Annotated in this window: 203 protein-coding genes, 2 tRNA genes and 5 pseudogenes (2 of these 210 only partly in view); 117 read left to right on the top strand and 93 right to left on the bottom strand. The window is 62.0% G+C overall.

From position 1 onward, the window contains the following. On the top strand, positions 1–740 hold the 3' portion of the coding sequence (locus AC07PQ_RS13445) for a formimidoylglutamate deiminase (RefSeq protein WP_493185692.1). The gene continues 625 nt to the left of window position 1, outside the view; only the last 740 of its 1,365 coding nucleotides appear in the window; its start codon lies off the left edge, out of view; it ends in the stop codon at positions 738–740. Between the two features lie 43 nt (positions 741–783). On the opposite strand, the gene AC07PQ_RS13440 is transcribed toward AC07PQ_RS13445, so the two are convergent. Together AC07PQ_RS13440 and AC07PQ_RS13435 are read right to left on the bottom strand one after the other, a co-directional pair. Next, complete coding sequence (locus AC07PQ_RS13440) at positions 784–1,353, bottom strand: lipocalin family protein (RefSeq protein ID WP_007925922.1); 570 nt, start codon at positions 1,351–1,353, stop codon at positions 784–786. A gap of 36 nt (positions 1,354–1,389) precedes the next feature. After that, positions 1,390–1,644: a hypothetical protein gene (locus tag AC07PQ_RS13435; RefSeq protein WP_007925924.1), complete on the bottom strand. Its 255-nt coding sequence runs from the start codon at positions 1,642–1,644 to the stop codon at positions 1,390–1,392. A 283-nt stretch (positions 1,645–1,927) separates the two neighbouring features. Between AC07PQ_RS13435 and AC07PQ_RS13430 the strand changes: the two genes are divergently transcribed. The 3 genes from AC07PQ_RS13430 (at position 1,928) to AC07PQ_RS13420 (ending at position 4,512) form a co-directional block, all read left to right on the top strand. Then, positions 1,928–3,820 carry a methyl-accepting chemotaxis protein gene (locus AC07PQ_RS13430; protein ID WP_493185691.1) on the top strand — a complete coding sequence of 631 codons (1,893 nt, stop codon included), beginning with the start codon at positions 1,928–1,930 and terminating at the stop codon, positions 3,818–3,820. 90 nt (positions 3,821–3,910) lie between these two features. After that, positions 3,911–4,183, top strand: coding sequence for a type II toxin-antitoxin system Phd/YefM family antitoxin (locus tag AC07PQ_RS13425; protein WP_007925927.1), 273 nt, complete (start codon positions 3,911–3,913; stop codon positions 4,181–4,183). Then, positions 4,180–4,512 (top strand): type II toxin-antitoxin system RelE/ParE family toxin, encoded by a 333-nt coding sequence (locus AC07PQ_RS13420; RefSeq protein WP_493185690.1) that lies wholly within the window; start codon positions 4,180–4,182, stop codon positions 4,510–4,512. Before AC07PQ_RS13425 ends, AC07PQ_RS13420 begins: the two co-directional genes overlap by 4 nt. A 125-nt stretch (positions 4,513–4,637) precedes the next feature. On the opposite strand, the gene AC07PQ_RS13415 is transcribed toward AC07PQ_RS13420, so the two are convergent. From AC07PQ_RS13415 to AC07PQ_RS13405, 3 genes are all read right to left on the bottom strand, one after another. Then, on the bottom strand, positions 4,638–5,240 hold the full coding sequence (locus AC07PQ_RS13415) for a DUF924 family protein (protein WP_493185689.1): 603 nt from the start codon (positions 5,238–5,240) through the stop codon (positions 4,638–4,640). Between the two features lie 3 nt (positions 5,241–5,243). Next, on the bottom strand, positions 5,244–6,254 hold the full coding sequence (locus AC07PQ_RS13410) for a class 1 fructose-bisphosphatase (RefSeq protein WP_007925933.1): 1,011 nt from the start codon (positions 6,252–6,254) through the stop codon (positions 5,244–5,246). Positions 6,255–6,450: 196 nt separating this feature from the next. Continuing rightward, on the bottom strand, positions 6,451–8,901 hold the full coding sequence (locus tag AC07PQ_RS13405) for a glycogen/starch/alpha-glucan phosphorylase (RefSeq protein ID WP_101336603.1): 2,451 nt from the start codon (positions 8,899–8,901) through the stop codon (positions 6,451–6,453). A gap of 265 nt (positions 8,902–9,166) precedes the next feature. Between AC07PQ_RS13405 and AC07PQ_RS13400 the strand changes: the two genes are divergently transcribed. Beyond that, positions 9,167–9,610, top strand: a complete 444-nt coding sequence (locus AC07PQ_RS13400; protein WP_023970087.1) for a YkgJ family cysteine cluster protein — start codon at positions 9,167–9,169, stop codon at positions 9,608–9,610. A gap of 269 nt (positions 9,611–9,879) precedes the next feature. On the opposite strand, the gene typA is transcribed toward AC07PQ_RS13400, so the two are convergent. Both typA and thiI read right to left on the bottom strand, forming a co-directional pair. After that, complete coding sequence (gene typA / locus AC07PQ_RS13395) at positions 9,880–11,700, bottom strand: translational GTPase TypA (protein WP_009041779.1); 1,821 nt, start codon at positions 11,698–11,700, stop codon at positions 9,880–9,882. A gap of 139 nt (positions 11,701–11,839) precedes the next feature. After that, positions 11,840–13,294 carry a tRNA uracil 4-sulfurtransferase ThiI gene (thiI, locus tag AC07PQ_RS13390; protein WP_007929954.1) on the bottom strand — a complete coding sequence of 485 codons (1,455 nt, stop codon included), beginning with the start codon at positions 13,292–13,294 and terminating at the stop codon, positions 11,840–11,842. 330 nt (positions 13,295–13,624) lie between these two features. Here thiI and glnA point away from each other — a divergent pair, with 330 nt between their 5' ends. The 4 genes from glnA (at position 13,625) to AC07PQ_RS13370 (ending at position 18,473) form a co-directional block, all read left to right on the top strand. Next, positions 13,625–15,031 carry a glutamate--ammonia ligase gene (gene glnA, locus AC07PQ_RS13385; protein ID WP_007929953.1) on the top strand — a complete coding sequence of 469 codons (1,407 nt, stop codon included), beginning with the start codon at positions 13,625–13,627 and terminating at the stop codon, positions 15,029–15,031. A 175-nt stretch (positions 15,032–15,206) separates the two neighbouring features. Continuing rightward, the gene (locus AC07PQ_RS13380) at positions 15,207–17,240 is read left to right on the top strand and encodes a toxin-antitoxin system YwqK family antitoxin (protein WP_493185688.1); all 2,034 of its coding nucleotides are present in this window, start codon (positions 15,207–15,209) and stop codon (positions 17,238–17,240) included. A gap of 86 nt (positions 17,241–17,326) precedes the next feature. Continuing rightward, entirely contained in the window at positions 17,327–17,869 is a 543-nt protein-coding gene (locus tag AC07PQ_RS13375) for a chorismate mutase (RefSeq protein WP_493185687.1), read from the top strand. An 88-nt stretch (positions 17,870–17,957) separates the two neighbouring features. After that, positions 17,958–18,473, top strand: a complete 516-nt coding sequence (locus tag AC07PQ_RS13370; protein ID WP_493185686.1) for a DUF4124 domain-containing protein — start codon at positions 17,958–17,960, stop codon at positions 18,471–18,473. Here the strand turns inward: AC07PQ_RS13370 and AC07PQ_RS13365 are convergent. From AC07PQ_RS13365 to AC07PQ_RS13340, 6 genes and pseudogenes are all read right to left on the bottom strand, one after another. Then, a pseudogene (locus AC07PQ_RS13365) lies at positions 18,445–18,702 on the bottom strand (methylated-DNA--[protein]-cysteine S-methyltransferase); the annotation flags it as partial. The gene AC07PQ_RS13370 and the pseudogene AC07PQ_RS13365 sit on opposite strands and share 29 nt — an antisense overlap. A gap of 27 nt (positions 18,703–18,729) precedes the next feature. Further along, positions 18,730–19,932 (bottom strand): 3-oxoadipyl-CoA thiolase, encoded by a 1,203-nt coding sequence (locus AC07PQ_RS13360; protein ID WP_493185685.1) that lies wholly within the window; start codon positions 19,930–19,932, stop codon positions 18,730–18,732. Between the two features lie 35 nt (positions 19,933–19,967). After that, positions 19,968–21,494 (bottom strand): 3-hydroxyacyl-CoA dehydrogenase, encoded by a 1,527-nt coding sequence (locus tag AC07PQ_RS13355; RefSeq protein ID WP_493185684.1) that lies wholly within the window; start codon positions 21,492–21,494, stop codon positions 19,968–19,970. Continuing rightward, positions 21,491–22,285, bottom strand: a complete 795-nt coding sequence (locus AC07PQ_RS13350) for an enoyl-CoA hydratase (protein ID WP_493185683.1) — start codon at positions 22,283–22,285, stop codon at positions 21,491–21,493. Before AC07PQ_RS13350 ends, AC07PQ_RS13355 begins: the two co-directional genes overlap by 4 nt. A 71-nt stretch (positions 22,286–22,356) precedes the next feature. After that, positions 22,357–23,544, bottom strand: a complete 1,188-nt coding sequence (locus tag AC07PQ_RS13345; RefSeq protein ID WP_493185682.1) for a CaiB/BaiF CoA transferase family protein — start codon at positions 23,542–23,544, stop codon at positions 22,357–22,359. A 32-nt stretch (positions 23,545–23,576) separates the two neighbouring features. Then, complete coding sequence (locus tag AC07PQ_RS13340) at positions 23,577–25,298, bottom strand: acyl-CoA dehydrogenase family protein (RefSeq protein WP_493185681.1); 1,722 nt, start codon at positions 25,296–25,298, stop codon at positions 23,577–23,579. A 112-nt stretch (positions 25,299–25,410) separates the two neighbouring features. Here AC07PQ_RS13340 and AC07PQ_RS13335 point away from each other — a divergent pair, with 112 nt between their 5' ends. The 4 genes from AC07PQ_RS13335 (at position 25,411) to ntrC (ending at position 30,795) form a co-directional block, all read left to right on the top strand. Then, a complete protein-coding gene (locus tag AC07PQ_RS13335) occupies positions 25,411–26,310 on the top strand; it encodes a LysR substrate-binding domain-containing protein (protein WP_493185680.1) in 900 nt (299 codons plus the stop codon). A 195-nt stretch (positions 26,311–26,505) separates the two neighbouring features. Then, a complete protein-coding gene (locus tag AC07PQ_RS13330) occupies positions 26,506–27,918 on the top strand; it encodes an MFS transporter (RefSeq protein ID WP_007929943.1) in 1,413 nt (470 codons plus the stop codon). Between the two features lie 358 nt (positions 27,919–28,276). Further along, the gene (glnL, locus tag AC07PQ_RS13325) at positions 28,277–29,362 is read left to right on the top strand and encodes a nitrogen regulation protein NR(II) (protein WP_007929942.1); all 1,086 of its coding nucleotides are present in this window, start codon (positions 28,277–28,279) and stop codon (positions 29,360–29,362) included. Continuing rightward, on the top strand, positions 29,359–30,795 hold the full coding sequence (gene ntrC / locus AC07PQ_RS13320; protein WP_007929941.1) for a nitrogen regulation protein NR(I): 1,437 nt from the start codon (positions 29,359–29,361) through the stop codon (positions 30,793–30,795). Before glnL ends, ntrC begins: the two co-directional genes overlap by 4 nt. An 810-nt stretch (positions 30,796–31,605) precedes the next feature. Here ntrC and AC07PQ_RS13315 read toward each other — a convergent pair. Next, the gene (locus AC07PQ_RS13315) at positions 31,606–32,046 is read right to left on the bottom strand and encodes a hypothetical protein (RefSeq protein WP_493185679.1); all 441 of its coding nucleotides are present in this window, start codon (positions 32,044–32,046) and stop codon (positions 31,606–31,608) included. On the opposite strand from AC07PQ_RS13315, the gene trmL reads away from it, so the two are divergent. Beyond that, positions 32,045–32,500, top strand: coding sequence for a tRNA (uridine(34)/cytosine(34)/5-carboxymethylaminomethyluridine(34)-2'-O)-methyltransferase TrmL (gene trmL / locus AC07PQ_RS13310; RefSeq protein WP_007930832.1), 456 nt, complete (start codon positions 32,045–32,047; stop codon positions 32,498–32,500). The genes AC07PQ_RS13315 and trmL overlap by 2 nt on opposite strands. A 219-nt stretch (positions 32,501–32,719) precedes the next feature. Here trmL and secB read toward each other — a convergent pair whose 3' ends face one another. Genes secB through AC07PQ_RS13295 form a run of 3 tightly spaced genes read right to left on the bottom strand, consistent with a single transcriptional unit; the run spans position 32,720 to position 33,928 of the window. After that, the gene (gene secB, locus AC07PQ_RS13305; RefSeq protein WP_007930826.1) at positions 32,720–33,202 is read right to left on the bottom strand and encodes a protein-export chaperone SecB; all 483 of its coding nucleotides are present in this window, start codon (positions 33,200–33,202) and stop codon (positions 32,720–32,722) included. Between the two features lie 56 nt (positions 33,203–33,258). Next, entirely contained in the window at positions 33,259–33,513 is a 255-nt protein-coding gene (grxC, locus tag AC07PQ_RS13300) for a glutaredoxin 3 (RefSeq protein ID WP_007930824.1), read from the bottom strand. A gap of 1 nt (position 33,514) precedes the next feature. Then, entirely contained in the window at positions 33,515–33,928 is a 414-nt protein-coding gene (locus AC07PQ_RS13295) for a rhodanese-like domain-containing protein (protein WP_007930821.1), read from the bottom strand. A 151-nt stretch (positions 33,929–34,079) separates the two neighbouring features. On the opposite strand from AC07PQ_RS13295, the gene gpmI reads away from it, so the two are divergent. The 4 genes from gpmI (at position 34,080) to AC07PQ_RS13275 (ending at position 39,299) form a co-directional block, all read left to right on the top strand. Further along, the gene (gene gpmI / locus AC07PQ_RS13290) at positions 34,080–35,609 is read left to right on the top strand and encodes a 2,3-bisphosphoglycerate-independent phosphoglycerate mutase (RefSeq protein ID WP_007930819.1); all 1,530 of its coding nucleotides are present in this window, start codon (positions 34,080–34,082) and stop codon (positions 35,607–35,609) included. Positions 35,610–35,745: 136 nt separating this feature from the next. After that, positions 35,746–37,032, top strand: a complete 1,287-nt coding sequence (locus AC07PQ_RS13285; RefSeq protein ID WP_493185678.1) for a murein hydrolase activator EnvC family protein — start codon at positions 35,746–35,748, stop codon at positions 37,030–37,032. A 31-nt stretch (positions 37,033–37,063) separates the two neighbouring features. Beyond that, positions 37,064–38,374 (top strand): S41 family peptidase, encoded by a 1,311-nt coding sequence (locus tag AC07PQ_RS13280; protein WP_007930816.1) that lies wholly within the window; start codon positions 37,064–37,066, stop codon positions 38,372–38,374. A 166-nt stretch (positions 38,375–38,540) separates the two neighbouring features. Then, on the top strand, positions 38,541–39,299 hold the full coding sequence (locus tag AC07PQ_RS13275; RefSeq protein ID WP_493185677.1) for a divergent polysaccharide deacetylase family protein: 759 nt from the start codon (positions 38,541–38,543) through the stop codon (positions 39,297–39,299). Between the two features lie 152 nt (positions 39,300–39,451). On the opposite strand, the gene AC07PQ_RS13270 is transcribed toward AC07PQ_RS13275, so the two are convergent. The 7 genes from AC07PQ_RS13270 to AC07PQ_RS13240 form a co-directional block, all read right to left on the bottom strand. Beyond that, positions 39,452–40,207, bottom strand: coding sequence for a substrate-binding periplasmic protein (locus tag AC07PQ_RS13270; RefSeq protein ID WP_037033848.1), 756 nt, complete (start codon positions 40,205–40,207; stop codon positions 39,452–39,454). Positions 40,208–40,270: 63 nt separating this feature from the next. Continuing rightward, positions 40,271–41,041, bottom strand: coding sequence for an imidazole glycerol phosphate synthase subunit HisF (gene hisF, locus AC07PQ_RS13265; protein WP_007921812.1), 771 nt, complete (start codon positions 41,039–41,041; stop codon positions 40,271–40,273). 9 nt (positions 41,042–41,050) lie between these two features. Continuing rightward, on the bottom strand, positions 41,051–41,788 hold the full coding sequence (hisA, locus tag AC07PQ_RS13260) for a 1-(5-phosphoribosyl)-5-[(5-phosphoribosylamino)methylideneamino]imidazole-4-carboxamide isomerase (protein ID WP_007921811.1): 738 nt from the start codon (positions 41,786–41,788) through the stop codon (positions 41,051–41,053). 42 nt (positions 41,789–41,830) lie between these two features. After that, complete coding sequence (locus tag AC07PQ_RS13255; protein WP_007921810.1) at positions 41,831–42,088, bottom strand: DUF2164 domain-containing protein; 258 nt, start codon at positions 42,086–42,088, stop codon at positions 41,831–41,833. Beyond that, the gene (hisH, locus tag AC07PQ_RS13250; RefSeq protein WP_053259308.1) at positions 42,089–42,727 is read right to left on the bottom strand and encodes an imidazole glycerol phosphate synthase subunit HisH; all 639 of its coding nucleotides are present in this window, start codon (positions 42,725–42,727) and stop codon (positions 42,089–42,091) included. Beyond that, positions 42,727–43,320: an imidazoleglycerol-phosphate dehydratase HisB gene (gene hisB / locus AC07PQ_RS13245; protein ID WP_007921806.1), complete on the bottom strand. Its 594-nt coding sequence runs from the start codon at positions 43,318–43,320 to the stop codon at positions 42,727–42,729. The genes hisH and hisB overlap by 1 nt, the downstream gene beginning before the upstream one ends. A 333-nt stretch (positions 43,321–43,653) precedes the next feature. Continuing rightward, a complete protein-coding gene (locus tag AC07PQ_RS13240) occupies positions 43,654–45,315 on the bottom strand; it encodes an OFA family MFS transporter (RefSeq protein ID WP_087089685.1) in 1,662 nt (553 codons plus the stop codon). Between the two features lie 378 nt (positions 45,316–45,693). On the opposite strand from AC07PQ_RS13240, the gene AC07PQ_RS13235 reads away from it, so the two are divergent. The 5 genes from AC07PQ_RS13235 to AC07PQ_RS13215 all read left to right on the top strand — a co-directional run bounded on the left by AC07PQ_RS13235 (position 45,694) and on the right by AC07PQ_RS13215 (position 49,913). Continuing rightward, positions 45,694–46,104: an acetyl-CoA sensor PanZ family protein gene (locus tag AC07PQ_RS13235; protein WP_493185676.1), complete on the top strand. Its 411-nt coding sequence runs from the start codon at positions 45,694–45,696 to the stop codon at positions 46,102–46,104. A gap of 68 nt (positions 46,105–46,172) precedes the next feature. Next, a complete protein-coding gene (locus AC07PQ_RS13230; protein ID WP_493185675.1) occupies positions 46,173–48,401 on the top strand; it encodes an AsmA family protein in 2,229 nt (742 codons plus the stop codon). Next, the gene (mutY, locus tag AC07PQ_RS13225) at positions 48,398–49,465 is read left to right on the top strand and encodes an A/G-specific adenine glycosylase (RefSeq protein WP_101336586.1); all 1,068 of its coding nucleotides are present in this window, start codon (positions 48,398–48,400) and stop codon (positions 49,463–49,465) included. Before AC07PQ_RS13230 ends, mutY begins: the two co-directional genes overlap by 4 nt. Then, positions 49,462–49,734 (top strand): oxidative damage protection protein, encoded by a 273-nt coding sequence (locus AC07PQ_RS13220; protein WP_007921798.1) that lies wholly within the window; start codon positions 49,462–49,464, stop codon positions 49,732–49,734. Before mutY ends, AC07PQ_RS13220 begins: the two co-directional genes overlap by 4 nt. A gap of 103 nt (positions 49,735–49,837) precedes the next feature. After that, a tRNA-Phe gene (locus AC07PQ_RS13215) sits at positions 49,838–49,913 on the top strand. 88 nt (positions 49,914–50,001) lie between these two features. Here the strand turns inward: AC07PQ_RS13215 and AC07PQ_RS13210 are convergent. Beyond that, the gene (locus AC07PQ_RS13210) at positions 50,002–50,460 is read right to left on the bottom strand and encodes a hypothetical protein (protein WP_007921797.1); all 459 of its coding nucleotides are present in this window, start codon (positions 50,458–50,460) and stop codon (positions 50,002–50,004) included. A gap of 365 nt (positions 50,461–50,825) precedes the next feature. On the opposite strand from AC07PQ_RS13210, the gene AC07PQ_RS13205 reads away from it, so the two are divergent. Then, positions 50,826–51,794, top strand: a complete 969-nt coding sequence (locus AC07PQ_RS13205; protein ID WP_493185674.1) for an alpha/beta hydrolase family protein — start codon at positions 50,826–50,828, stop codon at positions 51,792–51,794. A 103-nt stretch (positions 51,795–51,897) separates the two neighbouring features. Further along, complete coding sequence (locus AC07PQ_RS13200) at positions 51,898–52,296, top strand: hypothetical protein (protein WP_007921795.1); 399 nt, start codon at positions 51,898–51,900, stop codon at positions 52,294–52,296. Between the two features lie 223 nt (positions 52,297–52,519). Here the strand turns inward: AC07PQ_RS13200 and gabP are convergent, their stop codons facing one another. Beyond that, entirely contained in the window at positions 52,520–53,917 is a 1,398-nt protein-coding gene (gene gabP / locus AC07PQ_RS13195) for a GABA permease (RefSeq protein WP_102680694.1), read from the bottom strand. A 554-nt stretch (positions 53,918–54,471) separates the two neighbouring features. Between gabP and AC07PQ_RS13190 the strand changes: the two genes are divergently transcribed. The 12 genes and pseudogenes from AC07PQ_RS13190 to AC07PQ_RS13135 all read left to right on the top strand — a co-directional run bounded on the left by AC07PQ_RS13190 (position 54,472) and on the right by AC07PQ_RS13135 (position 67,186). Further along, a complete protein-coding gene (locus tag AC07PQ_RS13190; protein WP_007922616.1) occupies positions 54,472–55,245 on the top strand; it encodes an ABC transporter ATP-binding protein in 774 nt (257 codons plus the stop codon). A 13-nt stretch (positions 55,246–55,258) separates the two neighbouring features. Continuing rightward, on the top strand, positions 55,259–56,014 hold the full coding sequence (locus AC07PQ_RS13185; protein ID WP_087089668.1) for an ABC transporter substrate-binding protein: 756 nt from the start codon (positions 55,259–55,261) through the stop codon (positions 56,012–56,014). Between the two features lie 78 nt (positions 56,015–56,092). Beyond that, a complete protein-coding gene (locus AC07PQ_RS13180) occupies positions 56,093–56,788 on the top strand; it encodes an ABC transporter permease (protein WP_007922609.1) in 696 nt (231 codons plus the stop codon). Beyond that, positions 56,785–57,474 carry an ABC transporter permease gene (locus AC07PQ_RS13175; protein WP_007922607.1) on the top strand — a complete coding sequence of 230 codons (690 nt, stop codon included), beginning with the start codon at positions 56,785–56,787 and terminating at the stop codon, positions 57,472–57,474. Before AC07PQ_RS13180 ends, AC07PQ_RS13175 begins: the two co-directional genes overlap by 4 nt. 121 nt (positions 57,475–57,595) lie before the next feature. Beyond that, positions 57,596–58,807, top strand: coding sequence for a methyltransferase (locus AC07PQ_RS13170; RefSeq protein ID WP_493185673.1), 1,212 nt, complete (start codon positions 57,596–57,598; stop codon positions 58,805–58,807). Between the two features lie 354 nt (positions 58,808–59,161). Further along, positions 59,162–59,983: an FkbM family methyltransferase gene (locus tag AC07PQ_RS13165; protein ID WP_493185672.1), complete on the top strand. Its 822-nt coding sequence runs from the start codon at positions 59,162–59,164 to the stop codon at positions 59,981–59,983. Between the two features lie 77 nt (positions 59,984–60,060). Next, positions 60,061–60,136 (top strand) — tRNA-Thr (locus AC07PQ_RS13160). A 179-nt stretch (positions 60,137–60,315) separates the two neighbouring features. Next, positions 60,316–61,623, top strand: a pseudogene (locus AC07PQ_RS13155) (tyrosine-type recombinase/integrase); the annotation flags it as partial. 77 nt (positions 61,624–61,700) lie between these two features. Then, positions 61,701–64,139: an AAA family ATPase gene (locus tag AC07PQ_RS13150; protein ID WP_493185671.1), complete on the top strand. Its 2,439-nt coding sequence runs from the start codon at positions 61,701–61,703 to the stop codon at positions 64,137–64,139. Beyond that, positions 64,132–64,899 carry an HNH endonuclease gene (locus tag AC07PQ_RS13145; RefSeq protein WP_493185670.1) on the top strand — a complete coding sequence of 256 codons (768 nt, stop codon included), beginning with the start codon at positions 64,132–64,134 and terminating at the stop codon, positions 64,897–64,899. The genes AC07PQ_RS13150 and AC07PQ_RS13145 overlap by 8 nt, the downstream gene beginning before the upstream one ends. Before the next feature lie 995 nt (positions 64,900–65,894). Then, complete coding sequence (locus AC07PQ_RS13140) at positions 65,895–66,875, top strand: site-specific integrase (RefSeq protein WP_493185669.1); 981 nt, start codon at positions 65,895–65,897, stop codon at positions 66,873–66,875. Next, positions 66,872–67,186 (top strand): hypothetical protein, encoded by a 315-nt coding sequence (locus tag AC07PQ_RS13135; RefSeq protein WP_217881174.1) that lies wholly within the window; start codon positions 66,872–66,874, stop codon positions 67,184–67,186. The genes AC07PQ_RS13140 and AC07PQ_RS13135 overlap by 4 nt, the downstream gene beginning before the upstream one ends. Before the next feature lie 23 nt (positions 67,187–67,209). Here AC07PQ_RS13135 and AC07PQ_RS13130 read toward each other — a convergent pair whose 3' ends face one another. Continuing rightward, a complete protein-coding gene (locus AC07PQ_RS13130; RefSeq protein ID WP_493185668.1) occupies positions 67,210–69,414 on the bottom strand; it encodes an ATP-binding cassette domain-containing protein in 2,205 nt (734 codons plus the stop codon). A 350-nt stretch (positions 69,415–69,764) separates the two neighbouring features. On the opposite strand from AC07PQ_RS13130, the gene AC07PQ_RS13125 reads away from it, so the two are divergent. From AC07PQ_RS13125 to AC07PQ_RS13065, 13 genes are all read left to right on the top strand, one after another. Beyond that, positions 69,765–70,877, top strand: a complete 1,113-nt coding sequence (locus tag AC07PQ_RS13125; protein ID WP_493185667.1) for a ThiF family adenylyltransferase — start codon at positions 69,765–69,767, stop codon at positions 70,875–70,877. Then, a complete protein-coding gene (locus AC07PQ_RS13120; RefSeq protein WP_493185666.1) occupies positions 70,861–71,943 on the top strand; it encodes a HesA/MoeB/ThiF family protein in 1,083 nt (360 codons plus the stop codon). Before AC07PQ_RS13125 ends, AC07PQ_RS13120 begins: the two co-directional genes overlap by 17 nt. 530 nt (positions 71,944–72,473) lie before the next feature. Further along, positions 72,474–73,457 (top strand): helix-turn-helix domain-containing protein, encoded by a 984-nt coding sequence (locus AC07PQ_RS13115; protein WP_493185665.1) that lies wholly within the window; start codon positions 72,474–72,476, stop codon positions 73,455–73,457. Positions 73,458–73,823: 366 nt separating this feature from the next. Then, the gene (locus tag AC07PQ_RS13110) at positions 73,824–74,858 is read left to right on the top strand and encodes a DUF1254 domain-containing protein (RefSeq protein ID WP_493185664.1); all 1,035 of its coding nucleotides are present in this window, start codon (positions 73,824–73,826) and stop codon (positions 74,856–74,858) included. A 79-nt stretch (positions 74,859–74,937) separates the two neighbouring features. Next, a complete protein-coding gene (locus tag AC07PQ_RS13105) occupies positions 74,938–75,489 on the top strand; it encodes a hypothetical protein (RefSeq protein WP_493185663.1) in 552 nt (183 codons plus the stop codon). A 30-nt stretch (positions 75,490–75,519) separates the two neighbouring features. Then, on the top strand, positions 75,520–76,056 hold the full coding sequence (locus AC07PQ_RS13100; protein ID WP_493185662.1) for a hypothetical protein: 537 nt from the start codon (positions 75,520–75,522) through the stop codon (positions 76,054–76,056). A 393-nt stretch (positions 76,057–76,449) separates the two neighbouring features. After that, positions 76,450–77,301: a MipA/OmpV family protein gene (locus tag AC07PQ_RS13095; RefSeq protein ID WP_493185661.1), complete on the top strand. Its 852-nt coding sequence runs from the start codon at positions 76,450–76,452 to the stop codon at positions 77,299–77,301. 53 nt (positions 77,302–77,354) lie between these two features. Beyond that, positions 77,355–78,182, top strand: a complete 828-nt coding sequence (locus AC07PQ_RS13090; RefSeq protein WP_493185660.1) for an acid phosphatase — start codon at positions 77,355–77,357, stop codon at positions 78,180–78,182. A gap of 13 nt (positions 78,183–78,195) precedes the next feature. Continuing rightward, positions 78,196–78,990, top strand: coding sequence for a hypothetical protein (locus AC07PQ_RS13085; protein WP_493185659.1), 795 nt, complete (start codon positions 78,196–78,198; stop codon positions 78,988–78,990). A gap of 263 nt (positions 78,991–79,253) precedes the next feature. Continuing rightward, positions 79,254–79,853 (top strand): NAD(P)H:quinone oxidoreductase, encoded by a 600-nt coding sequence (wrbA, locus tag AC07PQ_RS13080; protein ID WP_493185658.1) that lies wholly within the window; start codon positions 79,254–79,256, stop codon positions 79,851–79,853. 652 nt (positions 79,854–80,505) lie between these two features. Continuing rightward, positions 80,506–81,231, top strand: a complete 726-nt coding sequence (locus AC07PQ_RS13075) for a fimbrial biogenesis chaperone (RefSeq protein WP_493185657.1) — start codon at positions 80,506–80,508, stop codon at positions 81,229–81,231. Positions 81,232–81,249: 18 nt separating this feature from the next. Beyond that, on the top strand, positions 81,250–82,251 hold the full coding sequence (locus AC07PQ_RS13070; protein WP_493185656.1) for a fimbrial protein: 1,002 nt from the start codon (positions 81,250–81,252) through the stop codon (positions 82,249–82,251). Positions 82,252–82,602: 351 nt separating this feature from the next. After that, complete coding sequence (locus tag AC07PQ_RS13065; protein WP_007922567.1) at positions 82,603–83,157, top strand: hypothetical protein; 555 nt, start codon at positions 82,603–82,605, stop codon at positions 83,155–83,157. Positions 83,158–83,194: 37 nt separating this feature from the next. Here AC07PQ_RS13065 and AC07PQ_RS13060 read toward each other — a convergent pair whose 3' ends face one another. The 5 genes from AC07PQ_RS13060 to AC07PQ_RS13040 are packed head-to-tail and all read right to left on the bottom strand — an operon-like array spanning position 83,195 to position 88,220. Continuing rightward, positions 83,195–83,512 (bottom strand): cytochrome C oxidase subunit IV family protein, encoded by a 318-nt coding sequence (locus tag AC07PQ_RS13060; protein ID WP_007922565.1) that lies wholly within the window; start codon positions 83,510–83,512, stop codon positions 83,195–83,197. 21 nt (positions 83,513–83,533) lie between these two features. Continuing rightward, positions 83,534–84,244, bottom strand: coding sequence for a heme-copper oxidase subunit III family protein (locus AC07PQ_RS13055; RefSeq protein ID WP_007922563.1), 711 nt, complete (start codon positions 84,242–84,244; stop codon positions 83,534–83,536). 4 nt (positions 84,245–84,248) lie between these two features. Next, positions 84,249–84,941, bottom strand: a complete 693-nt coding sequence (locus tag AC07PQ_RS13050; protein ID WP_009041737.1) for a cytochrome c oxidase subunit 3 — start codon at positions 84,939–84,941, stop codon at positions 84,249–84,251. After that, positions 84,938–86,713 (bottom strand): cytochrome c oxidase subunit I, encoded by a 1,776-nt coding sequence (gene ctaD, locus AC07PQ_RS13045; protein WP_493185655.1) that lies wholly within the window; start codon positions 86,711–86,713, stop codon positions 84,938–84,940. The genes AC07PQ_RS13050 and ctaD overlap by 4 nt, the downstream gene beginning before the upstream one ends. A 40-nt stretch (positions 86,714–86,753) precedes the next feature. Further along, entirely contained in the window at positions 86,754–88,220 is a 1,467-nt protein-coding gene (locus tag AC07PQ_RS13040) for a c-type cytochrome (protein ID WP_493185654.1), read from the bottom strand. A gap of 310 nt (positions 88,221–88,530) precedes the next feature. Here AC07PQ_RS13040 and AC07PQ_RS13035 point away from each other — a divergent pair, with 310 nt between their 5' ends. After that, positions 88,531–88,926, top strand: coding sequence for a c-type cytochrome (locus AC07PQ_RS13035; protein ID WP_007922553.1), 396 nt, complete (start codon positions 88,531–88,533; stop codon positions 88,924–88,926). A gap of 186 nt (positions 88,927–89,112) precedes the next feature. On the opposite strand, the gene AC07PQ_RS13030 is transcribed toward AC07PQ_RS13035, so the two are convergent. The 4 genes from AC07PQ_RS13030 to AC07PQ_RS13015 all read right to left on the bottom strand — a co-directional run bounded on the left by AC07PQ_RS13030 (position 89,113) and on the right by AC07PQ_RS13015 (position 92,028). Beyond that, positions 89,113–90,417 (bottom strand): OprD family porin, encoded by a 1,305-nt coding sequence (locus tag AC07PQ_RS13030; RefSeq protein WP_007922539.1) that lies wholly within the window; start codon positions 90,415–90,417, stop codon positions 89,113–89,115. A gap of 236 nt (positions 90,418–90,653) precedes the next feature. Next, on the bottom strand, positions 90,654–91,049 hold the full coding sequence (locus tag AC07PQ_RS13025; RefSeq protein ID WP_493185653.1) for a nuclear transport factor 2 family protein: 396 nt from the start codon (positions 91,047–91,049) through the stop codon (positions 90,654–90,656). A gap of 27 nt (positions 91,050–91,076) precedes the next feature. After that, positions 91,077–91,772 (bottom strand): DsbA family protein, encoded by a 696-nt coding sequence (locus AC07PQ_RS13020; protein ID WP_493185652.1) that lies wholly within the window; start codon positions 91,770–91,772, stop codon positions 91,077–91,079. A 43-nt stretch (positions 91,773–91,815) separates the two neighbouring features. Further along, positions 91,816–92,028, bottom strand: a complete 213-nt coding sequence (locus tag AC07PQ_RS13015; RefSeq protein ID WP_157173137.1) for a hypothetical protein — start codon at positions 92,026–92,028, stop codon at positions 91,816–91,818. Between AC07PQ_RS13015 and AC07PQ_RS13010 the strand changes: the two genes are divergently transcribed. Next, positions 92,027–94,120 (top strand): TonB-dependent receptor, encoded by a 2,094-nt coding sequence (locus AC07PQ_RS13010; protein WP_493185651.1) that lies wholly within the window; start codon positions 92,027–92,029, stop codon positions 94,118–94,120. The genes AC07PQ_RS13015 and AC07PQ_RS13010 overlap by 2 nt on opposite strands. Positions 94,121–94,326: 206 nt before the next feature. Here AC07PQ_RS13010 and AC07PQ_RS13005 read toward each other — a convergent pair whose 3' ends face one another. The 3 genes from AC07PQ_RS13005 to aguB all read right to left on the bottom strand — a co-directional run bounded on the left by AC07PQ_RS13005 (position 94,327) and on the right by aguB (position 96,754). Next, positions 94,327–94,518 carry a hypothetical protein gene (locus tag AC07PQ_RS13005; RefSeq protein ID WP_009041729.1) on the bottom strand — a complete coding sequence of 64 codons (192 nt, stop codon included), beginning with the start codon at positions 94,516–94,518 and terminating at the stop codon, positions 94,327–94,329. Between the two features lie 246 nt (positions 94,519–94,764). Further along, positions 94,765–95,871 (bottom strand): agmatine deiminase, encoded by a 1,107-nt coding sequence (gene aguA, locus AC07PQ_RS13000; protein ID WP_150048480.1) that lies wholly within the window; start codon positions 95,869–95,871, stop codon positions 94,765–94,767. A gap of 4 nt (positions 95,872–95,875) precedes the next feature. Beyond that, positions 95,876–96,754, bottom strand: a complete 879-nt coding sequence (aguB, locus tag AC07PQ_RS12995) for an N-carbamoylputrescine amidase (RefSeq protein WP_087089627.1) — start codon at positions 96,752–96,754, stop codon at positions 95,876–95,878. On the opposite strand from aguB, the gene AC07PQ_RS12990 reads away from it, so the two are divergent. Next, positions 96,753–97,019 carry a hypothetical protein gene (locus AC07PQ_RS12990; RefSeq protein ID WP_493185650.1) on the top strand — a complete coding sequence of 89 codons (267 nt, stop codon included), beginning with the start codon at positions 96,753–96,755 and terminating at the stop codon, positions 97,017–97,019. The two genes, aguB and AC07PQ_RS12990, sit on opposite strands and share 2 nt — an antisense overlap. A gap of 45 nt (positions 97,020–97,064) precedes the next feature. Here the strand turns inward: AC07PQ_RS12990 and AC07PQ_RS12985 are convergent, their stop codons facing one another. Further along, complete coding sequence (locus tag AC07PQ_RS12985; protein WP_493185649.1) at positions 97,065–99,977, bottom strand: aminotransferase; 2,913 nt, start codon at positions 99,975–99,977, stop codon at positions 97,065–97,067. A 224-nt stretch (positions 99,978–100,201) separates the two neighbouring features. Between AC07PQ_RS12985 and rfbB the strand changes: the two genes are divergently transcribed. Genes rfbB through AC07PQ_RS12950 form a run of 7 tightly spaced genes read left to right on the top strand, consistent with a single transcriptional unit; the run spans position 100,202 to position 107,327 of the window. Further along, entirely contained in the window at positions 100,202–101,284 is a 1,083-nt protein-coding gene (gene rfbB / locus AC07PQ_RS12980) for a dTDP-glucose 4,6-dehydratase (RefSeq protein WP_493185648.1), read from the top strand. Beyond that, positions 101,281–102,156, top strand: a complete 876-nt coding sequence (gene rfbA, locus AC07PQ_RS12975) for a glucose-1-phosphate thymidylyltransferase RfbA (RefSeq protein ID WP_053259280.1) — start codon at positions 101,281–101,283, stop codon at positions 102,154–102,156. Before rfbB ends, rfbA begins: the two co-directional genes overlap by 4 nt. Continuing rightward, a complete protein-coding gene (gene rfbC, locus AC07PQ_RS12970) occupies positions 102,153–102,698 on the top strand; it encodes a dTDP-4-dehydrorhamnose 3,5-epimerase (RefSeq protein ID WP_493185647.1) in 546 nt (181 codons plus the stop codon). Before rfbA ends, rfbC begins: the two co-directional genes overlap by 4 nt. Continuing rightward, a complete protein-coding gene (gene rfbD, locus AC07PQ_RS12965) occupies positions 102,695–103,576 on the top strand; it encodes a dTDP-4-dehydrorhamnose reductase (RefSeq protein WP_493185646.1) in 882 nt (293 codons plus the stop codon). Before rfbC ends, rfbD begins: the two co-directional genes overlap by 4 nt. A gap of 36 nt (positions 103,577–103,612) precedes the next feature. Next, the gene (locus tag AC07PQ_RS12960; RefSeq protein WP_007931700.1) at positions 103,613–105,421 is read left to right on the top strand and encodes a sensor histidine kinase; all 1,809 of its coding nucleotides are present in this window, start codon (positions 103,613–103,615) and stop codon (positions 105,419–105,421) included. Next, on the top strand, positions 105,418–106,821 hold the full coding sequence (locus AC07PQ_RS12955; protein ID WP_087089617.1) for a sigma-54-dependent transcriptional regulator: 1,404 nt from the start codon (positions 105,418–105,420) through the stop codon (positions 106,819–106,821). The genes AC07PQ_RS12960 and AC07PQ_RS12955 overlap by 4 nt, the downstream gene beginning before the upstream one ends. 50 nt (positions 106,822–106,871) lie before the next feature. Beyond that, positions 106,872–107,327 (top strand): YiiD C-terminal domain-containing protein, encoded by a 456-nt coding sequence (locus tag AC07PQ_RS12950; protein WP_007931705.1) that lies wholly within the window; start codon positions 106,872–106,874, stop codon positions 107,325–107,327. A 152-nt stretch (positions 107,328–107,479) separates the two neighbouring features. On the opposite strand, the gene cysQ is transcribed toward AC07PQ_RS12950, so the two are convergent. Together cysQ and nudE are read right to left on the bottom strand one after the other, a co-directional pair. Continuing rightward, the gene (cysQ, locus tag AC07PQ_RS12945; protein ID WP_101336520.1) at positions 107,480–108,307 is read right to left on the bottom strand and encodes a 3'(2'),5'-bisphosphate nucleotidase CysQ; all 828 of its coding nucleotides are present in this window, start codon (positions 108,305–108,307) and stop codon (positions 107,480–107,482) included. 11 nt (positions 108,308–108,318) lie between these two features. Further along, a complete protein-coding gene (gene nudE / locus AC07PQ_RS12940) occupies positions 108,319–108,885 on the bottom strand; it encodes an ADP compounds hydrolase NudE (RefSeq protein WP_007931715.1) in 567 nt (188 codons plus the stop codon). Positions 108,886–108,974: 89 nt separating this feature from the next. Between nudE and yrfG the strand changes: the two genes are divergently transcribed. Next, on the top strand, positions 108,975–109,637 hold the full coding sequence (gene yrfG, locus AC07PQ_RS12935; RefSeq protein WP_493185645.1) for a GMP/IMP nucleotidase: 663 nt from the start codon (positions 108,975–108,977) through the stop codon (positions 109,635–109,637). Positions 109,638–109,756: 119 nt separating this feature from the next. Here the strand turns inward: yrfG and lysM are convergent, their stop codons facing one another. Beyond that, a complete protein-coding gene (lysM, locus tag AC07PQ_RS12930) occupies positions 109,757–110,197 on the bottom strand; it encodes a peptidoglycan-binding protein LysM (protein ID WP_007931719.1) in 441 nt (146 codons plus the stop codon). Positions 110,198–110,337: 140 nt separating this feature from the next. On the opposite strand from lysM, the gene AC07PQ_RS12925 reads away from it, so the two are divergent. From AC07PQ_RS12925 to AC07PQ_RS12910, 4 genes are all read left to right on the top strand, one after another. Continuing rightward, positions 110,338–111,225 carry a LysR family transcriptional regulator gene (locus tag AC07PQ_RS12925; protein WP_007931721.1) on the top strand — a complete coding sequence of 296 codons (888 nt, stop codon included), beginning with the start codon at positions 110,338–110,340 and terminating at the stop codon, positions 111,223–111,225. Positions 111,226–111,319: 94 nt separating this feature from the next. Then, complete coding sequence (gene fdhD / locus AC07PQ_RS12920) at positions 111,320–112,159, top strand: formate dehydrogenase accessory sulfurtransferase FdhD (protein ID WP_007931723.1); 840 nt, start codon at positions 111,320–111,322, stop codon at positions 112,157–112,159. Beyond that, complete coding sequence (locus AC07PQ_RS12915) at positions 112,156–114,504, top strand: FdhF/YdeP family oxidoreductase (RefSeq protein WP_493185644.1); 2,349 nt, start codon at positions 112,156–112,158, stop codon at positions 114,502–114,504. Before fdhD ends, AC07PQ_RS12915 begins: the two co-directional genes overlap by 4 nt. A 346-nt stretch (positions 114,505–114,850) precedes the next feature. Then, on the top strand, positions 114,851–115,333 hold the full coding sequence (locus tag AC07PQ_RS12910) for a glycine zipper domain-containing protein (RefSeq protein ID WP_007931726.1): 483 nt from the start codon (positions 114,851–114,853) through the stop codon (positions 115,331–115,333). A gap of 124 nt (positions 115,334–115,457) precedes the next feature. Here AC07PQ_RS12910 and AC07PQ_RS12905 read toward each other — a convergent pair whose 3' ends face one another. The 10 genes and pseudogenes from AC07PQ_RS12905 to hslO all read right to left on the bottom strand — a co-directional run bounded on the left by AC07PQ_RS12905 (position 115,458) and on the right by hslO (position 126,488). Next, a complete protein-coding gene (locus AC07PQ_RS12905) occupies positions 115,458–115,889 on the bottom strand; it encodes an acyl-CoA thioesterase (RefSeq protein WP_493185643.1) in 432 nt (143 codons plus the stop codon). A 67-nt stretch (positions 115,890–115,956) separates the two neighbouring features. Then, a complete protein-coding gene (locus tag AC07PQ_RS12900; RefSeq protein WP_493185642.1) occupies positions 115,957–117,189 on the bottom strand; it encodes a 3-hydroxyacyl-CoA dehydrogenase in 1,233 nt (410 codons plus the stop codon). A 112-nt stretch (positions 117,190–117,301) separates the two neighbouring features. Next, positions 117,302–119,236 (bottom strand): RecQ family ATP-dependent DNA helicase, encoded by a 1,935-nt coding sequence (locus tag AC07PQ_RS12895; RefSeq protein ID WP_493185641.1) that lies wholly within the window; start codon positions 119,234–119,236, stop codon positions 117,302–117,304. A gap of 210 nt (positions 119,237–119,446) precedes the next feature. Further along, entirely contained in the window at positions 119,447–120,571 is a 1,125-nt protein-coding gene (locus tag AC07PQ_RS12890) for a polysaccharide deacetylase family protein (protein WP_493185640.1), read from the bottom strand. A gap of 69 nt (positions 120,572–120,640) precedes the next feature. Next, on the bottom strand, positions 120,641–121,816 hold the full coding sequence (locus tag AC07PQ_RS12885; protein WP_007931735.1) for a tetratricopeptide repeat protein: 1,176 nt from the start codon (positions 121,814–121,816) through the stop codon (positions 120,641–120,643). A gap of 164 nt (positions 121,817–121,980) precedes the next feature. Continuing rightward, a pseudogene (locus AC07PQ_RS12880) lies at positions 121,981–122,157 on the bottom strand (bacteriocin immunity protein); the annotation flags it as partial. Positions 122,158–122,171: 14 nt separating this feature from the next. Beyond that, positions 122,172–122,402 (bottom strand): DUF7683 domain-containing protein, encoded by a 231-nt coding sequence (locus tag AC07PQ_RS12875; RefSeq protein WP_087089602.1) that lies wholly within the window; start codon positions 122,400–122,402, stop codon positions 122,172–122,174. Next, positions 122,399–123,562 (bottom strand): colicin E3/pyocin S6 family cytotoxin, encoded by a 1,164-nt coding sequence (locus AC07PQ_RS12870; protein WP_493185639.1) that lies wholly within the window; start codon positions 123,560–123,562, stop codon positions 122,399–122,401. The genes AC07PQ_RS12875 and AC07PQ_RS12870 overlap by 4 nt, the downstream gene beginning before the upstream one ends. 302 nt (positions 123,563–123,864) lie before the next feature. Then, the gene (locus AC07PQ_RS12865; RefSeq protein WP_087089600.1) at positions 123,865–125,406 is read right to left on the bottom strand and encodes a phosphoenolpyruvate carboxykinase; all 1,542 of its coding nucleotides are present in this window, start codon (positions 125,404–125,406) and stop codon (positions 123,865–123,867) included. A gap of 179 nt (positions 125,407–125,585) precedes the next feature. Continuing rightward, a complete protein-coding gene (gene hslO / locus AC07PQ_RS12860; RefSeq protein ID WP_007931739.1) occupies positions 125,586–126,488 on the bottom strand; it encodes an Hsp33 family molecular chaperone HslO in 903 nt (300 codons plus the stop codon). A gap of 101 nt (positions 126,489–126,589) precedes the next feature. Between hslO and AC07PQ_RS12855 the strand changes: the two genes are divergently transcribed. Further along, the gene (locus tag AC07PQ_RS12855) at positions 126,590–127,390 is read left to right on the top strand and encodes a phosphatase PAP2 family protein (RefSeq protein ID WP_493185638.1); all 801 of its coding nucleotides are present in this window, start codon (positions 126,590–126,592) and stop codon (positions 127,388–127,390) included. 121 nt (positions 127,391–127,511) lie between these two features. Here the strand turns inward: AC07PQ_RS12855 and AC07PQ_RS12850 are convergent, their stop codons facing one another. Continuing rightward, positions 127,512–127,910 carry an RNA-binding S4 domain-containing protein gene (locus AC07PQ_RS12850; RefSeq protein ID WP_274305244.1) on the bottom strand — a complete coding sequence of 133 codons (399 nt, stop codon included), beginning with the start codon at positions 127,908–127,910 and terminating at the stop codon, positions 127,512–127,514. Between the two features lie 219 nt (positions 127,911–128,129). Here AC07PQ_RS12850 and rimB point away from each other — a divergent pair, with 219 nt between their 5' ends. Both rimB and rimK read left to right on the top strand, forming a co-directional pair. Beyond that, entirely contained in the window at positions 128,130–128,612 is a 483-nt protein-coding gene (rimB, locus tag AC07PQ_RS12845; RefSeq protein WP_007931742.1) for a retropepsin-like aspartic endopeptidase RimB, read from the top strand. Then, entirely contained in the window at positions 128,609–129,514 is a 906-nt protein-coding gene (gene rimK, locus AC07PQ_RS12840) for a 30S ribosomal protein S6--L-glutamate ligase (protein WP_007931744.1), read from the top strand. The genes rimB and rimK overlap by 4 nt, the downstream gene beginning before the upstream one ends. Positions 129,515–129,635: 121 nt before the next feature. On the opposite strand, the gene AC07PQ_RS12835 is transcribed toward rimK, so the two are convergent. Both AC07PQ_RS12835 and ompR read right to left on the bottom strand, forming a co-directional pair. Next, on the bottom strand, positions 129,636–130,949 hold the full coding sequence (locus AC07PQ_RS12835; RefSeq protein ID WP_009041700.1) for an ATP-binding protein: 1,314 nt from the start codon (positions 130,947–130,949) through the stop codon (positions 129,636–129,638). Positions 130,950–131,056: 107 nt separating this feature from the next. Next, positions 131,057–131,797, bottom strand: coding sequence for an osmolarity response regulator transcription factor OmpR (gene ompR, locus AC07PQ_RS12830; protein ID WP_007925257.1), 741 nt, complete (start codon positions 131,795–131,797; stop codon positions 131,057–131,059). A gap of 360 nt (positions 131,798–132,157) precedes the next feature. Between ompR and AC07PQ_RS12825 the strand changes: the two genes are divergently transcribed. The 9 genes from AC07PQ_RS12825 to AC07PQ_RS12785 all read left to right on the top strand — a co-directional run bounded on the left by AC07PQ_RS12825 (position 132,158) and on the right by AC07PQ_RS12785 (position 141,277). Continuing rightward, complete coding sequence (locus tag AC07PQ_RS12825) at positions 132,158–134,482, top strand: Tex family protein (RefSeq protein ID WP_101336509.1); 2,325 nt, start codon at positions 132,158–132,160, stop codon at positions 134,480–134,482. Beyond that, entirely contained in the window at positions 134,482–134,865 is a 384-nt protein-coding gene (locus AC07PQ_RS12820) for a PaaI family thioesterase (protein WP_016702565.1), read from the top strand. Before AC07PQ_RS12825 ends, AC07PQ_RS12820 begins: the two co-directional genes overlap by 1 nt. Before the next feature lie 215 nt (positions 134,866–135,080). Then, positions 135,081–136,664: a glutamate--cysteine ligase gene (gene gshA / locus AC07PQ_RS12815; RefSeq protein ID WP_493185637.1), complete on the top strand. Its 1,584-nt coding sequence runs from the start codon at positions 135,081–135,083 to the stop codon at positions 136,662–136,664. Between the two features lie 224 nt (positions 136,665–136,888). Then, complete coding sequence (gene tauA, locus AC07PQ_RS12810; protein ID WP_007925265.1) at positions 136,889–137,866, top strand: taurine ABC transporter substrate-binding protein; 978 nt, start codon at positions 136,889–136,891, stop codon at positions 137,864–137,866. A 95-nt stretch (positions 137,867–137,961) separates the two neighbouring features. Continuing rightward, on the top strand, positions 137,962–138,756 hold the full coding sequence (gene tauB / locus AC07PQ_RS12805) for a taurine ABC transporter ATP-binding subunit (RefSeq protein ID WP_053259265.1): 795 nt from the start codon (positions 137,962–137,964) through the stop codon (positions 138,754–138,756). Continuing rightward, complete coding sequence (tauC, locus tag AC07PQ_RS12800) at positions 138,753–139,592, top strand: taurine ABC transporter permease TauC (protein ID WP_007925274.1); 840 nt, start codon at positions 138,753–138,755, stop codon at positions 139,590–139,592. The genes tauB and tauC overlap by 4 nt, the downstream gene beginning before the upstream one ends. A gap of 47 nt (positions 139,593–139,639) precedes the next feature. Continuing rightward, positions 139,640–140,479: a taurine dioxygenase gene (gene tauD, locus AC07PQ_RS12795; protein WP_007925276.1), complete on the top strand. Its 840-nt coding sequence runs from the start codon at positions 139,640–139,642 to the stop codon at positions 140,477–140,479. 127 nt (positions 140,480–140,606) lie between these two features. Further along, on the top strand, positions 140,607–140,852 hold the full coding sequence (locus AC07PQ_RS12790; RefSeq protein WP_062823999.1) for a FitA-like ribbon-helix-helix domain-containing protein: 246 nt from the start codon (positions 140,607–140,609) through the stop codon (positions 140,850–140,852). Beyond that, on the top strand, positions 140,849–141,277 hold the full coding sequence (locus tag AC07PQ_RS12785; protein ID WP_062824000.1) for a type II toxin-antitoxin system VapC family toxin: 429 nt from the start codon (positions 140,849–140,851) through the stop codon (positions 141,275–141,277). Before AC07PQ_RS12790 ends, AC07PQ_RS12785 begins: the two co-directional genes overlap by 4 nt. Positions 141,278–141,402: 125 nt before the next feature. Here AC07PQ_RS12785 and mgrA read toward each other — a convergent pair whose 3' ends face one another. From mgrA to AC07PQ_RS12765, 4 genes are all read right to left on the bottom strand, one after another. After that, a complete protein-coding gene (gene mgrA / locus AC07PQ_RS12780) occupies positions 141,403–142,440 on the bottom strand; it encodes an L-glyceraldehyde 3-phosphate reductase (protein ID WP_493185636.1) in 1,038 nt (345 codons plus the stop codon). A gap of 584 nt (positions 142,441–143,024) precedes the next feature. Then, positions 143,025–143,426 (bottom strand): type II toxin-antitoxin system HicB family antitoxin, encoded by a 402-nt coding sequence (locus tag AC07PQ_RS12775; protein ID WP_009041686.1) that lies wholly within the window; start codon positions 143,424–143,426, stop codon positions 143,025–143,027. A 29-nt stretch (positions 143,427–143,455) separates the two neighbouring features. Further along, positions 143,456–143,638, bottom strand: a complete 183-nt coding sequence (locus tag AC07PQ_RS12770) for a type II toxin-antitoxin system HicA family toxin (protein WP_493185635.1) — start codon at positions 143,636–143,638, stop codon at positions 143,456–143,458. Between the two features lie 118 nt (positions 143,639–143,756). Beyond that, positions 143,757–144,647, bottom strand: coding sequence for a LysR family transcriptional regulator (locus AC07PQ_RS12765; protein WP_493185634.1), 891 nt, complete (start codon positions 144,645–144,647; stop codon positions 143,757–143,759). 138 nt (positions 144,648–144,785) lie between these two features. On the opposite strand from AC07PQ_RS12765, the gene AC07PQ_RS12760 reads away from it, so the two are divergent. The 3 genes from AC07PQ_RS12760 to AC07PQ_RS12750 all read left to right on the top strand — a co-directional run bounded on the left by AC07PQ_RS12760 (position 144,786) and on the right by AC07PQ_RS12750 (position 147,039). Further along, positions 144,786–145,526 (top strand): SDR family oxidoreductase, encoded by a 741-nt coding sequence (locus AC07PQ_RS12760; protein WP_493185633.1) that lies wholly within the window; start codon positions 144,786–144,788, stop codon positions 145,524–145,526. Between the two features lie 119 nt (positions 145,527–145,645). After that, positions 145,646–146,542 carry an SDR family oxidoreductase gene (locus AC07PQ_RS12755; RefSeq protein WP_493185632.1) on the top strand — a complete coding sequence of 299 codons (897 nt, stop codon included), beginning with the start codon at positions 145,646–145,648 and terminating at the stop codon, positions 146,540–146,542. Between the two features lie 239 nt (positions 146,543–146,781). After that, positions 146,782–147,039 (top strand): hypothetical protein, encoded by a 258-nt coding sequence (locus tag AC07PQ_RS12750; protein ID WP_007925299.1) that lies wholly within the window; start codon positions 146,782–146,784, stop codon positions 147,037–147,039. Between the two features lie 103 nt (positions 147,040–147,142). Here the strand turns inward: AC07PQ_RS12750 and betT are convergent, their stop codons facing one another. Further along, a complete protein-coding gene (gene betT / locus AC07PQ_RS12745; protein WP_493185799.1) occupies positions 147,143–149,107 on the bottom strand; it encodes a choline transporter BetT in 1,965 nt (654 codons plus the stop codon). A 395-nt stretch (positions 149,108–149,502) separates the two neighbouring features. Further along, entirely contained in the window at positions 149,503–150,429 is a 927-nt protein-coding gene (gene epsC / locus AC07PQ_RS12740) for a serine O-acetyltransferase EpsC (RefSeq protein WP_007925302.1), read from the bottom strand. Positions 150,430–150,620: 191 nt separating this feature from the next. Between epsC and AC07PQ_RS12735 the strand changes: the two genes are divergently transcribed. From AC07PQ_RS12735 to AC07PQ_RS12685, 11 genes are all read left to right on the top strand, one after another. Next, on the top strand, positions 150,621–151,616 hold the full coding sequence (locus tag AC07PQ_RS12735; RefSeq protein ID WP_493185631.1) for a D-cysteine desulfhydrase: 996 nt from the start codon (positions 150,621–150,623) through the stop codon (positions 151,614–151,616). A gap of 357 nt (positions 151,617–151,973) precedes the next feature. Beyond that, entirely contained in the window at positions 151,974–152,771 is a 798-nt protein-coding gene (gene tcyJ / locus AC07PQ_RS12730; protein WP_007925306.1) for a cystine ABC transporter substrate-binding protein, read from the top strand. A 50-nt stretch (positions 152,772–152,821) separates the two neighbouring features. Next, the gene (gene tcyL, locus AC07PQ_RS12725; protein WP_037005081.1) at positions 152,822–153,487 is read left to right on the top strand and encodes a cystine ABC transporter permease; all 666 of its coding nucleotides are present in this window, start codon (positions 152,822–152,824) and stop codon (positions 153,485–153,487) included. A 4-nt stretch (positions 153,488–153,491) separates the two neighbouring features. Continuing rightward, entirely contained in the window at positions 153,492–154,253 is a 762-nt protein-coding gene (gene tcyN / locus AC07PQ_RS12720) for an L-cystine ABC transporter ATP-binding protein TcyN (protein WP_007925310.1), read from the top strand. A 395-nt stretch (positions 154,254–154,648) separates the two neighbouring features. Then, positions 154,649–155,890 (top strand): SfnB family sulfur acquisition oxidoreductase, encoded by a 1,242-nt coding sequence (locus tag AC07PQ_RS12715; RefSeq protein ID WP_007925312.1) that lies wholly within the window; start codon positions 154,649–154,651, stop codon positions 155,888–155,890. Between the two features lie 24 nt (positions 155,891–155,914). Next, positions 155,915–157,120 (top strand): SfnB family sulfur acquisition oxidoreductase, encoded by a 1,206-nt coding sequence (locus AC07PQ_RS12710; RefSeq protein WP_007925314.1) that lies wholly within the window; start codon positions 155,915–155,917, stop codon positions 157,118–157,120. Beyond that, positions 157,120–158,514, top strand: coding sequence for an LLM class flavin-dependent oxidoreductase (locus AC07PQ_RS12705; protein ID WP_493185630.1), 1,395 nt, complete (start codon positions 157,120–157,122; stop codon positions 158,512–158,514). The genes AC07PQ_RS12710 and AC07PQ_RS12705 overlap by 1 nt, the downstream gene beginning before the upstream one ends. A gap of 85 nt (positions 158,515–158,599) precedes the next feature. After that, a complete protein-coding gene (locus AC07PQ_RS12700) occupies positions 158,600–159,409 on the top strand; it encodes a MetQ/NlpA family ABC transporter substrate-binding protein (protein ID WP_102679900.1) in 810 nt (269 codons plus the stop codon). Position 159,410: 1 nt separating this feature from the next. Continuing rightward, a complete protein-coding gene (locus AC07PQ_RS12695; protein WP_493185629.1) occupies positions 159,411–160,559 on the top strand; it encodes a methionine ABC transporter ATP-binding protein in 1,149 nt (382 codons plus the stop codon). Beyond that, the gene (locus AC07PQ_RS12690; protein ID WP_007925318.1) at positions 160,549–161,193 is read left to right on the top strand and encodes a methionine ABC transporter permease; all 645 of its coding nucleotides are present in this window, start codon (positions 160,549–160,551) and stop codon (positions 161,191–161,193) included. The genes AC07PQ_RS12695 and AC07PQ_RS12690 overlap by 11 nt, the downstream gene beginning before the upstream one ends. A gap of 173 nt (positions 161,194–161,366) precedes the next feature. Next, entirely contained in the window at positions 161,367–161,993 is a 627-nt protein-coding gene (locus AC07PQ_RS12685; RefSeq protein WP_493185628.1) for a class I SAM-dependent methyltransferase, read from the top strand. A 116-nt stretch (positions 161,994–162,109) separates the two neighbouring features. Here AC07PQ_RS12685 and AC07PQ_RS12680 read toward each other — a convergent pair whose 3' ends face one another. From AC07PQ_RS12680 to AC07PQ_RS12670, 3 genes are read right to left on the bottom strand one after another with little or no spacing between them, the layout of a single operon-like run. Next, positions 162,110–165,175: an efflux RND transporter permease subunit gene (locus AC07PQ_RS12680; RefSeq protein WP_493185627.1), complete on the bottom strand. Its 3,066-nt coding sequence runs from the start codon at positions 165,173–165,175 to the stop codon at positions 162,110–162,112. Continuing rightward, complete coding sequence (locus AC07PQ_RS12675; protein WP_493185626.1) at positions 165,172–166,242, bottom strand: efflux RND transporter periplasmic adaptor subunit; 1,071 nt, start codon at positions 166,240–166,242, stop codon at positions 165,172–165,174. The genes AC07PQ_RS12680 and AC07PQ_RS12675 overlap by 4 nt, the downstream gene beginning before the upstream one ends. Further along, the gene (locus AC07PQ_RS12670; RefSeq protein WP_493185625.1) at positions 166,239–167,333 is read right to left on the bottom strand and encodes an efflux RND transporter periplasmic adaptor subunit; all 1,095 of its coding nucleotides are present in this window, start codon (positions 167,331–167,333) and stop codon (positions 166,239–166,241) included. The genes AC07PQ_RS12675 and AC07PQ_RS12670 overlap by 4 nt, the downstream gene beginning before the upstream one ends. Positions 167,334–167,592: 259 nt before the next feature. On the opposite strand from AC07PQ_RS12670, the gene AC07PQ_RS12665 reads away from it, so the two are divergent. Then, positions 167,593–168,762, top strand: coding sequence for an AAA family ATPase (locus tag AC07PQ_RS12665; protein ID WP_493185624.1), 1,170 nt, complete (start codon positions 167,593–167,595; stop codon positions 168,760–168,762). A gap of 222 nt (positions 168,763–168,984) precedes the next feature. Here AC07PQ_RS12665 and AC07PQ_RS12660 read toward each other — a convergent pair whose 3' ends face one another. The 11 genes from AC07PQ_RS12660 to AC07PQ_RS12610 form a co-directional block, all read right to left on the bottom strand. Further along, on the bottom strand, positions 168,985–169,866 hold the full coding sequence (locus AC07PQ_RS12660; RefSeq protein WP_101336487.1) for a transporter substrate-binding domain-containing protein: 882 nt from the start codon (positions 169,864–169,866) through the stop codon (positions 168,985–168,987). Then, positions 169,863–170,645, bottom strand: coding sequence for an amino acid ABC transporter ATP-binding protein (locus AC07PQ_RS12655; RefSeq protein ID WP_009041663.1), 783 nt, complete (start codon positions 170,643–170,645; stop codon positions 169,863–169,865). The genes AC07PQ_RS12660 and AC07PQ_RS12655 overlap by 4 nt, the downstream gene beginning before the upstream one ends. Continuing rightward, entirely contained in the window at positions 170,642–171,301 is a 660-nt protein-coding gene (locus AC07PQ_RS12650) for an amino acid ABC transporter permease (RefSeq protein WP_085533338.1), read from the bottom strand. Before AC07PQ_RS12650 ends, AC07PQ_RS12655 begins: the two co-directional genes overlap by 4 nt. Further along, on the bottom strand, positions 171,282–171,947 hold the full coding sequence (locus AC07PQ_RS12645) for an amino acid ABC transporter permease (protein WP_007925334.1): 666 nt from the start codon (positions 171,945–171,947) through the stop codon (positions 171,282–171,284). Before AC07PQ_RS12645 ends, AC07PQ_RS12650 begins: the two co-directional genes overlap by 20 nt. Before the next feature lie 558 nt (positions 171,948–172,505). After that, positions 172,506–173,288: a MetQ/NlpA family ABC transporter substrate-binding protein gene (locus tag AC07PQ_RS12640; protein ID WP_007925335.1), complete on the bottom strand. Its 783-nt coding sequence runs from the start codon at positions 173,286–173,288 to the stop codon at positions 172,506–172,508. A 310-nt stretch (positions 173,289–173,598) separates the two neighbouring features. Further along, positions 173,599–174,531 (bottom strand): sigma 54-interacting transcriptional regulator, encoded by a 933-nt coding sequence (locus tag AC07PQ_RS12635; RefSeq protein WP_493185623.1) that lies wholly within the window; start codon positions 174,529–174,531, stop codon positions 173,599–173,601. A gap of 56 nt (positions 174,532–174,587) precedes the next feature. After that, positions 174,588–175,169, bottom strand: a complete 582-nt coding sequence (locus tag AC07PQ_RS12630; protein ID WP_101336483.1) for an alpha/beta hydrolase — start codon at positions 175,167–175,169, stop codon at positions 174,588–174,590. Between the two features lie 337 nt (positions 175,170–175,506). Next, the gene (locus tag AC07PQ_RS12625) at positions 175,507–175,908 is read right to left on the bottom strand and encodes an ExbD/TolR family protein (protein ID WP_007923324.1); all 402 of its coding nucleotides are present in this window, start codon (positions 175,906–175,908) and stop codon (positions 175,507–175,509) included. Position 175,909: 1 nt separating this feature from the next. Continuing rightward, positions 175,910–176,635, bottom strand: a complete 726-nt coding sequence (locus tag AC07PQ_RS12620) for a MotA/TolQ/ExbB proton channel family protein (protein WP_493185622.1) — start codon at positions 176,633–176,635, stop codon at positions 175,910–175,912. Between the two features lie 80 nt (positions 176,636–176,715). Continuing rightward, positions 176,716–177,531, bottom strand: a complete 816-nt coding sequence (locus AC07PQ_RS12615) for an energy transducer TonB (RefSeq protein ID WP_493185621.1) — start codon at positions 177,529–177,531, stop codon at positions 176,716–176,718. Positions 177,532–177,905: 374 nt separating this feature from the next. Further along, on the bottom strand, positions 177,906–178,763 hold the full coding sequence (locus AC07PQ_RS12610; RefSeq protein ID WP_492571716.1) for a LysR family transcriptional regulator: 858 nt from the start codon (positions 178,761–178,763) through the stop codon (positions 177,906–177,908). A 109-nt stretch (positions 178,764–178,872) separates the two neighbouring features. On the opposite strand from AC07PQ_RS12610, the gene AC07PQ_RS12605 reads away from it, so the two are divergent. From AC07PQ_RS12605 to AC07PQ_RS12535, 15 genes and pseudogenes are all read left to right on the top strand, one after another. Beyond that, positions 178,873–179,532: an ankyrin repeat domain-containing protein gene (locus AC07PQ_RS12605; protein ID WP_493185620.1), complete on the top strand. Its 660-nt coding sequence runs from the start codon at positions 178,873–178,875 to the stop codon at positions 179,530–179,532. Positions 179,533–179,554: 22 nt separating this feature from the next. Further along, positions 179,555–180,016 carry a nucleoside deaminase gene (locus tag AC07PQ_RS12600; RefSeq protein WP_284171772.1) on the top strand — a complete coding sequence of 154 codons (462 nt, stop codon included), beginning with the start codon at positions 179,555–179,557 and terminating at the stop codon, positions 180,014–180,016. Next, on the top strand, positions 180,003–181,217 hold the full coding sequence (locus AC07PQ_RS12595; RefSeq protein ID WP_493185619.1) for a CynX/NimT family MFS transporter: 1,215 nt from the start codon (positions 180,003–180,005) through the stop codon (positions 181,215–181,217). Before AC07PQ_RS12600 ends, AC07PQ_RS12595 begins: the two co-directional genes overlap by 14 nt. Positions 181,218–181,532: 315 nt before the next feature. Then, entirely contained in the window at positions 181,533–182,051 is a 519-nt protein-coding gene (locus AC07PQ_RS12590) for an Hcp family type VI secretion system effector (RefSeq protein ID WP_009041653.1), read from the top strand. 134 nt (positions 182,052–182,185) lie between these two features. Beyond that, positions 182,186–184,228, top strand: coding sequence for a type VI secretion system Vgr family protein (locus AC07PQ_RS12585; protein ID WP_493185618.1), 2,043 nt, complete (start codon positions 182,186–182,188; stop codon positions 184,226–184,228). Further along, positions 184,218–184,958: a DUF4123 domain-containing protein gene (locus AC07PQ_RS12580; RefSeq protein WP_492571719.1), complete on the top strand. Its 741-nt coding sequence runs from the start codon at positions 184,218–184,220 to the stop codon at positions 184,956–184,958. Before AC07PQ_RS12585 ends, AC07PQ_RS12580 begins: the two co-directional genes overlap by 11 nt. After that, positions 184,955–189,901: an RHS repeat-associated core domain-containing protein gene (locus AC07PQ_RS12575; RefSeq protein ID WP_493185617.1), complete on the top strand. Its 4,947-nt coding sequence runs from the start codon at positions 184,955–184,957 to the stop codon at positions 189,899–189,901. The genes AC07PQ_RS12580 and AC07PQ_RS12575 overlap by 4 nt, the downstream gene beginning before the upstream one ends. A 1-nt stretch (position 189,902) precedes the next feature. After that, positions 189,903–190,256, top strand: a complete 354-nt coding sequence (locus tag AC07PQ_RS12570; RefSeq protein ID WP_493185616.1) for a hypothetical protein — start codon at positions 189,903–189,905, stop codon at positions 190,254–190,256. Between the two features lie 500 nt (positions 190,257–190,756). Then, positions 190,757–191,068 (top strand): annotated as a pseudogene (locus AC07PQ_RS12565) (RHS repeat-associated core domain-containing protein); the annotation flags it as partial. A gap of 425 nt (positions 191,069–191,493) precedes the next feature. Further along, positions 191,494–191,838, top strand: a complete 345-nt coding sequence (locus AC07PQ_RS12560; RefSeq protein ID WP_493185615.1) for a hypothetical protein — start codon at positions 191,494–191,496, stop codon at positions 191,836–191,838. 412 nt (positions 191,839–192,250) lie between these two features. After that, a complete protein-coding gene (locus AC07PQ_RS12555; RefSeq protein WP_493185614.1) occupies positions 192,251–192,526 on the top strand; it encodes a hypothetical protein in 276 nt (91 codons plus the stop codon). A 69-nt stretch (positions 192,527–192,595) separates the two neighbouring features. Beyond that, positions 192,596–192,790: pseudogene (locus tag AC07PQ_RS12550) on the top strand (hypothetical protein); the annotation flags it as partial. Between the two features lie 263 nt (positions 192,791–193,053). After that, positions 193,054–193,440, top strand: coding sequence for a hypothetical protein (locus AC07PQ_RS12545; RefSeq protein WP_493185613.1), 387 nt, complete (start codon positions 193,054–193,056; stop codon positions 193,438–193,440). Positions 193,441–193,444: 4 nt separating this feature from the next. Beyond that, complete coding sequence (locus AC07PQ_RS12540; protein ID WP_493185612.1) at positions 193,445–193,774, top strand: hypothetical protein; 330 nt, start codon at positions 193,445–193,447, stop codon at positions 193,772–193,774. Positions 193,775–194,320: 546 nt separating this feature from the next. Continuing rightward, the gene (locus AC07PQ_RS12535; protein ID WP_007928953.1) at positions 194,321–194,992 is read left to right on the top strand and encodes a hypothetical protein; all 672 of its coding nucleotides are present in this window, start codon (positions 194,321–194,323) and stop codon (positions 194,990–194,992) included. 88 nt (positions 194,993–195,080) lie between these two features. Here AC07PQ_RS12535 and AC07PQ_RS12530 read toward each other — a convergent pair whose 3' ends face one another. Then, positions 195,081–196,415 carry an aryl-sulfate sulfotransferase gene (locus AC07PQ_RS12530; protein ID WP_493185611.1) on the bottom strand — a complete coding sequence of 445 codons (1,335 nt, stop codon included), beginning with the start codon at positions 196,413–196,415 and terminating at the stop codon, positions 195,081–195,083. Between the two features lie 64 nt (positions 196,416–196,479). Continuing rightward, the gene (locus tag AC07PQ_RS12525; RefSeq protein ID WP_493185610.1) at positions 196,480–198,849 is read right to left on the bottom strand and encodes a TonB-dependent receptor; all 2,370 of its coding nucleotides are present in this window, start codon (positions 198,847–198,849) and stop codon (positions 196,480–196,482) included. A 153-nt stretch (positions 198,850–199,002) separates the two neighbouring features. Here AC07PQ_RS12525 and AC07PQ_RS12520 point away from each other — a divergent pair, with 153 nt between their 5' ends. Both AC07PQ_RS12520 and AC07PQ_RS12515 read left to right on the top strand, forming a co-directional pair. Continuing rightward, on the top strand, positions 199,003–199,947 hold the full coding sequence (locus AC07PQ_RS12520; protein ID WP_009041643.1) for a LysR family transcriptional regulator: 945 nt from the start codon (positions 199,003–199,005) through the stop codon (positions 199,945–199,947). A gap of 222 nt (positions 199,948–200,169) precedes the next feature. Beyond that, positions 200,170–201,786, top strand: coding sequence for an alkaline phosphatase family protein (locus AC07PQ_RS12515; protein ID WP_007923815.1), 1,617 nt, complete (start codon positions 200,170–200,172; stop codon positions 201,784–201,786). A 228-nt stretch (positions 201,787–202,014) separates the two neighbouring features. Here AC07PQ_RS12515 and AC07PQ_RS12510 read toward each other — a convergent pair whose 3' ends face one another. Beyond that, positions 202,015–202,920, bottom strand: a complete 906-nt coding sequence (locus tag AC07PQ_RS12510) for a TauD/TfdA dioxygenase family protein (protein WP_495072390.1) — start codon at positions 202,918–202,920, stop codon at positions 202,015–202,017. A 183-nt stretch (positions 202,921–203,103) separates the two neighbouring features. On the opposite strand from AC07PQ_RS12510, the gene AC07PQ_RS12505 reads away from it, so the two are divergent. After that, positions 203,104–204,024 (top strand): LysR family transcriptional regulator, encoded by a 921-nt coding sequence (locus AC07PQ_RS12505; protein ID WP_007932927.1) that lies wholly within the window; start codon positions 203,104–203,106, stop codon positions 204,022–204,024. Positions 204,025–204,244: 220 nt separating this feature from the next. On the opposite strand, the gene AC07PQ_RS12500 is transcribed toward AC07PQ_RS12505, so the two are convergent. Then, a complete protein-coding gene (locus AC07PQ_RS12500; RefSeq protein ID WP_007932510.1) occupies positions 204,245–205,267 on the bottom strand; it encodes an ABC transporter substrate-binding protein in 1,023 nt (340 codons plus the stop codon). Positions 205,268–205,656: 389 nt separating this feature from the next. Here AC07PQ_RS12500 and AC07PQ_RS12495 point away from each other — a divergent pair, with 389 nt between their 5' ends. Genes AC07PQ_RS12495 through AC07PQ_RS12485 form a run of 3 tightly spaced genes read left to right on the top strand, consistent with a single transcriptional unit; the run spans position 205,657 to position 209,701 of the window. Then, positions 205,657–207,252 carry an ABC transporter permease gene (locus AC07PQ_RS12495; protein WP_493185608.1) on the top strand — a complete coding sequence of 532 codons (1,596 nt, stop codon included), beginning with the start codon at positions 205,657–205,659 and terminating at the stop codon, positions 207,250–207,252. Continuing rightward, positions 207,249–208,076, top strand: coding sequence for an ABC transporter ATP-binding protein (locus AC07PQ_RS12490; protein WP_493185607.1), 828 nt, complete (start codon positions 207,249–207,251; stop codon positions 208,074–208,076). Before AC07PQ_RS12495 ends, AC07PQ_RS12490 begins: the two co-directional genes overlap by 4 nt. Positions 208,077–208,090: 14 nt before the next feature. Further along, complete coding sequence (locus tag AC07PQ_RS12485) at positions 208,091–209,701, top strand: arylsulfatase (protein WP_493185606.1); 1,611 nt, start codon at positions 208,091–208,093, stop codon at positions 209,699–209,701. A 229-nt stretch (positions 209,702–209,930) separates the two neighbouring features. On the opposite strand, the gene AC07PQ_RS12480 is transcribed toward AC07PQ_RS12485, so the two are convergent. Beyond that, positions 209,931–211,004: a fatty acid desaturase gene (locus AC07PQ_RS12480; RefSeq protein WP_493185605.1), complete on the bottom strand. Its 1,074-nt coding sequence runs from the start codon at positions 211,002–211,004 to the stop codon at positions 209,931–209,933. A gap of 100 nt (positions 211,005–211,104) precedes the next feature. Between AC07PQ_RS12480 and AC07PQ_RS12475 the strand changes: the two genes are divergently transcribed. Then, on the top strand, positions 211,105–212,109 hold the full coding sequence (locus AC07PQ_RS12475; RefSeq protein ID WP_009041634.1) for an AraC family transcriptional regulator: 1,005 nt from the start codon (positions 211,105–211,107) through the stop codon (positions 212,107–212,109). Positions 212,110–212,255: 146 nt separating this feature from the next. Here the strand turns inward: AC07PQ_RS12475 and AC07PQ_RS12470 are convergent, their stop codons facing one another. After that, positions 212,256–212,942, bottom strand: coding sequence for a Crp/Fnr family transcriptional regulator (locus AC07PQ_RS12470; RefSeq protein ID WP_493185604.1), 687 nt, complete (start codon positions 212,940–212,942; stop codon positions 212,256–212,258). Between the two features lie 102 nt (positions 212,943–213,044). Between AC07PQ_RS12470 and AC07PQ_RS12465 the strand changes: the two genes are divergently transcribed. Then, positions 213,045–213,569 carry an Mpo1 family 2-hydroxy fatty acid dioxygenase gene (locus AC07PQ_RS12465; protein ID WP_101336456.1) on the top strand — a complete coding sequence of 175 codons (525 nt, stop codon included), beginning with the start codon at positions 213,045–213,047 and terminating at the stop codon, positions 213,567–213,569. Positions 213,570–213,679: 110 nt separating this feature from the next. On the opposite strand, the gene AC07PQ_RS12460 is transcribed toward AC07PQ_RS12465, so the two are convergent. The 6 genes from AC07PQ_RS12460 to dibA form a co-directional block, all read right to left on the bottom strand. After that, on the bottom strand, positions 213,680–214,669 hold the full coding sequence (locus AC07PQ_RS12460; protein WP_007921524.1) for a sulfate/molybdate ABC transporter ATP-binding protein: 990 nt from the start codon (positions 214,667–214,669) through the stop codon (positions 213,680–213,682). A gap of 3 nt (positions 214,670–214,672) precedes the next feature. Continuing rightward, the gene (cysW, locus tag AC07PQ_RS12455) at positions 214,673–215,545 is read right to left on the bottom strand and encodes a sulfate ABC transporter permease subunit CysW (RefSeq protein WP_007921522.1); all 873 of its coding nucleotides are present in this window, start codon (positions 215,543–215,545) and stop codon (positions 214,673–214,675) included. Between the two features lie 13 nt (positions 215,546–215,558). After that, entirely contained in the window at positions 215,559–216,377 is an 819-nt protein-coding gene (gene cysT, locus AC07PQ_RS12450) for a sulfate ABC transporter permease subunit CysT (protein WP_007921521.1), read from the bottom strand. Positions 216,378–216,518: 141 nt separating this feature from the next. Beyond that, positions 216,519–217,529 (bottom strand): sulfate ABC transporter substrate-binding protein, encoded by a 1,011-nt coding sequence (locus tag AC07PQ_RS12445; protein WP_007921518.1) that lies wholly within the window; start codon positions 217,527–217,529, stop codon positions 216,519–216,521. 155 nt (positions 217,530–217,684) lie between these two features. Beyond that, the gene (oscA, locus tag AC07PQ_RS12440) at positions 217,685–217,867 is read right to left on the bottom strand and encodes a sulfur starvation response protein OscA (protein ID WP_007921516.1); all 183 of its coding nucleotides are present in this window, start codon (positions 217,865–217,867) and stop codon (positions 217,685–217,687) included. 299 nt (positions 217,868–218,166) lie between these two features. Next, positions 218,167–220,086 carry a phosphodiesterase DibA gene (dibA, locus tag AC07PQ_RS12435; RefSeq protein ID WP_007921514.1) on the bottom strand — a complete coding sequence of 640 codons (1,920 nt, stop codon included), beginning with the start codon at positions 220,084–220,086 and terminating at the stop codon, positions 218,167–218,169. A gap of 145 nt (positions 220,087–220,231) precedes the next feature. On the opposite strand from dibA, the gene desA reads away from it, so the two are divergent. Both desA and AC07PQ_RS12425 read left to right on the top strand, forming a co-directional pair. Then, entirely contained in the window at positions 220,232–221,416 is a 1,185-nt protein-coding gene (gene desA, locus AC07PQ_RS12430; protein ID WP_007921512.1) for a delta-9 fatty acid desaturase DesA, read from the top strand. A 248-nt stretch (positions 221,417–221,664) separates the two neighbouring features. After that, positions 221,665–222,657, top strand: a complete 993-nt coding sequence (locus AC07PQ_RS12425; protein ID WP_007921510.1) for a GGDEF domain-containing protein — start codon at positions 221,665–221,667, stop codon at positions 222,655–222,657. A gap of 181 nt (positions 222,658–222,838) precedes the next feature. Here AC07PQ_RS12425 and AC07PQ_RS12420 read toward each other — a convergent pair whose 3' ends face one another. The 5 genes from AC07PQ_RS12420 to AC07PQ_RS12400 form a co-directional block, all read right to left on the bottom strand. Beyond that, complete coding sequence (locus AC07PQ_RS12420) at positions 222,839–224,068, bottom strand: HDOD domain-containing protein (protein ID WP_007930338.1); 1,230 nt, start codon at positions 224,066–224,068, stop codon at positions 222,839–222,841. A gap of 139 nt (positions 224,069–224,207) precedes the next feature. Further along, on the bottom strand, positions 224,208–225,485 hold the full coding sequence (gene gabT, locus AC07PQ_RS12415; protein WP_007930337.1) for a 4-aminobutyrate--2-oxoglutarate transaminase: 1,278 nt from the start codon (positions 225,483–225,485) through the stop codon (positions 224,208–224,210). Between the two features lie 187 nt (positions 225,486–225,672). Beyond that, positions 225,673–227,115 (bottom strand): NADP-dependent succinate-semialdehyde dehydrogenase, encoded by a 1,443-nt coding sequence (gene gabD / locus AC07PQ_RS12410; RefSeq protein WP_493185603.1) that lies wholly within the window; start codon positions 227,113–227,115, stop codon positions 225,673–225,675. Between the two features lie 348 nt (positions 227,116–227,463). Continuing rightward, positions 227,464–227,715, bottom strand: coding sequence for a RebB family R body protein (locus AC07PQ_RS12405; protein WP_493185602.1), 252 nt, complete (start codon positions 227,713–227,715; stop codon positions 227,464–227,466). 84 nt (positions 227,716–227,799) lie between these two features. Further along, positions 227,800–228,171, bottom strand: the 3' portion of a protein-coding gene (locus AC07PQ_RS12400) for a hypothetical protein (protein WP_493185601.1). The gene runs 111 nt beyond the window's last position; the window shows 372 of its 483 coding nt (coding positions 112–483); its start codon lies off the right edge, out of view; the stop codon is at positions 227,800–227,802.

Raw genomic sequence — 228,171 nt, 5'->3', positions numbered from 1 at the left:
TGCGCGCGGTCACCCCGCAGCAGATCAGCGAAGTGCTGGCCGCCAGCGACAAGCAGTGCCCGGTGCATATCCACATTGCCGAACAGCAGAAGGAAGTCGACGACTGCCTGACCTGGAGCGGGCGCCGGCCGCTGCAATGGCTGTATGAAAACACCGCGGTCGATCAGCGCTGGTGCCTGGTCCATGCCACCCACGCGAATGCCGAAGAGGTCAGCCTCATGGCGCAAAGCCGAGCGATTGCCGGCCTGTGCCTGACCACCGAAGCCAACCTCGGCGACGGGATTTTCCCAGCGGTGGATTTTCTCGCCCAGGGCGGCCGCATGGGCATCGGTTCCGACAGCCATGTGTCGCTGAGCGTGGTGGAAGAATTGCGCTGGGCGGAATACGGCCAGCGCCTGCGCGATCAACGCCGCAACCGCCTGTATCGCAACGACCAGCCGATGGTTGGCCGGACCCTGTACGACGCCGCTCTGGACGGCGGTGCCCAGGCCCTGGGACAGCCGATCGGCGCCCTGGAAGTGGGCAAGCGTGCCGACTGGCTGGTGCTTGACGGCAGCGATCCTTACCTGGCCACCGCCGAGGGCGACGGCATTCTCAACCGCTGGCTGTTCGCCGGCGGCGATCGCCAGGTGCGCGATGTGCTGGTCAACGGTCAGTGGGTCGTGCGCGACGGACGTCACGCAGGCGAAGAAGAAAGTAATCGGGCCTTTACCCAGGTGCTGCGCGACCTGCTCGGCTGAAGCCCGTCACCGCGGGAGCCAGCACGCTGGCTCCCGCATGGATTCACTTCGAGGTCTTGGCCATCGCCTTGTCCGACACTCGCCAGATCAGGCGGGTGGTGTCATAACCCTGCTGGCGCGCCCTGCTCAGCAGGTCCTCACGAACCGCCTCGCTAACATTCGGCCGGCGCGACAACAGCCACAGGTATCGACGATCCGGGTTGCCGACAATGGCGGTCTTGTAGTCGTCGCTCACATACAGCACCCAGTAGTCGCCCTTGGCCAGGCCCGGTATCAACCGGGAAAACCAGGTATCGAATTCGACCCACAGCTTGTCGGTTTTATCCGGCGCCTGCGGCGTTGCCGTGCCCCGCACCTCTTCCCATTGCCAGTTGGCGGTCAGGCAGCGGTTGAGCACCGCCATATTGCCTTCGGGCAGCAAGGTGTAGCGGGCTTCGGATTGCGCGCAGTTACGTTGGAAATACATCGGCAAACGCGCCAGCTCGTACCAGGTCCCTTGGTAACGCTTGAGATCGACGTGATTCGCGGTCTTGGGCGCCAGTGAATCGTCCCGGGAAGTGGCGCAGCCGGCCAACAACAGGCCGGCCAGAAGAGTGACTAGCAAACGCATCATTATTTTTCTCCCGTGGGCACGTGGCCCCGGTTTTTTTTACTTCAGGCCTTGCCCGGAAAACATCAGCACTTTGTCACCGGCGTACTGCACGCTGATAAAGCTGTTCTTGTCACCCCAGGTGCAGCTGGACATGCCCAGCGCGCCGGAACAATCGGTTGGTTTGCCCAGCAGTTTTTCAACTTCGGCCTTGGGCATGCCGGCCGACAGCTTGGAATAGTTTTCCTGATTGATCTTGCCGCATGCAGCCAACAGCACGCAGAACGACAACAGAGCGAGAGAACGCAGGGACATGGTGAAACTCCTGGGCGAACGGGGGGATGGCATGCTGCCAACCAGAAGCTTAGAAGAGAAAAGCCCCATCTGGTTCCCCAGCCAGACGCCTATTTATTGTGACGCAGCACCCAGCATTTCCTCCGGAATCAACCACTTTGCGGGGGCAAAACGCATTTCGTCGGGCAGACGTCGGCGTGCCTCATTTTTCATGATGGCCAGTCGACATAAAAGCAGCGCAAAAGCTGCCGTTATGGCAAATTGACGCCCCCTCGCTGACCACCCTTTCGCGGTAGTTCACCTAATGACCAGAAACATGAAATTCAGCCATAAGATCCTGCTTGCCGCCGCTCTTGTGGTCGCCGTTGCGTTCGCCTGTTTTATCCTGTTCAACGACTATCGACAGCGCGAGGCCCTGCGCAGCAGCAACGAGTCCTCCATGCAGGAACTCGGCAGCCTGACCAGCAGCAACATCCAGACCTGGCTGGAAAGCCGCATCCAGTTGCTGCACACCCTGGCCCAGCAGATCGCCGTGGACGGCAGCGGCGCCGACGACCTGAAACGCAGCGTCGACCTCCCCGCCTACGCCAGCAACTTCCAGCTCAGCTACTTCGGCGGCCAGGACGGCGCGATGTTCTCGGTCCCGGCGGGCAACCGCGCGCCCGACTACGACCCGCGAGCCCGTGGCTGGTACAAGGCGGCCAACTCGGCCCAGCAGACCATCGTCACCGAACCCTACATCGCCGCCTCTTCCGGCAAGCTGGTGATCACCGTCGCCACCCCGGTGCAGCACCAGGGCAGCTTCATCGGCGTCGCCGGGGCCGATATCGACCTGTCCAACGTCAGCGCCATCATCAACTCGCTGAATTTCGGCGGCCATGGCCAGGCGTTCATCGTCAGCGCCGGCGGCAAGATCCTGATCCACCCGGACAGCAAGCTGGTGCTCAAGAACCTCAGCGACGCCTACCCCAATGGCGCCCCGCAGGTCGGCCCGGGCCTGAAGGAAGTCGAGCTGGGCGGCAAGACCCAGCTCATCTCCTTCACCCGCGTCAACGGCGTGCCGGCGGCGGACTGGTACGTGGCGCTGGTGCTGGACAAGGGCACCGCGTTCTCGATGCTCAGCGAGTTCCGCACCTCGGCGATCATCGCCATGCTGATTGCCGTAGTGATCATCATCAGCCTGCTGGGCATGCTGATCCGCGTGCTGATGCAGCCGCTGCACCTGATGGGCCGCGCCATGCACGACATCGCCGAGGGCGAAGGCGACCTGACCAAGCGCCTGACCATCCATGGCCACGACGAGTTCGGCACCCTGGGCGTGTCGTTCAACCGTTTCGTCGAACGGGTTCACGGTTCGATCCGCGAAGTCGCCTCGGCCACCGGCCAGGTCAACGAAGTCGCCCTGCGGGTGGTCAGCGCCTCGAACTCGTCGATGTTCAACTCCGGCCAGCAGGCCTCGCGCACCAGCAGCGTCGCTGCGGCCATCAACCAGCTCGGCGCCGCCGCCCAGGAAATCGCCCAGAACGCCGCCCTGGCGTCGCAGCACTCCAGCGATGCGCGCAACCTGGCCAGCGAAGGCCAGGCCGTGGTCGACCAGACCATCGCCGCCATGCAGCAGCTGTCGGCGAAGATCAGCGACTCCTGCGGCCATATCGAAACGCTGAACAGCAACACGGTGAACATCGGGCAGATCCTCGAAGTCATCACCAGCATCTCCCAGCAGACCAACCTGCTGGCCCTCAACGCCGCCATCGAAGCCGCCCGCGCCGGTGAGGCCGGCCGTGGTTTCGCGGTGGTCGCCGATGAGGTGCGCAACCTCGCCCACCGCACCCAGGACTCGGCGCAGCAAGTGCAGAAGATGATCGAGGAACTGCAGGTCGGCGCCCGCCAGGCGGTGGACACCATGACCGAAAGCCAGCGCGAGAGCGCAAGCAGCGTCGGCATCGCCAACCAGGCCGGCCAGCGCCTGGGCAGCGTGACCCAGCGCATCGGCGAGATCGACGGCATGAACCAGTCCGTGGCCACCGCCACCGAGGAGCAGACCGCCGTGGTGGAGTCGATCAACGTCGACATCACCGAGATCAACACCCTCAACCAGGAAGGCGTGGAAAACCTGCAGGCGACCCTGCGCGCCTGCGCCGACCTGGAGCAGCAAGCGGCGCGGTTGCAGCAGTTGGTGGGTAGCTTCAGGATTTAACGATCAGCAACACTCAACTCGTCTGGCGCGGCGCACATAGGACTGAATAAAGACTAAACTCAGTCCTGCTTCCCCAGACGAGATGCTCCCATGAAGCTTTCTTCTCAGATCAAACCGATCAGTTACCTGAAAAGCCATACCGCCGAGATCGTCAAAACCATCACCGAAAGCCGTGAGCCCATGGTCATTACCCAGAACGGCGAGGCAAAACTGGTGGTCATGGATGTGAAAAGCTTCGAGCAGCAGGAAGAAACCATGGCGCTGCTGAAGATCCTCGCCCTCGGTAATCGTGAGATCGATGAAGGCCAATTCCGCGATGCCCAGGACGTGTTCGACGAACTGGACCAGGCCGACCAACCGTGACATTCAAGGTAGTGCTTCTGCATTCGGCGGAAACCGACCTCATCGAGTTGCGTACCTACCTCACCCAGCGGCTCTCCACCGCTACCTGGCACAACAGCTACAGCAGCCTGAAACAAGCCATTCGCCAACTGGCCACCCTGCCCTACGCCGGGGCGATTCCCGAAGAACTCGAACAACTGCATGTCGGCCACTACCGACAGATACTCTCGGGGATGAATCGAATCATCTATGAAGTACGAGACGCTACCGTCTACATCCATGTCATCGCCGATACCCGCCAAGACCTGCAAACCTTGCTGATGAAGCGGTTACTGCACGCCAGGCGCTAAGTATTCATGGGTCTTGAAGCCCTATCGCGGGCAATCGAGCGTCGACCAGCCGCTCCTACAGAAGAACCCAAGCATCCGTAGGAGCGAGGCTTGCCCGCGATAGCTTTTGATGCCACGCAGCAGATTTAGAAGCTGGAACCCGGCTCGCGCAGGAATGCCAGTTCCTCCGGCGTCGATTCACGCCCGAGAATCTGGTTGCGATGAGGGAAGCGCCCGAAGCGGGCGATGATTTTCTGATGCCGTTCGGCGTAGTCCAGCAGATCGGCGAACACCGGTTGGTCGGCCAGCGGCTGCTCGTCGTGCAAGGCGGCGAACCTGGAGATCGCTTCGTTCTGCACCGCCAGGTTTTCGCAATGCTCGAACACCAGGTAGACGAAGCTGCGCTGCATCGGTGACAGTTGCCGGTCGAAATCCGCGGCAATGCCCTGGGCCACCAGCGCCTGGGCGCGCAGATCGCCGGCAAAGCTCTTGGGGGTTTCGCGATACAGCATGCGCGGCAGCTGGTCGAGCAGCAGCACCAGAGCCAGCCAACCTTGCGGGCGTTGCGCCCACTCGGTCAATCCGCCGGCCAAGGCCTGTTCCACCAGATCCCCGAAACGCTCGCGCGCCTCGAGGTCCTGGCTGTCGCGCTTACCAAACCACAGCCTGCCCTTTTCAGCCTTGATATCCGCGGGTTTCTCGGCCGAACCGAACCACCAGTCGAGCAAGGGCTGCCAGGGCGCGGCCATGGGTTATTCCTTGTGGTAGGCGGTGACGCGGGCGACTTCTTCCTTCGAGCCGAGGAACACCGCTACGCGCTGGTGCAGGCCTTCAGGCTGGATGTCGAGAATGCGCTGGTGACCGTCGGTGGAAGCGCCGCCCGCCTGTTCCACCAGGAACGACATCGGGTTGGCTTCGTACATCAGGCGCAGCTTGCCCGGCTTGGATGGCTCGCGGCTGTCGCGCGGGTACATGAACAGGCCACCGCGGGTCAGGATGCGGTGCACGTCGGCGACCATGGCGGCCACCCAGCGCATGTTGTAGTTCTTGTTCAGCGGGCCTTCTTCGCCTGCCAGCAATTCGCTCACGTAACGCTGCACCGGCGCTTCCCAGTGACGCTGGTTGGACATGTTGATGGCGAATTCCTGGGTGCTTTCAGGAATGGTGATGTCTTCGTGGGTCAGCACGAAGCTGCCCATTTCACGATCCAGGGTGAAGCCCTTGACGCCGTCGCCCAGGGTCAGCACCAGCATGGTCTGCGGGCCGTAGATGGCGTAACCGGCGGCAACCTGCTGAGTGCCTGGCTGCAGGAAGGCCTTTTCATTGAGCGGTTCGTTCTGGCTCAGGTATTCGTTCGGGCAACGCAATACCGAGAAGATCGTGCCGACCGGGGCGTTGATGTCGATGTTCGACGAGCCGTCCAGCGGGTCGAATACCAGCAGGTACGCGCCTTTCGGGTATTTGCCCGGGATTTGGTAGGCATTGTCCATTTCCTCGGACGCCATGCCGGCCAGGTGACCGCCCCATTCGTTGGCTTCGAGCAGGATCTCGTTGGAGAGCACGTCGAGCTTCTTCTGCACTTCGCCTTGGACGTTTTCAGTGCCCATGCTGCCCAGAACACCGCCCAGGGCGCCTTTGGACACGGCATGGCTGATCTCCTTGCAGGCACGCGCCACCACTTCGATCAGGAAGCGCAGATCGGCAGGAGTGTTGTTGCTGCGGGTCTGCTCAATCAAATAGCGACTCAGGGTAACGCGGGACATGGACGGCTCCGGAGGAATGGGGGGCTAAAAACCCGCGCAGTTTAACGCGAGTCGGGGTGCATTTCCTCCTATGAGACGAGATCCGCCACAGAGAGTTCATGCATGGGGTTGAGCGTAGCCCGAAATCCGATCCGTAGCCGTTGGCGCAGGCTGCGATAGCCTGCGCCCTTTCGACGCTACGGGACCGCCGAGCGGCCTATTCCAGAGCCTTCCAGATCTGTGTGGCGTACTCGCGAATGGTCCGGTCCGAAGAGAACCAGCCCATGCGCGCGCTGTTGAGCACCGCCGAACGCCACCATTGATTGCTGTCGCGCCAGCGCTCTTCGACATGCAACTGGGCATTCCAGTAGGAGTCGAAATCGGCGCACACATGGAAGCGGTCATAGTCGACCAGCGAATCGATCAGCCCGGAGTAACGGGCCGGATCGTCCGGCGAAAATACCCCGCCACGAATCGCCTGCAGCACATCGTTGAGACGATGGGAGGCGGCGATGTCCGGCACCGCGCTGAATTCGCCATTGCGTTTACGTGCCTCCACCTGCTGGGCGCTGAGGCCGAAGATGAACATGTGCTCGGCGCCGACCCGCTCGCACATCTCGACGTTGGCGCCGTCCAGGGTGCCGATGGTCAGCGCGCCATTGAGGCCGAACTTCATGTTGCTGGTGCCCGAGGCCTCGAAACCGGCGGTGGAAATCTGCTCCGACAGGTCCGCCGCCGGGATGATGCTTTCGGCCAGGCTGACGTTGTAATTGGGCAAGAACACCACCTTGAGCAGGCCGCGCACGGTCGGGTCGTTGTTCACCGTGCGGGCGATGTCGTTGCTCAGCTTGATGATCAGTTTGGCCTGGTGGTAACTGGCCGCGGCCTTGCCGGCGAAGATCTTCACCCGCGGCACCCAGTCGATTTCCGGCTCGGCGCGGATCGCCTGGTACAGCGCCACCGTGTGCATCAGGTTGAGCAGTTGGCGCTTGTACTCATGGATCCGTTTGACCTGGACGTCGAACAGCGCCGCCGGATTGACCGCGATGCCCAGACGCTCATGGATGATCGCCGCCAGCGCGCGCTTGCTGTGCAGGCGCTGTTCGGCGAACTGCTTGCGAAAGGCCGGCTTCTCGGCGAAGGGTTCGAGCTTGAGCAACAGCTCCTCGGGGTTGTCCAGCAGCTCCGGGCCCACGGCTTCGACCAGCATCGCCGTCAGCTTGGGGTTGGCCTGGTACAGCCAGCGGCGGAAGGTGATGCCGTTGGTCTTGTTGTTGATCCGCTCCGGATACAGCTTGTGCAGCTCGGAAAACACCGTGCTGCGCATCAGTTGGGTGTGCAGACCAGACACGCCGTTGACGCTATGGGAACCGAGAAACGCCAGGTTGCCCATGCGCACCCGGCGGCCGTTGTCTTCTTCAATCAGCGACACCGCGCGCAGCACGTCGAAGTCGTGGATGCCCTTGGCCCGCAGCGAATCGATGTGCTGGGCGTTGATCAGGTAAATGATCTGCATGTGCCGCGGCAGCATGCGTTCCATCAGGCCCACCGGCCAGGTTTCCAGGGCTTCGGGCAGTAGCGTGTGGTTGGTGTAGGCCAGGGTTTCGACGGTGATCTGCCAGGCCGCGTCCCAGGCGATGCCGTGCAGGTCCACCAGCTGGCGCATCAACTCGGCCACGGCGATCGACGGGTGCGTGTCGTTGAGCTGGATCGCCGCATGCTCACCGAGGCTGAGCACCGAGTCGTGCATGTTCTTGTGCCGGCGCAGCAGGTCCTGCAGGGACGCGGAGACGAAGAAGTATTCCTGGCGCAGGCGCAGTTCCTGGCCGGCTTCGGTGCTGTCCGCCGGGTAGAGCACCCGGGAGATGCTCTCGGCCCGGGCCACCTCGGCCACCGCGCCCAGGTGGTCGCCGGCGTTGAAGCGTTCCAGGTGCAGGTCTTCCATGGCCCGGGCGCGCCACAGGCGCAAGGTGTTGACGCTGGCGCCGCGCCAGCCGACCACCGGGGTGTCGTAGGCCACCGCGCGCACGGTTTCCGCCGGCCACCAGACCTGCCGGGCGTGGCCGGCCTCGTCGGTGACGGTCTCGACGCTGCCGCCGAAGCCGATCGAATAGATCACTTCGGGGCGCTCGAACTCCCAGGGGTTGCCGAAGTCCAGCCAGTGCTCGGTCTGCTCCTGCTGCCAGCCATCGACGATGGCCTGGCGGAACAAACCGTGTTCATAACGAATGCCGTAGCCGTGGCCAGCGATGCCCAGGGTCGACATGCTTTCCATGAAGCACGCCGCCAGCCGGCCGAGGCCACCGTTGCCCAGCGCCGCATCCGGCTCCAGCAGGCGGATGCGTTCCATATCGACGCCCAGGTCGTTCAGCGCATCGCGCGCTACGTCCAGCAGCCCGAGGTTGCTCAGGCTGTCGTAGAGCAGGCGACCGATGAGGAACTCCAGGGACAGGTAGTAAACGCGTTTCTGGCCCTTGCGGTAGATCTGCCGCGTATGGTCCATCCAGTGCTCGACCATGTGATCGCGCGCCGCCAGGGCGATGGCTTCGAACCAGTCATGGTCGAAGGCGTGGTCCGGGTCTTTGCCCACCGCGTAGGTGAGTTTGGTCAGGACGGCGTCGCGAAAAGCGGCCACCTCAGCGTCACGAACTTGCAGTTCCTGAGTCATGAATACGACCTCGAGCGAGATAGACAGTGAGCATGGAATTGTCTGAGCCTAGTCGGTCTGACAGGAGCCAAAGACTCTGGTTCGGTGCGTCTTGCGATTGCCCGAGCAGAGGCGGCGTCTCCCGCGGCAGCTGGCAAAAATGATGCAGATGCCGTGCCGACCCTCGCACTCCCCTTGGGCAGGCGCAAATTCCGTTAAATGGTTGTTCAAAAATCCACCAGTACCGGTATGATCGCGCGCCCTGATACACACGCTGGAAACAAGCCTGATGAAGTCCAACCTGATCGCCGCCGCGGAAATCGACCGACTCGATACCTGGGCCAAGTATTCCGCGCCCATGTGCGGCTCCTGCATGTCCAGCTGCTGCACCCTGCCGGTGGAGGTCAAGATCAAGGATCTGATCCGCATCGGCATCGTCGACGAATTCGAGCGCGGCGAGCCGGCGAAGAACATCGCCAAGCGCCTGCAGAAGGAAGGCATCGTCGAGCGCTACAACCAGAAGTCCGAGATCTTCACCCTGCAGCGCATGAGTAACAACGACTGCCTGTATCTGGATCGTAAGAGCCGCCTGTGCACCATTTATGACAAGCGCCCGGACACCTGCCGCAACCACCCGAAGATCGGCCCGCGCCCAGGCTATTGCGCGTACAAGCCCAAGCCGGTGGAGCGCCCGACCAACACCAGCAGCCGGACCCTGGAACGCTTCTGAGCCTCGACCTGCGCCTGCAACCCCGTTCCCCGCGTAACCCTGCCGCCCTGTAGCCGCTGCCGAGCCTTGGCGAGGCTGCGATCGGCTGCAAAGCAGCCGCAATCCGGGCCACCGCAGAGTTTCAGATCTACCGCTTGACGACCGCTACGCGGCCGATCGCAGCCTCGCAGGCTCGGCAGCGGCTACAGGACCCGAGCTTTTTCACAGACCAAAAAAAACGCCCCCGGCCTTTCGACCGGGGGCGTTTTCATTCAGCCTGAACTAAAGGATCAGTTCTTGGCTTTCTTGGCAGCGCGGGTACGCTCGCCTTCGTCCAGGATCTTCTTGCGAAGACGGATGGACTTAGGAGTCACTTCGCACAGCTCGTCGTCCTGGATGAATTCCAGAGCCTGTTCCAGGGTGAAACGAACCGGCGGAACCAGGGCGATGGTTTCGTCCTTGCCCGAAGCACGCATGTTGTCGAGCTTCTTGCCTTTGGTTGGGTTCACACCCAGGTCGTTGTCACGGCTGTTCAGACCAACGATCTGACCGTTGTAGATTTCCTGGCCGTGCTCGACGAACAGCTTGCCGCGCGCCTGCAGGGTTTCCAGGGAGTAGGTCAGGGCCTTGCCAGTCTCGACCGAAACCAGTACGCCGTTCTGACGACCGGACATGTGGCCGGACTTCATCGGAGCGTAGCGATCGAAGATCGAGGTCAGGATGCCTGCACCGTTGGTCAGGGTCAGGAACTGGTTACGGAAACCGATCAGACCACGGGCTGGAATGTTGTATTCCAGGCGTACACGGCCCTTGCCATCCGGAACCATGTTGCTCAGGTCGCCCTTACGCAGACCCATTTCTTCCATGACCTTGCCCTGGGATTCTTCAGGGATGTCGATGGTGACGTTTTCGAACGGTTCCTGCTTCACGCCGTCGACTTCACGGATGATCACTTCAGGACGGCCAACGCCCATTTCGAAACCTTCGCGACGCATGGTTTCGATCAGTACCGACAGGTGCAGCTCACCACGGCCGGAAACCTTGAACTTGTCGGCCGAGTCGCCTTCTTCAACGCGCAGTGCAACGTTGTACAGCAGCTCTTTGTCCAGACGTTCCTTGATGTTGCGGCTGGTCACGAACTTGCCTTCTTTACCGCAGAATGGCGAGTCGTTGACCTGGAAGGTCATGGAAACGGTCGGCTCGTCGACGGTCAGCGGCTTCATCGCTTCGACAGCGGTCGGATCACACAGGGTGTCGGAGATGAACAGCTCGTCGAAACCGCTGATGCAGACGATGTCGCCGGCAGCGGCTTCTTCAACGTCCACACGGTGCAGACCGTGGTGACCCATCAGCTTCAGGATACGGCCGTTGCGCTTCTTGCCGTCGACGTCGATAGCGACGACCGGGGTGTTCGGCTTGACGCGACCGCGAGCGATACGGCCAACGCCGATCACACCCAGGAAGCTGTTGTAGTCCAGAGCGGAGATCTGCATCTGGAACGGACCGTCACGGTCAACGGCCGGAGCCGGAACGTTGTCGACGATCGACTGGTACAGCGGGGTCATGTCTTCGGCCATGTCGGTGTGGTCCAGACCGGCAATGCCGTTCAGGGCCGAGGCGTAGACGACTTTGAAGTCCAGCTGTTCTTCGGTGGCGCCCAGGTTGTCGAACAGGTCGAAGATCTGGTCCAGAACCCAGTCAGGACGCGCGCCTGGACGGTCGACCTTGTTGATGACCACGATCGGACGCAGGCCGGCTTCGAACGCCTTCTTGGTCACGAAACGGGTTTGCGGCATAGGGCCGTCTTGAGCGTCGACCAGCAGCAGAACGGAGTCGACCATCGACATTACGCGTTCAACTTCGCCGCCGAAGTCGGCGTGGCCCGGGGTGTCCACGATGTTGATGTGGTAGCCGTTCCAGTTGATGGCGGTGTTTTTCGCCAGGATGGTAATACCGCGCTCTTTTTCCTGGTCGTTGGAGTCCATCACGCGCTCGTCGTTGAGCTCGTTGCGCTCCAGGGTGCCGGATTGACGCAGGAGTTTGTCTACCAGGGTGGTTTTACCGTGGTCAACGTGAGCAATGATGGCGATGTTGCGTAGATTTTCGATCACTTGTGTATCTCGATCAGAGGATTCGGTGTGCTGACAACTGCTGGCAGCGATTAACAATAGAGTCCGGCAAGGCCGTTACAGCTTGACGGTGGCGTCGGGGGGCCGGTGACGCAAGCCACAGGCAAACAGCCCCGGGCACTTAGCTCGGTCTATAAACGCGCACATTGGCATGTCCCTCACTGAGCAGATGGTGAGCATGCAGGCGACTCATGACGCCTTTGTCGCAATACAGCAGGTACTGGCGAGTAGGGTCCAGTTCCTTGAAGCGTGCATTCAATGCATAGAACGGCAGCGCTTTTATCTCGATGCCAGAAAGTGTCAGCGGGTCGTCTTCCTGAGCATCCGGATGACGGATGTCGATCACGATCTGGCCCGCCAGCGCCTCGCTGACTTCTTCGATCTGCAAATCCTGGCCCAGTTCGTCGATCACCCGATCGATCGGCACCAGTTTGGCCCGCTCGATCGCACGCTCGAGCACCGCCATGTCGAATTCTTTCTCTTCATGCTCCACGCGATGGCGCTTGGCATGGGTCTTGGGGTTCACCGAGATGACCCCGCAGTACTCCGGCATGTGCTTGGCGAAGTCGGCGGTGCCGATTTCGTTGGCCAGGTCGATGATGTCCTGCTTGTGGCTGGCGATCAGTGGGCGCAGTACCAGCTTGTCGGTCACGCAGTCGATGACCGAGAGGTTCGGCAGGGTCTGGCTCGACACCTGGGAAATCGCCTCGCCGGTGACCAGCGCGTCGATGTGCAAGCGGTCGGCGATGCTCGACGCGGCACGCAACATCATACGCTTCAAAATGACGCCCATATGACTGTTGTCGACTTTGCCGAGGATTTCGCCGAGCACTTCCTCGAACGGCACGCTGACAAACAGCACGCGCTGGGAGCTGCCGTACTTCTTCCAGATATAGTGCGCGACTTCCATCACGCCCAATTCGTGGGCACGCCCGCCCAGGTTGAAGAAGCAGAAGTGGCTCATCAGGCCGCGACGCATGATCTGGTAGGCCGCCACCGTGGAATCGAAACCGCCGGACATCAAAACCAGGGTCTGCTCCAGGGCGCCCAGCGGGTAACCGCCGATGCTGTTGTGCTGGCTGTGGATCACGAACAACCGTTGGTCGCGAATTTCCATCCGCACTTCGATTTCCGGCTCTTTCAGGGAAATCCCGGCGGCGCCGCACTGTCGGCGCAGCTGGCTGCCGACGTATTTCTCCACGTCCATGGAGCTGAATTCATGCTTGCCGGCACGCTTGCAGCGCACGGCGAAAACTTTCCCCGACAGCGCCTCGCCAAAGTGCTGCTTGCACTTGGCGACGATGTCGTCGAAGTCGCCCAACGGGTACTCATCGACCTGCAGGAAATGCGCGATGCCCGGCATGCAGCTCAGGCGCTCGGTCATCTCCTTCAAGGCTTTCGGCTCGCTGACGGCGGTTTCCAGCTCGAGGTTGTCCCACACACCATTGACCACCACAGCCGGGTCCAGATCGCGGAGCACGGCACGGATGTTCTTGGCCAGCTGACGGATGAAACGCGTCCGTACCGGGCGGCTCTTGATGGTGATTTCCGGGAAAACTTTAACGATTAGTTTCATGAAAACAGCGCGCGCTGGGCCAGCCGAAAAAGGGGGGCGCGGATTATAGCGGAAATTGCTCAAGGTTTAACCAATTAATGTGCACTCGGTTTTTCGTGCACCAAAACAGGTCATGACCAGATAAAAACGCAACATTGCGGTGCGCCGGTTTGCCAATCTGGCCCAAATAGCGCCCGGAATGCGTGAGTTTGGGGCATAAAACCCAACTCGGGGCACTGGCATGCAATTTGCTCCCTTGTGAGGCAGGTTGCCATGGCAGAGTATCTGCGCCGGCATCACCCACATTCTAAGGGCACACCAACACTCGCCCGAAGCCACCCGGAGGACACTATGTCGAAGTCGGTTCAACTCATCAAAGATCATGACGTCAAATGGATTGATCTGCGCTTCACTGACACCAAAGGCACTCAGCACCACGTGACCATGCCGGCCCGTGATGCGCTGGATGACGATTTCTTCGAAATCGGCAAAATGTTCGACGGTTCCTCCATCGCTGGCTGGAAAGGCATCGAAGCCTCCGACATGATCCTGATGCCGGTTGACGAAACCGCCGTCCTGGACCCGTTCACCGAAGAGCCGACCCTGATCCTGGTCTGCGACATCATCGAACCTTCGACCATGCAGGGCTACGATCGCGACCCACGCGCCATCGCCAAGCGTGCCGAGGAGTACCTGAAGTCCACCGGTATCGGCGACACCGTATTCGTAGGTCCAGAGCCTGAGTTCTTCATCTTCGACGAAGTGAAGTTCAAGTCCGACATCTCCGGCTCCATGTTCAAGATCTTCTCCGAGCAAGGCTCGTGGATGTCCGACCAGGACGTGGAAGGCGGCAACAAAGGCCACCGTCCAGGCGTCAAGGGCGGCTACTTCCCGGTTCCTCCGTTCGACCACGACCACGAAATCCGTACCTCCATGTGTAATGCCATGGAAGAAATGGGCCTGGTCATCGAAGTTCACCACCACGAAGTGGCGACTGCCGGCCAGAACGAAATCGGCGTGAAGTTCAACACCCTGGTCAACAAGGGCGACGAAGTTCAGACCCTCAAGTACTGCGTACACAATGTGGCCGACGCCTACGGCCGCACCGCGACCTTCATGCCTAAGCCTCTGTACGGCGACAACGGCTCGGGTATGCACGTGCACATGTCCATCTCCAAAGATGGCAAGAACACCTTCGCTGGCGAAGGTTATGCCGGCCTGTCCGACACCGCCCTGTACTTCATCGGCGGCATCATCAAGCACGGTAAGGCCCTGAACGGTTTCACCAACCCTTCGACCAACTCCTACAAGCGTCTGGTCCCAGGCTTCGAAGCTCCGGTCATGCTGGCCTACTCGGCTCGCAACCGTTCCGCTTCGATCCGTATCCCTTACGTGTCGAGCCCTAAAGCCCGCCGTATCGAAGCGCGCTTCCCGGATCCGGCTGCCAACCCATACCTGGCCTTCGCTGCCCTGCTGATGGCCGGCCTGGACGGTATCCAGAACAAGATCCACCCTGGCGACGCGGCTGACAAAAACCTGTACGACCTGCCGCCTGAAGAGGCGAAAGAGATCCCACAAGTTTGCGGCAGCCTGAAAGAAGCCCTGGAAGAGCTGGACAAAGGTCGTGCGTTCCTGACCAAAGGCGGCGTTTTCAGCGACGACTTCATCGACGCTTACATCGCCCTGAAAAGCGAAGAAGAAATCAAGGTCCGTACCTTCGTACACCCACTGGAATACGAGCTGTACTACAGCTGCTGATCCGGTAGCGCCGCCCCACGCGGCGTGACATGCTACGTAACAAGAAAAAAGGCCTCCCTCGGGAGGCCTTTTTTATTGCCCGCCCATCGCCCCGGAGCATTCCACCGGGCTATTCATCCATGGATAATCCGCGCCTCTGGCGCCCTCTGTCCGGCGCCTCGACGAAGGGATTCGTATGCAGTGGACTCGTTCTCTCGGCCTGATCGCCTGCCTGGCGTTCGGCAGCACCCAGGCGGCGCCTTTCTATGCCGACAAATCCCTGGCCCACCCGCTGATCACCGGCCTGGCGGAAAGCTCGGCGACCCTGGCCTTTATCAAGCAGGGCGGCGGCGTCAAAGGTTATTACTCGGTCGACCCGGACGAGAGCCAGCCGCAGCTGCTCGACGACTTCGGCGATGCAACCATCGAGTCGGTGTTCAACATCGCCCTGGACGATGAGTCCCTGACCCGCCTGGTGCTGTTCAAACAGCGCGGCCAATACCGCGTGCATGCCTATCGCTATAACGAAAGCGACCACCTCTACCAGCGCCTGGAAAAACTGCAACCCGCCCTGGAGCGCATCGCCAAAGACCGCAAGAAACTCGATGCCCCGACGGTGAAACAGGCCCTGCACCAACTGACACCGCTGAACTACAGCTACTTCTACGAAGACTCGGGTATCGAGGAATTCGACCGGCTCGACCATTCGGCCGGCACCCTGGTGGGTTACTTCGACCAGAACGGGCAGCCCATCACCGCCCATCCGCCCGGAGCTGAGCAGTACAGCTACAAAAAGACCTTCGCCGAAAAGGACGGACGCTTTCTCACCGCCACCTACTGGCGCGGCGAAACGCCTGCGCTGGAGGACGAGCCCCTGCTGTACAACTACCGGGCCAGCCGCATCGCCTGGGAAACCGAACCGCAGCGTTTCACTGACAGCGAGGACGGGGCCTGCGTGGAATACTCCGACTCCGGCGGTGCCGTCGCCGCCCAGGGTGCCTATGCCCACGGCCAACGCACCGGCGAATGGAGTTTTTCCAGCCCGGACGAAGGCTGGAGCCATGGCCGTTTTGTCGATGGCAAGCGCCAGGGGCAGTGGACCGAAACCTACCGCTGGCAATCCGCAACCGGCGAGTATCGGGACGATTTGCGCGAGGGACGCTGGGTGCTGTCCTACGACGAAGGAGGCGAATCCGCTGTCACTGGCTTCCAGACCTATGTCCATGGCGTGCTCAACGGTCCGAGCGAAGAGAAGCTGGACGGCTTCACCGAAAGCGGCAGCTACCGCAACGACAAACGCGAAGGGCCATGGGTTACCCAGGCAGGTCGCGGCAACTTCAAGAACGACCTGAAAAACGGACCCTGGATACTCAAGACGGACAAGGGCCATAGCCAGAGCGTGAACTTCGTCGCCGATAAAAAAGAGGGCGAGTTGCGCGAAACCGACGCCAACGGCGTGCTGGTCCTGATCGAGCATTACCAGGCAGATGTGCTGTCCGGTACCCGCGAAGGCTATAGCCCCAGCGGCAACCTGCAGTACTCGCAGCAATATGAGAATGGCAAACGGGAAGGTCGCTCACTGGGTTACAGCGAAGACGGCAAGCTGATCAGCGATATTTCCTGGCACAACGATCGGTACGAAGGCCCTCACCTGACCTTCCTGCGCGACGGGACGCCGGCCACGGTCGGGCGCTTCGAGGGAGGGCGCTTTGTCGGCCTGATGAAACAATACGATCAGGACGAAGTGCTTTATGAAGAAGCCAACTGGTGCCGCTTCGACAAGCTCGGCTCAACCGTCGAACGCTGCGGAAAACAACGGCGGTTCACCCACGGAAAGCTGTCCTGGGAAACGGACTTTCTCTTTGGCAGCCCCCAAGGCTCCATCGAGTACAACTATGAAACAGGCCAAAAGATCCGCGAGAAGATCATCGGCGACAATGACCAGATCACTCAGCGCACCTACTACGACAATGGGCAGGTCGAGTGCCAGAAAAACTCGGTGGGTTTCACCTGGATGACCATCAACCAGCAACAGGTGAAAAGTCATGAGTCCAACGGCCAACTGGTCGGCGAACAGCTGTGCTATCACCGCAACGGCGCGGTCAAGAGCCGCGAACTGATCGACAACGGCTTGAGCGCCTGCCGGATCGTCTATGACGAAAGCAGCCAGCGACTGTCTTCCAGCCCAACCGGTTGCGGGGCGCCCGCGACTGCCGTGGCCGGCCAATGACCCACCTTGCACCCGGCGCTTGCCAGGCACTGCGGTTTTGCGTGCATCATGGCCGCCGACTTGTCCCCAAGAAGCCGAGACTGCCCATGACTTCGCGATTCTGCCTTGCCCTGTTGACCCTGTTGCTGGCCGGTAATGCCTGCGCCGCCCCCGCCACCCTCGGCCCTCTGCTGGCCACCCTCGAAGAACGCCTGGCCATTGCCGACCAAGTGGCCCTGAGCAAATGGGACAGCCACAAACCGGTGGAAGACCGCCCGCGCGAGCGTGAGGTGATTGCCGGCGCGGTGGCCCAGGCGCCGGCCTACAAACTCGACGGCGCGGCGGTGGAACAGTTCTTCGCCGCGCAGATCGAGGCCAACAAGCTGGTGCAGTACGCCCATCTGTCCGAATGGACCTTGCAAGGCCAGGCGCCGGACACGCTGCGCCCGGACCTGGTGGGGCAGATCCGCCCGCAACTCGACCGGTTACAAAAACGCCTGCTGCAGCAACTGGCGGATTTCAGCCCCTACCGCAACGACCCGCAGTGCCCGCAATGGCTGGCCCAGGCCACCCACGGCGGCGACCGCCCGGCGCTGCGCCAACTGGCGCTGGTCCGCGCCACCGCCGAGCTTTGTGTGTCCAAAGGTTGAAGTGACGAACCTGGGCCCGGTTCGCGGTTCTATGCTGGAGGCAGTTTCATCTTTGCAGCCGCCGACCCAAGCGCCCAGGAAAGCCGCCATGCGTGTGCACTGTCTCTACCTGCTGTTGCTGACCGCCCTGCCGGTCGCCGCGCAGATCTACCGCTACACCGACGCCCGCGGCAATACCGCCTACAGCGATCAGCCGCCGGCCGGCGTGCCCGGTCAGGCCGTCGAGCTGGCGCCGCTGAATCGCATTGAGGCACCCCGGCCGACCACACCGCCCGGCGTCGAGCCAGTGCAAACACCTCCCTCCAGCGCACTGGCCTACACCACCCTGGAGCTGAGCGGCGTACCGAACGGCGGAGTGATCCGCGCCAACAACGGCTCCTTCAACGTCGAGGTCCGCCTGCAACCGTCCCTGCACAACGAACATCGCCTGCGCCTGCTGCTGGACGACCAACCCTATGGCCAGCCCGGCAACCTGCCGAGCCTGCAACTGGTGAACATCGACCGCGGCGAGCACCGCCTGGCGGTGCAGGTGCTCGATGGCGAGCGGGTGGTGCAGCAAAGTCCGACGCTGACCTTCACCCTGCAACGGGTTCATCGGCCCTGAGGTTTTGGCGCGCCGAAATCTGCGGGTACAGGCGCCGCTCATGCTCAAGTAACCAACGTTTGCGCCAGAGCCCGCCGCCATAACCGGTGAGCGAACCGTCGGAACCTATCACCCGGTGACAGGCAATCACGATGGCGATCTGATTGGCGCCATTGGCCCGGGCCACGGCCCGCACGGCGGAGGCCGAACCGATGCTGCTCGCCACCTCGGCATAACTATGGCTAGTGCCCGGAGTGAAACAACGCCGAGCGGTAGATCAGGCGCGCTCGATCACCATGGCTACACCCTGGCCCACGCCCACGCACAGGCTGACCACGGCGTAACGCTGGTGGTTGCGTTGCAGGGTACGGCAGGCGCTCAACACCAGCCGGGCCCCGGACGCGCCCAGTGGGTGGCCGATGGCGATGGCGCCGCCATTGGGGTTGACCCGCGGATCGTCGAAATCCAGGTCCAGGGCCTTGAGGCAAGCCAGCACCTGTGGCGCGAATGCCTCGTTGATCTCGATCAGGTCGAGCTGCTCCAGGCCGATGCGGGCCCGCTGCAACGCCAGCAGAATCGCCCTGTGCGGGCCGATACCCATGAACTGCGGCTCCACGCCGACCGACGCCGACGAGAGGATGCGCGCCATGGGCGCGACCCCATGTTCCCTCCCGATCTCACGGCTGCCGAGCAGCAACACCGCCGCGCCATCGTTGATCCCCGAAGCGTTGCCGGCGGTCACCACGCCCTCCGCGAACAGCGTCGGCAAGCGCGACAGGGCCGCCAGGTCGGAGCGAGGGCGCGGATGTTCGTCATCGCAGACGGTCAAGGCCGGGCCCTTGCGCCCGGCCGCCACCTCGACGGCCATGATCTCTCCGTCCAGCACTCCGGCCTGCAAGGCCGCCTGGTAGCGCGCCTGGGAAGCGGCGGCGAAGCGATCGGCGTCCTCGCGGCTGATGGCATAGAGTCGGGCCAGGTTATCGCCGGTCTCGGGCATGCTGTGGTTGCCGTAGCGTTCGACCAGCCGCGGGTTGGCGAAGCGTGCGCCAATGGTGCTGTCGGCCACCTCCTGGGTCCGGCTGTAGGCACTCTCGGCCTTGGCCATGATGAAGGGCGCCCGGGACATGCTCTCGACCCCGCCGGCCAGGTACAGTCGGCCCTCGCCGCAGGTGATCGCCCGGGCCGCGTCGATCACCGCCGACAGGCCGCTGGCACACAGGCGGTTGACCGTCTGCCCGGGCACGCGCCAAGGCAGCCCGGCGCTGAGCAAGGCATTGCGCGCCAGGTTGCGGCTATCCTCGCCGGCCTGGTTGGTACACCCGAGGATCACCTCTTCCAGCACCTCGGCCGGTAGCCCCGAGGTTTCCAGCAAACGCGCCAGCAAAGGCCCCACCAGGTCGTCCGGGCGCACGCTGGCGAGGCTGCCGCCATGCCGGCCGAAGGGGGTTCGCAAGCCGCTGTAGATATAGGCATCAAGCATGAAAGGACTCTCGCAGCAGTAGGGATCGGCAGGCCTCAGGCCGGCAGCGGGTTTTCCGGCTGGCGCAGGGACAGGCCCAGCAGGGCCCGACGGCGCAACCAGCCGCTGGGGCGATAACGCGCGTCGCCCGTGAGGGCGTGCAGGCGCTCGAGGATCTGCAGCAGGCGCTCGGGGCCCAGTTGGTCGCCCCACTCCAGCGGCCCCAGCGGATAGCCGAGACCCAGGCGTACCGCGGCGTCGATATCGGCCACCGAGGCGATGCCCTGCTGGGCGATGTCGCAGGCCAGGTTGACGATGGACGCCAGGGTGCGCTGGACGATGAAGCCGCAGCTGTCGCGGATCAGCGTCACCGTGCCGCCGTCGGCGCTGAATAGTGCGTGGGCGGCGTGCTGCATGTCTTCACGGGTCGCCGGGTTGAGCATCAGGCAGCGCTGGCTGTCGAGCGCGGTCAGGGTGTCGATCGCCACGGTGCGCGACGGATCCATGGCATGACGCAGGGCCGCTTCGCTGGCGTCATCGCCCAGAGGCGCCACCAGGCACAAGGCCGAGGTGGAAGGTCGCAGGCCGTTCTCGATCCGGGCCCCCAGGCGTTCGAGCAGGTCCAGCAGACGCAGCCGGCCGACCTCGTCGTCGGCGGCGATCCACACCGGCGGCAGCACCGCGCAAGAGGGCACGGCCTGTGGCGGGCGCCGCGTATCGCCTGGCTCGTCGTAGAGGTAGAAGCCCTGCCCGCTCTTGCGCCCCAGGTGCCCACCCGCCAGCATCAGCCGCAGCACGGGGTGAGGCCGATAACGCGGCTCCTCATAGAACTGCCGGTAGACCGACTCCATCACCGGCACGCTGACATCCAGGCCGATCAGGTCGAGCAGCTCGAACGGCCCCATGGCGAAACCGGCGCTGTCGCGCAGCAGCGCATCGATCCGCCATGCAGGGGCCACGCCCTCGCTGAGGATGCGCAACGCCTCGGTGCCAAAGGCCCGCCCGGCATGATTGACGATAAAGCCGGGAGAATCCTTGGCCCGCGCCGGGTAGTAGCCGATGGCGCGGACCAGCTCCTGCAAGCGCGCGCCGACGCGGGTGGCAAGGCCGTCGATCACCTCGACAATGCGCATCCGCGGCACCGGATTAAAGAAGTGCAGCCCGGCGACGCGTTCCGGATAGCGGCACACCGAGGCAATCGCGGTGATCGACAGCGACGAGGTATTGCTCGCCAGGATCGCATCCGGTGCCAGCACCTCCTCCAGTTGCCGAAACAGCTGCTGCTTGGCCGCCAGGTCCTCGACTATCGCCTCGATCACCAGTTGGCAGTCACGCAGCGCTTGCAGGCTGTCGACCACTTCCAGATTGAGCATGGCCGCCGCGGCGTCCTGCGGGGTGATGCGGGCCTTCTCGATCTGCTGGGCAAAGATCGTCGCCAGTTGCTCCCGGGCCATGCCCGCGGCACCCGGGCGCGCATCGAACAAAAATACCTTGAGCCCGGCCATGGCCATGACCTGGGCGATGCCCCGGCCCATCGCGCCGGTGCCAACCAGGCCGATGCGTTGCAATGGTTGTGTGGTCATTTCCCCTGGTACTCCGGTTTGCGTTTCTCAAGAAAGGCCTGCATGCCTTCGCGTTGGTCATGGGAGCCGAACAGCAGCTGGAAAGCCTTGCGCTCCAGCACCAACGCCTGCTCCAACGGCAGGTCCATGCCGGCCAGCACCACCTCCTTGATCTGCGCCACGGCCAGCGGCGGCATGCCGGCGATGCTGGCGGCCAGGGCCAGGGCCCGCGGCAGGGTCTCGCTGTCCGCCACCACCTCGCTGACCAGGCCCAGGCGCAGCGCCTCGTCGGCCGGGACCTGGCAACCGGTAAGCAGCAGGCGCAGCGCCTGGAACTTGCCGATGGCGCGCAGCAGGCGCTGGGTGCCGCCCGCCCCGGGCATCACCCCGACCTTGATTTCCGGCTGGGCAAAACGCGCCGAGTGGCCGGCGACGATCAGGTCGCAATGCATCGCCAACTCACAGCCACCGCCCAGGGCGTAGCCATTCACCGCGGCGATGACCGGCTTGCGGCACGCCGAGATGGCTTGCCAGTGGCGCTCGGCATGCCGGGCATAGAGCTGCAGCGCGCTGGCGTTCACCAGCTCGCTGAGGTCGGCGCCGGCGGCAAACACCGTATCGCCGCCAGTGAGTACCACGACCCGGGTATCCGGGCAGGTGTCCAGACGGCGAAAGTGCTCGGCCAGCTCCTCGCGCAGCGCCATGTTCAGCGCGTTGAGCGCCTGCGGGCGGTTCAGCCGCAGCAGCGCCACGCCCGGTGCGGGGCGCTCCAGCAGGACCAGGGGTTGGGGGCTAACGGACTCGGGATTCATGGAGTCTCCTGATGCAGATAGGAACCTGAGAAGCGCGCCAGAGGCCCGGTCGGGACTCTGGGCGCAGCCCTTCACTCGCGGACGATGCCGTGCTCGAACAGGTTTTCGATCGTCTGGTTGTCGAGGCCCAGGCCTTCGAGAACCTCGCGGGTATTCGCGCCCAATGCCGGCGGAGCACTGCGATAGCTGGCCGGGGTCCGCGACAGCTTCACCGGCGAGCCGACGCCGCGGTAGTCGCCGATCTCCACCAACAGGCCGCGATGCCGGGTATGCGGGTGCGCGACCACCTTGTCGATCGAGGCAATCGAGCCGCAGGGCACGCCCAGGCGGATCAGCCGTTGCGCCAGGGCCGTGCCGTCGTGCTCGGCCAGGCGCGCCTCCAGCGCCTGCTTCAGCGCCTCGCGGTTGACCGAGCGACAGCCGTTGTCGGCGAAGCGCGGGTCGTCCAGCAAGGCGCCGGCGTCCAGCTGTTCGCACAACTTGGCGAACTGCCGGTCATTGCCGACCGCCAGGAAGATCGGCTCGGTGCCGGTGCGGTAACTGTCGTAGGGCGCGATATTCGGATGGGCGTTGCCGGTGCGCTGCGGGGTCTTGCCAGCGGCGAAATAGTTGGCCAGATGCGGGTGCAGCAGGGACACGCCGCAGTCGTACAGGGTGATGTCGAGGGACTGCCCCAGGCCGCTGCGGTGGCGTTCGTTGAGCGCCAGGAGAATCCCCGCCAGGGCATTCAGCCCGGTGACCATATCGACGATCGGCAGGCCGATGCGCAGCGGGCCGCTGTCGGCTTCGCCGTTCACGCTCATCAGCCCCGCCATCGCCTGGATCACCGCGTCGTAGCCGGGCAACCCGCCCAGCGGGCCGTCACCGCCAAAACCGGAAACCGCGCAGTGGATCAGGGTCGGGAAACGCTGGCTCAGCACCTCGGCATAACCGATGCCCCAACGCTCCAGGGTGCCGGGCTTGAAGTTCTCCATCAGCACGTCGGCGTCTTCCAGCAGGCGCATCAGCAGCTGGATGCCCGCGGGTCGGGACAGGTCCACGGCGATCCCCTGTTTGTTGCGGTTCACGCCCCTGAAATACGAAGCGTCGGCGCCCTCGAAAGGCGGGCCCCAGCCGCGGGTCTCGTCACCGCTCAGGGGCTCCAGCTTGATCACTTCGGCGCCGTGGTCGGCCAAGGCCTGGGAGCAGTAGGGTCCACCCAGCACGCGGCTGAGGTCGATGACTTTAAGGCCGGCCAGGGCCCCTTTTGAATGGTTCATGGCAGTTCTCTGACAAAAATGGGCAAGGCCGTTCAGGCCGGCAACAGCTGCATCGCATCGGCTTTCGACAGCGCGCTCTCATTGGCCAGGAGCGTCAGCAGCTCAGGCTCAATCGATGCCTCCGGACGCAGCGGATCGCGGGGCAGCAGCTTGTGCTGGAGCAGCAGATGGGCCAGGGCCAGGCGCCGGTAATCGGGGGCCTGGCGGCTCGCTTCCCAGGCCATGAAGATCGCCGTGGCAGTGTGATAAAGGGCACTGCCGGCCAGGCGCACCTGGTCGTCGCGGCGCTCTTGCGCGACCTTTTCGATGGCCGCGACCGCACGTTGCAGGACCGTCTCGAACAGGCGCTGGCTGGCCGCCGGCAGGTCGGCCTCGGCGAGCAGGCCGGCGAGGTAGTGCCGCAGCGGCTCCAGGGCCTGCTCGCGGGTCACGGCGCGGGCGATGTCCAGCGCGACGATGTTGCTGGTGCCTTCCCAGATCGAGCCCAGGTGGGCATCGCGCACCAGCCGCGCATCGCTCCACTCCTCGATGTAGCCAACCCCGCCGCGTACTTCCATGGCGTCCCCGGTGACCCGGCGCGCATCGCGACAGGCGCGGAACTTGATCAGCGGGGTGAGGATGCGCACGCACTTGCGCGCCGCCTCGTCGCCGGCATCGGCCTTGGGCAGCAGCGTGGCGATCTGCATGAACATCGAACGGGCCTGCTCGGCGGGCAGCATCATTTTCAGCAGTTGGCGCTGCATCAGCGGCATCTCGATCAGATGGCGGCCGAAGGCCCGGCGCTGGCGGGCGACATACAGCGCCTCGTTGACCCCGCGACGCATCAGCCCGGCGGCCCGCACCCCGTTGGACAGGCGCGACATGTTGATCATGTCGGCCATCTGCTGGAAGCCGCGGCCGACCTCACCGATCAGGTAGGCGGTGGCGCCGTCCAGGCTGATTTCGCCGCTGGCCATGGAGCGGCTGCCCAGCTTGTCCTTCAGGCGCAGGATCCGGTAGGCGTTGCGCGAGCCATCGGGGCGGACCTTCGGCAGCAGGAACAGGCTGACCCCCTTCAGGCCTTCCGGTGCGTCTTCCGGACGGGCCAGGACCATGGCCAGGTCGGCGTCCGGGTTGGAGCAGAACCACTTGTCGCCGAACAGCCGCCACTCGCCGCTCTCCAGGCGCGCGCGGGTTTCGGTGCGCGACACGTCGGAGCCGGCCGCCTGTTCGGTCATGAACATCGCGCCCTGGAACAAGCGGTCGAAATCCCGCGAGGCCAGGGACGGCAGATAGCGCGCCACCAGCTCCGGCGAGCCGAACTTGCGCAGGGTGCGGGTCAGCGAGTCGGTCATGCTCACCGGGCAGCACAGGCCGAACTCGGCCTGCACGAAAAGGAAGGTCAGGGCGTACTTGACCAGCGGCAGCACCGGCTCGGCGCAATGACTCATGGAGGCCAGGCCCAGCTCGGCATAGGCGGCGCGCTCCAGGGCGATGAAATCCGGGTGCTTGTAAATGCTCTGCAGGTCTTCGCCACGGCGGGTGCGCGGCCGCAGTTGCGGCGGGTTCTTGTCCGCCGAGAGTGCCAGCACATCCAGCTCGCCACCGGCCCGCGCACCGAGCTGGCGCAGGCTCGGCAACCACTGGGCGTACAGTTGCGGCGCCAGGTAGACCTTGAGCAGGGCCGCCAGCCCGGCGTCGCAATCGAACAGGTTCAGGCCTCGGCTATCGGGGATATTCAGGGTGTCTTGGGCAGGTTCAGGCAGGGCAGTCATGGCGTCTCTCCAGGCTCTTGTGCCCCGAGACTAGAGTCGCCATCGATAAGTATCTAATACAAAATCAATCCACTACGATAAGAAAACCAGATCGTAAAGCGAGGACGCCAGCATGGATCTCAAACAGCTTCGTTACTTCGTCGCGGTCGCCGAAGAGCTGCATTTCGGCCGGGCCGCCGCTCGCCTGTTCATCTCTCAGCCGGCCCTGAGCTTCGACATCAAGAAGCTCGAGAGCCAGCTGGACGTGCAGTTGCTGAGCCGCAACAACAAGTCGGTGAGCCTGACCAACGCCGGCCAGGTGCTGCTCGACGAAGCCCGCTACCTGCTGCTGCGGGCCGAGCAGGCGCGGCGCCTGACCCTGCGTTCGGCCCAGGGTTTCGTCGGTCGGCTGAGCATCGGTTTCGTCAACTCGATCCTGCATCGCGGCCTGCCGCAGGCGGTGAGGACCTTCGAGCAGGATCATCCGGACACCGAGATCGTGCTGATGGAGATGAACAGCGCCGAGCAGGCCCAGGCGCTGCAGCGCGGGCAGATCGATATCGGCTTCGTGCACTGGAGCCACTTTCCCGAGAGCATCCGCGGCGAGCCAGTCCTCGCCGAGCCCTTCCTCTGCTGCCTGCCCCAGGGCCACCGGCTGGCGGGCGAGTCGCGCATCGATCTGGCGGAGCTGGCCAACGACGACTTCATCCTGTTCCCACGCAATGTCTCGCCGCACTACCACGACCTGATCATCGCGCGCTGCGTGGCGGCCGGGTTCAGCCCGCGTATCCGCCACGAAACCCGGCTGTGGCAAACGGTGGTGGCGATGGTGGCGTATGAAATGGGCGTGGCCCTGGTCCCGCAGACCCTGGCCGGCACCTGGAAAGAGGGTGTGCATTACTGCGAAATCAGCGGCGACGGGGCGTTGTCCGAGGTCCACGCTATCCGCCATGCCGACAAACCGTCGGCCGCCGCGGAGAGTTTCCTGAGTGTCCTCAAGGCCCTGCAAAAGCCCGTGGCGCCGGGACTTTGAGGGCTGTCGACCATACGAAATCCCATATCACACAATAAGATTTAATCATTATTTTTTTCATTCCTGCCTGTATAGGCTCCGTGCCGTCGGACCTTGCAAGTACGTGATGCGCCCATTCGTGCAATGAGTATCCGGAGCCGTCGTCAGACGAACCTCCGCGGCGCAAATAACAATAACAACATGCAGGAATTGAATATGAATGCCGCCCAGCACGCTGCCGCGCACAAGAAAGCCCGCAAGGCAGGAATCGCTTCGTTCATCGGCACGACCATCGAATGGTATGACTTCTACGCCTACGGAATCGCCGCCGCGCTGGTCTTCGGCAAGGTGTTCTTCCCCGCCGACTTGCCTGCGGGCACCGCCACCCTGCTGTCGTTTTTGACCCTCTGGGCCGGCTTCATCGCCCGCCCCATCGGCGGCATCATCTTCGGCCACCTGGGCGACAAGATCGGGCGCAAGACCACCCTAGTGATCACCCTGATCATGATGGGCGTGGCCACCACCTGCATCGGCCTGCTGCCGACCTACCTGCAGATCGGTATCTGGGCGCCGATTGCCCTGGTGGTGCTGCGCATCATCCAGGGCATCGCGGTGGGCGGCGAATGGGGCGGCGCCATCCTCATCGCCAGCGAAAGCGCGCCCAAGGGCAAAGGCATTCTGTATGCGGCCTTTGCCCAGCAGGGCTCGCCGGCTGGCAACCTGCTGGCAACCCTGGTGTTCTTCGGCCTCAGCGCCCTGCCCGCGCCGGACTTTTTGCTGTGGGGCTGGCGCATTCCGTTCCTGCTCTCGGCGGCACTGGTCCTGGTGGGCATGGTGATTCGCCTCAAGCTCGAAGAATCGGACGACATGAAGCGCCTGATCCAGCAGAAAAAGACCGTCAAGCTGCCGATCCTGGAGGTCCTGCGCAAACACTGGCAGATCGTGCTGCTGGGGGCCGGCGTACTGCCGATCATCCATGTCACCTACTTCAAGAGCACCTTTGCCCTGTCCTGGGCCACCAAGGAGCTGGGCTACAGCCAGAGCACCTTTCTCAGCGTGATCGTCATCGCCCTGGTGGTGCAGTTCATCACCCAGCCCCTGGGCGCGGTGCTGGTTTCCAGGATGGACATGCGCAAGGCCGTGGTGCTGATGCTGCTGCCGGAGTTCTTCCTGATGCCGGCGATGTTCTTCGCCGTGGAAACCGGCGTCTACTGGATCGCCGTGCTCGGCATGTGCCTGGCCACCGTGCCGCACTCGATGTTCTATGGCGCCGTCGGCGGCATCCTGGCCCGCGCCTTCCCGACCAGGGTGCGCTATAGCGGCCTGTCGATTTCCTACCAGCTCTGTTCCTTGCTGGTGGGCGGCGCCACGCCGGTCCTGGCCCAGGGCATTCTCAACAACACCGGGAGCATTCTCGGCGTGGCCATCGCCTCCGCTGGCTATGCCCTGGTGTCCCTGGTGTGCATGCTCCTGCTGCTCAAGCGCATCGGCCACAACGCCGCCGACCTGTCCACCGCCGAGCAGGCGGACGCCGACGAACTGGCCCGGGAACCCCGCGCCGCACCGCTGACCGAGGCACCCGCCACGCTACCACCGGGCATCGACAAGGACGCCCAGCCCGCCCACTGATCAGCCATCCGCCGCACACTTCCAGGCCCGCCAGCACGCGGGCCTTTTTGCGTGCGCGGCGAATTCTGGACCGGCGCGCGGCTAGCCATTCTTTAGCGCAGCCTCGGATAAATCGCACTATATTGGTGCATCAAGCTGCACCTGCACCCATCCGCAGCCCATTTTGGTTCGAAAGTACCCAGCGCAGCCGGCAAAGCGCTGCGAAACAGAACTTTAAACGTCTGTTTCAGGGCTCGAGCGCTTCTTTTCGGAGCCTTGGTTTGGTTTTTGCATTTTCTCGATACCAGCGCCTTGTTCGCGCGCGCAATCCTGGGCCGGCCCGGGATTGCCTTGTTTCAAAAGAGGTCAACATTTACCCATGACCATCAGCGATCAACTGCACCGCTTGCTACTCGACAACCTGACCACCGCGACCATCCTGCTCAACGCCGACCTGCGCCTTGAGTACATGAACCCGGCGGCGGAGATGTTGCTGGCCATCAGTGGCCAGCGCAGCCATGGGCAATTCATCAGCGAACTGTTCACCGAGTCGGCCGAAGCCCTGAGCTCCCTGCGCCAGGCGGTGGAACAGGCGCACCCGTTCACCAAGCGCGAAGCCATGCTCACCGCGCTGACCGGCCAGACCCTGACCGTGGACTACGCGGTGACGCCGATCCTGAGCAATGGCGACACCCTGCTGTTGCTGGAAGTCCACCCCCGTGACCGCCTGCTGCGGATCACCAAGGAAGAGGCCCAGCTGTCCAAGCAGGAAACCAGCAAGATGCTGGTGCGCGGCCTGGCCCACGAGATCAAGAACCCCCTCGGTGGGATTCGCGGCGCCGCCCAGTTGCTGGCCCGCGAACTGCCGGACGAGAACCTCAAGGACTACACCAACGTCATCATCGAAGAGGCCGACCGCCTGCGGAATCTGGTGGACCGCATGCTCGGTTCCAACAAGCTGCCGTCGCTGGCCCTGTGCAACGTGCACGAAGTGCTGGAGCGCGTGAGCAGCCTGGTGGAAGCCGAAAGCCAGGGCTGCATCACCCTGGTGCGCGACTACGACCCGAGCATTCCCGATGTGTTGATCGACCGCGAACAGATGATCCAGGCGGTGCTCAACATCGTGCGCAACGCCATGCAGGCCATCAGCAGCCAGAACGAGCTGCGCCTGGGCCGCATCAGCCTGCGCACCCGCACCATGCGCCAGTTCACCATCGGCCACGTGCGCCACCGCCTGGTGACCAAGATCGAGATCATCGACAACGGCCCGGGGATCCCCGCGGAACTCCAGGAAACCATCTTCTTCCCCATGGTCAGCGGCCGTCCGGACGGTACCGGGCTGGGCCTGGCCATTACCCAGAACATCATCAGCCAGCACCAGGGCCTGATCGAGTGTGACAGCCATCCCGGCCACACCACGTTCTCGATCTTTCTGCCACTGGAACAAGGAGCCCCATCGACATGAGCCGTAGTGAAACCGTGTGGATCGTCGATGACGACCGTTCTATCCGTTGGGTTCTGGAGAAAGCCTTGCAACAGGAAGGCATGACCACCCAGAGCTTCGATAGCGCCGATGGTGTGATGAGTCGCCTGGCCCGCCAGCAACCGGACGTGATCATTTCCGACATCCGCATGCCCGGCGCCAGTGGCCTGGACCTGCTGGCGCGGATCCGCGAGCAGCACCCGCGCCTGCCGGTGATCATCATGACCGCGCACTCCGACCTGGACAGCGCTGTCGCCTCCTATCAGGGCGGCGCCTTCGAGTACCTGCCCAAGCCGTTCGATGTCGACGAAGCGGTGTCCCTGGTCAAGCGCGCCAACCAGCACGCCCAGGAGCAGCAGGGCCTGGAAGTGATCCCCGCGCTGGCCCGCACCCCGGAAATCATCGGTGAAGCGCCGGCGATGCAGGAGGTGTTCCGCGCCATCGGTCGCCTCAGCCACTCCAACATCACCGTGCTGATCAACGGTGAGTCCGGTACCGGTAAAGAGCTGGTGGCCCATGCCCTGCACCGCCACAGCCCGCGGGCGGCTTCGCCGTTCATCGCGCTGAACATGGCGGCGATCCCCAAGGACCTGATGGAATCCGAGCTGTTCGGCCATGAAAAAGGCGCCTTCACCGGCGCGGCCAACCTGCGGCGCGGGCGCTTCGAACAGGCCGACGGCGGCACCCTGTTCCTCGACGAGATCGGCGACATGCCGGCCGACACCCAGACCCGCCTGCTGCGGGTGCTGGCCGACGGCGAGTTCTACCGGGTTGGCGGGCATACGCCGGTCAAGGTCGATGTGCGCATCATCGCCGCGACCCACCAGAACCTGGAAACCCTGGTGCACGCCGGCAAGTTCCGCGAGGACCTGTTCCACCGCCTGAACGTGATCCGCATCCATATCCCGCGCCTGTCGGACCGTCGCGAAGACATCCCGACCCTGGCCAAGCACTTCCTCAGCCGCGCCGCCCAGGAGCTGGCCGTCGAGCCCAAGCTGCTGAAAAGCGAGACCGAGGAATACCTGAAGAACCTGCCGTGGCCCGGCAACGTGCGCCAGCTGGAGAACACCTGCCGTTGGATCACCGTGATGGCTTCGGGTCGCGAGGTGCATATCAGCGACCTGCCGCCGGAACTGCTGAGCCTGCCCCAGGATTCGGCGCCGGTGACCAACTGGGAGCAGGCCCTGCGCCAGTGGGCCGACCAGGCCCTGGCACGCGGCCAGTCGAGCCTGCTGGACAGCGCGGTGCCGAGCTTCGAGCGGATCATGATCGAGACCGCCCTCAAGCACACCGCCGGCCGCCGCCGCGACGCCGCCGTTCTGCTGGGCTGGGGCCGCAACACCCTGACGCGCAAGATCAAGGAGTTGGGGATGAAGGTCGACGGCGGGGATGACGACGACAGCGACGAGGGCTGAGCCGCGTAACCCCCTGTAGCCGCTGCCGCAGGCTGCGATAAGGCCGAAGGCCTTCAGCGATCTTGAGATCCTGCGCGCCCTTCGGTCGCGATCGCAGCCTTCGGCAGCGGCTACAGTGCAAGGCATTCGGGCTGTGCCGAATGACAGATCCAATCGCGGGCAAGCCTCGCTCCTACAGATGAAGGGGTTCTGTAGGAGCGAGGCTTGCCCGCGAAGCTTTTTGTGCACCGCAATGGTGAGCCTGCACTGCCCGAATGCGCGGCTGGACGTGGGATTTCCCGGTGGGCGATCTCGATTTTTCTCGCAAAAACATCTCCACACAACGGCGAAAGCCCCGTAAACCGGGGCTTTCAGATTTTCTTGAAAATTCGCTTAACCGTTTAAGCCGAAATTGGCACGCCCCCTGCAAAGACAAGATCATGAGTGCAGTCACTCACCCGTTTTGGGGACCTTGGTACAGGCAGGCCGAGAATCCCCTTCTTTACACCCGGAACCCATACCGCTCGCAGCGACGGGTTCCACCCGGTTTGGGGAACCCTGGTACAGGCAGGCCAGGGATTCCCTCTTTAACACCCGGGCTCATTACGCTCACAGCGACGAGCCCCACCCGTTTCGGGAACCTTGGTACAGGCAGGCCGGGGATTCCCTCTTTACACCGGGCCCAGCGCAATCAGCGCGGCCCTCACGCTTTTGGGAACCTTGGTACAGGCAGGCCGGGGCTTCCCCTCTTTACACCGGGCCCGGCGCAATCAGCGCCCAGCCCTCACGCTTTTGGGGACCTTGGTACAGGCAGGCCGGGAATCCCCTCTTTTATTCCTCGCGCAGCCGGATCTCCAGGCGCCAGCGCCCGTCGACCTCGCTGCCCGACCACTCGGCGTGCAGCGCTCTTGCTGCGACCACGTTCAGCAGCAACCCTTCCTCAGCCGCCCGCACCCGCCAGTTGGCATCCTTGTCGTTGATCTTCAACTGGCCCTTTTGCACCCGCCCCTCGGCCTCGAACAACAGCGCCACGGCCCCGTCGATGTGCTCGCCATGGACCTTGGGCTCGTTGTTGAACCACACCACCAGGGCATTGGGCTGGACCTGCACTTCCTGCAACTCGGTGGGGTCCGGGGTGGTGAGGCGACCGATCATCAATCCGACCATCACGCCAAAGATCGCCAGCGAGCCGAATACCCGCAGCATTAGCTTCGGCCGGACGTCCGCTTCAGGCGTAGAATGCGGCCTGTCTTTTTCTTCGGAGCCGTGCATGTTTCACGTCATCCTTTTTCAACCAGAAATTCCGCCGAATACCGGCAACGTAATCAGGCTGTGCGCCAATAGCGGCTGCCACCTGCATTTGATCGAACCGCTGGGTTTCGAAATGGACGACAAGCGCCTGCGCCGGGCCGGCCTCGACTACCACGAGTACGCCACCCTGCAGCGCCATGCCGACCTCGCCAGCTGTCTTGAAAGCCTAGGCCATCCGCGCCTGTTCGCCTTCACCACCAAGGGCTCGCGACCTTTCCACGACGCCAGCTTCGCCGAGGGCGATGCCTTCCTGTTCGGCCCGGAAAGCCGTGGCCTGCCCGCCGAGGTACTGGACGCCCTGCCCGCCGAACAACGCCTGCGCCTGCCCATGCGTGAAGGCTGCCGCAGCCTGAACCTGTCCAACACCGTGGCGGTGGCCGTCTACGAAGCCTGGCGCCAGTTGGGGTTCAAATAAGCCCCCCACCTCTGCACGACTCCTTGTAGCCGCTGCCGCAGGCTGCGATAAGGCCGAAGGCCTTCAGCGTGCTCAAGACCTGGCGCCCCCTTCGGAGGCGATCGCAGCCTTCGGCAGCGGCTACAGGTTTGGCGCCGCTCTCGGCGTCAACCTCGAAACCTTGGGCCCGAACATGAAAAAAGCGCCTGAAACGGCGCTTTTTTCATGGAACCCGGCAGCTTATTGAACGGTGCCTTCACCGGCCGCCTGCAGGCGTTGCAGCTCTTGCGCGTACAGCGCGTCGAAGTTCACCGGAGCCAGCATCAGGGCCGGGAACGAACCGCGGGTCACCAGGCTGTCCAGCGCTTCGCGAGCGTACGGGAACAGGATGTTCGGGCAGAACGCACCCAGGGTGTGGCTCATCGAAGCGTCGTCCAGGTTCTTGATCAGGAAGATACCGGCCTGTTGCACTTCGGCGATGAACGCCACTTCGTCGCCGTTCTTCACGGTGACCGACAGGGTCAGCACGACTTCGTGGAAACCCTCTTCCAGCGCCTTCTGACGGGTGTTCAGGTCCAGGCCGACGCTCGGCTCCCACTGCTGGCGGAAGATAGCCGGGCTTTTCGGAGCTTCGAAAGACAGGTCACGCACATAGATACGCTGCAGCGAGAATTGCGGTGCGGATTCGTCTTCGGTCGCAGCGGTGTTCTGTTGGTCAGTCATCTCAGATCCTTCTTGATCTCGGGGTCATGTAGGGTTTGCTGAACTTGGGTGGTCAGTCAGGCCGCGAGCAGCGCGTCGAGCTTGCCGGCGCGCTCCAGGGCGAACAGATCGTCACAACCGCCCACATGGGTGCTGCCGATCCAGATCTGCGGCACGGACGTACGCCCGGCCTTCTGGGCCATTTCGGCGCGAACCTGCGGCTTGCCGTCGACCTTGATCTCTTCGAAGGCTACGCCTTTGTTCTCGAGCAGGTACTTGGCCCGCGAGCAGTAGGGGCAGTAATCGCTGGAATAGACGACGACGGCAGCCATATCACTTCACCAGCGGCAGGTTGTCGGCTTTCCAGCTGCCAACGCCGCCGGACAGCTTGGCGGCGGTGAAGCCGGACTTCATCAGCTCGCGAGCGTGGGTGCCGGCGTGCTGACCCAGGGCATCGACCAGAATGATGGTCTTGGCCTTGTGCTTTTCCAGCTCGCCCACGCGGGCGGCCAGTTTGTCTTGAGGGATGTTCAACGCGCCGACGATATGGCCCGCGGCGAAGTCCTTGGTCGGACGGATATCGATCACCACGCCCTGCTCGCTGTTCACCAGCGCGGTCAGTTCACGGGTGCTGAGGCTACGGCCGCCGCGGCTCAACTCGTGAGCGATCAACAGAGCCAGCAAGATGACGAAGGCGCCGACGAGCAAGTAGTGTTCAGTGGCGAATTGAATCAGGTGAGCAACCATCAAGGAGGTTCCAGGGCGTTAAAATGTCGGCCAGTATACACAGCCCTCCGGGTCGGCCAAACCCCGCCCGGCGGTGACGCCACCGGAACTTCGCTTTAAACTGCCACTCCCTTTTTCCAACATTCTCCCAATCCAGCCACGAGTGGAATCTATGACTACCACGCCTAAACCTTTGGTCCTGATGATTCTGGATGGCTTCGGTCACAGCGAGAGCCACGAATCCAACGCTATCTATGCAGCCAAGAAGCCGGTCCTCGACCGCCTGTGCGCCAGCGTGCCGAACGGCCTGATCTCGGGTTCGGGCATGGATGTCGGCCTGCCGGACGGCCAGATGGGCAACTCCGAAGTCGGCCACATGAACCTCGGTGCCGGCCGCGTGGTGTACCAGGATTTCACCCGTGTCACCAAAGCCATCCGCGATGGCGAGTTCTTCGAGAATCCGACCATTTGCGCCGCCGTGGATAAAGCCGTGGCCGCCGGCAAGGCCGTGCATATCCTCGGCCTGCTGTCCGATGGCGGCGTGCACAGCCACCAGGACCACCTGGTGGCCATGGCCGAACTGGCCTTCAAGCGTGGCGCCGAGAAGATCTACCTGCACGCCTTCCTCGACGGCCGCGACACCCCGCCGAAAAGCGCCACTTCGTCGATCGAACTGCTGGATGAAACCTTCAAGACCCTGGGCAAGGGCCGCATCGCCAGCCTGATCGGCCGCTACTTCGCCATGGACCGCGACAACCGCTGGGACCGCGTGGCCCAGGCCTACAACCTGATCGTCGACGGCAAGGGCGAATTCAACGCCGCCACCGCCCAGGAAGGTCTGCAGGCCGCCTACGAGCGTGGTGAGAGCGACGAATTCGTCAAGGCCACCACCCTCGGCGAGCCGGTGAAAGTCGAGGACGGCGACGCTGTGGTGTTCATGAACTTCCGCGCCGACCGCGCCCGCGAGCTGAGCCGGGTGTTCGTCGAGGACGGTTTCAAGGAATTCGAGCGCGCCCGCCAGCCGAAACTGGCCGGTTTCGTCATGCTGACCCAATACGCGGCAAGCATTCCGGCCCCTTCGGCCTTTGCCCCGGGCAGCCTGGAAAACGTGCTGGGCGATTACCTGGCGAAAAACGGCAAGACCCAGCTGCGCATCGCCGAAACCGAAAAATACGCCCACGTGACCTTCTTCTTCTCCGGTGGCCGCGAAGAGCCGTTCCCGGGCGAAGAACGCATCCTGATTCCGTCGCCGAAAGTCGCCACCTATGACCTGCAGCCGGAGATGAGCGCGCCGGAAGTCACCGACCGGATCGTCGACGCCATCGAAAACCAGCGCTACGACGTGATCGTGGTCAACTACGCCAACGGCGACATGGTCGGCCACAGCGGCGTGTTCGACGCCGCGGTCAAGGCCGTCGAATGCCTGGACCTGTGCGTCGGCCGCATCGTCGATGCCCTGGAAAAGGTCGGCGGCGAAGCCCTGATCACCGCCGACCACGGCAACGTCGAGCAGATGTCCGACGCCTCCACCGGCCAGGCCCACACCGCCCACACCAGCGAGCCGGTGCCGTTCATCTATGTAGGCAAGCGCGACCTGAAAGTCCGTGAAGGCGGAGTCCTGGCCGACGTGGCGCCGACCATGCTCAAGTTGCTGGGCCTGCCGCAGCCCGCGGAAATGACTGGCACTTCGATACTGGTCTGATATCAAAAAGACCGAATAATGGGCCGCAAACGGCTTTTTATGACGAACGCCTCAAAGCAGTTGGCTTTGAGGCGTTTTTTTTGCAGCGAGGGGCGGGCATACTAGGCCGTCCCTTTCCCTGGTGTCGCCCGCCTCTATGCTTCGCGCCCTGATTACCCTTGCTCTGATCTGCCTGCTCCAACCGGCCTTCGCCGACGAGCGCGCGCAAACCCAACAGCAGTTGGACGCCACGCGTCAGGATATTGCCGAGCTGAAAAAGCTGCTGGGCAAGCTGCAGGAAGAAAAATCCGGCGTGCAGAAAGACCTGCGCGGCACCGAAACCGAGATGGGCAAGCTGGAAAAGCAGGTCGATGCCCTGCAGAAAGAGCTGAAGAAAAGCGAATCCGAGCTGCTGCGACTCGATGAGGAGAAAAAAAAACTCCAGAGCGCGCGCATTGAACAGCAACGACTGATCGCCATCCAGGCCCGCGCGGCCTACCAGAATGGTCGCCAGGAGTACCTCAAGCTGCTGCTCAACCAGCAGAACCCGGAAAAATTCGCCCGCACCCTGACTTATTACGATTACCTGAGCCAGGCCCGCCTGGAGCAGCTGAAGAATTTCAACGAGACCCTGCGCCAGCTGGCCAATGTCGAAAAGGAAATCTCCCTGCAGCAAGCCCAGCTGCTGGTGCAGAAAAGCAGCCTCGACACCCAGCGTGAAGAACTCGACAAGGTCCGCAAGGAACGCCAGGTGGCCCTGGCCAAGCTCAATGACGACGTGAAGGCCCGTGGCGACAAGCTCAAGGCCCGCGAACAGGACCAGGCCGATCTGGGCAAGGTCCTGAAAACCATCGAGGAAACCCTGGCCCGCCAGGCCCGCGAGGCAGAGGAAGCGCGACAGAAAGCGCTGATCGCCCAGCAGGAAGCCGAAAAAAAGCGTTTGCGTGAGGCCCAGGCCAATGCCGACGAGAGCCCGAGCAAGCCGCCCCGAGCGACGCCCGGCCCCTTGGTTTCCAGCGCAGGCGCCTCCTATGGAGGCCCTTTTGCTTCATCCCGGGGAAAACTTCCATGGCCGGTTGATGGTCGACTGCTGGCGCGCTTCGGCGAAAGCCGCGGCGACGATGCCCGGACCAAGTGGGACGGGGTGATGATCAGCGCCTCGGCCGGCAGCCAGGTGCATGCCGTCCATGGCGGCCGTGTAGTGTTCGCCGACTGGTTGCGCGGCGCCGGCCTGCTGGTGATCCTCGACCATGGCAACGGCTACTTGAGCCTCTACGGACACAACCAGACGCTGCTTAAAGAAGCGGGCGATGTGGTCAAGGCCGGCGAGTCCATCTCCACTGTGGGTAGCAGTGGCGGACAGGGCGCGCCTGCACTGTACTTCGCTATTCGCCAGCAGGGTCGCCCAAGCGACCCGGCACAATGGTGCCGCGCGCAAGGATAAGCGCGCCATCTCATTCAGGAGTTCGTTCGACATGCTGCATTTGTCCCGCCTCACCTCGCTGGCCCTGACGATCGCTCTGGCGATCGGTGCGCCCCTGGCGTTCGCCGCCGAAACCGCTCAGTCGGCAGCCGCCACGACCACCAAGGCGCCATTGCCGCTCGAAGAGCTGCGCACCTTCGCCGAGGTCATGGACCGGATCAAGGCCGCCTATGTCGAACCCGTCGACGACAAGACCCTGCTGGAAAACGCCATCAAGGGCATGCTCAGCAACCTCGACCCGCATTCGGCCTACCTGGGCCCTGAAGACTTCGCCGAGCTGCAGGAAAGCACCAGCGGCGAGTTCGGCGGCCTGGGCATCGAAGTCGGCGCCGAGGACGGCATCATCAAGGTGGTGTCGCCGATCGACGACACCCCGGCGTCCAAGGCCGGCATCCAGGCCGGCGACCTGATCGTCAAGATCAACGGCCAGCCGACCCGCGGCCAGAGCATGACCGAAGCCGTGGACAAGATGCGCGGCAAGATCGGCCAGAAGATCACCCTGACCCTGGTCCGCGACGGCGGTGCGCCGTTCGACGTGACCCTGGCCCGCGCCACCATCCAGGTGAAGAGCGTGAAGAGCCAGCTGCTGGAGTCGGGCTACGGCTACATCCGCATCACCCAGTTCCAGGTCAAGACCGGCGAGGAAGTGTCCAAGGCCCTGGCCAAGCTGCGCAAGGACAACGGCAAGAAGCTCAACGGCATCATCCTCGACCTGCGCAACAACCCGGGCGGCGTGCTGCAATCGGCGGTGGAAGTGGTCGACCACTTCATCACCAAGGGCCTGATCGTCTACACCAAGGGCCGCATCGCCAACTCCGAGCTGCGCTTCTCCGCCACCGGCAAGGACGAAAGCGAAGCGGTGCCGATGGTGGTACTGATCAACGGTGGCAGCGCCTCGGCTTCGGAGATCGTCGCCGGCGCCCTGCAGGACCAGAAACGCGCGGTGCTGATGGGCACCACCAGCTTCGGCAAGGGCTCGGTGCAAACCGTGCTGCCGCTGAACAACGACCGTGCGCTGAAGATCACCACCGCGCTGTACTTCACGCCGAACGGCCGTTCGATCCAGGCCCAGGGCATCGTGCCGGACATCGAGGTGCGCCGCGCCAAGATCACCAGCGAAGCGCAGGACAACGAGTACTTCAAGGAAGCCGACCTGCAAGGTCACCTGGGCAATGGCAACGGCGGCGCCGACAAGCCGACCGCTTCCGGCAGCAAGCCCAAGCCGATGCCACAGGACGACGACTACCAGTTGGCCCAGGCCCTCAGCCTGCTCAAGGGCCTGAGCATCACCCGCAGCAAGTGATGGAAGCCATCGCGAGCAAGCCCGCCGCCTCCTCTGCAGGAGCGAAGCTTGCTCGCGATAGCGCCCTGATGACCGCCACACCCCGCCAAGGCTTTACCCGAACCCTATGCTTCAAATCCCCATGATCAACCAACGCCAACCCCTCCCACGGTTGTCGTGGAGGCTCATGACCGGGCTTCTGTGCCTCCTCGCCTTCACCTCGACCCAGGCCGCCGAGCCCGCCCCGCGCAAGGCCTACCTGAGCCTGATCATCGACGACCTCGGGCAGAACCTGCCCCGCGATCGCCGCGTACTCGCCCTGCCCGGCCCGGTGACCACGGCGATCATGCCCGACACGCCCCACGCCGCCGAGTTCGCCCGCGAAGCCCATCGCGCCGGCAAGATCGTCATCCTGCACATGCCCATGGACCCGGCCACCGGGCCCTTCGCCTGGCACCCCGAGCTGCCCATCGAAGAGCTGGAAAAGCGCCTCAACGCCGCCTTCAAGGCCGTGCCCTACACCAGCGGCATCAACAACCACATGGGCAGCCGCATGACCTCCCAGCCCCAGGCCATGGCCTGGCTGATGGGCGAATTGCAGCGCCGCCACAAGTTCTTTGTCGACAGCCGCACCAGCGCCAAGACCGTGGCCGCCGCCGAGGCGCAGAAGATCGGCCTGGCCAGCGTGTCCCGAGATGTGTTCCTCGACGACGAACGCACCGAAACGGCGATCGGCACCCAGTTGCAGACTGCGATCAACCTGGCGCGCAAGCAGGGTTCGGCGGTGGTGATCGGCCATCCCTACCCGCAGACCCTGGCCGTGCTCGAACGCGAACTGCCCAGGCTCAAGGCCCAGGGTATCGACTGGATCGATATCAAGTTGATGATCAGCGTGCGCAGCAACAAGGCCATGGCCGGGCACGGCAAGGATGGGGTTTACCGGTGAGGCCAACATGCCCTGTAGCCGCTGCCGCAGGCGGCGATCAGGCGCGTAGCGGCCGCTAATGCGGCCAGCACATAATCCTGGGTGACATGGAATATCGTTGGCGACGGCTGCGCCGTCGATCGCAGCCTGCGGCAGCGGCTACAGGGGAGCAATCAGAGATAACGCCCCATGATTTCTTCCACCACGCCTTCCTCGCGCAGTTGATCCAGCGCGGCCTGCAGCCGGGCGACGGTCTCGTCCGGGACTTCTTTGTTCAGCGCCAGGTACAGCTGGGCGCTGTGGAAGCGCAGCACGGTCTTGAGCCCGGTCACGCCTTCCTGCCTGGCCAGATAGCGCCCGGCGGGATCGCCAGTGGCCCATAGATCGATCTGGCCGCCAACCAGCTTCCTGGCGTTGTCCTGGTCCCTCAGCACCACCAGCGGCTTGAGTCCTTGCTTGGCCAGGGTCTCGGCAATGGCGTCGCCCTTGTAGGCGCCAATCCGGTATTTGCGCGCCTGCTCCAGAGATTGCAGGGCGATCTTGCTATCGCCCCGGGCCAGCATGATCCAGTCATCCGGGCCGATGGGGCCGACCCATTTGAACAGCGGCTCCCGGTCCGGCAGCCGCGCCATGACAAACACGCCATACCCCGGCTGCTCCAGGGCGAGCTTGTAGATGCGCTCCCAGGGAAAACGCAGGGTCAGGCTGTAATTGATCCCGGCACGCTTGAACATTTCGCGGACGATATCCACGGCGATGCCGTTGATATTCTCGCCCTGGGCGAAATTCTTGCCGTTCTTGGCCATGTTGTAGGGGGGGAAGTTTTCCGTCAGCAGCACCAGGGAGGTGCCTGGCGTTTGCGCTGCGCGAGCGCCTGCGGCGAAGAGGACCGAAGCGCTGGCAAGAACAAGAAGAAGACGTTTGAACATGACGGGCTACCGGAATCCATGGCGTGCCCAAGAGTGCCGCGAGCCCGCCATGCTGTCCAGTGGCTACCGCACGACGATGCCGCGGTGCGCCATATAAGCCTTGGCTTCCGGAACCGTGTACTCGCCGAAGTGGAAGATACTTGCCGCCAGTACCGCGCTGGCGTGGCCTTCGAGGATGCCGTCGGCCAGGTGCTGCAGGTTGCCGACCCCGCCCGAGGCGATCACCGGAATGCCCAGGGCATCGCTGATGGCGCGGGTCACACCCAGGTCGAAGCCGTTCTTCATGCCGTCCTGGTCCATGCTGGTCAGCAGGATTTCGCCGGCGCCCAGGCCTTCCATCTTCTTCGCCCACTCCACCGCGTCCAGCCCGGTAGGCTTGCGCCCGCCGTGGGTGAAGATCTCCCAGCGCGGGGTTTCGCCCGGCCCGGAAACTTTCTTCGCATCGATGGCGACGACGATGCACTGCGAGCCGAAATGCTGCGCCGCTTCGCCGACGAACTCGGGGTTGAACACCGCCGCGGTGTTGATCGAGACCTTGTCCGCCCCGGCATTGAGCAGATTGCGGATGTCCTGCACGGTGCGCACGCCACCGCCCACGGTCAGCGGGATGAACACCTGGCTGGCCATGCGCTCGACGGTATGCAGCGTGGTGTCGCGGCCATCGACGCTGGCGGTGATATCGAGAAAGGTAATCTCGTCCGCGCCCTGCTCGTCGTAGCGACGGGCGATTTCCACCGGGTCGCCGGCGTCACGGATGTTCTCGAACTTGACGCCCTTGACCACCCGGCCGTTGTCCACGTCCAGGCAAGGGATGATGCGTTTAGCCAGCGCCATGGTGAGTCCTCAGCCTTGGTACGAATCGCAGAAGGCTTGCGCCTCGGCGACGTCGAGGGTGCCTTCGTAGATCGCGCGGCCGGTGATGGCGCCAATGATCCCCGGAGCCTTGGCGTCCAGCAGGGCCTTGATGTCGCCCAGGTTGTGGATACCGCCGGAAGCGATCACCGGGATCTTGGTGGCAGCGGCCAGGGCGGCGGTGAAGGGTACGTTGCAGCCCTGCATCATGCCGTCTTTGGCGATGTCGGTATAAACGATGGCGGACACGCCGTCGGCTTCGAAGCGCTTGGCTAGGTCGATGACCTGCACGCTGCTGACCTCGGCCCAGCCGTCGGTGGCGACGAAACCGTCCTTGGCGTCCAGACCGACGATCACCTTACCCGGGAAGGCGCGGCAAGCTTCGGCGACGAACTCCGGCTCTTTCACCGCCTTGGTGCCGATGATCACGTAGCTCACGCCAGCCTTGACGTAGTGCTCGATGGTTTCCAGCGAGCGGATGCCACCACCGATCTGGATCGGCAGGTTCGGGTAGCGCTTGGCGATGGCGGTGACCACTTCGCCGTTGACCGGCTGGCCTTCGAAGGCGCCGTTCAGGTCGACCAGATGCAGACGGCGGCAGCCGCCCTCCACCCACTTAGCAGCCATGCTCACCGGGTCATCGGAGAACACCGTGGAATCTTCCATGCGGCCCTGGCGCAGACGTACACAGGCACCGTCTTTAAGATCGATAGCGGGGATAATCAGCATCTGGCAAACCTTCAAATTCGATTGTTCAGCTTCACTCGGAAATCAGTTTTTCTCGAGCGCCCACAGGTCGCTTTCGATGCTTTCGAACCGCTCTTTGAGCTGGGCCTGCACATCGAAAATCGCCCTGTTGTAATAGTGCGGAGCAATTTCGCGGGTAAAGAGTTCAAGAATCTCGGCCGCCTCGAACGAGCCCAGGTCGAGCTCGAAGCGATCTTCCATGAAGCGCTGGATCTTGTGATTGGCCTCACTCTCCTGCTCGGGCGTGAGGGTCAGGATCGGCGCCTTCTTCTTGACCGCCATTTACCAACGACCGTCCCACGCCGCGAAGTTCTGCAGCAATTGCAGGCCATGGGTATGGCTTTTCTCCGGGTGGAACTGCACGGCGAAGCGCGAGCCCTCGGCCAGTGCCGCGGCGAAATCGACGCCGTAGTGGCCGCTACCGACCACCTGCCGCGCGTTGCCGGCGGCGATGTAGTAGCTGTGCACGAAGTAGAAGCGCGCCAGGTCCGGGATGTTGTGCCACAGCGGATGGCTCACCGCCTGTTTCACTTCGTTCCAGCCCATGTGCGGGACTTTCAGGTGCTCGCCGTCCTCATGCAGGCCCTTGCCGAAGAACTTCACCTGGCCGGGGAACAGGCCGATGCAGTCGACGCCGTCGTTCTCTTCGCTGCGGTCGAGCAAGGCCTGCATGCCCACGCAGATGCCGAGGAACGGACGGTCCTGGCTGACTTCACGCACCAGCGCGTCGAAGCCCAGGCGACGGATCTCCGCCATGCAGTCGCGAATCGCGCCGACGCCGGGGAAGACCACCCGGTCTGCTTCGCGAATCACATTGGCATCGCTGGTGATCAGCACCTTGCCGGCGCCAACATGCTCGAGGGCCTTGGCCACCGAGTGCAGGTTGCCCATGCCGTAATCGATAACCGCGACCGTCTGCATTACAGCACGCCCTTGGTCGAAGGCATCTGCCCGGCCATGCGGTCATCCAGCTCCACGGCCATGCGCAGCGCGCGGCCGAAAGCCTTGAACACGGTTTCGATCTGGTGGTGGGTGTTGTGCCCACGCAGGTTGTCGATGTGCAGAGTGACGTTGGCGTGGTTGACGAAGCCCTGGAAGAATTCCTGGAACAGGTCGACATCGAAGCCGCCCACAGTGGCGCGGGTGTAAGGCACGTGCATCTGCAGGCCAGGGCGGCCGGAGAAGTCGATCACCACGCGCGACAGCGCTTCATCGAGCGGCACGTAGGCGTGGCCGTAGCGACGGATGCCCTTCTTGTCGCCGATGGCTTTGGTGAAGGCCTGGCCCAGGGTGATACCGACATCCTCCACGGTGTGGTGGTCGTCGATATGCAAGTCGCCTTTGCTTTCGATATCCAGGTCGATCAGCCCGTGACGGGCGATCTGGTCCAGCATGTGCTCAAGGAAGGGAACCCCGATATCGAATCGGGCCTTTCCGGTGCCATCCAGGTTGATCGAGGCTTTGATCTGGGTTTCCAGAGTGTCGCGCTCGACAGACGCCTTACGTTCGGCCATCACCAGCTCCGCAAAATCATTGGGCGAAAAAGGCGAACATTATAGGCCGGACGGCGGCTAAACAGGAACACGCAGGACAAGATCCTGACGGGCTGAAGCCAATAAAGCCGGGGCTGTACCTGTCATGACAAGCAATATGAAATCGATGGCCGCTACCGAAGCCTCCCGAAAGCCCACGACCGATCGCAAATCTTCTGTAGGAACGAGGCTTGCCCGCGAACAGGATCGCGCGGTGCATCAGGTATACCCCCGCTATCGTTCGCTCATCGCGGGCAAGCCTCGCTCCTACAGAAAAAGGTCGATGCGCCTGGCAGCAGTACCAGGCGCAATCACTTAGTGGAACAACACCGCGGTCTTCTGCAGGGTGACCCACACGCCCCACGCCAGCGGAATACCCACCACCAGCCAGGCGGCGACCGCCAGCGGCACGCTGCCGGACGAGGCCTTCCACTCCAGCACGGTGGTGCTGTCTGCGCCCTTGTCATGGCCCAGCGCCTGTTCGGCGGCCAGCTCGGCGTCGCTCATGAAGTACTTGTCGGCCACCGGACGCACCAGCAGGTTGCACAGGAAACCCAGCACCAGCAGGCCGGCGAGGATGTACAGGGTGATGTCGTAGGCCGCGGCGCGCTCGACGCCGATGCTCAGCTGATACTCACGCAGGTAGTTCACCAGCACCGGACCCAGTACGCCTGCCGCCGCCCAGGCGGTCAGCAGGCGACCGTGGATCGCGCCCACCATCTGGGTGCCGAACAGGTCCGCCAGGTAGGCCGGAACCGTGGCGAAACCGCCGCCGTACATCGACAGGATGATGCAGAACGCCGCCACGAACAGCGCGACGTTGCCCAGGTGCCCCAGGTTCGGGATCAGCGCATACAGGGCAAAACCCAGGGCGAAGAACACGAAGTAGGTGTTCTTGCGCCCCAGGTAGTCGGAGAACGACGCCCAGAAGAAACGACCACCGATGTTGAACAGGCTCAACAGACCGGTGAAGCCGGCGGCGATCGCAGCGATCGACGCCAGTTGCGAGGCATCCAGCTGACCGAAGGCCAGTTCATTGCCCAGCAGCTTGCCGGCGAAGACTTCCTGCAACAGCGGCGAAGCCATGCCGAGGATGCCGATACCCGCGGAAACGTTCAGGCACAGCACCAGCCATACCAGGCGAAACTGCGGGGTTTTCCAGGCCACGTTCACATGCACATGACGGTGGGTGATCATCGCGTTCGCGGCTTTTTTCGCCGGCGGGGTCCAGCCCTCGGGCTTCCAGCCGGTCGGCGGCACGCGGTACGACAGCGCGCCACCGATCATGAACACGAAGTAGATCGCCGCCATCACCAGGAAGCTCTGCCAGACGCCGACGCCGGTTGGCGAAGCGAAGTGGCTCATCAGTGCCGCCGCCAGCGGCGCACCGACCATCGCACCACCGCCGAAGCCCATGATCGCCATGCCGGTGGCCATGCCGCGCTTGTCCGGGAACCATTTGATCAGGGTCGACACCGGCGAAATGTAACCCAGGCCCAGGCCGATACCGCCGATCACGCCGGAGCCGAGCCACATCAGCCAGATCTGGTGGGTATAGATACCCAGCGCCGAAATCAGCAGGCCGCCGCACCAGCACAGCGCCGATACCACACCGGCCTTGCGCGGGCCGGCGTGTTCCAGCCAGCCGCCCCAGATCGCCGCGGAGCAGCCGAGGAAAATGAAGAACAGGGTATAGATCCAGCCGAGCATCGAGATCGGCCAATCGCACTGGGACGAAAAGACCTGCGCGATAAAGCTCATGTCCGGGGCGCAGGCCACCGGGGCGGTCACGCCCAGGGCCTTGGACAGCGGCAACCAGAACACCGAGAAGCCGTAGGCCATGCCGATGCACAGGTGGATGGCCAGGGCGGCCGGTGGAACCAGCCAACGGTTGAAACCGGGCTTGGCGATGATGCGTTCTTTGGACAAGAACGCCGGCTGGGCGGCAATCGCGCCCGCCTCGGTGCTAGTGCTCATGAGTGTTTCCCCCAATTATTGGAATTATTCGCCGGCCACTCTCCACTCACGACCTTTGCACGCAGACGTGGCCGTTTTATCGAGTGAAGCTCCATAGAGTGCGACTTTTGGTCGCGGAAGGGCAGATGAACTGCGAGAGATTACCATTTGCTCGTGACAGAAAAAGCAAACTGCCATCACCTTTTCAGCGTCATCTGCTCCGCAAGACGGCAATAACGCTTCTGTAGGAGCCAGGCTTGCCGTCGATGGGTGTTATGCGGTGTGTCAGGCAGAACGCTTCGCGGGCAAGCCTCGCTCCTACAGAAGCCTGCCCCTCGCCAGCCCGCGCGCTGCTGTCGATAATGGCCAGCCATTCCTTCGCTCTGCACAGGATTCCCCATGCCCATCGTTGTCGAGTCGCTGAAACAAGCCAGCTATCAGGATCAACAGGACCTGCAGAAGATCTACCGCGACGCCCCGCCCTGGCTGTTCGCCCCGCAGCGCGACGATATGGAACTGATCGAGGCCGCCCTGGGCGACGGCAGCCTGATCGCCGGGCGCTTCAACGACCGCCTGCTGGGCGCCGCCCGCCTGCAACGGCACCAAGACGTCTGGCACCTGTCCCAATTGTGTGTGCGCAAGATCACCCGGCGTCGCGGCGTGGCCGAGCGACTGGTGAGCGAAGCCCGGACAATGGCCGCCCGGCACGGCGCCACCTTGCGCCTGCTGGCCCCCGCCGGGCACCTCGAAGCCCAGGCGCTGGCGGCCAAGCTGCAGATACCGCTGGATGTGCTGCAAAGCGATCAGTGACCAGCGGCCAGGTCCGGGGCGTTATACTCCCCGGCTAAATTCGAATTCGACACTACAAGGACTCGCCCATGAAAGCGTTCGGCAAAATCCTGGGTCTGGTACTTCTCGGGCTGTTGCTGATCATCGTGGCTCTCGGCTTCGCCCTGACTCACCTGTTTGATCCCAACGACTACAAAGAAGAAATTCGCCAGATAGCCCGCGACAAGGCCCACATCGAGCTGACGCTCAATGGCGATATCGGCTGGAGCCTGTTCCCCTGGCTCGGCCTCGAACTGCATGAAGCCGGGGTCGCCACCCTGGCCAACCCGACCCAGCCGTTCGCCGATTTGCAGATGCTCGGCTTGTCGGTCCGCGTGCTGCCGTTGCTGCGCCGCGAAGTGCAGATGAGCGATGTGCGTGTCGAAGGCCTGAACCTGCGCCTGACCCGCAACAAGGATGGCCACGGCAACTGGGAAGACATCGGCAAGGTCGCCCCCGCCGACAAGCAGGCCGCAACCCCGGCCACCAGCACCGGCGAAACCACGACCACGACCCCGGCCACCACGGAAAAACCGGCGCAGCCGATCCGCCTGGATATCGACAGCCTGACCGTGAACAACGCCCGGGTGGAATACAACGACGAACAGAGCGGCAAGCAGTTCACCGCCGAAAGCATCCAACTGAGCACCGGCCCGATCCACGAAGCGACCAATACCCCGGTCAAGCTCACTGCCTTCCTCGCCAGCACCCAGCCGGTCGTGCGCGTGCGCACCGAGTTGAAGGGCGAGCTGCGCTTCGACCGCGTCCTCAAGCGCTACCAGTTCGAAGACATGAAACTGTCCGGCGAAGCCGCCGGCGATCCGCTGCAAGGCAAGACCCTGACCTTCGCCGCCCAGGGCCAGCTGCTGCTGGACAAGGCCGCCAACGTCGCCGAATGGAACAGCCTGAAGCTCTCGCTCAACCAGCTGCGCGCCATCGGCGAGCTCAAGGTCAACGACCTGGACAAGACCCCGCAACTCAACGGCGGCATTTCCATCGCCCAGTTCGACCTGGCCAAGTTCGTCGACAGCATCGGCCAGACCCTGCCGGCCATGGCCGAAGGCAGCCTGAGCAAAGTCGAGCTGGTCAGCCGCCTGTCCGCCACGCCGAACAGCATCGCCCTGGAAAACATCAACCTGAAACTCGACGACAGCAGCTTCAGCGGCCGCCTGGCGGTCGAAGACCTGGCCAAGCAATCGCTGCGCGCCCAGCTCAAGGCCGACACCTTCGACGTCGACCGCTACCTGCCGCCGAAATCCGCCGAAGCCAACAGCGCCGCGGTGGCACGCAAGGCCGAAGTGCAGAGCAGCGAAGCCAGCGCCGTCGCAGGGGCCGGCAACTCGCCGCTGCCGGACGCGCCGACCAAGGGCGCCTGGAGCACCGAGCGCCTGCTGCCGGTGGAACGCCTGAGCAAGCTGGATGTGGACGCCGACCTGAGCTTCGGCCAGTTGACCCTGGACAAGCTACCGATCCAGAACGCCACGCTCAAGGCCAACGGCCAGGGCGGCCTGCTGAAACTCGAAGGCCTGCGCGGCGAGCTGTACAACGGCAGCTTCGAAGCCAACGGCAACCTCGACGTGCGCCAGCCAACGCCACAGTTGAGCCTGCAGACCAGGATCAACCGGGTACCGGTGGAACGCATCCTGGAAAGCCAGGGGCAGACCCCGCCGGTCAAGGGCCTGGTGACCCTCGACAGCAACCTGACCAGCAGCGGCAACAGCCAGAAAGCGCTGGTCGATAGCCTCAACGGCAACGCCAGCTTCGTCGTCAACAACGGCGTGCTGCTCAATGCCAACCTCGAACAGCAAGTGTGCCAGGGCATCGCCACGCTGAACCGCAAGACCTTGAGCAGCGAGCCGCGGGGCAAGGACACACCCTTCCAGGAACTCAAGGGCAACCTGACCCTGCGCAACGGCGTGGCCAGCAACCCGGACCTGAAAGTGCGCATCCCGGGCATGAGCGTCAAAGGCAATGGCGACATCGACCTGCGCGTACTGGGCATGGATTACCGCGTCGGCATCGTCGTCGAAGGCGACAAGAGCGACGTGCCGGACCCGGCCTGCCAGGTCGGCGAGCGTTTTGTCGGCATCGAACTGCCGCTGCGCTGCCGCGGCCCGCTGGAGCTGGGCGCCAAGGCCTGCCGCCTGGACCGCGACGGCCTGGGCCAGGTCGCGGCCAAGCTGGCCGGCGATCGCCTCAGCGAAAAACTCGATGAGAAGCTGGGCGACAAGGTCAGCCCGGAACTGAAAAACGCGCTCAAAGGGCTGTTCAAACGATGAGGGCCGAGCAGTTCGCACCGGCGGTACTGGACTGGTACGACCGCCATGGCCGCCATGACCTGCCCTGGCAGCAAGAGATCAACCCGTATCGGGTATGGGTCTCGGAAATCATGTTGCAGCAGACCCAGGTCAGCACCGTGCTCAACTACTTCGACCGGTTCATGGCCTCGCTGCCGACGGTCCAGGCCCTGGCCGCCGCGCCGGAAGACGAAGTGCTGCACCTGTGGACCGGCCTGGGTTACTACACCCGCGCGCGCAACCTGCAAAAGACCGCGAAGATCGTGGTCGCCGAGTATGGCGGCGAGTTTCCCCGCGACGTGGAAAAACTCACCGAACTGCCGGGCATCGGCCTGTCCACCGCCGGCGCCATCGCCAGCATCAGCATGGGCCTGCGCGCGCCGATCCTCGACGGTAACGTCAAGCGGGTGCTGGCGCGCTTTACCGCGCAGGAGGGCTACCCGGGCGAACCCAGGGTGGCCAAGCAGCTGTGGGCCGCGGCCGAGCGCTTCACCCCCCAGACCCGGGTGAACCATTACACCCAGGCGATGATGGACCTGGGTGCCACCCTCTGTACCCGGAGCAAACCCAGCTGCCTGCTGTGCCCCCTGGAAAGAGGCTGCGAAGCGCACATGCTGGGCCTGGAAACCCGCTACCCGATTCCCAAGCCACGCAAGACGGTCCCGCAGAAACGCACGCTGATGCCGATGCTGGCCAACCACGAAGGCGCCATTCTGCTGTACCGCCGGCCCTCCAGCGGCCTGTGGGGCGGTTTGTGGAGCCTGCCGGAGCTGGACGACCTGGCGGACCTGGAACACCTGGCTTCGCAGCACTCGCTGGAGCTGGGCAAGCAACAGGAAATGCCCGGGCTGGTGCACACCTTCAGTCACTTCCAGCTGGCCATCGAGCCCTGGCTGGTGCAGGTCCAGGCATCCACCCATCACGTGGCCGAGGCCGACTGGCTCTGGTATAACCTCGCCACCCCGCCGCGCCTGGGCCTTGCCGCCCCGGTGAAAAAGCTGCTCAAACGCGCGGCCGACGTATTGAACGCAGGAGAGTTGCAATGACCCGCACCGTAATGTGCCGCAAGTACAAAGAACAATTGCCGGGCCTGGAGCGTCCTCCGTACCCGGGTGCCAAGGGCCAGGAGATTTTCGAGCACGTGTCGGCCAAGGCCTGGGCCGACTGGCAGAAACACCAGACCCTGCTGATCAACGAAAAACGCCTGAACATGATGAACGCCGAAGACCGCAAATACCTGCAGGGCGAGATGGACAAGTTCTTCTCCGGCGAGGAATACGCCAAGGCCGACGGCTACGTGCCGCCGTCCGAGTAATTGCACTCAAATCGGGGCGGGAACGTAAGCGGCGGTAATAATTAAACTTTTTTTCAAAACTTGCTTGACGCCCCCCCGAAAAACCCGTTTAATGCGCCCCGTTGCCCAGATAGCTCAGTCGGTAGAGCAGGGGATTGAAAATCCCCGTGTCGGCGGTTCGATTCCGTCTCTGGGCACCACTAATACCGAAACCCCTGAATCGCAAGATTCAGGGGTTTTTTATTGCCTGCGATTTGATGCGCCTGTTTTCAGCATTGCAGCCTTCACTCAATAACCTTCATTCCAATGCAGGTTGAGGTCGCGAATGCCCGCCACTTTCATATCCACCGCGCTGCGCTCGGTACGCCCGCCACGGGTGGCGACAACCTGGTACTTGCCGGCCGGCAGTTGCACAAAGACGATGGGGCCCACCTGATTCAGGGTCAGGACCGGCTGCCCTTGCGGATTCTGGATCGCCAGGTCGACATCCGAGGTGTATTTGTTTTCCGGGCCGACGGAAAAGGTCATGTGCAGGTTGTACCCCTTGGTCTGCAAGAGCGTCCGCGATTCGTCCAGGCCGATACCGCCGGACAGATAGGTAATGCCGTTCTGCTGTTGAGGTTCCAGCTGCACGCCCGCCGGGTCGATGGGTTCGTTGCTGGGGGTGGCGGACTGTACGCTGAACGGCGCGAGTGACAGGAACGCCGCGAGAACGCCTGTTACGACACACAAGTAAAAGGACTTCATGATGAGCACTCCCGGGTTCGTCTCGAACCACTGAATGGGAAACGCCACCGCCAAGAGCCCAGCCCCAGAACGGCAGCGTCCGGGTCTCCCCTTTTCATCTTGAATGGTCCAGCTACGCCTCAGGCAAACGATGCTCGAATGAACAGCCCGTAAGCGTCATGCATCCGTGATCGCCCCCAGGCCCTGATATTCAGTGTACGCCCCGATGCCAGGCCGTTTAGATCGATTCGGTGTGATGCTTTTAACCAAAAGTACCTAGCAGCGCGCCTGTCCCGACGGTTGCCACGGCGCGGACAAGGCGGTTATTAATGCTTGCACTTAAAAAGAGCCGACACGCCTTTTCGCCCGCAAAGGAATACGCGCCGATGACCGTGCAATCCCCGCCCTCGCCCCTGCACCCGGCCAGCACCGTGACCAGCAGCCCCGGCACAGCCTTCCGCGAACCCGCCGCCGATGGCTTTATCCTCGGTGGTTTCACCTGGCGCCATGCCGAACCGGACCCCGCACGCCCAGTAGTGATCATCAATGCCGCCACCTCCGTGCGTTGCCGGCACTATTCACGGTTCGCCGATTACCTGTTCAGCCATGGCCTCGACGTCATCACCTACGACTACCGCGGCATCGGCGAGTCGCGGCCGGCCTCGATGCGCAAGCTGAAGGCGTCCTGGTCGGACTGGGGCAGCCTGGACTTCGAAGCCATGCTGCAACGCGCGCAGCGGGAATGCCCCGGCCAGCCCATCGACGTGGTCGGGCACAGCTTCGGCGGCTGCGCGGCAGGGCTGGGCGCATCCGGGCAGTTGATCCGCCGCGCGGTGACAGTGGGCGCGCAGTTCGCCTACTGGCGCGACTACGCCCCGGCGAGCCGCTGGCGCATGCTGGGCAAATGGCATGTCGTGATGCCGCTGCTGACGGCGATTTACGGCTACTTCCCCGGCAAGCGCCTGGGCTGGCTGGAGGACACCCCCGCCGGCGTGGTGCGCGACTGGGCCACGCCCACCGCGCACTATCAACGGCGGCCCAGCGGGCGTCACCTGGCGCGCCGGGACCCGGCGCTGCCCTTCGCCCGGGTCAAGGCGCAACTGCTGGCCATCAGCATCAGCGACGACCCTTACGGCACCGTGCCGGCCATCGAGCGCCTGCTGGGCTACTTCACCGCCAGCCAGCGCAGCCATTGGCGCATCGAACCCGAGGACATCGGCGAGCGGGAAGTCGGGCACTTCGCGTTTTTCCGCAGCCATTACCAGGACCGCCTGTGGCCGATCGCCCTGGCCTGGCTGCAACACGCCGCGCTGCCCAGCGACACCCCGGGACGCCTGATCAGCGGTAGCCGTTGAGCGTGCCAGGCAGCGCATTTACTGGCATCCTCTGCCGCCTGAAAGCCAGGCCGGACACTGTATCCATCCCTGGCCCCCTCTTTGCGCAAAAGGTATGACGCCCATGGCATCTGCGAACAAGCAACACAAAAGAGCCCAGCGGGCGAAAACCAAGGCCAAGCAGAACCGCACCCAGCGCAACGCTGCGCCGGTGGAGCTGGACCCGAACGACGACCGCATCGACTTCGAATCGGTGGACCTGACCGAGCTGTTCAAGAAGATGATCGACGCCGAGAAGACCAGCCAGCAGGCGATGTGCGCGGCGTTCCTGGAAGACCCGCTGCTGGAGATCGTCTACGAGCAGGAAGGCGAGGAAGGCGCCATGGACTTCATCCTCGCCGCCCTGATCGAGTACCGCCAGTGGTCCACCGAGAGCGACGAGGCCGGCGCCCTGGCCTGGATCGAAAGCCCGGAGTTCCAGGCCGCCTACCTGGCCGCCTCGGAAGCCCTGATGCAGAAATAAGCTTCAACACAATCTGTAGCCGCTGGCGCAGCCTGCGGCTACAGCGCGCCCTGCATGACCCTCACTGCTGCGTCGAATGTTCAATCGTCATCGCGGGCAAGCCTCGCTCCTACGGATCACCTTCATCTGTAGGAGCGAGGCTTGCCCGCGAAAGCGTCGGTACAGGCCATAAAAAAGGCCGCTGTCAGCACTGACAGCGGCCTTTTTCGTTACCGGGAAAAACTCAGGCGCGGCTCAATACACCGGCCGCCTGCTTCTCCAGCTTGCGCCGACGCGCAACCAGCAGGCCCGCCGCGATCACGACGATGCTCAGCAGGCCGGTGGCGACGATCTCCATACGGTGCCCTTCCTGGAACAGCATGATAGTCAGCACCCCGACGATGAACACGATCACCGCGTAGGTCAGGCCCGGGAACAGCCACATGCGGAAGGCGATCTTCTCGCCGGCCGCCGTGCGTTTCTGGCGCATGCGCAGCTGCGATACCGCGATCACCAGGTACACCAGCAAGGCAATGGCGCCGGAACTGGCCAACAGGAAATTGAACACCGCGGCGGGTGCCACGTAGTTGGCGAATACCGCGAGGAAGGCGGCTGCGGTGGACAGGATCACCGCCCAGTAAGGCGTGCCGCTAGTGTTGGTGCGCTTGGCCGCGGCCGGGGCGTCGCCGCGCTTGCCCAGGGAGAACAGCATGCGCGAGGCGGTGTAGAGCGCCGAGTTCAGGCAGCTGGTCACCGCCACCAGCACCACCAGATCGACGATCAGCTTGGCATTGGGGATGCCCATGCGGTCGAGCACGGTCTGGTAGGAACCGACCTGGGCCAGGCTCGGGTCATTCCATGGCACCAGGGCCACGACGATAAAGATCGACACCAGGTAGAACAGGCCGATCCGCCAGATCACCGAATTGGTGGCCTTGCTGATCTGCTGGCCCGGGTTCTTCGATTCGGCGGCGGCGATGGTGACGATCTCGGTGCCCATGAACGAGAACATGGTGGTCAGCATGGCGGCGAGTACCGCGCCCATGCCGTTGGGCAAAAAGCCCTGGGTATCGAACAGGTGCGAGACGCCGCTGACATTGCTGGTCGGCAGCAGGCCGAAGATCGCCAGCAGGCCGAGCACCACGAAGCCGATGATCGCCACGACCTTGATCAGGGCGAACCAGAACTCGAACTCACCGTAGTTCTTCACGCTGAACAGGTTGGTCGCGGTCAGCAGCAAGGTGATGACCAGGGTAAAGGCCCAGATCGCTATATCAGGGAACCAGGCATGCAGGATGGTCGCGGCGGCGTTGGCCTCCAGCGGAATCACCAGCACCCAGAACCACCAGTACAGCCAGCCGATGGTGAAACCGGCCCAGTGGCCGATGGCGCGGTCGGCATACGTCGAGAAGGAACCCGTGTCCGGCGAGGCGACGGCCATTTCGGCCAGCATGCGCATCACCAGCACCACCAGGGTGCCCGCGGCCGCATAGGCCAGCAGCACGGCAGGGCCGGCTTCGGCGATGGCGTGGCCGGAACCGACGAACAGCCCGGCGCCGATTACCCCGGCGATCGACAGCATGGTGACATGCCGCGGTTTGAGCCCCTGTTCGAGGTCATTGGAGGTCTGCGTACTGCTCATTGAAACTACCTTTGCGAAGAAAGCGAAAGCGTCCACCCGGCCTGGATATTCTTTCTCGTAAAAAGAATCCAACAGGGCGTTCTTTATTTCTTACGCAAGATTTGCGCCAAAATGTTACAGGTTCCCAGCCGGCGCGGCCTGCGAAGGCGACCGACGGATGAGCGCAAGTCCTTGAGATTAATGGCCTTGCGCCAGAACGTTACCGCACCACCCATTTGTAGAACGAAGCAGCGCACCAGAAACACACACAAAAAGTGTGCGACGCACAAATAGAGGGCGGATACGCAACCTTTGGCCGTTTTACCCTTCCAACACCTGGCCAAAGCTGGCACCATCGCGCCTTTTTTTACGCGACACCCGCTGGGAACAGGGTTCAAACGGGCGTTCGGTTGTTGACGGGGCGACAGTCTGCTGTGCCGATGCGACAACCTGTCACACGCCGTCTGCTTACACCCTGAAGCGCTGTTGGCTGTCATTCGAACGCTATGCTAGGTTGGCGCCTCGCCAGAAAAGCCGCTACCAGCAGGAGCGCAATGAACTCATGAGGACCGCACATGGCTGAGGCCACGCCCGCGCTTGAAATCCGCAACTTGCACAAACGGTACGGCTCGCTGGAGGTACTCAAGGGTGTCTCGCTGACCGCACGCGACGGCGATGTGATCTCGATCCTGGGTTCCTCCGGTTCCGGCAAGTCCACCTTCCTGCGTTGCATCAACCTCCTGGAAAACCCACACCAGGGCCAGATCCTGGTGGCCGGTGAAGAACTCAAGCTCAAGGCCGCCAAGAACGGCGAACTGGTTGCCGCCGACGGCAAGCAGATCAACCGCCTGCGCAGCGAAATCGGCTTCGTGTTCCAGAACTTCAACCTCTGGCCGCACATGAGCGTGCTCGACAACATCATCGAGGCGCCGCGTCGGGTGCTCGGCCAGAGCAAGGCCGAAGCCATCGAAGTGGCCGAAGCGCTGCTGGCCAAGGTCGGCATCGCCGACAAGCGCCACGCCTACCCGGCCCAGCTCTCCGGCGGCCAGCAGCAACGCGCCGCCATCGCCCGCACCCTGGCGATGCAGCCCAAAGTCATCCTGTTCGACGAGCCGACCTCGGCACTGGACCCGGAAATGGTCCAGGAAGTGCTCAACGTGATCCGCGCCCTGGCCGAAGAAGGCCGGACCATGCTGCTGGTCACCCACGAAATGGGCTTTGCCCGTCAGGTCTCCAGTGAAGTGGTGTTCCTGCACCAGGGCCTGGTGGAAGAGCAAGGATCGCCACAGCAGGTGTTCGAGAACCCGCTTTCGGCACGCTGCAAACAATTCATGTCCAGCAACCGCTAACGGAGCAACACGCATGCAGAGCTATAAGAAATTCCTCCTGGCCGCTGCCGCCACTCTGGTGTTCTCGGCCAATGCGATGGCCGCCGACAAACTGAAGATGGGCATCGAAGCGGCCTACCCGCCGTTCAACAACAAGGATGCCAGCGGCCAGGTCGTCGGTTTCGACAAAGACGTCGGCGATGCCCTGTGCGCCAAGATGAAAGTCGAGTGCGAAGTGGTCACCTCCGACTGGGACGGCATCATCCCGGCCCTGAACGCCAAGAAGTTCGACTTCCTGATCTCCTCGATGTCGATCACCGACGAGCGCAAGCAGGCGGTGGACTTCACCGACCCGTACTACTCCAACAAGCTGCAGTTCATCGCGCCTAAAGACAAGACCGACTTCAAGACCGACAAAGCCTCCCTCAAGGGCAAGATCATCGGTGCGCAGCGCGCCACCCTGGCCGGCACCTGGCTGGAAGACAACCTGGGCGACGACATCACCATCAAGCTCTACGACACCCAGGAAAACGCCTTCCTCGACCTGACGTCCGGCCGCCTGGACGCGATCCTGGCCGACAAGTACGTCAACTACGAGTGGCTCAAAAGCGAAGCGGGCAAGCCTTACGAGTTCAAGGGCGACCCGGTTGAAGAAAGCGACAAGATCGGCATCGCCGTGCGCAAGAACGATCCGATCCGCGAGAAGCTCAACGCCGCCCTGAAGGAAATCGTGGCCGACGGCACCTACAAGAAGATCAACGACAAGTACTTCCCGTTCAGCATCTACTGATACTGACTGGCCTGCCCGGCGCCCTTCCCCGAGGGTGCCGGTCCTTAGCAAAGCCTGCCGCGACTTGAATAACCATCCATGAATATCGATCTCTACGGATTCGGCCCGGCGCTCGCCGCTGGCGCGCTGATGACCGTCAAGCTGGCTCTTTCGGCGCTGTGCCTGGGGCTGGTGCTCGGCCTGCTCGGCGCCTTGGCCAAGACTTCCCCGTACAAGCCGCTGCAATGGCTTGGCGGCACCTATTCGACCCTGGTGCGCGGCGTTCCCGAACTGCTCTGGGTGCTGCTGATCTACTTCGGCACCGTCAACCTGATGCGCGCCCTGGGTGAGTTCTTCGGCAACCCGGAGCTGGAACTCAACGCCTTCGCCGCCGGGGTCATCGCCCTCGGCCTGTGCTTCGGCGCCTACGCCACCGAAGTGTTCCGTGGCGCGATCCTCGCCATCCCCAAGGGCCATCGTGAGGCCGGCGTGGCCCTGGGCCTGTCGAAATGGCGGATCTTCACCAGGCTGATCATGCCGCAGATGTGGCGCATCGCCCTGCCGGGCCTGGGCAACCTGTTCATGATCCTGATGAAGGACACCGCGCTGGTGTCGGTGATCGGCCTGGAAGAAATCATGCGTCACTCGCAGATCGCCGTGACCGTGTCCAAGCAACCTTTCACCTTCTATATGGTGGCGGCCTTCATGTACCTGGGCCTGACCGTGCTGGCCATGACCGGCATGCATTTCCTGGAAAAACGCGCCGCTCGCGGCTTCGCGAGGAGCGCCCAATGAACTGGGAAGTGATCATCAAGTGGCTGCCCAAGCTGGCCCAGGGCGCCACGCTGACCCTGGAACTGGTGGCCATCGCGGTCATCGCCGGGCTGCTGCTGGCCATTCCGCTGGGCATCGCCCGCTCGTCGCGCCTGTGGTACGTGCGCGCCCTGCCCTATGCCTACATTTTCTTCTTCCGCGGCACGCCGCTGCTGGTGCAGCTGTTCCTGGTCTACTACGGCCTGGCGCAGTTCGACGCAGTGCGTAACAGCGCGATGTGGCCGTACCTGCGCGATCCGTTCTGGTGCGCCACCGCCACCATGACCCTGCACACCGCGGCCTATATCGCCGAGATCCTGCGCGGAGCGATCCAGGCCATCCCGCCGGGCGAGATCGAAGCGGCGCGGGCGCTGGGCATGTCCAAGCCCAAGGCGCTGTTCTACATCATCCTGCCCCGGGCCGCGCGCATCGGCCTGCCGGCCTACAGCAACGAAGTGATCCTGATGCTCAAGGCCAGCGCCCTGGCCAGCACCGTGACCCTGCTGGAACTGACCGGCATGGCCCGCACCATCATTGCCCGCACCTACCTGCCGGTGGAGATTTTCTTCGCCGCCGGGGTGTTCTACCTGCTGATGTCCTATGTGCTGGTGCAAGGCTTCAAGCTGCTGGAACGCTGGCTGCGCGTCGAGCAATGCCAAGGCCGCTGAACTGCTTCTGTAGGAGCGAGGCTTGCCCGCGATAAACGATAACGCGGTGTACCAGATAACCCGCGACGCTCTCATCGCGGGCAAGCCTCGCTCCTACGGCCCCTATCCTGAGCAGCCCAGCATGCCCTCCATCCTCCAAGGCCCCGAACTCCTCAGCCGCTTCCAGGCCCTGGACCGCTTCCTGCTGGACCATCAACCGCTCTGGCGCCCACGCCCCTTCACCGAGCCGCAGCTGCCCTGGGAAGTCCAGCACCGCGAACTTGCCCAGTGGCTGCGCCAGCGCAGCCTGGACGATGCCGAGGCGAGCCATAACCACCCAGAACGGCTCGATGCTCCCGCGCCCTTCCCCGATCTGGCGCGGATCGCCGCCACGCTGGGCGCTGTGGCCGAGCTGCCGACGCACGAGGTGCCAGCCGCCCGCCAACACCTAAACGTCGATGTGCCCGGGCGCAAATGGCAGCAGATCGAAGCCTTCGCCGCCTGCCTGGAGTTCACCCAGGCACCCGGCCACTGGCTGGACTGGTGTTCGGGCAAGGGCCACCTCGGCCGCCGCCTGCTGCAACCCGGGCAACGGCTGACCTGCCTGGAATACGACCCGGCGCTGGTCGCCAGCGGCCGGCAACTGAGCGAACATCATCGGCTAGCGGTCAGCCACTTGCAGCAGGACGTACTCGCCGCCGACGCCGCTGCCCGCCTGAGCGCCGAACACACCCCGGTGGCCCTGCACGCCTGTGGCGACCTGCATGTACGCCTGATGCAACTGGCCCGCGAACGCGGCTGCCGCCAGCTGGCTATCGCGCCCTGCTGCTACAACCGCATCAGCCATGCCGAGTACCAGCCGCTCTCCGGCCCGGCCAAGGGCTCGGCGCTGCAACTGTCCCTCGACGACCTGGGCCTGCCCCTGAGCGAGACCGTCACCGCCGGCGCCCGGGTGCGCCGCCAACGCGACAGCTCCATGGCCCGCCGCCTGGCCTTCGACCTGCTACAACGGCGGCTGCGCGGGGTCGACGAATATCTGCCCACCCCGTCGCTGCCCGCCAGCTGGCTGGACAAGCCCTTCGCCGACTACTGCCGCGACCTGGCAGCCCTCAAGGACTTACCCACAGTCGGTTCGCAGGACTGGCCGGCGCTGGAAGCCGCCGGCTGGCAGCGCCTGGCCCAGGTCCGCAACCTGGAGCTGCTGCGCGGCCTGTTTCGCCGGCCCTTGGAGCTGTGGCTGGTGCTCGATCGCGGGCTGTTTTTGCAGGAACAGGGTTACCGCGTGCAACTGGGCCTGTTCTGCCCGGCACCGCTCACCCCACGCAACCTGATGCTGCTGGCGGAACGTGGATAAGCTGGATCCATCACCCCATCCAGCCTGTGGATAACTCTGTTGATGAAATCCCACAAAAGCCGCTGAAAGCGCCTGCTACAGCCTCAATACAGAGCTGGTCATTTTTTGTTCACAAAAATAAATCAGCGAAAAAACAGCCAGTTGCGGCGAGTTGAGAACGGATCCACAAAATCAGCGAAAACAGCCGCGCGACAGCCATCGATTGTGCATAAGCGTCAATGCCAAAGGACATAACAGCCGAAAACCGGCACCACAGGCGCGGCAAATTGCGCCGGTCGGCGACGCTTGTTATACAGACGCAGGCGCTCGCGGGCGCGTCCGATCCAGAACCTTTGTGATTGACGGGAAAAGACAGTGACGTTCATTTCTTATGCACAAAATTTCGAAGACATCCGCCTGTGGCGCGCGCTCAAACACGTTGAAAACGGCTTCTACATCGACATCGGCGCCAACCACCCCACCGCCGACTCGGTGACCCGCGCCTTCTACGATCGCGGCTGGCGCGGCATCAACGTCGAACCGGTGCCGAGCTATTACCACGCCCTGTGCCAGGAGCGGCCCAGGGACAGCAACCTGCAATGCGCCGCCGGCGACAACGCCGAGGCCCTGACCTTCTACGGCATCGCCGACACCGGCCTGTCCACCCTCGACCCCGCCATCGCCCAGCAGCACAAGGACGCCGGCATGCAGGTGCAGACCCAGATCGTCAGCTCACGCACCCTGAGCGACATCTGCGAGGCCCACGTCGGCGGCCCCATCCACTTCCTCAAGATCGACGTCGAAGGCCACGAAGAAACCGTGCTGCGCAGCATGGACTTCAACCGCTGGCGGCCGTGGATCCTGCTGATCGAAACCCCATGGAACCGCGACCAGGCCTGGGAAACCCTGGTCACCGGCGCCGGCTACCACCCGGTGGTGTTCGACGGCATCAACACCTTCTACCTGGCCGAAGAACACCTGAACCTCAAGGGCGCCTTCGACATCCCGCCGTGCAACCTCGACGAATTCCAGTTCAACCCCGGCCACCGCTTCGTCGCCCCCGCCACCGACCTGGAACAGGCCCTGATCGCCGAACGCCAACGCGCCGATCGCGCCGAAGCTGCACTGCACGCCCTGCGCAACAGCCGCTCGTGGCGCGCCCTCGAAAAACTCAAGAAAGTGCTGGTCCGCGGCTAGAGCCCGGCACAAAGCAAAAATAGTCAGATTTCAGGGGTTTACAGAACCCCGCCAATCGCTATAATCGTCGCCCACACGCCGGTATAGCTCAGTTGGTAGAGCAACTGACTTGTAATCAGTAGGTCCCGGGTTCGACTCCTGGTGCCGGCACCATACAAGGTTCCAGAGAAGGCTTTCAAAATCTCTAGAACCCCCGAAAAACCCGCCTTCTGGCGGGTTTTTTCGTTTTAGCGTTCCATAGGTTTCCGTCAGAAACTGGTGGATTCCAACCGTTTTAAGGGTAGAGTTTGGGATACAGGTCACTTCGATAAAAGGGAGTACCCTTATGTCGCGCACCACAGTCCGACGCAGCTTGCCGCTTGGCAAAACCTACAGACCGCGCCTACAAGCTTTTCGACGGTGATGGCCTCTACCTCCTAGTCCAACCCAATGGCCGCAAAGGCTGGCGGCTCCGTTACGTCAAACCTGACGGACGCGAAGGACTGACCTCGTTCGGCAACTACCCCGTCATTGGCCTCGCCGATGCGCGCCGCAAGCGCTTGGAAGTTAAGCGAATGCTGGCGGATGGCGTTGATCCTATAAAGACCAAGCACCAAGCCAAGGCGGAAGCCGTAATCAAAGGCAGAACCTTTGAAAGCGTTGCGCTCGACTGGCATACGGAAATGTCGGCCAAGTGGGCACCAGGCCATTCCAAGACAGTGATGAGCCGCCTCAAAACCCACGTATTCCCGCTGATCGGCGCCCGCGCCATTATTGATCTCGACACTCATGACCTTATGCAGCCCTTGGAAGCGATCAAGAAGCGCGGAACGATCGACGTTGCTTTAAGGGTACAAAACTACCTGCAGAGCATCATGCGCGAGGCAAAACGCCTCCGGCTTATCACCATAAACCCTGCTTACGATCTCGAAGGCTCGATCAAAGCCCCGCGGGTGGTACATCGCCCCGCTCTACCTTTATCGCGACTGCCGGAACTGCAGGAGCGGATCGACACCTATAAAGGCCGCGCACTTACCCGTCTGACGGTGATGCTGTCGCTACATGTGTTTGTACGATCCAGCGAGCTGCGTTTCGCACGCTGGAGCGAGTTCGACCTCAAGCGCGGCACCTGGGAGATACCGGACACTCGACCCGCGTTGGAGGGAGTACCCTTTTCCACAAGGGGTACGAAGATGGCCGGGGATATCCACCTTGTACCCTTATCGCCACAAGCCGTGGCCCTGCTTGAACAGATCCACTCCCTCACCGGCAAATTCGATCTGGTGTTTGCAGGCGATGCTAAGCCCTGGAAACCCATGTCTGAAAACACGGTGAACAGCGCACTCAGAAAGATGGGCTACGACACCAAAGCCGAAATTTGCGGGCATGGGTTTCGGTCGATGGCCTGTAGCGCGCTGATTGAGTCAGGGCTGTGGTCGGAGACAGCCATTGAAAGGCAGATGAGCCACAAGGAGAGGAATAACGTCCGAGCGGCCTATATCCACAAGGCTGAGTTCATCGAAGAGAGGAGGCTGATCATGAACTGGTGGAGCCGGTATCTTGAGGTCAATCGGCAGGAGCATGTCACCCCACACGAATTTGCGAACCAGGCCGGAGCGAACGTCACTCTCTTAAAAGCGAAACATCGCGGAACTGATTAAATGAGTGATTCTCAATAATTTTTATGCCTACGACAAGATATTGTAATCTACACGCTTAGCTAATCTCAGGATCCAAAATGATTAACGAGAACAATAATACCGCCGCTAAATTTTGGAAATCTATTGGGGTTAACCTGGAAAGGGGAAACAGAGATGATTCAGAGAAATTAAAATACGTTCTCTGCCTACTATCAGCAAGGCTAATCTATGATCGCCACCCTCACTTTGACGATGCTCATTATGACTTCCTGCCAGAGTATGTAAAAGGTGCGGCAGATGTACTGCGCAGTGACGAAAAAACACTAACAGAAAATATAAATAACTTTGTCCACCGGATCGGATCTCGCTTCAAATCGTTGAGACTCCGTGCTTTAGATAGTGCAAACTTTCCGGAATCTGAAATTTTTCACTTTAAAAATGTCATCGACACCATCTCAAGCGATTCCATTCCTTATGTTTTTGAGTACGGGATCTTACGAGCTCTCGATGTTGAAAATGTCGTGAGCAGTCGACATGTTAATTCTGTAATTGAGTTGGCAGCCCCCCTAGCTTATTTTTTTCACAAGATCATCGATGTAACCGCAACAACAGGCGAGGTACTATTTAGGACAACTAAATACAGCCCAAACGATATGGACGATAAATCGCTAACTGTATTAGGCTCCGATAACGATGCAGATTTTTATTTATTTTTAAGGCTTAGCACATTCGATATTATCTGTGAAAGAAACACCTACAATAGACATAGACCGTACGGAAATGAATTTATATTAATTGATCCACCTGCTCAAATTAGTAGTCGAGCCAATTATTTTGACAGTAATAGTGAGCCTAAATCAGCACTTGAGTTTCTATTATCTTTAACGTACGAAAACTCCCACGATCTGGCGATTACCATACTACCCGTAGCCGATTGCACCCAGCGAGGTTGGCGCCAGAGTTATCGGGAGGAATTAGTCGAACGCGGACGCGTAGTCGCGGCCATTGATTTCAAGACTCTCGGAAAATCCGGGCAAAGAAAAACAATGACGGCTTTGCTAACTTCAGATAGCCCACGAAATAATCGCGAAAATATACTTTTTATCGATGCGACAGCTTTGAATGGTCTTAGTAAAAATAATGGCTTTAGCAGCATGGCGTTTGCCGCCGAGATCGTTAAGATTTGGGCAGGTTTTGAATGGATCCATTCATATCCGAGCAACGCTCCCTTCTATGAAGACGAAAATCAAAAACTGACATTCAACGTGTTCGACCGAGAATTCAGAGACGGTTACAAAGATATTCCTGGACTATGTCGTTCAATAGACAAAAACGAAGTCGCTCAAAAGGACTTCACTTTTATTGCCAAGCGATATACTGGGGCGATAGATGAACGCAATCGAATGTTAGAACTGATAAACAGCGACCCAGTAGTCGACGTAATATTTGAAAATGAAAATTTAGCAAAATGCATCTATGTTATTGGAAATAATGGTGAAGGCAAAAGCCTTTTACTTAATGACTTGGCCAAGCGGCTACCAACGCTAGACAGACATGCAATAGGGATAGCATTTGGTACAACGGATCGATTTCCTTTTGCAAGTAAAAAACATTTAGACGCTAATGGATTTACCTACGCCGGCGCTAGAACTTCCACAACTGGGATTTCAACAAAAACCAGCGCCCTTGCATTAACAAAATATATAAATTCGATATTTACCGACCAAGCACGACTTGACGTATTTCACAATATTCTCGAAACATTGGGATTTGTCGGAAACCACTATCTAGTACAAGCTCAAAAAACCTCTGCCCTAGAAGAAGACCCAAGCGTTTTACTGTCTCTAAGCTCAGATGCGAGCAAAAACGCAGAAGTGCTTAGCCACGCGGCTATAGGGTACACCTTAGGACTAAAGCGCGAGCATTTTGAAAATTATATAGTTGCTTTCAACGAGCTCAGCTCTGGCGAACAGCAAATGCTGAGCTTAGTTATAAAAATCCTGGCCCTAGCGGAGCTGCATAGTATTTTCTTAATAGACGAGCCAGAAATAAGCCTACATGTAAGCTGGCAGCGCGCCATCCCATTTATACTGCACAAATTATCTACAGAGTTTGGTTGTCACTTCATTGTTGCCACTCACTCCCCAATCCTTATAGCTAGTTCCATCTATGAAAATGACATATGTTTTGTTGCAAAAAACCAAGCATTAATACGCCTGTCTGAACAATCCCGAAAAACAGTCGAAGGCGTGCTTTATGATGGTTTCAAGACCCATACACCATACAATAGGAAAATTCCTGAACAGTGTGCGGCGCTTGTCGCACGCTCGATAGACCAAGCCAATACAGGAGCCGGCGCATATGTTGACATCGACTCCGCTTTTGCTGAACTGAATCAAATGTCAGAGCTGATTCAGAAATCGAAAATTAGTTACAACTCTCGTACGACCGACACTGAAATCGCGTTAATAGCAGCAGCCCGTGCTGCAATAAATGAGCTGTCACGCTTAACCAATGAACAAAAACTAAATGATTAAGTCAGAGCTAGAATGCCCATTAACGCGGAGAAAAGAAGTACAAAATTTTCTCAACTCATCCTATGGGGTAAAAAAACATATCGCAAAAACTACTGAATTACTCACGCTTTGGGCGAACAAGTCTCTCAAAGAACGGGTGGATCATTGGGATACTTTGTCAAATTTTTACCATAAAGTAGATGGCGAATCTGCAATTACTGGCTCAGCCATTAAATCAGCCTTCCGTGACCATCTCGCTCCAGAACAGCAATTTAGATGTTGCTATTGCCGACGACTGCTACTGAATCATGGCACGGCAAAGCCTATTGATCATATACTTCCAAAAGAAACGTACCCTCAGTTTTCATTATATTATTGGAACTTGGCAATTTGCTGTACAGACTGCAATAGAAAAAAAGGTAGAACTGTTTGGGGCGCATTAGATAGTGGAGTTTTGCATTATCCAAAACCTACCGACGTCTCCAACTTCTACCATCCTCGCTTTCATATCTACGATCTACATGTGCGTTTTTTCAGGATTGAAACAAACGGTCTGGCGCTTTCTATATACAAAGGTTTGACACCTCAGGGAGAGCATCTTTGCTCACAACTTCTGAGCGCTGTTTCAGCGAAGGAAGCACTTCATAGCACTAATGAGTTTCTGTCCCCTTCGCTTATAAAACTAGAGTCTTTCTTAGGTAAAGCCGAAGATTTTAATCTTCAGCATTTCTCCAAGTTCATGGACCTTCTGGACCACTCAATAGAGGCGGGAATGTCCTAGCACGCATGTGACTGTAGTCCCAAGTGCGATTAATCTCTGATGGGCCCAGGTGAACACCGCCTAAAAGCTATACATGGCGCTGCCCAATTATCGCTAGGTCTTCATATTTCAGTGATCCGCTTGTCCACGTGGGTCCATCCAAACAGGGCTGCAAAGCCGCCCTGCTTGGATGGACCTCACTTAAAAAATCTAAAGCCCACACAACTGTCTGTGGAAAACCACTGATTTCCACCGGTGGATAATTTCGTCCACAGCCGCAGAACTCCCAAAAATTCGAGCCTTGACCCGAATTATCCACAGGCGTAGAAAAGATCGGGCAAAGCGCTGTCGTTGACAGCAACCCCAGGTAGCCAGAACCTTTAAGGCTACGCCACTCCGTGGTGGTTCTCCCAAAGTGCGATTAGCGTCCGGCGGCTCGCACGGTCACAGCGATGTGATGGATGCCTACTTTTACCAGTGTGCCCACTGCGGCAACACATCCCCTTTCATAGCCCCTGCAGCAACCTATCCGCTTGGCCATTCCGTGCGCCAACCTGCGCCCGTCTCTTTCTCCCGGAAAGAGACGGGCGCTCCTACCGCTGCTGCAGCCCAACTCGTACAAGGCTTTGCGGCATTCCCCCTCGTGACAATCGGCGTGACAAACACCGAAGTCACCAGCAACAGCGATGCAGATGATGGTGCCGCAGCCCACGGAATGGGCTGCACCTGACTGACAGTCAGGCATGCCCCGGTCATCGCATCACTGCCTTCACCCGACTCAGGATCTCGCGGCGCTGGTCTCGTCAGCCAGTGCAGCCTCCGCCCGCCCACTTCTTCGCAAGTGTTCAGGAGGCCAGATCATGAGATGCCCACGCTCCCGGTCGTAAGGAGCCGCCAGTCCCGCGTTAGTGGACAACCCTCACAGGTCGCAGGGGCCTTGATCCCTGATAACACTCAACATTCTTGGCGGGATGACGTGGGGCGAATATCGGAGAACGGGAGATGAGGTGACTGAGATGGCATTGGTGGGTAGACGCGATGGCCGAAATTTCGGCTACGGCAGGCAATTGAGCTACGCAGGGCCGCAGGCATTGAAAGACATGTTCGGCGGTGGCCATTACGGCACGGTCAAGGCGCATTCTGATCGGTGGCAGGCATTTGTGAAGTGGTGCCGATCCGAACAGGGACCCGGTATCAATGATGCACGAAAGGTTGATCGGAAGGTGTTGGCTAACTACGCAGCGTATCTCCGTAACCTGGTTGGACTCGGTGACCTCGCCATCAGCACCGCGCAAAATCGGCTATCCAGCGTTAACAGGACCATGGCGGCGCTTCGCGGTGATCAGTGCGTGAAATTGCCAAGTCCGAGCAAGGTGTTGGGTATGCAGCGCACCGGGGTTCGACACTCGGTGCCGCAGGGCCAGGACCACGGACAGGTTCAACAGATCGTCGATGCGCTTTGCAGCCATCATCAGCTAAGGGCCGCCGCTATCGTTCTATTGGCGCGAGCCACCGGCATGCGCTTGCGTGAGGCCATCTTGGCGGATCTGCCACGGCTAAGTCGGGAGGCTAGAGAATTCGGCAAGATCAACATCCAAGACGGCACCAAAGGCGGCCGTGTCGGTGCATCGGCACCCCGCTGGATTACGATGGACGAGCAAGTTCGAGTATCGCTTGGATTTGCGAAGCAGGTGTCGCCTGCGGGTAGCCGCAACCTGATTGCGCCACACGAAAGTTACTTCAACGTTCTACAGGAAATAGTCCGCCCTGCGCGGGACATTCTCCACGCATACAACCTCAAAGGCTTCCATGAATTACGAGCGGCTTACACATGTGAGCGCTACGAGCAAATCACCCAACACGGCGCCCCTATCAACGGTGGTCAATGCCGCCAGATGGATCCGCGTCTTGATTATGAAGCACGAAGCCAAATCGGCTATGAGCTGGGGCACGGTCGGATTGATGTGGTCGCTGCCTACATCGGAGGACTGACATGAGTAAGCCCTTCGATATGGAATTGTTTCTGACCGGCGTCCTGACCGGATCGCACGCAACGCGCAAACGCCATTTGCGTCAGGCGAAGCTGATTCAATCTGAAATCGCAGAGCGCTGGCAGCGAGATACGCCTTGGGCTTGGCAGAAAAAGCATATGGTATGGTTTCTCAACAATCGCCTATACGGGCGTAGTGAATCGACGCGCTATTACTATCTACTTACCATTCGGCTGCTCGCAAGGCGTCTAAAAGCTTCATGGGTTTTCAAAAACTGTAAAGCGCAGGAAACTGAAAGTCGAGCTCTGCGGGGCTGATTAGGCCCCGCAGATCTATTTATTCAGTCTTGTTGGCCGCCTATTAATCTGTTGTACACCGGAGGCCCAAAATATACTATTTTTCCGCCATCAGGCCCCGCTCCCGGCCCAAATTCCAGTAGATAATCACATTCATTCAGGATTTCAGGCTTATGGTCAATGACCAAAATCGCCTTAAAGCGTTCGGCATACTGATGTATATGGCGTATAGCATTTATTGCAGATAGCCTGTCAAGGCCTGCTCCAGGCTCATCTATAATTAGAGTTTTCTCTTTATTTGGTGAGACTAACGCTTGTAATAGTTTAACTCGGCGAGATTCGCCACCGGACAAGCTTCCAATTTTTCTGCTTACGCTTAGATGAGATATTCCTAGCGCTTCGGATATTCCTACAATGCTTGCAATTTTTTTACTTTGCCCTACAAGCTCCTTTGGCAAAGAATGAAGAGCACTAAAATAGAAATCCTTAATATTCAATCCTGATATACAGATATCATCAACTTCATTTGAGAACAACGCACCTTCACAAGTCGGGCATGAAATTTTTACGGTTTTTTCGAAGGTTCTCGTGAACTCAATAACGCCCGTGCCTCCACATTCATCGCAGCAACCGGGTTTACCTGGCTGCAGGAGGAATAACTCTTTGGACGCACCCGTATTCTTTGAGTAAATGTTTGCAATCGTGCTACTCAAATCTAACGCGGTTGAAATTGTTGATCTAATATTTCCGCGCATTTGTTTTTGCGATACGTAATTAACTTGTGGCAAGGATTGGGATATAGCGGACGCGAATGAAGACTTACCTGAACCTGAAACACCACATACGCCTGTGATAGAGCCCCTCGGTACTGAAGCAGACACACCTACGACATTGTTATTAGATACTTTAGGGAGTTGAAAAAAATCTCTTTTTTCTAATACTTTATGATTTCGAGGTTCTATGCGTTGAGGAGGTAGGTACGGTACTATATATCCGCCCTCCTCTCCTGGACCTGGTCCTACACAGATTATCTGATCTGCAGACGCGATGAAGTAATCGTTGTGCTCAATCAGTACAATCGTGTTCCCGCGATCACAAATCCCCTTCATTTTTTGGATGAGAAGTTCGTGATGGTTTTTGGAGACCTGTGAAGATATTTCATCAAGGACAAATAATACGCCTGAAATTTGAGTGTTGCATATTTGGGCGAACCGGAGTTTCTGTAATTCTCCACCGGACAGGCTTGGGATCTGACGAGCTAACGTCAGATATCCAAGTTCAAGCTGCATCAACGTGTCCAGTTGATGAATCAGGGAGTCGAGAGCGGGAGAAAAATTTTGACAAGACACCTTCAAAGTTTCAAGGCATTGTGAAATTGGAAGTCTTAAAATATCAAAAAGTGACATTTCGCCAATTTTGCTTCGTTTGAACTTTTCACGATCAACTCCCGTAGAATCACACATCATGCAGGGGGAAGGCGTGGAAAACTTTCTATAAGCATCGTATTGAGATATGTTTTTGCTTTGAGAGAATTCTTGCAAAGTTCTCATTGGTCCGACATACCGTTCCTCTCTACTTCTTCTCTTGCCGGAAAAGGTAAAACTTATTTTATATTTTTTAGCGGATTCCCCCTCCAATATCTTTTTTTTGTGAGCCGCTGGTAGCTCTCGCACGGTCTTCCTTATGTCGATTCCCTCATCCTCACAAAAAGCACTAAGGAGAGCCCCATATTTGGAGAGATTGGCGCCTGTCCAGCATTTAAATGGCGTATCCTTCAAAGATTTTGAGTCGTCGATTAAGAGGTTCTCACTCAGTGAAAGCGTCTCTCGGCTTCCTCCGCAATGAGGGCACTCATTTCCGGGCTTGTTCAAGCGAAGAATTGACTGGTCAATATTCGTGTCACTACTAGGAGTGATTGAATAAAGATAGCTTGGTATATCTAAATACGAATAAATTGTGGATCTGGGGTTGGAGTTAAAATTGTTTTGCGTTAGCGCTATTGCTGGAAGCGCACCATGAAACTCATCGACATTGTATACCGCATGATCGTACGTCCCGGACTCAAGCTGGCTAAACTGTTGCTTACAAATCGAGTACAATGTACCGAACGCTAATGATGATTTCCCCCCTCCGCTAATACCAGTTATAGCTGTTATGGAGTTCAATCTAATCGTCACATTTAGACTTTTCAGATTATTGGTCTTTGCACCATTAACGACAAATAGCCTCTCTTTTGAACTTCCGTGCATGAGTGACTCCAGTATTAAAAATCCGCGAGTGACATGATTGTGCCATTATGGTAATGTTTTTGCTCTGTGTCCATAACGTAAACGGAGTTAGCAATGGTCAAAAAGAAGGTAAGTTTAAAGTTTTCTGAGGTAAATCAACATCCTGAAGCTGGGACAAAGTACACTACTACTTGTTCCGGCAGCAGAAGCGATTGCTGTACTAGGGTATGCACTCGCCCAGATATCGGGTCCGACGATGGCAGCTTGGATTCGTGGGATGAGTACCTCGAGGCGAATGCTGGCGTACTGCAATATTGATTATGGAGTGGTGCCAACATTTTGGCACCTATTCCCTCTCGGTAGGATGAAGAATGGACGCTTTCACACTGAATCCTGTCTTAAAGATAAAAGACAGCGTGGATGTTTACGTGTCTATGACTGAAACTGATGTTTGTACCATTCAGTTTTATCATATTAACACTAGGCAAAAGCTATCTATCCAGATTGATCCTGCTTTCAGCGAATTATTGTCAGTCCTTGATGGAATTCATTCGCTTTCCACCCATTTAGAACGCCTTGATTTTGAGTTGGATGCCGACGAATTAAAATCGACGTTGCAATACTTGATCGACAATGGCGTGCTAGAGCATCCATCTCATATAGACCAGAACTCTCGATACTCAAGGCAGATTAATTTTCTGTCGGACTGGATTTTTGGAGTGCCTGCAGAAGTTGCTCATAAGCGAATTTTGGATACCCACTGCGTTATTTTTGGGATTGGTGCAATTGGCTCTTCAATTGCCATCAGCTTAGCCAGAGCAGGCGTTTCAAAGCTCACGCTTGTAGACGATAAAAAACTTGAACAGCACTCTTCCGAAAGACATCCGTATTTTTCAAAGTCGGAATTAGGGCAGCCGAAAGTTCATGCCCTAAAACGCTACCTTCTCAGAATAAACTCAGAAATTGATGTAATTGGCATACAGGACAAACTATTGCCGTTCACTGATCTTTCTGGCCTTGTAGATGACGCCTCGTTAGTTGTTAATACGGCAGACGAACCGTATATCGGCCATACATCAGCCAAGCTCGGGCGATATTTGTGGAGAAAAAACATTCCTCTCTATGTAGCGGGAGGCTTTGACGCGCACCTAATGAGCACGGGAGACTTTTATATTCCCGGCGAGTCCAATTGTGTTGATTGCTCTACTAATTTCTTTACCGTAGCGTTAGCGGATTGGAAGCCGTCCTATAAGATACATGAATCTAGCATCACGAAAACTCATGTTATCGGAGGTAGTGGTGGGCTTTACAGCATGTCACTCTTTTCAGCGTCGTACGGCTGCGTGCAACTACTGAATTACATTGCTGGTGGCAATGCCTATAAGTCGAGACTTTCTAAGCGAGGAGAGTTTATGACTGGAAAAGGTGAAATTGAATGGATTGAAATTCCAGCTATGGATGTTTGCGATGTCTGTGGAAAATAAAGTTTATAGGCTTAGAAGTTGCATTGCATTAGTGCGTCGCGGTGCGCTTATTGAGTTTTTCGATAGTAATCTAAGAGTTGGATTTTCACTCGACCTCAAGTACTCAAACATCGTTGAATTACTTCAGCAGTTTGATGGCTTGATGACAGTGGCGTCAATCGGTGCTCTATATCCCGAAGTACTGCTTAACGAGCTTAGTGATCTAGTTGAATTTCTTCATTCAAAGTATGTACTGATTGAGATTGATGAAGAATATGAACAGTCGAGCCTGCACTCATTTCCTAGACTAATAAATACACTTGAGAGTTATTTCCACTCTACTTCAGCCATCAACAATTCACTCCGGAAAGGATGGGGTGGAAATGTGCTAATTGTGGGGCTTGGTGCAGTAGGCACATGGGTTTTGCATAGCTTGGTCAAGGCAGGCGTAAAGAACATCACTGTTATGGATGATGATGTTGTTGAGGAATCCAACCTCCATAGACAGGATCTTTTTTTTGAGGCAGATATTGGGACTCCAAAGGTGTCCGCCGCTTATAACAATATAAAAACCTCGTATGGAACCGGACTATATACATATATCAAAAAAATGCAGTCCGTTGAAGACTTGGAGCATCTTCCATGCATGCCTGACATGATTATAAATTGCGCAGATTATCCAAGCGTTGACCACACGTCCAAGATTGTTTCCGACTTCTGCCTGAAGAATAGAATATCGCATATCATTGGAGGAGGTTATAATCTGCATCTAACACTAGTCGGCCAAGTCGTAATCCCCGGAGTTACAGCTTGCTTTCATTGCTTTGATAAGGTTCTCACTCCAATCAATGCCGCAGAGCTATTTGGTGTCAAAAAGCTTAACAGGAAGTACAGGAAAATAGGAAGTCTGGGGCCTCTGTGCAGCATTTCTGCATCGATTACAGCTACAGAAGCAATAAAATTAATTTTTGGAGTCCCGTTAGAATTTATGGGCGTGATAAATAAGCGTCTAGAATTTAACCTTAAAGATTTTGATTTTGGTGCATTTTCTGTCCAGAGAAATGTAGATTGCGAATATTGCTCTTAGTCCATTGCAACCACTTCACGCTACAAGCTCCATCTACAGTTAGCCGCATAAGTCCGACTGACAGACTCACCAGATAAATTTCTTTTGACTGAAACCAGGGTACTTTTAGAGATAGCGCCATTCTTCTTACGAGAATTTATTGAATTAAATCAATATATTGGAATACGATTCGACTCCTGGTGCCGCACCATACAAGATTCCAGAGAAGGCTTTCAAAATCTCTGGAACCCCCGAAAAACCCGCCTTCTGGCGGGTTTTTCGTTTTCGGGCTCTGCCGGGCTACGGCAAAACCTGGTGGATTGCGGCCGTTCTAGGGGTAAGGCAATTCGCTAAAGGGGGAGCCCCCCTTATGTCGCGCCTCGCTGCCCCCCTCTCCGATTCGGCTTGCCACTCAGCCGAACCCACCGACTGCGCCTACACGCTTTTCGACGGCGACGACCTCTACCTTGGCAAAAGTTTTGCGCTAGTGTTTCCCTGCAGGCCAAGACGGTTTTCACGTGCATTGCCTTTAAAAACAGGTGCGAACGCTTATGACGAATGCTACGCCGTCCATCAAACTCAGCACTCTTCGGCAAATAGCCCCCTATCTGAGCATGCGCGGGGTGTCGCCGCTGGAGTTCTATCGGCGTTATGGTATTTCCCCTCAGGTTTTTCAAAACCCTGATGCATGGGTACCGCGAGCAGCCTGCTTTCATATAGCCAACGAAATGGCGGCTATCGCACAAGATCCCTTCGGCGGCGCATGTGTGGGACACCTGATAGAAGTACGCTCACTTGGCGCCTGGGGCGAGTTGATCCTGGGGTCGTCCAATCTCGCTCAGGCGTGCGCAGTGGCGGCGATCCATACGGACTTACTGCATCAAGGAAGCGACATAAGAATCGTCACCGAAGGCCGTACGACGAAACTGATCCAACAATTCACCGGACAGCACGGGGCGGATCCGAAGCAGGTCATTCTCGGCACTCTTGCGCTGCTTAGAAAACTACCTCTCATGTCCGGTGAGCCTGGCGCCATACGCGTGCATCTGCAAAATCCAAGGGAAAGAGGAGATGAGGCGCTGGAAGAATACCTGGGGCCGAATCTGCACATGAACGCGCAGCACAACATGATCGAATTCGATCGTGAGTTGCTCGACACCCCTCTGCAACCCATCCGGGATAACGCCTGGAAAGTCACCGAGGCCTTGATATCGACCGCGGAAGCCGCCGGTGTGCTTATCGAGCGGATCGCGGACCAGGATCGATCCAAACTTACCGCTATTTCTAGAAACATCGGCCTGTCTTCTCGAACGCTGCAGCGTCGTCTCAAATATTGCGGCATCGACTTCGAAGATTTACGCGACGAGACGCGTCGCAGCGAAGCACTTCAGCTAATTGCCAGCGGTAAATACACTGCGACCGAAATTGCCTACATGGTGGGTTACAGCGATCAAGCGCACTTTACGCGTGCCTTCAAGCGCTGGACCGGGAGTTCACCGTCGCGCTACCGCTCGGCCTTAAAACATGATTATTAAAATTCAACACAGCGTCTTCGCCTAACCACTCCCTCCTCCCGCCGAACCATTTGGCCCACTTCGGACTATGCCTTCCAATAGAACCCCACCAAGCCTGGAACTACCGGGATATGGCTAGTCGTCCTGACCTCGGCAGCCATTTCGTGCGAGCTCCGCCAACAGGCGCTGCGTAATGCCTGTCGGCAGGCTGCTCGCTAGACAATGGCTGTGCCTTTTGGCACCAAATGGCAAGTATCCATCAGGGCGTTCTTATACAGTCTGAACAGGTAATGCCAACGCCAGCGAGCGGTGCAGCAAGCAATCCAGGCACAAGAAAAGTCTGAGGCTGGGGAATGGAATCACTTCTTACAAGATCAGGAGGTCTAAATGCCCTACTCATCCACGGCCTGCATCGTCGCCCTGACGCTGGCAACTTTTGCGAGTGCAAACGCTCAGTCATCCTCTGACGCGGCGGAGTTGGTGGGTGTCGATAATTTTGTCCGTGCCGAGTCCGACCTCTACATGGGCAAAAGGGTGAGCAGTGGAGGCTTTGGTCGGTTTGTTCATAGTCGCGAACCGGTTCCCATCGACGCTCAGGATGTCATCCGGATGAATCGGGACACACTTTACTCGTCAGCGGTGTTCGATCTCGATGCCGGTCCAGTCACGATCACATTGCCTGAGGCTGGTGAGAGGTTCATGTCGATGCAAGTGGTCAACGAAGATCACTACGTAACCGCCGTCGCTTACGGTGCCGGCCGCCATACGCTGACGAAAGAGGATATCGGCACACGCTATATATTTGTCGCTGTCCGCATGTTCTTCGATCCCATTGATCGGAAAGACCTCGAGCAGGTGCATGTGCTGCAGGACGCAATCAAGGTCAGCCAGGCCAAGCCAGGGGAATTCGCAGTACCGAAGTGGGATCAGGCGAGCCAGAAAAAGATGCGTGATGCCCTGGCTGTTCTGGGGTCGACCCTTCCCGACTACAACCAGTCCTTTGGTGCTAAAGGCAAGGTCAACCCGATCCACCATTTGATCGGAACCGCGACGGGTTGGGGCGGGAACCCGAGCAAGGACGCCATCTACCTCGGCAGTGTGCCGCCGCTGAACGATGGGAAAACCGTTTACCGCCTCAAGGTTGGCCAGGTGCCGGTCAAGAGTTTCTGGTCTGTGAGTGTTTACAACGCAGAGGGATACTTTCAGAAAAACCCATATGACGCCTATTCGTTGAACAACCTCACTGCGCAAAAAAGTGCTGATGGCTCAGTTGTCATCCAATTCGGTGGTTGCGACGCAAAGATCGCTAATTGTCTCGCGACTCCCCCCGGCTGGAACTATACGGTCAGGCTCTATCGACCGAGCAACAAGATACTGAATGGCCAATGGAGTTTTCCAAAGCCAGAGCCCGTCGCTTTATAAATTCAATTATTCGAGTAAGAGCGAGTTCGTCTGATCGATGGACTACGGCCATCGGTACTTATATCTAAAGGAGTTCATCATGAAGAAAATAATGCTTTGCTTTGCCTTGTTACTTAGTTTTATATGCAGTTCAACTATGGCAGCCCGACCCGATTACCCCTTTGATGATTCAATCGCTACCGGCTTATCGCGCCACCATATTATTCCGTGGGGCGATCTGGTCAAGTTTGGTAGCAAAAACTTTACCAGCGATGCAGACAGAACGACCTTGATTACGGCCATTATCGGCACCCGTACTGTCAATCTCGGTTCATTCAAGGGGAATATACCGAAATTGGTCACCGAGCTGAATAAGGAAAATCCCGAAGCCGTAGAAGTCTGGCAATCGTTATTGGCCTGGACTCAGGGCAATCTGGTCGTGGGACCCAACAACCGCAAGAATGACCCCGGTGAAAATTTCGATAAATTTGCCTATGCCTGTCTGAAAATCGTCGACACCAATACGGCCTATACCAATATTTTTGATAAATGGCCGACAGCGGCCGATGCAATGAAAAAACAGTATTTCCTGACCATGGCAGCGCATAACATCACGGATGCTACAGACTTGCCATGCTGGATTACACCTTGATTTTACTCACCATAGCGCACAGGAAAAATCATGGCTAATACCATCACCGTAGGTAGCATTACTACCCCTAATCCCTTTCTTTGGGTGGATCCGCTGACACTCAACATGTCCAATGTCGTCTACACCATTCAATCGACCATACCTGCTCCCGGCTGGATTAGTGTAGGGCAGTTTTGCGCGGTGCTATCTAGCGCCTGGCTCAATAATGCCAAACATCCGGCAAAGTTCGACATTCGCAGTTTTGACGATCCGGGCAAAATTCAGTTGGCTCAGCAAGTGATTGCGGCATCGAATAATTTGGCCTCACAAGTAACAGCGGCGGAGCAGGCGATACACGGCAAGTCTAAGACGAAGGCCCAGATTACTAACGAATTTTCGACCTACGGAACCGGCACTAAAATCTGGGCGGGAAATGATAAGCATGTCATCGGCATTTACATCATCAGCGACACACAAATGCAAGTTTATGACTCCAATGAAGGAACCACAACCACAGTGTTGCGTAGCACCTTTGCGCAAGTACTGACGAAGTATGCATTGAATGCTTTTGTAGTGGCTAAGGCTTAATGTTGGCAGGCGATGCGCACGAGGTGCGCATCGCTGATTGTTCTAGATTATTTGATTAGCGCTTGAACGGCCGAGTGTGCTGCATTGCAGGTAAGATCAAAACGGCTTTCCAATGCAAGAACAGGTGATGAACGCATCACCCTTCTGCTTGCATCACAATGACAGCCATACCCGCCAGCGCCATGCCCGCACCCAGCGATTGAGTGCTATTTCGTCTACCAGACGCAATCACAGTAAAGCGAATGAACGCTAGTGATCAATAAGGCCGGTATCTCCCACCGAGACTTTACCGGCCTTGCACTCGGGTCAAACGCAAGTATTCCCAAGTCCAATACTGCATAACAACTCTGCCATGGCTCTGAACTAAAGAGTTCACCCCAGAGGAAAGAAATCATGATAACCAAAGGTCATTCATATTCTTTTAGATCTCCGGTGATGTTCATCATAAGTACAGCCCTCGCATTCACGCGGGTGTCGCCTGCCCATGCAGCCGTTGACGACTCAAGCGGTGCGCCATCCGTGACGCTGGGTGGCGGACTTGCCGTCGGTCCTTTGTACCAAGGCTCTTCACACTACGCCGCCTTCCCGTCACTGAAACTCCGGGCGGTCTTGCCTACCGAAGACTGGGGCACCTTTACCGCGGCCTTCCCGGACGGGCTGCGTTGGGACTTGCCGGGGCTGGCTCCTTTCGGAGTGGCCCTGCTGATCGGTTATGACCAGGGACGCAAGGAAAGAATTCATACCCTGGACGGCCGCGATGACTACTTGAAGGGAATGGGCAACCTGGACAGCACCGCCCTGGTCGGGGCGGAAGCGTACTGGATCCTGCCGGCCGGCCGCCTGTTCGTGCGCGGCCTGCAATCGAGCCAGAACCGTCACTACGGTGGCGAAAGCCTGGGACGCACGGCGTACCTGGAAGCCGGGGTCGCCACGGCATACCCACTGTCTTCGACCTTGACCCTGGACTCGACGCTGTACGGCACCTGGAGCAATGAGAACGACATGATGGCGCGCTTCGGCGTCACGGCCCAGCAAGCCGCACGCACCCGGTTCGATGAATACCGCCCGGGTGGCGGGATGCGCGACGTGACCTTGAAGCTGGGCCTCACCTGGCAATGGCAGCCACAGCTGGCACTGGAAGGCGGCATCAAGACCTACGCCCTGGTCGCCGACGCCCGCGACAGCCCGCTGACGGGAGAGAAGGTCGGTGCCGGTGCCTATCTGAACGCTCTATACCGTTTTTGATAAACCGGTAATACCGGCGCCATCCGATACAGGGATAGATAAAGGAATGATCGATGAAAAAACTACCTAAGCAGTTGGGGATGACCGCGTCCCTGGCCGGCCTATTCGGGTCGGGACTGCTGCTCGCCGAAGATGCCGCCACCCAGGTCACGGACCCTCACTTCAAGCTGGCTCCAGGCTATCTGGACCCGGCTGACTTGCCAGTGCGCCTGGCGCTGCTCGGTGCACCGCCAAAACCAGACTCCGCGGCGCTTGCGCGGGATGAGGAAGCACGGCGTGTGGCGCTGGCGCTGCGTGGCACCGCTCGGGAGAAACTCGCGGCAACGGATGCGGCGCTGTCATTCCCTGGCCCGGCGAAAACATTTTCCTGCGCGCTGGGCACGCCGATCACCGAGAAAAGTACACCGCATCTTTACACCTTGATGCAGCGCACCCTGACCGATGCAGGCGGCTCCACCTACGCCGGGAAGAATGCCTACAACCGTACCCGTCCTTTCGTGGTGCATAACGAAAGCACGTGCCGCAAAGACATGGAGCCACTGCTGCGCACGGATGGTTCCTGGCCGTCCGGCCACTCTGCCGCGGGCTGGGCCTGGGGCCTGGTACTGGCTGAGATCAATCCGGCACGCGCCACCGAATTGATGACCCGTGGCCTGTCATACGGCCAGAGCCGGGTCATCTGCGATGCGCACTGGCAGAGCGACGTGGATGCAGGCCGCATCATGGGGGCCGCCACGGTGGCGAGCCTGCATGGCAATCCGGCGTTCCTGGCGGACCTGGCGGCCGCGAAGGAGGAGGTCAAGGCTGCGCAAAAAGCAGGCCTGAAGCCTACAGAGGACTGTGCGGCCGAGGGCGTGGCGCTCTCGCTGACCCAGCACTGATCGGAGAAACACCATGATGCACAGTGACAACCCACGCTCGCCGTTGCGGTGTAAGCAGGCCCGCCTGGCGCTGCTGGTCAGCGCCTTGACGACCGCCGGCTCCAGTCTGCCGATGGTGGCCATGGCGGCAGACGCTGATGACTGGCAGTTCAACGGCGGGCCTTACCTGTGGGGCGCCGGTATCCGTGGGCACGTGGGCCACCGCAGCACCGGGACCCAGTTTATAAAATCCGACTTCTCCGACATCGCGCGTAGCGTCGATATGTCGGTGATGCTGATGGGCGAGGCGCGGCGCGGGCCCTACAGCGTACTCGCCGACCTGATGTACATCGACACCGACACCCGCAACCGTCTGCCAGCGGGCGCCCCGGCGTCCAAGCTTGAGGTGGAAAGCAAGACGGCCTCGGGATTCCTGGGGGGCGGATACCAGGTGTTGGGGGATGACGATCATCGGTTGGACGTCGCGGGCGGCGTGCGGGTCTGGTACAGCAGCACCGCCATCACCCTGCACGGCGGGCCTGCTGGCGGCCTGTCCGGGTCCGACAAGGCCACCTGGGCCGACGCCATGGCGGGGCTGCGTGGGCACTATGCCGTGAACGAGCGATTCTGGTTGTCATCCTGGAGCATGGCGGGCGCCGGCCAGTCGCGGGAAGACTGGGACCTGGCCGCGCTGGCGGGCTGGGAGTTCTTGCCGGGCTTTTCTGCGGTGGCCGGTTACCGGGCCATGGGGGTGAATTATCGCCATGACGGTTTTGTCTACGACATTGTCCAGAAGGGGCCACTGTTGGGGATCAGTGGGCGATTCTGAGGCTTTCATGTCATTACGTTTTTCTCTGGTACCCATCCGCAGTATGTCAAAGGCCAACCTTCGGGTTGGCCTTTGTTGCTTTCCAAGATCAATTTTCTCGAACATCCCGTTCGATATTTTCTCATATTCACAGAAGCCAATTAGATCGATCATGCGCCACGACTCACGCAGATGCAGGTGGAACGGTGGGATGGATAACTAACCTGATTGCCTATTTAACAGGCCGTCAGTCAGCTCAAGACACACCTCAAGAGGAAGTACGCATGGCTAAGGTATTGGTTCTTTATCATTCGATGTACGGTCATATCGAAACAATGGCCCAGAGCGTGTCGGAAGGTGCCCGGAGCGTTCCCGGGGTTGAAGTCACCCTCAAACGCGTACCCGAGACCATGGACCCGGAAGCCTTCAAGGCCGCCCATGGGAAGGTGGATCAGAGCGCTGCGGTTGCCAAGCCAGGTGAGCTGGGCGACTACGACGCAATCATCCTGGGTACTCCGACCCGCTTCGGCAATATGTCCGGCCAGATGCGCAACTTCCTCGACCAGACCGGCGGGCTGTGGGCCAAGGGCGGCCTGGTTGGCAAGCTCGCCAGTGTATTCACCTCGACAGGTACCGGCGGCGGCCAGGAGATGACCATTACCTCCACGTGGACCACCCTGGCTCACCACGGCATGATCATTGTGCCCATCGGTTACAGCTCGCCAGCCTTGTTCGATACATCCAGTGTCGGCGGTGGCACGCCTTATGGCGCATCCACCATTGCCGGTGGTGACGGCTCGCGCCAGCCTGATGCCCGGGAACTGGAGATCGCCCGTCATCAAGGCCAGTACGTGGCCCAGCTGGCGGTCAAACTGAGCAAGTAGGCGCTCGCCAGGCCGAGCTGAGGCAGACACTGCCTAGCGCTCGCTCTGTAATCAGCAGGTCCGGAGACAAAACCAAGCCCTCGCAGCCATGCGAGGGCTTGGTTGTTTCTGTCTACGTAACAAGCGACGTAACAAGCCCCCCGTCTCTTGGCGATGACCATCAATGCGCGCAAATCGCAACCTTCGGTCGAGCCCGGCCCCATCATCAGCACTCCCAGCGGCTATTTCCCCCCCTCAATTGATCGCCACTGAAAACGAACACTCGCCCGGCCGTACGTTTTCAGAGCCGTCCCCTCAAAGGCATCAGCCCTTGGTAAGTGTCAAAACGTGCCCAGCGGTGACGACGGTTCTCTTGCCGCCTTCAGGAGCTGGAAACAGTGCTCATCTGAATAGGCGTATTAGAAGAGGGGAAATGGAGGAAAAGCAGGGGCCTGAGGCATACACCATAGAGAGCCCGATTCAGAATGGCCTTATTGCTCGTGCAATTGCATCCAAACCAAAATGCCGACCTCAATCGGTATCCGGGCTCACCAAGAAAGCCACCGGGATATCCGCCAGGCCTTCACACCGATGGAGAGATGGAATGCATCCCAGACCTAACATCACCCCGCACCCTTCTGCACGAGAAACGCTCTCTCGACACAGGTGCCTGGTGCCTTCTCTTGCAGTTGGACTGCTCCTTGCCTGCCCATCCGGTACCGCCCTGGCGGACCTCTCCTTCGACGGACAGAACCGCTTCATCATGACGGGCCAGCGAATGGCGGTAACCCTGGTCAACGACGGCAAGCAGGCCGCCCTGGCGCAAGTTTCGCTGGACTGGGGAGAGAAAGAGTCTGGGCGCAGCCAGATACTGCCCCTGGCGGTCTCCAGACCGTTGCTGCAAATTTCCAGCGGACAGAAAGCCACCGTGGAAATTTTCTACCAGGGAACAGGCCTGCCTACTGACCGCGAATCTTATCTTCTGTTGAGCGTCCTGGACGTGCCTCCGGCCGCCAAGACGCCTCACACCATGACCGTCGCTTTGCGGCACCGCTTCAAGCTGCTCTACCGCCCACCACTGAAGAACACCCTGGACGAAGCCATGGCCGGATTGTCCTGGGAAACGCAGAGAGAAACCGCAGGCGGGCTCATCGCCGACAACCCATCCCCCTACTACCTGACCCTTAGCGATATCGAAGCCATAGGCTCGAATGGCCAACCCTGCGGCCAACCGATCGAGCACCTGATGCTCCCGCCGTTCTCGACACAGCCCGTCGACATACCGGCCTGCCAACCCGCCAGCCTGCGTTATCAGATCGTCAGCGACGCAGGCAACCTGAGGCCCTATGGAGCAACGCTATCCACCGAGAAAAAAAGCCACGGTTCGGCTCAACGCTAAGGTCAATGGAGACACATGATGAAAAGGATCTACCAACTGGTTTCACTGGCCCTGCTACTGATACTTACTCAGAAGAGTTATGCCTTGGCCTGCAAAAAAGATGGCACCCAGGCCGCCGATACGATCATGATCTTCACCAGCATTGCGGTGCCCAATAGCCTGCCAAAGGATACCGTGCTCTGGCGCTCCGATAACTACAGCATCAGCATGACCTGCTGGCAGGACATCTCCGGGGCTGGCAAAGAATACGTTTACTTTTATTTAAGCCCTCGCGACCCAGGCCTCACTAAATTGGGGCCCGACCTGGAGGTGGGTATCCACCTGAACGGAACCGACCTGCGCTGTACTCAATTGGCGGGATGTCGGGTGGAACTCCCCATCGTTTTCGAAGGCTGTTACGTTTCAGCCGGTTGCAAGGACAAAGCTCAAACCTTCCCATTGAACTTCAACTTCTTTATCTCCAAAAAAAGCCCGCCCAGCCCAGGCAAGGAGGGAAGCCTGACAGGAACCCCGATGTATCCCGCGTTCCAGTTGGATGGAAAGGGCGGTATGAACACCAACCCTAATAGCAACTTTGTCATGTCACTGGGCGGCTTGCACTATATGCGCTATATCGCCTGCTCATCGACCCTGTCTGTCTCCCCCAAGACCGTCGACTTTGGCAGTATCACTGCCGCCTTGGCGCAAACCGACAAGGTGATCAAGGAAATCCCGTTCAGCATCACCGCGGCCAAGACCTGCAATAGTGCTTACGGGCTGAGCGCACAGCTCACTCCGGTCGCCGCTACCGCGACAGACGGCTACACCCTGGTACCGAACAACAACTCATCGGTGGGCATCAGCCTGCTCAAGCAACCGAGCCGCAGTGCCATACCCTTCAACAAAGAGTTCACCTTGGTGGAGAACAGCCGTGATCAGATGGTGGTGAATAACTTCCTGGCTCAGCTGAAATGGCGAACCAGCAAGGCAATTCTCGGACCATTCAACGCCACCGCGACGATCGATGTTTTTTATAAATAGCCCCTCCGACCTCTGACATTCGTCTGTCATTTGACCGTTTGAAGAACTTGAAACAAGGGCGCCAATTGGCGTCCTTGTCTTTGCAGGGCGTGGTAGATCCAACGGCCATCACTCGCCCGATTACCCACGCAGATTCAGAATCCGGACAGACGGATCCAGGCCCCTCCGATTACTGCATACGCCCGCAGTCCGCGGCCTCCAGCGAGGCGTTGACAGGGGCGGTGCTATACTTTTTTAGCTAGTAATCAGCGTGCGGTGTTATCCAGAGCGGCAGGAAAAACGGTCTGGAATTTCAGATAACGACTGCAGAAAAAATGGGGGCCTCTGCGACGACGAAGTAGGAGGTGACTCATGAACCGGCATTTTTACATCAGCGATAATCTCGACGAGCTGGAAACCGTTGAAAGCGAGCTGGAAGCCAGCGGCATCAGTACCGAGCAGATTCATGTGCTCAGCGACCGGGATGCGGATGTGGAACAGCATCACCTGCATGATGTGAATTCACTCATGAAGCAGGATGTCGTTCACTCCGGTGAGATTGGCGCGGTCATTGGCATACCACTCGCGGCATTGGTACTGCTCGGTGCTTATCTGGCAGGTTGGACCGAGTCCGCGGCAGGCTGGGTGCCGTTCATCTTTCTGGCGATCGTGATCCTGGGCTTCTGTATCTGGGAAGGCGGCTTCTTTGGTATCCAGGTGCCCAATGCCCACTTCAGCAATCTGAAAAAGACGGTAAGGGACGGCGAGCACATTTTCTTCGTGGACGTCGAACCCGCTCAGGAGCCGATCCTGGATCAGGTCATCAGCCATCACCCGCAACTGCAGGTCGCCGGGACCGGCGCAGCAGCGCCTCACTGGGTAGTGGCCTGGCTGCAGAAATGGCATCAGTTCAAGCGCACGATATAGGACGCTGCGGCGCTTGAACGCCGGAGGCGGAAGCCGGTCATTGCCCGAGGAAAATCCCCCGGGTGGAAAACACGTAGTCCGCCTCGGCGGCCATCAGGCCAACCAGCACCAGCAGGCACAACGGCGGGACGAGGATGGCGTAGACCATCGCCAGGCGCTCCCAGGCCATGTGCATGAAGATGGAAACGATCAGGCCGGCCTTCAACAACATGAGGACCAGGATCAGCGACCACCTGAAGTAGCCCTGGAAGTGAAAGTAGTCGACCAGGTAGGACAGGGTACTGAGTACGAACAGCAGCCCCCAGATCTTCAGGTACAGGCTCAGTGGATGCTGTTGACCTTGTGCATGTGCCATCGCCGGTACTCCTCTGCGGGCTCACCATAAGTAGAAGAAAGCGAAGATAAATACCCACACCAGGTCCACGAAGTGCCAGTACAACCCGGCGATCTCGACGATCTGATAGTTGCCGGAGCGCTCGTAGTCTCCGCGCAACACCTTGAAGGCGACGATGCACAGGTAGATGACGCCGACCGATACATGCAGCCCGTGGAAACCGGTAATCATGAAAAAACTGGCGCCGAATTGCGCGGCGCCCATGGGGTTCGACCAGGGGCGCACGCCTTCGGCGATGAGCTTGCTCCACTCGAACGCCTGCATGCTGACGAAGGTCGCACCGAAGGCCGCGGTCGCCAACATCAGGGCCGCGCATTTGCCGCGGACACGGCGATAGGCGAAGTTCACGGCCATGGCCATGGTGCCGCTGCTGCTGATCAGCACGAAGGTCATGATGGCGATCAGGATCAGAGGGATTTCAACGCCGCCGATGGTCAGGGCGAACACTTCGCTGGGGTTCGGCCAGGGGACGGTGGCACTGATGCGCACCGACATGTAGCCGGTCAGGAAGCAGGTGAAGATGAAGGTGTCGCTGAGCAGGAAGATCCACATCATCGCCTTGCCCCAGGGCACCCGCTTGAACACATCCTGATCCGAGGCCCAGTCGGTGGCGATGCTCTTCCACCCCGCTACCAGCGTATCGGGTGGGGGTGGGACGGAACTTTCCGGAGGGGTTGCTGAGGGCAATGCCATGGCTTCACCTCAGGCCGCAGAATGCGGCGATGGCTTGATAGGTTTCCGGCGTGCTGGTCAGCAGGAAGAAGAGGACGATCCACAGCCCCAGCAGGTAGTGCCAGTAGATCGCGCAGAGCTCCACGCTGGACGCCAGTCGCGACAGCGGAACCCGGCGCAGGAACCTGGCGCCGACTCTGCCCCAGGCCACCAGGCCTCCCAGCAGGTGCAGCCCGTGTACGCCGGTCAGCAGATAGAAAAAGCTGTTGGCCGGATTGGCGGAGACGAAATAGCCCCAGTCGACGAACTGCTTCCAGACCCAGAGTTGCCCCCCGAGAAAGGCGATCGCGAAGACACCGCCCAGGGCGAAGCCGAGGGTGGCCCCGTTCAATGCATCCCGCCGGGCGGCCAGCCGCGCCCACTGCAGGCTGATACTGCCCAGCACCAGCAGGAGCGTGTTCAGCCAGAGTTGCCGGGCACTGGCCAGCGGCGCCAGGGGCTCGGTCAGCGGCTGCCAGTCCGCCATTTGCGAACGCGCGATGAAGGCCAGCAGGAACAGCAGGAACAGCGAGGTCACCACCACCAGGAACATGCGCAGGCCCACTTTTGCGGCTTTCACCCTGTCGAGGCCTGCCGGTCCCCGAGAGTGGTCGGGGGGCTGGCTCCAACGGCCGCCGGCGCCGGCGCTTTCGGTATTTTTCAATAGCGGCCCGTTCATGGTCTTTCGCCCGCGATCCTGGCTTCTGCGCTGTGCTGCCTCATCTGCTCCAGCTCCTGGGCAGAAACCGTCTGTGGCACGAAGTCCTGCTCTATCCCGGGCACGCTGTAGTCATAGGCCCAACGGTGCACCACCGGCAGCTCCGGCCCCCAGTTGCCATGTACGGGCGGAGTGTCCGGCGTCTGCCATTCCAGGCTGGCCGCCCCCCATGGGTTCGGGCCCGCCGGCTTGCCTTTGAAGGCGCTCCAGGCCAGGTTGAAGAGGAACAACAGCTGGCATATCCCGACCGTCAACGCGACAACGGTGATGAACGCATTCAACTGCTGCGCCGATTGCGGGATGAAGTCGTAGTTCTGCCAGGCGTAATAGCGCCGAGGCATGCCCAACAGCCCCAGGTAGTGCATGGGGAAGTAGATGCAGTAAGTACCCAGGAAAGTTATCCAGAAATGCAGCTTGCCCAGGGTGTCGTTCATCAGGCGCCCGGTGATCTTCGGAAACCAGTGGTAGATGGCGCCAAATATCACCAGTATCGGCGCGACCCCCATGACCATATGGAAGTGAGCCACCACGAAGTAGGTGTCCGACAGCGGGATATCCACAATCACGTTGCCGAGAAACAACCCGGTGAGGCCACCGACCAGGAAGGTGACGATAAAGGCCAGGGCAAACAGCATCGGCACCGTCAGGTGGATGTCGCCATGCCACAGGGTCAGCACCCAGTTGTAGACTTTCAGCGCGGTCGGCACGGCGATGATCAAGGTGGTGGCGGCGAAAAAGAAGCCGAAGTACGGGTTCATCCCGCTGACGTACATGTGGTGCGCCCAGACCACGAAGCTCAGCACGCCGATGGCAATGATGGCCCACACCATCATGCGGTAACCGAAGATGTTCTTGCGCGCGTGGGTGCTGATCAGATCGGAGACCAGGCCGAACGCCGGCAGGGCGACGATGTAGACCTCCGGATGGCCGAAGAACCAGAACAGATGCTGGAACAGGATCGGGCTGCCACCCTGATGCGCGAGCTGCTGCCCCATGGAGATCACCGCCGGCATGAAGAAGCTTGTGCCCAGCAGCCTGTCGAACAGCATCATCACCGCGCTGACGAACAAGGCCGGAAAGGCCAGCAGGGCCAGGATCGAGGCCATGAAGATGCCCCAGACGGACAGCGGCATGCGAAACAGCGTCATGCCGCGGGTGCGTGCCTGCAGCACCGTGGTCACGTAGTTCAGCCCGCCCATGGTGGCGGCGACGATGAAGATCGCCAGCGATACCAGCATCAACACGATGCCCCATTCGGTCCCCGGGGTGCCCCGGGTGATGGATTGCGGCGGATAGAGTGTCCAGCCCGCCCCGGTGGGCCCGCCCGGGACGAAGAAGCTGGAAAGCAGCACCAGGACCGAGAGCAGGTAGAACCAGAAGCTCAGCATGTTGACGTAGGGGAAGACCATGTCCCGGGCGCCAATCATCAGCGGAATCAGATAGTTGCCGAAGCCGCCCAGGAACAGGGCCGTCAGCAGGTAAATGACCATGATCATGCCGTGCAGGGTCATCGCCTGGTAATAGGTGCTGGCATCCATGAACTCGAGGCTGCCGGGAAAGCCGATCTGCATGCGCATCAGGCCGGACAGCACCAGGGCGACGAGCCCCACGGAAATCGCCGTCAAGGAATACTGGATGGCGATGACCTTGTGGTCCTGGCTCCAGATATAGCGCGTGAAGAAGCTCTTCGGTTCGTGCAGGACTTCTGTTTCTGCATGCTCGACATAAGCCATCAGGTCATCCTCCGGTAAGTTTCGGAGCATTTCCGGCTAGTTACGGCGACTTGCCCGATTCCACCTTGCCGGCATCCGCGTCGACAGCAGCTTTCGACTTGATGAAGGCGATCAGGGCGTCCAGTTCCTTGTCATTGGGGGTAAAGGTCGGCATCACCGCGGCGTAACCCTTGACGATCGCAGCGCCGGGTTGGCGCACGGAATCCTTCAGGTAGCCCTCATCGACCTTGATCTGAGAACCATCGGCCAGGGTTTGCGTCTTGCCGTACAAACCCTGCCAGCCCGGGCCGATACCCTGGCTGCCATCGACGCTGTGGCAGGCCAGGCAACCCAGCGATTCGGCCAGCCGCTGTCCCTGCGCCGCCAGCTCATTCTGTGCGTCTGCAGGGCCTTGTTCTTTCTGCCCCACGGCACTCAGCGACTTGATGAAAGCCACCACGGCGGCCAGTTCATCTTGACTGAAAGTATAGGCCACCATGACCGGCGGATAGCCCTGGACCAGCCTGGCCTGCGGCTCGAGAATCGACTCCTTGAGGTAGGCTTCGTCGACCTGGACGCGGGTGCCATCGGCCAACTGCTCCGAGCGGCCGTACAGGTCCTTCCAGCCCGGGCCCAGGCTGGTGCTGCCGTCCTGGCTATGGCAGGCGCGGCAGCCATGGCTTTCCACCAGTTGGCGGCCTTTTTCCAGCAGGCTGTCCCGGCTCGGCATGGCAACGCTGGTCAGGGTCTGGGCAAAGGTCGGCTGGCTGGCGAACCATTGGTCGAAAGCGCCCTGCTCCTCGACGACCAGATGGCCGCGCATGTTGTAGTGGCCCAGGCCACAGTACTCGGCGCACAGCACTTCAAACTTGCCGAGCCGGGTCGGGGTGAACCAGAAGTGGGACACCATGCCCGGCACCATATCCATCTTCGCGCGCATCTGCGGAATATAGAAATCGTGCAGTACATCCTTTGCCCGCAGCAGGACTTTTACCGGCCGATCGATGGGCAGGCGCACTTCATTGTTCATGATCAGTACATCGTCCTGCCCGGCAGGGTCATTGCGATCAAGACCGAAGGGGTTGCCGGGATCGATCCATTTGACATCCGCCTTGCCGAGTTTTCCGTCACGCCCGGGAAAGCGAAACGCCCACTGCCACTGCTGGGCAACCACTTCGAGCTGGGTAGCCTCTTGCGGCACCTGGACGAAATCGTTGTAGACCACAAGGCCAGGCGCGAGCATGCCGATGATGCCCAATGAAGTGAGGATGACCAGCCACCCTTCCAGCTTCCGGCTTTCCGGCTGGTAGTGCGCCCGGGCACCTTCGCGATGACGGAAGCGAATCACGGCGATGGCCATGAACAGCGTGATGGCGATGAAAAAGATTCCGGTGATGACCAGGGTGATCAGCAGCGTGGTGTCTATCGACCCCCAGTTGGAGGCAGCCGGCGTCATGTGCCAGGGAGCAAGCAGGTGAAACAGCACCGAAGCGACAACGACTAGAACCAGGATGATTGCTATCGCCATTTTCTCGTCTTCCTGTGCCGGTTGTTCTGTGGCCATGCAAACGCAACGTCGCCCAACCGCAGCGCCACACCGATGCCTAACCCTCCTCCCAAGCCTGCTGGAACATTGCCTCTATCCCCGGGGCAAATCTTCTGAAAAGTATAGTGCGCCTCGTCGGACGTGCGCCGCCGGGCCCCGACACGACACAAGGCCAGGAGGTTGTGGCATTACCACGTCCCTTTCCCCTGATGGCCATCCCCAACACCTGCCAACCATGCTCAAATAGCCCCCGCGTTTTTTGCCACCCGCCACATCCGATCCGGAGCCGAACATGAAAAACACCGCCGCCCTGACCTTGGCCCTGATGCTTAGCCTGCTGTCGCTCCATGCCCAGGCAGAAGCGGTGGGCGATGCCGAGGCCGGTGGCAAGCTGTTCAAGCGCATCTGCGGTGGCTGCCACAATATCGGGCCTTCGGTGCGCAGCTCTTTCGGGCCGCAGCTCAATGGCATTTTCGGACGCACCGCGGGGAGCGTGGCGGACTATCACTACTCCGACGCGATGAAGTCCTCCGGCATCGTCTGGACCCGCGACAAACTGGTGGCCTACCTGGAAGATCCAAAAAAAGTGGTGCCCGGTACGCGGATGATCTTCTGGGGGCTGAGCGATCAGGAGAAGATCGATAATCTGCTGGCTTATCTGCAGAGCTTTCAGGCGCAACAGCCCTGAGTGACCTGACAAATCAAAGCGGCCCCAAATCCTCAACGTGCGCTTCGCGCCCGATCGCAGCCTGGCGGCAGCGGCTACAGGGAGCCGCGGTGCTGTTCAGGACGGGGCAACACCCACAAAAAAGCCCCGAACCAGTCGGGGCTTTTGCTATTGCCGACCCAGTATCAGGCCGCGATCAGGCGTTTATCAGAACACGTTGATCGGGTAGTCGACGAACACACGCAGTTCGTTACCGCTGTCGTTGTAGCCACTGGATTTCTGCGATACACGCAGGATCGAGCTACGCACCTTGACACTCAGGTCCTTGGCCGGGCCGCTCTGGACCACGTACTTGAACTGGTTGAAGATTTCGCGCTCGGTACCGCCGGTGGTGGTGGCGCCCTCACTGTTGGTGGCGGTGATGTTGTCACCACGCACATAGGCCAGGTTGTAGGTCAGGCCCGGTACGCCGAAGGCGCCGAAGTCCAGACCGTAGCCCAGCTGCCAGCTGCGCTCGTCTTCCGCGTTGAAGTCGGACCAGTAGGAGTTCGCCAGGTAGATGGTGTTGCCACCGTCGCCCACACGGTGCTGCTCTTTCTGGTAGCCGCCGTAGGCGTAGCCCAGGTTGCTGTCGCCGGTGCTGCGCTGGTGCGCCAGGGTGAAGGAGTGCGGGCCGGTGGCGTAGGTGGCTGCCAGGCTCCAGATCTTGTTGTCCTGGCCACCTGCTTCTTTGAACTCGGCGTAGGACTTGTCCAGCTTGGTGCGATAACCGTTGAAGTCGAAGGTCAGGGACTGGTCGGTGGCCAACGGGAACACGTAGTTCAGGTTCACGTACTGCTTCTTCAGCACGTCTTCGACGTCGGAAGCGTACAGCGAGCCCTTGAACTGTTCGGTGAACTGGTAGCTGCCGCCCAATACGTTGATCGACTTCAGGCCACCGCTGTCACGGCCTTCGGCGCTCTTGCGCGACTCGGCGGTGAAACGACCGGCGTTCAGCTCCAGGCCCTTGATCTCTTTGGAGGTGATCAGGGTACCGGTGTAGCTTTCCGGCAGCAGACGCCCATTGTCGTAGCTCAGTACCGGCAGGGCCGGCATCTGGTCACCGTAGGTCAGGACGGTGTTGGACAGGCGGAATTTGACCGCGGCGCCGGCCTTGGCCAGGTCGCCTGCCGGGCTCTTGTTGCCGCCTTCGCTTGGCTTGAAGAAGTCGATGCCCTGGCCGCCGCTGTGGCTGCCTTTATCCAGGCGCAGGCCGTACAGGCCGAAGGCATCGACGCCCACGCCGACGGTGCCTTGGGTGAAGCCCGACGAGAAGGTACCGATGGCCGCTTGACCCCACTCACGCTGGTCATCGTTACCGTTCTTCTTGTCGCGATTGATGTAGGCGTTGCGCAGCAGAATTTTCAGGCTGCTGTCTTCGACAAAGCCCTTGGACTCAGCCTGGTCGTTAGCCATAACTTGAGTACTGCTCAGAATCCCCAGTGCGATCAGACCGATCCGCTTGTTCAACATTTTATTTTCCTTATTACGGGTTGATGACGCGCTGTGGTGCTCCTTGGAAACGGCGCTTAGGCGCTCTTTTTTCAGGCCAAAACAAAAAGACCCACCCACGAAAAATCGCGGTGGGCCTTTTATTATTGGAAGGTCATGGCCGTTGGCCACAGGCGTTGGCGCGAATCCTATCCGCGCCCTGAACAGTGTGTCAATTTCAAGAATCGTCTGAAAATAGGCAAAAATCGTCTAAGAACTTAACGATCCTTGATGGCCAGTTGCACGGTATGGCTGTCGACGAACTGTTCGAAGTGCGTGACCTTGCCATCTTTCAACGTCCACAAATGGGCCACGCGGGCATTCAGCGGTTTGCCCGTGGCTTTATAGACGCCGCTGTAGTTGCCGTAGGCGAACACCTTGTCGCCCTCGGCCACATAGTTCTCGACAGTGAAGGCAAACCCCTCCCACTCGGTGGCCAGGCGCTTGAAGACATTCTCCACCACGGCATCGAAACCAACGTAGGTGCCGGCGTAGGGAAAACCTGCCGCTTCGGTCCAGCGCGCATCCGCAGCCAGGGCGGCGGCGGTGTTTTTCGCGTTCTCCTGGGAGTTGGCGCCTTCGTAAGTGCTTTTGATCAGTGCCAGGTTATCCATGGGCGACTCCGCAAATTAAGTGGGGGTTCAAAGGGCGCAACCGTTCAGACCACAGGCCTGCAGGCTAGGTGAAAGCTCGACCTCTGGCGAACCGAAGGCTTCGCTCAGCCAGGCGGCGAACGCCTGCGGCTTGCCCAGCCAGGGGCTGATATCGAGCAGCCTGAACTGACCGCCCTGCTCCAGCACCAGGGTCGGAAAACCCTGGCCACCGACCCGGGCCAACAAGGCACGGCTGGCCTTGATGTGCTCGTTCAAGCTGTTCGCCGCGGCGTACTCGAAGGCTTCCTCGAACTCGCCGCGCTCAAAGCCCAGGCCTTCGGCGAGTTCCAACAGAACATCGACATCGGCGATGCGGCGCCCTTCGACGTAGTGGGCCGTCTGCAAGCGCCCGAGCAACTCCAGGCCGCGCCCGGCGAGCGCCTGCGCCGCCAGTACCGCGGCAATCGGCGGGGCCGAATCGAAGACCGCCGAATGATCGCGCAGCAAACCTTCGAAGTAAGCCTCGCCGAACGGCTGTCCGGTGTATTCGGCAATGCGCCGGTCATGGGGCATGACGTAGTCGCGCAGTTGCGGCGAAACCTGCTGGCAGTTGCGCCCAGTCATCATGCCGCCGCCATGGGCCACCACCGGCAGCACTGCCTGGGCCGCCTGCACCAGCGGTTTGGCGCCGTAGCACCAGCCGCACAAAGGATCGTAGATGTAATGAAGGGTCGCTGCCGACATGCAAGGCTCCGGGACAAAGGCCGATAAATTCGATGGCGGCAGACTATGCCTGTGGCCCACGGCGAAAAACGCTGGAATGGCTTTTAGTCTGTTTCGGGAATCGGTCGAATCGGCCGTGTATCCACTGCATTTCAATCAAGACACAAATTGAAACAATCCGCCCAGGGAACTTTTCAAGAATAATTAACGAAAGTAAATAGCAAGCATTACCATTCGCGCCGACTGTTTCTTTCCCCTTCTGGATGCGTTTTTCCATGCCTGCCCCCTTCCGCCTGACTCCCCTCACCCTTGGCTTTTGCGCCTCGCTGACGGCCGGTTTCACCTGCGCCGCCCCGACCACCCTGCCGGCTACCGCCATCAGCGCGGAAGTCGATGCCGACGACCCACGGGTCAAGGAAGTCAGCACCGCGACCCGCACCGCCACGCCAGTGCGCTACGTGCCGCAAGCCATCGACTCGGTGAAGACCAGCAACCTGCTGGACTACGGCATCAACGACCTGGGCACGGCCTTGAGCGGCATTCCCAACGTCAGCAGCGGCGCCGACACCCGCTTCGACAGCCTGCGTATTCGCGGTTTCGACGCCAGCAACGACTTCTACCTCGACGGCGTCCGTGACGACAGCCAGTACGTGCGTGACCTGCACAACATCGAGCGCATCGAGGTGCTCAAGGGCCCGGCGGCGGTGCTTTACGGCCGTGGCAGCCAGGGCGGGATCGTCAACCGGGTGAGCAAGCTGCCGCAGTTCGGCCGCCACTCCAGCGTCGAAGTCAAAGGCGGCAGCGAAGACCTGCGCAGCCTGTATGCCGACCTCAGCGCCGACCCCAGCGAGAACATCAGCCTGCGCCTGAACATGGGCAACCAGGACAACAACAGCTTCCGCGACGGCGTCAGTGGCAGTCGCCAGCTGTTCGCGCCGTCCATGAGCTGGCAACTGACGCCGGACCTGAACTGGCTGGTGCAGTACGAGTACAGCCGCTACAACCGCACGCCGGACCGTGGCGTCCCGGGGATCGACGGGCGCCCGGCGGACGTGAGTCGCGACACCACGTACGGCGACCCGCGCGACTACATCGACGACAAGTCCCAGTCGCTGCGCTCCAAGCTCAGCTACGAGCTGAACGACAACTGGCAACTGCGCCATACCCTGAGCCTGTTCAAGCTCAACAGCGATTTCGACAACACCTACCAGACCGGCTACGACAGCCGCACCAAGCGGGTGAACCGCCAGCGCTGGCAGCAGGACCTGAACACCCGCAACCTCTACAACAACCTCGAAGTCGAAGGCACCTTCGATACCTTCGGCCTCGAGCACCGGGTGCTGACGGGTGTCGAGCTGGGCAGCCAGCGACGCGATCCGAAGCTCTATACCGCAGCGGCGGTCAGCGCCGGTGGCCAGGCCGTGCCGTCCCTGGACCCGTTCAACCCGGATAAAAACATGCGGCATACCGGGAAAATGGTGGCGTCCAGCTACAACCACAGCGAGGTGGAAAGCCGCGCCGTGTATGTCCAGGACCAGTTGCGCCTGAACGATCAGTGGCAAGTGCTCGCGGGCCTGCGCTACGACAACTTCAACGTCGAGACCCACAACAAACTGCTGGATATCAAGGACGACCGCGACAGCCACAGCACCAGCCCGCGCCTGGGCGTGGTCTGGACCCCGCTGGAGAACCACTCCTTCTACGCCTCCTGGAGCAAGAGCTTCTCGCCGGTCGGCGGTGGCCTGATCGGCATCACCCCCAATGCCAACGGCAACAGCAACGACCTGAGCCCCGAGCGCACCCGGCAGAAGGAAATCGGGGTCAAGAGCGACTGGCTCGACGACCGCTTCAGCACCACGCTCGCGGTCTATGAGCTGGAACTCTACAACCGTCGCAGCCGCAGCGTGGAAGACCCGAACGTGATCCTGTTGACCGGCCTGCAGCGCTCCCGCGGCGTGGAACTGACCGCCGCCGGCAAGATCGTCGGCAACTGGTCGATCCGCGGCGGCATCGGCCTGCAGGACGCGACGGTGGTCAAGAGCAACAACGGTGACGAGGGCAACCGGGTGAACAACGTGGCCAAGCGCAATGGCAGCCTGTTCGTGACCTGGAAGCCGGAAATGGGCTGGTACGCCGAGACCGGCCTGACCCTGGTGGGCGATCGTTATGCCGATAACGCCAACACCGTGATGCTTCCGGGTTATGGCCGCTGGGACGCCCTGGCCGGCTTCCGGCAGAAGGACTGGGACCTGCGGGCCGCGCTGAACAACATCAGCGACCGCACGTATTACTCCTCGGCCACCAGCGCCGGGCAGATCCAGTTCGGCGATCCACGCAGCCTGGTGGTAACCGGCACCTACAGCTTCTAAGCGAACAAACGCCCCGCCGTCCCGTAGGAGCGAAGCTTACTCGCGAAAAACGATAACGCGGTACCCCAGGCAAACCGCGCGTGCCCTTCGCGGGCAAGCCTCGCTCCTACGGGAGAAATCGCAGCGAATGGGTTGGCGCGGGCATTTTAAAAAGGCAAAAAAAAGCGCTGCCATCCGGGCAGCGCTTTTACCAATCCGTTGTTTGCTTATCCTTCCAGCACATCCCACAGCGCTTCGAGTTCGGCCTCGCTGAACAAACCAGCAGGGTAACGATCGAGGATCATCCGGCGCGGGTCGGTTTCCCGGACCTGTCGCGTTCCATTGCACTTCAACCATTGCGCCAGAACCTGAAGCGACTCGCTATTTATTGCGGAAGTCCGCTCGCTGACCCTATTCATTTCCAGCGTTCTCTCCCGGTTTGTGAGCGGCTAACTTATCCAAGGTTTATGACAGAACATCGCAGTTCCACCGGCCTCGGATTGACCTCGCGAGAGATACAAGAGCTATGCCAAGGTCCCGCAATTGCCAGCTTCCGGATCCAAAAAAACCCGCAGTCCATCAGGGCTGCGGGCTTGCCGGGCGACGCCGGATTGGATCCATGTAACCGCCCGTCAATCAGGCGTCACGGGCTGTTACAACAACACTCAAACCTTGTGCGGCGCCGGTTGCTGTTGGGTAAGGCAATGGATATTTCCGCCCCCCAGTAACAACTCGCGACCCGGCACCATCACCACTTCGTGTTGCGGGAACAGGTTCTGCAGGATTTCCTTGGCCTGGGCATCCAGGGGATCGTCGAAACTCGGAGCAATGATGCCGCCGTTGACGATCAGGAAGTTCACATAGGAACCGGCCAGGCGCACCGACGGATTACGCTCCTGGGTGCCATCCACCGGGTCGACGCCCGCGCACTCTTCTTCGGTGGCGTACAGCGGTCCGGGAATCGGCATCTTGTGCACCGTGAACGGGCGACCCTTGGCGTCGGTGCTGTCTTGCAGCACTTTCAGCGCCGCCTGGCAGCGCGGGTAGTTCGGGTCCTGCGGGTCGTCGGTCCAGGCCAGCAATACTTCGCCCGGACGCACGTAGCAGCAGAAGTTATCCACATGGCCATCGGTTTCGTCGTTGTACAGGCCATCCGGCAGCCAGATGACTTTATCCACCGCCAGGTTGGCGCTGAGCACCGCTTCGATCTCGGCACGGTTCATGTGCGGGTTGCGATTGCGGTTGAGCAGGCATTCCTCGGTGGTGATCACCGTGCCTTCGCCGTCGACGTGAATCGAACCGCCTTCGAGCACGAAGCCCTCGGTGCGGTAACGCGGGCTGCGCTCGATCTCGAGGATCTTGCCGCCGACCTGCGAGTCACGGTTCCACGGCGAATACAGGCCGCCGTCGAAACCGCCCCAGGCGTTGAAATCCCAGTTCACGCCACGGACTTCGCCCTGGTCGTTGATGACGAAGGTCGGGCCGGTATCGCGGACCCAGGCGTCGTCGCTGGACATCTCCACCAGGCGGATATTCGGCACGTCCAGGCGGGCCCGGGCGTTTTCATACTGGCCCGCGGAGACCGCCACGGTCACCGGTTCGAAGCGGGCGATGGCCTTGGCCACCGCTACGTGCGCGGCTTGCGCCGGCTTGCCGCCCAGACGCCAGTTGTCCGGGCGCTCGGGCCAGATCATCCAGGTCTGGGTCTGCGTCGCCCACTCGGCGGGCATGTAGAAGCCGTCGGCGCGAGGGGTACTGTGCAAAGTGGTCATGGGTTCAGGACTCCAGGGAACCGTCGAGGGTTTTGATCGCGCTGTACAGGTTCGGCCGACGGTCGCGGAACGAACCCCAGGCGCTGCGAATGTGTTCCAGCTCGTCGAGGTCGAAACTGTGGACAAGAATACCTTCTTCAGTCTCGTTCAGTTCTTCAACCTTCTCGCCGAACTGGTTGGCGATGAACGACGAGCCGTAGAAGGTGATGTCGTAGCCGTCCTGCTCTTCGTTGCCGATGCGGTTGCTGGCGATCAGCGGCATCAGGTTGGCGCCGGCGTGGCCTTGTTGCACCCGCTGCCAGTGGTCGCGGGACGAAATGCTCTTGTCGTGGGGCTCGCTGCCGATGGCAGTCGGGTAGAACAGAATCTGTGCGCCTTGCAGCGCCATGCTGCGGGCGCACTCGGGGAACCACTGGTCCCAGCAGATGCCCACGCCGATTTTCGCGTAGCGGGTGTTCCACACCTTGAAGCCGGTGTCGCCCGGATTGAAGTAGTACTTTTCGTGATAGCCGGGGCCGTCCGGGATGTGGCTTTTACGATAAATCCCGAGGTTGCTGCCGTCGGCGTCGATGATCGCGATGCTGTTGAAACGCGCCCGCCCGGCCAGTTCATAGAAGCTGATCGGCAGCACCACCTGCAGCTCCTTGGCGACTTTCTGGAAGTGCGCGATGGCCGCATTGCTTGCCACTGGGGTCGCCAGTTGCAGGTAGTCCGGGTTCGGCTTCTGGCAAAAGTACGGGGCCTCGAACAGTTCCTGGATCAGGATGATCTGCGCGCCTTTGGCGGCGGCCTCGCGGACCAGCTTTTCCGCGGTCTCGATATTGGCTTCGAGGTCCCAGGAACAGGCCATCTGGGTTGCGGCGACGGTAACGATACGGCTCATGGATCATCTCCTGGGCAGCAGCAAAGGACCGAGGGTGGCATCGGTCGATGACAAAAAAGGGAATGGTCAGGCGCGGCTTGAGCCTGTCCTGATAGGGATGACTTTATATCCGATAAAAATCGACTTTAAAAGCTTAAAAATAAACAATCAAAGAATTAATCCCTATAAACATCGATTATTATCGATATTTATAGAGATTAAGGAGTGTCAGTGCGGACGCTATCGCGAGCAAGCTCGCTCCTGCAGGGCATGCCTTTCTATGTAGGAGCGACCTTGCTCGCGATCCGAATACAGGGCATTCGAGTGGGGCCTAGAGCCCCTCCTCCAACACCTTGGCCAACATGTCGACAAAAAAATCGACGCTCTGGCGCGTGGTGACCATCGGCGGCTTGATCTTGAGGATGTTCAGGTCATCGCCGGTGGGCTGCATGAAGATCCCCAGCTCGCGCAGGCGATCGCACAGCAGGGCGGTCTCCTGCGTGGCCGGCTCCAGGGTCTGGCGATCGCGGATCAGCTCCAGGCCCAGGTAGAACCCCGAGCCATGCACCGCGCCCACCAGCGGATAACGCTCGATCAGGGCTTCGAGGCGCTGCTTGAAGTGGCCACCGACCACCTGGGCGTTTTCCCAGAGTTTTTCTTCCTGCATCACGTCCAGCACCGCCATGCCGATCCGGCAACTCACCGGGCTGCCGCCGGCCGAGGAGAAGAAATAACCTTCGGCCTCCAGCGCTTCGGCAATCTCCCGGCGGGTGATCACCGCCCCCAGCGGCTGGCCGTTGCCCATGCCTTTGGCCATGGTGATGATGTCCGGCACCACGCCCTGCTCTTCGAAGCCCCAGAAGAACATGCCCATGCGCCCGTAACCGACCTGCACCTCGTCGGCGATGCACACCCCGCCCTGGGCGCGGACCAGCGCATAGACCTGCTTCAGGTAACCCGGCGGCAGGGCGATGCCGCCGGCGTTGCCATACACCGGCTCGCAGATGAAACCGGCCAATTGGCGATTCTGCTCCGCCAGTTTGGCCAGGTTGTGTTCGACGCTGCGCACGTAGTCCGCGGTGCTGTCCTGGCCGCGGAACTCGCCGCGATAGGTATTGGGCGCGGTCACCGGATGCACCCAGTCCGGGCGGCTGCTCAGGGCCTGGGGGTTGTCGGCGATCGAGGTGGACACCGCATCCGCGCCCACCGTCCAGCCGTGATAGGCCTCCAGCACGCTGAGCAGGTCGCGCCCGCCGCTGTAGGCCCAGGCCAGGCGGATCGCCAGGTCGTTGGCCTCGCTGCCACTGTTGACCAGGAACACCCGGTCCATCGAGTCCGGCGCCAGCTCCAGCAAGCGCTCGGAGAACTCGGCAATCGCCGCGTAGTGGAAACGCGAGTTGGTGTTGAGCAGCGACCACTGACGCGCGGCCTCGGCGGCCATGCGCGGGTGGCCGTGACCGAGCACCGCGACGTTGTTGAGCATGTCCAGGTAGGAACGGCCCTGCATGTCGATCAGGTGGTTGCGCCAGCCGCGCTCGATGCGTGGCGGGTCGACGTAATAGTGCTTCTGCGAACGGGCGAAACTGGCATCGCGGCGCGCCAGCAAGGCTTGCGAGTCGAGCTCCGGCTCGGCGTCGCAGGCCAGGCCCAGCAGCGCCGCCGGCGACGGGCACAGCGCCTGCCATGCCGCGGCCCGCGAGGGCGTGCAGAACAGCGGCGGATCGAGCTGCGCGCCACGGCACAGCTGGACCTTGAGCCCGCCATCCACCGCCCCCAGCACCTGGCCTTTGACCAGCGCCGCGCCGGCATGCACCGAGGGCGTGACGCCCCACAGCCGCACACTCAATTGCGGGCCATCGAGGCGCAACGCACCGTCGGTGGCGCGGTGCAGCACCCCGGCAAAAGGCGCTTCGACCGCCGTGCCCGACGGCACCTGCAACTGCACGTGCAACGGGAAGGTGTCCGGCTCGACGGCACTGTCCGGGCAGGTCCGGGACAGGCGGTACTGCCCATAACGACTGGCCGCCAATCCATGGGCCGCCGCGGCCTGTTGCAACAGCCGGGTATCGATCTCCGGCTGCTCCCAGTTGCCGGCCTCGAAATGCGGGCTGAGCACGCCCAGGTCGATCAGGGCGAACTCACGCCCCACCAGGCCCGGCAGCAAGGGGGCGAAACCTTCGCTGGCGATGGCCGGCAGCGTCTGCCCTACCGCTCCGAGGATCGCCGCTTCCATCAATTCGAACGGCACCGAGGTGGCGACGCGGAAGATCTCCCATTCGTGGCTCAGGTTGTCGCGGCTGTACTGGTTGCCCGGGTCGATGCTCACCTGCTGTTCGCCACTGAGCACCAGCACCGCGGCGCGGGCCACGATCAGCGGCCACAGCGCCAGCAGCTCGGCCTGCTGCAGTGGATTGACCGCGTGATAAGCGCGGACCGCCGGCAGGATGCAGAACGGATCGCCCTCGGCATGGTGCAGCAGCGCCGCGCAGGTCACCGACAGGTCAGTGATGCGCCAGGTGCGGATCAGGTCGCCGAAATCGATCACCCCCTGTACCTGCCAGTGGCGCTGGGCGTCACGCTGCCAGACCACGTTGTCGTCGGTGATGTCCAGGTGGATCGCCTGCACCGGCAACTGCTCGGCCAGGCGCTGCACACGGCGCTCGGCCTGCTCGGCCACTTCGGCGATCAGGCGGCGTTGCTGTTCGTCGGCGATCACCGGCAACAGGTGATTGATCAGGCTATGGGCATGGCGCGCGTCCCATTGCAGGGTGCGTTCCAGGCCCGGGTGCTGGAAGTCCGCCAGGGCCAGGTCCATCTGCCCGCACAACCGGCCGAAGCCGGCTGCCAGCTCGGGGCCCAGGTGCTTGAGGTGGGTCAGCGGCTGGCCTTCGATGTAGTCGAGCAGGCGCACATGCAGCGCCTGGCCGTCGACTTCCAGGGACAGCAGGTCGGCGCCGTTCTTCGCCGGGATCACCCGGGGTACGTGCAGCTCGGGGTGGCTGCCCAGGTGCTTGAGCGCCGCATGTTGCGCCTGCAATTCCAGGGCGGCGTAGTCGCCACGGCAGATCTTCAGGACAAAACGCCCCCGGGGACTGTCGAGCCGGTAGTTGAGATCCTGCTGGCTGCCCAACGATTGCAGCGTGCCGCCAAGGCCGTAGTGCACTTCGAGCAGGTCCAGCGCCTGCTGCGGGGTGACTTGCGGACCGGGCAGACTGGCGCGGTGAATCAACGTGGCGAGCAACATGGAACGACCCCTGGAATTATTGTCAGATGCGTATATCGCCACCGCGCCAGGCGTTACGCAACCCCCCTGGCCCGGGCAGCCGACAAGGGCTTCACTGCTCCAGGGAAGGTAAACAGGATGCCAATACCCGGGCCAGACATCGGCGGCCCTTGCAGCGGCCGCTGGCTGCCGACAAGCTATGCTCCATTCGCGACTCCATGTTTTAGGGAAGAAGGCCTACCCATATGCGCATTCTCGTTACCGGCGGTGCCGGTTTTATTGGATCGGCGCTGATTCGCCACCTGATCCGCAACACCGAACACGAGGTGCTCAACCTCGACAAGCTGACCTACGCAGGCAACCTGGAGTCGCTTTCGAGTATCGCCGCCGACACCCGCTACGAGTTCGTCCAGGCCGATATCGTCGACCAGGCCAGCGTCAGCGCCCTGCTCGCGCGTTTCCAGCCTCAGGCGATCATGCACCTGGCCGCCGAGTCCCATGTCGACCGCTCCATCGACGGTCCGTCGGACTTCATCCAGACCAACATCGTCGGCACCTACAGCCTGCTGGAAGCCACCCGCGCCTACTGGCAGGCCCTGCCGCCGACGGAAAAAAGCGCCTTGCGTTTCCACCACATTTCCACCGACGAGGTGTATGGCGACCTGCACGGCGTCGACGACCTGTTCACCGAAACCACGCCCTACGCCCCCAGCTCGCCCTACTCCGCCAGCAAGGCCGCGTCCGACCACCTGGTCCGCGCCTGGCAGCGCACCTACGGCCTGCCGGTACTGGTCACCAACTGCTCGAACAACTACGGGCCGTTCCACTTCCCGGAAAAACTCATCCCGCTGGTGATCCTCAACGCCCTGGCCGGAAAACCGCTGCCGGTGTACGGCAACGGCCTGCAAGTGCGCGACTGGCTGTTCGTCGAAGACCACGCCCGCGCCCTGCTCAAGGTGGTGACCGAAGGCGTGGTCGGCGAGACCTACAACATCGGCGGCCACAACGAACAGACAAACATCGACGTGGTACGCGGCATCTGCCAACTGCTGGAAGAGCTGGCGCCACGCAAGCCCGAAGGCGTGCAGCACTACGCCGACCTGATCACCTTCGTCCAGGACCGCCCCGGCCACGACCTGCGCTACGCCATCGACGCCGGCAAGATCGAGCGCGAACTGGGGTGGGTACCGCAAGAAACCTTCGCCAGCGGCCTGCGCAAGACCGTGCAGTGGTACCTGGACAACCAGGAATGGTGCCAGCACGTGCAGGACGGCAGCTATCAAGGGCAACGGCTCGGTTTCACTGACTTCAAGGATCTGATCGCATGATGAAAGGTATCGTTCTGGCGGGTGGCTCGGGCACCCGCCTGCACCCGATCACCCTGGGGGTGTCCAAGCAACTGCTGCCGGTCTACGACAAACCGATGATCTATTACCCGATCTCGGTGCTGATGCTGGCCGGCATCAAGGACATCCTGCTGATTTCCACCCCCCAGGACCTGCCGCAGTACCGCAACCTGCTGGGCGACGGCAGCCAGTTCGGGGTGCGCTTCAGCTACGCCGAACAACCGTCGCCGGACGGCCTGGCGCAGGCGTTCCTGATCGGCGAGGAATTCATTGGCGACGACCCTGTGTGCCTGATCCTCGGCGACAACATCTTCCACGGCCAACACTTCACCGAGAAGCTGCAGAACGCCGCGGCGAAACCCTCCGGTGCGACGGTCTTCGGCTACTGGGTCAAGGACCCGCAGCGCTTTGGCGTAATCGACTTCGACGCACAGGGCAACGCTCTTTCGATCGAGGAAAAGCCCCAGCACCCCAAGTCCAGCTACGCCGTGACCGGGCTGTATTTCTACGACAACGCGGTGGTCGAGATCGCCAAGGCGGTCAAGCCTTCGGCGCGCGGTGAACTGGAAATCACCGACGTCAACAATGCCTACCTGCAACGCGGCGACCTCAGCGTCGAACGTTTCGGCCGCGGCTTCGCCTGGCTCGACACCGGCACCCACGACAGCCTGCTGGAAGCCTCGCAGTACGTGCAGACCATCGAGCACCGCCAGGGCCTGAAAGTCGCCTGCCTCGAGGAAATCGCCTACAACCAGGGCTGGATCGACCGCGAGCATCTGCTCGAACACGCCAAGTACTTCGGCAAGACCGGTTACGGCCAATACCTCTATAGCCTGGCGGGGGAAACCCAATGAAGGTCCTGGCCACCGAACTGCCCGGCGTGCTGATCATCGAACCCAAGGTGTTTGGCGACGAGCGCGGTTTTTTCTACGAGAGCTTCAATGCCAAGGCGTTCGAAGAAGCAACCGGCGTGCGCACCCAGTTCGTCCAGGACAACCATTCGCGCTCGCAAAAGGGCGTGCTGCGTGGCCTGCACTACCAGATCGAAAACACCCAGGGAAAACTGGTGCGGGTGGTCGCCGGCGAAGTACTCGACGTGACGGTGGACATCCGTCGCAGCTCGCCGCACTTCGGTAAGTGGGTCGGGGTGCGGCTGTCCGCGGACAACCATCGCCAGCTGTGGGTACCGGAAGGCTTCGCCCATGGTTTCGTGGTGCTGAGCGAGTACGCCGAGTTCCTCTACAAGACCACCGACTACTACAGCCCGGCGTCCGAACGCTGCATTCGCTGGGACGATCCGACCCTGGCCATCGACTGGCAACTCACAGGCCCGGCGCAACTCTCGGCCAAGGATCAGGCCGGCAAATTGCTCAGCGAAGCCGAGCTGTTCCCATGAGCGGCCGGTTGAAGATCCTCATCAGCGGCCAGCACGGCCAGGTCTCCCAGGCCCTGCAACAGCGCCTGGGAAACCAGCATGAATTGATCGTGCCCGGGCGCGGCCTGCTCGACCTGACACGCCCGGACGCCATTCGCCAGCAAGTGCGCAGCCTGCGCCCGCAGCTGATCATCAATGCGGCCGCCCACACCGCCGTCGATCAGGCCCAGAGCGAGCCGGAGCTGGCCTTCGCGATCAATGCCAGCGCCCCCGAGATATTTGCCAAGGAAGCGCGGGAACTGGGGATCCCGCTGATTCACTACTCCACCGATTACGTCTTCGACGGTAGCAAGCAGGCGCCCTACACCGAAGACGATGAACCCAACCCGCTGAGCGTCTACGGCCAGAGCAAACTCGCCGGCGAACGGGCCATCGCCGCGGCAGGTGGCGAACACCTGATCCTGCGCACCAGCTGGGTGTATTCGAACACCGGCAAGAACTTCCTGCTGACCATGCAACGCCTGCTGCAGGAAAAACCGCACTTGCGCGTGGTCGCCGACCAGATCGGCGCGCCTACCTGGGCCGGTACCATCGCCGCCAGCACTGCCGCCCTGATCGAGCGCTGGCAGGCCGGCCAGCCAGGAGCCTGGGGGACCTACCACCTGACCGCGGCTGGCGAGACCTCCTGGTTCGGCTTCGCCCAGGCCATCGGCGAGCACCTGCTGGCCCAAGGCAAAACCTGCGCGACCCTGGAGGCGATCCCCTCCAGCGCCTATCCGACACCCGCGCCACGGCCGCTGAACTCGCGCCTCGATTGCCGCCGCCTGGAGCGCGAGTGGGGCGTGCGCCAGCCTGAGTGGCGCAGCGCATTGCACGAGTGTCTTGCCGAGCAGGGGTAGGCATAATGCGCTTGTACCCACAGGCGCATCGTCCCCATGACTCCACCCCTTCCCCGACGCCCCCGCTGGCGTAGCCTGGCTTTGCTGGCCCTGTGCCTGGCGCCGCTGCTGTGGCCGCTGGAGCACCTGGCCGAGCGTTATTACCGCAGCGAACTGGCGGGCCAGAACCGCCAGACCCTCGACCTCTACGTCGCCAACCTGCTGGGCACCCTGCACCGCTATGAGGTGCTGCCGCAGATTCTCGGCGAGCTGCCGGCGTTGCGTGCGGTCCTCGGTGCGCCGGACGATGGTGTGACCCAGGGCAACGCCAACCGCCTGCTGAAAAACATCAGCGCCCAGACCGGGGCCGAAGTGATGTACCTGATGGACACCTCCGGCAACACCCTGGCGGCGTCCAACTGGGACAAGCACGACAGTTTCGTCGGCCGCAACTTCTCCTTCCGCCCCTATTTCAGTGAAGCCATGGCCGGGCGCCTGGGGCGTTTCTTCGGCCTGGGCACCACCTCGGCCAAGCGCGGTTATTTCTTCGCCGCCGCCGTGCGCAACGGCGAGAAAATCATCGGTGTGCTGGTGGTCAAGGTCGACCTGGACCACACCGAAAGCCTCTGGGGCAAGACCCCCGAGCAACTGGTGGTCACCGATCACAATGGCGTGGTGATCCTCACTTCGCGCGCGGAATGGCGTTTCCGCTCGACCCGCCCGCTGACTGAAGACGAAAGCCAGGCCATCGTCGCCATCCAGCCCTACCCGACCCGCGATCCACGGCCGTTGAACCTCGACTCCAATGCCTGGCTGACCCAGACCCGGCAGATCGACGAAACCGGCTGGAGCGTGAGCATCCTCGCCCCGCGTACCCTGATCGATCGCCCGGTGCGCACCGTGGTGGCGGTGGGCGGCGCCACGCTGCTGGTCTTGATGCTGCTGCTCGGCTTGATGATGCAGCGCCGTCGCCACTACCTGGAACGCATCGCCTTCGAAGCCAAGGCCCGGCGCGAGCTGGAAATGCGCGTGGCCGAACGCACCAGCGACCTGGAAGGCCTGAACCGTCGCCTCAAGCAGGAAGTACTCGAGCGCGAACACGCCCAGCAGGAGCTGGTGCGCGCCCAGGACGATCTGGTGCAGGCCGGCAAGCTCTCGGCCCTGGGCACCATGTCGGCGAGCATCAGCCATGAGCTCAACCAGCCGCTGGCGGCGATCCGCAGCTACGCGGAAAACGCCGAGGTGCTGCTGGACCACCAGCGCACCGAGGACGCCCGCGGCAACCTCAAGCTGATCAGCGAACTGACCGGGCGCATGGCCTCGATCATCGCCCACCTGCGCGCCTTTGCCCGCCGCGACCGCCACGCGCCGGAAAGCGTCGCCCTGCAACCGGCGCTGGACGACGCCCTGGCGCTGCTGGCCAAGCGTCGACGGGCGATGGAAGTGGAGCTGATCCGCGACCTGCCGGCGGCCACCCTGTGGGTCGAGGCCGGGGAAACGCGGCTGCGCCAGGTGCTCGGCAACCTGCTGGCCAACGCCCTGGACGCGCTGACCGAAAAAGGCCCGCCGCGCAAACTCTGGCTGAGTGCCGAATCCACCGCCACGGGCGTCAATCTGTACATTCGCGACAACGGCCCGGGCTTCTGCATGGAGGCCCTGGGCCGCGCCGGCGAGCCTTTCTACACCACCAAGACCCGTACCCAGGGCCTTGGCCTGGGCCTGGCGATCTGCGACACCCTGATGCGCGCCTTCGGCGGTGAACTGTCGTTCTCCAACCACCGCGAAGGCGGCGCCCTGATTACCCTGCGGCTGCGCGCCGGCGCGCCGGGAGTGAGCCTGCAACCGTCCGAGGACCGCAGCGTATGAGTACACCGATCACCAGTGACGTGCAGGTGGTGTTGATCGACGACGATCCGCACCTGCGCCAGGCCCTGAGCCAGACCCTGGACCTGGCCGGGCTGAAGATCCTGCCGCTGGGCGAAGCCCAGGGCCTGGCCGCGCGCCTGGAGCGCGACTGGCCGGGGGTGGTGGTCAGCGACATCCGCATGCCGGGCATGGACGGCCTCGAACTGCTCGGCGAACTGCACGGCCAGGACCCTGAGCTGCCGGTGCTGCTGATCACCGGCCACGGCGATGTGCCGCTGGCGGTGCAGGCAATGCGCGCCGGGGCCTATGACTTCCTGGAGAAACCCTTCGCCAGCGATGCCCTGCTCGACAGCGTGCGCCGCGCCCTGGCCCTGCGCCGCCTGGTGCTGGACAACCGCAGCCTGCGCCTGGCCCTGAGCGATCGCCAGGAGCTCAGCGCGCGGCTGGTCGGGCTGTCGGCGCCGATCCTGCGTCTGCGTGAACAGATCGGCGCCCTGGCGGCGACCAAGGCCGACGTGCTGATCCTCGGCGAGACCGGCGCCGGCAAGGAAGTGGTGGCGCGGGCGCTGCACGACCTGTCGAGCCGGCGCAACGGCCCGTTCGTGGCGATCAACGCCGGCGCCCTGGCCGAATCGGTGGTGGAAAGCGAACTGTTCGGCCACGAGCCGGGGGCCTTTACCGGCGCGCAGAAACGCCGCATCGGCAAGTTCGAATTCGCCAACGGCGGCACGCTGTTCCTCGATGAAATCGAAAGCATGAGCCTGGACGTGCAGGTCAAGCTGCTGCGCATGCTGCAGGAACGTGTGGTGGAACGCCTGGGCGGCAATCAACTGATCCCGCTGGACATCCGCATCATCGCCGCGACCAAGGAAGACCTGCGCCAGGCGGCCGACCAGGGGCGTTTCCGCGCCGACCTGTATTACCGCCTGAATGTCGCGCCGCTGCGTATTCCACCGTTGCGCGAGCGTGGCGAAGACGCCCTGCTGCTGTTCCAGCATTTCGCCGACGAGGCCAGCGCCCGCCACGGCCTGCCGCCCCACGAACTGCAACCTGGGCAGCGCGCCCTGCTGCTGCGCCACAGTTGGCCGGGCAATGTGCGCGAACTGCAGAACGCCGCCGAACGCTTCGCCCTCGGCCTGGAACTGGCCCTGGACAACAGCGCGGCGGATGGCGGCTCCTCGCAGCCGGCGCCGACGGTGGTCGAGGGCGGCCTGAGCGAACAGGTGGAGAACTTCGAAAAGAGCCTGATCGCCGCCGAGCTGGCCCGCTCCCACAACTCCCTGCGCAGCCTCGCCGAAGCCCTGGGTATTCCGCGCAAGACCCTGCATGACAAACTGCGCAAACACGGCCTGAGCTTCGGCGACAGCGGCGCTAGTTCGGGCGGCGACGATATCGAGTGAGCGATGCCGACTAATCTTGTTAATGCACCATTTCACCACCGAGGCCCTGCATGAACCGCGACAGTCGTCACCTGGAATCCATCCTCCATCACGACATTCCTCTGACGCGGGACATGGGCCTGAAAGTGCTCGACTGGCACGCGCATGAGCTGCGCCTGCAACTGCCGCTGGAAGCCAACGTCAATCACAAGAGCACCATGTTCGGCGGCAGCCTGTATTGCGGCGCGGTGCTGGCCGGCTGGGGCTGGCTGCACCTGCGGCTGAAAGAAGCGGGGATCGACGACGGGCACATCGTGATTCAGGAAGGGCAGATCAATTACCCGCTACCGGTGACCAGCGACGCCACGGCCATCTGCGCCGCGCCGAGCGAAGAGGTGTGGCACAGGTTCGTGACCATGTATGAGCGCTACGGCCGCGCGCGGCTGATCTTGCACACCCGGGTGGTGAATGCCGGCAGCGATGAAGATGCGGTGCGCTTCACCGGGCAGTACGTGTTGCACCGATGAACCTGTAGCCGCTGGCGCAGCCTGCGATCGGCTGCGCAGCAGTCGTAAACGGCCAGCGCGGTGTGTCAGACGGAATATCGCCAGTCGATCCACGGCCGCTTCGACGGAGTACCGCCCAGCCCGATCATTGGCTAAGCCAGCAGCTACAAGGATCAGCCACGCGCCAGCTCCAGCAAGCGCCCACGCCATGCGGCCTTGGCCGGCAGCGCCAGGAAGAAGCCATTGAGCAGCGACTCCCGCGCCGGGTAGCAGAACGGCGCGCCACTCAGATCCAGCACCTCGCCTCCGGCGCCCTCCAGCACGCCTTGGGCCGCCGCGGTGTCCCACTGCGAGGTCGGCGCCAGTCGCGGATAACAATCCGCCGCGCCTTCGGCCAACAGGCAGAACTTCAACGAGCTGCCGATGTTCGCCAGTTGCAACTCGCCCAGGGTCGCACTCAACCCGGCCAGCAGACGCTCCTGCTCGGGGCTGGTATGCCGACGGCTGGCGACCACGGTGAAGGCTTCGCCCGCCGTCAGGCTGTCACGCACCTGGATCGCCACCGGCGCCTGGCCCTTGTCCGCGCGCCAGGCCCCAAGGCCGGCGCCGCCGAAATAGCAGCGACCACTGGTCGGCATCGACACCACGCCGAACACCACCCGCCCGTCTTCGATCAGGGCGATATTGACGGTGAACTCTTCGCTGCCGGAGATGAATTCCTTGGTGCCGTCCAACGGGTCCACCAGCCACCAGCGCTGCCAGCCGGCGCGCACGTCCTGGGGAATGTCGGCGTCTTCTTCGGAGAGCACCGGGATGCTCGGGTCCAGCGCGGTCAGGCCTTGCACGATCAGGTGGTGGGCCGCCAGGTCGGCGGCGGTCACCGGCGACTCGTCGGCCTTGCTGGTGACGGCGACGTTGGCGCGCCAGAACGGCAGGATCGCCTCGCCCGCCTGCAAGGCCAGGTCGATCACCGGCGCCAGCAACGGATGGGGAAAATTCATCGATGGTTCACTCATGCTTGGAAGGCGCCGCGCTGGGTCAGCAGGTCGCGGGCCAGATACAGCGCGGCCAGGGCGCGGCCCTCGGTGAATTGCGGGTTCTGCGCCAGGCTCGACAGCTCGCGCAGGTTGATCTTGTCCACGCGCATCGGCTCGGGCTCGTCGCCCTCCAGCCGCTCTTCGTAGAGGTCGGTGGCCAGCACCACCTGGATCTTCTGGCTCATGTAGCCGGGGGACAACGACAGCTCGGTCAGGTGTTCCAGTTGCCGCGCGCCAAAACCGGCCTCCTCCTTGAGCTCACGCTCGGCGGCGGCCAGCACATCCTCGCCAGGCTCGATCAGGCCCTTGGGCAGCGACAGCTCGTAGGCGTCGGTGCCGCCGCAATATTCCTCGACCAGCACCGCGTGATCGGCATCGAGCATCGCCACAATCATCACCGCGCCATAGCCCGCGCCCTTGCCCACCAGGCGCTCGTAGGTGCGCTCCACACCGTTGGAAAAGCGCAACTGCACCGCTTCGACGCAAAACAGACGGCTGGTGGCGACGATCTCGCGGGCGAGTACGGTGGGTTTCTGGCGCATAAAAGGCTCCTTGGCGTGAACGCGCTACTATAACGCGGCTTTCCCGATTGTTTGTGTCGGATATCTTTCTACCGTTCGAGACGTTTTCCATGCCTTCACTGCCCTGGCGCGACATCGATACCGTTCTGCTGGATATGGACGGTACCTTGCTGGACCTGCACTACGACAACCACTTCTGGATGGAGCACCTGCCCCAGCGCTATGCCGAGCTGCATGGCGTCAGCCGCGCCATGGCGGAAATGGAATTGCAGCCGCTGTTCGAGCATAACGCCGGACAGTTGCAGTGGTATTGCCTGGACTTCTGGAGCGCCGAACTGAAACTGCCGGTGCGCGAACTGAAGCTGGAGACCGCCCACCTGATCGCCCTGCGCCCGGACGCCGACACCTTTCTCGCGGCGATCAAGCAGGCTGGCAAACGCGTGGTGCTGATCACCAATGCGCACCGTGATTCGTTGTCATTGAAGTTGGAAAAAGTCGAGCTGGCGCCCTATTTCGAACGTTTGATCAGTTCCCACGATTACGGCTTCGCCAAGGAGAACCCGCAGTTCTGGGATGCGTTGCAAGCGGATATCGGCTTCGATCCGGCACGCAGCCTGTTTATCGACGACACCCTGCCGATCCTGCGCAGCGCGCGGAATTTCGGTGTGGCTCATCTATTGGCGGTGAGTGAACCGGACAGCCGCAAAGGGCCGAAGGACACGGCGGAGTTTGCCGCGGTGGGGGATTATCGAGCATTGATCGAAGGGTTGTAGAGCAATCCTGTAGCCGCTGCCCCAGGCTGCGATCGACCGTGAAAGGGTCGTAGCGATGTTGATCGCCAAAGGTCCTTCGGACCTTATCGCAGCCTTCGGCAGCGGCTACAGACCGAGCATTACTCGGGGATGCGCAGTACCTGGCCCGGATAGATCTTGTCCGGGTGCGACAGCAGCGGCTTGTTGGCCTCGAAGATCTTGTTGTACTTGTTGGCGTCGCCGTACACGGCCTTGGAAATGGCGCTGAGGGTGTCGCCTTTTTTCACGGTGACGAAACGCGCGGCAGCCGCCACAGGACCGGTGACGGTGATCTGGTCGTCGACGCTGCCGACGCCTTCGATGTTGCCCACGGCCAGCAGAATCTTTTCCTTCTCTTCCTGGCTGGCCACTTCACCGGTCACGATGACCTTGTCGCCTTCCACGGTAGCCTGGACGTTGGGGTTACCCAGGCCGACCTTGGCGATGTGATCCTTCAGCTGTTCGCTCGCATTGGCGTTACCCGGCGTCAACAAATCGATAAGCTTTTCGCCCGCTTCTTTCACAAAGCTAAAAATACTCATGGTGCACACTCCTTGGGTTTTATGGGTCCAGACGCGAAAGACTAGACCAGCCTTGAGAGACGAGGTTCAAAATCGACCGATGACGCTGTGCACGGCAAGCACGCTAGAATCGCCTCCCCCCCCGCGCCCAGGAAGCGAAGATGGACATCAAGCAGCTGAAATTCCTCATCGCTCTCGACGAAACCCGCCACTTCGGCCAGGCCGCCGCGCGCTGCCACATCACCCAGCCGACCCTGTCCATGCGCCTGCGCAACCTCGAGGAAGAACTCGAGCTGCCGCTGGTCAACCGCGGCCAGCGTTTCGAGGGGTTCACCGCTCCGGGGGAACGGGTGCTGGCCTGGGCCCGCAGCGTGCTGGCCGCCTACGACGGGTTGCAGGCCGAGGCGGCCGCCTGTCGCGGCAATCTGGTCGGCACCCTGCGCCTGGGGGTGGTACCGCTGTCGAGTTTCGACCCGCTGCCACTGATGCAGCGCCTGCACCAGGCGCACCCGAATGTGCGCTTCGAGTTGTCGGCGCTCAGTTCCGAGCAGATCCTCGAACAGCTGGCGAGCAATCGCCTGGATATCGGCGTTTCCTATCTTGAGCGCCTGGACAGCGAACGCTTCGAATCCCTGGCCCTGGGCGAAACCCGCATGGGCCTGCTCTACGACCAACGCTTCTTCAGCTTCGGCGAGCAGCCCCTGAGTTGGGAGGCCGTGATCGAACTGCCGCTGGGCATGCTGACCAGCGGCATGCATTTTCGCCAGTCCATCGACCATAACTTCCACAGTCGCGGCCTCACCCCACAACCGCTGCTGCAGACCGATGCCGTGCATCAATTGCTGCAAGCCGTACATGGCGGCCTGTGCTGCGCGATCATGCCGCTGGACGGCGGCCTGGAAGCCCTCACCGAGCACCTGCGCCTGCAGCCCATAGCAGACGCCAACACCCTGGCGCACCTGGGCCTGATCATGCGCCGCAGCGCACCGCGCTCGGCCCTGGCCGAGGCGTGCTTCGCCCTGCAGCAGAAATCACCGAGCGAGTCTTGATCGACGGCATCTATCGGCACATCAGTACTAGCAATTAGACGCGACACTTTGACGCGCTTAGTCTTAGGGCTGGATATTCCGCCGGTGATGCCCCATGAAACCCCAGCGCCCGGCTTGCGCGACGCCCACTGCGAAAACGCCCGCGCCCGCCGCTAGTCAGAACTACCGCTACAGCAACCTCGACCACACGGAATCGGCCAGCACCGCGCTCGCCGAGGAAGTCGCGCTGGCGATCGCCTATAACGGCATCAGCCAGGCCGTGATGCTGGTCACCCCCAGCGACCTGGAAGACTTCATCGTCGGCTTCAGCCTCGGCAGCGGCATCATCGGCGACGCCTCGGACATCTACGACCTGCAACTGAGCGGTAGCGGTTCGGCCCAGTACGCCCAGGTGCAGATCTCCAGCCGCGCCTTCTGGAACCTCAAGCAGCAACGCCGACAACTGGCCGGCACCAGCGGTTGCGGCCTGTGCGGCGTGGAAGCCGTGGAACAGGCCCTGCCGGACCTCAAGGTGCTGCCCGGCGCGCCATTGCCGCCCGCCCAATGGCTCGATGGCCTGCGCCAGCGCATCAGCGCCTTCCAGCCCCTGGGCCAGCACTCCGGCGCGGTGCATGCGGCGGTGTTCATGAACGCCCAGGGCGAGCTGCTGCTGGGCCGTGAAGATATCGGCCGGCACAACGCCCTGGACAAGCTGATTGGCGCGTTGATCCGCCAGAACATAGCCACTGCCGGCGGCGTGGCCATCGTCACCAGCCGTTGCAGCCTGGAACTGATCCAGAAAGTCCTGCGTGCCGGCATCCAGACCCTGGTCAGTCTGTCGGCCCCCACCGGCCTGGCCCTGCAATGGGCACGCCGGCACAACCTCAACCTCATTCACCTGCCGCAAAAAAGTGCGCCAAGGGTCTATAGCCCTGCGATGGAGAAACAAGCGTGACCAGTCATCACCAAGCCGACCAGACACCCACCCCGCGCTACAAGCCCTACAAGGGCCCGGCCGGCGGCTGGGGCGCGCTCATCAGCGTCGCCCAGGCCTGGCTGACAAGTGACAACGCCCTGAAAAACCTGCGCATGATGCTCAAGACCAACCAGAACGGCGGTTTCGACTGCCCGGGCTGCGCGTGGGGCGACTCGCCGGAAAGCGGCATGGTCAAGTTCTGCGAGAACGGCGCCAAGGCGGTGAACTGGGAGGCCACCAAACGCCGCGTGGATGGCAAGTTCTTCGCCAAGCACAGCGTCAGCTCGCTGCTGGAGCAGAGCGACTACTGGCTCGAATACCAGGGCCGCCTGACCGAGCCCCTGAGCTACGACGCCGAAACCGACCGCTACAAGCCCATCAGTTGGGAAGCGGCCTTCGCCCTGATCGGCAAGCACCTGCGAGCACTGCCCAACCCGGACATGGCCGAGTTCTATACTTCGGGCCGCGCCAGCAATGAAGCGGCGTACCTGTACCAGCTGTTCGTGCGCGCCTATGGCACCAACAACTTCCCCGACTGCTCGAACATGTGCCACGAAGCCAGCGGCGTGGCCCTGGCGCAAAGCGTCGGCGTCGGCAAAGGCACCGTGACCTTCGACGACTTCGAGCATGCCGATGCGATTTTCGTCTGGGGCCAGAACCCCGGCACCAACCACCCACGGATGCTCGAGCCGCTGCGCGAAGCAGTGAAACGCGGGGCCCAGGTGGTGTGCATCAACCCGCTGAAAGAACGCGGCCTGGAACGCTTCCAGCATCCGCAGCACCCGATCGAAATGCTCACCAACGGCAACAAGCCGACCAACACCGCCTACTTCCGCCCGGCCCTGGGCGGCGACATGGCGGTGGTCCGCGGCATGGCCAAGTTCCTCCTGCAATGGGAACGCGACGCCCAGAAGACTGGCGCGCCGGCGGTGTTCGATCACGACTTCCTCAACGAACACACCGCCGCCGTACTGGATTACCTGGGCGTCATCGACGACACCCCATGGGACGACATCGTCGAACAGTCCGGCCTGACCCTGGTGGAGATCGAGCGTGCGGCGCGCATGTACGCCAAGGGCAAGAATGTGATCATGTGCTGGGCCATGGGCATCACCCAGCATCGCCACTCGGTGCCGACCATCCAGGAAATCGCCAACCTGATGCTGCTGCGCGGCAATATCGGCCGTCCGGGCGCCGGCCTGTGCCCGGTGCGCGGCCACAGCAACGTGCAGGGCGACCGCACCATGGGCATCAACGAACAGCCGCCAGTGGCCTTCCTCGACGCCCTGGAGCGGCGCTTCCAGTTCAAGGTGCCACGCGAGAACGGCCATAACGTGGTCGAGGCGATCCACGCCATGCTCGAAGGCCGTTCGACAGTCTTCATCGGCCTGGGCGGCAACTTCGCCCAAGCCACCCCGGACAGCCCGCGGACCTTCCAGGCCCTGCGCAACTGCGACCTGACCGTGCAGATCAGCACCAAGCTCAACCGCAGCCACCTGGCCCATGGCAAGGAAGCACTGATCCTGCCGTGCCTGGGCCGTACCGACATCGACCTGCAGAGCGAAGGCGCGCAAGCGGTGACCGTGGAAGACTCCTTCAGCATGGTTCACGCGTCCAACGGCCAGTTACAGCCGCTGTCGCCACAGATGCGTTCGGAGCCATCGATCCTCGCCGGCATCGCCGCCGCTACCCTGGGCAGCCATCCGGTGGACTGGAACTGGCTGGTGGCCGATTACAGCCGTATCCGCGACCTGATCGCCGACACCATTCCCGGCTTCAAGGACTTCAACCAGCGGGTAAAAAACCCTGGTGGCTTCTACCTCGGCAACTCGGCCGGCGCGCGGCGCTGGAACACTCCATCGGGCCGCGCCAATTTCCGCCCGAACCTGCTGCCCAAGGATCTGGTGCACGAACGCACCCGCGCCACCGGGCAGTTGCCGGACCTGATCATGCAGTCAATGCGTTCCCACGATCAGTACAACACCACCATCTATGGCCTGGACGATCGCTACCGTGGCGTGAAGGGCCAGCGCGACGTGCTGTTCGTCAACGAAGCCGACATCATCCGCTTGGGCTTCAAGCCGGGGCAGAAAGCCGACATCGTGTCGTTGTGGGATGACGGCCGCGAGCGTCGGGTCAAGGGTTTCACCCTGCTGGCCTTCGATATTCCGGCTGGGCAGGCCGCGGCCTATTACCCAGAGGTGAACCCGCTGGTGCCGCTGGAAAGTATCGGGGACGGCAGCTACACCCCGACCTCGAAGTTCGTCGCGATCCGCCTGGAAGCGGCCAGCAACAGCGGCTTGATCATGGCCCGGTCGGCCTGATCGACGAAATCGCTGGCCCTGTAGCCGCTGCCGCACGCTGCGATAAGGCGCGCAGCGCCTTCCAGGGCCCTCAAGAGCAACGTCTCCTACGGAGCCGATCGCAGCCTGCGGCAGCGGCTACAGTCAGGAGGTTCCAGCGGCGGCGAAATCGCAGGCACAAAAAAGGCCGCTTCCATCCAGAAGCGGCCTTTTCCAAGTAGCTACAGACTCGCAAAAATAGGATAAGTTCCCTACTAAAAACAATAAGTTACGAGATTGTGTACAACTCGTGCTATTCGTCGGATTTCGATTGTAAGCGCCTCAACACAGCCTCAGGATCGCGCCGTCATCCCTTTGAGGCTCCTCTATGAAGTTCTCCTCGATTCTCTTGTTGTCCCTTGGCCTGGTCAGCGGCGTCGCCTCTGCCGGCGGCACCACAGAAGCAGGTGTGGGCGGCGCATTGGGCGGGGTTCTAGGCTCGGTCGTCGGTCAGTCGATTGGTGGCAACACCGGTTCCACCATCGGTGCCGCACTGGGCGGCGCGGGCGGCAGTGCCGTGGGTGCCGACAGACGCAGCCGTGGCGAAGCCGCTATCGGTGGTGCGCTGGGCGCAGCCGGCGGTAACGTGGTCGGTCGCAGTGTGGGGGGCACCACTGGCAGCCTGATCGGCGCAGCCGCGGGCGGTGGTGTGGGTGGCGCACTGGGTAACCATATGGGCAACTCCAGCGATCGTGACGATCGCCGTTACCGCGATCGCGACTACGACGACCGTCGCTACTACCGCGACGGCCATCCGGGTCGTGGCCATGCCTACGGGCATCGCAAGCACAAACGTCACTGGCGCGACTAAGACCTGAAACGGTCGCAACCCGCTGACACAAAGACCGCAGCCTGACGGCAGCTCCTGTCAGACAGGGTTCATCACCCCCGGGATGAACCCCAAGGAGCCGCCCGAGCTGCGGTCTTTTTTGTGCTTACACCAGCAAGCGTTCCAGCGCTCCACGCAGCCCGGCGGGAATCCCTACCGGCTGATTCGATGCCCGATCGACGAACACATGCACGAAGCGCCCCGCCGCGCAGGCATCGGTTTCCCCCGCCTTGAACACCGCCAGCTCGTACTGCACCGAACTGTTGCCCAGCTTGCCGACGCGCAGGCCGATCTCAATGCGCTCGGGGAAAGCGATCGAGGCAAAGTAATCGCAGGCCGAACTCACCACGAAGCCCACCACCTCGCCGTCATGGATATCCAGGCCGCCCTCCTCGATCAGGTAGGTGCTCACCGCCGTGTCGAAGAAGCTGTAGTAGGTGACGTTATTCACATGACCGTACACATCGTTGTCGTGCCAGCGCGTGATGATGGGCTGGAAGTGGGGGTAGTCGGTGCGTTGCGGCATGCGGTCGGTCATTGGCGGGTTCTCGGAGGCAAGGTGTCTGGAAAGCAACCATGGTGTGGTCGATCAGGCGACGCCTATTTCAACCGATGGCCCGATGATCGGCAAACCCTTTGCCAGCCTGCACCAGCTCGTCAATCAACCGCGCCGGCTTCCAGTGCGCGCCCGACTCGGCTTGCAGCCGCAGCAGCCCTTGCTGGATGGACACCAGCCCCTGCTGGTCCGCCCAGCTCATCGGCCCGCCCTTGTCCGCCGCAAAGCCATAACCGTTGAGGTACACCAGGTCGATGTCGTGCGCCGAGCCGGCAATGCCTTCCTCGAGAATCTTCGCGCCTTCGTTGACCAGCGCCAGCAGGCAGCGCTCGAGGATTTCCTCGGGACCGATATCGCGACGGCGGTAGCCCAGGCCTTCGCTGACCTCCTGAACCAGGGCATCGACCTGTACATCGTGCTCAGCCTGACGACTGCCGGGCTCGTACTGGTAATAACCCTTGCCACTCTTCTGGCCAAAACGACCCGCCTCGCACAGGCGATTATCCACCTGCACTTCGTGCGCCTCCTGGCCTTTGCCGGCCAGTTGCCGGGCACGCCATTCCAGGTCGATGCCGACCACGTCGTACATGCGGAACGGGCCCATGGCAAAACCGAAGCCCTGCAATGCGGCATCCACCTGATAAGGGAAAGCCCCTTCCAGCAACATCTTGCGCGCCTCCAGCACATAGGTGCGCAACATGCGGTTGCCGATGAATCCAGGGCAGTTGCCAGACACCACACTGACCTTGCCCATGCGCTCGCCCAGCGCCAGCGCGGCCTCGAGCACCTGCGGCGCAGTCGCGGCGCCCCGGACGATTTCCAGCAGCTTCATGATGTGGGCCGGGCTGAAGAAGTGCAGGCCCAGCACCTGTCTTGGGCGCCGGGTGACTGCGGCGATGGCGTCGATATCCAGCGCCGAGGTATTGCTGGCGAGGATCGCCCGCGGCTGGAGCAGGCCATCGAGTTCGCGGAAGATTTGCTGCTTCAGCTCGAGGTTCTCGTAGATTGCCTCGATCACCCGGTCCATATCGCGGATCGCCGGATAATCCGCCGCCGCGCTTATCCGGGCCCGGCGCGCATCGGCCTCTGCCTGATCGATCCGCCCCTGACGCACGTTGTGTGCATAAGTCTCGGTCACCGCTGTCAGCGCCTGTTCGAGCATCTGCGGATTGTTGTCCACCCACCGCACCGCGACCCCGGCATTGGCCAGGCACATCACGATCCCGCGGCCCATGGTCCCGGCACCGATCACCGCGGCGCGCTGAATATCGATCTGGCTCATAGTGGCTCCCCTGTAGGTGGCTCAAAGACGCAAACCACAATAATCAGGCCCAGGACATTTTTGAAATTTATTCCTGTGATGAGCGGCATTCAGCAGATGGATCGGGCAGGTATCAATCCTGGAGATGATGTTCGGCCCAATCGCGCACTTCGGCGTAGGGATAATCCTCGAGCACCGCGAAACCCGGGATCGACCGCGCCTTGAGTTTGGTGAACAGCGGCACGCTGATCCCACAGAGGAAACGCGTCAGCCGTTCCGCCCCTGGAACCGTGCCGCCATATTGGTGGTGCCTGTGGATAAATTCGCCACACAGCGCTTCGAAGTTTTTATCCACAAGCGCGGGCAAGGCTGGCGGCTCCGGCAGGCGGGCCACCTGGCCATGGCATACCGAGCAATGCCCGCACCGCTGCGGTGCCTGGTCGTCGCCGAAATACTGCGCCAGGCGATACCCCAGGCACTGCTCGGTGGCGAACAGTGCGAGCATCGCGTGGATCCGCGCGATCTCGCTGCTTTCGTGCTGTTTGAAGTAGGCATGCAGTTGCTGGCTCAGGGTCGCGGCATCGAAGCCCGTCTCCAGCAGGTTGTAGACCTCGGTCATCTGCTTGCTTTCCAGCTCGACCCAGCCCTTTTCCTGGAAGTAGTCCAGGGCCTTCACCACCCGGTTACGCTCGGCCTGATGCTGCTGATACAGCGCGTCGAAATTCACCGTGGCCCAGGTCCGGGCACGGCTGGAGGTCTCGATGATCGCCGCCACGAAGTCCCGGCGCTCACCTTCAAAACGCGCCAGCAGCGCCTGGGGTTCCTCAAGGAACTTGAAGCGGTATTCGGCGAAGTAGGCGTAACGCGGCGCGATCAGGCCGCGCAGTTCCAGCTGCACCAGCAAGGTCTTGAGCGGCAGCTGGCGGATATTACTCTGGTCCGCCAGCGGCCCCAGCAGGAACTCCCATTGCCCGTCGGGTGCTGCATTTTGCAGCTCGTCCAGCACACAACGAATGCCTTCCAGCTCCGGCGTGTCGCCGTAGACGAAGTTTTCCAGCACGTTGAGGCTGTCGCGGTTGGCCAGCACCAGGCAGTCCGAAGGCTGGCCATCACGCCCTGCGCGGCCGATTTCCTGGCTGTAGTTCTCGATGGATTTGGGCAGGTCGAAATGCACCACATTGCGGATGTCGCTCTTGTCGATGCCCATGCCGAAAGCGATGGTGGCGACGATGCAATTGGACTGGCCCGCCATGAACTGCCGCTGGATGGCTTCGCGCTGCTCATGGGGCAGGCCGGCGTGATAAGCCTGGGCCTGGATACCGTTGCGACTCAGATGCTCGGCGATGTGCTCGGCGGTTTTCTGCAAGGTGACATAGACAATGCTCGGCTGCCCGGGACGCTCGCCCATCCACTGCACCAGGCGCCGGCGCTTGTCCTGGCCGCGCACTGGCTCCACCAGCAGGTTGAGGTTGGGCCGGTAGAAACCGGTGGTCACCACATCCTGCCCGGCGATGGCGAATTTCGCCTGCATGTCGGCGATCACCTTGGGCGTGGCGGTAGCGGTCAACAGCAGTGCCTGGGGAATGTTGAACTGGCGCTGGTAGTCCGGCAGCTTGAGGTAGTCGGGGCGAAAGTTATGGCCCCATTCGGAGATGCAGTGCGCCTCGTCCACCACCAGCAGGGAGATCCGCACCTGCTGCAGGAAGTTGCGAAAACGCTCGTTCTTCAGGCGCTCCACCGAGATCATCAGGATCTTCAACTCACCGGAGCGCGCCCGCGCCATGACCTCGTTGGCGTCATCGCGGCTCTGCGCCGAATCGATGCTCGCCGCGGCGATGCCGTGCCGTTGCAGGAACGCCAGCTGATCCTGCATCAGCGCCAGCAACGGCGAGACTACCAGGGTCAGGTGCGGCAGCAGCAAGGCCGGCAGCTGGTAGCACAGCGACTTGCCGGAGCCCGTGGGAAAGATCGCCGCCGCCGAGCGCCCGGTCAGCACCGCACTGACCGCCGCCTCCTGGCCGGGACGGAACTGTGGATAACCGAAGACCTGTTCGAGGGTGTTGTGCATGAGCTGTCACTCCTTTGACCGCTGACGTGCCTTGAAGCCTAGCGCGGCCAGTCAGCGGGTCGAGAAAAGGTCGGGAGGAAAAGGATACGGGATGATACAGGGGGAACGGAGAGCGGCGTTCGGCTGGGGATGACGCGGAGTTTTTCAGGGTGTATCGCAAGCCATCGGGCACCGGTCGATGCGCGATGGCTCGCGATGAAAATCGTGCTCTTAGCGCGTCGCGCGGCAATCCACCCACTTCACGCCATTGCTCTTGTTCGCGGCGATCAGCGCCGGCACTGCGGCAGGCGCCTTGTTGTGAATATCGTGGAACAGAATGATCCCCCGGCGCCACAGCAGCATCAGCGTCTGCACCCGCTGGCTCGCCGTGCTGGCGCTGATGCTCTTGCTCCAGTCCTGGGAGTCGACGCCCCAGAGCATCACCTTGATGCCCTGGGCCTTGAAGAACGCCGGGCTGTCACTCGAACGCTGGCCATAAGGCGGACGGAACAGCGGCTGGTAGTCATCCGGCAAGGTGCCGCGCACCAGGGTCGCGGAACGGGTGATGGACTGCTGCCATTCGCTCCAGGCGCTATGGGACTTGTGCGCCCAGCCATGCAGGGCAACGCACTGGCCGCTGTACAACTCGCGCATCTGCGCCGGCGACGACTTGCGCAGACGCGCCTGGAACGGTTCGCCCAGGACGAAGAACAATCCATGCAGGTCGTTGGCCCGCAGCACGTTGGCCAGCGTATCGGTGTGACCGCCCACGGCTGTCGGGCCGTCGTCGAAGGTCAGCAGAAACTGCCGGTCCGCCAATTCGTCGCCCATCAGCTCGGTGCTATCGAAACGCTCGATCTCACTGCTGATCTTCGGAAACAAGGCCGCCAGGCGCAGCTGTTCGTTCAGATACTGCTCATGAAACTGCCGGCTTGCCTGGGCCCAGGCGTCATAGGCCGGGCTGATCGTCCCGGTGAAGCCCTGGGCCAGTTGCCGCAAGTCATCCAGGTTACGCACCGGCGGGCAGAAGGCGGCACCTTCACAGTCCTGGCTGGCGCTGTGGTAACTGCTGAGCAGGCGTATCCAGAAACGATCGCGCACTTGCTCGACCGAATGATGGTCCAGCGCCTTGACGCCCAGGCGCTGCTTGAGGCTGACATCGTCCAGCGCCTCGCTGGCCAGCAGGGCCTTGCCGAACATCAGGATTTCCGCACGCGAGGCGGTATCGAAACCCGCTTGCGTGGCCAGCGAACCCGGCCAGGTGCTGCGGTCGATAGTGGCGAACACCATCGGGCCGGCAGCCTGGGCAACGGCCGTCCACAGGGACAACATCAAAGCAACAACCAGAACCCGCATAACAACCTCCATAAATGCATAACGCGCCGTGGGACGGCGCGTTATGGGGGTCAGATCAACACCCGTGAATCAACGGTTTTGCACACGCTCGATGGCTTTGTCGTACACCGGGTTGGCCTTCTGCTGCTTGGCCAACTGATAGTGACGCAGGGCATCGGCGAACTGACCGGCCGCTTCGTAGATCCGCGCGATGTTGTAGTAGGAACTGGCGCGCACGGTGGCCGCCGAGTTGCCGCTGGCCAGGGCGATGGCCTTGCGGTTGGCCCAGATCGACTCAGCAGTGTTGCCGGCTTTCTGATAGGCCAGGCCGAGGTTGCTGTAGGCCTGACCGTAGCCGTTGTTCAGCTCGATGGCCTGACGGTAGAAGTCGATGGCTTGCTGCAGGTTACCGGCGTGGTAAGCCTCTTCGCCCTTGCGGTTCAGGGTTTTCGCATCGGCTTGCGCGCTGCTGCTGACGGCGACAGCGGCCACTTCCACTTTGTCGTCGAGCAGCGGCGATACTTCGTTCAGCACGTCCTGCGCGTCGACGGTCACGCCGCTGAGGGTGTTGATGTCCTGGAAGTCGCCATTGCCGGTCATGCGGAACACGGTCCACAGGTTACCGCTGCGGTCCTGCGGCACGTAGTAAGTGCGCACCAGCGACTGGCCCATGTACACGAACACCTTGGCCTGGCTGGCAGAGAGCTGGCGGGACGCCGGGCGGCTCTGGTTGCTGTAGTCATGCACCGCGTACACATAGCTTTCGCCGTAGTGTTTCTTTTCCAGGGTGATGGTTTCCGGGCCGTAGCTGTCGACATCGTCGACGTCCAGGTGGGCGTCATCACCTTGCTGGTTGCGGAAGTAGATGTTGTTGCCCGGGAAGATCATGTGCGAGTCGAGATCGCTGGGGTTCGCGCCCCAGGTCAGCACCACGCGCAGACCGTCGAGGTTCTGCATCACCGGGCTGATGGCATAGGTCATGCCGCTGCACGGGCACTTGACCACCAGGTTGGAATAGCCGGGTTTCTTGATGATCAGCAGGTTGCTGGGGTCATCGGCGAAGTCGGTGGTCAGGGTCACCTGGCCTTGAGCATTGGTACGACCAACCACGCTCTGCGCGCCATTGCGCTGCACCAGCACTTCGGCGTCGGCGATCTTCTGGTCCTTGACCACCGCACTCAGCACCTCGACCGGCAGCTGCTGCGCCGTCACCGAAAACGCCAATGCCCACAACGAAAAAATCGAAGTCACGCGAAACAATCGCATACCTAATTCCCTTTAAGTGTATGAAGTCGGCACCCAAAGGTACCCGGCAGATTTCGCGCGCACGATACACAGTTTTTTCGGGATTTGCTTGCTAATCCATTGGGAAAGATGGGGGCTGTGGGAATCCCTGAAGTTTGCTGAGGGGCCGGGATGGCAAAACCTTTTCAGACAGATTTGAAACCGGGCAAACCATTAGCCGCTCGCCACTCCTTCACTATCCGTGTGATGCCTTCGGACGAGTCATCGGCACCGTCCTCTGGGTAGAAAATCAGATCGGAGCCTGCTGGGTATTCGCTCAACTTTTGGAAATGGAGTACAAGCGCATCCACTTCTTTTTCAGTGCCCCCGAAAATACTCAGCCATTAGCTGTCAGTTGGAAATCGTATGCGCAGAGATCAAATTTCTTCTCCGTGATCTTTTCAAACTCCACCAGCTGCGCTGCACTCAGGTCATAGCCTTCCCAACCTTGAGGGTCCACTGTCCAGCCCATGATCTCTTTCACCCGCTCGTCACAGTCGGCCGGCAGTTCTACGTCAAAAACCAACATCTCGGTTTTCTTGTCAAAAGCCTCAACGAGAAACTTCATGGTTCTACGCTCCTTGCTTTATCAGCTGCTTTAGTTTGTTCACCAGTAAGCGGATCAAATTCGCCAAGATGGCGGCCGTGCTTGTCATACATTTCAACTGCACCATGTTGAGAGTCCCATTCTAAAATGAGTCCTTTTGCCGTTTTCCATCGCTTACGCCGCCCACCACCTCCTTGGACAGACGTTTTCCGCTTTGCCCTAATAGCATCAGGAAAGCCAGGCAAGGCGCTCGGTGCAGGAACATATCCTGATACCGGTGTGCTCAGCACAATGTACAGCGGCTGAACTCCAGACCCCGGCGGAAACACCAGAATAAAATCCCGATACTCCGGCGGATAAATCGGGCTGACGATGATCCGTTCCGCCGCTTCCGTCGGCGGGAAAACCCAGATCGGTGGTGTCTGTGGCGCCGCTTCCAGCGGTGGTATCCCTGCGGTGCTCGAGGGATCCACCGCTGGAGTCCAGATAAGGGTGATGCCATCGCCCAGGTCGGCCACTTGCTGCTCATCACGAACCTCAAATTCAGCCACCGGAATCATTTCCCACTCGCGGCGCCCCTGGGTGTTGAAACCGTAGCCCTTGAGGCTGCCATCGGCCTGCTGTTCGACCCGCAGGCGCAAGCGGGTGCGGGCCTGCTTGAGGTTGCGCAGTTGCTCTTCGCTGTACAGCGCGCCGTCGCCCAGGCTCGATGGAGCGAGCAAGGCCACCAGTCCCAAGCCACTGCCGGTGGTACCAGAACCCACGGAGACACCACCCAGGGTCAAGGCACCGAGATTGGCTGGCAGCGCGCCGCTGATGCGCTTGAGGGGTACGCGCCCACCCGCCTCGACCTCACGGCCACCCAACAGCGTCAACGCGCCGTAATTCGCCACCGAATCAGTGGGTATGAAGCCCGTCGGGGTGACGTAGTCGATGATTGCGTTCGGCAGCTTGCAAGACTTGGCAAATACGCAACCGACGGGCGTTGGTTGCGATTCCACCTGTGTGGTCGGCAGCCGCTCTTCATAGGCCTGCTGACGAGCGAGCATCTGCTCGTAACCCTGCTGCGCCTCATCACGCTCGGCCAATTCGCTCGCAGTCATATCGCGCAGGCGACGATAACCACCGCCGTCAGCGTCGTAGTGCTGCCATACCTGGGGCACATCCTTGTTGCGGGCCATAGTCCTTTGCTCGGTCGCCTGGGAAACCCCGGCCTTCAACCGGGGGATCTCACGTTAACCAGTGCGAGGGGACCTTGGCTGTCAGGCAAATCCGAGCTGGTCGAGCGACTTTTCTTTTTCGTTCATGCCCTGCGATTGGCCCTAAACGGTCTACGACAGGACACAAGGATTTACCTTACAAATCGCATCGAATCTGGCTTATTGAACCGCTCGGACAAGCCGCCTAGTGTTTGAACAGGACTGAATGACGCCCACAAAAAAGCCGCCCCGAAGGGCGGCTTCTTGAACCACTTACCCGATGCTTACAGCTTCGGACCGGCAGCTTTGATGGCGTCGCTCACGTCGAACTTCTTGAAGTTCTCGATGAACAGGCCGGCCAGGGCCTTGGCGGCTTCGTCGTAGGCGGCTTTGTCAGCCCAGGTGTTGCGTGGGTTGAGCAGGCCGGTTTCGACACCTGGAACGGCCAGTGGCACGTCCAGGTTGATGGTGCCCAGGTGCTCGGTTTCGGCACCGACCAGAGCGCCGCTCTGGATGGCGGCGATCACGCCACGGGTAGTCGGGATGTTGAAGCGCTTGCCAACGCCGTAGCCACCGCCGGTCCAGCCGGTGTTGACCAGGTAGACCTTGGAACCGAAGCCGCGGATGCGCTTGATCAGCAGCTCTGCGTATTCGCCTGCCGGACGCGGGAAGAACGGTGCGCCGAAGCAGGTGGAGAAGGTCGACTTGATGCCGGCGCCCGAGCCCATTTCGGTCGACCCCACCAGAGCGGTGTAGCCGGACAGGAAGTGGTAGGCAGCTTGTTCTTCGCTGAGGATCGAGACTGGCGGCAGTACGCCGGTCAGGTCGCAGGTCAGGAAGATCACGGCATTCGGCTCGCCACCGAGGTTTTTCTCGGAACGCTTCTCGACGTGCTCCAGCGGGTAGGCGGCGCGGCTGTTCTGGGTCAGGCTGCCGTCGGCGTAGTCAGCCTTCTTGGCGTCGTCCAGCACAACGTTTTCCAGCACCGCGCCATGCTTGATGGCTTTCCAGATGACCGGCTCGTTCTTCTCGGACAGGTCGATGCACTTGGCATAGCAACCGCCTTCGATGTTGAACACCACGCCCTCGCCCCAGCCGTGCTCGTCGTCACCGATCAGGTAACGGCTTTCATCGGCGGACAAGGTGGTCTTGCCAGTGCCGGACAGACCGAAGAACAGGGTCACGTCGCCTTCTTCGCCAATGTTGGCGGCGCAGTGCATCGGCAGCACGTCGGCGGCCGGCAGCAGAAAGTTCTGTACCGAGAACATGGCTTTCTTCATTTCACCGGCGTAGCGCATGCCGGCGATCAGCACTTTTTTCTGAGCGAAGTTGAGGATCACGCAACCGTCGGAGTTGGTGCCGTCACGCTCTGGAACGCATTCGAAGTTGGCAACGTTGAGCACCTGCCACTCGTCACGGCCAGCCGGGTTGTACTGGGCCGGATTGATGAACAGGCAACGACCGAACAGGTTCTGCCAGGCAGTCTGGGTGGTCATCTTCACGGCCAGGTAGTGCTCGTCGGAAGCACCTACATGCACATGGGAAACAAAATGCTCTTGCGCGTTGTTGAACGCCTCGACGCGAGCCCACAGGGCATCGAACTTGTCGGCCGGGAACTTGCGGTTGATCGGGCCCCAGGCGATAGCGTCCTGGGTGCTCGGCTCTTCAACGATGAAACGATCGACTGGCGAACGGCCGGTACGGTGACCGGTACGAACAACCAGCGCGCCGGTATCGGCAAGCTCGCCTTCACCGCGCTTCAGGGCTTCTTTGACCAGATCATCAACACTCAGATCGGTGTACACGGCGTTATTGGCTTGCGTCATGAGGTTCCCCGTCGGCCAGTGGCCGAGTGCTCCAAACGTTTTGTAGTAGAAAGTCGTGCACTACTACCGCGAAAAAAGTGCGCCGGATTATGCCAGAAAAGCCCAAAAAGAGTAGGGCCCTCCCGTCAGAACGGCGTTAATCCGGCGCTTGCCAGGTGATTTACCTGCGCTGAACCGTTTTAGTGACGAGTATCTGACGGCGACTCGACACCCGCTCCGGCGAACAATTGGCTGATATCGGCCGCATCGAACAGGTAGCGCTCGTTGCAGAACTGGCAATCGATCTCGATGCTGCCGCCGTGTTCGACCACCAGCTTCTGCGCATCCTCCAGACCCAGACTGACCAGCGCATTGCCCGAGCGTTCCCGCGAGCAGCTGCAACGGAAGCGCAACGGCTGCACATCGAACAGGCGCACGGCTTCTTCATGGTAGAGGCGATGGAGCACGGTTTCGTTGTCCAGGCTCAGCAGTTCGTCGGCGGTCAGGGTGCTGCCCAGCGCGGTGATGTGCTGCCAGCTGGCGGCGCGCTCTTCTTCATCCTTGAGGCGGTCGGCCGGCAGTTGCTGCAACAGCAGGCCACGGGCGCGACGACCGTCGGCGTGCAGCCAGAAACGGGTGCCGACCTGCTGGGACATGACGAAATAGTTGGTGAAGCATTCCGACAGGGTGGCGCCATCCAGATCGACGATGCCCTGGTAGCGCTGGCCGTGGGTCGGGTCGACGGTCAGGGCCAGCACGCCATTGGGCATCAGGTCGGCCAGGGTCGCATCCGGGGCGATCTGCTCCGCGTCGTAGCGGGCCAGACCACGGATCTCGCGCTCGCTGGAGCACTCGATCATCAGCAATGGCACCGGGCCTTCGGAACGGGCCTGGAGGATCAGCAAGCCATCGAACTTCAGCGTGCCGACCAGCAACGCGGCCGCCGCCATCAGCTCGCCGAGCAGTTGCGCGACCGGCTCCGGGTAAGCGTGTTTGGCGAGCACTTCGGCATAGCTGCGCTCCAACGCCACCAGCTCGCCGCGGGCGTCGCTGTCATCGAAGATGAAGCGTTGGGTGAAGTCGGTATCCGGCAAATGAGTCATAGGTTTGGGTATCTGAAGTGATGACAAAATGGTTACAAGATATGAAAATTGCGTTTTTTGCACTGTTACGGTGCGCGATTTTCTGCCATTGGAGGCATTTTATGAACAATCCGGGTTTGTTCCAAGCAAGGTGGAACCTCGGCAAGCTGGTGTTGTGCAATTTGCTCCCTCTGGCACTGCTGGGTTTCTGGTTATGGCCAAGCGGGCACATGCTTTGTGTGATGTTCGACGAATGGCTGTTCCGCCTGCTGAATGCTCCCCTTGCGAGCAACTCCACCTGGCTGCATATCTGGGCCGTGGCCAGCCTGCGGCCTTTCGACGCGATAGTCGGGCTGATCCTGCTGACACTTTTGATCCGCGGTGACTGGGTGTTCAAGGCCGTGGACATACGCCGGGCCTTTTTCGGCTTCCTGTCGATCCTGGTCTTGATGCTGATTATCCGCTTGTGGTTCTCCAGGCTCGCCGACGCCATGGACTGGCAGCACGACAGCCCGTCGATGATGCTCCAGGATACCGTGCACATGAGCGACTATTTCCCGCACTGGGAAAAAACCTGGGAGCTCAAGGACCGTTCCAGCCAGAGCTTCCCCGGTGACCACGCCTCGGTGCTGCTGATCTGGGCGCTGTTCATGAGTGTGTTCAGCCGCGGCGTCGGCCAATTCCTGGTGATCTGGGGCCTGACCCTGCTGTTCATGATGCCGCGCCTGGTGGCCGGCGCGCACTGGGGCCAGGACGACTATATCGGTGGCGTGCTGCTGGCGGTCTGGGCACTCGGCTGGGGCTACTACACCCCGTACGCGGCCAAGGCCTCGGACTTCCTGCTGCGGGCGACCAACCCGCTGTTCAACCTGCTGGGCAAGCTACCGCTGCTGTCGCGCCTGAGCGTGGTGCGGGCGGCCTGACTCTTCGGATTTGCCGCGGATCGCGAGCAAGCTCGCTCCTACAGGGGGTTGAGCGGTGCGCCGGCTGTGTAGGAGCCAGCTTGCTGGCGATTGAACCCGCAGGGTTCAGAAGGCCAAGGGTCTATTCGCTGCTGCGGAATTTGAACAGGTCGCGCCGCTGTTTCTTGGTCGGCTTGCCATCGGTGCTCACACCCAGGGCGCCGGCCTTGCGCAGGGCGGCAGCGTTTTCCCGCTTGGCGATGCTGGCTTCGGTTTCCGTATAGAGAGCCTGCGCTTGCGGCGCCCCACGACGCACGATCGACAGGGCCTGGACCACCACGGTGCGCTCGTCGAAGCCGGTGCGTATCTCATACTCGTCGCCGACCCTCGGCTCCTTGCCCGGTTTGCAGCGCTCGCCACGGTGGTGCACCTTGCCGCTTTCGATGGCGGCCTTGGCCAGGGCACGGGTCTTGTAGAAGCGCGCCGCCCACAGCCATTTATCCAGACGGACCTTGTCGTCGTCTTCGGCTTTTTGTGCCATGGCATGTCCTCATTCTGAAATATTTTCGAACTGTACTACCGTTTCTCTCGTGCCATGAATTGCGATGGCCCGGTTTAGAATGCGAGGCTTCGCAGCAGCCCGTCCGGGCGCTGTGGATCCGGGCCTAGATATCTGTCGCCTTTTACCCATTATTCTGCGTGAATACCGCGAATTCGGCCGCTTGACGGTACGAGCGGGTTCCTCAGCGGTTGAGCACATTTGAAGACATTTGACCATTTGACCGTCGTGGGTCTGCGCGAGTGGGTGGCGCTTCCGGATTTGGGAGTCGCCGGCCTGCGCGCCAAGATCGATACCGGCGCCAGCACCTCCAGCCTGCATGCCACCGAGATCGAGCCGTTCGAGCGCGACGGTGAGCAGTGGGTGCGCTTCAACGCGCACCTGGGCAGCGTGGTGCAGTTGCGTCACCGGCGTTGCGAAGCACCGCTGGTGGCGATGAAAACCATTAAAAGCTCCAACGGCCAGGCACAGGTACGCTATGTGATCAGCACCACCCTGGCGCTCGGCGATCGGGTCTGGCGGGTGGAGTTCACCCTCGCCTGCCGCAAGGCCATGCGCTATCGCCTGCTGCTCGGTTCCAAAGCCCTGATCGATGGCCAGTTGGTGGTCAATCCAGGGATCAAATACGTTCAAGACAAACCGGTGTTCCCGGTGTCCACTACCTCTGCCACAGGTGTTGCATGAAGATCGCTGTGCTGTCGCGTAACCCGCGTCTGTATTCCACTCGTCGCCTGGTCGAAGCCGGCACCGAGCGTGGCCATGAAATGGTGGTGGTCGACACCCTGCGCGCCTATATGAACATTGCCAGTCACAAACCGCAGATCCACTACCGCGGCAAGCCACTGGAAGGTTTCGATGCGGTGATTCCACGGATCGGCGCCTCGGTGACCTTCTACGGCTGCGCGGTGCTGCGCCAGTTTGAAATGATGGGCGTGTTCCCGCTCAACGAGTCGGTGGCCATCGCCCGCTCGCGGGACAAGCTGCGCTCGTTGCAACTGCTGTCCCGGCGCGGTATCGGCTTGCCGGTGACCGGCTTCGCCCACTCGCCGGACGACATTCCCGACCTGATCGAGATGGTCAACGGCGCGCCTCTGGTGATCAAGGTGCTGGAAGGCACCCAGGGCATAGGCGTGGTGCTGTGCGAAACCGCCACCGCGGCCGAGTCGGTGATCGAGGCCTTCATGGGCCTGAAGCAGAACATCATGGTCCAGGAGTACATCAAGGAAGCCGGAGGCGCCGACATCCGCTGCTTCGTGGTCGGCGACAAGGTGATTGCCGCGATGAAACGCCAGGCCAAGCCCGGCGAGTTCCGCTCCAACCTGCACCGTGGCGGCAGCGCCAGCCTGATCAAGATCACCCCGGAAGAACGCATGACCGCCCTGCGCGCGGCCAAGGTCATGGGCCTGAGCGTGGCGGGCGTGGATATCCTGCGCTCGAACCACGGGCCGCTGGTGATGGAAGTGAATTCCTCACCGGGCCTGGAAGGCATCGAGACCACCACGGGCAAGAACGTGGCGGGGATCATCATCGAGCACATCGAGAAAAACGGTGGCCCGAACATGACCCGGACCAAAGGAAAAGGCTGAGCTGTAGCCGCTACCGCAGGCTGCGATCGGCTGCGTAGCAGACGCAGCATTCGCAAATCGAGCGAAGGTCCTGCGACCAGCGTGGCCCGGCCTTATCGCAGCCTGCGGCAGCGGCTACAGGTCAAACCGCATCCCTGGGTAGCAATAATCCCAACGGCAACCGCACTCGCGCTTCCAGGCCGCCATCGGCGCGGTTGCGCAATTCGACATTGCCCCCGTGCATCGAGGCGATCCGCTTGACGATGGCCAGGCCCAGGCCAGTGCCCTTGCCACCCCGGGCACGGTCGCCGCGGGTGAAGGGGTTGAAGATCGCCTCCAGCTCCGACGGATCGATGCCCGCGCCTCGGTCCATCACACTCAGCACCACATAAGGCGCGCTGGTGTCGCCCGACACATAGGCCGCGACTTCGACTTCGGTACCGGCGTGGTTCAACGCGTTGCCGATCAGGTTGTTCAACAGGCGCTTCATCGACACCCGACGCAGCGGGAACGGCGGGATCGGCTCCAGGCGCAAACGCACCTTTTCATCGTTCTGGTTGTAGGGCGCCGCCACTTCGCGCACCAGATCGCTGAGATCGACCTCCTCCACCGACTCGTCGCGACCGTCGCGGATAAAGGCCAGGAACTGATCGAGAATCGCGTCCATGTCTTCGATGTCGCGGACCATGTCGTCGGTCAGGTCGTTGTGGCTGCCCATCAACTCCAGCGACAGGCGCAGGCGGGTCAGCGGCGTGCGCAGGTCGTGGGACACCCCCGCCAGCATCAGCTCGCGTTCGCGCCCGGCCTGTTCCACATCCTCGGCCATCTGGTTGAAGGCGCGGTACACCTCGGTCATCTCGCTTGGCGTATCGCTGATCGGCAGGCGCACGCTGCGCCCCTGCCCCAGTTGCCGGGCGGCATAGACCAGGCGCTTGAGCGGCTGGTTGAGCTGGCTGACGAAGATCCACGCCGACGCCGTGGACAACAGGCCGATGGCCAGGAACCAGCCGAGCACGCTCCAGATCTTCTGCCCCCGCAGCGGGTGCGGATACAGCGGTACTTTCAGCCAGCCGTCGCCCAGGCTCGGCGCGCGCACCCAGAGCGCAGGCGGCGCATGCATGCGTAGGCGCACTTCAGTGTCGGCGCCCAGTTCGGCCTGCATCTGCCGCTGATAGATCTCGCTGTAGGGCCAATGCTGCTCGCCCGCCGGCACACCGCTGCCGACCACCTTGATCAGCCCGGCGGCCTCGGCGATCTGGTCGCGGTTGGATTCGTCGGCGGCCCAATAGGCGCGCAGGGTCAAGGCCACGCCGTGGCTGTACTGGCGGTCCACCAGCACGTCCTCGTTCATCAGCAGATAAACCAGGGTTAGCGCCTTGGAGAACAGCACCACGATCAGCACCAGCCAGAGGGTGCGGGAGAAGAAGCTTTGCGGGAACCACAGCGGGGTTTTCATAAACAGCCATTACACGCTTTGCAGGAGCGAGCCGCGCTCGCAGAGTTGCGGAATGCGAGCGCCCGGGTCGTTTGCCGGCCCGGGCGCTCGCTCCTACAAATCATCGGTCACTTGGTGGTGGTGCCATCCGGCACGAACACATAACCCACGCCCCAGACCGTCTGGATATAACGCGGCTTGGACGGATCGGGTTCGATCATCCGGCGCAGGCGGGAGATCTGCACGTCGATGGAACGTTCCAGGGCATCCCACTCGCGGCCACGGGCCAGGTTCATCAGCTTGTCGCGGGTCAGCGGCTGGCGAGCGTTCATCACCAGGGCCTTGAGCACCGCGAACTCACCGGTGGTGAGCATGTGCACTTCGGCGCCGCGCTTGAGTTCGCGGGTGGCCAGGGACAGCTCGTAGTCGCCAAAGGTGACGTTTTCGTCTTCGCTGCCCGGCGCGCCCGGCACCGGAGCCGACTGGCGACGCAGCACGGCCTTGACCCGCGCCATCAGCTCGTCGGGGTTGAACGGCTTGGCCAGATAATCGTCGGCGCCCAGTTCCAGGCCCTTGATGCGGCTCAGCTCGTCGCCCTTGGCGGTGAGCATGATGATCGGGATCTGGTTGTTCGCACTGCGCAGGCGGCGGCATGCGGTCAGGCCATCTTCGCCAGGCAGCATCAGGTCGAGGACGACCAGGTTGAAGACTTCGCGACCCAGCAGACGGTCCATCTGCTCGGTGTTGGGAACCGCGCGGGCACGGTAGCCCTTGCTGACGAAGAAGCGCTCCAGCAGGCTGCTCAGCCCGGGGTCATCGTCAACGATAAGAATTTTTTCGCCTTCGGCAGTTTGTGCAGTGCTGCTCATCAGATGCTCCTTTTATCTCGGTGCGCATTATGGCGTAGCTGCCGTTATACGCACCGTGTGCATTGTTAGCAGATTTTTCCTCTACCGCCAGAAAACCCGCCGTCGGCCGCCAGTGGGCCGATACCCCCGAAGACTGGAACGCTGGTTATAATGCGCCGCCTTTTGTGTCAGGCAACGTCTGATCGTTACCGCCCGTGGCCACTTTTTATTTTTCCCGGCCAGGCAGTAATTGTTCGATTTCACGGGTCAACAGGCAGCCTTTTGATCCAGGCAGCGGCGCACGCCAGGCCGCTCAACCAGACTCGCCAAGGCCAATTTTCCGTGCCGGCGAGCCTGCTTCACAATTTGTCAGGTGGTTTTATGGACAGCATCAACAGCCGCATTGCCGAGGAACTCGGCGTACGCCCACAACAGGTCGAAGCGGCCGTCGCTCTATTGGATGAAGGCTCCACCGTGCCCTTCATCGCCCGCTACCGTAAGGAAGTGACCGGCAGCCTCGATGACACCCAGTTGCGTCATCTGGAAGAGCGCCTGCGCTACCTGCGAGAACTCGACGAACGGCGCATCAGCATCCTCGCCAGCATCGAGGAGCAAGGCAAACTGACCCCGGAGCTGGCCCGCGACATCAAGCTCGCCGACACCAAGACCCGCCTCGAAGACCTCTACCTGCCGTACAAGCAGAAGCGCCGCACCAAGGGCCAGATCGCCCTGGAAGCCGGCCTCGGCGAACTGGCGGACGGCCTGTTCAACGACCCGAGCCTGACCCCGGAAAGCGAAGCCGCGCGCTTCGTCGACGCGGAAAAAGGCGTGGCCGATGTGAAGGCCGCCCTCGAAGGCGCCAAGTACATCCTCATGGAGCGCTTCGCCGAAGACGCCAGCCTGCTGGACAAGCTGCGCAACTACCTCAAGCAGGAAGCCACCCTCAGTGCCCGCGTGATCGCCGGCAAGGAAGAGGAAGGCGCCAAGTTCCGCGATTACTTCGAACACGACGAACCGCTCAAGAGCATGCCATCGCACCGCGCCCTGGCGATTTTCCGTGGCCGCAACGAAGGCATCCTCAGCTCCGCGCTGAAAGTCGGCGACGAACTGCCGGGCACCATGCACCCGTGCGAAGGCATGATCGGCCAGCAGGTCGGCATCCAGAACCAGAACCGCCCGGCCGACAAGTGGCTCGGCGAAGTGGTGCGCTGGACCTGGAAGGTCAAGCTCTACACCCACCTGGAAACCGACCTGCTGGGCGAGCTGCGCGATAGCGCGGAAACCGAGGCGATCAACGTCTTCGCCCACAACCTGCACGACCTGCTGCTGGCCGCTCCGGCCGGCCCGCGCGCGACCCTGGGCCTCGACCCGGGCCTGCGCACCGGCTGCAAGGTGGCGGTGGTGGATGCCACCGGCAAGCTGCTGGACCACGCCACCGTTTACCCGCACGTACCGCACAACAAGTGGGACCAGACCATCGCCGTGCTGGCCGCGCTGTGCGCCAAGCACTCGGTGGACCTGATCGCCATCGGCAACGGCACCGCCAGCCGGGAAACCGACAAGCTGGCCGCCGAGCTGATCAAGAAATACCCGGCCATGCGCATGACCAAGGTCATGGTCTCCGAGGCCGGCGCTTCGGTGTATTCGGCGTCGGAACTGGCCGCCAAGGAATTCCCCGACCTCGACGTGTCGATCCGTGGCGCGGTGTCCATCGCCCGCCGCCTGCAGGACCCGCTGGCCGAGCTGGTGAAGATCGATCCGAAATCCATCGGCGTCGGCCAGTACCAGCACGACGTGTCGCAGCTGAAGCTGGCCCGTGGCCTGGATGCGGTGGTCGAGGACTGCGTGAACGCCGTCGGCGTGGACGTCAACACCGCGTCCGTGGCCCTGCTGGCGCGGATCTCCGGCCTCAACACCACCCTGGCGCAGAACATCGTCAGCCACCGCGATGAAAACGGTGCGTTCAAGACCCGCGCCGCGCTGAAGAAGGTTGCCCGCCTGGGTGAAAAGACCTTCGAACAGGCCGCCGGCTTCCTCCGCGTGATGAACGGCGACAACCCGCTGGACGCGTCCGCGGTACACCCGGAAGCCTACCCGCTGGTGCAGCGCATCGCCGCCGAGACCGACCGCGACATCCGCTCGCTGATCGGCGACAGCGGTTTCCTCAAGCGCCTGGATCCGAAGAAGTTCACCGACGAGACCTTCGGCCTGCCGACCGTCACCGACATCCTCCAGGAACTGGACAAGCCGGGCCGCGACCCGCGTCCCGAGTTCAAGACCGCCGAGTTCCAGGAAGGCGTCGAAGACCTCAAGGACCTGCAACTGGGGATGATCCTCGAAGGCGTGGTGACCAACGTCACCAACTTCGGCGCCTTCGTCGACATCGGCGTGCACCAGGACGGCCTGGTGCACATCTCGGCGCTGTCGGAGAAGTTCATCAAGGACCCGCGTGAGGCGGTGAAGGCCGGCGACGTGGTCAAGGTCAAGGTCATGGAAGTCGACATCCCTCGCAAACGCGTCGGTCTGTCGATGCGCATGAGCGACACCCCGGGCGAGAAGATCGACGGCGCTCGTGGTTCGCGCCCAGGCTCGGCGCCACGCTCGTCGGGCAATAGCGCCCCGCGCAAGGAAACCGTGACTGCGGCCCCGACCAACAACGCCATGGCGTCGCTGTTCGCCAACGCCAAGCAGTTGAAGAAACGCTGATGGAGATCCCGGCCGGCTTGACCGAAAGCGCGTTCAGCCAACTGCTCGGCTGCCGTCTGCAGCGCCTGGAGGTCGGGGAAGCCGACGTCGCCCTGACGCTGACGCCGCAGCTGCGCAATCGCGGCCAGAAGCTGCACGGCGGGGCGATCTTCAGCCTGGTCGACATCGCCATGGGGCTGGCCTGTTCCAGCTCCCACGGCTTCGACCAGCAGAGCGCGACCATCGAGTGCAAGATCAACTACATCCGCGCCGTCGCCGAGGGCGACGTGGTCTGCCACGCCCGGGTGCTCCACCCGGGCCGCCGCACCCTGGTGGTCGAGGCCGATGTGATGCAAGGCGACAAACTGGTCGCTAAAGCACAAGGCACGTTCGCTGTTCTATAGCCCCTCAACCTCGATTTGAGTTAATTTCGGCGCTGCACACACGGCGCCGGAGTTTTTTTGCGCGTGCAAGAGCCAGATCAAGGATGAAGCAATGGCGTTGCAAAGCGGGCCGGCAAGGCTCAACGACCAGGCGAAAACGCCAGTTTCAACTTCACCCTTGTAGACCGTCCTGCCCACCCCCATATTGGGGCGACTGACGCGTGAAGGAATCCAACTTGAGCGAACTTCTCAACCGCCGCCTGGCTCTGCTCGGCGAGCGCGCTAACCTCTCTCTGCTCGAGCAGTGCCTGCACGGTATCGAGCGCGAATGCCTGCGCGTGACCGGCGAAGCGCGCCTGGCGCAGACCCCGCACCCGGAAGAACTGGGTTCCGCGCTGACCAACGAACAGATCACCACCGATTATTCCGAGTCGCTGCTGGAGTTCATCACTCCGGCCCTGGCCGATCCGGCTGACACCCTGGCCAGCCTCGACAAGATTCACCGTTTCGCCTACAGCAAGCTCGGCAACGAGTACCTGTGGAGTCCATCGATGCCGTGCCCGTTGCCGGCCGAGGAAGACATCCCGATCGCCTATTACGGCACCTCCAACATCGGCCAGCTCAAGTATGTGTACCGCAAGGGCCTGGCCCTGCGTTACGGCAAGACCATGCAGTGCATCGCCGGGATCCACTACAACTTCTCCCTGCCGGAGCAGCTCTGGCCGCTGCTCAAGCAGGCCGAAGGTTTCGTCGGCAGCGACCGCGACTATCAGTCGTCGGCGTACATCGCGCTGATCCGTAACTTCCGCCGCTACAGTTGGCTGCTGATGTACCTGTTCGGTGCCTCGCCGGCGCTGGACGCGGGTTTCTTGCGCGGGCGCTCGCACCAGCTGGAACAACTGGACGCCGAGACCCTGTACCTGCCGTATGCCACCAGCCTGCGCATGAGCGACCTGGGCTACCAGAGCAACGCCCAGGCCGGCCTGACCCCTTGCTACAACGACCTGAACAGCTACACCGACAGCCTGCGCAAGGCCGTCGCCACGCCGTACGCGCCTTATGTGGAGATCGGCACCCATCAGGACGGCGAGTGGGTCCAGCTCAACACCAACATCCTGCAGATCGAAAACGAGTACTACTCCAACATCCGCCCGAAACGCGTGACCTACACCGGCGAGCGGCCGATCCAGGCGCTGATGGCCCGCGGCATCCAGTACGTCGAAGTGCGCTGCCTGGACATCAACCCGTTCCTGCCGATGGGCATCGACGTGCAGGAAGCCCGCTTCCTCGACGCCTTCCTGCTGTATTGCGCGCTCAACGAGAGTCCGCTGCTGGAAAACAACGAGTGCGGCAACGCCACCTCGAACTTCCTCAAAGTGGTCAAGGAAGGTCGTCGTCCGGGCCTGCACCTGCTGCGCCAGGGACAACTGGTGGAGCTCAAGGAATGGGCCGGCGAGCTGCTGGAAAAGATCGCACCGCTGGCCGCCCTGCTCGATCGCAGCCACGGCAGCGACGCCCACGGCAAGGCGCTGGACGCCCAGTTGGCCAAGGTCAAGGATTCGTCCCTGACGCCTTCGGCCCAGGTCCTGGCCACCATGCAGGAGCACAAGGAAAGCTTCAGCCAGTTCTCCCTGCGCCAGAGCCTGGCCCACGCCGAGTTCTTCCGCAGCGAGCCCCTGAGCAAGGAAGACCAGGCGCGTTTCGAAGAAGCCGCGCGCAGCTCCCTGCTGCAACAGGCCGAGCTGGAACGCAACGAGGTCGGTGATTTCGACGTGTTTGTCGGCTCGTACCAGGCGAGTATCCTGGCAATCAGTAACTGACACACCGCGCCGCCTGTATCGCGAGCAAGCTCGCTCCTACACAGTACTGTCCTGTAGGAGCGAGCTTGCTCGCGATGGAGCGCAAAGCGCTCCCCTTCAAAAAAGTGCTCTCTTTAGAAGATTCCTCTTTTAAGCTAATTCTAAAAAGTTATTTATTTTTAGATTCTTAGATCATTTAGTCTCCTCCCACGTCCACACTTGGCCGCCTGTCGAGGAGCTTCATGATGAAAATGCACTTTCCCCTTCGCCTTCTGGCGGCCGTATCCCTGGCTACCGCGAGCTTGTTCGCCCAGGCAGCCGACGTCACCGTCGCCTACCAGACCACCGTCGATCCGGCGAAAGTCGCCCAGGCCGACGGCACCTACGAAAAGGCCACCCAGGCCAGGATCGACTGGCGCAAGTTCGACAACGGCGCCGACATCATCGCCGCCATCGCCTCGGGTGACGTGCAGATCGGCTACCTCGGCTCCAGCCCGCTGACCGCCGCGATCACCCGCAAGGTGCCGGTGGAAACCTTCCTCATCGCCACCCAGATCGGCGCCGCCGAGGCCCTGGTGGCCCGCGATGGATCCGGGATCAACACGCCCCAGGACCTGGTCGGCAAGAAAGTCGCCGTGCCCTTCGTTTCCACCGGTCACTACAGCCTGCTGGCCGCGCTCAAGCACTGGAAAATCGACCCAGCGAAAGTACAGATTCTCAACCTCGCGCCACCGGCGATCATCGCTGCCTGGAAGCGCGGCGACATCGACGCCACCTACGTCTGGGACCCGGCGCTGGGCGTGGCCAAGGAAAACGGCAAGGTGCTGATCACCTCCGGCGAACTGGCCCGGTTCGGCGCGCCGACCTTCGATGCCTGGATCGTGCGCAAGGACTTCGCCGAGAAGCACCCGCAAATCGTTACCGCCTTCGCCAAGGTGACCCTCGACGCCTACGCCGATTACCGCAAGGACCCAAAAGCCTGGCTGGCCGAGCAGAGCAACGTCGACAAGCTGGTGAAACTCTCCGGCGCCAAGGCCAGCGACATTCCGCTGCTGTTGCAGGGCAACGTCTACCCGCTGGCGGCCGACCAGGTCATCAGCCTTGGCGCGCCGACCACCAAGGCCATCACCGACACCGCGGTTTTCCTCAAGGAACAGGGCAAGGTCGAGGCGGTACTGCCGGATTACGCGCCATACGTCAGCGCCAAGTACATCACCCACTGAAGGTCAGCCGCAGAGGTCTCCGGGCCCAGGCCCGGCGCTTCTCGTACAGCATCTCACCTCGACAAAGGCTGCATTTGAACAAGGAGCGCGCCGTCATGGCTTTGCTACAACTGGAGCGCATCAGCGCACAGTACCCCGGCGCCGCCGAACCGGTGCTGGCGGATATTTCCCTGACGCTCGGGCCCCAGCAGTTGCTGGTCGCCCTCGGCCCTTCCGGCAGTGGCAAGACTTCGTTGCTGAACCTGATCGCCGGTTTCGTCGAACCCAGCGCCGGACGTATCACCCTGGACGGAGTGCCAGTCGCCGGTCCGAGCGCCGAACGCGGCGTGGTGTTCCAGGACGATGCCCTGCTGCCCTGGCAGGACGTGCTGGCCAATGTCGGCTTCGGCCTCGAACTGGCCGGCATTGCCCGCGACCCGCGCGAAGCCCGCGCCCGGGAAATGCTCGCGCTGGTGGACCTGGCCGGCTTCGACAAGCGGCGCATCTGGCAGCTCTCCGGCGGACAACGCCAGCGTGTGGGACTGGCCCGCGCCCTGGCCGCCGACCCGCGGCTGCTGCTGATGGATGAGCCCTTCGGCGCCCTCGATGCCTTCACCCGCGAGCAGATGCAGGAGCTGTTGCTGCAGGTCTGGCAACGCACCGCCAAGCCGGTGTTCCTGATTACCCACGACATCGAGGAAGCGGTGTTCCTCGCCACCGACCTGATCCTGCTGGCCCCCAACCCGGGGCAAATCGTCGAGCGCTTGAGCCTGGACTTCGGCCGGCGTTACGCGGCCGGCGAATCGGCCCGGGCAATCAAGTCCGATCCACGCTTTATTGAAACCCGCGAACACGTGCTGGCCCGGGTGTTCTCCCAACGCAGTGCCGTCTTGCGGCAGGAGCGCGCATGAACAGCTACGACCTCCCGGCCACCACGACCAAAGCCGCTAACCCGCACACCGCGGTGCCCCTGCGCCGCAGCCTGAGCACTCGCTGGATCAGCGTGCTGACCCTGGTCGTGCTGCTCGCCCTATGGTGGGCGGTGACGGCCAGCGGCCTGATCGAACCACTGTTCCTGCCGCCACCTTCCGCCGTGCTGCAAAAGGGCTGGCTGCTGGTGACCAGCGGCTATATGGATTCCACCCTGTGGCAGCACCTGGGCGCAAGCCTCGGACGCATCGGCCTGGCCCTGGGTTTTGCCGTGCTGAGCGCGATTCCGGTGGGCATCGCCATCGGCCACAACCGCATCGCCCGTGGCGTGCTGGACCCGCTGATCGAGTTCTACCGGCCGATTCCCCCCCTGGCCTACCTGCCGCTGATCGTCATCTGGTGCGGCATCGGCGAGCTGTCCAAGGTGCTGCTGATCTACCTGGCGATCTTCGCCCCGATCGCCATCGCCACCGCCACCGGCGTACGCACCGTGGACCCGACCCGGCTGCGCGCCGCGCAGTCCCTGGGCGCGACCCGGGCCCAGCTGATTCGCCATGTGATCCTGCCCAGCGCCCTGCCGGACATCCTCACCGGCGTGCGCATCGGCCTCGGGGTGGGCTGGTCGACCCTGGTCGCCGCCGAACTGATCGCCGCCACCAGCGGCCTGGGGTTCATGGTGCAGTCCGCCGCGCAGTTCCTGGTCACCGATGTGGTGGTACTCGGGATCCTGGTCATCGCCCTGATCGCCTTCGCCATGGAAATGGGTCTGCGCGCCCTGCAGCGCAAGCTGGTGCCCTGGCACGGCCAGGCCCATTGAAACCCTGTATCTGTAGCCCTGTAGCCACACCTGACTTCGAGAACGACATGAGCCTGACCATCACCCCTTTAAGCTCCGCCCTGGGCGCCCAGATCAGCGGCGTCGATATCAGCCAACCGCTGGCCAGCGAACAGCGCGACATCATCGAGCAGGCGCTGCTCCAGCATCAGGTGCTGTTCTTCCGCGACCAACCGATCGACCCACAGCAACAGGCGCGCTTCGCGGCGAACTTTGGCGACCTGCATATCCATCCGATCTACCCCAACGTGCCGGAACAGCCGCAAGTACTGATCCTCGACACCGCGCAAACCGACGTACGCGACAACGCCATCTGGCACACCGACGTGACCTTCCTGCCGACCCCGGCCTTGGGCGCGGTGCTCAGCGCCAAGCTGTTGCCGGCATACGGTGGCGATACCCTGTGGGCCAGCGGCATCGCGGCCTATGAGGCGCTCTCGGAGCCGATGAAGAACCTGCTGCAAGGCCTGACCGCGACTCACGAGTTCATCAAGTCCTTCCCCCTGGAACGCTTCGGCAATACTCCGCAGGACCTGGCGCGCTGGGAAGAAGCCAAGAGGAAAAACCCGCCGCTGTCGCACCCGGTGATCCGCACCCACCCGGTCAGCGGGCGCAAGTCGCTGTTCGTCAACGAAGGCTTCACCACCAGGATCAACGAGCTGTCGGACAGCGAAAGCGAAGTCATCCTGAAACTGCTGTTCGCCCACGCCACCCGCCCGGAATTCACCATCCGCTGGCGCTGGCAAATCAACGACGTGGCCTTCTGGGACAACCGCGTGACCCAGCATTACGCGGTCGACGACTACCGCCCGCAACGCCGCGTGATGCACCGCGCGACGATTCTCGGGGATGTGCCGTTTTTCCGATAACCGATACTCATGACTGCAGCAGGACTGGCGGGTGATTGCGGCGTCACCAAACGATAAGTGGTTGCCCACCCTCGATGACGCGCGGCTATGCTATCAATGATTGCATTGATTTCATTCGGAGGAACCCATGGCCAGCCTGACAATCCGAAACCTGGACGACCACATCAAAGAGCGCCTGCGCATCGAAGCCGCCCACAACGGCCACTCCATGGAAGAAGAAGCCCGCTTGATTTTGCGCCGCGCCCTGAACAGAACAACCGACAGCCAAGGCCTGGCCAGTCGTATCCGGGCACGCTTTGCCGAGGCCGGCGGAGTGAAGCTTGAGCTGCCCGAACGTACCGAGCCGGCACGCGTGGTGGATCTGGGCGAATGATCGTGCTCGACACCAATGTGCTGTCGGAACTGATGCGTCCCCAACCGGACGCATCGGTATTGCTGTGGATCGAAGCGCAACCTGTCGAAGACCTCTACATCAGCGCCATGACCATGGCCGAGATTCTTCACGGCATCGCGCGCCTGCCCCACGGCAAGCGCAAACAGATGCTCCATGCGTCGGCGCTGGCGATGTTCGAGGAAGACTTCATCGACCGCATCGTGCCCTTCGGGACCCAGGCGGCTCTTTACTACGCCCATCTGATTTCGCACCGGGAAAGCCTGGGGCGTCCGATCAGCCTGGTGGATGCGCAAATTGCGGCCATATGCCGCGTCCACGACGCGGCGATCGCCACCCGTAACGCCAAGGACTTCAGCGATACAGGGTTGATCGTTATCAACCCCTGGCTGCCACTCGAGGTTTGAACCCGGCTCTGTAGGAGCGCAGCTTGCTCGCGATGGCGGCATGCCTGACACAACATACCGCCGCGATCGCCGGCAAGCCTGGCCCCTACAGAAGCCGCGGCAGCCTTGCAACATGACGGCAGGTTCTATTCCGCGGTTGAAGGCTTCTCCCACAGATTGATCCCGCCTTCGCGGGCAAAACGATCGATCTCTGCCAGTTCTTCGGCGCTGAAGTTCAGGTTCTGCAATGCGCCGACGTTCTCGACGATCTGCTCCGGCCGGCTGGCGCCGATCAGGGCCGAGGTCACCCGCGAATCGCGCAGAGTCCAGGCCAGAGCCAGTTGCGCCAGGCTCTGGCCACGACGCTGGGCGATTTCGTTGAGGCCGCGCACATGGGCGAGGTTGGCCTCGGACAGGTGCGAGGCTTGCAACGAACCACCGCCCGGGCGGTTGACCCGCGCATCCTCGGGAATGCCATTGAGGTACTTGTCGGTCAGCAGGCCCTGGGCCAACGGCGTGAAGGCAATCACCCCGGCGCCGAGTTCTTCGGTGGTGTCCAAAAGGTCCTTTTCCACCCAGCGGTTGAGCAGGTTATAGGCCGGCTGGTGGATCAGCAGCGGCACTTTCCATTCCTTGAGCAGGGCCGCGATCTCGCGGGTTTTCACCCCGGAATAGGACGAGATGCCGATGTACAGCGCCTTGCCCTGCTGCACCGCGGTGGCCAGAGCGCTGGCGGTTTCTTCCAGCGGGGTGTCCGGGTCGAAGCGGTGGGAATAGAAGATATCCACATAGTCGAGGCCCAGGCGCTGCAGGCTCTGGTCGAGGCTGGCCAGCACGTATTTGCGCGAGCCACCGCCCTGGCCATACGGACCGGGCCACATATCCCAACCGGCCTTGCTGGAGATGATCAGCTCGTCGCGATACCGCTTGAAGTCTTCACGCAACAAACGACCGAAATTGATTTCGGCGCTGCCATAGGGCGGGCCGTAGTTGTTGGCCAGGTCGAAGTGGTTGATGCCCAGGTCGAAGGCGGTGCGCAGCAACGAACGCTGGGTGTCGATCGGCGTGCTGTCGCCGAAGTTGTGCCACAGGCCCAGGGACAGCGCCGGCAGCACCAGGCCGCTGCATCCGACGCGGCGGTAGGGGATGGAGTCGTAGCGGTTTTCGGCAGCAAGGTAAGTCATCGAATCCTCTCTTGGTCCTGAACGCCCAGGTTTAAGCGAATGCACATGAGTGTGGGGCAGCGCCCTTGCAGCATATGAATCAGCCAAACGCCAGAAAGTTGCCCAGCATACGCCCAGGCGCGCTCGCGGCCACTGCAGGAGTGGCCAATGACAGAAACGATCTGACACCCGCTGGCGGAACGCTCGAACGTGGCATTGGCACCGCGCTAATGCCCAAATCGGATGTTCGAAAACAGGAAATAGATATTACTGTCGAAATATTTAATTACGTACCACGTACCACAGTACGAAATCGTAGCTGGAGGGGAAGCTCAGCCGATGAAAATCCCGGCTAAATGACGCCGTCGACCGGAAGCCGGATCAGCGGACAAAACCCAGGAAACACAAGGCCCTGGCGGTGCTGCACCGCTCGGAAAAACCAGGAATGGCGGCATCGAACAAGGCGCTGCACCCGTTGTTTATAGACGCTAAAACGCCACCCTGCCGGGCCGAAACAAAGGGTTCCAAAGCCTGGGTGGTAGAGGAAAATATCGAGGGACAGATGCCAGGCATGCCCCCATGGGAACCATGGGGGCGGGCAATGCCTAGGCGGAGAGTTCGCGTAAAGCGGCAGCCGCGAGAAAGCCCGAACGCGAGCGGTAGCGCTGGTCGCGCTTCACCGTCTGGTCGATGCGTTCCAGCAATTGCTCCGGAAGGGTGGCGTTGAAGCGCACCGCCTTGCCGAAGTAAGGCGTGATGTCGAACTCGATCATGCCCCACACGCCACCGGCGTAATCGGGGTTGTCGATATGCACGTCGACCTCATGCACCTGGGGCAGCGGTTCACCATCGGCGACCAGGCCTTCGTAATGCAGCGACAGGGCCTCTTTCACATTCTCGAAGGCTTCTGCCGCGGTATGGCCGGCGGAAAAACAGCCCGGCACATCGGGGACGATCACGCCATATCCGGAGTCGGCATCCTTGTGCAGCACGACCGGGAATTTCATCTCGTTGACCTCTTCGTTCAAGGCCGGCCTCATTTCAGGCCCGCCTGTTTCAAGATGCTGTGGATCGTGCCCTTGGGCAGATCCGCATCCGGGTGGGGAACAGTGACCCGCCCCGGCTTGTGCAGATGCTTGTATTGGTGATGATTGCCTTTGACCGCGATCAGATACCACCCGTCCTCCTCGATCATCCTGATCAGTTCCCGACTGCGCATTGCCGTGTCCTTTCGATACGTCCCGAAAAGCCACCGTACACAGTCAAAGGCGAACAATACACACTATACACATCCAGACAATCAATACAGAAAGCAGCGATGACCGGCGCTGCCCTGCTCAGACCGCCCTGGCGAAAACCTCCGCCAGCCAGTCGACGAACACCCGCACCCGTGGCGACATCTGACGGTTGTGCGGGTACAGCACGGAAACCGGCATGGGTGGTGGCGGCGTGTCGGTGAGAATCTCCTGCACCAGCCCCTGGGAAATCTGCTGTGCCATGCGGTAGCGCGGGCACTGGATGATGCCCAGCCCGGCCACGGCCGAGGCAGCATAGATTTCCGCGCCGAACACCGACAGCGCGCCCTCGATGGCGACTTCCCGCAGTTCGCCATCGACCATGAATTCGAACGGAAACAGCTTGGCCGTGGTGCGTGAGACGTAGTTCACCGCACGGTGCCGCGACAGCTCGTCGAGGCTCGATGGCTCACCGTATTTGCGCAGGTAGGCCGGACTGGCGCAGGTGATCTGCTGCAAGTTGGCCACGCGCCGGCCGATCAGCGACGAATCGCCCAGGGTGCCGGCGCGCAACACGCAGTCCACCCCTTCGGCGATCAGGTCGACAAAACGATCGGCCTCGCTGATGGACAGCTCGATTTCCGGATAGCGCGCCATGAATTCGGGCAGGGCCGGAATCACGAAGTACTTGGCCAGGGTGCCATGCAGATCGACCCGCAAACGCCCCTTCGGCGCCACCGTGCGAAACGCCAGTTCGGCCTCTTCCAGCTCCGCCAGCAGCTGTACGCAGCGCTGGTAATAGGCCTCGCCGTCGAGGGTCGGGCGCACTCGGCGGGTGCTGCGCTCCAGCAGGCGGGTACCGAGCCAGGCCTCGAACTGGTTGAGGGTATGGGTCAGGGTGGCGCGCGGCAGGTTCAGGTCCTCGGCGGCCAGGGTGAAGCTGCTGCGCTCGTAGATCCGCACGAACGCCTTCATCGCTTTGACTTGATCCACGACGGGCTCCTGGGCTCATTGATTGTTGGCGATTATTGAACAGTCAAGCCAACTCTGGCGCATTTATCACCCTGGGTAAACATGTGAATCTGCTTCCACACCACAGCCAATCACTCGTTACCCAGAAGGAAATTCGCCATGACTACCCAGACTTCGAAAGTTGCCATCGTGACCGGCGCCTCCCGCGGCATCGGCGCGGTGATCGCCCGGCAACTGGCCAGCGAAGGCTTCGCCGTCGCCATCAACTACGCCAACAGCGCCAGCGAAGCCTCAGCCCTGGTGGTGGAGCTGCGCCAGGCCGGCCACCGGGCCATAGCGATCAAGGCCGACGTGGCCAACGCCGATGACGTGCGCCGCCTGTTCGACGAGACCGAAACCCAACTGGGCAAGGTCGACGTGTTGATCAACAACGCCGGCATCCTCAAGGTCCTGCCGCTGGCGCAACACACGGACGAACTGTTCGAGCAGAACTTCAACATCCACGCTCGCGGCACCTTCAACACCCTGCGTGAAGCCGCGACTCGCCTGAACGCCGGCGGGCGCATCGTCAATTTCTCCAGCAGCACCGTCGGCATGAACCTGCCGGGTTACGCGGTGTACATCGCCAGCAAAGCGGCGGTGGAGTCCCTGACCCAGGTGTTCGCCAAGGAAATGCGCGGTCGCAATATCACCGTCAATGCAGTGGCACCGGGCCCGGTGGCCACCGACCTGTTCCTGCACGGCAAGAGCGAAGAGCAGATCCAGGGTTTCGCCAAGATGGCCCCGCTGGAGCGCCTGGCTCAACCCGAAGATATTTCCCGCGTCGTGTCCTTCCTGGTCAGCCCTGATTCGGCCTGGGTCAACGGGCAGGTCCTGCGCGCCAACGGCGGGCTCGTCTGAGCCACCTCACCGACGGTCGAAGGAACCCTGGGCACCTTCGCCGGCTGACTGTCCCACGCCGTACAACAACGCCTGCCCCGGCGTGCCTGAAACCACCCTCACCTGAAGAGACCAATGCCATGCAATCCGTCATCCTGATTACCGGCGCCTCCAGTGGTTTTGGCGCCCTGACCGCCCGCGCCCTCGCCGACGCCGGCCACATCGTCTACGCCAGCATGCGTGAAACCCTGGGCCGCAATGCGCCGCAAGTGGCCGAGGTGCGGCGCTACGCCGACGAGCACCGGGTCGATTTGCGCAGCGTCGAACTGGACGTCGCCTCCTGCGCCTCGGTCGAGGCCGGTGTCGCCCGGATAGTCGCCGACTGCGGCCGGCTGGATGTGATCATCCACAATGCCGGGCACATGGCATTCGGCCCCGCCGAAGCCTTCACCGCCGAACAGTTCGCCCAGCTCTACGACATCAACGTACTGAGCACCCAGCGGGTCAACCGCGCGGCCCTGCCGCAACTGCGCAAGCAGGGCCGGGGGCTGGTGCTGTGGGTATCCTCCAGCAGCGCCCGTGGCGGCACCCCGCCCTACCTGGCGCCGTACTTCGCGGCCAAGGCGGCGATGGACTCCCTGGCGGTGTCCTATGCCGGGGAGCTGGCGCGCTGGGGCGTGGAGACCTCGATCATCGTGCCGGGCGCCTTCACCCAGGGCACCAACCACTTCGCGCACTCCGGAGCCCCGGCCGACCAGGCCCGCGCCGCCGAGTACAACCAGGGCCCCTATGCCGGTGTGCCGGAGCAGGCACTCAACGGCCTGGCCGCCCTGGAGCCGGCTGACGCCGATGTCACCGAGGTCGCGAAGGCCATCGTCGAGATCGTCGGCCTGCCCTTCGGCTCCCGGCCGTTGCGCCGGCATATCGACCCGTCCCAGGACGGTGCCGAAATCGTCAATGCCATGGCCGACCGGGTGCGCGCCGAGATGTTCCGCCGCATCGGCCTGGAAGACCTGCTCAAGCCCGCCGCTCGCTGAAACAACGGCATGGGTGGCCCGGGCACTCCCCGGGCCATCGGTGCTTTCCACCGGCTTATTCGCGGAGACACTCATGCGCCCGACCACCGACTCGCCCGTTTCGTCCAACACCCTGCCGATCCCGGCCTTCGCTTTTCGCGGAGCAGGACGCTACTCCCTGGACCACACTCTAGGTCGGGAGCTTTGAACCGCCATCGACCCTGGGCTCACCCCTGAATTCCGCCCGCGAGGACTTCATCATGCACACCGCGATCATCACTTGCTTCGGCCTGATTCTCCTGGCGCTGATGCTGTTTATCGGCGAAAAGCTCGGCCTCGGTCGCCAGACCCTGGCCTACAGTTTCGTCGTGCTCTGGCTGGCGCTGACGGTGATCAACGGCGCGGTGGGGATGGTCCACGCCGGCCAGCCCCTGAGCACGGAGCTGGCGGTCGGCAGTGTGGTATTCGGCGTGCCGGTGGCGGCGCTGGTGTTGTTCACGGTATTGAGCCGGGCCTGAGGGCCCTGATCGCGGGCAAGCCTCGCTCCTACAGAAGCACCAGGTCTTCTGTAGAAGCGAGGCTTGCCCGCGATGACGGTGGCACAAACGCCACCGCCCGCAATCAACGCACCAGGTGCAGGAACTGCATATGGCGTTCGTACTGGTCGAGGATGTCGTTGATGATCTGCTCCTTGGTGTAGCCCATCAGGTCATAGTCCTGGCTACCCTCGGCCAGATGCACCTCAGCCCGGTAGTAACGCCGGTTGCGCATCTCCTTGGGCCCCATGCCGCCACGGGCGAAGGACGGGGTGAAGTAGCCGCGCATCTGCACCTGGTAGACGAACGGATGCTGGTCGCCATGGCCGATTTCCAGGCTGACGTTGTCGTTGGCCGGGTCCGGCTGGGTGACCACGTTCAAGCCTTTCTCGACGAACACCGCGGTCACTTCTTCGATGGCCGGGCGCACCGTCTGATCGAGGAAGCGATAGACCTCGTCGCGCGACGGGAAATGCACCGCCTGGCTCAGGCGCTGGCGCCAGCCGCCCTTGCCGCGCCGCGAGGACGACGAGACCGGCGCCAGCGAATGCAGCTGGGCGATCTGCTTCTGCGACTCGAGGTAGAAAGCCTTGTGCAGCCCCCACATCATCAGCAGCAGGATCATCGAGAACGGCAGCGAGGTCAGCACCACCGCCGACTTCAGCGAGTCGATGCTGCCGGCGAACAGCAGCGCGCTGGTGACCAGCGCGGTCATCGCGCCCCAGAACACCCGCAGCCATTTCGGCCCGTCTTCATCGGCATTGCCGCCCTTGGCCGACAGGGTCGAGAGCACCACGGTGCCGGAGTCGGCCGAGGTGACGAAGAACACGAAGCTGATGAACACCGTCACGGCGATGACAGCCTTGCTCCAGGGGTAGGTTTCCAGCAGCAGGTAGAGGGTCATCGAAGGGTTCTCGATGGCCGACATGCCCAGCGCGCTCATGCCGTGGTTGAGCACCTGGTCGATGGCGCTGTTACCGAAGATCGACATCCAGGCCAGGGTGAAGCCCAGGGGAATCAGCAGCACGCCGAACACGAATTCACGGATGGTCCGGCCACGGGAAATCCGCGCGATGAACAGGCCCACGAACGGCGACCATGCGATCCACCAGGCCCAGTAGAAGACGGTCCAGCCGCCCAGCCAGTCGCTGGGTTCGTCATAGGCGTAGAGGTCGAAACTCTTGGTCGGCAAGGCGCCGAGGTAATCGCCGAGGTTCTGGATCAGGGTGTTGAGCAAATGCTGGGTGGGGCCGGCGAACAACACGAACAGCAGCAGCGCACAGGCCAGCAGCATGTTGATGTCGGACATCACCCGCACGCCCTTGTCGACGCCAGACACCGCGACAATGATCGCCGCGCCCATCATCAGGCTGATCAGGCCCACCTGGACCCACTGGGTGTGGGCGATACCGAACAGGTAATCCAGGCCGGAGTTGAGGTGCAGCACGCCAAAGCCCATGTCGGCGCCGAGGCCGAACACCGTGGCGATGATGCCGAAGCCATCCACCGCGTAGCCGATGGGGCCGTTGATGCGCTTGCCGATCAGCGGGTACAGCGCCGAACGCAGGGCCAGCGGCAGGTTATGCCGGTAGGCGAAATACGCCAGGGCCATGCCGACGAAGGCGAACACACCCCAGCCATGCAGGCCCCAGTGCAGGAAGAGAATCTGCATGGCCTGGCGCGCCGCATCCGCGGTCCCGGCCTCGCCCTGGGGCGGTTGCAGCATGTGGGTCAGGGGTTCCGACACGCAGAAGAAAAACAGCGTGATGCTGATCCCGGCGGCGAACAGCATGCCGGCCCAGGACAGGTAACTGAATTCCGGTTCGTCGTGGTCGGCACCGAGCTTGATCTTGCCGTAGCCGGACAAGGCGGTGACCACCACGAAGATCAGGTACAGGGTCATGGCCAGCATGTAGTACCAGCCGACCGTATTGGCCGCCCAGTTTTGCGCGGCCAGCAACCAGGCGCCGGCTTGTTCCGGCAGGGCAATGACCACCAGGCCGAAGGCCAGGATAAAGCTCGCGGCGAAGTAGAACACCGGCGGATTCATGCGGATCAGGCCGCTGGCGGGAATGGACGATGCACTCATGAAACGTGCACCTCGAGGGGGTAAAACGCGGCTGAAAAGATCGGACTCAGCAAAGGTAAGCCTCCTGTTGTGAGCGGGCAGCGAGCTGCCGGTTTAACTTGAACAAGCGTTCAAGTTAAACACGGATAGGCGCGCAAGGACTAATCGCCGGGCTCGGCGGTCGCCTGATTTCGCAGGTTTTAAGAAAGGTCTGATGTATGGCGGAGGGAATCGTTCAGCGTTAAATAAGCCGATTTCTGTAGCCGCTGCCGAAGGCTGCGCCAAGGCCCGCAGGGCCTGCAAAAGCCCCCAGAGCGGCGCCCCTCTCGGGGCGATCGCAGCCTGCGGCAGCGGCTACATGATGCAAGCACCTCGGCTTATTTTTGCGACCCATCGTCATGCTGCAGGTTGGCCTGGGTCAGGTTGCACCCGGCCGGCACGCTGCGGGTCAGCCAGACGTTGCCGCCGATGGTCGAGCCCTTGCCGATGGTGATGCGCCCGAGGATGGTCGCGCCGGCGTAGATCACCACGTCGTCTTCGACGATCGGGTGGCGCGGGTGGCCCTTCTGCAACTGGCCGTCCTCGTCCGCCGGGAAGCGTTTGGCGCCCAGGGTCACCGCCTGGTAGATGCGCACACGCTCGCCGATGATCGCGGTCTCGCCGATCACCACACCGGTGCCGTGGTCGATGAAGAAGCTGCGGCCGATCTGCGCCCCCGGGTGAATGTCGATGCCGGTGGCCGAGTGGGCGATTTCCGCGCTGATCCGCGCCAGCAGCGGCAGGCCGGCGCGATACAGATGGTGGGCCAGGCGATGGTGGATCACCGCCAGGATGCCCGGGTAGCACAGCAGCACTTCATCGACGCTGCGCGCCGCCGGGTCGCCATGGTAGGCGGCCAGCACATCGGTATCGAGCAACACCCGCAGCCCCGGCAGGGCCAGGGCGAAATCCTGGATGATGCGGATGGCCCTGGCGTTGACGTCTTCGTCCGCCTCGCCGCTCTGGCGCGCGGCATAACGCAGCTCCAGTCGAGCCTGGGCGAGCAGCGCATTGAGGGCCGCGTCCAGGGTGTGGCCGACGTAGAAGTCCTCGCTTTCTTCGCGCAGGTCCACCGGGCCCAGGCGCATCGGGAACAAGGCCCCACACAGCGCCTCGAGAATCTCGGCCATGGCCGCGCGCGACGGCAGTTCCCGACCACCCTGCTCACCACTGACCCGCCCGTTGCGGGTACGCCACTGGTCGCGGGCATCACGCAGTTGACTGACTATGGTCTGCAATTGCCAATGGCTGGAACGCTCGCTCACGATAAGACTCCTCACTCAAGCGGCCGGACGGTCTGGCCGCGTAAACGACGTCACTTTACGGTATGCGTCCCAGGCCAAATTAAGAACTAATTGTGCTGGCCTAAGTACCTTTTGGCATAAGCGATTGACGGTTGCCCCGGTAAATATCGCTGCCTATAGTCCCTGACACCTCTGACAACCTGTGCGGCCTCATGATCAAACGACAGCTCGACCGCTTTAACCGTCTCGACCTGCTGGGCGGCGCCACCGCCCTGGAAAAACTCGAACGCCTGTCCACCTGGCTGGGCCGCGATGTCTACGTCAAGCGCGACGACACCACGCCGCTGGCCATGGGCGGCAACAAGCTGCGCAAACTCGAATACCTGGCCGCCGATGCGCTGGCCCAGGGCGCGGACACCCTGATCACCGCGGGCGCCATCCAGTCCAACCACGTACGCCAGACCGCGGCCCTGGCCGCCAGGCTCGGCCTGGGCTGCGTCGCCCTGCTGGAAAACCCCATCGGCACCGATGACGGCAATTACCTGGGCAACGGCAACCGCCTGCTGCTCGACCTGTTCGACGCCAAGGTCGAGCTGGTGGAGAACCTGGACAACGCCGACGAGCAGTTGCAGGCCCTGGCCGAGCGCCTGCGCAGCAGCGGCAAGCAGCCGTACCTGGTGCCGATTGGCGGCTCCAACGCCCTCGGCGCGCTGGGTTACGTGCGCGCCGGCCTGGAGCTGGCAGAGCAGATCAACAACAGCGGGCTCGACTTCGCCGCCGTGGTGCTGGCCTCGGGCAGCGCCGGCACCCACAGCGGCCTGGCCCTGGCCTTGAGCGAAGTGTTGCCGCAGTTGCCGGTGATCGGCGTCACCGTGTCGCGCACCGACGAAGCGCAACGGCCGAAGGTCCAGGGCCTGGCCGAGCGCACCGCCGAATTGCTCGGGGTGACGTTGCCGGAGAGCTTCAAGGTGGAGTTGTGGGACGAGTATTTCGCCCCGCGTTATGGCGAACCGAACGCCGGCACCCTGGCCGCGGTGAAACTGCTGGCGAGCCAGGAAGGCCTGCTGCTGGACCCGGTCTACACCGGCAAGGCCATGGCCGGCCTGCTCGACGGCATCGGCCGCCAGCGTTTCGACGACGGCCCGATCATCTTCCTGCATACCGGCGGCGCGCCGGCGCTGTTCGCTTATGCCGGTTCGTTTGCCTGAATACTGACCTGTAGCCGCTGCCGCAGGCTGCGATCGGCGGCGCAGCCGTCGTAAAACCTGCGCATGCGGCGCATCAGAAAAGACGCGTTCGCCGGATTTGCGCCTGCTACGTCGGAATGCCGCCCAATCGATCGCAGCCTGCGGCAGCGGCTACAGAGATGTATATTTATAAAAAGAATAACAATGTGAATTTATATTATTTTTACATCTATAAGCAGCCACTTATAGTCGCGCCGCAGGCGAATTTGCCGCGAGACGCATACGCTGCATTTAGTGCAGGATAAGGCGCTCGTTCCCGCTCACCGATTGACCTGCATCTCCCAACCGCATCTGCATAAGAAAACACAGGGGCTTGTCATGATTTTTTCCGCACTACGTCGAAATATCCTCATTGGCTCGCTGGGTCTGGCCCTCGGTGCCGGGTTGCTGGGGCAAGCGGTTGCCGGTGAGCAACTGCAGAAGATCAAGGACGCCGGCACCATCAACGTCGGCCTGGAAGGCACTTATCCACCGTTCAGCTACGTCGACGAAAGCGGCAAGCTGGCCGGCTTCGAAGTCGAGTTCTCCGAAGCCCTGGCGCAGAAGCTGGGTGTGAAGGTCAAACTGCAGCCGACCAAGTGGGACGGCATCCTCGCCGCCCTGGAGTCCAAGCGCCTGGACGCGGTGATCAACCAGGTGACCATCTCCGATGAGCGCAAGAAAAAATACGACTTCTCCACCCCCTACACCGTTTCCGGCATCCAGGCCCTGACCCAGAAGAAGAACGAAGGCAAGTTCAAGACCGCCGCCGATCTGGCCGGGCACAAGGTCGGTGTCGGCCTGGGCACCAACTACGAACAATGGCTCAAGGACAACGTGCCGCAAGCCATCATCAAGACCTACGACGACGATCCGACCAAGTACCAGGACCTGCGCGTAGGCCGTATCGACGCGATCCTGGTGGACCGCCTGGCTGCCTTCGAGCTGATCAAGAAAACCAACGACACCCTGGCCGTTTCCGGCGAGCCCTTCTCCCGCCAGGAAGCCGGCGTGGCCCTGCGCAAAGGCGAACCCGAACTGCTGGCCGCGGTGAACAAGGCGATCGAGGAACTGCGCGCCGACGGCACGCTGAAAAAGCTCTCGGAAAAATACTTCAACGCTGACGTCACTCAATAATGGAAGCAGGTTTTCAGTTCGAACTGTCTTTCCCGCAGTTGAGCCAGCAAATCGCCGAAACCACGCAGCTGTTGCTGAACTCCGCGCCCTTCCTGCTCAAGGGCGCGTATTTCACGGTCATCCTCAGCCTCGGCGGCATGTTCTTCGGATTGGCGCTGGGTTTCGCCCTGGCGCTGATGCGCCTGTCGCGCTTCAAGCTGCTGAGCTGGATCGCCCGGGTCTATGTGTCGTTCTTTCGCGGCACGCCGTTGCTGGTGCAACTGTTCGTGATCTATTACGGCCTGCCGCAGCTGGGTATCGAGCTTGACCCGCTGCCGGCGGCGCTGATCGGCTTCTCGTTGAACATGGCGGCCTACGCCTGCGAGATCCTGCGCGCGGCCATCGGCTCCATCGAGCGCGGGCAGTGGGAAGCGGCGGCCAGCATTGGCATGACCCGGGCCCAGACCCTGCGCCGGGCGATCCTGCCGCAAGCCATGCGCACGGCCCTGCCGCCCCTGGGCAACAGCTTTATCTCGCTGGTCAAGGACACGGCCCTGGCCGCCACCATCCAGGTCCCGGAACTGTTCCGCCAGGCACAGCTGATCACCGCCCGGACCTTCGAAGTCTTCACCATGTATCTTGCCGCCGCGCTGATCTACTGGGTTCTGGCCAGCGTGCTGGCGCACCTGCAGAACCGACTGGAAGAGCGGGTCAATCGGCACGACCAGGAGTCCTGAACCCATGATTGTGGTTGAAAAACTGACGAAGCAGTTCAAGGGTCAGACCGTCCTCAATGGCATCGACCTGACGGTGGCAGAAGGCGAGGTGGTCGCCATCATCGGCCCCAGCGGCTCGGGCAAGACCACCTTTTTGCGCTGCCTGAATTTCCTCGAAGAACCTACCAGCGGCCGGATCAAGGTCGGCAACATCGAAATCGATGGCAGCCGGCCGCTGACCCAGCAGCAGGGCCTGGTGCGGCAACTGCGCCAGCAGGTGGGTTTCGTGTTCCAGAACTTCAACCTGTTCCCCCATCGCACCGCGTTGGAAAACGTCATCGAAGGCCCGCTGGTGGTGAAGAAGACGCCCCGCGAGCAGGCACTGGCCCTGGGCCGCGGACTGTTGGCCAAGGTCGGCCTGGCGGGCAAGGAAGACGCCTATCCGCGGCGCCTATCCGGCGGCCAGCAACAGCGCGTGGCGATTGCCCGGGCGCTGGCGATGGAGCCGGAGGTGATCCTGTTCGACGAGCCGACCTCGGCCCTCGACCCGGAGCTGGTAGGCGAAGTGCTAGCGACCATCCGCGGCCTGGCCGAAGAAAAGCGCACCATGGTCATCGTCACCCACGAAATGGGCTTCGCCCGCGACGTGGCCAACCGGGTGATCTTCTTCGACAAGGGGGTGATCGTCGAACAGGGCGAAGCCAAGGCGCTGTTCGCCAATCCCAGGGAAGAACGCACCCGGCAATTCCTCAGCAAGTTCCTCACCTCGGGCCATCCCCAGGCCTGACCTGTACCCTCGCTGCCGAGCCCAGGATGGGCTGTGCAGCGAACGCAAACCCGCCGTCACATTCCGCCAGACACATCGCATACGCCGGTTTACGACGGCTACGTCGCCGCGCGCAGGCTGCGCCAGCGGCTACAGGCCTCAGATCTATCTCCCATTACCCTTCGCCTTTTCCTACCTGCCGTATACGTAAACCCCTTCTATACATATTCCTAAAAGTTAGTTTATTTAATTTTTATACGCGCATAGGGTATATGCACCGGACCACCGGACATTCTTGAACCCGATTTCGCCGCCACGGCGCGGCACTTCCAAAGATGTGAGGTAGGTATGGTCCGGAACACAATCACCCCAGTGCAGATCGCCAGGGCATTGCGTGCAGCCAAGGAGTGGCACTGATGTCCAATCTGGCCGATGCAAATGCCCAGAGCGATCTGGATGTCGCCCCCCTGTTGTTGCCCGCACGGGTTCTGCTGAACGACGCAGAAGCCCTTCAAGCCGCCCATGAACTGGCCACCGTCGCCCGCCAGCAGGCGGCCCGGCGCGACCAGCAGCGCAAGCTGCCGTGGGCGGAAATCGAACACTTCACCCGCAGTGGCCTGGGCAGTATTGCCATCCCCCGTGAATACGGCGGCCCGCAGGTTTCCTTCGTCACCCTGGCCGAAGTCTTCGCGATCATTTCCGCGGCCGACCCGGCCCTGGGACAGATCCCGCAGAACCAGTTCGGCATTCTCAACCTGATCCTCGGCAGCGCCACCGAACGGCAGAAAAAGCAGCTGTTCCAGAGCGTGCTGGAAGGCTGGCGCATCGGAAACGCCGGCCCGGAACGCGGGACCAAAAACACCCTGGAACTCAAGGCACGGATCAGCGCCGACGGCGACGGTTATCTGCTCAATGGCCAGAAGTTCTATTCCACCGGCGCCCTGTTCGCCCACTGGGTGGCGGTCAAGGCGTTGAACGACGACGGCAGGCAGGTCCTGGCCTTCGTCCGGCGCGGCACGCCAGGGCTGCGCATCGTCGACGACTGGTCGGGCTTCGGCCAGCGCACCACCGCCAGCGGCACCATTTTGCTCAACAACGTGCGAGTCGATGCCGACCTGGTGGTGGACAACTGGCGCATCAACGAGTCGCCGAATATCCAGGGCGCGGTCTCGCAGCTGATCCAGGCGGCCATCGACGCCGGCATCGCCCGCGCCGCCATCGACGACGCCGTCAGCTTCGTGCGTGAACGCTCGCGGCCGTGGGTCGACGCCAACGTCGAACGGGCCAGCGATGACCTCTATGTGATCGCCGACATCGGCAAGCTGAAAATCGAACTGCACGCCGCCGAGGCCCTGCTGCGCAAGGCCGGCCAGGTGCTGGACCAGGTCAATGCCGCGCCGATCAGCGCCGAATCCGCCGCCCGCGCCTCGATCGCCGTGGCCGAAGCCAAGGTGCTGACCACCGAGATCTCCCTGCTGGCCAGCGAGAAACTCTTCGAGCTGGCCGGCAGCCGCGCCACCCTCGCCGAGTTCAACCTCGACCGGCACTGGCGCAACGCCCGGGTCCACACCCTGCACGATCCGGTGCGCTGGAAATACCACGCCGTCGGCGCCTATCACCTGAACGGCACCCTGCCGGCTCGCCATTCCTGGATTTAAGCGACCAGATCTCTGGAGAAGTACATGACTCTTTCTCAACACGTCGCGGTCATAACCAGCGATGAGCAAGCCCTGATCGTCGCCAGCGACCTGGCCGAGGATTTCAAGCGCGACAGCGCCCTGCGCGACCGCGAACGCCGCCTGCCCCACCCCGAACTCGAAGCCTTTTCCCGCTCCGGCCTGTGGGGCATCAGCGTGCCCAGGGAATACGGCGGCGCCGGTGTGTCCAACGTCACCCTGGCCAAGGTCATCGCCCTGATCGCCCAGGCCGACGGCTCCCTGGGGCAGATCCCGCAGAACCATTTCTACGCCCTCGAAGTGCTGCGGGTGAACGGCAGCGAGGCGCAGAAGAAACGCCTGTACGCCGAGGTCCTGGCCGGCCAGCGCTTCGGCAATGCCCTGGCCGAACTGGGCACCAAGACCGCCCATGACCGCACCACTCGCCTGACCCGGGATGTGCAGGACGGACGCGACGGCTATCGCATCAACGGTCGCAAGTTCTATTCCACCGGCGCCCTCTACGCCCAGCGCATCCCCACGTCGGTGGTGGACGAAAACGGCGTGCAGCAACTGGCCTTTGTCCCCGCGGGCAGCCAGGGCCTGAACGTGATCGACGACTGGAGCGGCTTCGGCCAGCGCACCACCGGCAGCGGCTCGGTGGTATTCGAGGACGTGTTCGTCGCCGCCGAGGACGTGATTCCCTTTCAGAGCGCCTTCGAGCGCCCGACCACCGTCGGCCCGCTGGCGCAGATTCTCCACGCCGCCATCGACACCGGTATCGCCCGCGCCGCCTATGAGGACGCCCTGCATTTCGTGCGCACCAAGACCCGGCCGTGGATCGATTCCGGCAGCGACAAGGCCAGCGAAGACCCGCTGACCCTCAAGAGCTTCGGCCACCTGAGCATTCGCCTGCACGCCACCGAGGCGTTGCTGGAGCGCTCCGGGGAGTTCCTCGACGCCGCCCAGGTCGAGCCCGACGCCGAGACGGTGGCCGCCGCGTCCATCGCGGTCGCCGAGGCCCGTGCCATCAGCACCGAAATCTCCCTGGCCGCCGGCAGCACCCTGTTCGAGCTGGCCGGCAGCCAGGCGACCCTGGCCGAACACGGCCTCGACCGGCACTGGCGCAACGCCCGGGTGCACACCCTGCACGACCCGGTGCGCTGGAAGTACCACGCGGTGGGCAACTACTACCTCAACCAGACGAACCCGCCACTGCGGGGGACTATCTGATGAGTGCTCTGGAGAAAGGCAAAAAAAAGATCCTGCTCAATGCCTTCAACATGAATTGCATCGGGCACATCAACCACGGCCTGTGGACCCATCCACGGGACACCTCGACCCAGTACAAGACTATCGAGTACTGGACCGAGCTGGCGCAGCTGCTGGAGCGCGGACTGTTCGACGGGCTGTTCATCGCCGACATCGTCGGGGTCTACGACGTCTACCAGAACTCGGTGGACGTGACGCTCAAGGAGTCGATCCAGCTGCCGGTCAACGATCCGCTGCTGCTGGTTTCGGCCATGGCCGCGGTGACCCGCAACCTCGGCTTCGGCCTCACCGCCAACCTCACCTACGAGCCGCCGTATCTGTTCGCCCGGCGCATGTCGACGCTGGACCACCTGAGCCGCGGCCGGGTCGGCTGGAACATCGTCACCGGCTACCTCGACAGCGCCGCCAAGGCCATGGGCCTGAGCGAACAGGCCGAGCACGACCGGCGCTACGACCAGGCCGATGAATACCTGGAAGTGCTCTACAAGCTCTGGGAAGGCAGTTGGGAAAACGACGCGGTGATCAACGACCGCGAACAACGGATCTACGCCCGGCCGGAGAAGGTGCACAAGGTCGAGCACAAGGGCGAGTTCTATCAGGTCGAGGGCTATCACCTGTGCGAACCCTCGCCGCAGCGCACGCCGGTGCTGTTCCAGGCCGGCAGTTCCGATCGCGGCCTGCTGTTCGCCGGGCGCCACGCCGAATGCGTGTTCATCAGCGGGCAGAACAAAGCCACAACCCGCGCCCAGGTGGACAAGGTCCGCGCCAGCGCCGTGGCGGCCGGGCGCAATCCCGAGGACATCAAAGTGTTCATGGGGCTCAACGTGATAGTCGCCGCGACCGAGGAACTGGCCTGGAAGAAGCACGCGGAGTACCGCAGCCATGCCAGCGCGGAGGCCGGGGTGGCGCATTTCTCGGCGTCCACCGCCATCGACTTTTCCCAGTACGAAATCGACGAACCGATCCAGTACGTGAAGAGCAACGCCATCCAGTCGGCCACCAAGAACCTGCAGAACAACGACTGGACCCGACGCAAGCTGCTCGACCAGCACGCCCTGGGCGGGCGCTACATCACCGTGGTCGGCTCGCCGCAGCAGGTGGCCGACGACCTCGAATCCTGGATCGCCGAGACTGGCCTGGACGGCTTCAACCTGACCCGCATCGTCACCCCGGAAAGTTATGCCGACTTCATCGACCTGGTGATCCCCGAGCTGCAACGCCGCGGCTCGTACAAGACCGCCTACGACAACGGCACCCTGCGCGAAAAGCTGTTCCGGCAGGACGCGCAGTTACCCGAGCAACACGCCGGAGCGGGCTATCGCCCTATCGCGAGCAAGCTCGCTCCTACAGGTTGAGCCCATTCCCTGTAGGAGCGAGCTTGCTCGCGATAAGGTCGGCCCAAACACCCGAACACTTCATGCACTGACTGGAAACGACATCATGAAAACCAAGCTCTTAAGCCACCCAGTCAAAGCACTGGCCCTCGCCCTCGGACTGTTCGCCAGCGCGGTATTCGCCGCCGACGCGCCGTTGAAAGTCGGCACCACCGCCGCCTTCGCCATCCCCCTGGAGGCCGCCGTCGAAGAGGCCGGCAAACAGGGCCTGAAAGTCGAGCTGGTGGAGTTCAGCGACTGGATCGCGCCGAACGTCAGCCTGGCCGCCGGCGATATCGACGTGAACTACTTCCAGCACATCCCGTTCCTGGAAAACGCCAAGGCCGCCGCCGGTTTCGACCTGGTGCCGTTCGCCCCGGGGATCATCAACAACGTCGGCCTGTACTCGAAGCGATACAAAAGCTTCGACGAGCTGCCCGAAGGCGCCACGGTGGCCATCGCCAACGACCCGATCAACAGCGGCCGCGGCTTGCAGCTGCTGGCCAAGGCCGGCCTGATCAGCCTCAAGCCGGGGGTCGGCTATAAGGCCACCGAGGACGACATAGTCGCCAACCCAAAAAAGCTGAAGATCCTCCAGGTCGAGGCCGTGCAACTGGTACGCGCCTATGACGACGCCGACCTGGTGCAGGGCTACCCGGCCTATATCCGCCTGGCCAAGACCTTCGATGCCGGTTCTGCGCTGCTGTTCGACGGCCTCGACCACAAGGAATACGTGATCCAGTTCGTGATCCAGCCCAAGAGCAAGACCGACCCGCGGCTGATCAAGTTCGTCGATATCTACCAGCATTCGCCGGCGGTGCGCGCCGCCCTGGACAAAGCCCACGGCAAGCTCTACCAAGCCGGCTGGGAAGGTTGAGATGAGCGTCGCCTACCTTGCGCACAAGTCGTCGAACCAGCCGCCCGAACAGCGGCAGGACGCGCAGCAGACCGAGCTGCATCCAGAACTGAACCGGGCCCACGTGCGCTTCATCGGCCTGACCAAGACCTACCAGGGCCAGCAAGGCCCGGTGCAGGCCCTGCATGGGATCGACCTGGCGATCCAGCGCGGCGAGGTGTTCGGCATCATCGGCCGCAGCGGCGCCGGCAAGTCGTCGCTGATCCGCACCATCAACCGCCTGGAACAGCCTTCGGGCGGCCGGGTGCTGATCGATCAGGTGGACATCGGCGACTTCGACGAAGACCGCCTGGTGGAGCTGCGCCGGCGCATCGGCATGATCTTCCAGCACTTCAACCTGATGTCGGCCAAGACCGTGTGGCAGAACGTCGAGCTGCCGCTGAAGGTGGCCGGCGTGCCCAAGGAACAGCGCGAGCGCAAGGTCCGCGAACTGCTGGAGCTGGTGGGCCTGAAGGACAAGCACAAGGCCTACCCGGCGCAGCTCTCGGGCGGGCAGAAACAGCGGGTGGGCATCGCCCGGGCGCTGGTCCACGACCCGGCGATCCTGCTGTGCGACGAGGCCACCTCAGCGCTGGACCCGGAGACCACCCAGTCGATCCTCGGCCTGCTCAAACAGATCAACCAGCGCCTGGGCCTGACCATCGTCCTGATCACCCATGAGATGGCGGTGATCCGCGATATCTGCGACCGGGTGGTGGTGCTGGAGCATGGGCATATCGTCGAGCAGGGGCCGGTCTGGGAAGTGTTCGGCAACCCGCAGCACGAGGTCAGCAAAACCCTGCTGGCGCCCTTGCAGCACGGCTTGCCGGAAGAGTTGCAAAACCGTCTGCTGGCCCAGCCGAAGTCTTCCGACGCGGCGGTGGTATTGCGCGTGCAGTTCACCGGCAGGACCAGCGACGAGCCGGACCTGGCCGCGCTGTTCAGCACCCTGGGCGGGCGCGTACGGCTGCTGCACGGCGGCGTGGAACGGATCCAGGGGCATGCCCTGGGGCAATTGCTACTGGCGGTCAGCGGCTCGTCCCTGGGCGCCGAGGAACAACGTTTACGCGCGCAGCACTTTTTACAGAAGCAATGGACACAACAGGTAGAGGTGCTGGGTTATGTGGTTTGATCGCTTGCTCCAGGGCGTTATCGATACCTTCCTGATGGTCGGCGTGTCGTCGCTGATCGCTCTGCTGGCGGGCATTCCGCTGGCGGTGATCCTGGTCACCAGCGGCAAGGGCGGGATCTATGAAGCCCCCAGGCTGAACAGCGTGCTGGGGGCTTTCGTCAACCTGTTCCGCTCGATCCCGTTCCTGATCCTGATGGTGGCGCTGATCCCCTTCACCCGGCTGATCGTCGGCACTACCTACGGCGTCTGGGCCGCCGTGGTGCCACTGACCATCGCCGCCACGCCGTTCTTCGCGCGGATCGCCGAGGTCAGCCTGCGCGAGGTCGACCACGGCCTGATCGAAGCCGCCCAGGCCATGGGCTGCCGGCGCTGGCACATTGTCTGGCACGTGCTGTTGCCGGAGGCGCTGCCGGGCATCGTCGGCGGCTTCACCATCACCCTGGTGACCATGATCAACTCCTCGGCCATGGCCGGGGCCATCGGCGCCGGTGGCCTGGGGGACATCGCCTATCGCTACGGTTACCAGCGTTTCGACAGCCAGATCATGCTCACGGTGATTGTGCTGCTGGTGATCCTCGTCGCAGCGATCCAGCTCGGCGGCGACCGCCTGGCGCGGGTGCTCAACAAGCGTTGAGATCGGCGGTGTCCATTCGGATGTCATCGCGAGCAAGCTCGCTCCTACAGGTTGATCGCGTCGCCCTTTGTAGGAGCGAGCTTGCTCGCGATTGGCTTTCAAGGCCCACACCCAACCCGGGTCAATACCCTTGGAGTATATTCGGCACATCACTCCAGCCAACGCAGCCCGCCATGAAACTCGCTCCCGACGACCTCGACCAGATCACCTCCACCACCCTGGGTCACTACAACCAAGTGGCCGAAGATTTCCGCGAAGGCACCCGCGACCACGATGTCCGCCAGAACATCGACGCGCTGCTTCGACATATCCAGGGCACGGCGCCCTTCACCCTGCTGGACTTCGGCTGCGGCCCCGGGCGCGATTTGCAGGCCTTTACCCGCCTGGGTCATATCGCGGTCGGCCTCGACGGCTCCGAGCGTTTTGCCCAGATGGCCCGGGACGACAGCGGCTGCGAGGTCTGGCAGCAGGACTTCCTCAAGCTCGACCTGCCCGCCGAGCGCTTCGACGGCATCTTCGCCAACGCCGTGCTGTTTCATATCCCCTCGCAGGAGTTGCCGCGGGTGCTGCGCCAACTGCACGCCACGCTGAAACCCGGCGGCGTGCTGTTCAGCTCCAACCCGCGCGGCGACAACCGCGAAGGCTGGAACGGCGCACGTTATGGCGCCTACCACGACCTGGCGGCCTGGCAGCAATTGCTCACCGCGGCGGGGTTTGTCGAGCTGGAGCATTACTACCGACCCGCCGGCCTGCCGCGGGAGCAGCAGCCGTGGCTGGCGAGTGTGTGGCGCAAGGTTTGAGCGGTTTGCCAGATAGGCCGTAGCGCCTGGTTCGCGGGCAAGCCTCGCTCCTACGGGGTATTCCAGCGTAGGAGCGAGGCTTGCCCGCGATGGCGTCCTCTCGAACGAGCACAATCTCAAGCCGTGGTTTTCTTCGGCTCCTTGATCTTGTACCAGGCCACATACAGCGCCGGCAGGAACAGCAGCGTCAGCAGAGTGGCGACGATGATGCCGCCGATCATGGCGTAGGCCATCGGCCCCCAGAACACTTCCCGAGCGATGGGGATCATGCCCAGGCTGGCCGCCGCGGCGGTCAGCAGGATCGGCCGGCGCCGGTGCTCGGTGGCTTGCACCACCGCGTCCCAGGATGAATGACCGGCGCGCTCGAATTCGTCGATCTGGGTCACCAGGATCACCGAGTTGCGGATGATGATGCCGATCAGCGCGAGAATCCCGAGGATCGCCACAAAGCCCATGGGCGTGCCCGACGGCACCAGCGCCAGGACCACGCCGATCAGCCCCAGGGGTGCGACGCTGGCCACCAGGAACAGCTTCTGCACGCTGTGCAGCTGGATCATCAGGAAGGTCGCCATGAGGAACAGCATCAACGGCACCACCTTGGCGATCGGCCCCTGGGCCTTGCCGCTCTCCTCCACCGTGCCGCCGGTGGCCACCGAATAACCGGCCGGCAGGCCGGCGGCGAACGTGTCGATATCCGGCTTGAGCAGCCTGACCAGGTCAGTCGGCTGGATCTCATCACGCACCGAGGCCTTGATGGTGATGGTCGGCTTGCGGTCACGGCGCCAGACCAGCGGCTGCTCCAGTTCGTAACGCACGGTGGCGAAGGCCAGCAGCGGAATCGAGGTGCCGTTGGGGTTGACGATCTGCAGGTTCTGCAGGGTTTCCGGGGAACCGCGCTCGCTGTCGTCGGCCCGGCCGACCACGTTGATCAGGTAGATGTCGTCATGCACCTGGGTCACGGTGGAGCCACTGACGATGCTGTTCATCAACTGCGCCACGTCCTCCGAAGACAGCCCCAACTGGCGGGCCTTGTCCTGGGCGATGTCGATGCGCAGCACTTTGCCCGGCTCGTTCCAGTCGTAGATGATCTCGCCGATGTGCGCGTTCTTGTCCAGTTCGGTGGCCAGTTCGATGGCGTGCTTGCGCACCTGGTCGATGTCCTTGCCGCTGACCCGGTACTGGATCGGCCGCCCCACCGGCGGGCCCATTTCCAGGGCCTGGACGTAGCTGCCGATGCCGACGAAGTCGTCGCGCAGGCGTTTTTTCAGGCGTTCGGTCAGCGCCGTGCGCGACTCCAGGCCCTTGCTGACGATCACCAGTTGCGCGTAGTAGGGGTTCTGCAATTGCTGGTCCAGCGGCAGGTAGAAACGGATCGCGCCTTCGCCGATGTAAGTGCTCCAGCGCACGATGTCCGGGTCGTCCTTGAGGGTCGCCTCCAGGCGATCCACCGCCATGCGGGTCTCGGCGATCGAGGCGTTCTGCGGCAGGTTGAGGTCGACGAGAATCTCCGGCCGGTCCGAGGACGGGAAGAACTGGTTCTGCACGAAGCGCATGCCGACCACCGACAGCACGAACGCCAGGACGGTAATACCGATGGCCCACCAGCGGTTGCGCATGGCCCACAGCAGGCCGCCATTGAAGGCGCGGCCGATGCGGCCCGGCTCCTCGGAGTGGGGCTTCACATGGGTGCTGAGGATATGCACGCCGATCACCGGGGCGAACAGCACGGCGACTATCCACGACACCAGCATGGCCACGGCGATCACCGCGAACAGGGTGAAGGTGTACTCGCCGGCGGAACTGGCGTTGAGGCCGATGGGCACGAAGCCGGCGACCGTCACCAGGGTCCCGGTGAGCATCGGGAAGGCCGTGGAGGTGTAGGCGAAGGTCGCCGCCTGCTCCTTGCTCTCGCCCATCTCCAGGCGCGTGACCATCATCTCCACGGTGATCATCGCGTCGTCCACCAACAGGCCCAGGGCGATGATCAACGCCCCGAGGGAAATCCGCTGCATGGTGATGCCGCTGTATTCCATGAAGACGAAGACCATCGCCAGCACCAGCGGAATCGAGCACGCCACCACCAGCCCGGCGCGCACGCCCAGGCTGACGAAACTCACCACCAGCACGATCACCACCGCCTCGAACAGCGCGCTGGTAAAGCCGCCGACGGCTTTTTCCACCACCTCGGCCTGGTCCGACACCGTGTGCACGCCCACGCCCACCGGCAGCTCGGCGGTGAGCTGGTCCATCTTGAGGTGCAGGGCCTTGCCGAAGTCCTGGATGTTGCCGCCCTTCTTCATGGCGATCGCCAGGCCGATGGCCGGCTGGCCGTTGAAGCGGAACTGCGGCGTCGAAGGGTCGACGTAGCCGCGGCTGATCTCGGCGATATCCGCCAGGCGATAGAAGCGCTCGTTGAGCCGCAGGTTGACCGTGGCCAGGTCTTTCTCGGAAGCGAACTGCCCCGAGGTGCGCACGGAAATCCGCTCCGGCCCGGCCTCGATCACCCCGGCCGGGGTCACCGCATTCTGCGATTGCAGGCTTTGCAGGACCTGGCGCTGGTCGATGCCCAGCGCCGCCAGCTTGCGTGTGGAGAAGTTCAGGTAGATGACTTCGTCCTGCTCGCCGACCATCTCCACCTTGCCCAGGTTCGGCACCTCGCGGATCTCGGCGCGCACCTGCTCCACGTAGTCGCGCAGCTGACGCATGCTCAGGCCGTCGGCGGTAAAGGCGTAGACCGAACCGAACACATCACCGAATTCGTCGTTGAACCCCGGCCCTTGCAGACCCTGGGGGAAGTCGCCGCGAATGTCGTTGATCTTCTTGCGCACCTGGTACCAGATTTCTGGAATGTCCTTGGCGCTGGTGGTGTCACGCAGGTTGACGAACACCGTCGATTCGCCGGGGCGGGTGTAGCTTTTCACGTAGTCGAGGGAGTCCAGCTCTTCGAGTTTTTTCTCGATGCGGTCGGTGACCTGCTTGAGGGTTTCCTCCTGGGTCGCGCCCGGCCAGCGGGTCTGGATGACCATGGTCTTGATGGTGAAGGACGGGTCTTCCTCGCGCCCCAGGTTCAGGTAGGAGAACACGCCCATCAGCAGGGCGACGAACATCAGGTACCAGATGAACGACTGATGCTTGATGGCCCACTCGGATAAATTGAAGCTCCCTTTTGTGGCCGGCGTCATCGTGGGCTGTCCTCGTCGATTTTGACTTTCTGCCCCGGTTTGAGGCTGTTCACACCGGCGCTCACCACCCGCTCGCCGATTTTGATCCCGCTGCCGATCAATGCCGAATCATGGTCGCGGCTGAGCACCGTGACCTCCTGCGGCGCCACGGTCTGCGCCTGCGGGTCGACGATCCAGACCCGGGTCTGGCCGTCCACTTCCTGCAGGGCCGACAGCGGCACCTCGGTGCGCGGGACGATGGCGGAGCTGAGGGTCACGCTGATGGCCGTGCCGAGGCGGAACGCTTCGGGGGTTTCGGTCAGGGTCAGGCGCGAGCGCCGGGTGCGGGTGGCGCTCTGCGCCTGGGGTTCGATTTCACGCACGATGGCGCTGGTGTTGATGCTCGGGTCCAGCTGCAAGGCGACCTTGAACACCACGTCGGCCGGCAACTGGTCCACCAGCGTCGCCGGCAGGTCGATCACCGCTTCCTTGATGTCCGGACGGGCCAGGGTCACCACCTGCTGGCCGGCGCTGACCACCTGGCCGGCCTCGGCATTCCAGGCAGTGACCACGCCGCCATGATCGGTGCGCAGCTCGCTGTAGGCGAGTTGGTCGCGGGCCTGGCTGACCGCGGCCCTGGCCTGGTCCAGGGAGGCGCGGGTGGTCTTCAGGTCGGTCTGGGCGATATCCAGCTGCGCCTGGGCGCCGACGCCACGGTCGAACAATTGCTGCTGGCGCCGGGCGTTGGCCTGGGCATTGATCCATTGCGCCTCGATCCGGGCCAGGTCGCCCTGGGCCGAACGCAACTGGTTCTGCTGGTCGGTGGGGTCGAGGGTGGCAAGCAAGGCGCCCTTGCCCACCTCGGCGCCGACATCGACATTGCGATTGGCGATGCGCCCCGGCACCCGGAAACCGAGGTTGGTTTCATAGCGGGCCTGGATGCTGCCGGCGAACCGCCCGAGGCTTTCCTCGGACTCGGCGCGCACCTCGAACGACAGCACCGGACGCACCGGCTCGGGCGCGGGTTCTTCCTTGGAGCAGGCGCCCAGCGTCAGGCCGGCGCATAACAGCAGGGACAGGCGCTTCATGGCTGGGCTCCTTGGGCGCCGGTCTCGGAAACGACCTCGACGAGCATCCCCGGGTGCAGCAACTGGCCGCCGGCGATCACCACTTTTTCGCCGCCCTTGAGGCCGTCGCTGATGATCACCTTGCCGGTCTGGTAGCGCCCCACCGTGACAGTATGCAGGCTGGTCTTGCCGTCCTCGCCCACCAGCCATACGGCCGGTTCGTTGAGGTTCTTGGTCAGCGCCGCCCAGGGCAGTTCGACACTGGCCTGGCCGGCCGCGTGGGCGCTGGCGCTGACCACCGAGCCCAGGTCCATGCCCGCCGGCAGACCGTCGAGGGCCACCTTGACCTGCACCGTGCCGCTCTGCGCCGACACCACCGGGGTGACTTCACGCACCTTGCCGGTGGTCTTGATGTTCGGGTTGTCCAGCAGGCTGACGGTGATCGCGCCTTGCTTCGGCGGGGCCACCAGCAGCGATTCGTAGACGTTGAACACGGCGTCGCGCTCGCCGTCGCGGGCCAGGCTGTAGATCGGCACCGTGGCCTGCACCACCTGGCCGACTTCGGCCTGGCGCGCGGTGATCACCCCCGGGGCGTCGGCGATCAGCGCGGTGTAGCTCAGTTGCTCGCGGGCGTTGGCCAACTGCGCCTGGGCCGCACTCAGGGCGCTCTGGCTGCTGCGCAGCGCCGCCTGGGCGGCATCGTATTCGCTCTGGCTGGTATAGCCCTTGGGCAGGAGTTTCTGCTGGCGGACGAAGGCCGCGCTGGTCTGCTTGACCCGCGCCTGCTCGGCGAACACCGAGGCGGCGGCGGAATCGACATTGGTCTGCAGGTCTTTCGGGTCGAGCCGGGCCAGGACCTGTCTGGCCGTGACCCGGTCGCCGACGTCGACCAGGCGCTGGATGATCTTGCCGCCGACGCGGAACGACAACTCGGTCTGCACCCGCGCCTGCACATCGCCGGTAAGGGTCACCTGCGCGGCGAAATCACGGGGCTGCACTGGCTGCACCCGCACCCGCGGCCGCTCCTTTTCGGTCGGCTTTTCCGCGCCACAACCGCTCAGTAGCGCAGCCAGCATCAAACCCACTATCCACTTCGATTCGAGACCAGCCATGCAGGCTCCTTGGCGCGATGCCATCGTACAGGTGACGATACGACTGTGAGCTTAGAACAGGGTTCAACCGCTGCACGCGGGCTGCGGAGCAAATGCGTAATGGTTGATCGGCTGAGCAACGAGGGCGTCGTGACGCGCGGAGTTTCAGGTTCTGCGAACCTGATCGCGAGCAAGCTCGCTCCTACAAGAGCAGTCCGCAGGGGCGCTGGCTTAGGGGAAAATCAGGCACACTGCGCCTCCATGCACAAGGAGCCCCGGCATGCTCAAGACCCTGGCAGTGGCCAATTACCGCTCGATCAACAAACTGGTGATTCCGTTGCAGCGGCTGAACCTGATCACCGGCCCCAACGGCAGCGGCAAGTCCAACCTGTACAAGGCCCTGCGCCTGCTGGCGGAAACTGCGCAGGGTGGGGTGATCAATGCGCTGGCCCACGAAGGCGGCCTGGACTCGACGTTCTGGGCCGGGCCGGAGCAGATCAGCCGACGCATGCGCAATGGCGAGGTGCCCATCGAGTCCAGCGTGCGTCAGACCAGCAAGCGCCTGCGCCTGGGCTTTTCCGGCGAGGACTTCAGCTATGCCATCGCCCTGGGCCTGCCCATGCCACTGCCCGAACACGTGTCCTACTTCTCCCTGGACCCGGAAATCAAACGCGAATGCATCTGGGCCGGGCCGCTGTATCGCCCGGCCAGCCTGCTGGTCAACCGGGCCGGGCCGATGATCCGCACCCGCGAGGGTCGCGACTGGGACGTGCTGGCCCAGCACACGCCGACCTTCGACAGCCTGTTCGACCAGGTGGGCAACCTGCGCTCTTCACCGGAAGTGTTGTTGCTGCGTGAGAACATTCGCGGCTGGCGCTTCTACGATCACTTTCGCAGCGACGCCGAGGCGCCGGCGCGGCAACCGCAACTGGGCACCCGCACCCCGGTGCTGCATCACGATGGCCGCGACCTGGCGGCGGCCCTGCAAACCATCCGTGAGATCGGTGACCCCGAGGCCCTGCAAAGGGCGGTCAGCGACGCCTTCCCCGGTGCCCGCCTGAACATCGCCCCGCTGCAGGGCGGGCGCTTCGCCATCGAGTTCCATCAGGACGGTCTGCTGCGGCCGCTGTCGGCGGCGGAGCTGTCGGACGGCACCCTGCGCTACCTGCTGCTGGTCGCCGCCCTGCTGACGCCGCGGCCACCGACGCTGATGGTGCTCAACGAACCGGAAACCAGCCTGCACCCGGACCTGCTGCCGGCCTTGGCGCGCCTGATCATTCGCGCCTCGCAGCAGTGCCAGGTGTGGGTGGTGTCCCATGCCAGCCGGTTGATCGCGGCGTTGCAGCAACACCCGGAGTGCAACTGCATCGTGCTGGAGAAAAATTTCGGCCAGACCGAAATCGTCGGCCAGGGGATGCTCGATGAACCGGCGTGGTATTGGCCGGATTGAGCGGCCTCAAAAATATCGCGGGCAAGAACCAGGCGTCCCCCCTGCTCCTACGGGGTGCAATGCTTGCCGGCATGGTCGCATGCAATCCCTGTAGCCGCTGCCGCAGGCTGCGATAGGTCCGAAGGACCTCGGCGACCTTGAAACCGCTGCGACCGTTCTCCGAACGCGGCCCGGGTCGATCGCAGCCTGCGGCAGCGGCTACAGGGGCTCAGGCACAGACTGTCACCCCTGCCACTTGCCGCCTTCGACAATCACGCTTTCCGGCTTGGTGTCGTCGCTCAGTTCCTTGCGCACGTACTGGTCGTAGAGCTTGAGCAGGTACTTGTCCTCGCCCAGCTTGGCCAGTTCGGCGTTGACCCAGTCACGCAGTTCGATATTGCCCTTCTTCACCGCCGGCGCGATCGGCGCCTGCTCCCCCAGGGTCTGCGGCAGTACGCGGTAACCCGGGTTCTGCTTGGACCAGCTGAACAGGATCAGGTTGTCCTGGGCATAGGCATCGCCGCGGCCGTTGGCCAGGGCTTGCAGGGACTCGGAGTTCTTCTCGAACTTGAGCAGTTTCCAGTCCGGGTGGTTCTTGGTCAGCCAGATATCGGCAGTGGTGCCGGTGGTGACGATAGTGGTGCGGCTCGCCAGGTCATCCAGGCTCTTCACTTCGCTGCCATCCGGCACCAGGGCCTGTACCGCGACCTTGAGGTTGGGGTTGGTGAACTCCACCGCTTCCTTGCGCTCCGGGGTGACGGTCATGTTGGCCAGGATCAGGTCGACCTTGTCGCTCTGCAGGAACGGAATGCGGCTGGCCGGCTCCACCGCGACGAACTCCACCTTGTTCTCGTCGCCCAGCAGGTCCTTGGCGAATTGCCGCCCGATATCGGTATCGAAGCCCACGTAGCGGCCGGTCTCGTCGACGAAACCGAACGGCGGCTTGTCGGTGAATACGCCGACGATCAGCTTGTCGCGGGCCTTGATCTTGTCCAGGTAGCCGGCCGCCGGGGCAGCGCTGGCGCTGGCCGCAGGCTTGGGCGGCTCGGCGGATTTATCGCAGCCGGCCAGCAGGGCGAGGCCGAACAGCGGGAGTAGCAGTAGCGAAGACTTGGCAGTTTTCATAAGAGCTCCAGTTCCTTTGCAGGGATCTTTTTTGGCAGTGTTTCAACGAAGGAGAATTTCTCCAGGAACTGCTGCGCTCGTGCGCTCCGCGGGTTCGTAAAGAAGATCTCGGGAGGGTGCTGTTCGAGGATGCGCCCGGCATCCATGAACACGATGCGGTCGGCCACCGCGCGGGCGAAGGCCATTTCGTGGGTGACGATCAACAGGGTCATGCCGTCCCGGGCCAGGCCCTGGATCACTTGCAGCACCTCCTTGACCATCTCCGGGTCCAGCGCCGCGGTGACCTCGTCGAACAGCATCACCTGCGGGTTCATGCACAGCGAACGGACGATGGCGATGCGTTGCTGCTGGCCGCCGGAGAGCTGGCGCGGGAAGGCATCGCGCTTGTCCGAAAGGCCCACCCGTTCCAGCAGCGCCTCGGCCTGGGCGCGGGCTTCGCGGCGGTCGCGTTTCTGCACCTTGAGCGGGCCGAGCAGGATGTTGTCGAGCACGCTCATGTGCGGGAACAGGTGGTAGCTCTGGAACACCATGCCGATGTCCTGGCGCACCTGGCGCCAGTCGGTGGCCGGGTCCAGCAGCTCTTGGCCGGCGAATCTCAGGTGGCCGCCGTGGGCTTTTTCCAGGCCATTGAGGCAGCGCAGCAAGGTGGACTTGCCACAGCCGCTGGGGCCGAGAATCACCACCACTTCGCCCTGGGCGACCTTGAGGTCGATGTCCTTGAGCACCTGCTGCTCGCCGAAAAACTTGTTGAAACCCTGGAACTCGATCAGTGCGCTCATGCTTGCGTCCAGCGCCGCTCCAGCACGCGCGAGGCGGCCGACAGCGGGTAGCAGATAAAGAAGAAAAACAGGAACAGGGCACCGTAGATCAGCACCGATTCGTAGGTGCGCTCGATGATCTGCTGGCCGACCTTGATCACATCCACCACGCCGATCAGCACCGCCAGCGAGCTGGTCTTGATGATCCGCGTGTAGACGTTGATGGTCGGCGGCGTCATGCGTTTCAGCGCCTGGGGCAGCAGCACGTAGCCGTACAGCTGTGGGTCGGACAGGCCGATCGACAGCCCCGCCTCGCGCTGGCCGCGGGGCAGCGAATGCAGGGCACCGCGCACCACCTCGCCGACTTCGCTGGCGCCCCACAGCGACAGCACCAGCACCGCGCAGGTGAAGCTGGGGATGCTGATGCCGAAGAAGATCGGGAAACCGAAGAACAGCAGGTACAGCCAGACCAGCACCGGGATCGCCCGGAACAGCTCCAGGTAGATGCGCAGCACGGCGTTCAGCCATTTGCGGTCGAGGGTCCGCAGCACGCCATAGAGCACGCCGCCGACGGTGCTGAAGGCGATGCTCAGCAGGGAGATCGATAACGTCTGCGCGGCGCCCTTGCCCAGTTGCGGCAAGGACACCCAGAGCAGTTCAAGACCCGAACTGGCCATGCTGCAACCTCCTTTCCAGACGGCTGAGCAACAGCGACAGCGGCAAGAACAGCAGCACGCAGATCAGCGTGAGCACGGCGAGCATTTCGTAGGTCTTGTAGTAGAGGGCGATGTAGCTCTTGGTGGTGTAGAGAATCTCCGGCACCGCCACCGCCGAGACCACGGTGGTTTCCTTGAGCAGGAAAATGAAATTGGCGAACAGCGACGGCAGGCTGAGGATCCCGGCCTGCGGCAGGATCACGTAGCGCAGCAGCTGCCAGTGCGACAGGCCGATGGAGCGCCCCGACTCCAACTGGGCCGTCGGCACCGCTTCGACGCCGGCGCGCAGCACCTCGGTGAGGTAGGCGCCGCCGAGAAAGGTCATGGTGATGATCGCCGCGGCGAACCCGGAAATCTTCAGCCCCAATGCCGGCAGGGCGAAGTAGACGAAGAACAGCTGGATCAGCAGCGGGGTGTTGCGCGCCAGCTCCACGTACAGCCCGATCAGGCGCTGCAGGTAGGGGGTGCGGAACACCAGGATGGTGGCGTTGATCAGGGCCACCAGCAGGGAGGTGGCGATGGCGATCAGGCCGACCTGCAAGGTCACGCCCACGGCCTTGAGGAAGGCCGGCAGCGTACTGAGGATAAAAGCGTAGTCGAGGGTCATGGCAATCCTGGACGCCGCTGGGGTACAGCGGCGGTGGTGCAGTCCATTGGGCGGTGGGTAACCACCCGGCAGGCATCGACTTTAAAGCTATAAAAACAATAATTTAAATACCGTTAAAGCATATTGATATCACTCAAAAAACTAACCTGCGGGGTTTGCCATGCGCGCCTGAGCCGGCTACTTTTCTGACGCCGTAAGGGATCTTTCCGATTCCAAGGAACGGACAAGCGGCCCCCGACTTCAACGGGCCAGACACGTACATGGACGATAAGAACAATGACCGACCTCAATACCCCGCAACCTCTCGATCCGCAGGACATCGTCAAATGGCTGAAGGCGCTGTGCCGGGCCATGAAGCCTTCCTGAGCAAAATCCCTTCATCGTTGATTGCCCGTAGTTGCGTCCTTGCCGATACACCGCGGCGCCTGGATCGCGAGCAAGCTTCGCTCCTACAGAAGCAAAGTGAAGCCGTTCTTGCGGGCAATAAAAAACGCCGACGCTGTAGAAGCCATCGGCGTTTAAACCTTGAAGGGGTTTGTACGACTTAAGCGTAGTCCATCAGAAGGCAGGCAATACCGCGCCGCTGTATTTCTTCGCGATGAATTCTTTCACTTGCGGGCTGGTCAGGGCCTTGGCCAGTTTCTGGATGGCGGCGCTGTCCTTGTTGTCCGGGCGGGCCACCAGGAAGTTCACGTAAGGCGAATCGGCCCCCTCGATCACCAGCGCATCCTTGGCCGGGTTCAGGCCGGCTTCCAGGGCGTAGTTGGTGTTGATCATGTCCAGGTCGACCTGGTCCAGCACGCGCGGCAGCAGGGCCGACTCCAGTTCCTTGAACTTGAAGTTGTGCGGGTTCTTGGCGATGTCTTTCGGGGTCGCCAGGGCGTTTTTCGGGTCCTTGAGTTCGATCAGGCCGGCCTTCTGCAGCAGGATCAGGGCCCGGCCGCTGTTGCTGCCTTCGTTCGGAATGGCGATGGTCGCGCCGTCTTTCAGCTCGGCCAGGGTTTTGACTTTCTTCGAGTAGCCGCCAAACGGTTCGACGTGCACGCCAACCACGGTCACCAGGTTAGTGCCCTTGCCTTCGTTGAAGCTCTTCAGGTACGGCAGGGTCTGGAAGTAGTTGGCGTCCAGACGCTTCTGATCGACCTGCACGTTCGGCTGCACGTAATCGGTGAAAACCTTGATTTCCAGGTCCACGCCTTCCTTGGCCAGGGTCGGCTTGATCAGCTCGAGGATCTCGGCGTGCGGCACAGGGGTGGCCGCCACTACCAGTTTCTCGCCAGCCTGGGCCAGACCGGCAGTCAGGGCAGCCGCCAGTGCGGTGAACAACAGAACCTTTTTCATGCAGTGTCCTTATGAGTCGTCAGTGACGACGGCTTTTGTAATGAAGGTGCCAGCGAAGTGCTATCTCTGGCGTGGAGCGGACAATACCGGGATTTTTTATGCCTTAACAATATCTTTTATTCACGTTGATATTCCATTTTGTTCATACACAATCGGACCGCTCTAGCCCGCATCCGGGGCGCTCCACAAGCCCCAGCCCACATAAATGTAGGAGCGAGCTTGCTCGCGATGACGACAGTCCTGGCACCTTGTGGTGCCTGGTATGGCGCTATCGCGAGCAAGCTCGCTCCTACAGAAATGGGGTAAAGGATCAGACCAGACCGTGTTGCTTGAGCAGGTGCTTCAGCGCCTGCAACTCGGCGGTGGAACCGTCTGCGATCAGGCCCTTCAATTGCTGGTCCACCAGCTCCAGCCGCGACAGCTGCGGCGGCAGGTTCAGGTGCTCCGGCAGGATCTCCTCGCCACTGCTGACCAGCAGGGCAAAGTGAATGACGTTCTCCAGCTCGCGGGTGTTGCCCGGCCAGCTGTGCTGCTCCAGCACCTGCTGGGCGGCTTCGCTGATCAGCGGCACCGGCAGGTCGAGGCGCTGGCTGTAGATACCGAGGAAGTATTCGGCCAATGACAGGATGTCGCCGACCCTCTCGCGCAGCGCCGGCAGTTCCAGGTGGCCCTCGCCGAGGTAGTGATACAGCCGCTCATGGAACTTGCCCGCCGCCACCGCCTGGGCCAGGTCGATGCTGGTGGCCGCCACCAGGCGCACGTCCACCGGGCTCGGCTGATGGGCGCCGACCCGGGTCACCTCATGGTTTTCCAGGGCCGACAACAGCTTGATCTGGATCGGCAACGGCAAGTCGCCGATCTCGTCCAGGTACAGGGTGCCGCCGTTGGCCGAGCCGAACCAGCCGGCGCGGCTGCTGGCCGAGCCGCTGAAGGTGCCGGCGGCGTAGCCGAACAGTTCGGCGTCGGCGTAGGTAGGGCTGATGGCTCCGCAGTTGACCGACACGAACAGGCCGCTGCGGTCGCTGGCGCGGTGGATATGCCGGGCCAGCAGCTCCTTGCCACTGCCGGTTTCACCGCGGATCAACACCGAGATCGCCCGCGGCGCCAGCTGTTCCAGCTCCTGGCGCAACTGCCGCGAACGGGGATCGACGAACACCAGCGCCTTGGCGCGGATGCTCAGCGGGCTTTTTTCAGCATCGGGAAAGGTCAGCAACGGCTGGCCGAAAGACTCATGCAGACTCATGGCAGACTCCCGCCCAAATCCGCTGGCAGGCGGGGGCGTTTAACAAAAAGAAAAAATCAGGCGCGGCGCAGGGAATGCTGTTCCATGCGGTTTTGCAGGCGATAGAGATACGCGAAACCCTGCTCCCAGCGCTGGTGCCCGGACTTGACGTTGATATGCCCGGCACCGGACAGGATCCCCGCCTCGGCGCCCCAGTGGCGAGCCAGCTCCAGGGCACGCGGCGCACTGATGGCGCTGTCGTTGTCGGAGCTGACTATCTGGCTCGGGAACGGCAACAGGTCGCTGGGGATCGGCGCGAAATTGCGCAGCGCCGGCGCGCAGGCCGGACGCTCGACATCCGCCGGCGCCACCAGCAACGCACCGCGCACCTGGCGCAAGGCACTGGCCGGCGCATGGGCGGCCCAGTGTGCGACGGTGATGCAGCCCAGGCTGTGGGCGATCAGGATCACCGGGGTGCTGTCGGCGGCAATCGCCTCGGCCAGCGCCGCGACCCAATCTTCGCGCCGCGGCGTCAGCCAGTCGGCCTGCTCCACCCGCGCACTGTTCGGCAGGCTGTTCTGCCAGTGGCTTTGCCAATGATCTTCTGGCGATCCTTGCCAGCCCGGCACAATCAGGTAGCGAATTGATTCGTTGCGCATGGGGAGCTCTCCTGCGTGTCTGTTCCCGATCGAGTATAGGGACGAGAGTTATATTCGTTAAGGAATAAGAAGCTATTTATTAAGATCCATAAAGAATATCAAATGTCACCTGTACCGATCCTGTACGAACGCTGGCGTTCAGGCCGGCAAACCGCAGTGTCTGCATCGCGAGCAAGCTCGCTCCTACAGGTTCGTGGCGCCCGCCGGCTTTTGTAGGAGCGAGCTTGCTCGCGATGGCGTCCGTCCAGGCCGGCGCCCTGGGCCAAATCGCAGGCAAAAAAAAAGGCCGCACCCTGCCAAGGAGACGGCCTGAAAAGTCGTGGCTTACAACACTGGGTCAGCGGGCGGTGATCACCGAAAGCTTGGTGATACCGGCACGCTCGATGGAGGCCATGGCACGGGCCACTTCGCCGTAGTTGACGCCGTCGTCCGCCTGCAACTGCACGCGAACTTCCGGGTCCTTGGCCTTGGCCGCCTGAAGATTGGTTTCCAAAAGGTCCGGCTGGATCTCGTCCTTGTTGATAAAAAGTTTGCCGGTGCCGTCGATGCTCACCACCAGCGGGTCCTTCTGCTCCACCGGGGCCACCGCCTCGGTCTTGGGCAGGTTGATCGGAATCGCGTTGGTCAACAGTGGCGCGGTGACGATGAACACCACCAGCAGTACCAGCATCACGTCCACCAGCGGCGTGACGTTGATCTCGCTCAGTACCTCATCGCTGTCCTGGGTCGAGAAGGCCATGTCAGGACGCCTCCTTCACTTTCTGCGCGCTGCCCTGGGCCGCGACCTTGTGCGCGGTCGGGTGGATCAGCACGCGGAACGAACTCTTCTGCGCCAGGCTGTAGAAGTCATGGGCGAAGTCATCGAGGTCGGCGGCGGTCAACTTCAAGCGCCGCAGGAAATAGTTGTAAACCAGCACCGCCGGCACCGCGACGGCGATCCCCACGCCGGTGGCGACCAGTGCCGCGCCGATCGGCCCGGCCACGGTTTCCAGGCTCGCCGAGCCCGCCGCGCTGATGCCTTTCAGGGCTTCCATGATCCCCCACACGGTGCCGAACAGACCGATGAAGGGCGAGGTGCTGCCGATACTGGCGACCACCGCCAGGCCGGTTTCCAGGGAACGCCGCTCACGGACGATCTGCTGGCGCAGGGCGCGCTCCAGGCGGTCCTGATGATTGATGGCCTGGCTCAGGTCCGCCGCGTGCGCTGTGTCGCCGACCTGGATCGCCGCGTAGCCGGCCTGGGCCACACGAGCGGCGGCACCGGGCTGGGTTTCGCTGAGCTCGGCCGCCGAGTCGAGGCTGGAGGCGGCCCAGAACTGTTTGTGAAACTTGCGATCCTGGGCCTTGAGGCGGGCGAACTGCGCGCCCTTGAGCAGGGCCAGGCCCCAGGTGGCCACGGAAAAGACCACCAGCAGCCAGATCACCGCGCTTTCGATGGATTCGAGTGGAGATGCCAATAAACTCATGATGTGTCCCTCTGTATAACCCTTGTAAGAGCGAGCGTGCTCGCGATAGCGACCGACCAGGCACAGCACCTGGCGCAGGCTCAATGAATCTTGAAATCGATGGGTACGCTGACCCAGCCGTCCTGGGCGACATCACCCTGCTTGGCCGGCACGAAGCTCCAGCGCTTGACGGCCGATAACGCCGCGTCGTCGAGTTGCTGGCGACCGCTGCTTTTCTGAATCTGGATCTCGCCGGGCTTGCCGCTGGCCAGTACGTGCACCCGCAGCAGCACCGTGCCTTCCCAACCGCGACGCTGGGCCAGCGACGGATATTCCGGCGCCGGGTTCTTCAAGTACGCGGCATTCGCCGAAGCCGGAGTCACGGGCGCCGGGGCCGGTGGCGCGGGCGGGGCCGGAGCGGCGACAGGCGCGGCCGGTTGTGGCGGCGCGGGCTGTTGCTGGACCGGCTTGGGCTCAGGCTTGGGGACCGGTTTCGGCTTGGGCTGCGGCTTGGGCTTGGGAATCGGCTTGGGCGGTGGCGGCTTGACCGCCAGTTCGTCCTCCACCGGCGGTGGCGGCTCCACCACCGGCTGTACCGGCTGCGGTGGCGGCGGTTCGACCACCGGCGGCGCGGGCCGGGAAAACTCGATGGTCATCGGCGGAATTTCCGGCGGCACGATCGGCAATACCGGCGTCGGCTGCTGGTTGATCCAGTAGATCACCGCACCGTGCAACAGCAGGGCGATCACCCCGAGGGCAATCGCCTCGCGCCGCCGCAGCCCGGCCTTGGGAGCCTTCTGCAAACGCAATTGGCCCAACGGCAAGCGATGCGGCCGGCCGAGATCGACCAGATCGCCGCTCGGTGCCTGACGCCACAGCACCTCGTGTGCATTGGCGGCGGTCTGGACATTGCCCATTGATTAACTCCCTACAGTCTTTTGCGAATAACCCGACCCACACCTGCGAACTCCCCTGGAGCAGCGTCGAGGGCTGAATGATTGGCGCCAGACACTTATCTCCGAAAGTAATCTTTGAAGTTATGGATAGATCAAAAACGCATATTTAAACCCGTCATCTCGCGCCAGGCCGCGCGGATCAAGGGCTGCGGGGAAGGAGTCAAAAAGCCATGCTTTGCGAGCATTGAAAATATTCGCCAAAGGCATTGCATCGCCGCGGCAAAACCGCAGCGAAGCGACAGCCGTGGCGAAATAAAGGAGTCCGACCGAACGTCGATCAAAGGAATCAGGGCGCACCCGATAAAGCGGATCTCAAGCGCCCATGAACAGGGTGTTCAGACGTTCAGTACCTGGCTCTCGCACAGCTCCAGCAACTGGCTTTCCAGGGCCTTGCCGGCCCGGCTCAAGCCGCTGCTGCCGTACAACGCCAGGCGCACGCCCTGGATGTCCGGCAAGCCGCTGGCGGCGTCGAGCACGCGATGCCCGGCGCCCACCACTCGCACCGGCAGCAGGCTGATGCCCAGGCCCGCCGCCACCGCCGAGCAGACGCTGGCCAGGCTGGCGCTGGAGTAACCGATGCGCCAGCGCCAGCCACCAACCTCGAGGTGGTGCAACATTTCATGGCGATACAAACCGCCCACCGGGAACGCCACCAACGGCAACGGATCGCGGCCAAAGGCCGGGGTGGCGCGGCTGTCGACCCAGCACAGGGGTTCCGGCCACGACGCCAGGCAGTCGTCGCCGGCGCCCATCTGCTTGACCAGCAACAGGTCGAATTCGCCGCGTCGATAGAGCCGGGTCAATTCCGGGCCCAGCCCGCTGGTGACCTCCAGGCGCACGCCGGGATGGTCCTGGCCGAAGCGCGACAACAACGGCATCAGCCGCTCGGCGGCGAAGTCTTCCGGCACCCCGAGGCGCAACACGCCTTCGCTCTGTTGATGCAGCAACACATCGCTGGCCTCTTCGTTGAGGGCCAGGATCCGTCGCGCGTACCCCAGCAGACGCTCGCCCTCGGCGGTGGCCACCACCCGGCGCTGGTCGCGGTCGAGCAACTGGCAGTCCAGGCTCTCCTCCAACCGCCGCACCTGCTGGCTGACAGTGGACTGGGTGAGGTGCAGGCGCTCGGCGGCGCGGGTGAAGTTGGCGCAGTCGACAACGGCGACAAAACTGCGCAGCAGCACAGGATCGAACATGGCGACACCATTCTGAATGCCACTGATTGGCATGGTTATATTTAATTTCAGAATACATTAGGGCCTGAGCATACTCGGCGCTCATTTACCGCACAGGGAGCCTGATGCCATGCGTTACCTGTCTTGCAAACACGCGGTCCTGGCGATCTGTCTATTCGTGGTGGGGGTGGTGATGGCAAAGGATAACGAGCTGCTCGAAGCGGTCCGCGACGGGCAGTTACCCAAGGTCCAGGCGCTGCTTCGCCAAGGCGTGGACGTCAACGTGCGCGGCCTGGACGGCAGCAGCCCGCTGCTGCTGGCCACCGCCGCCAATCAGGTCGAGATCGCCCGGGCGCTGATCGAGGCCGGCGCCGACGTCAACCAGAAGAACCTGATCCACGACAGCCCTTACCTGCTGGCCGGCGCCAGCGGGCGCAATGCGATCCTGCAGCTGACCCTGGCCCACGGCGCCGACCTGAAAAGCACCAACCGCTACGGCGGCACCGCGCTGATCCCGGCTTGCGAGCGTGGGCATGTCGACACCGTGCGCCTGCTGATCGAGGCCGGTGTCGACCTCGATCATGTCAATCGCCTCGGCTGGACCTGCCTGATGGAAGCCATTGTGCTGGCCGACGGCGGCCCGGCGCACCAGCAAATAGTCACTCAGTTGATCGCCGCCGGCGCCAACCTGAACCTGCCGGACAACGATGGCCTGAGCCCCCTGCAACAGGCGGAAAAACGCGGCCAGAGCGCCATCGCCAAACTGCTGCGGGACGCCGGCGCGTCCTGATGTATGCCTTAAGGAGCCCCCCATGAAAGACGATCAGGAGTACCTGCAACGCGCCGTCGAACTGGCCCGGCAAAACGTCGCGGCCGGCGGCCGGCCGTTCGGTGCGGTGCTGGTACGCGACGGCCAGGTGCTGGCCGAGACGGTCAACCAGATCCACCTGACCCAGGACCCCACCGCCCACGCCGAGCTGTTGGCCATCCGGGTTGCCAGCCAGCGGCTCGGGCCGCGCCTGGACGGCTGCGTGATCTATGCCAGCGGCCAGCCCTGCCCCATGTGTTTGAGCGCCATGTACCTGTGCGGTGTGGCGCGCGCGGTATTCGCCGCGGACAACGCCAGCGCCGCGCCCTTCGGCCTGTCCACGGCGGCGATCTACGAACAACTGGCCCAGCCCCTGGCGGCCCAGCGCTTGCCGGTGCAGCACGTGCCGCAAGCGACGATGCACGAGATCTACCGCGACTGGCAGGCCCGCCATGCCGCTCGCTGAGTCGCGCCTGCGCCGCCTCGGCGGCTGGGCCCTGCTGATCGCCCTGGGGCTTAATCTGCGGCCGATCATCAGCTCCATCAGCCCGCTGCTGATGGAGATTCGTGGCGCCACCGGCATGAGCTTCCAGAGCAGTGCCTGGCTCACCAGCCTGCCGGTGGTCTGCATGGGCCTGGTGGCCTTGCTCGGGGTGCGCCTAGAAGCCCGCCTGGGAGAACGGCGCGGCGTCGCCCTCGGTCTGTTGATGATCCTCTGCGCCTGCCTGGCGCGGTTGCTCTGCGACCAGGCCGGCGCCCTGCTCGCCACGGCTCTGCTCGGCGGTGCCGGCGTGGCCTTGATCCAGGCACTGGTGCCGGCGCTGATCAAGCGCCAGTTCCAGCAACGGGTGGCCTTGGCCATGGGCATTTATTCGGCTTCGTTGATGGGCGGCGGCGGCCTCGCGGCGCTGCTCAGCCCTCAGGTCGCCACGCATTTCGCCCATTGGCAGGCCGGGCTCGGCGTCTGGCTGTTACCGGCGCTGGCGGCGCTGCTGCTGTGGTGGCTGCTGCCTTTCGCCGGGCCGGGGCAGCGCCTCGACGCCCCCTCCATCAGCCTGTGGCGCAACCGTCGGGCCTGGTTGCTGGCGCTGTACTTCGGCCTGGTCAATTGCGGCTACATGAGCATGGTCGCCTGGCTGCCGGCCTATTACCTGCAATTGGGTTGGAGCGCGACCCAGAGCGGTTCGCTGCTGGCGTTCATGACCCTCTTCCAGGTCACCGCCGCGCTGTTGATGCCCGCCCTGGCGCAGCGCCAGAACGACCGCCGGCCATTGCTCGCCATCAGCCTGAGCGCCCAGGCCCTGGGCTTCAGCGGCCTGGTGTTGTGGCCGCTGCAGGCCCCGCAGCTGTGGGTGGCGCTGATCGGCTTCGGCCTCAGCGCCTGTTTCGCCCTGAGCCTGATTCTCACCCTCGACCACCGTCGCGATCCCCGGGAAGCCGGACAGCTGGCAGCCTTCGTGCAAGGGGTGGGGTTCCTGATCAACGCCGTGTCGCCGTGGATGACCGGCTGGCTGCGGCAGCTCACCGGCAGCTTTATCAGCGCCTGGTGGGTACTGGTCCTGAGTGTGCTGGCCATGCTGGTGCTGACCCGGGTATTCAGCCCCTCCAGCTACCGGGAGCCACAGATGGCGACCACGGCAGCGCAACCGGCATCCGCGACGCCTTAAAGATCAAGGCCCATGGCCACTATGCGCAACTTCTTGCGCACCCCTCTGTGGATAACTCTGTGAACAGTTATCCAAGGGCTCGATAAACCGGGACCTGCAGCCAAGTGCGCAACTTCTTGCACAGCACTGCGCAAGAAGTTGCGCACTTTCAAGCGCTTTCGAGCTGGAAATACCGTCAGCGATGCCAGAAAACGCCGGAAGTCCTTGTTCCATAAGGCGCTTTCAACTCCTGGCATGCTCCTTGATATCAACTTGGCACCCAACCGGGCGATCCGTCCCACCGGGCACCTTTATTTTTTAGCAAGGAGAGCATCCATGGCTACACCAGCGTATATGTCCATCACCGGCACCAAACAAGGCCTGATCACCGCCGGTGCCTTCACCGCTGACTCCGTTGGCAACACCTACCAGGAAGGCCACGAAGACCAGGTCATGGTTCAGGGCTTCCAGCACGAAGTGATCATCCCGCGTGACCCGCAGTCCGGCCAGCCAACCGGCCAGCGCGTGCACAAACCCGTAGTCATCACCAAGGTTTTCGACAAGGCTTCGCCACTGCTGCTGGCTGCCCTGACCTCCGGTGAGCGTCTGACCAAGATCGAAATCCAGTGGTACCGCACCTCCGCCGCCGGCACCCAGGAGCACTACTACACCACCACCCTGGAAGACGCGATCATCGTCGACATCAAAGACTACATGCACAACTGCCAGGACCCGGCGAACTCGCACTTCACCCACCTGGAAGACGTGCACTTCACCTACCGCAAAATCACCTGGACCCACGAAGTCTCCGGTACTTCCGGTTCCGACGACTGGCGTTCCCCGGTCGCGGGCTAAGTCCGGCCGACCGTTACACCAACATCGGCCAGCTCTGCTGGTCGATGTTGTTTACGCCATAAGGGATTTCTTGCGTTCGTCGGCGCCCGGCCCCGGGGTCGACCCACGCGGCAGTACTGCACGAGGAACAAGGGATGTTCGCGCCGGCCAATCAGACCCACTTCAGCCTGACCGTCGAAGGTTTGGAGAACGACCTCCAGGTATTGTCCTTCACCGGACGGGAAGCCATCAGCCAGCCCTTCGCCTTCGAGGTCGAGCTGGTCAGCGCCCAGGCCGCCCTGGACCTGGAAAGCCTGCTGCACAAACCGGCCTTCCTGCAGTTGGCGCAGAACGGCACCGGCATCCACGGGCAGATCTACCGCGTCGCCCAGGGCGATTCCGGCAAGCGCCTGACCCGCTACTCGGTGACCATCCGCCCGCACCTGGCCTACCTCGCGCACCGCATCAACCAACGCATCTTCCAGAACCTCACGGTGCCGAAAATCATCGGCCAGGTCCTCGAAGAACACGGCATCCAAAGCAATGCCTACCAGTTCCAGCTGGGTTCGATCTATCCCGAGCGCAACTACTGCGTGCAGTACGACGAATCGGACCTGCATTTCATCCAGCGCCTGTGCGAGGAAGAAGGTATCCACTACCACTTCCAGCACAGCGCCGACAGCCACAAGATCGTCTTCGGCGATGACCAGACGGTGTTCCCGAAACTGGCGCCAGTGGCCTACCAGCAAGACTCCGGCATGGTCGCCAACGACCCGGTGATCAAGCGTTTCGACCTGCGCCTGGAAGCCCGCACCAGCCGCACCACGCGCCGCGACTACGACTTCGAGAAACCGCGCCTGACCCTGGAGAGCGACGCCAAGAGCGAGTTCAAGCCGGACCTCGAGGATTACGACTACCCCGGGCGCTTCGTCGACCGCGAACGCGGCAAGCACCTGGCCAAGCGTGCCCTGGAACGCCACCGCAGCGACTACCGCCTGGCCGAGGGCAAGAGCGATCAGCCGCTGCTGGTCAGCGGGCATTTCCTGGCCCTGAGCGAACACCCGAAAGCGCAATGGAACGACCTCTGGCTGCTCACCGAGATCGTCCACGAAGGCAAGCAGCCGCAGGTGCTGGAAGAGTCGGTGACCAGCGACACCACGGCGCTGAAGGACGACTTCCACCAGGGTTACCGCAACCGCTTCCAGGCCACGCCCTGGGACGTGCCCAACCGGCCGCCGCTGCTGCACCCCAAGCCGCGCATCCTCGGCAGCCAGAGCGCGGTGGTCACCGGGCCCAAGGGCGAAGAGATCCACTGCGACCAATACGGCCGGGTCAAGGTGCAGTTCCACTGGGACCGCGAAGGCCAGTCGGACGACAAGACCAGCTGCTGGCTGCGCGTGTCCTCGGCCTGGGCCGGCGCCCAGTACGGCGGCATCGCCATCCCGCGGATCGGCATGGAAGTGCTGGTGACCTTCCTCGAGGGCGACCCCGACCAGCCGCTGATCAGCGGCTGCCTGTACCACAAGGAAAACGTCGTCCCCTACGACCTGCCGGCGAACAAGACCCGCAGCACCTTCAAGACCCTCAGCTCCCCGGGTGGCGGCGGCTACAACGAGCTGCGCATCGAGGACAAGAAGGGCCAGGAACAGATCTTCCTGCACGCCCAGCGCGACTGGGACGAGAACGTCGAACACGACCAGAAAATCCGCGTCGGCAACGAGCGCCACGACACGGTCGAGGCCAACAGCTACAGCGAGTTCAAGGCCGAGGAACACCACACCGTGCACGCCGACCGCAAGGTCGAAGCGCGGGCCAGCGACCACCTCACCGTGGGCGTGAACCAGCACATCAAGATCGGCACCGGGCAGTTCATCGAAGCCGGCCAGGAGATCCACCTCAATGCCGGGGTGAAGGTCGTCATGGAAGCCGGCAGCGAGCTGACCCTCAAGGGCGGCGGCAGCTTTATCAAGCTCGACGCCGGCGGCGTGACCATCAGCGGCCCGCAGGTCAAGGTCAACTCCGGCGGCGGCCCAGGCAGCGGCAGCGGCGCCGCGCCACTGATGCCCGGCGTGCTGAAGCAAGCCGACGCCGACAAGGCCGGCGCCCTGCTGACCCCAGCGCAAATCAACACCCTCAAACGCAACGCGCCTTTCTGCGAAGAGTGCGAAAAGTGCAAGGACGGTGCCTGTGCCATCTGATCGCCTGACACCCCAGGCCTGGCTCGCTAGCCAGCCCCTGCAACCCGACGAGCGCCTGTACCTGGTGATCAGCAACGCCAGCGACGCCAACCCGCTCAAGGACTTCTACCAGACCCAGGGCGCCAGCGGCCTGACCGCCCTCTGGAGCGGCACGCCCTACGCCGACTGGCAGCCGGTCATGCCCTACCTCGCCGAACTCAAACCGACCTCCCCCTTCCTCGACTGGATCGCCACCACCGACGCCGACGACTGGGGCTGGCTCGCCGTCTCCCGCTGCGAACCGGCAGTGGTGTTCGAACACCTGCGCAGCCTGACCCAGGTGAAGATGCCGGGCGGTGCCGAGGTGTTTTTTAGGTTTTGGGATGGGCGGCATATTTATCCGATTTTGGAAGGGTTGGGCGAAGACGCCCCCCAAGTCCTGCCGATATTCGACCGCTACCTGATCAATGGCCGGGCGTTGAACGTCGGCCAAGGTGTAGTCAAGCCACCGAAGCCATTTCCCTGGTGGGAAGTGCCGGAGGCACTGGTCAAGAAGCTCGCCAAGGACGATCCCAGCACGGTGATCGACAACCTGATGCAGTGGCTGAGCGAAGACTGCCCCGAGCTGTACTTCGCCTTTCCTGAAAACAACCTGCGCCACAAAGTCGAACGCTTCGTCCGCCATCAACCGAATACAGAAGGTATGGCAGAACGCCTCGCCGCCCAGCTGACAAAGGAAGTCAACGCATGATTAGCAGCCCACTGGGAACCTTGGTCCTTCGGGTACTGGACGCCAAAAAGCCCGACGTGAACCTGATCCTCAAGGACTTCAATAATTGCCTGACTAACTACAAGGACTGGGCGGACGGTTTCTGGACAGGCAGGGTCATGGACGTCGACCAGAAGTTCAAGGTCGGCAACGAAGTCAGCGTCAAAAAGCGCAGGACCAGCACGGGTGACGTCGAGACCTTTGCAGTGTGTCCAAAGGACGGCAAGTTCACCCTCATCCATGCGTTCGAAACCGCACGCTACGTGCCCATCGGCAATACTCCGGTCCGCCTTGAACAGGTCGAAAAGGCAATGATCGGGTACTCCGTGGTGGGAGCCCCGATCAATAGAAAGATCGGTCCTAGCGGCATCGAAACCATCGACAACTGCACCCCGGGGAAGCTCTATCGCATTACCTTTTTTCCGGACGTGTCGGACAGTGATGTCAAAGCCCTCTATGGCTCTTACAAAGGCGTGATCACCCACCTCGATGGCTGGCTGAAAAGCGAGTGGACGAGCAAGTTCCAACCACAATGGAGCACTTACTCCGAGGCCGACCGCTCAGGTCGCGCAAGGATTCTGCTGCAAGAGGCGCTCGACAGCTTCGAGCAAGCGCTGCTCAATTTGTGGGACGACTTGAAAGACCTTATGGAGCTTTTGGCCGACCCGATAGGCAAGGCCAAACAGCTTGGCGATTACTTGTCGAACATAGAAATCGACAAGCTCTACGCCACCTCCAAGGACGCCATTGCCTCTGCCTTGTTGATACTCAACGACGAACCGCTGATGTTCATCTACGTCTCGGCGATTGTCGCCTGGGTCGGCATGTTACCGCCGCAAGTAATCGCCAGTGTGATTTCGAGTATCGGTGTCGAATTTCTGATCAACGTGGTCATCGGCATCTGCCTTACCGGCGGGGCCGGCCTTGCCGTGCGCCTGGGGACCAAGGCCCTGAGCAAAATGAAGTCTGGGGGAGCGCTCAAATACCTTGAAGGCCTGGCTGAGCAGCTGATGACGGCTAGCAGCAAACATAGCCTTCCGGCCCATACGGAGCTGTCCAAGCCTGTGATGCTCAAGGCCAAGGATGTTCCACTGGACGCGAGCAAGAAGGCCCCACTCTCCATCAGCCCCAGCGATGCTGGCGGTGGGCCTGTACCTCTGCCCAAGACCGCCGATACACCCACGCTGATGGAGCAGAACGCCTCGGTGTTTGCCCGGAAGAAAACGGAGCCGCAAAGCCTGCTGGTCAAACAAGAACCTGTTAATGACGTACCCAAGCAATCCAAGAACCCGGCGAATCAACCGGCGCAGTGCACAAAGAACACCCGCTGCGAGGGCGACCCCATCTCGATGGTCACCGGTGAGGAGCTACTAACCCTCACTGACGGTGAACTCGACGGCCTGCTGCCCCTGGAGTGGACACGGCTGTATCGCACCAGCGCAGTGGAAATCGATAACCGCCTGGGCTTCGGCTGGAGCCACTCGCTGTCCCATCGGTTGCAAATCAACGATGAGGGCGTGCTGTGGACTGACAACGAAAATCGCCAAACCCAGTTTCCACTGCCGACCGAACAGTGTCCGGCCATTACCAATAGCCTGGCCGAAGCCGCCATCTATCTGGGGGATGCCCCGGGCGAACTGATCCTGACTCAGGCCGGGCAGGGCGCACGCTTTTATCACTTCCGCGCCGGGCGCCTGACCACCATCAGCGATGCCTACGACAACCAGTTGCACATCAGCTACGACCTGGTCGATCGCATCCAGCGCATCGACAATGGCGCCGGGCGCTCCCTGTTTTTGCGTTACGACGATCGGCATATCGTTGCCGTGGATTACCAGCAACGACGTCCCGACTACAACGAACAAGGTGAGCGCCAGGAGCCGTGGCTGACGGTCCAAACCCTGGTCAGCTACCAGTACAACGCACGCAACCAGTTGATCAGCGCCACCAATGCGGTCGGTGAAGTCGAACGCTATCGCTATGACGAGCAGCACGTCATTCAGGAACGGCAACTGGCCGGTGGTGCGAGCTTTCAGTGGGAGTGGGAACGCGAAGGCAAGGTGGTCCGCTGTATCCGTCAGTGGTCCAACATCGCACAAATCGATGCGCGTTATGTGTGGGACGACGAAGGCACAGTGACTGTCGTCAACTCCGATGGCAGCGAGCAGGTTTACGTACACGACGAGAATGCCCGACTGGTCAGCCAGACCACCCCTGACGGTGCAGAAACGCAAAAAGCCTACGATGAAAAAGGCCGGCTGATCGCCGAGAAAGACCCGCTTGGCGCGGTCACCGAATATCAATACAACGAAGCCGGGCGCCTGGTCGCAATCATCCCACCCGAAGATGAACCGACCACCTACCAGCACCACAACGGTTTCGTACGAGTAGCCCGTCGAGGCAAGGCCACCTGGAAATACCAGCGCAACCTCCAGGGCGACATCACCCAACAGACCGACCCGCACGGCAACGAAACCCACTACCGCTACGACCGCCAGGGCCGCCTGCTGGAAATCACCCATCCCGACGGCAGCCGTCATCAACTGGGCTGGAATGGCCTCGGCCAACTACTGGAAGAGCGCCTGCCCGACGGCGGCCAACGCAAATACCGTTACGACGCCCTCGGCCGGCAGATCACCCGCCAGGACGAATGCGGTGCCATCACCCAGTACCAATGGGACGCCGCCAACCGCCTGGCGCAGATCACCCTGCCCGGCGGCGCGACCCGGGCCTTCAGCTACAACGCCTACGGCAAAGTCACCGCCGAACGCGACGAGCTGGGCCGCATCACCCGCTACGAATATGCCGACAACCTGCACCTGGTCAGCCGCCGCATCAACCCGGACGGCAGCCAGCTGCGCTATCGCTACGACAACGCGCGCCTGCTGCTCACCGATATCGAGAACGAGCGCGGCGAGCAGTACCACCTGGATTACTACCCCAACGGCCTGATCCAGCAGGAAACCGGCTTCGACGGGCGCAGCACCGCCTATGCCTACGATCTCAACGGCAACCTGCTGAAGAAAACCGAATTCGGCGACGACGGCAGCGAGCTGGTCACCGAGTACCAGCGCGACGCAGCGGGTCGACTACTGGTGAAAACCCTCGCCGACGGCGAAGAAATCCACTACAGCTACGACGCCCTCGGGCGCCTGGTGAATGTCGACGACGGCCACTGGCCGCTGGCCTACGAATACGACCTGCAAGACCGCCTGATCACCGAACACCAGGGCTGGGGCACCCTGCGCTACGAGTACGACAAGCTCGGCCAACTCAGCCATTGCCGCCTGCCCGACGGCAGCAAGCTCGACTATCGTCATGCCCCGGGTGGGCAACTGAGCAGCATTGACCTCAACGGCTCGCGCCTGACCAGCCACCAGTTCAACGCCGGCCGCGAACAGCAGCGCCAACAGGGCCTGCTGCTCAGTCAATACCAGTACGACGAACAAGGCCGCCTGCAGGCCCACAGCGTCAGCCAGCAACAGCAGGGCCAGAACCTCTACCGCCGCGCCTATGCCTACGACACCAACGGCAACCTCGCCGGCATCGACGACAGCCGCAAGGGCAACCTGCGTTATCACTATGACCCGCTGGATCGGCTGGTCAACGTCCGCGGCGCCACGCCGGAAAGCTTCGCTCACGACCCAGCCGGCAACCTGCTGGGCCAAGGCGACCAACCCGCGGCCAACCTGGCCAACGTCAAGGGCAACCGCCTGCTGATGCAGGGCGACCGCCACTACGACTACGACGCCTTCGGCAACCTCAGCCGCGAACGCCGCGGCGCGGGCCAGAAGCTAGTCACCGAATACCAGTACGACTGCCAGCACCGGTTGATCGGCGTCAGCCTGCCCGGTGGCAGCACCGCCACCTACAAGTACGACGCCTTTGGCCGCCGCATCGCTAAAACCGTCGATGGCCGCACCACCGAATTCCTCTGGCAAGGCGAACGGCTGATCGCCGAAAGCGCTGAAAATCGCTACCGCAGCTACATCTACGAACCCGGCACCTTCCGCCCCTTGGCCATGCTCGATGGCGAAGGCCCGGCCCAGGCCACACCGTTCTACTACCAGCTCGACCACCTCGGCACGCCGCAGGAACTGACAGCCTACAGCGGCGAAATCATGTGGTCGGCGAAATACCGGGCGTATGGCAATCTGGCCGCGCTGGACGTTTCCGAAATCGACAACCCGCTGCGCTTCCAGGGCCAGTACTTCGATACGGAAACCGGGCTGCACTACAACCGCCATCGCTACTACAATCCGAGCTCTGGACGGTTTTTAACCCCGGATCCGATCAAGCTGGCGGGGGGGTTGAACAACTACCAGTACGTGCCTAACCCTACGGGATGGGTGGATCCGTTGGGGTTGAACTGCCTAGGACAGGGCGGTGGTAAATCAGGAGGCCCGGAAAATCCTGCCGATAAGGCGGCAGCGAATGAAGGGGCTCCAAAAGCTCCTGCTCCTCAAATGACAGCGGAACAGCGGCGAGCAAGAATTGACGAACTGGCTGAGGCAAATGCCCATAAAGAACTGTTAAAGCTGGAGGCCTCTTCCGGGGGGCATTTTGTAGAAAAACATGGTGCACAAACCACTTTACAGTCTCAATATGAAAGGGCCAGTACTGGTAGAAACCCAACAACAGGTGTTGTAGAAACATACAAAAGTAAGAAAAAAGCCGGCCAACCTATGATCCCTAGCGCCGCAACTCGTTACACCAGCCATAGAGATCAGCTAAATGCAATTAATCGAGCCATGCAAATTTTCAAAAACACGGGAGATATAACAAAGTCCAACGCCCCTATAGACATGGGTAAAAAAATCGGCGAGGGATATAAAAAAGGTACACTTAAGTATGGAGAGCAAACCAAAGCAGTGACCATTCTAGACTCAAACGGAATCCCAAAAACCTCTTACCCGGATTACTAAAATGAATAAAAAACCTGACCTCAATATATTTCGCAGCCTACTTTTTGTTTTCGACATAGAAAACCCGGACAACGACTCCGAGATCAGGCAAGACCTAATAGCTTCAAAAAATGTCAATAGCATCCAAGAGCTTACAGAGCTTTTCGACACGATGCTAAAGTCAGAGTTTCTTGCATATATTCCAGAAGCGCGCGAACGCTGCATAAAAACATTAGAATACTTTTTAAGCACTAATGACAGCTTCGACTCTCTATTTGAAAAGATAACTACCCACTTCGATGACGACGTCGAAGACCAGCGCCAATTCATGCAAACACTTTATCACTGTTTAAAACGCTACAATACTGAAGCTTAGCGCAGAGTTTAGAGAGCAGTCTGGGATAAGACTATTGTGTTCAAGTCAGCAGGCTGGAGCATCAACTACATTCCGCTAAATATCGAAGTCTTGACTTCGGAGAAGACTCGAACTTTGAAACAACCCCACATGAGACAACAATAGACTTCGGCAAGTTACCTCAAACCTCTCTAGAAAGCTCGAAGTCTTTTATAGAGTAATGCAAAACTGATTAAATTCAGCAAGACCTTGCAAACATCGACGAACTAGAAAAGCTAAATCACCCCAACTTTAGAAACCTACATCATACATTTAAAAATATGTTAAAAGATGAAAGCTCCGGCACACCCTATCTTCCAATCCATCATATTTCCTAGGGGGATTGACATCTATGACAGAGAGGAAACACTAGGTGTCGAGCTTGAAAAATATAATCCGGAAGACCCAAATTAACGTATAACACTTATCGAGCACTACTCCTAGATAGATGTAAACACCTATCGCACAGGCATGATTTCTTCCTCGGCACGCCGCAGGAACTAACCGCCTACAGCGGCGAAATCATGTGGTCGGCGAAGTACCGGGCGTATGGCAATCTGGCGGCGCTGGACGCTTCCGAAATCGACAACCCGCTGCGCTTCCAGGGCCAGTACTTCGATACGGAAACCGGGCTGCACTACAACCGCCATCGCTACTACAATCCAAGCTCTGGACGTTTTTTGACGCCTGACCCGATCAAACTGGCAGGGGGGTTGAACAACTACCAGTACGTGCCTAACCCTACGGGGTGGGTGGATCCGTTGGGGCTAGCCAGTACTCTTGCAGACTGCCCAAAACGGGTCGACACCAGCGACTATGGAACTCGTAAAAACCTACGATCTGACATATATAACGCACAAAGACCTGAAGGTCGGCATGCAACGAAATATACAAATGCCCAGTCCGCTGAAGAGGCTAGGTCTATGAGTCTAGGCCGAGGAACTCGTGATAAAAAACCTGAGGCTTCATATCTTCCAGACATAGCGAATAATGTTAGCGGTTTCGAAAAGCAGGCAGCGTATTCAGCAATAAGGGATGGAAATGTGTTTGACCATGGGGGCTCACGCTATCTGTTCTACAGATCAGACACTCCAGTGGGCTATAACAATGGCTCACTAACACACTGGGTACGAATTGAACTAACAAAAGCAGGAAGACCAGTAATTCATAGTTTCCCCGCATCTCCAGAGCAAGTACAGAAATATATGGGAACAGTAAAATGAGAGAAAAATTAGAATACAATCTTCAAGCCATTCGAGTACCAAGCGGATGGACAATAACCATAAATAATTTTTTCGAAGTTGAACTAACAGACAGCACATCTGGCTGGTACAGCAGCTCAGTGCTTATTGGTGGCGTACGACAAAGTACTGGTCATTGTTTCGATGCAAGACTAGAACCAGAAGGAGACCCCTCTGGAGAGTTCGTAGTAGACTTCCTAACCATAAAGTATGATAAAAATGGAAAGCCGATAAAGAGATCTGAAGTTTATATAGGTGAGTTCAGAACAAAAAACAAAGCAGAGCTAATAGCCAAAATCGAAGGTTACATGCTAGAAACATGAACCATGTATCGTCAAAAATCTCTCAATTTTATTTCCGATAAATTTGGACCTTATCTCTGCTACTAGTTGGAAAGGCTGTTTTTTCTTGGGAAAGCTTTTAGAGAATTTTCCTACAGATCGTATCGACTTCCGCCAACTTGTCCAAACTCTCCCATCTAGCTAAGATTTTTACTGTCGCTGCAAAATCAGTGACCGGTTTTGACAGACCGAATATGATCAAGGCATGCAAAATGCCGCTATGTGAACAGCTGGCATTTTTTGTGCCTGTCGTTCCTTTATATGGCGGCTGTGCGTGGGGCACCTTTGCGTGCGCCGGGCTCCTTGATCCTCGGTCTGTCAACCCGCGTACAGCTGCCACCCAACTTGTTTGACAGCGAGTAGTGGCAGCTCCATTTGATCAAGGAGCTTCATCATGAATCGATACATGCCCATCACCGGCATCGACAACAATTTTCCCTCGCTACTCATTGACACTCAGGCACCTGTGGACGTGCTGCATGACACCGCCGCATATCGCATCCGCTGCGTAACCCAGCTACTTGAAACGATTTCTCTAACTGAAAACTTCAACAGCGACCCGCTACTGCTACAAGATTTGTCGCGAGTGATCGTCATCCCACTCCGCGACGGCTGCGACCTGATGGATGTCATCGGCCGTAGATTGCAGGATCAGGTTCTGAACACTTAAATCCGTTCTTTAAAAATCAGCGATGTTCTATCAGCGCAGCGCGATGACCTGCGCTGATTTTCCGACGGCGGCCAGCGCAAATACCGCTATGACGCCCTAGGCCGGCAGATCACCCGCCAGGACGAAAGTGGCGCTGGGCAAAAGCTGGTCACCGAATACCAGTACGACTGCCAGCACCGCCTGATCGGTGTTAGTCTGCCCGGAGGCAGCACCGCGACATACAAGTACGATGCCTTCGGTCGTCGCATCGCCAAAACCGCCGAGTCCTTTTACTCATTTCCAGATGACCCCAACGAACTAACTAAGGCCCTTGGAGTACAACCAAAAGTATCCCAAACACAGCACGGGACTCAGAGGATGGTATGGGAGCCGAATGCTGACACACGAATCAGATACGAAAGTCATCCTGGAGACCCTGGGGTCAAGCCAAAAGGTAGGGATTAATCTCAAAGGCGAAGCCAGATAACTATCAACCCGGGCATGGAACAGGTTTCCTACCGGGAGAAAAGCATCTAGGAACATAGAAGATGAACTCTTTTTCTGTAGCAGATGGAACCGTCAAAAAAATAACAAGTGCCCCAGGGATACTAGTAGTTAACTTTACTGACTGGAAAGAGCAAGACTGGACTATTACATTTGAAAACCTGATAGCCCTCCAAAGTCTAGGAGCTGAGGGAGAGGAAATATCAGAAATAATAGAAAGTGAAAAAATACTGCTTGAAAATATCAGCATCGAAGACATTGGCAACACTACAAAAAGCTACAGTTTTATTTCAGCATGGAGCTCAAGCCCGGTATTAATAATAATTGCCAGAGCTTATAAGGTAGAAAAAACAACCAAAATTTATGAGAGTTTAATTAGCTACGACCATGCCCTTCCTTGCCCCTACAACTCTCGACAGCCTCAAGGATAAAAATATGGAAAAGATATTTTATGTCATGGATTCTTACATAAAAACATATGCTCAAGGTGCCTATCTAATAATGATAAAGTCGTCCTCGGGAGCAATATATGGACTTTCCTGTGAATTTGAAGCCTATACACAAGACTTCGAAAAAGTGGCAGTTCGCAGAAACAAAAAATTTGAGAAGAATGATATGAATTTTGACGAAGCAAACTGGATAGACTTCCCTCAAGGGACTGAAATAATCCCAGCCAGCTGGGACGAAATAATGAGTTCAGGAATTTCTGACTACGTCATAGGCTATCAATTGGAGAGCGAGGTTGGTATACATCGATTCCAATAGCACACTTGCTACTACTAAAAAAACTAAAAAACAGGATCAACTAAAAACAACAATTCCTGGGATTTACCTCAGCACGATAAGGACGCTGAGAACACTCCCGAACACCTGCAAAAAATTATGGCTTTCGAATTTATGCACGAACATGTGGTGCTTTCACTTTCTGATGGGCTTGCAACCATCATTCACTGGTGCCAAAGCCATGACACTCCAGGCTGGGGAGCACTTTATTAAAGTGTAAAATGTTGAAATAAGGACTTTCTAAAGAAGCATGATCAGCACTGAAGAACTCGACATCAAAAGAGCATCGCTGCCAGCCACAATCAGCTCAATCCCCTTCAAAAGCCCATCACCCACAGCGACAAAAAACCACAACCACCTCCTCCCATAAACCCGTCATGCTTCTCCCCCCTGTCGTCGCGCACTACAGGGCACAGCTACCTGCCGAAATCCTATCGAAGCCGTTCCACGCACCCCGCTTCCATTTGTTTATTCCCGCGCTCATCCGTCTAATCCCTATCCCATCCACCGCAACACAACGAAGCCCTCATGACTCGATACATGCTTTACCCGCTATTCCTGTTTTCCCTTCTGCTCACCGGCTGCGCCACCAAGTTCGACGTCGCGCTCAATGGCACGCCGGATCCGGACTATCAATTTGATCGGCAGGCGCTGGTGCTGGTGACGGCCACGACGGGGAATGACGAGAATTCGCTGAATGCCCGTTATTACCTGCGCGATATGGTCAATGCACTGAAGGACCAGGGGTTCCGCGAGGTGTTTACCGAGGCCTCGCTACCCAAGAAGCATGCGCCGATCAAGATGACGGTCAGCCTCGATATCCATAGCAAGCAAGTCACCTACCGCTACACCGCCACCGACTACGGTCAGGTGCAGAACAGCACTTCCACGGTGTGCAAGGATGGCAAGAAAAAGAAGGAAAAGCTGGTCTGCACCAGCACGCCCAATACGTCTTATGGTCCGGTAGGCACCTCGGAACGCACCGGCTACACCACCCTGTCGACCTTTACCGCGACGGCTCGGGACGAAACCACTCGGCGTGCGGTGTATCTGCTGCGGGTGTCCTCTTATAACGAGGATTGCCAGAACGGCAAGGTCGAGGCCTTCCTGGTGGAGCAAGGCCTGCAGAACCTGGATTTCCGCGACCGCGTACAGCGTAATTACACGGTCACCATGCCTGAAAATTACAGCTGCAAATAAGCCTGTAGAGACCTCGCGATGCGCCGTCTGAACCGGCGCTATCGCGAGCGAGCCTTTATAGGTAACCCAGAGCCACGCAGCAGCCGGATCAACGGCTGGCATTAGTCGGGTGCAAAGCCGCCGTCGGCGCAATCACCGCCGTTTCCGAACGTGGCGTGCCTTGTGGCACCCAGTCATAGCTCACCGGCAATGCGCGGTACACCCAGTTGCTGATGGCGTCGCTGCCCGGAGCCTTGCCGAGGAACGGGCTGACGTATTCCCAGACGTTTTCACCGCTTGCCGTGACCTGGAAGAAGCGGCCGTTCATGCCTTCATCGATCAGGGTATTGCCGTTGGGCAGGCGTCGGGCGCTGCTGATGAACGAGCTGTAGAAGGCCCAGCCCGGCTGCCTGGAACTGGCCGCGCTGTACTGCCAGACGATCTGTTGGGTCACCGGGTCGATCTCCAGCACCCGCGACCCGGAAATCAGCCCCAATGGCACCGAGGGGTAGCCGGCCGTGCCCTGGTTGTCGAACACCAGCAGGTTGCCCGCGCCCGGCAGGCCGGCGGGGATGATGTGGGCGTCGTGCTGGCCGACGAACTGGTCCACCGGGCGCGGCAAGGTCGCCGGCGCTCGCGGGTTGAGGGTCGGCAGGTTGGGGCCGAGGCGCCAGACCACCTTGCCGCTCTGCTTGTCGATGATGGCGATGAAGTTGGCGTTGCGGGAGTCGAACAGCAGGTTGTCCGGGGCGAAGCGTTTGTCGCCGGCGTCGAACCACTTGTTCGGGCCGACCACGCTGAGGTTGTTGATGTGCAGGTAGTCCGGGTCCTTGGTGGCCCGCACCAGCTTCAACTGCTCCGGGGTGAAGCCGAATTCCTTGAGGTGTTCGGAGGCCAGCCACTGCCATTTCACCTCGCCCTGGGGGCTGACTTCGTAGATCACGTCATCGATCACTTGCGGCACCTTGAAGCCCGCCACCGCATGCACCTTGTTGGCCAGCACCAGGGTGTTGCCATTGCTCAGGCGGCGCTGGTCATGATGCTGCTGGGCCGCGCCGCCAGGCGCCTGGTCGCCCCATTGCCAGACCACCTTGCCGTCCCAGTCCAGCTCGCCGACGCTCTGGTTGCCCAGGCCATTGCCGGCCGAGCCGAGTTTGCCGGGGGCCTTTTCGCTCAGTTGCAACAGCACCCGGCCACGCGCGCCACCCACCAGCTGCGGGTCGATGATCGCCGAAGGAAAGCCGGCCTGGGGCCAGGTTTTCACCTCGTTGCCATTCATGTCGATCAGGTGGGTTTTCTTGTCCGCGCCACTGAAGATCACGTACTGATTGAAGGCCTTGGCCGGGTCGTAACGGGTCACGCCGGTGGGGTAGACACTGGGGGCGGCGAAGGCCCCGGCACTGAACAACAGCAGCAGGGGCAACACGGGCTTGAGGTTCAACATGGTGGAACTCCTGTTCAGGTCGAACCGCGCCGCGGAACCCGGCGCGGGTTGCAAATGAGGGTGTTCAGAAGTCGTAGCGACCGGTCACGCCAAGGGTCCGCGGCGTGCCGAGCAAACCTTCGTAGCCGCCATTCCCCCCCGACCACAACGTGGTGTAGTAGGTCTTGTCGAAGGCGTTTTTCAGCCACAGCGACACGTCCCACTGTCCCTGCTCATAGTTGCCACGTAGCCCGGTGGAAAGGTTGACCACCGCGTAGCTGGGGATCTGGCCGTAGTCGGAATCCTCGACGGTGCCGACGGCCTTGGAGCGGAAGGCGTAGCTGCCGGTGACGTAGGGTTCGAGGCCGTTGTCCAGGTTCCATTGGTATTCGCCGTTGGCGTTGCCGATCCATTTCGAGGCGCCGACCACCTGGTGGCCACTGAGGTCGCAGGAGGCCGGGGCGCCCGGGCGCAGGCTGACTTCAGGCGGGCACGGCGCATCCTTGTAGGACAGGTAGCGCACGTCGTTGTAGGAGCCGTTGAGGTTGAGGGTCAGGCCACGGATGGGGATCAGCGTGCTTTCGATTTCCACGCCCCGTGAGCGCACCGAGCCGGCGTTGGTCAGGTACTGCACACGGTTGTTGGCGTCGTAGGCGTTGGTCTGGTAGCCGTTGACCTGGGTCCAGAACAGGTTGGCGTTGAGTTGCAGGCGCTTGTCCCACAGGGTGCTCTTGAAGCCCAGTTCGGCGTTGTTGGCGCGCTCGGTGCCGATCAGCAGCGAGTCGGCGCCAGCGGTGGGCGCCGAGCCGACCGCGAGGTTGACCCCGCCGGACTTCTCGCCGTGGGACAGAGTGGCGTAGCCCAGCAGGTCGTCGGTGAAGCGGTAGCTGAGGTTGAGCAGGCCTGAGGGGCTGGTGCTGTACTGGTTGAGGTCGCCGGAGTCATAGGCCCCGGCCCGTCCGCGCCGCGCGGTGGCCGCGGCACCGGTCACCGCGGCGCCCCCCACTGGCGCGTTGCGGGTCACCCAGGCGCTTTTCTCTTCATAGGTGCCGCGCAGGCCGGCGGTGAAATCCAGGCGCTCGGTGAGGTGCCAGGTGCCCTGGGCGAACAGCGCGAAGCTGTCGGTGCGGATATGCCCGTTGCCGATGCTGGTGACGTTGTTCAGCGCGCCGGTGGGCGTGCCGTTCCAGATGTCCGCCTTGGGTCCGTAATAGCTGAAGGATTTGTTATCGAGGTCGGAGCCGAAGTAGTAGGCGCCGAGCACGTAGTCGAAGAACCCGCCGGTGGGCGAGGCCAGGCGGAACTCCTGGGACCACTGTTTATCCTCCACCGAGACCCCGGCGTTATAGCTGGCCGGCACGTTGAGCCCGTCGTCGTTGCGCGGGGTGAAGTCCCACCAGCGGTAGGAGCTGACCGAAGTCAGGGTGAAGTCGCTGGGCAGGGTCCAGTTGGCCTCCAGGGAGGTGCCGCCCTGGAACACCGTGACATGCTGATCGTTGTCCAGATTGACCTTGCGGTGCGTGCCGTCGACCAGAGTGGCGCCGGCCGCGGCGGCCCGCGACTGATACTGGTTGACGCCATTGATGGTCGGCCCGGTGCTGTACAGCACCCGGGTGCCGGCACTGGAGTCCTCTTCGTTGTAGTCGCCGATCCAGCGCAGGTTGAAGTTCTCGTTGGGCTTGAACAGCAGTTGGCCACGAAAGCCCTGGCGCGAGCCGCCGTTGAGGTCATGGCCGTCGTGTTCGTTCTTGATATCGCCGTCGCTGCGGGTGCGATAAGCCGAGAAACGCCCGGCCAGCTCGTCGTTCAGCGGCCCGGAAATAGTGCCCTTGGTCTGGAAGTAGCCGTCCTCGCCCACCGAGGTCTCGATGCTGCGCTCGGGGGTGAAGCTCGGCGCGCGGGTGCTGATGTTGATCACCCCGGCGGTGGTGTTCTTGCCGAACAGCGTGCCCTGGGGACCGCGCAGCACTTCCAGCTGCTCGATGTCCATCAGGTCGAACACCGCCATGCCCGGCCGTCCCAGGTAGACGTTGTCGATGTACAACCCGACGCTGCCTTCCAGGCCGTCGCTGGCCGGGTTGTTGCCCAGGCCGCGGATCGACACGCTGGACTGGCGCGCATGCATGTAGGCGACGTTGACGCTCGGCACCAACTGCTGCAGATCCTGGATGCGATAGACCCGCTGGCTCTCCAGGGCCTGGCCACCGATCACGCTCATCGGCGTCGGCACGTCCTGGGCGCTCTCCTCGCGGCGCCGCGCGGTCACGGTCACGGTTTCCAGCTGGCCGCTGGCGGCGGGCCGGGCGGCATCGGCCTTGGCCGGGGCTTCGGCGGGCGTTTCGGCTTGCGCGGCATAGCCGTGGGACCAGCCGGCGCTACCGGCCAGCAGCAGGGCCAGCGGCAAGCGCTTGAGCCGTCGGGGCGAAGTGGGGGACACAAGGTTCAACGGACTCATGGGCGGCTCCTGGGTAAAAACAGACTGATCCGTATATTCTTTTAAGTTATTTATTTATGTTTTTAATAAGATTTACGGAATAAGAGATTGCCTTTATAAAGAGTCGACCTAATGCATAGCCAATGCATTTCCCCGATATTTTCAATGTGAAAAATGCATATCGATCTGCGCCAGCTCCGTCACTTCATCGCCCTCGCCGAACAGCGCAGCTTTGTCGCGGCCGCCTTGGCGGTGAACCTGTCGCAATCGGCCTTCAGCCGCAGCATCCAGGCCCTGGAGCACAGCGTCGGCTGTCAGCTGGTGGATCGCGGGCGCAAGGACCTGGCACCGACCAAACAGGGGCTGGTGCTGCTCGAACATGCACGGCGGCTGGTCAGCGGCGCGCAGCAACTGGCCAACGAGATCAGCCAGTTCAACGGCCTGGAGGCCGGCGAGCTGCGCTTCGGTTGCGGGCCGGCGCCAGCAGCAGGCTTGATCCCGCGGGCCATCGGCAGCTTTATCGGGCGTTACCCCAAGGCCCGGGTGCAGTTCCAGGTGGATGACTGGCAAACCCTGAGCAAACGCCTGCTCAGCGAAGAGTTCGAATTTTTCGTCGCCGACACCCGGCAGTTCGAAGCCAACCCGGATTACCTGACCCAGCGCCTGCGCCCACGCAAATGGCATTTCTGCTGCCGCGCCGGGCACCCGCTGGCCGAGCAGGAAAGCGTCACCGCCGCCGAGCTGATGAGTTACCCGCTGGCCGCGACCATCCGCCCGCCGAACCTGCGCAAGGTGGTGGTCGATCTCAGCGGCCGGCCGGATTTCGTCCCGAATGTGGAATGCGAGAACAGCTACAGCCTGCTCGGCGTGGTGATGCGCTCGGACGCGATCGGCATCATCGGCGCCTACAGCGATGCGCTGCACAATGCCCGGGGCGAGCTGGTGTGCCTGAAGGTCGAAGGCCTGGCCGACGACCTGGAGGAGCTGTACACCCGCTACGGCATCGTCAGCCGCGCCGGGTACCGGCTGTCGCCGCTGGCCGAGGCGATGATCGAGGAGATCAAGCGCACCGACGCGCTGGATGAGGATCTGTGTTCGCTGGAGAATTTCGCGGTCTGAAACACCGCACCTGTAGCCGCTGCCGCAGGCTGCGATCGCCCCGAAGGGGCGCGGCGATTTCAATATCGCTGAAGGCCTGCGGCCTTATCGCAGCCTGCGGCAGCGGCTACAGGGGTCGCCTTCGCCCATGCACATCACGCATGAAAAGCATGCGCCAAATGCGCTTGTCGGAACGCCCCGCGACAGCGAAAACCCTCACCTGTCTTTCGATCGGTGAAGCCCATGTCCAACCCCATCCAACCCGTGCGCAACGTGCTGTACATCATGTGCGACCAGCTGCGTCGCGATTACCTGTCGTGCTACGGCCACCCCCACCTGCACACGCCGAACATCGACCGCCTGGCCGCCGCCGGCGTGCGCTTCAGCCGCGCCTACACCCAGGGCACCATCTGCGGGCCGTCGCGGATGTCGGCCTACACCGGGCGTTATGTCAGCAGCCACCAGGTGGCGTGGAACGCCGTGCCGCTGCCCCTGGAAGAGCTGACCATCGGCGACTACCTGAGCCCCCACGGCATCCGCACCGCGCTGGTGGGCAAGACCCACGCCACGCCCAACCTCGATGCCCTGCAGCGCCTGGCGATCGACCCCGAGAGCCAGCAGGCCGAGGCCCTCAACGAGGTCGGTTTCGAGCCCTATCTGCGCCACGACGGGATCTTCCCCGACAGCCCGCTGTTCGACGACAAACGCGAGTCGGCGCCCTACACCCAGTACCTGCGCGAACAGGGCTACCAGGGGCGCAACCCCTGGCACGACTGGGCCAACGCCGCCGCGGGTGAACAGGGTGAAATCCTCAGCGGCTGGAAAATGCGCAACGCCCACCTGCCGGCCCGCGTCCCCGAGCAACATTCGGAGACCGTCTACACCACCGACCGCGCCCTCGACTTCATCCAAGAGCAGGGCGAGCAGCCCTGGTGCCTGCACCTGTCCTATATCAAGCCGCACTGGCCCTATATCGCGCCGGCGCCCTACCACGCGCTGTACACGGCCGAGCAGGTGATCGCCCCGGTGCGCGCCGCCGCCGACGAGGCCAGCGACCACCCGGTGTATGCCGCCTTTCGCCAGCATCAGGAGAGCCAGAACTTCTCCCGCGACGAAGTGCGCCTGAACGTGGTGCCGACCTACATGGGCCTGATCAGGCAGGTGGACGATCAGCTCGGCCGCCTGTTCGATTTCCTGCAAAGCAGCGGGCGCTGGGACGACACCCTGATCGTGTTCACCAGCGACCACGGCGACTTTCTCGGCGATCACTGGCTGGGGGAAAAGGAGTTTTTACTGGAGCCGGCCGTGGGCGTGCCACTGATCGTGCGCGACCCACGGGCCTCGGCGGATATCAGCCGCGGCACGCTGGACGAGCGCCTGGTGGAAACCATCGATGCCCTGCCGACCTTTCTCGACGCCCTGGGGTTGCCCGGCGCCGAACACCGGCTGGAAGGCCGCTCGCTGATCCCGCTGTTGCACGGCACGGCGGGCGACTGGCGCCGCTATGCCATCAGCGAATACGACTACGCGTTCCAGGCCCCGGCCCGCGAACGCCTGGCCCAGCCCATCGACCGCTGCCGCATGACCATGGTGCGCAGCGAGCGCTGGAAATACCTGGCCTACGACGGCTTCCGCCCGCAGCTGTTCGACCTCTACAACGACCCCCAGGAACTGCGCGACCTCGGCGCCGACCCGGCCTATGCGGCGGTGCGCGAGGAACACCTGGGGTATCTGTTCGACTGGCTGCGCGGGCTGAAGCGGCGGACCACCATCAGCCACGAAGAGATCGACCTGCGCGGGCAACGCTTTCGTTATGGCGAACCGGAGGCGGAAAAGGTAGTGCAGATCGGGGTGTGGTAAGGCGGCGGTTTCAAGGGCCCCATCGCGGGCAAGCCTCGCTCCTACGGTAGGAGCGAGCGGGCGGCGATCCGACTTGCCCGCGAAAAAGTTCAAACCCACCGCGCCCCTGTAGCCGCTGCCGCAGGCTGCGATCGACCCGAAGGGGCGCGACGGCTCCAGGATCGCCGAAGGCCTGCGGCCTTATCGCAGCCTGCGGCAGCGGCTACAGAGAGCCTTGGGACGCCTCTGTCACAGCCCCTTGATGGTCTGGCTACGTTGCCCATGCACACCCACCGGCACGTCGCCCTTGAGGGTCACGCGGCGGACCACGCGGTCCTGGGTGCCGTAGTCATCGACCGCGTAATGCTGGGTCGAACGGTTGTCCCAGATCGCCACGTCACCGGCGGTCCAGCGCCAGCGCACGGTGTTTTCCAGACGCGTGACATGGCTTTGCAACAGGTTGAACAGGTGCGCCGAATCGGCCTGGGTATAGCCCTTGATGCGTTTGACGAAATGCCCGAGCACCAGGCTCTTCTCGCCGCTCACCGGGTGCACGCGCACCAGCGGGTGCTCGGTCTCGTAGACAGTGGAGGTGAACACCTTGCGGTAGTGCTCCAGCTTCTCCGCCGACACGTCGGGCTTGGCCCCGGCGTAGTCGTATTCGTTGCTGTGCACCGCCCAGAGCTTGTCCGCCAGCTCGCGCAGCTCCGCCGGCAGTTCGTTGTAGGCGGTGGCGGTGTTGGCCCAGACCGTGTCGCCACCGGAGGCCGGCGCCACCACCGAACGCAGGATCGAGGCCTTCGGGTAGGCATCGACGAAGGTCACGTCGGTGTGCCAGGAGTTGGCGCGCTGGCCCTCGGCGCCGTCCAGTTCGAGCAGGTAACGGGTGCCGTCGCGCACCGGTACGGTGGGGTGTGCCACCGGCTCGCCGAGCAGGTGGGAGAAGGCTTCCTGGCTCTGGTCGTCGAGGTGGGCCTGGCCACGGAAGAAGATCACCTTGTAGTCCACCAGCGCCTGCTGGATGGCTTCGACCGCGGCGGCATCCAGCTCGCCGGAGAGTTGCACGCCACGGATCTCGGCGCCGATACGGCCGGCCACCGGGTGGATCTCAAGCGCATGAACAGCGGGTTTAACGGCTAGTGCGGCATTGCTCATCGGGTAGACCCTCGTCTGACTGCTTACGGTTGAGCGGCAGCGAAACAACGCTCTATCTATATTCACTTTAGATCTAATAGATATTCACATGCTTCGTTGACGGAATAAGAGCTTGCATTTAAAACCTCATTCCTCACTCGTCGCAAATGCCTTCGGGCTATTTTTCGGATGCCGGGAAAGCATATGGATCTTCGCCAGTTGCGTTACTTCATCGCCCTCAACGAACACCGCAGTTTTGTCCGCGCGGCCGACGCCATGGGCATCACTCAGCCGGCCTTCAGCCGCAGTATCCAGGGCCTGGAGCAGGAGTTCGGCTGTGTGCTGGTGGACCGTGGCAACAAGGATTTGCGTCCCACCCCGGAAGGCCAGGTGGTGTTGCAGCACGCCCTGAGCCTGGTGCAGGGCGCGGCCTTGCTGAGCAGCGAAGTGACGCAGATGACCAAGCTCGACGCTGGCGAGCTGCGCTTCGGTTGCGGCCCGGCGCCGGCGGTGAAACTGGTGCCCGACGCGGTGGCGCAATTCACCGGCATCCACCCCAAGGTGCGCATCTGCCTGGAGGTGGATAACTGGGAAAAACTCAGCCGCAGCCTGAGCCGCGAAGAGATCGAATTCTTTATCGCCGACATCCGCCATTTCGAAGCCGACCCGAACTTCCAGACCCAGCCCCTGACGCCCAAGCGCGGGGTGTTTTTCTGCCGTCCGGGGCACCCGCTGCTGGCCAAGGAAAGCCTGTCGACCAACGACATGTTCGACTACCCGCTGGCCACCACCCTGATCCCGCCGGGGATCCGCAAGCTGCTGGCCAACCTCAGCGGGCGCATCGACTTTTCCCCGACCATCCAGACCGAGCACTTCCCGGCCCTGGTGAAGATCGTGCGCCAGTCCAATGCGATTGGCGTGGGCACCGAAGAAGCCTTCGTCGAGGACATCGAACAGGGTTCCCTGGCGCTGCTGCACTGGCGCAACCTGCCGCAGAACATCGAGAGCATGAACGCCCGCTGCGGCATCGTCAGCCGCACGGGATTTCGCCTGTCGCCGGCGGCCCGCAAGATGATCGAAGTGCTGGTGGCGGTGGATCGGCAGCAGGTCAGCATGGCGTCCTAGGACGCCATCGCGGGCAAGCTCGCGCCTACAGAAGACGCAATCTGTAGCCGCTGCCGAGCCCGCGAGGCTGCGATCGGCCCCGCAGGGGCCGCAAAACCATGCACCGCCTTCCTCCTGGTAAACCGCATGGACAGATTTGGCGAGGACTGCGTCCTCGTACGCAGCCTCGCAGGCTCGGCAGCGGCTACGGGACGTATTCCAAGCGGATTGCCAGGTGGCCTTATAGACCGGCGGCCGCCAACTGCGGCGCCACCCATTCGCTGACCTTGAACGGCTTGCGGATCAACCGCTGCTGCGCGGCCAGGTCCACCGCGTCCTGCAGTTTGCCGAGGAACACCGGGTCCAGGGTCGAGGGGAAGATTTCGCTGAAGCGCTGATCCTTGAGGTCCTGCTGCAGCACCGCCGGCGGGTAGCTGGCCAGCCCCGACACCAGCTCGATATAGGCGTCCTTGTTGCTGTCCTGGGTCAGCCACTGCACCGCCTGCTGTTGGGCCTTGAGCAGCTTCTCCACCACCTCGGGATGGGCATCGACGAAGGTGCCGCTGCCCACCAGCACCGCCTGCACGCTACCCGCGCCGCCCAGGTCCTTGGTGTTCAGCGGCACCTCGGCCAGGCCCTTGGCCTGCAAGGCGTTCAAGTTGGAACCGCCCCAGGTAGCATCGATCTGCTTCGCCGCCAGCGCCGCGACCGCCGCGTTGAAATCCAGGTTGATGATCTTCAGGTCCTTCTCGCTCAGACCCTGGCTGGCCAGCGCGGCATCCAGCGACAACTGCGTGGCCGTGCCGCGGAACACCGCGACCCGCTTGCCCTTGAGGTCCTGCAAGGTCTTGATCCCCGAGCCCGGCACCACTCCCAGGTACTGCTTGACCCCACGGGCGGTGGCGCTCAGCAGGCGGGTGTCCAGGCCGTTGGACTTGCCGATGATCGCCGCCAGGTCCCCCAGGTAGGCCAGGTCCACCTGGCCGTTGGCGAAGGCCTCGTTGATCACTGGGCCGGCGCCCTTGAAGTAGTTCCACTGGATGCTGATGCCCTGGTCGGCGAAGGCCTTTTCGAAGATCTGCTGCTGGCGCAGCACGTCCGTCACCCCGCCGCCGCTGTGCTGGGTGCCGGCGCTGAGGTCCGGCACGGCGATGCGAATCTGCTTGAGCTCATCCGCCTGGGCCAGCAGCGGCAGGTATCCCAGGAGCCCCGCCAGGGCCGGCGCGGCGAACAGACTGAGGACGCGTTTGAAGGGAAGGTTCATAAGGTGTGGCTCCTGGCTGCGACGGGCATTGAGGAGCAGAAGGTAGGCTCAAGGCGATCAAAGCTTTAAATACTATAAATTCACATTTTAATAACCCGTTCGAATAAACCAGCCAGGGCGCGGCTCTGCGCGGCATATGCATGGTCAGCATCGAAAATATTCTCCAAATGCATTGGATGCGGCGTGCCTGGAGGCCTTAAATGGCCTCTCTTATCTCCCAATAGCATCGATATAACTTTTTATATAACCAAACACGAACTGTAGGAGCGAGCTTGCTCGCGATAGGCCGCAGGCCGGTTTTGGCCCCGATGCCGCTATCGCGAGCAAGCTCGCTCCTACAGAAAGAAGACGGTTGAAATCAGCAAGAAACCCGACAACGGAGGTCGTCCATGGCCCGTGTTTCCCTTCTCAGCTTGCCGTTGGCCGCGCCCGCCGATAAGCCGCTGTCCTGGCCGCGCATCCACCGGCGGCTGTTGCCCTGGCTGCTGCCCCTGGGCCTGTTCGCCCTGTGGTGGCTGGCCAGCCGTAATGCCTGGATGAGCGAGCAGATCCTGCCGGCACCGGCCTTGGTCTGGAGCAGCGCGCTCGAGCTGGCCGGCGGCGAGCTGTGGAGCCATCTGGCGATCAGCCTGCAACGGCTGGCCTGGGGCCTGCTGGCGGGCATCGGCGCCGGCGCCGTGCTGGGCGCGGCGCTGGGTTCCAGCCGGCGCCTGGAACGCCTGGTGTTCCCCACCTTCGCCGCCCTGTCCCAGGTTCCGACCCTGGCCTGGATTCCGCTGTTCATGGTGTTTTTCGGCATCGGCGAACTGCTCAAGCTGGTGGTGCTGGTCAAGGCCATCGTGGTGCCGGTGACCCTGCATACCCTGGTCGGCGTGCGCGATGCCCAGCCCAGATTGCGCGAAGCCGCCGCCGTGCTGCGCCTGCCGCCGCTGCTGTTGATCCGCCGGCTGGTGCTGCCCGCCGCCCTGCCCGCCTTCATGGCCGGCGTGCGCCTGGCCCTGGCCGCCGGCTGGACCTCGCTGCTGGCGGTGGAGCTGCTGGCCTCCAGCGAAGGCATCGGCTACCTGATGGTCTGGGCGCGCCAGCTGTTCATGCTGGATATCGTCTTCGTCTGCATCGTGGTGATCGGGGTGATGGGCGTGGCCATGGACCGCGGCATCGGCCTGCTGGACAAGGCCCTGGTGCACTGGCCGCACCCGGCCATCGCGCAGATCCGCCGCGGCCCGCGCTACCAGAGCTGGCAACGCCTGCAGCCGTGGCTGCTACCGCTGTTCCTGCTGGCGCTGTGGCAAGTGGCGAACCGGCTGGAATGGGTCGACGCCAATATCCTGGTGAGCCCGCTGGCGGTGCTGCAAACCACCTGGAACGGCCTGCTCGACGGCAGCCTGTCGGGCGGCCTGGGCCTGAGCCTGCGGCGCACCCTCGGCGGCCTGCTGCTGGGGGGCGGCCTGGGGTTTGCCCTGGGCCTGCTGCTGGGCCTGTCGCCTCTGAGCGAACGTCTTCTGGGGCCGACCCTGGCGGCGCTGCGGCAGATCGCCATTTTCGCCTGGGTGCCGCTGCTCACCGCCTGGTTCGGCCTCGGGGAGCTGGCGAAATGGGTATTTGTCGCGCTGGCCGCGTTCTTCCCGCTGTTTATCGCCACCCAGCGCAGCGTCGCCAACCTGTCGCCGCAACTGACCGAGGCGGCGCAAGTGCTGCGCCTGAACCTCTGGCAACGCCTGCGCCGCCTGGTGCTGCCGGGCGCCGCGCCGGGGATCTTCGCCGGCCTGCGCCTGAGCCTGATCTACGCCTGGCTGGGGACCATCGGCGCGGAATATTTCATGCCGTCCAACGGCGGCATCGGCAGCCAGATGATCGGCGCCCAGCAGCTGCTGCGCATGGACCTGATCATGGCCGGCATGCTCCTGGTGGGGCTCACCGGCGCCCTGCTCAACCTTATTGGCCAACAGCTCGAAACCCGCGCCACACGCTGGAGACACGCATGAACGCACTCGTACCTTCCCCCATCGTCAGCTTCAGCCATGTGGGCAAGACCTTCGAGGTCGCCGGCGGCGAGCTGGAGGCGATCCGCGAATTCAACCTGGAGATTGCCGAGGGCGAATTCGTCGCCATCGTCGGCGCAAGCGGCTGCGGCAAATCCACCCTGCTGCGCCTGCTGATCGGCCTGGATACGCAGTTTCGCGGCGAGATCCGCGTCGACGGCAAGGCCGTCAACGGCATCGGCGGCGAACGCGGCATCGTGTTCCAGGAACATCGCCTGTTCCCCTGGCTGACGGTCGAGGAAAACATCGGCCTGGGCCTGGTCAACGAAGCTTTGAGCACCACAGAACGGCAAACCCGCATCACCGATTTCATCGAACTGGTGGGCCTCACCGACTTCACCCGCGCCTACCCGCACCAGCTGTCCGGCGGCATGGCGCAACGAGTAGCCATCGCTCGTGGCCTGGTGGCCAGCCCGCGCATCCTGCTGCTGGACGAACCCTTCGGCGCCCTCGACGCGCTGACCCGCCAGCAGATGCAGGACGAGCTGCTGGCGATCCGCGAGCGGGCCAGGATCACCACGGTGCTGGTCACCCATGACGTCGAGGAAGCGATCTTCCTCGCCGACCGCGTGGTGGTGATGGAGCCGCGCCCGGGCCGGATCAAGCGGGTGGTGGACATCGCCCTGCCCCATCCGCGCCAGCGCAGCAGTTTCGACTTCCACCAGGTGCGCGAAGAACTGCTCCACGAACTGACCCGTGACTATCACTACCAGGTGCCTTTGCCCGCCCAGATCCGTGACCTGCCACTGGCCTTTATTGCTTGCTGATGAGGAGTGAACAGATGCCGCAACGTCCCAACTTCCTGGTGATCCTGGCCGACGACCTGGGCTTTTCCGATCTCGGTGCCTTCGGCGGCGAAATCGCCACGCCGAACCTCGATGCCCTGGCCGAAGGCGGCCTGCGCCTGACCGACTTCCACACCGCGCCGACCTGCTCGCCGACCCGCTCCATGCTGCTTACCGGCACCGATCACCATATCGCTGGCATCGGCACCATGGCCGAGGCCCTGACCCCGGAACTGATCGGCAAGCCGGGCTACGAGGGCCACCTCAACGACCGCGTGGTGGCCCTGCCCGAGCTGCTGCGCGACGCCGGCTACCAGACCCTGATGAGCGGCAAATGGCACCTGGGCCTGACCGCCGAACTGGCGCCCCATGCCCGGGGTTTCGAGCGTTCGTTCTCGCTGCTGCCCGGCGCCGCCAACCACTACGGTTTCGAGCCGACCTACGACGAACACACCCCAGGGCTGCTCAAATCCACCCCGGCGCTGTACATCGAGGACGACCGCTTCATCGAGCAATTGCCCAAGGATTTCTATTCCTCCGACGCCTTCGGCGACAAGCTGCTGCAGTACCTCAAGGAGCGCGACCAGACCCGGCCGTTCTTCGCCTACCTGCCGTTTTCCGCGCCGCACTGGCCGTTGCAGGCGCCCGAGGAGGTGGTCGCCAAGTACCGTGGCCGCTATGACGCCGGCCCCGAGGTGCTGCGCCTGGAGCGCCTGGAAAAGCTCAAGCAACTGGGGCTGATCGAGGCCGATGTGGAGCCGCACCCGCTGCTGGGCCTGAGCGCCGAATGGGCGGCCTTGAGCAAGCAGCAGCGGCAGGTTTCCGCGCGGGCCATGGAGGTCTACGCGGCGATGGTCGAGCGCATGGACTGGAACATCGGCCGGGTGGTGGACTACCTGCGCCAGCAGGGCCAGCTGGACAACACCTTTATCCTGTTCATGTCCGACAACGGTGCCGAAGGCGCGCTGCTGGAAGCCTTCCCCAAGTTCGGCCCGCAGCTTTTGACCTACCTCAACCAGCACTACGACAACAGCCTGGACAACATCGGCCGCGCCAACTCCTACGTCTGGTACGGCCCGGCCTGGGCCCAGGTCGCCACCGCGCCGTCACGCCTGTTCAAGGCCTTCACCACCGAAGGCGGGATCCGCGTACCGGCGCTGGTGCATTACCCGCAGTTGGCACTCAAGGGACGGATCAGCCATGGCTTCGGCACGGTGATGGACATCACCCCGACCATTCTCGACCTGGCCGGCGTGCGTCATCCCGGCAAGCGCTGGCGCGGCAAGGAGGTGGCGCCATTGCGCGGCAAGTCGTGGCTGGGTTTCCTGTCCGGCGAGACCGCGCAGGTGCATGACGAACACACGGTCACCGGCTGGGAACTGTTCGGCCGCCGGGCGATTCGCCAGGGCCAGTGGAAAGCGGTGTACATCCCCGGCCCCGTGGGCCCGGCGACCTGGCAGCTGTACGACCTGAGCCAGGACCCGGGGGAGATCCACGACCTGGCCCAAAGCGAGCCGGGCAAGCTCGACGCGCTGATCGGCCACTGGCAGCAGTACGTGGACGAAACCGGAGTGATCCTCAGCGCCTCGCCGTTCCAGCCAGATTGAGGCCCTTCTGTAGCCGCTGCCGCAGGCTGCGATGGTCCGGGCCACGCTGGTCGCAGGACCGCCTAGGGCCTTGAGATCGCTGCGGCCGTACCGGCCGATCGCAGCCTGCGGCAGCGGCTACAGGGGGAAGATGCCGAAGGTTGTAGCGTCAGGAAAATCGTTATCGCGGGCAAGCCTCGCTCCTACAGAAGCAGAGGCTTGCCCGCGATTGGCCCTCAACGCCGATACATCACGCCCCGACACCCCGCACCGCCTGCGCCGCCACCTGTTCCTTGCGGATAAAGCGGTTGGCCCGGCCGAAGGTGCCGAAATCGTTGAAGCGCACGCCCATCTCGGCCATCACCTTGTGCGCCACCGGCGCGGTCAGCTGGCGGATGTAGAAGGGTTCCTTGACCACGAAATGATGGATGCCGTGGGTGCTGCCGAAGTTGCAGCAGAACGCCTGCAACGGCCACAGCCACCAGGGGTTGAGCACCTGGGTCTGCTGGATCACGTTGCCCGCTTCGATGTCGCCGTAGTAGTGCATGTTCGAGCTGACAAAATGCAGGCAGAAGGTGCGCAGCACGTTGGGGCCGACGATCACCACCACGGCGATATCGAGCACCTGCATCACTGCCAGGGTGCTGGCCGACCAGTCGATGGGCGAACCCAGCAGCGCGGCGACGCCATTGGCGGCGTGGAAGCCGAGGAACACATACCAAGCCCCCCAGTGCAACAGCGCCAGCGGCGCGTACACCTTCAGGGTGCGCTTGAGGATGCTGCGCTTGTGCGCCCAGGTCCTGGCGCGCAGGGTGCGGATCAATGACGACATGACATTGTCGCCAACCATCAGCAGGCGGGCGATGCCCCAGGGCTCGCCGTTGGTGATGGCGCGCTCCTCCATATCGGCCTCGGTGCCGGACACCTTGTGGTGATTGAGGTGCAGATGGCGGCGGATCCACGGGTTGATGGTGCTCGGCCGCGCCAGCCAGACCAGCGCCAGCATCAGGTTGTGGGGGACGCGCTGCTTGCGGAAATACATGCTGTGGATCAGGTCGTGTTCCAGCTCGTGGGTCAAGGAGGCAAAAAACGCGTTGAGCAGCAGGCAGGCCCACCAGGCCAGGTACCCGCCGATATAGAGCGCCGCCGTGCCGATCATCCCGGCCAGGGCCAAGGCCAGAATGCCTGCGCCCAGCGCGTCCTGATGCTTGAGCAGCGGGTAGCGCTCGCGCAACTCGACGCCCCTGGCCAGCACCACCTCGCGAATACGCGCCGATCGTTGCTGTGCATTCAGCCGGTCGGGACTTGCAGAAGTACCGTACATGCTTCCATCCTCTGGTTATTGATGTTCGCATCCTGCCCTGCGCCCACGCGCCGGGCGCTAGCCGCGGACGCCAACCTGTTGACCGGACGCGCCAACCGCCATGACCGAACCCACTTCCCTCGCCAGCTGGACCCGCGCCCTGCGCAAGCAGCTCGATGCCCTGGGCCTCGACAGCACCGCCTTGTGCCACCAGGCCGGCCTCGACCCACAACTGATGGACGATCCCAACGCGCGTTACCCGCTGTCGGCCACCACCCGCCTGTGGCAGCTGGCGGTGCAGGCCAGCGGCGACCCGGCCATAGGTTTGCGGGTCTCGCGCTTCGTCAGCCCGACCACCTTCCATGCCCTGGGTTATGCGCTGGTGGCCAGCGGCAGCCTGCGGGAAGTGTTCGAGCGCATCGTGCGTTATCACCAGGTGGTCAGCGATGCCCTGGAGCTGGAGCTGACCCGCACCGAGGACCGCTATCGCTTTCGCCTGAAGGTCCCCGAGGGCAATCCGGAGCCGGCGGTCGAGGCCATCGACGCCTTTGTCGCGATCTACGTGCGCACCTGCCGCAACCGCCTGGGCCGCGACTACGCGCCGCTGGCGGTGTACCTGCGGCGCCCCGAGCCGGCGGACCCTAGGCAATGGCACACGGTGTTTCGCGCGCCGGTGTTTTTCGGCGCCGACGAGGATCGCCTGGAGTTCGGCCTGCACGATTTCGACAGCCACCTGGACGACGCCAACCCGGAACTGGCCGAACACAACGAGGCGGTGCTCAAGCGCACCCTGATGCAACTGCAACCCTTGACCTGGGAGCGCAAGGTGCGCGGGGTGATCGAGGCCCAGCTGCCGGAGGGCGAACCTTCGGCCGAACGGGTGGCCCAGGCCCTGCACCTGAGCCTGCGCAGCCTGCAACGCCACCTGGCGGACGAGGGCTGTCGCTTCGACACCCTACTCAACGAATGCCGGGAGAACCTCGCCCTGCTGCACCTGCGCGACCCGCAGTGCTCCCTGAGCGAGATCAGCTACCTGCTGGGGTTCGCCGACGCCAGCAGCTTCAGCCGCGCGTTCAAGCGCTGGACCGGGATGACCCCGGGGCAGTTTCGCGATGGGTTGCGTTAGCCGTGGATTGGCGGTGTCGGTACGGGCCTCATCGCGGGCACGCCTCGCTCCTACAGATCGGCGTCGTTCGTAAATGGCACGAATGACACAACCCTGTAGGAGCGAGCGGGCGGCGATCCGACTTGCCCGCGATAGCGATCTAAGGGTCAAACTCCGGCCAATACCCGCAACCGCGCTTCGTCGAGGATCTCGATCTCGCCGTAACCCAGCTTGAGAATGCCCTGCCCCTGCAAGTCCTTGAGGATCTGGTTGGTGGTCTGGCGCGACAGCGACAGCAGCAGCGCCAGTTGCTCCTGGGGCAGGTGCAGGACCCGCCGCGTGGTGTCGGTTTCGCCGTAGCCGCGGGCGATCATCAACAGGCGGTTGGCCACCCGCGCCGGGGCCGGCATCAGGCTCAGCTGTTCGAGGTTGATAAAGGTCAGGCGCAGCTTGTGGCTCATCAACAGCGCCAGCTGCCGCCAGTATTGCGGGTGATCGTCCAGCAGTTCGAGCAATGCCGCCTGGGGCACATTGAGCAGGCTGCACGGGCCCACGGCATAGGCGTCATGGGTGCGCGGCTGGCCGTCGAACAGGCTGATCTCGCCGAACCAGTGCGGCGCCTCCACCAGGCTCAGCAGCGCCTCCTTGCCCTCCTCGCTGACCGCGCCGATGCGCACCGTGCCTTCCAGTACCGCGTACAGGCCGCAGGGCGGATCGCCGCGCTGGAACAGCCGTTGGCCCGGCGCCAGCGAGCGCAAACGGGCATTGGCCAGCAGACTATTCTGTAATTGAACGGGCAAGCGGCTGAACCACTGGCCACTCATCAGGCGCTCACGCCAGACCTGCATCTTCATCGATAGCGTTATCCAAACGGGCAGCGAGCCGATTGTCGCCTAGCCGACAGAACCGGTGACCGGCGCAGGGCATGATTCGATCACCCTACAGGAGGAACAACAATGAAAAGCCTCGTCGACCATCTCAGTCAATACGCCGCCTACCACCGTGATCCACGCAACATCGCCAGCCACTTTATCGGCATTCCGCTGATTGTGCTGGCCGTCGCCGTACTGCTGTCGCGCCCCGCCTGGCCGGTCGCCGGGCTGTGGCTGTCGCCGGCGCTGCTGCTGGCGCTGGCGTCCTGCGCGTTCTACCTGCGCCTGGAACTGCGCCTGGGCCTGCTGATGACGCTGTTGATGGGGCTGTCGGTGTGGGCCGGCCATGGGCTGGCGCAGCAAAGCACCCTGGTCTGGCTGGCCAGCGGGGTGGGCATGTTCGTGATCGGCTGGGTGATCCAGTTCGTCGGCCATTACTACGAAGGACGCAAGCCGGCCTTTGTCGATGACGTCTCGGGGCTGATCGTCGGGCCGTTGTTCGTGGTGGCGGAGCTGGCGTTTCTGCTGGGGCTGCGCCAGGCGCTCAAGCATGAGATCGAGGCGCGGGCGGGAGGGGTGCGGGTCAATCCGAAGCGCGCCGCTGTTTGAAATGGCTATCGCGAGCAAGCTCGCTCCTACAAGGGATGTGGTTGACCATAAGCTCATGGGTCATCCCCGGATCATTGTAGGAGCGAGCTTGCTCGCGATGCTTTCGGCTTTTAGATATTGGCGACCTTCTGCCAGACCTTGGGCTTGAAGAACAGCGTCTCGCCCTTGGCCAGCCCGACCAGGCTGTCATGGTCTTTCACCACTTCGGCCTCGATCAGTTCGCTCTGCCCTTCGACCTTCAAGGTCACCCGGGTGGTGGCGCCCAGCGGACGGATATCGCGCACTTCGGCGGCATGGTGGTCGGCCAGTTCGGAGCGTGACAGCGACACTTCGTGCGGACGGAACAGCACATGGTGATCCTCGCCCAGGTGCAGGCGGTTGGAGTCGCCGAGGAAGTGATAGACGAAGTCGCTGGCCGGGTTCTCGTACACCTCGCCCGGCGAGCCGATCTGCTCGATCACGCCCTTGTTCATCACCACGATACGGTCCGCCACTTCCATGGCTTCTTCCTGGTCGTGGGTGACGAATACCGAGGTCAGGTTGATGTCTTCGTGCAGCCGCGCCAGCCAGCGCCGCAGCTCCTTGCGCACCTTGGCATCCAGGGCGCCGAAGGGTTCGTCCAGCAGCAGCACTTTCGGCTCCACCGCCAGGGCGCGGGCCAGGGCGATCCGCTGGCGCTGGCCACCGGACAGCTGTTCCGGGTAGCGGTCGGCGAGCCAGTCCAGCTGCACCATGTTCAACAGCTCATGGACCTTCTCGGCGATCTTGCTTTCGCTCGGGCGCTGGTTCTTCGGCTTCATGCGCAGGCCGAAGGCGACGTTGTCGAACACGCTCATATGGCGGAACAGCGCGTAGTGCTGGAACACGAAACCGACGTTGCGATCGCGCACGTCGTGGCCGGAGACGTCCTCGCCGTGGAACACGATGCTGCCGGCGTCCGGGGTTTCCAGGCCGGCGATGATCCGCAGCAGGGTGGTCTTGCCGCAGCCGGACGGGCCCAGCAGCGCCACCAGCTCGCCGCTCTGGATGTCCAGGTTGATGCTGTTCAGGGCCTTGAAGGCGTTGAAGTTCTTGCTGACGTTACGGACTTCGATCGACATGATTCATTCCTCCGCGGCGCTGGCGCGCAGGCGGTTGATACGGTTTTCGCTCCACTGCTTGAGCAGCAGGATGAAGAGCGCCAGGATCAGCAACAGGCTCGCGACGGCGAACGCGGCGACGTGGTTGTATTCGTTGTAGAGGATCTCGACGTGCAGCGGCAGGGTGTTGGTCACCCCGCGAATGTGCCCGGAAACCACCGACACCGCGCCGAACTCACCCATGGCCCGCGCGGTGCAGAGCACCACGCCGTAGATCAGGCCCCACTTGATGTTCGGCACGGTCACATGCCAGAACATCTGCCAGCCGTTGGCCCCCAGCAGCCGCGCGGCTTCCTCTTCCTGGGTGCCCTGCTCCTGCATCAGCGGGATCAGCTCACGGGCGACGAAGGGCACGGTGACGAAGATGGTCGCCAGGACGATGCCCGGCAGGGCGAACACGATCTGGATATCGTGATCCTGCAGCCACGGCCCGAACAGGCCCTGGGCGCCGAACATCAGCACATAGACCAGGCCGGCGATCACCGGCGAGACTGAGAACGGCAAATCGATCAGGGTCACCAGGATGCTCTTGCCGCGGAAGGTGTACTTGCTCACACACCAGGCGGCGCTGACGCCGAACACCAGGTTCAGCGGCACCGAGATCAGCACGGCGATCACCGTCAGCTTCAGGGCCGACAACGCGTCCGGCTCGAAGATCGCGGCGAAGAACGCGCCGAGGCCGAGCTTGAGCCCCTGGGACACCACGATAAACAGCGGCAGCAGCAGGAACAGGGCGAAGATCAGCCAGCCGAGGCCGATCAGGATGCGCCGCGAGGTGGCGCTGCCACGACGGTCGGCGTTGGCCGAAGAGGCTGCGGAAATGGACGATTGGGACATGGTTCGCGCCTCCTTAAGGTCGTTCGATGCGCCGCTGCAGCAGGTTGATCAGCAGCAACAGGACAAAGGAAACCACCAGCATCAACACGCCGATGGAGGTCGCGCCGGTGTAATCGTACTGGTCGAGCTTGACCATGATCAGCAGCGGCAGGATTTCGGTTTTCATCGGCATGTTGCCGGCGATGAAGATCACCGAGCCGTACTCGCCGACACCCCGGGCAAAGGCCAGGGCGAAGCCAGTCAGCCAGGCCGGCAGCAGCGCCGGTACCAGGATGTGGCGGAACACCTGCCAGGGCTTGGCGCCGAGGCAGGCGGCGGCTTCTTCGACCTCACGGGGAATATCGGCCAGCACCGGCTGTACGGTGCGCACCACGAACGGCAGGGTGACGAAGGTCAGCGCCAGGGTGATGCCCAGGGGGGTATAGGCAATCTTGAAACCCAGGTCGGTGGCGAACTGGCCGACCAGGCCGGTCGGCGCGTACAGCGCGGTCAGCGCGATACCGGCCACCGCGGTGGGCAAGGCGAACGGCAGGTCGATCATCGCATCGATGATCTTGCGTCCGGGAAAGCTGTAGCGCACCAACACCCAGGCCAGCAGCGTGCCGATCACGCCATTGATGATCGCCGCGTACAGCGCCGTGCCGAAGCTCAGCTTGAGCGCGGCGAGCACCCGCGGCGCCGAGACAATGGCCCAGAACTGATCCCAGGTGAGTTGGGCGGCATGCACGAACATCGCCGCCAGGGGTATGAGCACAATCAGGCTGAGGTACACCAAGGTGTAGCCCAGCGTCAGCCCGAAGCCGGGTATGACGGGGGAGATACGACGCGACATAAAAGTCCTTGGTTAGCGGGTAGATACCATTGTAGGAGCGAGCTTGCTCGCGAAGAACTCAAGGGCACCGCGCTCAATCAGAATGTACGCGTTATCGTTGACGATCTTCGCGAGCAAGCTCGCTCCTACAGGTAGTGTTGCTTACTGCGCCTGGTAGATCTGGTCGAACACCCCGCCATCGTTGAAGAATTTCGGTTGGGCAGTTTTCCAGCCGCCGAAGTCCTTGTCGATGGTCACCAGGTCCAGTTTGGGGAACTGCTGGGCGTATTTGGCCGCCACATCCTTGTCCCGCGGACGATAGAAGTTCTTCGCCGCGATTTCCTGGCCAGCCGGGCTGTACAGGTGCTTGAGGTAGGCCTCGGCGATCTCGGTGTTGCCCTTTTTCTCGGCGTTCTTGTCCACCACCGCCACGGGCGGCTCGGCGAGGATCGACAGCGAAGGCACCACGATGTCGAACTTGTCGGCGCCGCCGTCTTCCTTCAATGCCAGGAAGGCTTCGTTTTCCCAGGCCAGCAACACGTCGCCCTGACCGTTGTTGACGAAGGTGATGGTCGAGCCGCGGGCGCCGGTATCCAGCACCGGTACGTGCTTGAACAGCTCCTTCACGTATTCCTGGGCACGGGCTTCGCTGCCACCGGCTTTCAGGCCATAGGCCCAGGCGGCGAGGAAGTTCCAGCGGGCGCCGCCGGAGGTTTTCGGGTTCGGCGTGATCACCGACACGTCTTTCTTGATCAGGTCGCCCCAGTCCTTGATGCCCTTGGGGTTGCCCTTGCGCACCAGGAACACGATGGTCGAGGTGTAGGGCGTGCTCGCATCCGGCAGGCGTGTTTGCCAGTCGGCCGGCAGGGTCTTGCCGAGCTTGGCGATTTCATCGATGTCGCCGGCCAGGGCCAGGGTCACCACATCGGCGCGCAGGCCGTCGATCACCGCACGGCCCTGCTTGCCCGAGCCACCGTGGGATTGCTGGATCTTGACGTTGTCGCCCGGGTGTTCCTTTTTCCAGAAGCTTGTGAATTCGCTGTTGTAGTCCTGGTACAGCTCGCGGGTCGGGTCGTACGACACGTTGAGCAACTCGTAATCCTTGGCAACGGCGGAACCGGCAAAAACGGCGCTGGCGAGGGCGGCCAGGGCATAACGGCGAATCGACGACATGATGGAGCTCCCGAAATTTTTTAATGTGCTGGCATTTTTCTTATGGCGAATCAGGCCCGCATTCGTGGGCGAACGCTGGGGTTCAAATTGGGGGTCATGAATGACGCCCTCCGGTTGTCCAGTCGGGCCTCTCGTGGCGAGAGGTGGTGCGGCGTTCAGCTTGGTTTGTTGCCAGGGTGTTGCAGGCGGAACTTTTCCTTGCGTTCGATCTGCACGACCTGGGCGTTGTGCACGGTGATTTCCACCGCGCCGAAACGCAGGTCGCGCAATGCGCTTTGAATCTCGCGCAAGATGGTTTGTTCGTCCTGGCCGTCAACGCTACGAAGAGATGCGCTCATGGTGTTGCTCCTGAATGAGATGTGCCTGGCAGTGGCGGCACTGCTTGCGGCGTGAGGGCAATAGTAGATAGGCGCAGATATTCTTAAAAATACTATTTAAGAATGTTTATATAACCAGAAGAAATTATTTGAATTGACGCGGGGTTGCGTCTCTTCAGGCGGCAGAAAACCCTGTAGCCGCTGCCGCAGGCTGCGATAGGACCGCAGGTCCTCCTGCGTCCTCACGAGCGCCACGGCCGTTCCGGCCGATCGCAGCCTGCGGCAGCGGCTACAGGGTGGAATCGATGCAAGCCTGGCAATCAGTGGATCTGCGGCGCCCGGTTCCATTGCAGTTGCGCCGCCGGCACCGGGCGGCCGAACCAGTAACCCTGGCCCAGGTCGCAGCCCTGGTCGAGGAGAAAGCGCGCCTGTTCCACCTGTTCGATGCCTTCGGCGTGCACCTGCATGCCCATGCTCTGGGCCAGGGCGATGATCACCCGGGAGATCGCCGCGTCGTCTTCGTCCCCCGGCAGGCCAGCGACAAAACCCTGGTCGATCTTCAGCTTCTGCACCGGCAGGCGCTTGAGCCGCAACAGCGAGGAATAACCGGTGCCGAAGTCGTCGATGGCCAGGCGCAGCCCCAGTTCGCGCAGGCGATGCATCTGCTCCAGGGCGACTTCCGGGTCTTCCATCACCGCGCTTTCGGTGACTTCCAGCTCCAGGTAGGCCGGGTCCAGGCCGGTGTCGTGCAGCACCTGGGCCACCTGCTGGTACAGCTCGCGGCGGGCGAACAGGCGGCTGGAGACATTCACCGCGACGAACGACAACGCCATGCCCTCCGCCTGCCATTGGCACATCTGCCGACAGGCCTGCTGCATGACCCAGGCATCGATCTCGGCGATCAGCCCGGCGCGCTCGGCAATCGGAATGAACTCCCCAGGCGGCACCAGGCCACGCTGCGGATGCTCCCAGCGCACCAGCGCCTCGACCCCGACCAGGCGGCTGCTGGCAAGGTCGTGCACCGGCTGGTAGAACACCCGAAGCTCCTGCTGCTCCAGGGCGCGGCGCAATTCGAAGGCAATTTCCACCCGTTGCTGGGCGTGGGCCGTCAGTTCCTCGGTGTACAGCGCGTAACTGTCGCGCCCGGCGCTCTTGGCCTTGAACAACGCCGTGTCGGCATTGCGCAACAGTTGCTCGGCGCTCAGGGCATCGCTGGGAAACAGGCTGATGCCGATGCTGGCATTGATGAACAGCTGGTTCTCGTCCATCAGGAAAGGCTGCTTCACCCCGTCGATGATGCGCTGCGCCAGCACCGCGGCCTGCCCCGGCTGCGCGCAGCTCTCGACCAGCACCGCGAACTCGTCGCCGCCCAGCCGCGCCAGGGTGATGCCCGGGCCGAACATGCCTTGCAGGCGCTGGGCCACGGCCTTGAGCAGGCGGTCGCCGACATTGTGTCCGAGGCTGTCGTTGATCATCTTGAAGTGATCCAGGTCGACCATCAGCAGCGCACAGCCGCGCTTGTGGATCTGCGCCGACGCCAGGGCCTGCTCGGCACGGTCGGTGAACAGCAGGCGATTGGGCAGGTCGGTCAGCGGGTCGTGGTGCGCCAGGTGGGCCAGTTCGTGCTCGGAATCCTTGATCGCGCTGATGTCGGAAAACACCGCGACATAGTGGCTGAGCTGGCCGTCGTCATCGCGGATGGCGCGGATGGTCTGCCACTGCGGGTAGATCTCGCCGCATTTGCGTCGGTTCCAGATCTCGCCGCTCCACTCGCCCGTGGCGTTCAGCGAATCGAACATGGCCTGGTAGAAATCCGCCGTGTGGTGCCCGGACTTGAACAGGCTCGGCTGGCGGCCCAGCACCTCGTCGCGCTGATAGCCGGTGATCTCGATGAACGCGCGGTTCACGTGGACGATCTGGCCCCGGCGGTCGCTGACCAGCACACCTTCGCGGGTGCAATCGAACACAGCGGCCGCCTGGCGCAGACGCTCGCGGTCCTCGCGCTGGTGATGCCGCCAGGAGTCGGCACCCAGCAAACGCAGCAGACGGCCCCGCGCGATGAAGATCAGGACCGCGCTGACCAGGGCCCAGAGATACCCGTTGATCAGTTGCCAGCGCGCCAGATCGTTCGACTCATCGAAGAAACTGCTCAATAAATGACCACTGAGCTGCAACCACACCACAGACAACAAGAGATAGAGCAAGGCTGCGCGCAAAGCGTCGCGGGAAGAAACCGACATAAGGTCGTCAATGTCCTTACGGAAAGCTTGGGATTATAGAGGAAGAAACATCTCGCCACTCTTATCTGAAAGGGCGACTGGTTTTCTCTGTGGGCTCGGTGATAATGCGACTGCTGTTTTTTCTTTATCGAGGGCCCTACAGCCTATGTGGTACGAAGGTTTTCTTGGCTTGTCGGCCTGGCAACTGGTGGCAGTCACCCTGTTAATGACTCACGTGACCATCGTTGGCGTCACGGTTTACCTGCATCGCTATTCAGCCCACCGCTCCCTGGAGCTCAATGCCGGCCTGAAACATTTCTTCCGCTTCTGGCTGTGGCTGACCACAGCGCAGAACACCCGCGAGTGGACCGCCATCCACCGCAAGCACCACGCCAAATGCGAAACCGAGGATGACCCCCACAGCCCGGTGATCAAGGGCCTGTCCACGGTGCTGCGCAAAGGCGCCGAGCTGTACCGCGAAGAGGCGAAAAACCCGGAAACCCTGCGCATCTACGGCAAGAACTGCCCGGACGACTGGATCGAACGCAACCTCTACTCGCGCTACAAGCTGGGCGGCGTGGCGCTGATGGCGGTGATCGACCTGCTGCTGTTCGGCACCATCGGCATCACCATCTGGGCGATCCAGATGATGTGGATCCCGGTCTGGGCCGCCGGCGTGATCAACGGCCTGGGCCATGCGGTCGGCTATCGCAACTTCGAATGCCGCGACGCGGCCACCAACCTGGTGCCCTGGGGCATCCTGGTCGGCGGCGAAGAGCTGCACAACAACCATCACACCTACCCCAACTCGGCCAAGCTGTCGGTGAAGAAGTGGGAGTTCGACCTGGGCTGGGCCTGGATCAAGGTGTTCAGCTTCCTGCGCCTGGCCAAGGTGCAGCGGGTCGCGCCGATCGCCCACCGGGTCGAAGGCAAGGGCCACCTGGACATGGACACGGCGATGGCGATCCTCAACAACCGTTTCCAGATCATGGCGCAGTACCGCAAGCTGGTGATCGCACCACTGGTCAAGCAGGAACTGGACAAGGTCGATCACTCGGTGCGCCACCAGTTCCATCGCGCCAAGCGCCTGCTGTCGCGGGAGACCAGCCTGCTGGAAGAGCGCCACCATGCGCGCATCCAGAACATGCTGGAGCACAGCCAGGCCCTGAAAGTGATCTACGAAAAGCGCCTGGCGCTGCAGCAGATCTGGGCCAAGACCAGCTCCAATGGCCACGACATGCTGGCGGCGATCAAGGACTGGGTCCACGAAGCCGAGGCCAGCGGGATCCAATCGCTGCGCGACTTCGCCAGCCAGTTGAAAACCTACTCGCTGCGCCCCGCCAGCCTCTGACGCTGGCCCGTTCACCCGCCATGGCAAGCCCGGCTGCCGTGGCGGGTGGGCTTCGCTGCCCTCCCCGCCCCATGAGTTCCAGCCTGTCATCCGCGCCACCGTGACCGCCCAGCGGCTGCCGGCTCCCAGACCGCGGCAAACGGGAACTTCGTCGCCAATCCCCTATCTCAAGCAACACTTCGCCATCCAGGCGGGCTTTCCGTGGCCGCTTCGTTTCCCGAGCGGCGAGCGCTTTGAGATCGGTGCCGATGGCCAACAAGAACCCACAACTCCCATCCGCTTTTCCCCAGTGGCCCGAGGCCGCGCAAACCCTGATGGCGCTGATGCATGCCCAGGGCGAGGTCGCCCGGCTGACAGAACGCGAACAGCTGTTCAGCTCGTTGCTGGTCAGCGTCAATGCCGTGCTCTGGGCCTTCGACTGGGAAGCCCGCCAGGTGCTGTATGTCAGTCCGGCGTATGAACGCATTTTCGGCCGCTCCGCCGGCCTGCTGCTGGCCGACGCCAACGAATGGCGCGACAGCGTCTACCCCGACGACCTCGAATACGCCGAGCGGACCCTGGCCCAGGTGCTGGAAAAAGGCGCGGTGGAAGACCGCGAATACCGCATCATCGATGCCCAGGGCCAGGTCCGCTGGCTCAGCGACAAGTGCTTCATCAATCGCAATGCCGCCCCCGGGGACCGGGTGATCATCGTCGGCCTGGCCGAGGACATCACCGAGAAAAAGCACCTGGAAACCGAGCTGCAACGCCTGGCCACCACCGACGTGCTGACCCAGAGCAGCAACCGCCGGCACTTCTTCGAATGCGCCAACCGCGAATTCGAGCAGGCGCGCCAGCAAGGCACGCCGCTGGCCTTCCTGCTGCTGGATATCGATGACTTCAAGGTGGTCAACGATACCTACGGCCACCCCGAGGGCGATAACGTCCTGCAACGCATCGCCGAGACCGGCCGCGCGACCCTGCGCCGTGGCGACCTGTTCGGGCGTATCGGTGGCGAGGAGTTCGCCGCCCTATTCCCCGGCTGCGCCCCGGACATGGCACGCCAGGTTGCCGAACGCCTGCAGCGGGAAATCCAGCGCCTGACCTTCAGCCATGGCGAGGAGCAGTTCAGCATCACCGTCAGCCAGGGCCTGACCAGCCTCACCGCCGACGACGAAAAACTCGACAGCCTCTTCGCCCGCGCCGACGCGGCGATGTACGAAGCCAAGCGCCAGGGCAAGAACCGGATCGTTTCGGGGTAGGTCGCAACTGCAACCCACCGTAGCCGCTGCCGAGCCCGCGAGGCTGCGATCGGCTGCGCAGCAGTCGTAACACCCGGCAACTTGATCTTCCTGGCGAACCGCGTGCCCAGGTTTGGCGAGGACTTTGTCCTCGAACGCAGCCTCGCGGGCTCGGCAGCGGCTACAGGATTGCGCGGCGTCCTCACGCTTCTCGCGTATCGGTTTTACGCAGGCGAACCAGCTCCGGCAGGCCGATCTTGAGCAGGCGCGCGGTCTTGCTGTCGGCCAGCTCTTCGAGGCCCTCGGAGGGCCGCAGGCGGGCGAGCTGGGCAGAGAGGTTCATCACCAAAGCCTCGCGGGAATAAACCCCGCCACCGAGCTGGTAGGCCGAAGCAATCAGCTCGCGCAGCTCCAGCGGCAGGCGCCAGCGGGTGCGCAAGGCCGAACCATAGGCCGCGCCGAACTGCGCCAGGGCATCGCCGATCTCTTCCATGTCGTCCAGCGCGCCACCGGCTTGCTTCCACTCTTGCAGGCAGCGCAGCAGCGCCAGGTCCCCCAGGCGATGCAGCATGCCGGCGCAATAGCAGCGCTCCTGGTCCAGGTCCAGCAAGCGGGCCAGGGTCCGGCCGTATTCCGCGGTGTGCAGCGACAGTTCCCAGTAACGCTCGGCGTAATCGCCCAGGGCCGGGTCGCTCAGGCGCGCGCTGCGCTTGAGCGCCAGGCCGAGAATCAGGTTCATGCTCTGCCCGGTACCCAGCCGGTGGAGGGCCTGGGCCAGGGTCTGCACCGCGCTGCCATGGTGCTGGGCGGCGCTGTTGGCCGCGGCGATCAGCACCGCGTTGATCTGCGGGTCGGTACGCACCTCTTCTTCCAGCAGCTTGAGGTCGAGACCATCGGGGTTGAGGCTGCGCTTCACCGCCAGTTGCACATCGGCGAGCAACGGCGCGCCGTCGGCCAGCTCGCGGCGGCGCTCGAGAAAGGTCCACAGGGTCATGCCCGGCGCCAGGATCGGCACCTCGCACGACACTTCCTGGCCGGGATCCAGCAGCAGGTCCTGCAGGCGCTGGGTCAGGCCTTCCATGTTCAGCGGCTTGGTCAGGTAGGCCGTCGGCGCCAGCGGCAAGGCTTCGCGCACGCTGGCGCTGTCGTTGCGGGTGCTCATGAGGATAAAAGGCAGCACTGGGTTGCGCTTGCGCTGACGCACGCTGCGCAGCAGGCCCAGGCCGTCGACGCCGGGCAACTCCCAGTCGGCGATCACCAGGTCATAGGGATTTTCGGCCAGCAGTTGCAGGGCTTCCTGACCGTCGGCGCACACGTCCAGCCGCGCGTCGCAACGTACATTCAACAACACCTGCTTGAGCAAATCGCGCGACCAAGGGTCCGCCTCGGCAATCAACACTCGCGGTACAGCGGGTAAATCCACAGCAGTCATGCAGCACGCTCCCTGGGCAATCCTTTGCACCTTAGTCAATGCCGAGCCTTCCATACAGCGCAAATGCACTGCGCAGCCTCTATCGGCACAAAAAAACCCGCCGAGGCGGGTCTTTTTGTCAATCAGGTCACAGGCGGGATCAGAGTTCGGAGAAGCACTCTTCGATGATCGCCAGGCCCTTGTCCAGCTGCTCGTCCGGCGAGGTCAGCGGAACCAGCACGCGCAGGACGTTGCCGTAGGTGCCGCAGGACAGCAGGATCAGGCCCTTGTCGCGCGCCTTGGCAACAACCTGTGCCACGGCGGCCGCGTTCGGCTTGTGGCTGTCGCCGTTCTCGAACAGCTCGACCGCGATCATCGCGCCCAGGGCACGCACGTCGCCGATCACCGGGTACTTGGCCTGGATGGCCTTGAGGCCGGTCACCAGACGCTCGCCGACCGCCTTGCAACGGTCCAGCAGGTGCTCTTCCTCGAACACTTCCATCACGGCCAGGGCCGCGGCGCAGGCAATCGGGCTACCGGCGTAGGTACCGCCCAGGCCGCCTGGCGCGATGGCGTCCATGTATTCGGCCTTGCCGCAGACACCGGCCAGCGGGAAGCCGCCAGCGATGGACTTGGCGAAGGTGGTCAGGTCGGCGGCAACGCCCATCTGTTCCATGGCGAAGAAGGTGCCGGTACGGCCAGCGCCGGTCTGCACTTCGTCGGCGATCAGCAGGATGCCGTGCTGGTCGCACAGGGCGCGCAGACGCTTCATGAACTCTTTAGGCGCGACGTAGAAGCCGCCTTCGCCCTGCACCGGCTCGATGATGATCGCGGCGATGTCACGTGGCTCGGCATCGTTCTTGAAGATGCGCTCGATGCTGGCGATCGAATCGTCGATGCTCACACCGTGCAGCTCGTTCGGGTACAGCGCGCGGAAGATGCCGCCTGGCATCAGGCCCATGCCGGCCGAGTAAGGCACGACCTTGCCGGTCAGGCCCAGGGTCATCATGGTGCGACCGTGGTAGGCGCCGGTGAAGGCGATCACGCCGGCGCGGCCAGTGGCGGCACGGGCGATCTTCACCGAGTTTTCCACGGCTTCGGAACCGGTGGTCACCAGCAGGGTTTTCTTGGCGAAATCGCCCGGCACCTTGGCGTTCACTTTTTCGCACAGTTCCACGTAAGGCTCGTAGGCCAGGACCTGGAAGCAGGTGTGGGTCAGCTTGTTCAGCTGCTCGGTCACCGCGGCGACGATTTTCGGGTGCAGGTGGCCGGTGTTGAGTACGGCGATACCGCCGGCGAAGTCGATGAACTCGCGACCTTCAACGTCGGTTACCGTGGCGTTCTTCGCGGAGTCGGCGAAGATCGGGTGAATCTGGCCAACACCGCGCGGTACGGCGGCTTCACGGCGTTTCATCAGGGATGCGTTGGTCTTGCTCATAGTGTCCTCATTCGCCGCTCATCGGTCGGCGTGGTTCAAGGATGACGTGGCGGGAAGGCAACCGCGGCAGCATGCGATGATCGACTGCCCCGGCTATCCCGGCCACTAACTGAAAGATCGTTTACAGCACGCCAGGGGACAGCGCTCTCGTGCCCCTGGCGCTTAAAACCATGCCTTGGCGCGGGTATCAGATGCCCAGGCAGAGGTATTTGATTTCCAGGTAATCCTCGATGCCGTACTTGGAACCTTCACGGCCCAGGCCCGAGGCCTTGATACCGCCGAACGGCGCGACTTCGTTGGAGATCAACCCGGTGTTGACGCCGACCATGCCATATTCCAGGGCTTCGGCCACACGGAACACACGGCCCAGGTCGCGAGCGTAGAAGTACGAGGCCAGGCCGAACTCGGTGTCGTTGGACATCGCGATCACTTCGGCTTCGTCCTTGAAACGGAACAGTGGCGCCAGCGGACCGAAGGTTTCTTCCTTGGCCACGGCCGCGTCTTTCGACACGTTGACCAGGATGGTCGGCTCGAAGAAGTTGCCTTCCATCGGCTTGCCGCCGGCCAGCAGGGTCGCGCCTTTGCCCAGGGCGTCGGCGATGTGTTCCTGGACTTTGGCCACGGCTTTTTCGTCGATCAGAGGACCGGTGGTGGTGCCGTCTTCCAGGCCGTTGCCGATCTTCAGCTTGGCCACCGCGGCCTTGAGTTTCTCGGCGAAGGCGTCGTGGACCGAGTCCTGGATGTACAGGCGGTTGGCGCAGACGCAGGTCTGGCCGTTGTTGCGGTACTTGGAGATGATCGCGCCTTCGACGGCCTTATCCAGGTCCGCGTCGTCGAACACGATGAACGGAGCGTTACCGCCCAGCTCCAGGGAAACCTTCTTGATGTCCTTGGCGCATTCGGCCATCAGCTGGCGACCGATTTCGGTCGAGCCGGTGAAGGACAGCTTGCGCACGATCGGGTTGCTGGTCAGCTCGCCGCCGATGTCGCCGGCGCTGCCGGTGACCACGCTCAGCACACCTTTCGGAATGCCTGCGCGGTGCGCCAGTTCGACCAGGGCCAGGGCCGAGAACGGGGTCTGCGAGGCCGGCTTGATCACCATGGTGCAACCAGCGGCCAGGGCAGGGCCGGCTTTACGGGTGATCATCGCCGCCGGGAAGTTCCACGGGGTGATGGCCGCGGTCACGCCGATCGGCTGCTTGATCACGATCAGGCGCTTGTCCGGCTGGTGGCCGGGAATCACATCGCCGTAGATGCGCTTGGCTTCTTCGGCGAACCATTCGATGAAGGAGGCGGCGTAGGCGATTTCGCCCTTGGCTTCGGCCAGTGGCTTGCCCTGCTCCAGGGTCATCAGGCGACCGAGGTCGTCCTGGTTTTCGATCAGCAGCTCATACCAGCGACGCAGCTTGGTCGCCCGCTCCTTGGCGGTCAGCGCGCGCCAGGCCGGCAGGGCCTTGTCGGCGGCTTCGATGGCGCGACGGGTTTCAGCCGCGCCCATCTTCGGCACGGTGCCGAGGATTTCGCCCGTGGCCGGGTTGTTCACTTTGATGGTCTGGCCGTTATCCGCGTCGACCCAAGCCCCATCGATGAAGGCTTGCTGGCGGAACAACTGGGCGTCTTTAAGCTGCATGTCGGTTTCCTTAACAGCACCGCGCGAGGCGGAGCGAATTGTGATTGTTGAAAGGCGCCTTGACAGGCTGCCGTCAGGAAAAACTGTTACCGGGCTCAAGCACAGAAATAGCGCCTGTCAGAATAGACGGGCGGATCGGCTCTTGGACAAGAGCGTTTGAAATCTCAAACGAATCCTAGGGTCAACCGGGGGGCAGGGCAATAGGCTGTTCGAAAAAAAGAACGAAAACGCCGCTTTCCCTCAGGGATTCAGATCAATGACCATAAAAAAGCCCCCGCAACCAAAAGGCTGCGGGGGCCAGGGCGTTGGCCCGTTACGTGAACGACTTCAGTACGCTCAACAGGTTAGTTACTGGCCGATTTTCTCAGTGGCAACGGCGGTGTCTACACTGTAGATCTGCATCACGCCCTGGTTGGTAGCGGCTTGCGCCAGGGTGTTTTGCTGTTGTTGGGCCGAAACAGCGTTCTGAAACAGAATCGCCGTAGCCTGGCCCATGGATTGGTAGATGGTGCTCATCGCCATGGCTGGCGACTCGGCCACTACTTTGACGTTGGCCTGGGTGACTGCGTCGGTAACTTGCTCGGATACGGTTGTTGCCATGATTCAACTTCCTTTGTTAATACACGGGAGATTCCGTGCTAATCAATGAACGTTGCAAAACAACGAGTGTGAAGACGATCTGAATCAACCTTGCCCACGCTCGGCATATTGCTCGCTCAGCCGTTCAAGGGCTGACTCGACTTGCTCTGCCAGCCCTTTCATTTGCACTGCCAATGCTTCTTTTACTTCGTGTCTTATCTGCTCGCTCAACACCTCCCGGATGAGCTGATCGGCTTCTGATACAGCGTTCGACGAAGACAATGATTGCTTCGCCGCCAACCATTTGCGGATCACCGCTTCATGCTGTGGCGGCTGGGGCTTCGAGGCACTTTCGTTAATAACCGAGTGTTCCATCAACTCGCGAGTGCGCTGTTTTTCACCCTCGATCAAGCGCTGGGTCCGATCGAGCAACTGATCGATGACCGTGGTTGAAGGCCCCGAAAAGGTGTCAGGGCT

The organism is Pseudomonas sp. GW821-FHT09E12 (genome assembly GCF_059416085.1).
Note: the sequence above shows the minus strand (reverse complement) of the source record. Positions and strands in the feature narration are given on the sequence as shown.

Bases quoted from the DNA above. Each gene is read 5' to 3' on its own strand.
- AC07PQ_RS12405 (WP_493185602.1), bottom strand. From the start codon at position 227,715: ATGGCAACAACCGTATCCGAGCAAGTTACCGACGCAGTCACCCAGGCC.
- hisB (WP_007921806.1), bottom strand. From the start codon at position 43,320: ATGGCCGAACGTAAGGCGTCTGTCGAGCGCGACACTCTGGAAACCCAG.
- AC07PQ_RS12525 (WP_493185610.1), bottom strand. From the start codon at position 198,849: ATGAGTCCGTTGAACCTTGTGTCCCCCACTTCGCCCCGACGGCTCAAG.
- gabT (WP_007930337.1), bottom strand. From the start codon at position 225,485: ATGAGCAAGACCAACGCATCCCTGATGAAACGCCGTGAAGCCGCCGTA.
- AC07PQ_RS13440 (WP_007925922.1), bottom strand. From the start codon at position 1,353: ATGATGCGTTTGCTAGTCACTCTTCTGGCCGGCCTGTTGTTGGCCGGC.
- AC07PQ_RS12870 (WP_493185639.1), bottom strand. From the start codon at position 123,562: ATGGCCCGCAACAAGGATGTGCCCCAGGTATGGCAGCACTACGACGCT.
- AC07PQ_RS12820 (WP_016702565.1), top strand. From the start codon at position 134,482: ATGGAGATCCCGGCCGGCTTGACCGAAAGCGCGTTCAGCCAACTGCTC.
- gabP (WP_102680694.1), bottom strand. From the start codon at position 53,917: ATGAGCAGTACGCAGACCTCCAATGACCTCGAACAGGGGCTCAAACCG.
- AC07PQ_RS12515 (WP_007923815.1), top strand. From the start codon at position 200,170: ATGTCCAACCCCATCCAACCCGTGCGCAACGTGCTGTACATCATGTGC.
- AC07PQ_RS12570 (WP_493185616.1), top strand. From the start codon at position 189,903: ATGAATAAAAAACCTGACCTCAATATATTTCGCAGCCTACTTTTTGTT.
- AC07PQ_RS12910 (WP_007931726.1), top strand. From the start codon at position 114,851: ATGAAGTTCTCCTCGATTCTCTTGTTGTCCCTTGGCCTGGTCAGCGGC.
- mgrA (WP_493185636.1), bottom strand. From the start codon at position 142,440: ATGACTTACCTTGCTGCCGAAAACCGCTACGACTCCATCCCCTACCGC.
- AC07PQ_RS12585 (WP_493185618.1), top strand. From the start codon at position 182,186: ATGTTCGCGCCGGCCAATCAGACCCACTTCAGCCTGACCGTCGAAGGT.
- AC07PQ_RS13110 (WP_493185664.1), top strand. From the start codon at position 73,824: ATGCCCTACTCATCCACGGCCTGCATCGTCGCCCTGACGCTGGCAACT.
- AC07PQ_RS12955 (WP_087089617.1), top strand. From the start codon at position 105,418: ATGAGTACACCGATCACCAGTGACGTGCAGGTGGTGTTGATCGACGAC.
- AC07PQ_RS13020 (WP_493185652.1), bottom strand. From the start codon at position 91,772: ATGTCGGCAGCGACCCTTCATTACATCTACGATCCTTTGTGCGGCTGG.
- rfbA (WP_053259280.1), top strand. From the start codon at position 101,281: ATGATGAAAGGTATCGTTCTGGCGGGTGGCTCGGGCACCCGCCTGCAC.
- AC07PQ_RS12475 (WP_009041634.1), top strand. From the start codon at position 211,105: ATGACCGAACCCACTTCCCTCGCCAGCTGGACCCGCGCCCTGCGCAAG.
- AC07PQ_RS12895 (WP_493185641.1), bottom strand. From the start codon at position 119,236: ATGCACAACACCCTCGAACAGGTCTTCGGTTATCCACAGTTCCGTCCC.
- AC07PQ_RS12665 (WP_493185624.1), top strand. From the start codon at position 167,593: ATGCTCAAGACCCTGGCAGTGGCCAATTACCGCTCGATCAACAAACTG.
- tauD (WP_007925276.1), top strand. From the start codon at position 139,640: ATGAGCCTGACCATCACCCCTTTAAGCTCCGCCCTGGGCGCCCAGATC.
- AC07PQ_RS12875 (WP_087089602.1), bottom strand. From the start codon at position 122,402: ATGAAGTTTCTCGTTGAGGCTTTTGACAAGAAAACCGAGATGTTGGTT.
- AC07PQ_RS12850 (WP_274305244.1), bottom strand. From the start codon at position 127,910: ATGGCACAAAAAGCCGAAGACGACGACAAGGTCCGTCTGGATAAATGG.
- AC07PQ_RS13295 (WP_007930821.1), bottom strand. From the start codon at position 33,928: ATGGTTGCTCACCTGATTCAATTCGCCACTGAACACTACTTGCTCGTC.
- nudE (WP_007931715.1), bottom strand. From the start codon at position 108,885: ATGCGCCAGAAACCCACCGTACTCGCCCGCGAGATCGTCGCCACCAGC.
- AC07PQ_RS12685 (WP_493185628.1), top strand. From the start codon at position 161,367: ATGAAACTCGCTCCCGACGACCTCGACCAGATCACCTCCACCACCCTG.
- AC07PQ_RS13185 (WP_087089668.1), top strand. From the start codon at position 55,259: ATGCAGAGCTATAAGAAATTCCTCCTGGCCGCTGCCGCCACTCTGGTG.
- AC07PQ_RS12950 (WP_007931705.1), top strand. From the start codon at position 106,872: ATGAACCGCGACAGTCGTCACCTGGAATCCATCCTCCATCACGACATT.
- dibA (WP_007921514.1), bottom strand. From the start codon at position 220,086: ATGTCGGTTTCTTCCCGCGACGCTTTGCGCGCAGCCTTGCTCTATCTC.
- AC07PQ_RS12460 (WP_007921524.1), bottom strand. From the start codon at position 214,669: ATGTCGATCGAAGTCCGTAACGTCAGCAAGAACTTCAACGCCTTCAAG.
- AC07PQ_RS12835 (WP_009041700.1), bottom strand. From the start codon at position 130,949: ATGAAAACCCCGCTGTGGTTCCCGCAAAGCTTCTTCTCCCGCACCCTC.
- AC07PQ_RS13275 (WP_493185677.1), top strand. From the start codon at position 38,541: ATGACCGGGCTTCTGTGCCTCCTCGCCTTCACCTCGACCCAGGCCGCC.
- AC07PQ_RS13220 (WP_007921798.1), top strand. From the start codon at position 49,462: ATGACCCGCACCGTAATGTGCCGCAAGTACAAAGAACAATTGCCGGGC.
- AC07PQ_RS12445 (WP_007921518.1), bottom strand. From the start codon at position 217,529: ATGTCGTCGATTCGCCGTTATGCCCTGGCCGCCCTCGCCAGCGCCGTT.
- AC07PQ_RS13280 (WP_007930816.1), top strand. From the start codon at position 37,064: ATGCTGCATTTGTCCCGCCTCACCTCGCTGGCCCTGACGATCGCTCTG.
- AC07PQ_RS12710 (WP_007925314.1), top strand. From the start codon at position 155,915: ATGACTCTTTCTCAACACGTCGCGGTCATAACCAGCGATGAGCAAGCC.
- tauC (WP_007925274.1), top strand. From the start codon at position 138,753: ATGAACAGCTACGACCTCCCGGCCACCACGACCAAAGCCGCTAACCCG.
- hslO (WP_007931739.1), bottom strand. From the start codon at position 126,488: ATGACTCATTTGCCGGATACCGACTTCACCCAACGCTTCATCTTCGAT.
- aguB (WP_087089627.1), bottom strand. From the start codon at position 96,754: ATGAGCCGTATCGTTACCGTCGCCGCAACCCAGATGGCCTGTTCCTGG.
- AC07PQ_RS12490 (WP_493185607.1), top strand. From the start codon at position 207,249: ATGAACGCACTCGTACCTTCCCCCATCGTCAGCTTCAGCCATGTGGGC.
- AC07PQ_RS13065 (WP_007922567.1), top strand. From the start codon at position 82,603: ATGAACCGGCATTTTTACATCAGCGATAATCTCGACGAGCTGGAAACC.
- AC07PQ_RS13350 (WP_493185683.1), bottom strand. From the start codon at position 22,285: ATGAATCCCGAGTCCGTTAGCCCCCAACCCCTGGTCCTGCTGGAGCGC.
- AC07PQ_RS12695 (WP_493185629.1), top strand. From the start codon at position 159,411: ATGAGCGTCGCCTACCTTGCGCACAAGTCGTCGAACCAGCCGCCCGAA.
- AC07PQ_RS13070 (WP_493185656.1), top strand. From the start codon at position 81,250: ATGAAAAGGATCTACCAACTGGTTTCACTGGCCCTGCTACTGATACTT.
- AC07PQ_RS13235 (WP_493185676.1), top strand. From the start codon at position 45,694: ATGCCCATCGTTGTCGAGTCGCTGAAACAAGCCAGCTATCAGGATCAA.
- cysQ (WP_101336520.1), bottom strand. From the start codon at position 108,307: ATGAATTTTCCCCATCCGTTGCTGGCGCCGGTGATCGACCTGGCCTTG.
- AC07PQ_RS13270 (WP_037033848.1), bottom strand. From the start codon at position 40,207: ATGTTCAAACGTCTTCTTCTTGTTCTTGCCAGCGCTTCGGTCCTCTTC.
- rfbB (WP_493185648.1), top strand. From the start codon at position 100,202: ATGCGCATTCTCGTTACCGGCGGTGCCGGTTTTATTGGATCGGCGCTG.
- AC07PQ_RS13330 (WP_007929943.1), top strand. From the start codon at position 26,506: ATGAATGCCGCCCAGCACGCTGCCGCGCACAAGAAAGCCCGCAAGGCA.
- AC07PQ_RS13190 (WP_007922616.1), top strand. From the start codon at position 54,472: ATGGCTGAGGCCACGCCCGCGCTTGAAATCCGCAACTTGCACAAACGG.
- AC07PQ_RS12620 (WP_493185622.1), bottom strand. From the start codon at position 176,635: ATGAGTTTATTGGCATCTCCACTCGAATCCATCGAAAGCGCGGTGATC.
- rimK (WP_007931744.1), top strand. From the start codon at position 128,609: ATGAAGATCGCTGTGCTGTCGCGTAACCCGCGTCTGTATTCCACTCGT.
- AC07PQ_RS13050 (WP_009041737.1), bottom strand. From the start codon at position 84,941: ATGAACGGGCCGCTATTGAAAAATACCGAAAGCGCCGGCGCCGGCGGC.
- aguA (WP_150048480.1), bottom strand. From the start codon at position 95,871: ATGACCACTTTGCACAGTACCCCTCGCGCCGACGGCTTCTACATGCCC.
- AC07PQ_RS13430 (WP_493185691.1), top strand. From the start codon at position 1,928: ATGACCAGAAACATGAAATTCAGCCATAAGATCCTGCTTGCCGCCGCT.
- hisH (WP_053259308.1), bottom strand. From the start codon at position 42,727: ATGCAGACGGTCGCGGTTATCGATTACGGCATGGGCAACCTGCACTCG.
- AC07PQ_RS12555 (WP_493185614.1), top strand. From the start codon at position 192,251: ATGAATCGATACATGCCCATCACCGGCATCGACAACAATTTTCCCTCG.
- AC07PQ_RS12590 (WP_009041653.1), top strand. From the start codon at position 181,533: ATGGCTACACCAGCGTATATGTCCATCACCGGCACCAAACAAGGCCTG.
- rfbD (WP_493185646.1), top strand. From the start codon at position 102,695: ATGAGCGGCCGGTTGAAGATCCTCATCAGCGGCCAGCACGGCCAGGTC.
- ntrC (WP_007929941.1), top strand. From the start codon at position 29,359: ATGAGCCGTAGTGAAACCGTGTGGATCGTCGATGACGACCGTTCTATC.
- AC07PQ_RS12465 (WP_101336456.1), top strand. From the start codon at position 213,045: ATGAAAAGCCTCGTCGACCATCTCAGTCAATACGCCGCCTACCACCGT.
- AC07PQ_RS12635 (WP_493185623.1), bottom strand. From the start codon at position 174,531: ATGAGTCTGCATGAGTCTTTCGGCCAGCCGTTGCTGACCTTTCCCGAT.
- grxC (WP_007930824.1), bottom strand. From the start codon at position 33,513: ATGGCTGCCGTCGTCGTCTATTCCAGCGATTACTGCCCCTACTGCTCG.
- AC07PQ_RS12520 (WP_009041643.1), top strand. From the start codon at position 199,003: ATGCATATCGATCTGCGCCAGCTCCGTCACTTCATCGCCCTCGCCGAA.
- tauB (WP_053259265.1), top strand. From the start codon at position 137,962: ATGGCTTTGCTACAACTGGAGCGCATCAGCGCACAGTACCCCGGCGCC.
- ompR (WP_007925257.1), bottom strand. From the start codon at position 131,797: ATGAGCAGCACTGCACAAACTGCCGAAGGCGAAAAAATTCTTATCGTT.
- AC07PQ_RS13230 (WP_493185675.1), top strand. From the start codon at position 46,173: ATGAAAGCGTTCGGCAAAATCCTGGGTCTGGTACTTCTCGGGCTGTTG.
- AC07PQ_RS12760 (WP_493185633.1), top strand. From the start codon at position 144,786: ATGACTACCCAGACTTCGAAAGTTGCCATCGTGACCGGCGCCTCCCGC.
- desA (WP_007921512.1), top strand. From the start codon at position 220,232: ATGTGGTACGAAGGTTTTCTTGGCTTGTCGGCCTGGCAACTGGTGGCA.
- AC07PQ_RS12750 (WP_007925299.1), top strand. From the start codon at position 146,782: ATGCACACCGCGATCATCACTTGCTTCGGCCTGATTCTCCTGGCGCTG.
- tcyN (WP_007925310.1), top strand. From the start codon at position 153,492: ATGATTGTGGTTGAAAAACTGACGAAGCAGTTCAAGGGTCAGACCGTC.
- AC07PQ_RS12425 (WP_007921510.1), top strand. From the start codon at position 221,665: ATGGCCAACAAGAACCCACAACTCCCATCCGCTTTTCCCCAGTGGCCC.
- AC07PQ_RS12640 (WP_007925335.1), bottom strand. From the start codon at position 173,288: ATGAAAAAGGTTCTGTTGTTCACCGCACTGGCGGCTGCCCTGACTGCC.
- AC07PQ_RS12530 (WP_493185611.1), bottom strand. From the start codon at position 196,415: ATGTTGAACCTCAAGCCCGTGTTGCCCCTGCTGCTGTTGTTCAGTGCC.
- AC07PQ_RS13105 (WP_493185663.1), top strand. From the start codon at position 74,938: ATGAAGAAAATAATGCTTTGCTTTGCCTTGTTACTTAGTTTTATATGC.
- AC07PQ_RS12600 (WP_284171772.1), top strand. From the start codon at position 179,555: ATGAAAGACGATCAGGAGTACCTGCAACGCGCCGTCGAACTGGCCCGG.
- gpmI (WP_007930819.1), top strand. From the start codon at position 34,080: ATGACTACCACGCCTAAACCTTTGGTCCTGATGATTCTGGATGGCTTC.
- AC07PQ_RS12535 (WP_007928953.1), top strand. From the start codon at position 194,321: ATGACTCGATACATGCTTTACCCGCTATTCCTGTTTTCCCTTCTGCTC.
- AC07PQ_RS13015 (WP_157173137.1), bottom strand. From the start codon at position 92,028: ATGGAAAAACGCATCCAGAAGGGGAAAGAAACAGTCGGCGCGAATGGT.
- AC07PQ_RS13145 (WP_493185670.1), top strand. From the start codon at position 64,132: ATGATTAAGTCAGAGCTAGAATGCCCATTAACGCGGAGAAAAGAAGTA.
- trmL (WP_007930832.1), top strand. From the start codon at position 32,045: ATGTTTCACGTCATCCTTTTTCAACCAGAAATTCCGCCGAATACCGGC.
- thiI (WP_007929954.1), bottom strand. From the start codon at position 13,294: ATGAAACTAATCGTTAAAGTTTTCCCGGAAATCACCATCAAGAGCCGC.
- AC07PQ_RS12985 (WP_493185649.1), bottom strand. From the start codon at position 99,977: ATGTTGCTCGCCACGTTGATTCACCGCGCCAGTCTGCCCGGTCCGCAA.
- AC07PQ_RS13370 (WP_493185686.1), top strand. From the start codon at position 17,958: ATGCGTGTGCACTGTCTCTACCTGCTGTTGCTGACCGCCCTGCCGGTC.
- lysM (WP_007931719.1), bottom strand. From the start codon at position 110,197: ATGAGTATTTTTAGCTTTGTGAAAGAAGCGGGCGAAAAGCTTATCGAT.
- AC07PQ_RS12690 (WP_007925318.1), top strand. From the start codon at position 160,549: ATGTGGTTTGATCGCTTGCTCCAGGGCGTTATCGATACCTTCCTGATG.
- AC07PQ_RS12715 (WP_007925312.1), top strand. From the start codon at position 154,649: ATGTCCAATCTGGCCGATGCAAATGCCCAGAGCGATCTGGATGTCGCC.
- AC07PQ_RS13175 (WP_007922607.1), top strand. From the start codon at position 56,785: ATGAACTGGGAAGTGATCATCAAGTGGCTGCCCAAGCTGGCCCAGGGC.
- cysT (WP_007921521.1), bottom strand. From the start codon at position 216,377: ATGTCGCGTCGTATCTCCCCCGTCATACCCGGCTTCGGGCTGACGCTG.
- AC07PQ_RS13335 (WP_493185680.1), top strand. From the start codon at position 25,411: ATGGATCTCAAACAGCTTCGTTACTTCGTCGCGGTCGCCGAAGAGCTG.
- AC07PQ_RS12605 (WP_493185620.1), top strand. From the start codon at position 178,873: ATGCGTTACCTGTCTTGCAAACACGCGGTCCTGGCGATCTGTCTATTC.
- AC07PQ_RS13435 (WP_007925924.1), bottom strand. From the start codon at position 1,644: ATGTCCCTGCGTTCTCTCGCTCTGTTGTCGTTCTGCGTGCTGTTGGCT.
- AC07PQ_RS13035 (WP_007922553.1), top strand. From the start codon at position 88,531: ATGAAAAACACCGCCGCCCTGACCTTGGCCCTGATGCTTAGCCTGCTG.
- glnA (WP_007929953.1), top strand. From the start codon at position 13,625: ATGTCGAAGTCGGTTCAACTCATCAAAGATCATGACGTCAAATGGATT.
- AC07PQ_RS12670 (WP_493185625.1), bottom strand. From the start codon at position 167,333: ATGGCTGGTCTCGAATCGAAGTGGATAGTGGGTTTGATGCTGGCTGCG.
- AC07PQ_RS13140 (WP_493185669.1), top strand. From the start codon at position 65,895: ATGGCATTGGTGGGTAGACGCGATGGCCGAAATTTCGGCTACGGCAGG.
- AC07PQ_RS12540 (WP_493185612.1), top strand. From the start codon at position 193,445: ATGGAAAAGATATTTTATGTCATGGATTCTTACATAAAAACATATGCT.
- AC07PQ_RS13170 (WP_493185673.1), top strand. From the start codon at position 57,596: ATGCCCTCCATCCTCCAAGGCCCCGAACTCCTCAGCCGCTTCCAGGCC.
- AC07PQ_RS12775 (WP_009041686.1), bottom strand. From the start codon at position 143,426: ATGAAATTCCCGGTCGTGCTGCACAAGGATGCCGACTCCGGATATGGC.
- AC07PQ_RS12790 (WP_062823999.1), top strand. From the start codon at position 140,607: ATGGCCAGCCTGACAATCCGAAACCTGGACGACCACATCAAAGAGCGC.
- AC07PQ_RS12495 (WP_493185608.1), top strand. From the start codon at position 205,657: ATGGCCCGTGTTTCCCTTCTCAGCTTGCCGTTGGCCGCGCCCGCCGAT.
- AC07PQ_RS12960 (WP_007931700.1), top strand. From the start codon at position 103,613: ATGACTCCACCCCTTCCCCGACGCCCCCGCTGGCGTAGCCTGGCTTTG.
- AC07PQ_RS12655 (WP_009041663.1), bottom strand. From the start codon at position 170,645: ATGAGCGCACTGATCGAGTTCCAGGGTTTCAACAAGTTTTTCGGCGAG.
- rfbC (WP_493185647.1), top strand. From the start codon at position 102,153: ATGAAGGTCCTGGCCACCGAACTGCCCGGCGTGCTGATCATCGAACCC.
- AC07PQ_RS13180 (WP_007922609.1), top strand. From the start codon at position 56,093: ATGAATATCGATCTCTACGGATTCGGCCCGGCGCTCGCCGCTGGCGCG.
- AC07PQ_RS13205 (WP_493185674.1), top strand. From the start codon at position 50,826: ATGACCGTGCAATCCCCGCCCTCGCCCCTGCACCCGGCCAGCACCGTG.
- AC07PQ_RS12705 (WP_493185630.1), top strand. From the start codon at position 157,120: ATGAGTGCTCTGGAGAAAGGCAAAAAAAAGATCCTGCTCAATGCCTTC.
- AC07PQ_RS12925 (WP_007931721.1), top strand. From the start codon at position 110,338: ATGGACATCAAGCAGCTGAAATTCCTCATCGCTCTCGACGAAACCCGC.
- AC07PQ_RS12630 (WP_101336483.1), bottom strand. From the start codon at position 175,169: ATGCGCAACGAATCAATTCGCTACCTGATTGTGCCGGGCTGGCAAGGA.
- AC07PQ_RS12905 (WP_493185643.1), bottom strand. From the start codon at position 115,889: ATGACCGACCGCATGCCGCAACGCACCGACTACCCCCACTTCCAGCCC.
- AC07PQ_RS13340 (WP_493185681.1), bottom strand. From the start codon at position 25,298: ATGACTGCCCTGCCTGAACCTGCCCAAGACACCCTGAATATCCCCGAT.
- secB (WP_007930826.1), bottom strand. From the start codon at position 33,202: ATGACTGACCAACAGAACACCGCTGCGACCGAAGACGAATCCGCACCG.
- AC07PQ_RS13130 (WP_493185668.1), bottom strand. From the start codon at position 69,414: ATGCACGGAAGTTCAAAAGAGAGGCTATTTGTCGTTAATGGTGCAAAG.
- AC07PQ_RS12575 (WP_493185617.1), top strand. From the start codon at position 184,955: ATGATTAGCAGCCCACTGGGAACCTTGGTCCTTCGGGTACTGGACGCC.
- AC07PQ_RS12420 (WP_007930338.1), bottom strand. From the start codon at position 224,068: ATGACTGCTGTGGATTTACCCGCTGTACCGCGAGTGTTGATTGCCGAG.
- tcyJ (WP_007925306.1), top strand. From the start codon at position 151,974: ATGATTTTTTCCGCACTACGTCGAAATATCCTCATTGGCTCGCTGGGT.
- AC07PQ_RS13090 (WP_493185660.1), top strand. From the start codon at position 77,355: ATGAAAAAACTACCTAAGCAGTTGGGGATGACCGCGTCCCTGGCCGGC.
- AC07PQ_RS13125 (WP_493185667.1), top strand. From the start codon at position 69,765: ATGGACGCTTTCACACTGAATCCTGTCTTAAAGATAAAAGACAGCGTG.
- AC07PQ_RS12485 (WP_493185606.1), top strand. From the start codon at position 208,091: ATGCCGCAACGTCCCAACTTCCTGGTGATCCTGGCCGACGACCTGGGC.
- AC07PQ_RS13010 (WP_493185651.1), top strand. From the start codon at position 92,027: ATGCCTGCCCCCTTCCGCCTGACTCCCCTCACCCTTGGCTTTTGCGCC.
- AC07PQ_RS12545 (WP_493185613.1), top strand. From the start codon at position 193,054: ATGAACTCTTTTTCTGTAGCAGATGGAACCGTCAAAAAAATAACAAGT.
- mutY (WP_101336586.1), top strand. From the start codon at position 48,398: ATGAGGGCCGAGCAGTTCGCACCGGCGGTACTGGACTGGTACGACCGC.
- AC07PQ_RS12645 (WP_007925334.1), bottom strand. From the start codon at position 171,947: ATGACCCTCGACTACGCTTTTATCCTCAGTACGCTGCCGGCCTTCCTC.
- AC07PQ_RS13380 (WP_493185688.1), top strand. From the start codon at position 15,207: ATGCAGTGGACTCGTTCTCTCGGCCTGATCGCCTGCCTGGCGTTCGGC.
- AC07PQ_RS12770 (WP_493185635.1), bottom strand. From the start codon at position 143,638: ATGCGCAGTCGGGAACTGATCAGGATGATCGAGGAGGACGGGTGGTAT.
- AC07PQ_RS13355 (WP_493185684.1), bottom strand. From the start codon at position 21,494: ATGACCACACAACCATTGCAACGCATCGGCCTGGTTGGCACCGGCGCG.
- AC07PQ_RS13030 (WP_007922539.1), bottom strand. From the start codon at position 90,417: ATGTTGAACAAGCGGATCGGTCTGATCGCACTGGGGATTCTGAGCAGT.
- AC07PQ_RS13200 (WP_007921795.1), top strand. From the start codon at position 51,898: ATGGCATCTGCGAACAAGCAACACAAAAGAGCCCAGCGGGCGAAAACC.
- AC07PQ_RS13315 (WP_493185679.1), bottom strand. From the start codon at position 32,046: ATGCACGGCTCCGAAGAAAAAGACAGGCCGCATTCTACGCCTGAAGCG.
- AC07PQ_RS13405 (WP_101336603.1), bottom strand. From the start codon at position 8,901: ATGACTCAGGAACTGCAAGTTCGTGACGCTGAGGTGGCCGCTTTTCGC.
- AC07PQ_RS12470 (WP_493185604.1), bottom strand. From the start codon at position 212,942: ATGAAGATGCAGGTCTGGCGTGAGCGCCTGATGAGTGGCCAGTGGTTC.
- AC07PQ_RS13150 (WP_493185671.1), top strand. From the start codon at position 61,701: ATGATTAACGAGAACAATAATACCGCCGCTAAATTTTGGAAATCTATT.
- AC07PQ_RS12560 (WP_493185615.1), top strand. From the start codon at position 191,494: ATGAGAGAAAAATTAGAATACAATCTTCAAGCCATTCGAGTACCAAGC.
- AC07PQ_RS12785 (WP_062824000.1), top strand. From the start codon at position 140,849: ATGATCGTGCTCGACACCAATGTGCTGTCGGAACTGATGCGTCCCCAA.
- AC07PQ_RS12680 (WP_493185627.1), bottom strand. From the start codon at position 165,175: ATGACGCCGGCCACAAAAGGGAGCTTCAATTTATCCGAGTGGGCCATC.
- AC07PQ_RS13060 (WP_007922565.1), bottom strand. From the start codon at position 83,512: ATGGCACATGCACAAGGTCAACAGCATCCACTGAGCCTGTACCTGAAG.
- betT (WP_493185799.1), bottom strand. From the start codon at position 149,107: ATGAATCCGCCGGTGTTCTACTTCGCCGCGAGCTTTATCCTGGCCTTC.
- AC07PQ_RS12885 (WP_007931735.1), bottom strand. From the start codon at position 121,816: ATGCGATTGTTTCGCGTGACTTCGATTTTTTCGTTGTGGGCATTGGCG.
- AC07PQ_RS13360 (WP_493185685.1), bottom strand. From the start codon at position 19,932: ATGCTTGATGCCTATATCTACAGCGGCTTGCGAACCCCCTTCGGCCGG.
- AC07PQ_RS12900 (WP_493185642.1), bottom strand. From the start codon at position 117,189: ATGAGCCAGATCGATATTCAGCGCGCCGCGGTGATCGGTGCCGGGACC.
- AC07PQ_RS12825 (WP_101336509.1), top strand. From the start codon at position 132,158: ATGGACAGCATCAACAGCCGCATTGCCGAGGAACTCGGCGTACGCCCA.
- AC07PQ_RS12625 (WP_007923324.1), bottom strand. From the start codon at position 175,908: ATGGCCTTCTCGACCCAGGACAGCGATGAGGTACTGAGCGAGATCAAC.
- AC07PQ_RS12510 (WP_495072390.1), bottom strand. From the start codon at position 202,920: ATGAGCAATGCCGCACTAGCCGTTAAACCCGCTGTTCATGCGCTTGAG.
- cysW (WP_007921522.1), bottom strand. From the start codon at position 215,545: ATGTCCCAATCGTCCATTTCCGCAGCCTCTTCGGCCAACGCCGACCGT.
- glnL (WP_007929942.1), top strand. From the start codon at position 28,277: ATGACCATCAGCGATCAACTGCACCGCTTGCTACTCGACAACCTGACC.
- hisA (WP_007921811.1), bottom strand. From the start codon at position 41,788: ATGCTGATTATCCCCGCTATCGATCTTAAAGACGGTGCCTGTGTACGT.
- AC07PQ_RS13115 (WP_493185665.1), top strand. From the start codon at position 72,474: ATGACGAATGCTACGCCGTCCATCAAACTCAGCACTCTTCGGCAAATA.
- AC07PQ_RS12890 (WP_493185640.1), bottom strand. From the start codon at position 120,571: ATGCGGGTTCTGGTTGTTGCTTTGATGTTGTCCCTGTGGACGGCCGTT.
- AC07PQ_RS13255 (WP_007921810.1), bottom strand. From the start codon at position 42,088: ATGGCGGTCAAGAAGAAGGCGCCGATCCTGACCCTCACGCCCGAGCAG.
- gabD (WP_493185603.1), bottom strand. From the start codon at position 227,115: ATGCAGCTTAAAGACGCCCAGTTGTTCCGCCAGCAAGCCTTCATCGAT.
- tauA (WP_007925265.1), top strand. From the start codon at position 136,889: ATGAAAATGCACTTTCCCCTTCGCCTTCTGGCGGCCGTATCCCTGGCT.
- AC07PQ_RS12700 (WP_102679900.1), top strand. From the start codon at position 158,600: ATGAAAACCAAGCTCTTAAGCCACCCAGTCAAAGCACTGGCCCTCGCC.
- AC07PQ_RS12505 (WP_007932927.1), top strand. From the start codon at position 203,104: ATGGATCTTCGCCAGTTGCGTTACTTCATCGCCCTCAACGAACACCGC.
- AC07PQ_RS12615 (WP_493185621.1), bottom strand. From the start codon at position 177,531: ATGGGCAATGTCCAGACCGCCGCCAATGCACACGAGGTGCTGTGGCGT.
- AC07PQ_RS12675 (WP_493185626.1), bottom strand. From the start codon at position 166,242: ATGAAGCGCCTGTCCCTGCTGTTATGCGCCGGCCTGACGCTGGGCGCC.
- AC07PQ_RS13285 (WP_493185678.1), top strand. From the start codon at position 35,746: ATGCTTCGCGCCCTGATTACCCTTGCTCTGATCTGCCTGCTCCAACCG.
- AC07PQ_RS13005 (WP_009041729.1), bottom strand. From the start codon at position 94,518: ATGAATAGGGTCAGCGAGCGGACTTCCGCAATAAATAGCGAGTCGCTT.
- wrbA (WP_493185658.1), top strand. From the start codon at position 79,254: ATGGCTAAGGTATTGGTTCTTTATCATTCGATGTACGGTCATATCGAA.
- AC07PQ_RS13135 (WP_217881174.1), top strand. From the start codon at position 66,872: ATGAGTAAGCCCTTCGATATGGAATTGTTTCTGACCGGCGTCCTGACC.
- AC07PQ_RS12855 (WP_493185638.1), top strand. From the start codon at position 126,590: ATGAACAATCCGGGTTTGTTCCAAGCAAGGTGGAACCTCGGCAAGCTG.
- AC07PQ_RS12755 (WP_493185632.1), top strand. From the start codon at position 145,646: ATGCAATCCGTCATCCTGATTACCGGCGCCTCCAGTGGTTTTGGCGCC.
- hisF (WP_007921812.1), bottom strand. From the start codon at position 41,041: ATGGCGCTGGCTAAACGCATCATCCCTTGCCTGGACGTGGACAACGGC.
- AC07PQ_RS12660 (WP_101336487.1), bottom strand. From the start codon at position 169,866: ATGAAAACTGCCAAGTCTTCGCTACTGCTACTCCCGCTGTTCGGCCTC.
- AC07PQ_RS13345 (WP_493185682.1), bottom strand. From the start codon at position 23,544: ATGAACCATTCAAAAGGGGCCCTGGCCGGCCTTAAAGTCATCGACCTC.
- AC07PQ_RS13415 (WP_493185689.1), bottom strand. From the start codon at position 5,240: ATGGCCGCGCCCTGGCAGCCCTTGCTCGACTGGTGGTTCGGTTCGGCC.
- AC07PQ_RS13425 (WP_007925927.1), top strand. From the start codon at position 3,911: ATGAAGCTTTCTTCTCAGATCAAACCGATCAGTTACCTGAAAAGCCAT.
- AC07PQ_RS12865 (WP_087089600.1), bottom strand. From the start codon at position 125,406: ATGACGCAAGCCAATAACGCCGTGTACACCGATCTGAGTGTTGATGAT.
- AC07PQ_RS13095 (WP_493185661.1), top strand. From the start codon at position 76,450: ATGATAACCAAAGGTCATTCATATTCTTTTAGATCTCCGGTGATGTTC.
- oscA (WP_007921516.1), bottom strand. From the start codon at position 217,867: ATGAGCGCATCTCTTCGTAGCGTTGACGGCCAGGACGAACAAACCATC.
- AC07PQ_RS12735 (WP_493185631.1), top strand. From the start codon at position 150,621: ATGATCAAACGACAGCTCGACCGCTTTAACCGTCTCGACCTGCTGGGC.
- AC07PQ_RS13210 (WP_007921797.1), bottom strand. From the start codon at position 50,460: ATGAAGTCCTTTTACTTGTGTGTCGTAACAGGCGTTCTCGCGGCGTTC.
- AC07PQ_RS13025 (WP_493185653.1), bottom strand. From the start codon at position 91,049: ATGGATAACCTGGCACTGATCAAAAGCACTTACGAAGGCGCCAACTCC.
- AC07PQ_RS13100 (WP_493185662.1), top strand. From the start codon at position 75,520: ATGGCTAATACCATCACCGTAGGTAGCATTACTACCCCTAATCCCTTT.
- yrfG (WP_493185645.1), top strand. From the start codon at position 108,975: ATGCCTTCACTGCCCTGGCGCGACATCGATACCGTTCTGCTGGATATG.
- AC07PQ_RS13120 (WP_493185666.1), top strand. From the start codon at position 70,861: ATGTCTGTGGAAAATAAAGTTTATAGGCTTAGAAGTTGCATTGCATTA.
- AC07PQ_RS13085 (WP_493185659.1), top strand. From the start codon at position 78,196: ATGATGCACAGTGACAACCCACGCTCGCCGTTGCGGTGTAAGCAGGCC.
- AC07PQ_RS12610 (WP_492571716.1), bottom strand. From the start codon at position 178,763: ATGTTCGATCCTGTGCTGCTGCGCAGTTTTGTCGCCGTTGTCGACTGC.
- AC07PQ_RS12480 (WP_493185605.1), bottom strand. From the start codon at position 211,004: ATGTACGGTACTTCTGCAAGTCCCGACCGGCTGAATGCACAGCAACGA.
- fdhD (WP_007931723.1), top strand. From the start codon at position 111,320: ATGAAACCCCAGCGCCCGGCTTGCGCGACGCCCACTGCGAAAACGCCC.
- AC07PQ_RS12990 (WP_493185650.1), top strand. From the start codon at position 96,753: ATGGATCATCTCCTGGGCAGCAGCAAAGGACCGAGGGTGGCATCGGTC.
- AC07PQ_RS13040 (WP_493185654.1), bottom strand. From the start codon at position 88,220: ATGGCGATAGCAATCATCCTGGTTCTAGTCGTTGTCGCTTCGGTGCTG.
- AC07PQ_RS13375 (WP_493185687.1), top strand. From the start codon at position 17,327: ATGACTTCGCGATTCTGCCTTGCCCTGTTGACCCTGTTGCTGGCCGGT.
- AC07PQ_RS13410 (WP_007925933.1), bottom strand. From the start codon at position 6,254: ATGTCCCGCGTTACCCTGAGTCGCTATTTGATTGAGCAGACCCGCAGC.
- AC07PQ_RS12650 (WP_085533338.1), bottom strand. From the start codon at position 171,301: ATGGCCAGTTCGGGTCTTGAACTGCTCTGGGTGTCCTTGCCGCAACTG.
- ctaD (WP_493185655.1), bottom strand. From the start codon at position 86,713: ATGGCTTATGTCGAGCATGCAGAAACAGAAGTCCTGCACGAACCGAAG.
- AC07PQ_RS13240 (WP_087089685.1), bottom strand. From the start codon at position 45,315: ATGAGCACTAGCACCGAGGCGGGCGCGATTGCCGCCCAGCCGGCGTTC.
- AC07PQ_RS13055 (WP_007922563.1), bottom strand. From the start codon at position 84,244: ATGGCATTGCCCTCAGCAACCCCTCCGGAAAGTTCCGTCCCACCCCCA.
- AC07PQ_RS12500 (WP_007932510.1), bottom strand. From the start codon at position 205,267: ATGAACCTTCCCTTCAAACGCGTCCTCAGTCTGTTCGCCGCGCCGGCC.
- AC07PQ_RS12595 (WP_493185619.1), top strand. From the start codon at position 180,003: ATGCCGCTCGCTGAGTCGCGCCTGCGCCGCCTCGGCGGCTGGGCCCTG.